The organism is Aquimarina sp. TRL1 (assembly GCF_013365535.1).
GTDB classification, from domain to species: domain Bacteria; phylum Bacteroidota; class Bacteroidia; order Flavobacteriales; family Flavobacteriaceae; genus Aquimarina; species Aquimarina hainanensis.
Genome location: NZ_CP053590.1, coordinates 4,767,171 through 4,997,856, shown reverse-complemented (window position 1 = coordinate 4,997,856; position 230,686 = coordinate 4,767,171). Strand labels below are relative to the sequence as shown.

At 34.9% G+C, this 230,686-nt stretch carries 185 protein-coding genes, 4 tRNA genes, 3 rRNA genes, 1 other RNA gene, 1 pseudogene and 2 riboswitches (2 of these 196 only partly in view); of the genes and pseudogenes, 106 read left to right on the top strand and 88 right to left on the bottom strand.

Translation table 11 applies throughout. The features are described from left to right. From HN014_RS20645 to rrf, 5 genes are all read left to right on the top strand, one after another. Window positions 1–803 (top strand): 16S ribosomal RNA (locus tag HN014_RS20645); it begins 723 nt to the left of the window's first position. 69 nt (window positions 804–872) lie between these two features. Then, window positions 873–946 (top strand) — tRNA-Ile (locus HN014_RS20640). Window positions 947–1,037: 91 nt separating this feature from the next. Beyond that, a tRNA-Ala gene (locus HN014_RS20635) sits at window positions 1,038–1,111 on the top strand. 165 nt (window positions 1,112–1,276) lie between these two features. Then, window positions 1,277–4,098, top strand: a 23S ribosomal RNA gene (locus tag HN014_RS20630). Window positions 4,099–4,240: 142 nt separating this feature from the next. Next, window positions 4,241–4,348: ribosomal RNA gene (rrf, locus tag HN014_RS20625) — 5S ribosomal RNA — on the top strand. Together the 16S, 23S and 5S rRNA genes with 2 tRNA genes alongside form the textbook arrangement of a ribosomal RNA operon. Before the next feature lie 351 nt (window positions 4,349–4,699). On the opposite strand, the gene HN014_RS20620 is transcribed toward rrf, so the two are convergent. Genes HN014_RS20620 through HN014_RS20610 form a run of 3 tightly spaced genes read right to left on the bottom strand, consistent with a single transcriptional unit; the run spans window position 4,700 to window position 6,543 of the window. Next, window positions 4,700–5,128: a DUF4268 domain-containing protein gene (locus HN014_RS20620; protein WP_176030720.1), complete on the bottom strand. Its 429-nt coding sequence runs from the start codon at window positions 5,126–5,128 to the stop codon at window positions 4,700–4,702. 6 nt (window positions 5,129–5,134) lie between these two features. Continuing rightward, complete coding sequence (locus HN014_RS20615; RefSeq protein ID WP_368660062.1) at window positions 5,135–5,812, bottom strand: ZIP family metal transporter; 678 nt, start codon at window positions 5,810–5,812, stop codon at window positions 5,135–5,137. After that, entirely contained in the window at window positions 5,812–6,543 is a 732-nt protein-coding gene (locus HN014_RS20610) for a cyclopropane-fatty-acyl-phospholipid synthase family protein (protein ID WP_176030719.1), read from the bottom strand. The genes HN014_RS20615 and HN014_RS20610 overlap by 1 nt, the downstream gene beginning before the upstream one ends. 71 nt (window positions 6,544–6,614) lie before the next feature. On the opposite strand from HN014_RS20610, the gene HN014_RS20605 reads away from it, so the two are divergent. After that, a complete protein-coding gene (locus HN014_RS20605; protein ID WP_176030718.1) occupies window positions 6,615–7,751 on the top strand; it encodes a class I SAM-dependent RNA methyltransferase in 1,137 nt (378 codons plus the stop codon). A gap of 69 nt (window positions 7,752–7,820) precedes the next feature. On the opposite strand, the gene HN014_RS20600 is transcribed toward HN014_RS20605, so the two are convergent. Further along, window positions 7,821–8,210 carry a Fur family transcriptional regulator gene (locus tag HN014_RS20600; protein ID WP_176030717.1) on the bottom strand — a complete coding sequence of 130 codons (390 nt, stop codon included), beginning with the start codon at window positions 8,208–8,210 and terminating at the stop codon, window positions 7,821–7,823. 165 nt (window positions 8,211–8,375) lie between these two features. On the opposite strand from HN014_RS20600, the gene HN014_RS20595 reads away from it, so the two are divergent. After that, window positions 8,376–8,783 (top strand): MerC domain-containing protein, encoded by a 408-nt coding sequence (locus HN014_RS20595; protein WP_176030716.1) that lies wholly within the window; start codon window positions 8,376–8,378, stop codon window positions 8,781–8,783. 11 nt (window positions 8,784–8,794) lie between these two features. Here HN014_RS20595 and HN014_RS20590 read toward each other — a convergent pair whose 3' ends face one another. Together HN014_RS20590 and HN014_RS20585 are read right to left on the bottom strand one after the other, a co-directional pair. Next, window positions 8,795–9,502, bottom strand: a complete 708-nt coding sequence (locus tag HN014_RS20590) for a DUF6048 family protein (RefSeq protein WP_176030715.1) — start codon at window positions 9,500–9,502, stop codon at window positions 8,795–8,797. After that, window positions 9,468–9,995: a DUF6452 family protein gene (locus HN014_RS20585; RefSeq protein WP_176030714.1), complete on the bottom strand. Its 528-nt coding sequence runs from the start codon at window positions 9,993–9,995 to the stop codon at window positions 9,468–9,470. Before HN014_RS20585 ends, HN014_RS20590 begins: the two co-directional genes overlap by 35 nt. A 277-nt stretch (window positions 9,996–10,272) precedes the next feature. Between HN014_RS20585 and rocD the strand changes: the two genes are divergently transcribed. Together rocD and HN014_RS22685 are read left to right on the top strand one after the other, a co-directional pair. Beyond that, window positions 10,273–11,517 carry an ornithine--oxo-acid transaminase gene (rocD, locus tag HN014_RS20580; RefSeq protein WP_176030713.1) on the top strand — a complete coding sequence of 415 codons (1,245 nt, stop codon included), beginning with the start codon at window positions 10,273–10,275 and terminating at the stop codon, window positions 11,515–11,517. 774 nt (window positions 11,518–12,291) lie between these two features. Beyond that, a complete protein-coding gene (locus tag HN014_RS22685; protein WP_254884053.1) occupies window positions 12,292–12,441 on the top strand; it encodes a hypothetical protein in 150 nt (49 codons plus the stop codon). Between the two features lie 62 nt (window positions 12,442–12,503). On the opposite strand, the pseudogene HN014_RS22825 reads toward HN014_RS22685, so the two are convergent. Then, window positions 12,504–12,728: pseudogene (locus tag HN014_RS22825) on the bottom strand (DUF2752 domain-containing protein); the annotation flags it as partial. A 15-nt stretch (window positions 12,729–12,743) separates the two neighbouring features. After that, the gene (locus HN014_RS20570) at window positions 12,744–13,022 is read right to left on the bottom strand and encodes a CD225/dispanin family protein (protein ID WP_176030711.1); all 279 of its coding nucleotides are present in this window, start codon (window positions 13,020–13,022) and stop codon (window positions 12,744–12,746) included. 489 nt (window positions 13,023–13,511) lie between these two features. Between HN014_RS20570 and HN014_RS20560 the strand changes: the two genes are divergently transcribed. Both HN014_RS20560 and HN014_RS20555 read left to right on the top strand, forming a co-directional pair. Further along, window positions 13,512–13,730 carry a hypothetical protein gene (locus HN014_RS20560; RefSeq protein ID WP_176030710.1) on the top strand — a complete coding sequence of 73 codons (219 nt, stop codon included), beginning with the start codon at window positions 13,512–13,514 and terminating at the stop codon, window positions 13,728–13,730. A gap of 3 nt (window positions 13,731–13,733) precedes the next feature. Beyond that, complete coding sequence (locus HN014_RS20555) at window positions 13,734–14,288, top strand: Smr/MutS family protein (protein WP_176030709.1); 555 nt, start codon at window positions 13,734–13,736, stop codon at window positions 14,286–14,288. Window positions 14,289–14,302: 14 nt separating this feature from the next. Here HN014_RS20555 and HN014_RS20550 read toward each other — a convergent pair whose 3' ends face one another. After that, window positions 14,303–14,836, bottom strand: coding sequence for a hypothetical protein (locus tag HN014_RS20550; RefSeq protein ID WP_176030708.1), 534 nt, complete (start codon window positions 14,834–14,836; stop codon window positions 14,303–14,305). Between the two features lie 24 nt (window positions 14,837–14,860). After that, entirely contained in the window at window positions 14,861–15,763 is a 903-nt protein-coding gene (locus HN014_RS20545) for a hypothetical protein (RefSeq protein WP_176030707.1), read from the bottom strand. A 271-nt stretch (window positions 15,764–16,034) separates the two neighbouring features. On the opposite strand from HN014_RS20545, the gene HN014_RS20540 reads away from it, so the two are divergent. Beyond that, window positions 16,035–17,186 carry a cysteine desulfurase family protein gene (locus HN014_RS20540; protein ID WP_176030706.1) on the top strand — a complete coding sequence of 384 codons (1,152 nt, stop codon included), beginning with the start codon at window positions 16,035–16,037 and terminating at the stop codon, window positions 17,184–17,186. A 72-nt stretch (window positions 17,187–17,258) separates the two neighbouring features. Here the strand turns inward: HN014_RS20540 and HN014_RS20535 are convergent, their stop codons facing one another. The 3 genes from HN014_RS20535 to HN014_RS20525 form a co-directional block, all read right to left on the bottom strand. Beyond that, the gene (locus HN014_RS20535) at window positions 17,259–19,724 is read right to left on the bottom strand and encodes a carboxypeptidase-like regulatory domain-containing protein (RefSeq protein ID WP_176030705.1); all 2,466 of its coding nucleotides are present in this window, start codon (window positions 19,722–19,724) and stop codon (window positions 17,259–17,261) included. Between the two features lie 9 nt (window positions 19,725–19,733). Next, entirely contained in the window at window positions 19,734–21,422 is a 1,689-nt protein-coding gene (locus HN014_RS20530; protein ID WP_176030704.1) for a M23 family metallopeptidase, read from the bottom strand. Window positions 21,423–21,569: 147 nt separating this feature from the next. After that, entirely contained in the window at window positions 21,570–22,619 is a 1,050-nt protein-coding gene (locus tag HN014_RS20525; RefSeq protein WP_176030703.1) for a beta-1,6-galactofuranosyltransferase, read from the bottom strand. A 203-nt stretch (window positions 22,620–22,822) separates the two neighbouring features. On the opposite strand from HN014_RS20525, the gene glf reads away from it, so the two are divergent. The 5 genes from glf to rny all read left to right on the top strand — a co-directional run bounded on the left by glf (window position 22,823) and on the right by rny (window position 26,500). Beyond that, window positions 22,823–23,965 (top strand): UDP-galactopyranose mutase, encoded by a 1,143-nt coding sequence (gene glf / locus HN014_RS20520; RefSeq protein WP_176030702.1) that lies wholly within the window; start codon window positions 22,823–22,825, stop codon window positions 23,963–23,965. A gap of 229 nt (window positions 23,966–24,194) precedes the next feature. Continuing rightward, window positions 24,195–24,413: a hypothetical protein gene (locus tag HN014_RS20515; RefSeq protein ID WP_254884052.1), complete on the top strand. Its 219-nt coding sequence runs from the start codon at window positions 24,195–24,197 to the stop codon at window positions 24,411–24,413. 6 nt (window positions 24,414–24,419) lie between these two features. Further along, entirely contained in the window at window positions 24,420–24,719 is a 300-nt protein-coding gene (locus tag HN014_RS20510) for a cell division protein ZapA (RefSeq protein ID WP_176030700.1), read from the top strand. A gap of 52 nt (window positions 24,720–24,771) precedes the next feature. Next, a non-coding RNA gene (gene ssrS, locus HN014_RS20505) (6S RNA) lies at window positions 24,772–24,879 on the top strand. A 55-nt stretch (window positions 24,880–24,934) separates the two neighbouring features. Continuing rightward, window positions 24,935–26,500 (top strand): ribonuclease Y, encoded by a 1,566-nt coding sequence (gene rny, locus HN014_RS20500; protein WP_176030699.1) that lies wholly within the window; start codon window positions 24,935–24,937, stop codon window positions 26,498–26,500. A gap of 70 nt (window positions 26,501–26,570) precedes the next feature. Here the strand turns inward: rny and HN014_RS20495 are convergent, their stop codons facing one another. Beyond that, window positions 26,571–26,954 (bottom strand): hypothetical protein, encoded by a 384-nt coding sequence (locus HN014_RS20495; protein WP_176030698.1) that lies wholly within the window; start codon window positions 26,952–26,954, stop codon window positions 26,571–26,573. A 158-nt stretch (window positions 26,955–27,112) separates the two neighbouring features. Then, window positions 27,113–29,671, bottom strand: a complete 2,559-nt coding sequence (locus HN014_RS20490) for an ATP-dependent Clp protease ATP-binding subunit (RefSeq protein WP_176030697.1) — start codon at window positions 29,669–29,671, stop codon at window positions 27,113–27,115. Between the two features lie 373 nt (window positions 29,672–30,044). Here HN014_RS20490 and gyrA point away from each other — a divergent pair, with 373 nt between their 5' ends. From gyrA to HN014_RS20475, 3 genes are all read left to right on the top strand, one after another. Continuing rightward, window positions 30,045–32,570, top strand: a complete 2,526-nt coding sequence (gyrA, locus tag HN014_RS20485; RefSeq protein ID WP_176030696.1) for a DNA gyrase subunit A — start codon at window positions 30,045–30,047, stop codon at window positions 32,568–32,570. A 34-nt stretch (window positions 32,571–32,604) separates the two neighbouring features. After that, window positions 32,605–33,879: a tetratricopeptide repeat protein gene (locus tag HN014_RS20480; RefSeq protein WP_176030695.1), complete on the top strand. Its 1,275-nt coding sequence runs from the start codon at window positions 32,605–32,607 to the stop codon at window positions 33,877–33,879. 207 nt (window positions 33,880–34,086) lie between these two features. Beyond that, the gene (locus HN014_RS20475) at window positions 34,087–36,057 is read left to right on the top strand and encodes a fibronectin type III domain-containing protein (protein WP_176030694.1); all 1,971 of its coding nucleotides are present in this window, start codon (window positions 34,087–34,089) and stop codon (window positions 36,055–36,057) included. A gap of 62 nt (window positions 36,058–36,119) precedes the next feature. Here HN014_RS20475 and HN014_RS20470 read toward each other — a convergent pair whose 3' ends face one another. Beyond that, a complete protein-coding gene (locus tag HN014_RS20470; protein WP_176030693.1) occupies window positions 36,120–36,527 on the bottom strand; it encodes a glyoxalase in 408 nt (135 codons plus the stop codon). Between the two features lie 253 nt (window positions 36,528–36,780). Between HN014_RS20470 and HN014_RS20465 the strand changes: the two genes are divergently transcribed. The 6 genes from HN014_RS20465 (at window position 36,781) to HN014_RS20440 (ending at window position 43,913) form a co-directional block, all read left to right on the top strand. Further along, on the top strand, window positions 36,781–37,674 hold the full coding sequence (locus tag HN014_RS20465) for a DUF72 domain-containing protein (RefSeq protein ID WP_176030692.1): 894 nt from the start codon (window positions 36,781–36,783) through the stop codon (window positions 37,672–37,674). A gap of 207 nt (window positions 37,675–37,881) precedes the next feature. Next, window positions 37,882–38,241, top strand: a complete 360-nt coding sequence (locus HN014_RS20460) for a hypothetical protein (protein ID WP_176030691.1) — start codon at window positions 37,882–37,884, stop codon at window positions 38,239–38,241. Window positions 38,242–38,333: 92 nt separating this feature from the next. Further along, window positions 38,334–39,443 carry a DEAD/DEAH box helicase gene (locus HN014_RS20455; RefSeq protein WP_176030690.1) on the top strand — a complete coding sequence of 370 codons (1,110 nt, stop codon included), beginning with the start codon at window positions 38,334–38,336 and terminating at the stop codon, window positions 39,441–39,443. A 122-nt stretch (window positions 39,444–39,565) separates the two neighbouring features. Beyond that, the gene (locus HN014_RS20450) at window positions 39,566–42,043 is read left to right on the top strand and encodes an ATP-dependent Clp protease ATP-binding subunit (RefSeq protein ID WP_176030689.1); all 2,478 of its coding nucleotides are present in this window, start codon (window positions 39,566–39,568) and stop codon (window positions 42,041–42,043) included. Window positions 42,044–42,103: 60 nt separating this feature from the next. Next, entirely contained in the window at window positions 42,104–42,550 is a 447-nt protein-coding gene (locus HN014_RS20445) for a hypothetical protein (RefSeq protein WP_176030688.1), read from the top strand. A gap of 10 nt (window positions 42,551–42,560) precedes the next feature. After that, entirely contained in the window at window positions 42,561–43,913 is a 1,353-nt protein-coding gene (locus HN014_RS20440; RefSeq protein ID WP_176030687.1) for a DUF5458 family protein, read from the top strand. Window positions 43,914–43,993: 80 nt separating this feature from the next. On the opposite strand, the gene HN014_RS20435 is transcribed toward HN014_RS20440, so the two are convergent. From HN014_RS20435 to HN014_RS20410, 6 genes are all read right to left on the bottom strand, one after another. Then, window positions 43,994–44,365 carry a response regulator gene (locus tag HN014_RS20435; RefSeq protein ID WP_176030686.1) on the bottom strand — a complete coding sequence of 124 codons (372 nt, stop codon included), beginning with the start codon at window positions 44,363–44,365 and terminating at the stop codon, window positions 43,994–43,996. Continuing rightward, on the bottom strand, window positions 44,362–46,557 hold the full coding sequence (locus HN014_RS20430; RefSeq protein WP_176030685.1) for a PAS domain-containing sensor histidine kinase: 2,196 nt from the start codon (window positions 46,555–46,557) through the stop codon (window positions 44,362–44,364). The genes HN014_RS20435 and HN014_RS20430 overlap by 4 nt, the downstream gene beginning before the upstream one ends. Window positions 46,558–46,683: 126 nt before the next feature. Next, window positions 46,684–47,073 carry a type VI secretion system tube protein TssD gene (tssD, locus tag HN014_RS20425; protein WP_176030684.1) on the bottom strand — a complete coding sequence of 130 codons (390 nt, stop codon included), beginning with the start codon at window positions 47,071–47,073 and terminating at the stop codon, window positions 46,684–46,686. 261 nt (window positions 47,074–47,334) lie between these two features. Further along, window positions 47,335–48,204 (bottom strand): TssN family type VI secretion system protein, encoded by an 870-nt coding sequence (locus HN014_RS20420; protein WP_254884051.1) that lies wholly within the window; start codon window positions 48,202–48,204, stop codon window positions 47,335–47,337. Then, window positions 48,201–49,124 (bottom strand): hypothetical protein, encoded by a 924-nt coding sequence (locus HN014_RS20415; protein WP_176030683.1) that lies wholly within the window; start codon window positions 49,122–49,124, stop codon window positions 48,201–48,203. Before HN014_RS20415 ends, HN014_RS20420 begins: the two co-directional genes overlap by 4 nt. Before the next feature lie 20 nt (window positions 49,125–49,144). Continuing rightward, a complete protein-coding gene (locus HN014_RS20410) occupies window positions 49,145–49,768 on the bottom strand; it encodes a C40 family peptidase (protein WP_176030682.1) in 624 nt (207 codons plus the stop codon). A gap of 203 nt (window positions 49,769–49,971) precedes the next feature. Between HN014_RS20410 and HN014_RS20405 the strand changes: the two genes are divergently transcribed. The 5 genes from HN014_RS20405 to tssO are packed head-to-tail and all read left to right on the top strand — an operon-like array spanning window position 49,972 to window position 54,989. After that, window positions 49,972–50,403 carry a GPW/gp25 family protein gene (locus tag HN014_RS20405; RefSeq protein WP_176030681.1) on the top strand — a complete coding sequence of 144 codons (432 nt, stop codon included), beginning with the start codon at window positions 49,972–49,974 and terminating at the stop codon, window positions 50,401–50,403. Window positions 50,404–50,410: 7 nt separating this feature from the next. Further along, window positions 50,411–52,246, top strand: a complete 1,836-nt coding sequence (locus tag HN014_RS20400) for a type VI secretion system baseplate subunit TssF (protein WP_176030680.1) — start codon at window positions 50,411–50,413, stop codon at window positions 52,244–52,246. 31 nt (window positions 52,247–52,277) lie between these two features. Beyond that, a complete protein-coding gene (locus HN014_RS20395) occupies window positions 52,278–53,276 on the top strand; it encodes a PKD domain-containing protein (RefSeq protein WP_176030679.1) in 999 nt (332 codons plus the stop codon). An 11-nt stretch (window positions 53,277–53,287) separates the two neighbouring features. After that, window positions 53,288–54,439, top strand: coding sequence for a hypothetical protein (locus HN014_RS20390; RefSeq protein WP_176030678.1), 1,152 nt, complete (start codon window positions 53,288–53,290; stop codon window positions 54,437–54,439). A 37-nt stretch (window positions 54,440–54,476) separates the two neighbouring features. Further along, on the top strand, window positions 54,477–54,989 hold the full coding sequence (gene tssO / locus HN014_RS20385) for a type VI secretion system TssO (protein WP_176030677.1): 513 nt from the start codon (window positions 54,477–54,479) through the stop codon (window positions 54,987–54,989). A 66-nt stretch (window positions 54,990–55,055) separates the two neighbouring features. Here the strand turns inward: tssO and HN014_RS20380 are convergent, their stop codons facing one another. Further along, entirely contained in the window at window positions 55,056–56,858 is a 1,803-nt protein-coding gene (locus tag HN014_RS20380; RefSeq protein ID WP_176030676.1) for a M61 family metallopeptidase, read from the bottom strand. Window positions 56,859–57,576: 718 nt separating this feature from the next. Here HN014_RS20380 and HN014_RS20375 point away from each other — a divergent pair. Next, window positions 57,577–58,092 carry a GNAT family N-acetyltransferase gene (locus tag HN014_RS20375; protein ID WP_176030675.1) on the top strand — a complete coding sequence of 172 codons (516 nt, stop codon included), beginning with the start codon at window positions 57,577–57,579 and terminating at the stop codon, window positions 58,090–58,092. Between the two features lie 144 nt (window positions 58,093–58,236). Here the strand turns inward: HN014_RS20375 and HN014_RS20370 are convergent. Then, a tRNA-Ser gene (locus HN014_RS20370) sits at window positions 58,237–58,321 on the bottom strand. Window positions 58,322–58,467: 146 nt separating this feature from the next. On the opposite strand from HN014_RS20370, the gene HN014_RS20365 reads away from it, so the two are divergent. Continuing rightward, window positions 58,468–59,496: a M28 family metallopeptidase gene (locus HN014_RS20365; RefSeq protein ID WP_176030674.1), complete on the top strand. Its 1,029-nt coding sequence runs from the start codon at window positions 58,468–58,470 to the stop codon at window positions 59,494–59,496. Between the two features lie 91 nt (window positions 59,497–59,587). Here the strand turns inward: HN014_RS20365 and HN014_RS20360 are convergent, their stop codons facing one another. From HN014_RS20360 to HN014_RS20340, 5 genes are all read right to left on the bottom strand, one after another. Further along, complete coding sequence (locus HN014_RS20360) at window positions 59,588–59,920, bottom strand: hypothetical protein (protein WP_176030673.1); 333 nt, start codon at window positions 59,918–59,920, stop codon at window positions 59,588–59,590. 309 nt (window positions 59,921–60,229) lie between these two features. Next, window positions 60,230–60,305 (bottom strand) — tRNA-His (locus HN014_RS20355). Window positions 60,306–60,363: 58 nt separating this feature from the next. After that, the gene (bshB1, locus tag HN014_RS20350; RefSeq protein ID WP_176030672.1) at window positions 60,364–61,080 is read right to left on the bottom strand and encodes a bacillithiol biosynthesis deacetylase BshB1; all 717 of its coding nucleotides are present in this window, start codon (window positions 61,078–61,080) and stop codon (window positions 60,364–60,366) included. Further along, entirely contained in the window at window positions 61,077–62,261 is a 1,185-nt protein-coding gene (locus HN014_RS20345) for a PLP-dependent aspartate aminotransferase family protein (RefSeq protein ID WP_176030671.1), read from the bottom strand. Before HN014_RS20345 ends, bshB1 begins: the two co-directional genes overlap by 4 nt. Window positions 62,262–62,345: 84 nt before the next feature. After that, window positions 62,346–64,586 carry a response regulator gene (locus tag HN014_RS20340; RefSeq protein ID WP_176030670.1) on the bottom strand — a complete coding sequence of 747 codons (2,241 nt, stop codon included), beginning with the start codon at window positions 64,584–64,586 and terminating at the stop codon, window positions 62,346–62,348. Window positions 64,587–64,853: 267 nt separating this feature from the next. Here HN014_RS20340 and HN014_RS20335 point away from each other — a divergent pair, with 267 nt between their 5' ends. The 9 genes from HN014_RS20335 to ribB all read left to right on the top strand — a co-directional run bounded on the left by HN014_RS20335 (window position 64,854) and on the right by ribB (window position 73,001). After that, complete coding sequence (locus HN014_RS20335; RefSeq protein ID WP_176030669.1) at window positions 64,854–65,492, top strand: peroxiredoxin; 639 nt, start codon at window positions 64,854–64,856, stop codon at window positions 65,490–65,492. Window positions 65,493–65,558: 66 nt separating this feature from the next. Further along, the gene (locus HN014_RS20330) at window positions 65,559–65,873 is read left to right on the top strand and encodes a co-chaperone YbbN (protein ID WP_176030668.1); all 315 of its coding nucleotides are present in this window, start codon (window positions 65,559–65,561) and stop codon (window positions 65,871–65,873) included. Beyond that, window positions 65,854–66,111, top strand: coding sequence for a hypothetical protein (locus HN014_RS20325; RefSeq protein WP_176030667.1), 258 nt, complete (start codon window positions 65,854–65,856; stop codon window positions 66,109–66,111). Before HN014_RS20330 ends, HN014_RS20325 begins: the two co-directional genes overlap by 20 nt. Before the next feature lie 176 nt (window positions 66,112–66,287). Next, window positions 66,288–66,788 (top strand): thiol peroxidase, encoded by a 501-nt coding sequence (gene tpx, locus HN014_RS20320; RefSeq protein WP_176030666.1) that lies wholly within the window; start codon window positions 66,288–66,290, stop codon window positions 66,786–66,788. 6 nt (window positions 66,789–66,794) lie between these two features. After that, a complete protein-coding gene (locus HN014_RS20315; RefSeq protein ID WP_176030665.1) occupies window positions 66,795–67,163 on the top strand; it encodes a diacylglycerol kinase in 369 nt (122 codons plus the stop codon). 65 nt (window positions 67,164–67,228) lie between these two features. Continuing rightward, entirely contained in the window at window positions 67,229–69,673 is a 2,445-nt protein-coding gene (locus HN014_RS20310; protein ID WP_176030664.1) for a DNA translocase FtsK, read from the top strand. Window positions 69,674–69,718: 45 nt separating this feature from the next. Beyond that, a complete protein-coding gene (locus tag HN014_RS20305; protein ID WP_176030663.1) occupies window positions 69,719–70,354 on the top strand; it encodes an outer membrane lipoprotein carrier protein LolA in 636 nt (211 codons plus the stop codon). Window positions 70,355–70,362: 8 nt separating this feature from the next. Next, entirely contained in the window at window positions 70,363–71,802 is a 1,440-nt protein-coding gene (locus HN014_RS20300; RefSeq protein WP_176030662.1) for an LptF/LptG family permease, read from the top strand. 47 nt (window positions 71,803–71,849) lie between these two features. Next, the gene (ribB, locus tag HN014_RS20295) at window positions 71,850–73,001 is read left to right on the top strand and encodes a 3,4-dihydroxy-2-butanone-4-phosphate synthase (protein ID WP_176030661.1); all 1,152 of its coding nucleotides are present in this window, start codon (window positions 71,850–71,852) and stop codon (window positions 72,999–73,001) included. 36 nt (window positions 73,002–73,037) lie between these two features. On the opposite strand, the gene HN014_RS20290 is transcribed toward ribB, so the two are convergent. From HN014_RS20290 to HN014_RS20280, 3 genes are all read right to left on the bottom strand, one after another. After that, on the bottom strand, window positions 73,038–74,228 hold the full coding sequence (locus HN014_RS20290) for a DegT/DnrJ/EryC1/StrS aminotransferase family protein (RefSeq protein WP_176030660.1): 1,191 nt from the start codon (window positions 74,226–74,228) through the stop codon (window positions 73,038–73,040). Window positions 74,229–74,378: 150 nt separating this feature from the next. Further along, complete coding sequence (locus HN014_RS20285; RefSeq protein WP_176030659.1) at window positions 74,379–74,828, bottom strand: thioredoxin family protein; 450 nt, start codon at window positions 74,826–74,828, stop codon at window positions 74,379–74,381. A gap of 77 nt (window positions 74,829–74,905) precedes the next feature. Next, a complete protein-coding gene (locus tag HN014_RS20280; protein ID WP_176030658.1) occupies window positions 74,906–75,535 on the bottom strand; it encodes an NAD(P)H-dependent oxidoreductase in 630 nt (209 codons plus the stop codon). Window positions 75,536–75,629: 94 nt separating this feature from the next. Between HN014_RS20280 and HN014_RS20275 the strand changes: the two genes are divergently transcribed. Then, the gene (locus tag HN014_RS20275; protein ID WP_176030657.1) at window positions 75,630–76,007 is read left to right on the top strand and encodes an acyl-CoA thioesterase; all 378 of its coding nucleotides are present in this window, start codon (window positions 75,630–75,632) and stop codon (window positions 76,005–76,007) included. Between the two features lie 76 nt (window positions 76,008–76,083). Here the strand turns inward: HN014_RS20275 and nhaC are convergent, their stop codons facing one another. Then, window positions 76,084–77,571, bottom strand: coding sequence for a Na+/H+ antiporter NhaC (nhaC, locus tag HN014_RS20270; RefSeq protein ID WP_176030656.1), 1,488 nt, complete (start codon window positions 77,569–77,571; stop codon window positions 76,084–76,086). A gap of 425 nt (window positions 77,572–77,996) precedes the next feature. Here nhaC and HN014_RS20265 point away from each other — a divergent pair, with 425 nt between their 5' ends. Beyond that, window positions 77,997–78,629, top strand: a complete 633-nt coding sequence (locus HN014_RS20265; protein WP_176030655.1) for a CPBP family intramembrane glutamic endopeptidase — start codon at window positions 77,997–77,999, stop codon at window positions 78,627–78,629. A gap of 56 nt (window positions 78,630–78,685) precedes the next feature. Here HN014_RS20265 and HN014_RS20260 read toward each other — a convergent pair whose 3' ends face one another. From HN014_RS20260 to HN014_RS20250, 3 genes are read right to left on the bottom strand one after another with little or no spacing between them, the layout of a single operon-like run. Beyond that, the gene (locus HN014_RS20260; RefSeq protein WP_176030654.1) at window positions 78,686–79,261 is read right to left on the bottom strand and encodes a non-canonical purine NTP diphosphatase; all 576 of its coding nucleotides are present in this window, start codon (window positions 79,259–79,261) and stop codon (window positions 78,686–78,688) included. Between the two features lie 18 nt (window positions 79,262–79,279). Further along, window positions 79,280–79,807, bottom strand: coding sequence for an HAD family hydrolase (locus HN014_RS20255; RefSeq protein WP_176030653.1), 528 nt, complete (start codon window positions 79,805–79,807; stop codon window positions 79,280–79,282). Further along, entirely contained in the window at window positions 79,791–80,555 is a 765-nt protein-coding gene (locus HN014_RS20250) for a Rossmann-like and DUF2520 domain-containing protein (RefSeq protein WP_176030652.1), read from the bottom strand. Before HN014_RS20250 ends, HN014_RS20255 begins: the two co-directional genes overlap by 17 nt. 136 nt (window positions 80,556–80,691) lie before the next feature. On the opposite strand from HN014_RS20250, the gene ccsA reads away from it, so the two are divergent. Continuing rightward, window positions 80,692–83,847: a cytochrome c biogenesis protein CcsA gene (gene ccsA, locus HN014_RS20245; RefSeq protein WP_176030651.1), complete on the top strand. Its 3,156-nt coding sequence runs from the start codon at window positions 80,692–80,694 to the stop codon at window positions 83,845–83,847. A 31-nt stretch (window positions 83,848–83,878) separates the two neighbouring features. Here ccsA and HN014_RS20240 read toward each other — a convergent pair whose 3' ends face one another. Beyond that, the gene (locus tag HN014_RS20240; protein WP_176030650.1) at window positions 83,879–84,520 is read right to left on the bottom strand and encodes a vancomycin high temperature exclusion protein; all 642 of its coding nucleotides are present in this window, start codon (window positions 84,518–84,520) and stop codon (window positions 83,879–83,881) included. Window positions 84,521–84,650: 130 nt separating this feature from the next. Further along, entirely contained in the window at window positions 84,651–98,321 is a 13,671-nt protein-coding gene (locus tag HN014_RS20235; protein ID WP_176030649.1) for a PKD-like domain-containing protein, read from the bottom strand. Between the two features lie 332 nt (window positions 98,322–98,653). On the opposite strand from HN014_RS20235, the gene cobW reads away from it, so the two are divergent. The 11 genes from cobW (at window position 98,654) to HN014_RS20180 (ending at window position 109,570) form a co-directional block, all read left to right on the top strand. Beyond that, the gene (gene cobW, locus HN014_RS20230) at window positions 98,654–99,748 is read left to right on the top strand and encodes a cobalamin biosynthesis protein CobW (RefSeq protein ID WP_176030648.1); all 1,095 of its coding nucleotides are present in this window, start codon (window positions 98,654–98,656) and stop codon (window positions 99,746–99,748) included. A gap of 6 nt (window positions 99,749–99,754) precedes the next feature. Beyond that, a complete protein-coding gene (locus HN014_RS20225; protein ID WP_176030647.1) occupies window positions 99,755–100,339 on the top strand; it encodes a cob(I)yrinic acid a,c-diamide adenosyltransferase in 585 nt (194 codons plus the stop codon). Window positions 100,340–100,344: 5 nt separating this feature from the next. Further along, window positions 100,345–101,037 carry a precorrin-2 C(20)-methyltransferase gene (gene cobI / locus HN014_RS20220; RefSeq protein WP_176030646.1) on the top strand — a complete coding sequence of 231 codons (693 nt, stop codon included), beginning with the start codon at window positions 100,345–100,347 and terminating at the stop codon, window positions 101,035–101,037. Further along, window positions 101,034–102,392 carry a precorrin-3B C(17)-methyltransferase gene (gene cobJ / locus HN014_RS20215; RefSeq protein WP_176030645.1) on the top strand — a complete coding sequence of 453 codons (1,359 nt, stop codon included), beginning with the start codon at window positions 101,034–101,036 and terminating at the stop codon, window positions 102,390–102,392. Before cobI ends, cobJ begins: the two co-directional genes overlap by 4 nt. A gap of 1 nt (window position 102,393) precedes the next feature. Beyond that, window positions 102,394–103,053, top strand: coding sequence for a 5,6-dimethylbenzimidazole synthase (gene bluB, locus HN014_RS20210; protein WP_176030644.1), 660 nt, complete (start codon window positions 102,394–102,396; stop codon window positions 103,051–103,053). A 30-nt stretch (window positions 103,054–103,083) separates the two neighbouring features. Then, complete coding sequence (locus HN014_RS20205; RefSeq protein WP_176030643.1) at window positions 103,084–103,734, top strand: hypothetical protein; 651 nt, start codon at window positions 103,084–103,086, stop codon at window positions 103,732–103,734. Window positions 103,735–103,787: 53 nt separating this feature from the next. Beyond that, entirely contained in the window at window positions 103,788–104,969 is a 1,182-nt protein-coding gene (cbiE, locus tag HN014_RS20200) for a precorrin-6y C5,15-methyltransferase (decarboxylating) subunit CbiE (RefSeq protein ID WP_176030642.1), read from the top strand. A gap of 100 nt (window positions 104,970–105,069) precedes the next feature. Beyond that, window positions 105,070–106,923 carry a precorrin-4 C(11)-methyltransferase gene (cobM, locus tag HN014_RS20195; protein ID WP_254884049.1) on the top strand — a complete coding sequence of 618 codons (1,854 nt, stop codon included), beginning with the start codon at window positions 105,070–105,072 and terminating at the stop codon, window positions 106,921–106,923. Window positions 106,924–107,022: 99 nt separating this feature from the next. Then, window positions 107,023–107,766, top strand: coding sequence for a precorrin-6A/cobalt-precorrin-6A reductase (locus HN014_RS20190; RefSeq protein WP_176030641.1), 744 nt, complete (start codon window positions 107,023–107,025; stop codon window positions 107,764–107,766). Continuing rightward, complete coding sequence (locus HN014_RS20185) at window positions 107,763–108,860, top strand: cobalt-precorrin-5B (C(1))-methyltransferase (RefSeq protein ID WP_176030640.1); 1,098 nt, start codon at window positions 107,763–107,765, stop codon at window positions 108,858–108,860. Before HN014_RS20190 ends, HN014_RS20185 begins: the two co-directional genes overlap by 4 nt. Then, window positions 108,857–109,570 carry a hypothetical protein gene (locus tag HN014_RS20180; protein ID WP_176030639.1) on the top strand — a complete coding sequence of 238 codons (714 nt, stop codon included), beginning with the start codon at window positions 108,857–108,859 and terminating at the stop codon, window positions 109,568–109,570. Before HN014_RS20185 ends, HN014_RS20180 begins: the two co-directional genes overlap by 4 nt. Before the next feature lie 3 nt (window positions 109,571–109,573). Here the strand turns inward: HN014_RS20180 and HN014_RS20175 are convergent, their stop codons facing one another. The 3 genes from HN014_RS20175 to HN014_RS20165 all read right to left on the bottom strand — a co-directional run bounded on the left by HN014_RS20175 (window position 109,574) and on the right by HN014_RS20165 (window position 111,622). Then, window positions 109,574–109,981 carry a hypothetical protein gene (locus tag HN014_RS20175; protein ID WP_176030638.1) on the bottom strand — a complete coding sequence of 136 codons (408 nt, stop codon included), beginning with the start codon at window positions 109,979–109,981 and terminating at the stop codon, window positions 109,574–109,576. 89 nt (window positions 109,982–110,070) lie between these two features. Then, window positions 110,071–111,285 carry a DUF6596 domain-containing protein gene (locus tag HN014_RS20170; protein ID WP_176030637.1) on the bottom strand — a complete coding sequence of 405 codons (1,215 nt, stop codon included), beginning with the start codon at window positions 111,283–111,285 and terminating at the stop codon, window positions 110,071–110,073. Further along, the gene (locus HN014_RS20165; protein WP_176030636.1) at window positions 111,275–111,622 is read right to left on the bottom strand and encodes a YciI family protein; all 348 of its coding nucleotides are present in this window, start codon (window positions 111,620–111,622) and stop codon (window positions 111,275–111,277) included. The genes HN014_RS20170 and HN014_RS20165 overlap by 11 nt, the downstream gene beginning before the upstream one ends. A 307-nt stretch (window positions 111,623–111,929) precedes the next feature. On the opposite strand from HN014_RS20165, the gene HN014_RS20160 reads away from it, so the two are divergent. Both HN014_RS20160 and HN014_RS20155 read left to right on the top strand, forming a co-directional pair. After that, complete coding sequence (locus tag HN014_RS20160; RefSeq protein ID WP_254884048.1) at window positions 111,930–112,487, top strand: hypothetical protein; 558 nt, start codon at window positions 111,930–111,932, stop codon at window positions 112,485–112,487. A gap of 150 nt (window positions 112,488–112,637) precedes the next feature. After that, complete coding sequence (locus tag HN014_RS20155; RefSeq protein ID WP_176030635.1) at window positions 112,638–113,342, top strand: hypothetical protein; 705 nt, start codon at window positions 112,638–112,640, stop codon at window positions 113,340–113,342. Between the two features lie 4 nt (window positions 113,343–113,346). Here HN014_RS20155 and HN014_RS20150 read toward each other — a convergent pair whose 3' ends face one another. After that, window positions 113,347–113,973 carry a LysE family translocator gene (locus HN014_RS20150; RefSeq protein ID WP_176030634.1) on the bottom strand — a complete coding sequence of 209 codons (627 nt, stop codon included), beginning with the start codon at window positions 113,971–113,973 and terminating at the stop codon, window positions 113,347–113,349. A 29-nt stretch (window positions 113,974–114,002) separates the two neighbouring features. After that, window positions 114,003–115,154, bottom strand: coding sequence for a diaminopropionate ammonia-lyase (locus tag HN014_RS20145; RefSeq protein ID WP_176030633.1), 1,152 nt, complete (start codon window positions 115,152–115,154; stop codon window positions 114,003–114,005). Window positions 115,155–115,258: 104 nt separating this feature from the next. Between HN014_RS20145 and HN014_RS20140 the strand changes: the two genes are divergently transcribed. The 3 genes from HN014_RS20140 to HN014_RS20130 all read left to right on the top strand — a co-directional run bounded on the left by HN014_RS20140 (window position 115,259) and on the right by HN014_RS20130 (window position 117,761). After that, on the top strand, window positions 115,259–115,720 hold the full coding sequence (locus tag HN014_RS20140; RefSeq protein WP_176030632.1) for an Lrp/AsnC family transcriptional regulator: 462 nt from the start codon (window positions 115,259–115,261) through the stop codon (window positions 115,718–115,720). A 147-nt stretch (window positions 115,721–115,867) separates the two neighbouring features. Continuing rightward, window positions 115,868–116,239 (top strand): VOC family protein, encoded by a 372-nt coding sequence (locus HN014_RS20135; protein ID WP_176030631.1) that lies wholly within the window; start codon window positions 115,868–115,870, stop codon window positions 116,237–116,239. Window positions 116,240–116,300: 61 nt separating this feature from the next. Beyond that, on the top strand, window positions 116,301–117,761 hold the full coding sequence (locus HN014_RS20130; RefSeq protein WP_176030630.1) for a S41 family peptidase: 1,461 nt from the start codon (window positions 116,301–116,303) through the stop codon (window positions 117,759–117,761). Between the two features lie 64 nt (window positions 117,762–117,825). Here HN014_RS20130 and HN014_RS20125 read toward each other — a convergent pair whose 3' ends face one another. Further along, window positions 117,826–120,213 carry a TonB-dependent receptor gene (locus tag HN014_RS20125; protein WP_176030629.1) on the bottom strand — a complete coding sequence of 796 codons (2,388 nt, stop codon included), beginning with the start codon at window positions 120,211–120,213 and terminating at the stop codon, window positions 117,826–117,828. Window positions 120,214–120,362: 149 nt separating this feature from the next. On the opposite strand from HN014_RS20125, the gene HN014_RS20120 reads away from it, so the two are divergent. Together HN014_RS20120 and HN014_RS20115 are read left to right on the top strand one after the other, a co-directional pair. Further along, the gene (locus HN014_RS20120) at window positions 120,363–122,042 is read left to right on the top strand and encodes a histidine kinase (RefSeq protein ID WP_176030628.1); all 1,680 of its coding nucleotides are present in this window, start codon (window positions 120,363–120,365) and stop codon (window positions 122,040–122,042) included. 3 nt (window positions 122,043–122,045) lie between these two features. Next, on the top strand, window positions 122,046–122,744 hold the full coding sequence (locus tag HN014_RS20115) for a LytTR family DNA-binding domain-containing protein (protein ID WP_176030627.1): 699 nt from the start codon (window positions 122,046–122,048) through the stop codon (window positions 122,742–122,744). A gap of 4 nt (window positions 122,745–122,748) precedes the next feature. On the opposite strand, the gene HN014_RS20110 is transcribed toward HN014_RS20115, so the two are convergent. Continuing rightward, entirely contained in the window at window positions 122,749–123,603 is an 855-nt protein-coding gene (locus HN014_RS20110) for a DNA alkylation repair protein (RefSeq protein WP_176030626.1), read from the bottom strand. 124 nt (window positions 123,604–123,727) lie between these two features. On the opposite strand from HN014_RS20110, the gene HN014_RS20105 reads away from it, so the two are divergent. Continuing rightward, the gene (locus HN014_RS20105; RefSeq protein WP_176030625.1) at window positions 123,728–124,072 is read left to right on the top strand and encodes a helix-turn-helix domain-containing protein; all 345 of its coding nucleotides are present in this window, start codon (window positions 123,728–123,730) and stop codon (window positions 124,070–124,072) included. Window positions 124,073–124,087: 15 nt separating this feature from the next. Beyond that, window positions 124,088–124,651: a GNAT family N-acetyltransferase gene (locus tag HN014_RS20100; protein WP_176030624.1), complete on the top strand. Its 564-nt coding sequence runs from the start codon at window positions 124,088–124,090 to the stop codon at window positions 124,649–124,651. Between the two features lie 13 nt (window positions 124,652–124,664). Here HN014_RS20100 and HN014_RS20095 read toward each other — a convergent pair whose 3' ends face one another. After that, on the bottom strand, window positions 124,665–125,441 hold the full coding sequence (locus HN014_RS20095) for a hypothetical protein (protein ID WP_176030623.1): 777 nt from the start codon (window positions 125,439–125,441) through the stop codon (window positions 124,665–124,667). Between the two features lie 379 nt (window positions 125,442–125,820). Between HN014_RS20095 and HN014_RS20090 the strand changes: the two genes are divergently transcribed. Both HN014_RS20090 and HN014_RS20085 read left to right on the top strand, forming a co-directional pair. Then, window positions 125,821–126,951: a VWA domain-containing protein gene (locus HN014_RS20090; protein WP_176030622.1), complete on the top strand. Its 1,131-nt coding sequence runs from the start codon at window positions 125,821–125,823 to the stop codon at window positions 126,949–126,951. A gap of 12 nt (window positions 126,952–126,963) precedes the next feature. Further along, window positions 126,964–128,427: a sigma 54-interacting transcriptional regulator gene (locus tag HN014_RS20085; RefSeq protein WP_176030621.1), complete on the top strand. Its 1,464-nt coding sequence runs from the start codon at window positions 126,964–126,966 to the stop codon at window positions 128,425–128,427. Window positions 128,428–128,576: 149 nt separating this feature from the next. Here HN014_RS20085 and HN014_RS20080 read toward each other — a convergent pair whose 3' ends face one another. The 5 genes from HN014_RS20080 to HN014_RS20060 all read right to left on the bottom strand — a co-directional run bounded on the left by HN014_RS20080 (window position 128,577) and on the right by HN014_RS20060 (window position 132,264). Next, window positions 128,577–129,335: a LytTR family DNA-binding domain-containing protein gene (locus HN014_RS20080; RefSeq protein WP_176030620.1), complete on the bottom strand. Its 759-nt coding sequence runs from the start codon at window positions 129,333–129,335 to the stop codon at window positions 128,577–128,579. Between the two features lie 142 nt (window positions 129,336–129,477). Then, entirely contained in the window at window positions 129,478–129,786 is a 309-nt protein-coding gene (locus HN014_RS20075) for a 2TM domain-containing protein (RefSeq protein WP_176030619.1), read from the bottom strand. Between the two features lie 13 nt (window positions 129,787–129,799). Further along, entirely contained in the window at window positions 129,800–130,126 is a 327-nt protein-coding gene (locus tag HN014_RS20070; RefSeq protein ID WP_176030618.1) for a 2TM domain-containing protein, read from the bottom strand. After that, on the bottom strand, window positions 130,119–131,471 hold the full coding sequence (locus tag HN014_RS20065) for a 2TM domain-containing protein (protein ID WP_176030617.1): 1,353 nt from the start codon (window positions 131,469–131,471) through the stop codon (window positions 130,119–130,121). The genes HN014_RS20070 and HN014_RS20065 overlap by 8 nt, the downstream gene beginning before the upstream one ends. Before the next feature lie 157 nt (window positions 131,472–131,628). Continuing rightward, window positions 131,629–132,264: a hypothetical protein gene (locus HN014_RS20060; protein ID WP_176030616.1), complete on the bottom strand. Its 636-nt coding sequence runs from the start codon at window positions 132,262–132,264 to the stop codon at window positions 131,629–131,631. 797 nt (window positions 132,265–133,061) lie between these two features. Here HN014_RS20060 and HN014_RS20055 point away from each other — a divergent pair. Further along, complete coding sequence (locus tag HN014_RS20055; protein ID WP_176030615.1) at window positions 133,062–134,084, top strand: hypothetical protein; 1,023 nt, start codon at window positions 133,062–133,064, stop codon at window positions 134,082–134,084. A gap of 122 nt (window positions 134,085–134,206) precedes the next feature. On the opposite strand, the gene HN014_RS20050 is transcribed toward HN014_RS20055, so the two are convergent. The 3 genes from HN014_RS20050 to HN014_RS20040 form a co-directional block, all read right to left on the bottom strand. Beyond that, entirely contained in the window at window positions 134,207–134,629 is a 423-nt protein-coding gene (locus HN014_RS20050) for a DUF2141 domain-containing protein (protein ID WP_176030614.1), read from the bottom strand. A gap of 77 nt (window positions 134,630–134,706) precedes the next feature. Next, window positions 134,707–136,866 carry a TonB-dependent receptor gene (locus HN014_RS20045; RefSeq protein ID WP_176030613.1) on the bottom strand — a complete coding sequence of 720 codons (2,160 nt, stop codon included), beginning with the start codon at window positions 136,864–136,866 and terminating at the stop codon, window positions 134,707–134,709. A 210-nt stretch (window positions 136,867–137,076) separates the two neighbouring features. Further along, the gene (locus HN014_RS20040; protein ID WP_176030612.1) at window positions 137,077–138,372 is read right to left on the bottom strand and encodes an NAD(P)/FAD-dependent oxidoreductase; all 1,296 of its coding nucleotides are present in this window, start codon (window positions 138,370–138,372) and stop codon (window positions 137,077–137,079) included. Window positions 138,373–138,553: 181 nt separating this feature from the next. On the opposite strand from HN014_RS20040, the gene HN014_RS20035 reads away from it, so the two are divergent. The 7 genes from HN014_RS20035 to HN014_RS20005 all read left to right on the top strand — a co-directional run bounded on the left by HN014_RS20035 (window position 138,554) and on the right by HN014_RS20005 (window position 144,237). Next, window positions 138,554–139,447: a MerR family transcriptional regulator gene (locus HN014_RS20035; RefSeq protein ID WP_176030611.1), complete on the top strand. Its 894-nt coding sequence runs from the start codon at window positions 138,554–138,556 to the stop codon at window positions 139,445–139,447. Window positions 139,448–139,493: 46 nt separating this feature from the next. Then, window positions 139,494–140,960 (top strand): NAD(P)/FAD-dependent oxidoreductase, encoded by a 1,467-nt coding sequence (locus HN014_RS20030; RefSeq protein ID WP_176030610.1) that lies wholly within the window; start codon window positions 139,494–139,496, stop codon window positions 140,958–140,960. 3 nt (window positions 140,961–140,963) lie between these two features. Further along, window positions 140,964–141,803: a phytoene/squalene synthase family protein gene (locus HN014_RS20025; protein ID WP_176030609.1), complete on the top strand. Its 840-nt coding sequence runs from the start codon at window positions 140,964–140,966 to the stop codon at window positions 141,801–141,803. Window positions 141,804–141,821: 18 nt separating this feature from the next. After that, window positions 141,822–142,271 (top strand): sterol desaturase family protein, encoded by a 450-nt coding sequence (locus tag HN014_RS20020; RefSeq protein ID WP_176030608.1) that lies wholly within the window; start codon window positions 141,822–141,824, stop codon window positions 142,269–142,271. Between the two features lie 4 nt (window positions 142,272–142,275). Further along, window positions 142,276–142,956, top strand: coding sequence for a lycopene cyclase domain-containing protein (locus tag HN014_RS20015; RefSeq protein WP_176030607.1), 681 nt, complete (start codon window positions 142,276–142,278; stop codon window positions 142,954–142,956). A gap of 157 nt (window positions 142,957–143,113) precedes the next feature. After that, window positions 143,114–143,608 (top strand): RNA polymerase sigma factor, encoded by a 495-nt coding sequence (locus tag HN014_RS20010; RefSeq protein ID WP_176031179.1) that lies wholly within the window; start codon window positions 143,114–143,116, stop codon window positions 143,606–143,608. A 2-nt stretch (window positions 143,609–143,610) separates the two neighbouring features. Beyond that, complete coding sequence (locus HN014_RS20005; RefSeq protein ID WP_176030606.1) at window positions 143,611–144,237, top strand: hypothetical protein; 627 nt, start codon at window positions 143,611–143,613, stop codon at window positions 144,235–144,237. A gap of 4 nt (window positions 144,238–144,241) precedes the next feature. Here the strand turns inward: HN014_RS20005 and HN014_RS20000 are convergent, their stop codons facing one another. Continuing rightward, on the bottom strand, window positions 144,242–145,426 hold the full coding sequence (locus HN014_RS20000; RefSeq protein WP_176030605.1) for an LETM1-related biofilm-associated protein: 1,185 nt from the start codon (window positions 145,424–145,426) through the stop codon (window positions 144,242–144,244). A gap of 115 nt (window positions 145,427–145,541) precedes the next feature. Beyond that, window positions 145,542–146,294 carry a superoxide dismutase gene (locus HN014_RS19995; protein ID WP_176030604.1) on the bottom strand — a complete coding sequence of 251 codons (753 nt, stop codon included), beginning with the start codon at window positions 146,292–146,294 and terminating at the stop codon, window positions 145,542–145,544. Between the two features lie 463 nt (window positions 146,295–146,757). Between HN014_RS19995 and HN014_RS19990 the strand changes: the two genes are divergently transcribed. Next, on the top strand, window positions 146,758–150,162 hold the full coding sequence (locus tag HN014_RS19990; RefSeq protein WP_176030603.1) for a M36 family metallopeptidase: 3,405 nt from the start codon (window positions 146,758–146,760) through the stop codon (window positions 150,160–150,162). 21 nt (window positions 150,163–150,183) lie between these two features. Here the strand turns inward: HN014_RS19990 and HN014_RS19985 are convergent, their stop codons facing one another. Further along, on the bottom strand, window positions 150,184–151,044 hold the full coding sequence (locus HN014_RS19985) for a hypothetical protein (protein ID WP_176030602.1): 861 nt from the start codon (window positions 151,042–151,044) through the stop codon (window positions 150,184–150,186). A gap of 195 nt (window positions 151,045–151,239) precedes the next feature. Here HN014_RS19985 and HN014_RS19980 point away from each other — a divergent pair, with 195 nt between their 5' ends. The 3 genes from HN014_RS19980 to HN014_RS19970 all read left to right on the top strand — a co-directional run bounded on the left by HN014_RS19980 (window position 151,240) and on the right by HN014_RS19970 (window position 155,529). Continuing rightward, window positions 151,240–154,128, top strand: coding sequence for a fibronectin type III domain-containing protein (locus HN014_RS19980; protein WP_176030601.1), 2,889 nt, complete (start codon window positions 151,240–151,242; stop codon window positions 154,126–154,128). A gap of 293 nt (window positions 154,129–154,421) precedes the next feature. Beyond that, window positions 154,422–154,940, top strand: a complete 519-nt coding sequence (locus tag HN014_RS19975) for a GNAT family N-acetyltransferase (protein ID WP_176030600.1) — start codon at window positions 154,422–154,424, stop codon at window positions 154,938–154,940. An 85-nt stretch (window positions 154,941–155,025) separates the two neighbouring features. Next, the gene (locus HN014_RS19970) at window positions 155,026–155,529 is read left to right on the top strand and encodes a MepB family protein (protein ID WP_176030599.1); all 504 of its coding nucleotides are present in this window, start codon (window positions 155,026–155,028) and stop codon (window positions 155,527–155,529) included. A gap of 94 nt (window positions 155,530–155,623) precedes the next feature. Here HN014_RS19970 and HN014_RS19965 read toward each other — a convergent pair whose 3' ends face one another. Both HN014_RS19965 and HN014_RS19960 read right to left on the bottom strand, forming a co-directional pair. Then, entirely contained in the window at window positions 155,624–156,247 is a 624-nt protein-coding gene (locus HN014_RS19965) for a hypothetical protein (RefSeq protein ID WP_176030598.1), read from the bottom strand. A 242-nt stretch (window positions 156,248–156,489) separates the two neighbouring features. After that, window positions 156,490–156,912 carry a hypothetical protein gene (locus HN014_RS19960; protein ID WP_176030597.1) on the bottom strand — a complete coding sequence of 141 codons (423 nt, stop codon included), beginning with the start codon at window positions 156,910–156,912 and terminating at the stop codon, window positions 156,490–156,492. Between the two features lie 758 nt (window positions 156,913–157,670). Between HN014_RS19960 and HN014_RS19955 the strand changes: the two genes are divergently transcribed. The 14 genes from HN014_RS19955 to cobN all read left to right on the top strand — a co-directional run bounded on the left by HN014_RS19955 (window position 157,671) and on the right by cobN (window position 176,925). Beyond that, on the top strand, window positions 157,671–159,500 hold the full coding sequence (locus HN014_RS19955) for an IucA/IucC family siderophore biosynthesis protein (protein ID WP_176030596.1): 1,830 nt from the start codon (window positions 157,671–157,673) through the stop codon (window positions 159,498–159,500). A 35-nt stretch (window positions 159,501–159,535) separates the two neighbouring features. Then, window positions 159,536–161,350 (top strand): IucA/IucC family siderophore biosynthesis protein, encoded by a 1,815-nt coding sequence (locus tag HN014_RS19950; RefSeq protein ID WP_176030595.1) that lies wholly within the window; start codon window positions 159,536–159,538, stop codon window positions 161,348–161,350. A 565-nt stretch (window positions 161,351–161,915) separates the two neighbouring features. Beyond that, entirely contained in the window at window positions 161,916–163,073 is a 1,158-nt protein-coding gene (locus HN014_RS19945; protein WP_176030594.1) for a heparan-alpha-glucosaminide N-acetyltransferase domain-containing protein, read from the top strand. A 529-nt stretch (window positions 163,074–163,602) separates the two neighbouring features. Further along, the gene (gene tssD / locus HN014_RS19940; RefSeq protein WP_176030593.1) at window positions 163,603–165,714 is read left to right on the top strand and encodes a type VI secretion system tube protein TssD; all 2,112 of its coding nucleotides are present in this window, start codon (window positions 163,603–163,605) and stop codon (window positions 165,712–165,714) included. Window positions 165,715–165,790: 76 nt separating this feature from the next. Next, window positions 165,791–166,354 (top strand): hypothetical protein, encoded by a 564-nt coding sequence (locus HN014_RS19935; RefSeq protein ID WP_176030592.1) that lies wholly within the window; start codon window positions 165,791–165,793, stop codon window positions 166,352–166,354. A 67-nt stretch (window positions 166,355–166,421) separates the two neighbouring features. Then, window positions 166,422–166,940, top strand: a complete 519-nt coding sequence (locus HN014_RS19930; protein WP_176030591.1) for a hypothetical protein — start codon at window positions 166,422–166,424, stop codon at window positions 166,938–166,940. Between the two features lie 67 nt (window positions 166,941–167,007). Beyond that, complete coding sequence (locus HN014_RS19925) at window positions 167,008–167,502, top strand: hypothetical protein (protein ID WP_176030590.1); 495 nt, start codon at window positions 167,008–167,010, stop codon at window positions 167,500–167,502. 359 nt (window positions 167,503–167,861) lie between these two features. Further along, window positions 167,862–168,383 carry a hypothetical protein gene (locus HN014_RS19920; RefSeq protein ID WP_176030589.1) on the top strand — a complete coding sequence of 174 codons (522 nt, stop codon included), beginning with the start codon at window positions 167,862–167,864 and terminating at the stop codon, window positions 168,381–168,383. A 67-nt stretch (window positions 168,384–168,450) separates the two neighbouring features. After that, entirely contained in the window at window positions 168,451–168,987 is a 537-nt protein-coding gene (locus HN014_RS19915) for a hypothetical protein (protein ID WP_176030588.1), read from the top strand. 67 nt (window positions 168,988–169,054) lie between these two features. Continuing rightward, window positions 169,055–169,606, top strand: coding sequence for a hypothetical protein (locus HN014_RS19910; RefSeq protein WP_176030587.1), 552 nt, complete (start codon window positions 169,055–169,057; stop codon window positions 169,604–169,606). Window positions 169,607–169,933: 327 nt separating this feature from the next. After that, on the top strand, window positions 169,934–170,116 hold the full coding sequence (locus HN014_RS19905) for a hypothetical protein (RefSeq protein ID WP_176030586.1): 183 nt from the start codon (window positions 169,934–169,936) through the stop codon (window positions 170,114–170,116). Between the two features lie 101 nt (window positions 170,117–170,217). Beyond that, complete coding sequence (locus tag HN014_RS19900) at window positions 170,218–171,879, top strand: VWA domain-containing protein (protein WP_176030585.1); 1,662 nt, start codon at window positions 170,218–170,220, stop codon at window positions 171,877–171,879. Between the two features lie 10 nt (window positions 171,880–171,889). Further along, on the top strand, window positions 171,890–173,188 hold the full coding sequence (locus HN014_RS19895) for a cobyrinate a,c-diamide synthase (protein ID WP_176030584.1): 1,299 nt from the start codon (window positions 171,890–171,892) through the stop codon (window positions 173,186–173,188). Continuing rightward, window positions 173,179–176,925 carry a cobaltochelatase subunit CobN gene (cobN, locus tag HN014_RS19890; RefSeq protein ID WP_176030583.1) on the top strand — a complete coding sequence of 1,249 codons (3,747 nt, stop codon included), beginning with the start codon at window positions 173,179–173,181 and terminating at the stop codon, window positions 176,923–176,925. The genes HN014_RS19895 and cobN overlap by 10 nt, the downstream gene beginning before the upstream one ends. Before the next feature lie 25 nt (window positions 176,926–176,950). Here cobN and HN014_RS19885 read toward each other — a convergent pair whose 3' ends face one another. The 11 genes from HN014_RS19885 to HN014_RS19835 all read right to left on the bottom strand — a co-directional run bounded on the left by HN014_RS19885 (window position 176,951) and on the right by HN014_RS19835 (window position 189,785). Then, window positions 176,951–177,892, bottom strand: a complete 942-nt coding sequence (locus tag HN014_RS19885; RefSeq protein ID WP_176030582.1) for a sirohydrochlorin chelatase — start codon at window positions 177,890–177,892, stop codon at window positions 176,951–176,953. Between the two features lie 165 nt (window positions 177,893–178,057). Next, on the bottom strand, window positions 178,058–178,786 hold the full coding sequence (gene cobA / locus HN014_RS19880) for a uroporphyrinogen-III C-methyltransferase (protein WP_176030581.1): 729 nt from the start codon (window positions 178,784–178,786) through the stop codon (window positions 178,058–178,060). Next, a complete protein-coding gene (locus tag HN014_RS19875; RefSeq protein WP_176030580.1) occupies window positions 178,786–179,598 on the bottom strand; it encodes an SDR family oxidoreductase in 813 nt (270 codons plus the stop codon). The genes cobA and HN014_RS19875 overlap by 1 nt, the downstream gene beginning before the upstream one ends. Further along, the gene (locus HN014_RS19870) at window positions 179,588–180,412 is read right to left on the bottom strand and encodes a ferredoxin (protein WP_176030579.1); all 825 of its coding nucleotides are present in this window, start codon (window positions 180,410–180,412) and stop codon (window positions 179,588–179,590) included. Before HN014_RS19870 ends, HN014_RS19875 begins: the two co-directional genes overlap by 11 nt. 277 nt (window positions 180,413–180,689) lie before the next feature. After that, window positions 180,690–180,883, bottom strand: a riboswitch (cobalamin riboswitch). Window positions 180,884–180,892: 9 nt separating this feature from the next. Then, the gene (locus HN014_RS19865) at window positions 180,893–182,347 is read right to left on the bottom strand and encodes a PepSY-associated TM helix domain-containing protein (protein WP_176030578.1); all 1,455 of its coding nucleotides are present in this window, start codon (window positions 182,345–182,347) and stop codon (window positions 180,893–180,895) included. Window positions 182,348–182,443: 96 nt separating this feature from the next. Beyond that, window positions 182,444–184,771: a TonB-dependent receptor gene (locus HN014_RS19860; RefSeq protein WP_176030577.1), complete on the bottom strand. Its 2,328-nt coding sequence runs from the start codon at window positions 184,769–184,771 to the stop codon at window positions 182,444–182,446. 106 nt (window positions 184,772–184,877) lie between these two features. Beyond that, window positions 184,878–185,089: riboswitch (cobalamin riboswitch) on the bottom strand. Window positions 185,090–185,101: 12 nt separating this feature from the next. Further along, window positions 185,102–185,626, bottom strand: coding sequence for an AAA family ATPase (locus tag HN014_RS19855; RefSeq protein ID WP_176030576.1), 525 nt, complete (start codon window positions 185,624–185,626; stop codon window positions 185,102–185,104). 4 nt (window positions 185,627–185,630) lie between these two features. Next, a complete protein-coding gene (cbiB, locus tag HN014_RS19850; protein ID WP_176030575.1) occupies window positions 185,631–186,557 on the bottom strand; it encodes an adenosylcobinamide-phosphate synthase CbiB in 927 nt (308 codons plus the stop codon). Continuing rightward, window positions 186,536–187,561 carry an aminotransferase class I/II-fold pyridoxal phosphate-dependent enzyme gene (locus tag HN014_RS19845; protein ID WP_176030574.1) on the bottom strand — a complete coding sequence of 342 codons (1,026 nt, stop codon included), beginning with the start codon at window positions 187,559–187,561 and terminating at the stop codon, window positions 186,536–186,538. Before HN014_RS19845 ends, cbiB begins: the two co-directional genes overlap by 22 nt. Further along, window positions 187,558–189,024, bottom strand: coding sequence for a cobyric acid synthase (locus HN014_RS19840; protein WP_176030573.1), 1,467 nt, complete (start codon window positions 189,022–189,024; stop codon window positions 187,558–187,560). Before HN014_RS19840 ends, HN014_RS19845 begins: the two co-directional genes overlap by 4 nt. A 335-nt stretch (window positions 189,025–189,359) precedes the next feature. Next, on the bottom strand, window positions 189,360–189,785 hold the full coding sequence (locus tag HN014_RS19835; RefSeq protein WP_176030572.1) for a hypothetical protein: 426 nt from the start codon (window positions 189,783–189,785) through the stop codon (window positions 189,360–189,362). A gap of 301 nt (window positions 189,786–190,086) precedes the next feature. Here HN014_RS19835 and HN014_RS19830 point away from each other — a divergent pair, with 301 nt between their 5' ends. Further along, a complete protein-coding gene (locus HN014_RS19830; protein ID WP_176030571.1) occupies window positions 190,087–190,314 on the top strand; it encodes a hypothetical protein in 228 nt (75 codons plus the stop codon). A gap of 81 nt (window positions 190,315–190,395) precedes the next feature. Here HN014_RS19830 and HN014_RS19825 read toward each other — a convergent pair whose 3' ends face one another. From HN014_RS19825 to HN014_RS19815, 3 genes are read right to left on the bottom strand one after another with little or no spacing between them, the layout of a single operon-like run. Then, window positions 190,396–190,626: a ferredoxin gene (locus HN014_RS19825; protein WP_176030570.1), complete on the bottom strand. Its 231-nt coding sequence runs from the start codon at window positions 190,624–190,626 to the stop codon at window positions 190,396–190,398. Beyond that, on the bottom strand, window positions 190,626–191,870 hold the full coding sequence (locus HN014_RS19820) for a peptidase U32 family protein (protein WP_176030569.1): 1,245 nt from the start codon (window positions 191,868–191,870) through the stop codon (window positions 190,626–190,628). Before HN014_RS19820 ends, HN014_RS19825 begins: the two co-directional genes overlap by 1 nt. Before the next feature lie 44 nt (window positions 191,871–191,914). Next, window positions 191,915–194,005, bottom strand: coding sequence for an acetate--CoA ligase family protein (locus HN014_RS19815; protein ID WP_176030568.1), 2,091 nt, complete (start codon window positions 194,003–194,005; stop codon window positions 191,915–191,917). A gap of 194 nt (window positions 194,006–194,199) precedes the next feature. Between HN014_RS19815 and nadA the strand changes: the two genes are divergently transcribed. After that, entirely contained in the window at window positions 194,200–195,126 is a 927-nt protein-coding gene (gene nadA / locus HN014_RS19810; protein WP_176030567.1) for a quinolinate synthase NadA, read from the top strand. Window positions 195,127–195,132: 6 nt separating this feature from the next. Then, window positions 195,133–196,707 (top strand): L-aspartate oxidase, encoded by a 1,575-nt coding sequence (gene nadB / locus HN014_RS19805; protein WP_176030566.1) that lies wholly within the window; start codon window positions 195,133–195,135, stop codon window positions 196,705–196,707. On the opposite strand, the gene HN014_RS19800 is transcribed toward nadB, so the two are convergent. From HN014_RS19800 to HN014_RS19790, 3 genes are all read right to left on the bottom strand, one after another. After that, on the bottom strand, window positions 196,697–197,398 hold the full coding sequence (locus HN014_RS19800; protein ID WP_176030565.1) for a hemerythrin domain-containing protein: 702 nt from the start codon (window positions 197,396–197,398) through the stop codon (window positions 196,697–196,699). The two genes, nadB and HN014_RS19800, sit on opposite strands and share 11 nt — an antisense overlap. A 121-nt stretch (window positions 197,399–197,519) precedes the next feature. After that, on the bottom strand, window positions 197,520–199,325 hold the full coding sequence (locus HN014_RS19795) for a hypothetical protein (RefSeq protein ID WP_254884047.1): 1,806 nt from the start codon (window positions 199,323–199,325) through the stop codon (window positions 197,520–197,522). Window positions 199,326–199,595: 270 nt separating this feature from the next. After that, on the bottom strand, window positions 199,596–200,150 hold the full coding sequence (locus HN014_RS19790; protein WP_176030564.1) for a hypothetical protein: 555 nt from the start codon (window positions 200,148–200,150) through the stop codon (window positions 199,596–199,598). A 326-nt stretch (window positions 200,151–200,476) separates the two neighbouring features. Between HN014_RS19790 and HN014_RS19785 the strand changes: the two genes are divergently transcribed. Continuing rightward, entirely contained in the window at window positions 200,477–201,148 is a 672-nt protein-coding gene (locus HN014_RS19785) for a DUF4377 domain-containing protein (RefSeq protein WP_176030563.1), read from the top strand. A gap of 83 nt (window positions 201,149–201,231) precedes the next feature. Here HN014_RS19785 and HN014_RS19780 read toward each other — a convergent pair whose 3' ends face one another. From HN014_RS19780 to HN014_RS19745, 8 genes are all read right to left on the bottom strand, one after another. Next, complete coding sequence (locus HN014_RS19780) at window positions 201,232–202,482, bottom strand: phosphatidylserine decarboxylase (RefSeq protein WP_176030562.1); 1,251 nt, start codon at window positions 202,480–202,482, stop codon at window positions 201,232–201,234. Between the two features lie 300 nt (window positions 202,483–202,782). After that, a complete protein-coding gene (locus tag HN014_RS19775; RefSeq protein WP_176030561.1) occupies window positions 202,783–203,739 on the bottom strand; it encodes an FHA domain-containing protein in 957 nt (318 codons plus the stop codon). A gap of 253 nt (window positions 203,740–203,992) precedes the next feature. Beyond that, window positions 203,993–205,273, bottom strand: a complete 1,281-nt coding sequence (locus HN014_RS19770) for a lysine 2,3-aminomutase (RefSeq protein WP_176030560.1) — start codon at window positions 205,271–205,273, stop codon at window positions 203,993–203,995. A 47-nt stretch (window positions 205,274–205,320) separates the two neighbouring features. Beyond that, window positions 205,321–207,453 (bottom strand): TOMM precursor leader peptide-binding protein, encoded by a 2,133-nt coding sequence (locus HN014_RS19765; RefSeq protein ID WP_176030559.1) that lies wholly within the window; start codon window positions 207,451–207,453, stop codon window positions 205,321–205,323. Continuing rightward, window positions 207,446–208,252 carry a phytanoyl-CoA dioxygenase family protein gene (locus HN014_RS19760; RefSeq protein ID WP_176030558.1) on the bottom strand — a complete coding sequence of 269 codons (807 nt, stop codon included), beginning with the start codon at window positions 208,250–208,252 and terminating at the stop codon, window positions 207,446–207,448. The genes HN014_RS19765 and HN014_RS19760 overlap by 8 nt, the downstream gene beginning before the upstream one ends. An 11-nt stretch (window positions 208,253–208,263) precedes the next feature. Beyond that, window positions 208,264–208,701 carry a hypothetical protein gene (locus tag HN014_RS19755; RefSeq protein ID WP_176030557.1) on the bottom strand — a complete coding sequence of 146 codons (438 nt, stop codon included), beginning with the start codon at window positions 208,699–208,701 and terminating at the stop codon, window positions 208,264–208,266. A 5-nt stretch (window positions 208,702–208,706) separates the two neighbouring features. Then, on the bottom strand, window positions 208,707–212,789 hold the full coding sequence (locus HN014_RS19750; protein ID WP_176030556.1) for a TOMM system kinase/cyclase fusion protein: 4,083 nt from the start codon (window positions 212,787–212,789) through the stop codon (window positions 208,707–208,709). 645 nt (window positions 212,790–213,434) lie between these two features. Next, entirely contained in the window at window positions 213,435–214,379 is a 945-nt protein-coding gene (locus HN014_RS19745; protein ID WP_176030555.1) for an FHA domain-containing protein, read from the bottom strand. Between the two features lie 561 nt (window positions 214,380–214,940). Between HN014_RS19745 and HN014_RS19740 the strand changes: the two genes are divergently transcribed. Next, complete coding sequence (locus HN014_RS19740; protein ID WP_176030554.1) at window positions 214,941–215,243, top strand: hypothetical protein; 303 nt, start codon at window positions 214,941–214,943, stop codon at window positions 215,241–215,243. Window positions 215,244–215,251: 8 nt separating this feature from the next. Here HN014_RS19740 and HN014_RS19735 read toward each other — a convergent pair whose 3' ends face one another. Continuing rightward, window positions 215,252–215,449, bottom strand: a complete 198-nt coding sequence (locus HN014_RS19735) for a hypothetical protein (protein WP_176030553.1) — start codon at window positions 215,447–215,449, stop codon at window positions 215,252–215,254. Between the two features lie 1,141 nt (window positions 215,450–216,590). On the opposite strand from HN014_RS19735, the gene HN014_RS19730 reads away from it, so the two are divergent. The 3 genes from HN014_RS19730 (at window position 216,591) to HN014_RS19720 (ending at window position 218,455) form a co-directional block, all read left to right on the top strand. After that, the gene (locus tag HN014_RS19730; RefSeq protein ID WP_176030552.1) at window positions 216,591–217,118 is read left to right on the top strand and encodes a UpxY family transcription antiterminator; all 528 of its coding nucleotides are present in this window, start codon (window positions 216,591–216,593) and stop codon (window positions 217,116–217,118) included. Window positions 217,119–217,451: 333 nt separating this feature from the next. Next, window positions 217,452–217,994: a glutathione peroxidase gene (locus HN014_RS19725; RefSeq protein WP_176030551.1), complete on the top strand. Its 543-nt coding sequence runs from the start codon at window positions 217,452–217,454 to the stop codon at window positions 217,992–217,994. Next, window positions 217,994–218,455: a tryptophan-rich sensory protein gene (locus tag HN014_RS19720; protein ID WP_176030550.1), complete on the top strand. Its 462-nt coding sequence runs from the start codon at window positions 217,994–217,996 to the stop codon at window positions 218,453–218,455. The genes HN014_RS19725 and HN014_RS19720 overlap by 1 nt, the downstream gene beginning before the upstream one ends. A 154-nt stretch (window positions 218,456–218,609) precedes the next feature. Here HN014_RS19720 and HN014_RS19715 read toward each other — a convergent pair whose 3' ends face one another. Continuing rightward, on the bottom strand, window positions 218,610–219,257 hold the full coding sequence (locus HN014_RS19715; RefSeq protein WP_176030549.1) for a transglutaminase family protein: 648 nt from the start codon (window positions 219,255–219,257) through the stop codon (window positions 218,610–218,612). Further along, entirely contained in the window at window positions 219,250–220,248 is a 999-nt protein-coding gene (locus HN014_RS19710) for a D-cysteine desulfhydrase family protein (RefSeq protein WP_217704351.1), read from the bottom strand. The genes HN014_RS19715 and HN014_RS19710 overlap by 8 nt, the downstream gene beginning before the upstream one ends. A 416-nt stretch (window positions 220,249–220,664) precedes the next feature. On the opposite strand from HN014_RS19710, the gene HN014_RS19705 reads away from it, so the two are divergent. The 4 genes from HN014_RS19705 to HN014_RS19690 all read left to right on the top strand — a co-directional run bounded on the left by HN014_RS19705 (window position 220,665) and on the right by HN014_RS19690 (window position 227,112). Further along, a complete protein-coding gene (locus HN014_RS19705) occupies window positions 220,665–223,346 on the top strand; it encodes a S8 family serine peptidase (RefSeq protein ID WP_176030547.1) in 2,682 nt (893 codons plus the stop codon). Between the two features lie 248 nt (window positions 223,347–223,594). Beyond that, entirely contained in the window at window positions 223,595–224,227 is a 633-nt protein-coding gene (locus tag HN014_RS19700; protein ID WP_176030546.1) for a Crp/Fnr family transcriptional regulator, read from the top strand. Window positions 224,228–225,136: 909 nt separating this feature from the next. Continuing rightward, window positions 225,137–225,862, top strand: coding sequence for a M949_RS01915 family surface polysaccharide biosynthesis protein (locus tag HN014_RS19695; RefSeq protein WP_176030545.1), 726 nt, complete (start codon window positions 225,137–225,139; stop codon window positions 225,860–225,862). A 356-nt stretch (window positions 225,863–226,218) separates the two neighbouring features. Further along, window positions 226,219–227,112: an alpha/beta hydrolase gene (locus HN014_RS19690; RefSeq protein WP_176030544.1), complete on the top strand. Its 894-nt coding sequence runs from the start codon at window positions 226,219–226,221 to the stop codon at window positions 227,110–227,112. A 13-nt stretch (window positions 227,113–227,125) separates the two neighbouring features. On the opposite strand, the gene HN014_RS19685 is transcribed toward HN014_RS19690, so the two are convergent. Continuing rightward, window positions 227,126–227,689: a hypothetical protein gene (locus HN014_RS19685; protein ID WP_176030543.1), complete on the bottom strand. Its 564-nt coding sequence runs from the start codon at window positions 227,687–227,689 to the stop codon at window positions 227,126–227,128. 387 nt (window positions 227,690–228,076) lie between these two features. On the opposite strand from HN014_RS19685, the gene HN014_RS19680 reads away from it, so the two are divergent. Next, window positions 228,077–230,686: the 5' portion of an ATP-binding protein gene (locus HN014_RS19680; protein ID WP_176030542.1), read on the top strand. It continues 1,233 nt past the right edge of the window; the window shows 2,610 of its 3,843 coding nt (coding positions 1–2,610); its start codon is at window positions 228,077–228,079; its stop codon lies beyond the right edge, outside the window.

Sequence of the window (230,686 nt, the reverse complement as noted above, 5' to 3'; positions counted from 1 at the left end):
CGAAGGCAGATCACTAACAATTTATTGACGCTGATGGACGAAAGCGTGGGTAGCGAACAGGATTAGATACCCTGGTAGTCCACGCCGTAAACGATGGTCACTAGCTGTTTGGTTTTCGGACTGAGTGGCTAAGCGAAAGTGATAAGTGACCCACCTGGGGAGTACGTTCGCAAGAATGAAACTCAAAGGAATTGACGGGGGCCCGCACAAGCGGTGGAGCATGTGGTTTAATTCGATGATACGCGAGGAACCTTACCAGGGCTTAAATGTAAGTTGCATGATTTAGAGATAGATCTTTCTTCGGACTACTTACAAGGTGCTGCATGGTTGTCGTCAGCTCGTGCCGTGAGGTGTCAGGTTAAGTCCTATAACGAGCGCAACCCCTGTTGTTAGTTGCTAGCAGGTTAAGCTGAGAACTCTAACAAGACTGCCGGTGCAAACCGTGAGGAAGGTGGGGATGACGTCAAATCATCACGGCCCTTACGTCCTGGGCTACACACGTGCTACAATGGTATATACAGAGAGCAGCCACTTGGTGACAAGGCGCGAATCTATAAAGTATATCACAGTTCGGATCGGAGTCTGCAACTCGACTCCGTGAAGCTGGAATCGCTAGTAATCGCATATCAGCCATGATGCGGTGAATACGTTCCCGGGCCTTGTACACACCGCCCGTCAAGCCATGGAAGCTGGGGGTACCTGAAGTCCGTCACCGCAAGGAGCGGCCTAGGGTAAAACTAGTAACTGGGGCTAAGTCGTAACAAGGTAGCCGTACCGGAAGGTGCGGCTGGAACACCTCCTTTCTAGAGATTACGATACAATTATGGTTATTCTTATTTGTTTTTAGTCTTAAGCTGTTAATTAAGATATGCAGTCTCATAGCTCAGCTGGTTAGAGCGCTACACTGATAATGTAGAGGTCGGCAGTTCGAGTCTGCCTGAGACTACGAAGTTCATATTTATAGATACTGGAAATTTTAGAAGTTGAGTTTAGCTACTTCATTTTGTAGGAGTTTTTAAGACGCTTCTTGGATATATGGGGGATTAGCTCAGCTGGCTAGAGCGCCTGCCTTGCACGCAGGAGGTCATCGGTTCGACTCCGATATTCTCCACAAGGTAGTATATTTATTATACTACAAGAATAGATATTGATTTTTAAAATTAATTATCTGTTTTATAACGTTCATTGACATATTGATCAAAATAATACGAGCGCACAAAAAAAGTGTGTTAAAAAAAATATAGTAAATAAAAACTAAAGAGCATAAAAGCAAAACGCATAAGCTAATTAAGGGCGTATGGGGAATGCCTAGGCTCTCAGAGGCGAAGAAGGACGTGATAAGCTGCGAAAAGCTACGGGGACTGGCACATACAGATTGATCCGTAGATATCCGAATGGGGCAACCCGGTATATTGAAGATATATCACTCCGTAAGGAGGGCAAACCCGGAGAACTGAAACATCTAAGTACCCGGAGGAGAAGAAAACAACAGTGATTCCGCTAGTAGTGGCGAGCGAACGCGGAGCAGCCCAAACCTATATAGCTACGGCTATATAGGGGTTATAGGACTACAATATTTGATAAGGATTGAATTAGAAATGTTTGGAAAGACATACCATAGAGGGTGATAGTCCCGTATAGGTAAGCTTCTTATTGATAGTAGTATCCTGAGTAGGTCGGGACACGTGTAATCCTGATTGAATTTGGCGGGCCCATCCGCTAAGGCTAAATACTCCTGAGAGACCGATAGTGAACCAGTACCGTGAGGGAAAGGTGAAAAGAACCCTAAATAAGGGAGTGAAAAAGATCCTGAAACCATACGCTTACAAGCGGTCGGAGCCTATTAAGGTGACGGCGTGCCTTTTGCATAATGAGCCTACGAGTTACTTTATCTAGCAAGGTTAAGGTGTTCAGCACTGTATCCGTAGCGAAAGCGAGTCTGAATAGGGCGTTTAAGTTAGGTTGAGTAGACGCGAAACCGTGTGATCTACCCTTGGGCAGGTTGAAGCTTTGTTAACCCAAAGTGGAGGACCGAACCCGTTGACGTTGAAAAGTCTTGGGATGACCTGAGGGTAGGGGTGAAAGGCCAATCAAACTCGGAAATAGCTCGTACTCCCCGAAATGCATTTAGGTGCAGCGTTGATATAGTTTTATAGAGGTAGAGCTACTGATTGGATGCGGGGGCTTCACCGCCTACCAATTCCTGACAAACTCCGAATGCTATAAAATGTTTATCAGCAGTGAGGGCATGGGTGCTAAGGTCCATGTCCGAGAGGGAAAGAACCCAGACCATCAGCTAAGGTCCCTAAATATATGTTAAGTTGAATAAACGCGGTTGAACTGCTTAGACAGCTAGGATGTTGGCTTGGAAGCAGCCATTCATTTAAAGAGTGCGTAACAGCTCACTAGTCGAGCGGTTTGGCATGGATAATAATCGGGCATAAACATATTACCGAAGCTATGGACAGAAATATCTGTGGTAGGGGAGCATTGTAGTTGCGTTGAAGGTGAGAGGCGATTCTTGCTGGAGTATCTACAAAAGAAAATGTAGGCATAAGTAACGATAAGGCAGGCGAGAAACCTGCCCACCGAAAGACTAAGGTTTCCTCAGCTATGCTAATCAGCTGAGGGTTAGTCGGGCCCTAACGCGAACCCGAAAGGGGTAGTGGATGGACAACAGGTTAATATTCCTGTACCTGCACCACGTTAAAAGTGACGTAGGCGAGAAGTTAACGCGTACTGACGGAATAGTACGTTGAAGGGAGTAGTAATACCCTGATAGTACACAGAGACTTCGGTTAATGTGATAGTTTAGCGAATCGACTACCAAGAAAAGCGAGTGGCTGCAGCCCGTACCGTAAACCGACACAGGTAGTTGGGATGAGAATTCTAAGGTGCTCGAGAGATTCATGGCTAAGGAACTAGGCAAAATAGACCTGTAACTTCGGGAGAAAGGTCGCCCTGAGCAATCAGGGCCGCAGTGAATAGGTCCAGGCGACTGTTTATCAAAAACACAGGGCTATGCTAAATCGAAAGATGACGTATATGGCCTGACACCTGCCCGGTGCCGGAAGGTTAAGAGGAGATGTTAGCTTCGGCGAGGCATTGAATTGAAGCCCCGGTAAACGGCGGCCGTAACTATAACGGTCCTAAGGTAGCGAAATTCCTTGTCGGGTAAGTTCCGACCTGCACGAATGGTGCAACGATCTGGACACTGTCTCAGCCATGAGCTCGGTGAAATTGTAGTATCGGTGAAGATGCCGGTTACCCGCTACGGGACGAAAAGACCCTGTGAACCTTTACTATAGCTTAGTATTGACTTTGGATAAGTAATGTGTAGGATAGGTGGGAGACTTCGATCATGCGTCGCCAGGCGTGTGTGAGTCATTGTTGAAATACCACCCTTTGCTTATTCGAAGCCTAACTCAGAGATGAGGACAGTGCTTGGTGGGTAGTTTGACTGGGGTGGTCGCCTCCAAAAGAGTAACGGAGGCTTCTAAAGGTTCCCTCAGTACGGTTGGTAATCGTGCGTAGAGTGCAATGGCATAAGGGAGCTTGACTGAGAGACCTACAAGTCGATCAGGTACGAAAGTAGAGCATAGTGATCCGGTGGTTCCGTATGGAAGGGCCATCGCTCAAAGGATAAAAGGTACTCCGGGGATAACAGGCTGATCTCCCCCAAGAGCTCACATCGACGGGGGGGTTTGGCACCTCGATGTCGGCTCGTCACATCCTGGGGCTGGAGAAGGTCCCAAGGGTTGGGCTGTTCGCCCATTAAAGTGGCACGCGAGCTGGGTTCAGAACGTCGTGAGACAGTTCGGTCTCTATCTGTAGTGGGCGTTAGAAATTTGAGTGGATCTGACTTTAGTACGAGAGGACCGAGTTGGACGAACCGCTGGTGTATCTGTTGTTCCGCCAGGAGCACTGCAGAGTAGCTACGTTCGGAAGGGATAAGCGCTGAAAGCATATAAGCGCGAAACCCACCACAAGATGAGATTTCTTTAAAGGGTCGTGATAGACGATCACGTTGATAGGCTATAGGTGTAAAGGCAGTAATGTCATAGCCGAGTAGTACTAATAACCCATAGGCTTATGCGCGCCCCGGCTTTATTGTCGGGGTGAAGACTTGCTTTATGATTTTGCTTTTTATTTACAGTATTAAACAGGAGTTTTATATTGATCAATATGTTAAAATATTATGTAGTTGTGTTTTTAAATATAACACAAGGCTATAAAGACTTAAGGTGGTTATAGCAACGGGGCTCACCTCTTACCATTCCGAACAGAGCAGTTAAGCCCGTTAGCGCCGATGGTACTACTACTGTGGGAGAGTAGGTCGCCGCCTTTTTTGATGCCCTTCATTGTTTAATGGAGGGCATTTTTTTTTGTTGTATAGTTCTCAGCAGGTGTACTTACTACCTATAGCCTAAATACCCCCCCCCATCCTATAGTAGAGAACTGTTTTAGCGTTTAGTATCGCTTAAAAAGGCTATGATATCCTGTTGTTTTATCAGACTGAGGACAATTTAGTATAAAGGTCTATAAAGGCTGGAAAATAAGCAGTGCTTAGGGCTGAAGGAAGAACATTATGGTTACAGTTCTAAAAAAGCTTCTCCTGTTTCATCAAAGAAGGTTTTTTAGTATTAGGTTAGACCACGGCTGAGATTACTTGAGAAATTGTTAGAATACAAGACTGTTCTTAATCTTCGATATAATCTTTGTATTCAATAAAAAAGGCTTCCATAGAGAGCATGTTGCTATGGAGAAAAAACATAGTGTCATCCCAGGTATTTTTATTGTGCACACTTACTTTAGGTAGCTCCGTGTATAACCGGGATATAATTTTCCCATTTTCTAATGTATAGGAATCATCAAAGATAATTTCACTGAGGTAATCTGTTTCTAGAATATTTTGTAAGGATTGGAACTTATCATAATAATATGACCGGATAAAATCATCTTCAGGCTCAATGTCTATAGATACCTGAGCTTTCTTAGTAGTGAAAGTAAATTTTAGTGTTACTCCTTTTATTTTTGTATTATAAAGTAGCCATTTTCTAGGGTACTTTTTGCCAAATGAAGTCCAGAATTCCTGACGTATTTTTTTTGATTCTTCTTTACTAAACATATGCTTTTAGATAAGATAAGCGATTATAGTAGCTAGTAGTATAATGACTAATTTGGTTATATTAAATTTATGACCTTCGTTACTTTCAAATAAAATAGTAGTAGAAACATGTAAGAAGATACCAATAACCAAAGCCGTAGTTTCTTTATAGAAATATTGAACAGCGGTAAAGCTTTCAGATATAAAAGCGCCTAGGGGAGTGATTAAAGAAAAACACAGTAAAAAGGAAAATATGGTAACCTTTTTTATTGCTGTTTGCAGTAAAAAAGTAGTCAAAATCATGGCGATTGGTATTTTGTGAATAATAATACCAATAAGCATTCTATCATTATGATGCATAGGAAACCCTTCTAGAAGAGCGTGAATAGTTAAACTGGTAATCAATAAAACCGGTAAGTTTTTGGTTTTTTTATTGATATGTACATGACCGTGTTCTGCTCCTTGTGAGAAATACTCCAATACTTTTTGGAGAAGGATTCCTACCATAATCCATACTCCAGTTTTTTTGGAATGATGATTTTCTTCAAAAATTTCGGGAAGTAAATCGAATACAGTTACTGCCAGAAGAAAAGCACCACTAAATGAGAGTAGTAAACTGAGTTTTTTCTGATCGTTAGGTTTAAATAATAAAACTAATAACGCTCCTAATAGGACTGATGATATAGATAAAATATAGTTATACACTATTTGAATATTAAAATGAGTCTTTCAGAGTTGTTTTTATTGAATTTTTGAAGCTGATAACTCCCAAAAATATCGAGTAGTTGGATATTTGCCTTTTCGAAATAGACTTGAAAGTCATCAAGAGTTATAGCTTTTACACGTTCGGTATAGGAGTATTCCTGACCTTTATCAGTAAATGTAATGTCTTTATGGATGTAGTTGTTTTTTACATATCGTGATATATGAAAAGAGATACCCTCTACTTCCTTGATCTCTTCGGGGACCAGGTTATTGATAACATTGGTTACGTTCATAAAATCAATAACGGCAAACCCTCTTTCGCTAAGAGTAGATTTAATCGCTTTTATAGTATTGAGATTATCTTCTTCATTTTCGAAATATCCAAAACTTGTAAAAAGATTGAAAACAGCATCGAATTTTTCAGGATATGGTTGGCACATATCATGTACACGGAATTTTAATCGTTCATTTTCGAATTGAGAAGCATATTCAATACTATTTTTGGATAAATCAGCTCCTGTGACATTATACCCCAGTTGGTTGAGATATATACTATGTCTTCCTTTTCCGCAAGCAAGGTCTAGTATCGTTTCTTCGGGACCAAGACTTAGATAAGTTGTGAGATTATCCATGAACTGTTGTGCTTCTTTGTAGTCTCTGTCTTTATATAGTATGTGGTAGTATGGTGTATCAAACCATGATGCATACCACTTTGTTGAATCTTTTAGCATAAGGCACAAAATTAATGTATTTTTGCGGTTTAATAATAGTGAATAGTAAGATAGTGAGCAATAGATTTAAAATGGTAGCTAAAACCTTTTATGGTTTTGAGGAAATATTGGCAAATGAGCTTAGGTCTTTAGGGGCTGAAAAGGTCCAGGAAGGTAATAGAATGGTTAGTTTTTATGGAGATAAAGGGTTTATGTATAAGGCTAATTTATGCTTGAGAACAGCTCTTAAAATTTTAAAACCAATTGCTACTAAGAAAGTAAGAAATGAACAACAGCTCTATACTTTTATACAATCGATCCGATGGATGGACTATTTGGATGTTTCCGATTCTTTTGCAATTTATACCACTGTTAATTCTACAATATTTACCCATTCTCATTTTATATCTCTAAAGGCAAAAGACGCGATTGTAGATAAATTTAGAAATACCAAGGGGAGAAGACCTAATGTGGATACTGATTATCCGGATTTAACTATTAATATTCATATACAACAAGACTTGTGTACAGTGTCATTAGATAGCTCCGGAGGGTCCTTACACCATAGAGGATATCGTCAGGTTACCAATATAGCTCCTATCAATGAGGTTTTGGCAGCTGGAATTTTATTGCTATCAGGATGGAAGGGGCAGTCACATTTTATGGATCCTATGTGTGGTAGCGGTACCTTGGCTATTGAAGCAGCAATGATTGCATGCAATATTCCGCCCAATTTAAACCGAAAGGAATTCGCATTCGAAAAATGGTTGGATTGGGATATGGATCTATTTGAAAAAATTGAAGAATCGTGCCTGAATAAGACAAGAGATTTTAAATATAGCATAACAGCAATGGATAAAGCACCTTCTGCTATAAGAAAAACAAGAGATAATATTAGAAATGCAAATTTAGAAGAGTTTATAAAAGTCGAAGAAGGTAACTTTTTTGAAAGTGAAAAGAAAAATGAAGAGACATTACATATGGTATTCAATCCTCCTTATGGGGAACGGTTGCAGTTAAACCCTGAAGTTTTTTATGGAGAAATAGGAGATACTCTTAAAAGAGGATACCCAGGGACTAATGCTTGGTTTATAACATCGAATATTGAAGGGTTAAAATATGTAGGTTTACGCCCCTCCCGAAAAATTAAAGTTTTTAACGGTAAATTAGAATCCAGACTGGTGAAATATGAAATGTATAAAGGGAGTAAAAAGGCAAAATATAATTAAAAAATCAGATATAGGCTATAAAAAAACCATCAGTGTCATACTGATGGTTTTTTTTTACAATCGTCTTGATTACGATTCTATTTTTTTACAGTCATTACATTTTCCAATTAATAAAAATTGAGTTTCATTTACTTCATAATCTTCCAGATTTGGAACTTCTATTTTATGAGGTAAGCAAGTCACTGTATTGCAAGATTTGCATTGAAAGTGTATGTGATTGTGCATTTCATGCTCGATAGAACAGCTATTACACATGGCGTAGTAGGCTTTTCCATCTTCTCCGGTAACGAAATGTACTTTTCCTTTATCTACAAACCGATCTAATATCCTGTATACGGTAGACTTATTGACTTTAATTGGAATAGCCTCTAATATGGCATCAGCGGACATCGTATGTTTAGATTTGGAAAGAATCTCTATTACATAATCTTGCTTCTGTGTGTTTCTTGTTTTTTTCATACGAAAAACTACTATGAGTACGTTATATTTTGTATTATTGCAAATGGATTGCAATAGTTAAAATTATTTTCTTGTAATTTACAAAAAAATTCTATCCTAGCCATTTGTAAAAGAATTATATCCTATTTCATCTCCATATAATACTAGTTAGATATAAAAATAATTATGAATAAAATTTTTCCTTCCATTAATTGGGATCTTTTAGGGTTGTCAGCCTCTTTTTTATGTGTTATGCATTGTATTGCATTGCCATTTATTATTATGTTTTTTCCTCTGCTTGGAATGAGTTTTTTGGAAAACTCATTAACAGAGATGGGGTTGATTTTGTCAAGTGTTTCTATAGCGGCAATAGCGATTATCCGAGGATATGTTAGTTACCATAAAAAAAAGAGTGTTTTGTTTATGTTAATCGGAGCTGTTTTATTGTTTTTACTGGGGATTTTAATAGAACACCCAACAATAGAGAAAGGGAGTCATTTAATAGCAACTATTTTACTTATTGTTGCCCACCTTTTCAATTGGAAAGAGATACGAAAAAGAAAGAAATGTTCTTGTAGTTATTGTTCTAAGTAGTTTTTACTTCTTTATTTTCTCCTTTTAAAGAAAGGGATCATATAGCTAATAGAATATCCGTAACCGACATTATAGTCTCCTATATCATTGGTTTTTCCAAACCCAGGAATATATAAGTTGTCATATCCGCTAGGTTGTTTTTCATGTATCATTCTTTTTAGAGAAATATTAGCACCTAAATATAGATTGTTTAGTACTTCTACTTTTATTCCGAATAATAAGCTAACCCACCCTGCATTTAGCCCGGTAGTTTCTATAGCTTCCGTTCTTGTAGTATCCCCAAAATAATCTGTTCCGGTAAAAATTTTGTATGCTACTAAATTTTGATCAAAATTGCTATACCCATATCTTAGACCGAAATAAATATTGTTCTGCATTCCATACCAATTTTTATAAGCATTGTAATCAAATCCAAAATTGATATAATTTCCAGCACCTTTTACAGTGATATTTTCTTCTTTTCTGTTGAGTGATTCATTTCCGAATTCAGTAGCAATATAAAAGTTTTTATATATTCTATAATCTGCAACTATTTCAAAACCCGAATAATCATCATCAAAAGAGCTTCTAATAATTTTTGCTACATCAATACCAGCTCGAATGCCATATTTTTCTGCCGGTGGTAGGGTATCTGTAGCTTTTTTTTGTGCATTTTGACTACAAATACTATTGGTAAGGCATAGGCTAATGATAAATAAAAATATGCGCACTTTCTTCATCTGTTATATTTGATCTTTCGACACTTATACGTTTAATCCAGTTGTTTTCTGTTGGTTGTTCTATTACCTCTTCACTTGTGATTCCTTCAAACGTAACCCTAAAACCGCAGGCACTACTTACATAGTCTTCTACAGGGGTATATTCTATACTAATCGTGTCTCTATTAATAAGGGCAGGATTTTCGTTCTGAGAATTAATGGTAAGTTCGTATTTGGTTACCGTAGAATTCGTATTCAGAGGAATCATGATATTACCTTCAGCGATTTCTCCATAATCGTATGGTTCATTAATTGTGGAATCGATTGCTTTAACTTCTAATTGTACCGGGTTTTTTACTTCTGTATTGGTGATGTTATCAATAAATCTAATAACAAGTTTTGGCGTTGTTGGAGTATCTGCTGAACAAATATCATCTCTTTCACATCCACTATTACTATATAAATAACCAGATAAGATTAGTAAAGTAAGTATTTTTTTGAATGAGTTTCTCATTTATTGCTCGATTGATAGCTAATTTTAGTTAAAAATATACGTGTACTATAAATAACTTTGGTTGTTTATAGAATGTTGCAATCAGCTTCCTTTATTTTAATAGTTTACTATAAATATAAGCGCAAAAATAGGATAATTGCTAAGATAAAGGTCGTTTTGAAATGAAAAAATTAATAAAGATTTAGTAATTTGCGCTCAACTTCATTTAGGATGATTTCTCTCCTGGAGTAGTATTCAAAGTAGGAATCGAAAAGTTTTATTTTAATACGTGATAATAATGGCAATTTTAAATAAAAAGTCATCACAAGAATTAATTGATTTAGAAGATAAATACGGAGCTCATAATTACCATCCACTTCCTGTGGTATTGAGTAAAGGAGAAGGAGTTCATGTATGGGATGTAGAAGGTAAAAAGTATTATGATTTTTTAAGTGCGTATTCTGCGGTTAATCAGGGACATTGTCACCCTAAGATAGTGGGAGCAATGGTGGAACAGGCTCAAACTCTGACATTGACTTCCAGAGCTTTTTATAATGATCGATTAGGAGAGTACGAAAAGTTTGCGACAGAGTTTTTTGGTTTTGATAAGTTATTACCAATGAATACTGGGGCTGAAGCTGTAGAAACAGCATTGAAATTATGTAGAAAATGGGCTTATGAGAAGAAAGGTATTTCTGAAAATGAGGCGCAGATTATAGTTTGTAAGAATAACTTCCATGGAAGAACTACTACGATCATATCATTTTCTAATGACCCAGTAGCGAGAAAAAATTTCGGACCATTTACCAATGGTTTTATAAAAATTGAATACGATAATCTAGTAGCATTAGAAGAAGCATTAGCGAAGAATAAAAATGTGGCTGGGTTTTTAGTAGAGCCTATTCAGGGAGAAGCAGGAGTATATGTTCCTTCTGAGGGATATTTAGCAAAAGCGAAAGCTTTGTGTGAAAAGCATAATGTACTTTTTATTGCAGATGAAGTACAAACAGGAATTGCCAGAACAGGAAAGTTACTTGCGGTAGATCATGAAAATGTAACTCCAGATATATTAGTGCTAGGAAAAGCATTGAGTGGAGGAGCATATCCTGTATCAGGAGTGTTGGCTAATGATGCTATTATGGATGTTATAAAGCCAGGAAATCACGGGAGTACTTTTGGAGGGAATCCAGTAGCTGCTGCGGTTGCAATAGCAGCCTTAGAAGTGGTAAAAGAAGAAAAGTTAGCAGAAAATGCAGAGGAACTTGGTCGCTTGTTCAGATCAGAGCTAGAGACATATATTAAAGATTCAAGCATTGCTACTTTAGTAAGAGGAAAAGGGCTTCTCAATGCAGTTGTGATTAATGATACAGAAGAAAGTGATACTGCATGGAACATTTGTGTAGCATTAAAAGAAAATGGATTATTAGCAAAACCAACTCATGGAAACATTATCCGTTTTGCTCCACCATTAGTAATGAATAAAGAACAGTTGCTGGATTGTGTGGCTATCATAACAAACACATTGAAGCAATTCGAAAAATAAACAATGTATTTTTACTCGATAATCGAAATGTAAAATACATCGAGGTTTGCCTCGAAATAAAAAACCTCGTTTTTCACGAGGTTTTTTATTTGATATAATATTTCACTGTATCGTTTTTTGATGTAATCTTATATACTTGGAAAAAGTATAAGTATTTTGAGCTGTTTCTCGAAAGGTTGCTGATAGTATCAGGATTTAAATACACTCAAGAAACCGTTTTGAAATAAAAAAGATCTTTATGCAATCATTTATTGATAGTACTGACGTGCCTTACTGCCCAATATGAGTTAGTGCAGCATACGATCGACCTAATTCAAAACCTAAATAAGTTAATAACAAAGCCAAAGCAAATGTTATTATCAGAATATTTAAAGGACTTATTTTATTAAGAAAGTCAGATAATTTGAGTGGAGTTCTTTTTTTCATGGTTATGTTTATTAGCAAGTTGATAATGACCTAATGAACAAGAAAATTACCAAACAGTAATATTTTCTAAATATGTTGATTAATTTATTAAACGGGTTGATACTGATAGGGTAATAAATGTTCTTATTAAGATCATTTCTTAATAACAAATGTAAGGTTTAATTTGATGTAAAACAACGTACTAAGGAGGGGATTTTTCCCCTTTTTTAATTTAATATTATCAGCAGAGTAACAGGGATTTAGCATCATTGTTATTTTATACTCTGAATCGTTATTTTAAAAGGTTAAGATTTTGTTTTTATAAGAGTATTTTGTCAGACTAAAGTATCGTCATAAGAAGAAAGTGTTATGGGTAACAAAGATACGGACTGTTTGTTGACCATATTGCCTAATTATGGTGCTAAAAAAGTAAAAGGATATACATCTATGTTTCTTAGAATCCAAAATAAGATTACAATGATTCCGATGATTAAAGGGGTTTTGGGGTGGTGTATATAGTTATAATATTTTTTTTGGAAGTATTTGTTGACGAACTGAATTCCAAAATTGTAAAGAATAACAGTAATTCCCAAAATATATAGGGCGTTGTGGTTGATGGTTTCAATAATATTGAAATGCAATAACTGATGCATTGCTCTTTGACTTCCGCATCCGGGACAATGGAGTCCTGTTAAACAATAAAAAGGGCACTTAGGGAAAATATTGCTTTCTAGTGGGTTGTATAAATAATATAGGGATAAAAGCAATATAACTCCTATCCCTATGTATATATGTTTTTTATTCATTTAGTACGAATCTCTCTAGTATGATCCTCCTCCTAAAGCAGCCATTCCACCAACTAATACTATGAAAAGGATATATAATACGATAAAAACAGCACCACCAATTACAGCATATCTCATCCATTTTTTAGCTTCGGCAGAAGCTTTTTCTGCTTCGGCAAAATTACCAGAGTCATATGCAGAGTTTACATTAGAGGCTTTGATGATAGCAACAATTCCTAATGGTAGGCAACAAAATAATGTTGCTAAAATAGATTCTACTAAATAATTCTTAGGTCTGGTTGGGTTACTTTCCATAGGTTTAATTTAATTAAAGATAATATTCATTTTTATAAAATACCTTACAATAATTGTAAGTATGCGATTAGTGATCCGTAATTTTTTTATTAAAGAATCACCTTTAAATCTAACAAAAAAATTAACAACTAAGAATATAAATACAATATAAGAAGTGGATATATTGCTGGGGGTATATAAAAAGCCTTTAAAAAATCACTTTTTTAGAAGTAATAATAAGGCTCTTTGAAAACCACATCTCATACAATCAATGCCGAACAATTTTTAGTTAGGCAGAAAAGTATTTATTTTTCACGAAGCAAGCTGCTTAAAAACTTAATTGTTATCTAAGGAGTATGATGCCAAAATCAATACCATTTTTGGTAAAAAAAATAAATTAGGTAATTGATGTTAGATGTTTCCCCTTTTATGAACGCAATATACATAATGTGTTTCTAAGAAAATGTTAATGTTTTAAAAAGTATAATTTAATATGTTTGCACTATGAATATGCAAAAAATAAAAAAGTACAGTAGTTTTCTTTTCGTAATAATTGGAGGAGGTCTCTTGCTCTATGAGGTATCCAAAACCGATAAGAATTATTATTTTCAGGTAATAGGAATCGTATTATTGATGAGTGGATTATTTTTGTTTAATACGAGAATAACTTCTAAAACGATAAAGGAAGAAGAGAGTTTTGTAAAAGAAGAATTTTTAGAAGAAGAATAAAATATGTTGAAAAAGGGGGATGTGGTTTCTTTAATTGATGAGCCTCTAACAGGAATCGTAGTGGCAGTTAAAGGGGAAGAAATTACTTTAGAAACTGAGCAAGGTTTTTTGTTAAGTTTTTTGAGTACCGAAGTTGTTAAAATTGATCAGGGGGCAATGGAACTTCCATCATATCAACAGGTATATGATAACTTACAGCAAAAAGAGGATTTTAAAAAGAAAACTAAAAAGAAAGCGCCAATAAAGAGAAAAGAGAGAAATCTTCCTCCGATGGAAGTCGATTTACATATTCATAAGCTTGTAAAATCTAAAAAGGGGATGTCGAATTATGATATATTGACAATTCAACTTGATACAGCAGAAAGACAATTGAATTTTGCAATCGCGAAAAGAATCCCCCGAATAGTGTTTATTCATGGAGTTGGACAGGGAGTTTTGAAAGAAGAGTTAAAAACCTTGTTTAGACGTTTTGATAACATTCGGATATCAGAAGCAGACTATAAAAAATATGGATTAGGAGCTACGGAAATATACATTGTCCAAAATCCAAACAAGTAATACAGGTTCTTTTTTTATTTGTCAATAACTACTTCGTCGGTCCCCAGGCTTAATTTTTCGACCCTGTAATTAATGTCGGGTCCTTCTAAGGTGATATTGAATAAATCAACAGTTCTCGAATGAATTTCTGTAGTATCAGTTGTTGTTTTTAAGGTGTAGGTGATGACCGCAGTTCCATTAGTACTAATAAATTCATTGATCACATTGGCATCACTGGGGGGAATACTAGAGCAAAAATAAGTATCTCCATTTATAACTTTGTTAAAAGCACGATAGGTAACAATATTAGTAGAACTATTAAGAGGAACTGTTACTGGTTTACTAGGGATTGTATTTATATTAAAAGAAGTACTAGTGAAATTTAATGAAAGAAATTCTTTGTTATCATCTTTTATTTTGTAAAACACAAAACTATTACTACTATCGTTCGTACAGTTTTGCATAGCAGCAGAAAAATCGATAGGTTGATTTATAATCTCACCTTCACTACAACTTATAAAAAGAATAAGCGAAAAGCATAACGATAAAATATACGAGTTACGAATCATTTGTTTTTATTAGGTAGTGTGTTGTTATTCTTTTTTTGTTTCTATAGATTTTGTTGTTTCTTTTGTTCCGAAAGAAAAACTATCATCCTCAAAGTTCTGATTATTACCATCAATAACAATATTATTAATAGTAATAATAGTTTGATAAGTGGTCTTTACAGTATTGTTTAGAGAAGCGGGCATTTCTATATTAGTATCAGTAGCTTCTTTTTGTCTATAATCAGGAATGTTGTCACCATTTACATCATCTCTGGGATTCCCGTTTTGATTAGTGTCTTCATTTCTGGTAGGAATACCATCATCATCATCATCACTTTCTAAATAATCAGGGATACCGTCACCATCAGTATCTCTGGGAGAATCATCATCAGGGATATCATTAGGTAATTCGGCACTGGTTAGGATGTTATCGTTATCATCATCTTGGTCCTTGAAATTAGGAATACCATCCTGATCCGTGTCATCATTGGTGAAATCTCCATCTTTATTAAGGTCTTCATCTTCAGCAGGAACTCCGTCGTTATCATCTTCTAATATGATTTTAGTAGAGATGACAGCATTTCCTTCTTTGATAACTAATTCCTCAATGACGGATACTCCGCTAGGAGGAATGGTATTACAAAAGTAGGATTTATCAATTTTGTCAGTGAATTTTCTATAAACCAGGATGTTTGTCTCTCCATCGAGTTTTATTGTAATTGGAGTAGGTGTTTCTTTGCTTAAAGAGAAGGCGTCACTGATAAAGTTATATGAAATAGCTTCATTAACATCCGAGTTTATTTTATAAGCGACAAACTCATTTTTTTTTGCCCCATTACAGATTTCCAAACTACTATCGTCAAAATTAAAACTGGAAACTAATATATCTCCGTCATCACAGGAAACCAATAAGAGGTGTGCAAGTAATAAATAAGAGAATCTCTTCATGTATATTATTTTTAGTGTAATAACCTTTTACTGATCAATTATAGTAATATCATCAGAAGCGTTGTTAAAGACGTTAAAAAAAATGAGTTATTACAGAAAATTTATTTTTTTTGACAAAAATAAAGGAATTGAAAGATTATAGGGTAGCGTGAGGAAAATAATTTTATTTAAACTAGCTTTGCTGGAAAGTAAAGAAAATTTATAAAAGGATAACGGGTCTTTTCCTATCTCGGGATACGTTTCTTTTTGTTTAAAAAAACTAAAATAAAACATGAGAAAAGTTTATTTAGACAATGCCGCCACTACGGAATTAAGACAGGAAGTAATAGATAAAATGGTTGCCGTATTAAAAGAAGATTATGGAAATCCATCTTCTACTCATGGGTATGGGCGATCAGCTAAGAATTACATAGAACAAGCACGTAAGAATATAGCGAAATCACTAGGGGTCAAAGCTTCTGAAATTATTTTTACATCAGGAGGTACCGAGGCGGATAATTTAGCATTAAACAGTGCTGTTAGAGATTTAGGAGTGAAACATATTATTACTTCTAAAATAGAACACCATGCAGTATTGCATACCGTACAGGAATTAGCAATGTATTGCGGAGTTACTGTAAGCTATGTCAAAATTAATAGAGACGGGAGTGTAGATTACGATCATTTAGAATCGCTTTTGAAAAATAGTACAGATAAGACTTTGATTAGTCTTATGTATGTGAATAATGAAATAGGAACTATTTTGGATGTAGAAAAAGTAGGAGACCTAAGTAGGGAATACAATGCATTATTTCATTGTGATATGGTACAGGCAATAGGACATTATGAAGTAAATTTAAGTAAACTTAATGTAGATTTTACAGCCGCAAGTGCTCATAAATTTCATGGACCTAAAGGAGTTGGTTTTTCTTATGTAAGGAAAAACTCAGGGTTAAAGCCACTTATTTTTGGAGGAAGCCAGGAACGCGGAATAAGAGGAGGGACAGAGTGTGTTCATAATATTGTAGGAATGGATGAAGCACTGCGGATCACAAATGAAAAATTAGCAGAAGAAAAAGCGTATGTATTAGAACTTAAGCAACATTTTATCGATACGCTAAAAAATAATATTGAAGGAATAAAATTCAATGCGAAATGTGATGACCCTTCACATAGTACTTATAATTTATTAAATGTAAATATTCCCATTTCGGAAGATAAAAGAGAAATATTGTTATTTCACCTGGATATTAACGGAGTTGCTTGCTCTAAAGGGAGCGCTTGTCAGAGTGGAAGTAGTAAAGGCTCTCATGTATTAGTTGAGGTATTAGATGAAGCAGATTTGTGTAACCCTTCAGTGCGATTTTCATTCTCTATTTTTAATACCAAGGAGGAAATAGAGTATGTAGTATCTGTATTGCAAAAAATAATTTCAGGCGCATAAAAAAATACCTTATAAAATGAAAAGAGGCCCTGAAAAGGTCTCTTTTTTTATGATAGATTTTTTTAATTAAGTTTAAAATTTCATACCAATCCTGAAATTTAAAAGACGAGGAGTTAAAAAGTTTGGAATGGCATATTGTAATTGACTTGATGCGTCTCTGACAAATGTGTTAGTAATAGAGTTTTGGTTATCAAATAGATTGAAAACTTCAAGCCCCAGTGTTAATTCTTTAAAATAATTCAGAAAATGTCCTTTTCTATAGGTTTGGTTTTGATCTTTGAGTACGTACGAGATTCCTAAATCAGCTCTTCTATAGTCTCTTAATCGTGTTTGAAAATCGTAAGGATCTGCATAGCTGGGAGAACCTCCTGGAACCCCGGTTTGATATAAGAGATTGAGGTACATTTTTAAGTTGGGAATGGTAGGGACATAATCCTGAAATAGTAATCCTATTTTTAGGCGTTGATCTGTAGGTCTGGAAATATACCCTCTGTTGTCAATATTTTCTTCTGTTTTTAAGTAACCTAAACTCACCCAGCTTTCCGTACCAGGAACAAATTCTCCATTAATTCTTAGATCAAGTCCCTGTGCATAGGCTTTGGCATTATTGTCAGCACGATATCGGATTCGTACATTTTCTATCGTATAAGGGTTTACATCAGTAAGTTTTTTATAAAATACTTCAGAGGTTAACTTAAAGGGTCTTTCCCAAAGCTCAAAACTGTATTCATTACCTAGTACAATATGAATAGACTCCTGAGCTTTTACCTCTGGTCTGATGGTTCCGGTAGCATCTCTTAGTTCTCTATAAAATGGTGGTTGGTGATACCATCCTCCTGATAGGCGAAAAATCATATCTGATTTCCAGTTTGGCTTTATAGCAATCTGTGCTCTGGGGCTTATCACTACCTGCTGATCACTTTTGGTATCCCGGTCAGTAACCTGCCAACTTTGTGCTCTTACTCCGGCATTTGTCCAAAATTCATGATCGTTAATATGACCTCTGTAGCTATATTGAACAAAACCGGACATACGATCAATTTTTGTAGCATTTGTTGCTCTGATGCTTGTAAAAGGAACAATAGGACTGGCATAAGGAATGTAAGGTTGTTCATTCTTATAATCGGGGAGAGGAGGACGAACAGAAAAACCAAGAGAATCTATAATTTCATACTCTTGAATTCGATCTCTAATATCTTCTTTTGTATATCGAACACCCCATTCTATCTGATTTTGATTTTTAATATAAGATCCTTTATGCTGCACATTCATGATTAAGGCATCCAGATCATTCCTAGCATGTGTTAATTGTGAACCAATTCCTTTGGTAAATTCGATTTCACCAAGATTCTCACTTCCTATATCTGTGTTTACTGTCCCCAGTCTATAAAAGGCGAGAATGTCATAGTATTCTTGTTCCTGAGTTTGGTAAATAGATGAAATTAGTTTTAAAGTGAGTTCATCATTTACTCTATAGGTTCCTTTTAAAGCTCCGAAGTATGTATTGTATTTATCTTCCTCCTGCCCATTATAATGAACAGAGAGGGCAATGGGTCTTTGTATTGTTCCAAAATTAGTTTGTCGGGTTAGTGGTTCATAATCATAGGTGTTAATTGCTAAGTTCCCAAGAAACCCAACTTCAAACTTTTTGGAAAGGTTGTAGGAAATGTAAGTCTGAACATCTGCAAATTTCGGTCGAAAATTTGTTTCTGTTTGCTTTGCTTTTACAAATAAGCTATTATCTCTGTAACGAAGACCGATAACTGCCGCTAATTTTTTGTTTTTAGAAATACCATGAGCCGAGACACTACCGCCTAATAAACTCATATCTGCACTACCCCCAACACGGGTAGGACGCTTATAGGTAATATCTAATACCGAAGATAACTTATCTCCATATTTAGCCTGAAATCCACCAGAGGAAAAATCGACATTATGGACCAGGTCAGAATTGACAAAACTAAGCCCTTCCTGTTGCCCGGAGCGAATTAAAAAAGGACGATATACTTCTATTTCGTTTACATAAACAAGGTTTTCATCAAAGTTTCCCCCTCTAACCGAATATTGTGTACTCAATTCATTATTAGAGCTGACACCAGGGAGGGTTTTTAGAAGTCCTTCTACTCCAGCATTTGCAGAGGGAGTAATTCTGATAGTCTCAGGATCTAGTGTGGTAATTCCTTGTACAGCTTTTCGTTCTCTACCAGAGATCACAACTTCTCCGATTTGTTGAATGTCTGTTTTAAGGACCGGGTTTAATTCATATTCCTGATTTTCCTCTAATTTAATAGTAAAGGTTAGATTTTTTAAACCGATATGAGAAATTATTACGGTAATTTCCTTGTTAGAAGGGATCTCTAATTCATAAACCCCTGATTTGTCAGATTGCACTCCATGATCTTCATAAGAAATGGTTGCTCCGGCAATCGGAGTTTTAGCTTCATCTAATACAATACCTTTTAGGTAAGATGTTTGTGCAGTAGATGTCAGGATACATCCAAAAACAAATACGAAGAAATAGAAATATGTTTTTTTCAAAATGTCTGGTTATGGTTTTCTGAAGAAAGTCGCTTCATAGGTTGATTTATTTCCTACCTTATCTAACACAATAAGTTTAAATTTATTTTCTGAAGCATTGATAATTTTGTCATTAAAGTCATAGACAAGCATCCCTGTTTTGTAATCATATTCCATTAAAATAAACTTCCCGTTGATGGTTCCTCTGTAGCTAGAGATTCCTGTTTCAGAATCGTTTATTTTTAATTTTAAATACTGAGCTTGTGTCATCCATTTTTTATCAGCTACATTGATAGGGACAATAGTAGGTTTTTTTGTGTCTGAGAAAAGACTATAGGTACCAAATGATTTTGTTCGTAAGGAGAACTTACTTCCTTTTTTGCTGGTTGTTTGGTAAGAAGGAGGTTTTCTGTTATTAACTCTTCCTATGAATAATTTTTTTCTGTCTTTTTCTGTGTATTTAGAAACGTCAAAGACTAAAGTCATTTTTTTATGAAGTGGAGTTTTACTATTGTGTACTTTAATAGTATCTCCTTTTGTGGTAATATCTAGAAAAACATCTTCATATAAACTGCCTTTAGGAATTAGAAGGTTGAAACCATTAGCAGAATAGGTGAAATTCTGACTTGGTTTAGCATAATAAGACGTTTTTAAAATTTCGTTTTTAATTACGTTATCAACTTGCTTTCCGTCAACAGGAATAACGATGGTAGAGGTGTTTTGTTTAAAATCCTTTACTTTGATAGTAATAGAATAGGAGAGGCTGTCCTGAATTGTAATCACTCCTTTATTAAGAACGTCTTTATAGATAGATAAAGGATTGTTTCTTTCAATAAAAAGCTTACTGATTCTACTGCTATTTTGTTTGTAATAAGAGAAATCAATAAGGCGGTTAATATATCTGGTTTCAGCAAAAGAAAATCGATTCATTTCCAGTGAAAAATTCTTTTGTCCGTTCACAAAAGTTTCGATAGAGAAAATTCCATTCTTATTTGTTGTTAAATCTTGTTGATCAATTGTAGAAATACCAATACCAATATTTCCAATTGCATGAATTTTGGAAGCGGTATATGTACCATCTTTTTGTGGGGACAATGTTAGCCGTTGTGGCTTTTGGTGTCCGTTAACATGTGTGTTATTTCCGAGTGTATAGACCCAAACACTGTTAATTATTGGTTTCTTGGAATCTTTAACATCGATACCAAAACTCATTGGGTTCATAGGACGAGCGCTGGAATCTCTAATTTCGAAATGAAGGTGTGGACCTCCACTGCCTCCAGTATTTCCACTGTAACCAATAATGTCACCTTTTTTAATTTTAAAGGATTCTGACTTAGGAAACAATTCTATTTGATACGATTCTTTTGTGTACTGTTTTTTCTTTACATAAGCTTCTATTTCAGGGGCGAATTTTTTTAAGTGTGCATAAACAGTTGTATATCCATTAGGATGGGTCAAGTATAAAGCCTTACCATAGCCGAAACGGGAAACTTTGATTCTGCTGATTCTACCTGATGCAGCGGCGTATACATTTAAGCCTTCTCGTTTTTGTGTTTTTAAATCTATTCCTGAATGAAAGTGATTCGATCTCAATTCTCCAAAAGTACCAGAGGTAGCTAATGGGATGTCCAATGGATTCATGAAGTAATCATTTGGAACTTTTTTTTGAGCAAAAACAAAAGAAGATATAAATAAAATGAAAAATGATAGTACTCGCATATTTGGTGTAATGAGTTTTTTGAGTATAAAGCTACTTAAAATTTACGCGATAATCGAGATTTAAATGTTCTGAAACGGGCTTCAGAATTAAAAATCATTTCCGGTCTATTGCCTGATGTGTTTTACTACAGTGTAATTTGTTTTATATCAGATGTTTTCTAGTGCTTCGCTTATAGCGTTTTTGAGAAACCCTCCAGAGCCGATTTTAGTTCTTATCTTATAAATGTTCTCTTTCATGGATAGATACTCCTGTTCAGTTATTTTTTGTAATTGATTATCGAGATCTTCAAGGTTGGATACAGTAATACCAATATTGTTTTTTAAGACAAAATCGCTAATAGCGGCTTTATCCCATACAATAATAGGAAGTCCACATAAAATGTAGAGAGAGGTTTTGTGCGGATTGTTGTATTTTAGATACTGACCATATTGACCAGAACATTCTTCGGTGGATATTCCATCCCATACCAACCCAAAAGAACCTTTTATGTGATACGCGACTACATCAGAGGGAAAAGCTCCTTCATAAGAAATAATCGAATCTTCTTTCTTTACACGAAGTTTATCGTAATCAAACCCTACGCCATATAATTTCATACTAAAATGTTGATTGGGTACGGTATCCAGATCATAGATATAGGCATTTTTTCCATGTGCAAACCCACCAGCATATACAATTTCATATTTTTGATCAGTAGCATGTGTGTCATTTTGCATCGGAATTCCTTTGGATGGTAGATAGTCAAAAATATCGAGTACAGTAATAGGGATAGAAGTTCCCTGATTCAGAAACCACTGCTTCATAGATTCGTTATGTACAATAATCGCATCTGTAGTAATGATCTTGTCTAACTCTTTTTGTATGTTGTTTGTTCGCCCTTTTAAAGCTCTTACATCGTGTACAATTGTAATAATAGAACAATTTTTTAGTTTAGCTATTGCTATGATGTAACTTCTGAATTTGTTAAAAGGATATTGCGTACATAGTGTGCTTTTAACCGGGAGTCGTAACAATGCATATGTAATACCGAAAAAGTTTTTAATAGTACCTATGGCAGAGTTAGGGATTGCTGATTGAGAAAAACCTATGTTACGAAAACTTATTTCTTTTAAAATATCTTCACAATCAATTTTAGCCTTTCCAGCTGCATTAAAAACAGATTTGTAGTTCCTGGAAATAAAAAATTTTTTATTCATCGGTTGAGTTTGGTTGGTATTTGGGAGGGGGAATATACAGTTTATTTTTTTATGTAGTAACGGGATAAATCAGCATGTTATTTTATTTCTTGAAACGGGTTTGCTAAAGAATCAAGTTAGGTGTTTGATTTGATAAAATTTCTTTTTTAATTCTTTCAGGTATAATAAAAATTATATTTTGGGCTCTAATATACAAGTCAAACATGATTAAGGATAGCAAAGAGGAAAGAAGAGAATATGATTATTTGATAGTAGGAGCCGGGTTGTTTGGGAGTGTTTTTGCCCATGAGATGACGAAAAGAAAGAAAAAATGTCTGGTAATTGATAGAAGAAATCATCTGGGAGGAAATGTCTATTGCGAGCATATAGAAGGCATAGAAGTTCATAAATACGGAGCGCATATTTTTCATACCAATGATAAGAAGATATGGGACTATGTAAATCAGTTTACTTCATTTAATAATTATATAAACTCCCCATTGTCGTTTTCAAAAGGAAAGTTATACAACCTTCCTTTTAATATGAATACATTCTATCAGTTATGGGGGGTGAAAACACCGGCAGAAGCTAAGAGGATTATTAATAAGCAAATAGAGACTTATGGAACCAAGTCCCCTGAAAACCTGGAAGAACAAGCCTTGTCTTTAGTAGGAAAAGATATTTATGATACTTTAATCAAAGAGTATACAGAAAAGCAATGGGGTAGGAAGGCTGTAGAATTACCTGCTTTTATTATAAAACGCCTCCCTGTTCGGTTTACTTTTGATAATAATTATTTTAATGATCGCTATCAGGGAATTCCTAAAGGAGGGTACAATACGATAATAAATGGACTTTTAGAAGGAATAGAAACTAGGACAGGGGTAGATTTCTTTGAAGAACGTTCTGTACTGGAAGCATTGGCAAAAAAAGTGGTGTATACTGGTAAGATAGATGAATTTTTTGGGTTTAAATACGGGGCATTGGAGTACCGCTCGCTTCGTTTTGAACATGAAATATTAAATACGGATAATTATCAGGGTAATGCGGTTGTAAATTATAATGACAAAACATATGATTATACAAGAATCATAGAGCATAAACATTTTGATTTTGGAAAACAAGATAAGACTGTTATTACAAAAGAGTATCCAGAAGCCTGGACACTAAAAAAAGAAGCGTATTACCCTGTGAATGATCATAAGAATCAGGAAATTTTTAAGAAGTATAAAGAAGCGTCTATGTGTTTGGAAAATATTATTTTTGGAGGTAGGCTGGCAGAATATAGGTATTATGATATGCATCAAATCATAGCTTCTTCTCTGACTAAAGTAAACCAAGTGCTGCAAAAAGAAACCATAGGGTAAATAAAGCGTTTTTTTGAAAAAAAAGCTGGTATTAATGAAATGTTAAAGCCCTTTAATGGTCAGTATTTTGAGACACTTTAAATTAGTTTAAAAACTATTGTTTTTTTTGAATGGGTATCTTAACTTTGTACCGATAAGTATTGGCGTTATATAAATGAGTAGTAATCTGATTGACATAGTTAATGCTCTTGAAAGTAAGATAGAGAAGTTAGTCCAAAAATGTGATTCTTTGGAAAAGCAAAATATTGAGCTCAAGGCAACCATCGAAAATCTGAATGATAAATCAGGTTTTCAGGAAGATCAAATCAGGCAATGGGAAGAGAAGTACACTGCTCTGAAAAATGCTAATGCTATATTAGGCAGTGAGAAATATAGAAGAGAAACAAAGCTTAAGATAAATTCCTTAATAAAGGAAATCGATGTGTGTATTGCTCAATTATCTGAATAGTAAAATATGACCGATAAGTTAAAAATAAAATTATCAGTTGCAGATAGAGTGTATCCGTTAACAATTAGTCCGGATCAGGAAGAAGGGTTGAGAAAAGCGGCAAAGAAAATTGAGGCAATGATTAAGCAGTTTGAGCAGAGTTATGCGGTAAGAGATAAACAAGACGTTTTGGCTATGTGTGCCTTGCAATTTGCAGCGCAAGTAGAACAAAAAACAATAGATAAAGATAACGATATGAATGAAGTAACAGACAGATTAATTCTGCTCAATGAGATGCTTCAGGATAAATTGTCATCAAGTTCATAAGAAATACAAAATAACAAGGTTACTGCCTGCACTAGTTGTTATTTTTTGATAAACTCAACAAGAATTAATTAAAAAGGGTGAGTTTAAGTTGTAAAAGCAAGCCTCCTTAGAGGGGATCCTTGATCAGCTTGTTAGCCCTAAACCTGTTTTTACAGAGTTTATACAAAACCAATACTAGTGCAGGCTTTTTTTTATTTAAATATAGATTTGAAATTATGGATAACATTATGTTTTTGATTGTGGCAGGAATAATTGGCTTGGGAATAGGTTTTGCTATAGCCAAGGTTCTTGAACGCAATAGAGCATCTCAATTAATTGGTAATGCAAAAAAGACATCAGAAAGCATTATTAGAGACGCAAAGAGTGAAGGAGAGTCCATTAAGAAAGATAAAATCTTACAGGCTAAAGAGAAGTTTATCGAATTGAAATCCGAACATGAAAAAGTTATTTTTTCGAGAGATAAAAAAATGGCAGAGGCCGAAAAAAGGACCAGAGATAAAGAATCACAAGTTTCTAACGAATTAGCGAAAAACAAAAAGTTAAACGCTAGTTTAGAAGAAAAGATAAAGAACTATAATCATAGAAATGAGTATCTGGAGAAAAAGAAGAACGAAATCAATAAACTTCACAAGAGCCAGGTACAGCAATTAGAAGTTATTTCGGGCTTGTCTGCTGATGAAGCTAAAGGGCAATTGATTGAGTCACTTAAAGAGCAGGCAAAGGCAGATTCTATGACTTTGGTACAAACTGCTATAGAAGAGGCTAAGCTTACGGCGCAACAAGAGGCTAAAAAAGTAATTATAAATACGATTCAGCGAATAGGTACAGAAGAAGCGGTAGAGAATTGTGTTTCTGTTTTTAATATCGAAAGCGATGATGTAAAAGGACGAATCATCGGTAGGGAAGGAAGAAATATTAGAGCGATAGAGGCTGCTACCGGAGTGGAGATTATAGTAGATGATACTCCTGAAGCAATTATCTTATCTTGTTTTGATTCTGTAAGAAGAGAAGTAGCGAGATTGTCATTGCATAAATTAGTAACAGATGGTCGTATTCACCCAGCGCGAATTGAAGAAGTGGTGAAGAAAACAAGAAAGCAAATCGAAGAAGAAATAATCGAAGTCGGGAAGCGTACTGTTATTGATTTAGGGATTCATGGATTGCATCCTGAGTTGATCAAGATGGTAGGTAGAATGAAGTATCGTTCCTCATATGGTCAGAATTTATTACAGCACTCGCGTGAGGTGGCTAAGTTGTGTGGAGTGATGGCAGCAGAGTTAGGTTTGAATCCAAAATTAGCAAAAAGAGCTGGATTGTTACATGATATAGGGAAAGTGCCGGAGACTGAAACAGAGGTGCCGCATGCTATATTAGGGATGCAGTGGGCAGAAAAATATGGAGAGAAAGCCGAAGTGTGCAATGCTATTGGGGCGCATCATGATGAGGTAGAAATGACGTCTTTGATTTCTCCGATTATACAAGTTTGTGATGCGATTAGTGGAGCTAGACCAGGAGCGAGAAGACAGGTATTGGATTCGTATATTCAGCGATTGAAAGATCTGGAAGAAATCGCGTTTGGATTTAGTGGTGTGAAAAAAGCCTATGCGATTCAAGCTGGTAGAGAATTAAGGGTGATTGTAGAGAGTGAAAAGGTGAATGATGAAAGAGCAGCTAGTCTTTCTTTTGAAATCTCTCAAAAGATACAAACTGATATGACTTACCCGGGGCAAGTAAAAATAACGGTTATTAGAGAAACGAGAGCTGTTAATATTGCAAAGTAAATAAGTAAAATTATATAAAAGGAAAGAGGGGCTTAGCAGCCCCTCTTTTTTTGTTTTTAGGTAGTATTGGTTATGATTGTACTGTAGAGGATTCTATCATCTTGTCTTTCCATATTAATGCGTCTTCCATTGTTCGGAATAAAGCGAATTCTTTTTTGAAAAAAGGTTTTTCTAATTGAGTTAGCGTTTCTTGCATTGGGTTATCTGAGACGACAGCAAAGGCAATTAAATTGGGTATTTTGGAAGTCTCAATATAAACGGTTGGATTAACAGAGTATGAATTTACTCTGTGGGTGATATAAACAAACGGCTTATCTTGAAAATGAAGATCAACTACTTGTTTTAATATTTTGTTGTGCTCGGGGACGATGGTTGCGCCTTCATTTATGATTGTTTTTATGTAATCACTATGTATTTCAGCTGCGCAAAAATCAAAGTTGTAAGATGTTATCATTAGTTAAGTTGTTACCATAGCAAATATAAAGGTTAAAGTATATAAATAAAGGGCTTGCAAGCGTTTTATGGGATAAAAAAAAAGCATTGAAAACAACTGTTTTCAATGCTTTTTTTTATTGTATTAACAACGTTTTTTAAGAGAAATGCTGTTACTGTTTAGTTTTCAGACTCTTCTGCTTTTTTTATAGAGATACTTAGCTCGTTGCTGTCATCTTCCAGATCCATAAAAATAGCATCCCCTTCTTGCAACTTAGAAGTAATGATTTCTTCTGCAAGTGCATCTTCTATGTATTTCTGAATCGCTCTTTTCAGAGGTCTCGCTCCATACTGTTGGTCAAACCCTTTGTCAGAAATATAATCTTTTGCTTTCTCACTAAGTGAAAGGTTGTATCCAAGGTTTTTAATTCTGGAGTATAGTTTCTTAAGCTCGATGTCTATAATCTTATGGATATCTTCTCTTTCAAGTGCATTAAAGACAATAACATCATCTACCCTGTTTAAGAACTCAGGAGCAAATGCTTTTTTCAAGGCACTTTCAATAATCCCTTTAGCGTGTTCGTCAGACTGCGATTTTTTAGCAGAAGTTCCGAAACCTACTCCCTGTCCGAAATCCTTAAGTTTACGAGCACCTATATTAGACGTCATAATGATAATAGTATTCCTGAAGTCTATTTTTCTTCCCAGACTATCTGTAAGATACCCGTCATCTAATACCTGAAGCATCATATTGAATACATCTGGATGTGCTTTCTCTATCTCATCTAATAAGACTACTGAATATGGCTTTCGTCTTACTTTTTCAGTCAGTTGTCCTCCTTCTTCATATCCTACGTATCCTGGAGGGGCTCCAATTAATCGGGATACAGCAAATTTTTCCATGTATTCACTCATGTCTACACGGATTAAGGTGTCTTCGCTATCGAATAATTCTTTAGCGAGAACCTTTGCTAACTGAGTTTTTCCTACTCCGGTTTGTCCTAGGAAAATAAAAGAACCGATAGGTTTATTCGGGTCTTTTAACCCAGCTCTGTTTCTCTGAATTGCTTTTACAACTTTGTTAACAGCCTCATCTTGCCCAATAACTTTACCTTTAATTAAATTTGGTAATTCGGCTAGCTTGTTACTCTCTGTTTGTGCAATACGATTTACCGGGATTCCAGTCATCATAGATACTACATCAGCTACGTTTTCTTCATCAACTGTCTCTTTGTGTAGTTTAGATTCCTTTTCCCATTGTTCCTGTGCAATACCTAGTTCTTTTTCCAGGTTTTTCTCATCATCTCTCAGCTTGGCAGCTTCTTCGTATTTTTGCTTTTTAACAACGCTGTTTTTTAATTCTTTAACCTCTTCCAGTTTTTTCTCGAGATCTAGAATCTTTTTAGGAACATCAATATTAGTAATATGAACTCTTGATCCAGCTTCGTCTAAAGCATCAATTGCTTTGTCCGGAAGAAAACGATCGGTCATATATCTATTCGTTAATTTTACACAAGCTTCAATTGCTTCAGGAGTATAATTAACGTTGTGGTGTTCTTCGTATTTTTCTTTGATGTTGTTTAGGATTTCTATCGTTTCTTCGATATTAGTAGGTTCTACTATTACCTTTTGGAAACGTCTTTCCAAAGCCCCATCTTTTTCTATATATTGTCTGTATTCGTCTAGTGTAGTTGCTCCAATGCATTGTATTTCTCCTCTGGCTAAGGCAGGTTTGAACATATTTGAAGCATCAAGGCTTCCGGTTGCTCCACCAGCTCCAACAATGGTATGGATTTCATCAATAAAAAGAATAATGTCATCATTCTTTTCCAGTTCATTCATAACTGCTTTCATTCGCTCTTCGAACTGACCTCTGTATTTGGTTCCGGCAACTAAGCTGGCTAGATCTAAAGTTACAACCCGTTTGTCAAATAAGATACGTGACACTTTACGTTTTACAATGCGAAGGGCTAGTCCTTCTGCGATAGCAGATTTACCAACTCCAGGTTCTCCTATTAATAAAGGGTTATTCTTTTTTCTTCTACTAAGAATTTGAGAAACACGCTCTATTTCTTTAGAACGACCAACAACAGGGTCGAGTTTTCCTTCTTCTGCCATAGCGGTAAGATCTCTACCAAAATTATCTAAAACCGGAGTTTTGGATTTTTTATTGGTTTTGGTTCCGCTTCCTGGAGAGTTGAATGGATTTTCTTTGCTTCCTTCTCCTGCCATATTGTCGTCATCTTCAGAAAATGATTCTGCTTTAGGTCTCTCTTCGATGTATTCTTCTTCGTTTGTGATCATATACTTAAATTGGTCCTTAACGTTATCGTAATCAACTTTTAGTTTATTTAAGAGTTTGGTAGTTGGGTCATTTTCATTTCTTAAAATACACAATAACAGATGGGCAGTATTGATAGACGAGCTTTGAAAAAGCTTAGCTTCTAAAAAGGTGGTTTTTAAAGCGCGTTCTGCTTGTCTTGTAAGGTGTAGGTTTTTTTTCTCATTGAATGTGATTGTTACATTCGGATTAGCGGGGCTTAGAATTTCAACTTTTCTTCTAAGGTTGGTTAAGTCTATGTCCAAAGCATCGAGAATGCTTATCGCCTTTCCACTTCCGTCACGTAATAATCCCAACATAAGATGTTCTGTGCCTATGAAGTCATGACCTAAACGCAAAGCCTCTTCTTTGCTATAAGCAATCACATCTTTTACTCTAGGTGAAAAGTTATCATCCATAATTCAGTTTCTTTCTTTGTTATAACTAAAGTAATGATTTTTAAACAGACATCACAAAAGTTATTCCTTTTAATTATTTTAAAAATGTTTCTGGCTAATTATCACGATTTTGTCATGATGACAGCATGGAGATAATTATAAGGTGTCAGAAAATAGGTTTTATTCGATAAAGCTGTTGAATACAAGCTTTACGGGTAAATAGACAAAAAAAACTTTAATAATCAAAATCTATATTTGTAGACTTATTAACCATGTGGTATACGATAGTTGTTAATAAATTACCTATATTACAGTACGTATTGGCTGTTAAAACCGTCTTAATTTACTTAAATTAGCGCGTTGAATAAGTCAATTTAGAATAAAATAATTATTTATGGCTGAAGGAGAAAAGCTAATACCTATCAATATAGAAGACCAGATGAAGTCTGCGTACATCGATTATTCGATGTCTGTAATTGTGTCAAGAGCACTGCCAGATGTAAGAGATGGTCTTAAACCTGTACATAGACGTGTACTGTATGGTATGTATGAGTTAGGAGTTAGGGCAAATAGTGCTCATAAGAAATCCGCAAGAATTGTAGGAGAGGTATTGGGGAAATATCACCCGCATGGAGATTCATCGGTTTATGATACAATGGTAAGGATGGCTCAGGAATGGAGTCTTCGATATATGTTGGTTGATGGACAAGGAAACTTTGGATCTGTAGATGGAGATAGTCCGGCTGCAATGCGATATACGGAGGCGAGGATGCGTAAGATATCAGAAGATATGCTGGCAGATATTGAAAAAGATACTGTTGATCATGCATTTAATTTTGATGATACCTTACAAGAACCTACAGTATTACCGACCAGAGTTCCTGGTTTGCTTATTAATGGTGCTTCAGGGATTGCGGTAGGAATGGCTACTAATATGCCTCCTCATAATTTATCAGAAGTTGTTGATGGTACCATAGAGTATATCAATAATAATGATATTGAGATTGATGAATTGATACAGCATATAAAAGCTCCTGATTTTCCTACAGGAGGTATTATATATGGATATGACGGTGTAAGAGAAGCCTTCAAAACAGGAAAAGGTCGTGTTGTAATTCGCGGGAAAGCCAGTTTTGAAGAGGTGAATGGAAGAGAATGTATTATCGTTACAGAAATACCATATCAGGTAAACAAGGCAGAAATGATTAAAAAAACTGCTGATCTGGTTAATGATAAAAAAATTGATGGTATTTCGTCGATTCGCGATGAATCGGATAGAAAAGGAATGCGAATTGTGTATATATTAAAGAAAGATGCAATTCCTAATATTGTCCTTAATTTATTATATAAATATACAGCGCTACAATCATCTTTTAGTGTTAATAATATAGCCCTGGTTAATGGGCGTCCAAAACTATTGAATGTCAAAGAGATGATTCATCATTTTGTTGATCACAGACATGAAGTAGTAATAAGGAGAACAAAATATGAGTTGAGAAAAGCAGAAGAACGGGCTCATATTTTAGAAGGATTAATCATTGCTTCGGATAATATAGATGAAGTAATAGCGTTAATCAGGTCATCATCCAATGCAGATGAAGCACGTGCAAAGCTTATCGAGCGATTTGGTCTAACAGAAATTCAGGCAAGGGCAATTGTAGAAATGCGATTGCGTCAGCTAACAGGACTGGAGCAAGATAAATTGAGAGCGGAGTTTGAAGAATTGATGAAAACAATCGAAGATCTTAAAGATATCTTAGCGACAGAAAGTCGTAGAATGGATATCATTAAAGAAGAACTGATTGAAGTAAAAGAAAAGTATGGAGATGGACGTAGATCACAGATAGAATATGCCGGTGGAGATCTTAGTATAGAAGATATGATTCCGGATGAAAAAGTGGTAATCACAATTTCTCATGCTGGATATATCAAAAGAACTTCTCTTAATGAATACAAACGACAAAATAGAGGAGGAGTAGGGCAGAAAGGAAGTACGACTAGAAATGAAGATTTCTTAGAGCACCTTTTTGTAGGAACAAATCATCAATATATGTTGTTCTTTACACAGAAAGGAAAATGTTTCTGGATGCGGGTATTCGAAATACCTGAAGGAAGTAAAACTTCTAAAGGTAGAGCAATTCAGAACCTTATTAATATTGATTCTGATGATAAGGTAAAGGCATTTATTTGTACGAAAGATCTAAAAGATGAAGAGTATATAAATTCTCATTTTGTGATCATGGCTACAAAAAAAGGACAAGTAAAGAAAACTTCTTTAGAACAGTATTCTAGGCCAAGAACCAATGGAATTAATGCAATTACCATAAAAGAAGGGGATGAATTGCTGGAAGCAAAGCTGACTAATGGAATGAGTCAGGTGATGTTGGCAGTTCGCTCTGGAAAAGCGATCCGATTCGAAGAAGAGAAAACAAGACCAATGGGACGTGGAGCATCTGGAGTAAGAGGAATTCGCTTAGCAGATGAAAATGATGAAGTAATTGGAATGGTCGCTGTAAACGATATGGATAGTAATATACTAGTAGTGTCGGAAAATGGATATGGAAAACGTTCTAAGTTAGAAGATTATAGAATTACAAACCGAGGAGGAAAGGGAGTGAAGACCATTTCTGTAACTGATAAAACAGGTAACTTGGTATCGATAAAAAATGTAACAGATGATGATGATTTAATGATTATTAATAAATCAGGAATTGCTATTCGTTTAGAGGTAGAAGGATTAAGAGTGATGGGGCGTGCCACTCAAGGAGTGCGTTTGATCAACCTCAAAGGAAAAGATGCGATTGCAGCGGTAGCAAAAGTGATGCATGATGAGGAAGATGTAGATGATGAAAACGAAGAGCAGGAAGAAAATATTGAAAACAAAGAAAATGGCACGAATATTGATAGTGCAACTGAGTAATTTACTAAAACTAAATCCCATAAAAAGAAAGAAAATGAAAAATAAACTTATTGTAGCGTATTTTTTAGCGATTGGAGCAGTAGGGTTTGCGCAAAAGCAAGAATTGAAAGAAGCGACCAAAGCTATTAAATCGGGTAATTTAGAAGCTGCTAGTCAAGCTTTAAAATCTGCAGAAGGATTGATAGAAGCTGCAGCTGATAAGTACAAAGCGCAATACTATTTGTTAAAGGGGCAAGTTGCTTCGGCAACAGCTAATGGGGCTTTGGAAAAAATTGAAAGTGCAGCAAATGCATATAACAAAGCAATGGAAATTGAGAAAGCATCAGGAAGTAGTAAGTATACTCCTGTAGCTAATGAAGCATTGGTTAAATTGCGTCAAGCCTTAATCGAAAATGCGATTAAAGATCAAAATGCAAAAGATCATTCGGCTGCTGCAAAAAAATTGTATTTAGGGTTTAAAACTAATCCGGCAGATACATTATACCTATATTATGCTGCTTCTAATGCTGTGAATGCAAAAGAATATGATACAGCATTAACGTATTATAACAAATTAATAGACCTTAATTTTACAGGAATTCAGACACAATATGTAGCTACAAATAAGAAAACAGGAAAAGAAGAAGCATTTCCTGCTAAGAATATGCGAGATATTTCTGTAAAAACAGGAGACTTTATTAATCCTAAGACGAAAAAAACTGATTCAAAAAGAGGAGAAATTGCAAAAAATATCGTTTTGATTTATGTAAGTCAGGGGAAGAATGAAGAAGCAATGCAGGCAATGGCAAATGCGAAGAAAGAAAACCCTAATGATGCTTCTTTGATGCAGGCAGAAGCTGACATGTACTACAAGTTAGGAGATGTAGCGAAGTATAAGTCGATCATGGAAGAAATCGTTAAAAATGACCCTGAAAACCCAGACTTATTCTATAACCTAGGGGTAAGCGCTTCTAGATTAGGAGATAATGATAAGGCTGTTGAGTACTATAAAAAAGCAATTGACTTAAAACCAGGATACGAAGCAGCGCAAGTTAATGTTGCAGCTGTAATTCTAGGGAAAGAGAAGAAAATTGTTGATGAAATGAACGGGTTAGGTACTTCTAGTAAAGATTATAAGAGATATGAAGTGCTTAAGAAACAAAGAGAGGATGTGTATAGAGAAGCTGTTCCTTACCTAGAGGGAGCGCTAAAGGCAAATCCTGATAATGTAGAGGCATTACGTACATTAATGAATATTTTCTATCAATTGGATGATCCAAAGGCTGATGAGTTAAAAACCAAACTTAAAGCATTAGAAGGAGGAAACTAATTCATAGCAACATACGAATAAAAAAAGCCGGAATTAATCCGGCTTTTTTTATTCGTATACTTATATTATTAAATAAATCTAAATAAAAATAGATTTAATGTTAAAAAAGTTAAAAACAATTGGGTCGCGTTAAACTTCTGTTTAAATTTAATGATAGTTCGAACTACTAATAAATCATTTATTCACCTAATAAATAACTCTTAAAACATGAAAAATATAGTTACCGCTATATGCATCCTTATTGGATGTGTAGTAGGGCACGCTCAGATCAGCCAAGGAGGAAAACCAGCTTTCTCCGATGAATCCTTCGGGAAATCTTCGTCAGTCCCTTTAGAAATATTACCATCTGTAAATGTTTCTAAACTGTTAAAGGAAGATCAAAAGGAAAAAGAAGAAGGATTACCTATGCGCTTTGCCTATGCACATGATGTAAATTTTACGCCTGCTAATTCAGGAAAATGGTATACAAAATCTAATGGTGATAAGTATTGGGTTTTGGAAATAACTTCTAAGGGAGCACATTCTCTAAACCTTACATTTTCTAAGTTTCATTTAGAAAAAGGGGCTCAATTATTCATATATAACCCACAAAAAACAGATGTAAAAGGAGCTTTTACGGAGTTTAATAATAAAGTTTCTGGTAGACTAGGAACGGCTCCTGTTCAGGGAGATAGGGTTGTTGTCGAATACTTTCAGCCTTCATCTGTAAAAGGGATGCCACAACTGGCAATAGAAACAGTAGCACATGATTATAAAAATGTATATGGTTTAGCCAAGGCATTTGGAGATTCAGGATCATGTAATAATAATGTGGCGTGTGCAGAAGGTGATCCATGGAGAGACCAGATTAGATCAGTAGCAATGATCATGTTGGCTAATGGAGCCAGAATATGTACAGGAGCCTTAATTAATAATGCAGCTAATGATGGAACACCTTATTTTTTAACAGCGAACCACTGTACAGGTTCAGATGTTACAAATTGGGTTTTTGTATTTAACTATGAATCTCCAGGATGTACAAATGTTGATGGATCAACTAGTCAATCTATTTCTGGGTCTCAATTAATGAACAAAGGGTCAAACTCTGATTATGCTTTACTAAAACTTTCAGCGGCACCACCTTCTAGCTATAATGTGTATTATTCTGGATGGGATGCTACCGGAGCTGCTCCCTCTAATACCACGGGAATTCACCATCCAAGTGGAGATATCAAAAAAATATCTTTTGATTATGAAGCAGCTACAGTTTCTGCTTATTTAGGAGGTGCTGGAACTACACATTGGGAGGTTAGTGACTGGAATGATGGAACTACAGAGCCAGGGTCTTCCGGATCGCCATTGTTTGATCATAACCAAAGAATTATTGGACAACTGCATGGAGGATATGCAGCTTGTGGAAATGATAGAGGAGATTGGTACGGTCGTTTATCGGTTAGTTATCCTAATATATGCGAATGGTTAGCACCAGGATGCCAAACCAAAACAGTTAATGGATATGATCCTTCTGGAGGAGGAGGGGAAGATACAGAAGCTCCGACGACACCTTCTCAATTAAGAGCCTCTAATGTATCTAATACATCATTAACGCTATCATGGAATGCGTCTACAGATAATGTAGGAGTAACGGCATATGAAATATTTCAGGATAACCTTCAGGTTACTTCAGTAGCAGGAACTTCTGTAGAAATAACAAATTTAACAGCTAATACTACTTATAGTTTTAAGATAAGAGCTAGGGATGCTGCCGGGAATCAATCTCAATTTAGCGCAGCTGTAGAAGCCACTACTACAGATACCGGAGGAGGTATTTGCGATGGAGTTGCTCCTTGGGACTTTAGAGCTACCTATGAAGAAGGAGATCGAGTAGTCTTTAGCGGACGATTGTATGAACGCAAAAATTCTAGATGGAATTTTATAGGATTCTGTGATAGAAATAGAACTGTTCCTGCCATATCAGGGATTCAATTACAGGAAAACCCTGTTAAAAACAATACGCTACGTCTTCAATTACATGAAAAAAGCAATATGCCATATCAGATAATGGACATGAAAGGAAGAGTAAAACTTTCAGGAGTATTGTCATCAGAAGTACCTGTACAGTCATTAAAGAAAGGAATGTATATTCTTAAAGTTAGAAATGGAGAAGAGGCAACGATTATACGTTTTGTAAAACAGTAAATCGTCATCTTCAATATATTTAAAAAAAAGAAAGCGGAGCTAGCAAATAGCTCCGCTTTTGTTTATTGTGCTTTTTTTAGCTCAAACAATTGCATATTACTTTGGAGGCGTTCTTTTACCAGGTTCATCATTCGCTTGTTTAAAGCTGAAGAATTCTTGATGTAAGTTGCATACTCCTCTGCAGTAAATAAACCAATCACCATGCCTTTGAGGCTGTTTCTGAATTTGGTGTCTTTTTGAATAGCATTCTCAATATATCTTATCTTGTTTTCTGGAGATAAATCGTAGAAAGTATTTTTTCTCTTTTTTATATAGTTTTTAAAAACCGCTATAAATAAATCGTTTTGAAGTTTGATAATAGGTCTTACGGTCTTGTTTTGGAATAATTCATCACTAGTCATATTTTTAGAGATATGAGAGTTCAGAATTAACGGACGAATTTTTAGTAAATCTTTTTCTCTGTTTTCCATAATAAAGAGTGTTTCTTAAAAATACTTAAATGTTTGGGAAGTGTTACAAGTTGATTTGTTGAGTTTTGCACTTTTTATAAACATTTAAAAAGAGAGAATAATTAATAAACATTTGATTACAATTTGATAAAATAAAACAATATTTTTATCGTCTGGGTTCTATATAAGAAATAAAATAACCGGGAGGGAAAAAAGAAAGAAATAGCAATGAGTATTAGAGTTCTCTTCATAAAAAAAATAATTGTAAAAACAGATGAAATTCGGAAAAGTTGAGCGTCCGGAGTTAATAGATTTTTCATTGCCTCTGGATCATACAGACACAGCATCGGTATTAAACTCCACAAAAACGACAGCTCCATTGTCACTTTATGTAGGATGTGCAAAGTGGAATAAACAAGATTTAAAAGGGTTTTATCCACGAGGGACTAAAGATGAATTGGTGTATTATGCTAATCAATTTAATTGCATCGAATTAAATGCAACATTCTATCGGATTTTTCCGGAGGACCAGTTTAAGAAATGGTATCATAAAACACCTGAAGGTTTTAAGTTTTTTCCAAAACTGGTACAGAATGTATCGCATCTAAAAAGATTGAATGAAGAGGTGCATCCTTATGTAGATAGCTATTTGGCTAATGTTATTCATCTGAAAGAAAAGCTAGGTACGATTTTTTTACAGATGCATAGCAACTTTGCACCGAAAGACTTTGATAGAGTTATACGTTTTGTAGAAAGATGGCCAAAAGAAATAAGATTGGCAATAGAGTTTAGGCATACAGATTGGTACAATGAAAATAGTATAGCAACAGAATTAGCTTCTTTGTTGTCAGAAAATAACATTACTAACGTATTGACGGATACAGCGGGGAGAAGAGATTTATTACATATGCGATTAACTACTAATGAGGCATTTATTCGTTATGTAGGAGCTAATCACGAATCTGATTATAGCAGATTGGATGCTTGGGTAGAACGTCTGATAAAATGGAAAAATGAAGGACTTCGCAATATTCATTTTTTTGTACATCAAAACATAGAAGAAGAATCACCTTTATTATCTAAGTATTTTATAGAGAAAATGAATGCTTCTTTAGGAACAAGCCTGAAACTACCTGGAGAAAACCCTAATGAGTTAAGCTTATTTTAATTTGTTTTACGGTTTTACAGTAGTTAAAATAAGTTTTTTTTATGGTGTAAGCCTGTTTTTTAAGGGATAAAATTGCATTTAATCGTACAAAAGTGTATTTTAACGATGGTTTTGTGCATTTCGACGACAGATAACGAAAGTATTTGTTTTTATGCAGTTACTTTGTAGTGTATCAAAATTATTGTAATCAACTTAATTCCAGCCGCCATGAAAAAAGTTTTATATATCCTACCGTTCGCATTGTTAGTTTTTTCTTACACTACTCTAATTGCCCAAACATCTCTAGAAAATGACGAGCATATTCATCATGTACACGAATTGCATGAAGTGAAAAATGACACATGTAATGCAAAAAAAGTATGCGCTCATAGTTCTGAAATTGTTAATGTGATAGTAATTGACTCTTTGAAAACGAATGCATTATCAATGATTGATATTTTGTCTTCTGATGAAAATTCGGATGTAAATTGCTCAGCAGGTTTCTGTATGACTAAATCGCATAACCATAAAAGAGGATTAACAACCAAAAAGCAATTGTTTCACTATTTTATTAATATTAGTTGTTAATACCAGATTATTGTTGAAATTGTTTTTTATTCCGATAGAATTATAATCCAATAATTATTTCAGTTATTTTTGTCGCCTAAACAAGGCATACCATGAAATTTTCTGATTTAGGAGTTCCTAAAAATATAAATAAAGGATTAAAAGAAATGGGGATTGTTACTCCCACAAAAATCCAGGAAAAATCGATTCCTCTTTTAATACACGATTCGATTGATTTTATAGGGAAAGCACAAACAGGAACAGGAAAAACTGCTGCTTTTGGCGTTCCTTTACTATCCAAAATAAACCCTCAAAAAAAAGAAGTTCAGGCCTTGATATTATCTCCTACAAGAGAGCTTGGACAACAAATAGCAAAACAGCTGTTTAAATTTACAAAGTATACTGATAAAATTTTTGTAGAATCTGTCTATGGAGGAGAAAAAATAGAAAGACAAATTTCCAGAGTACTACGCCCTACACATATCATAGTAGCTACTCCAGGACGATTGATCGATTTGATTGATCGTGATGTAGTTGATATTTCAAAAGTCAAAACCATTGTAATGGATGAAGCGGATGAAATGTTGAGTATGGGGTTTAAAAAAGAGTTAACTGCTATATTGTCCAAAACGAAAGGAAAACGAAATATTTGGTTGTTTTCAGCAACCATTCCCGCTTCGCTAAATGATATTATCAATACTTATGTACGAAAAGATGCTACAAGAATAACAATAGACAAAGAAGATGCTGTAAATAAAGATATAGAGCATCATTTTGTGGTTGGAGAAGAAGTGAATAAATTAGATACGTTGACTTACTTCTTGAAGTCCCAGAAACAAGAGCGTGGAATTATTTTTACCAGAACTAAAGTTGCTGCACGAACACTTTCCAAACAACTCAAAGCTAAAAATTATGAAGTAGGGTTGTTAGAGGGAGAGATGACACAAAAGGACAGAGATAAAGTAATGAGAGGGTTTAAAAATGAATCCTTGCAATTGTTGGTGTCAACTGATGTGGCAGCCAGGGGAATTGATGTTGCTAATTTAGCTTTTGTCGTGCACTACCAACTTCCCGATCAAACAGAATACTATACTCATCGTAGTGGCAGAACAGGAAGAGCAGGAAATAAAGGGCTTTCTTTGGTGCTAATTAACAGGCAGGAAGTAAAATATTTGCGGAATCTGGAAAAAGAATTGGGAATACATTTTAGTCAGGTTCGATAGTTTTTGTGATTAGTTTAAGATGAAATGATAAAATTTTATTAATAAAATTTTATCATTTGACGATACTGAGCTCTAACATTTTTTTTGTTATTTAGTTGTTTATTATACCAATAATCAACTTCATGCAATTATTAGATTATCTAAAAGATAAAAAGGCGGATGCTGCTTTCCATATTGCGCAATCTTTGGCAAAAGAATATTACAATGATACGTATAATGCAGCGCATATTTTAAAAGCATTACTTCATAAAGATGTAGGCTTACGGGATTTTTTTAAGCAGATAGATGGGGATATCTATTATATAGAAGAATGGGCTGAAGTTAGAATTGAAGCACTCCCAAGGGTGACTTCTATTCCTGATGAATTATACGGTGATAAATCAGTAGATTCGGTTTTATTAGAAGCAGATACCATAAAGCTAAAATTAGGAGAAGATACTATTACACCTCTGGGACTTTTGATTTCTATTTGTACTCCTGGGGTTGGATTTTCTTATGAACAACTAAAGACTCTTCCCTTAAAATCAGAAGATCTACTTATTGCTGCTGGACAAAGTGGAAAGAGTGTACAAGGAACAAAAACGGTTACAACACATCAGACCAAAGATGGAAAAAATATAGATGTAAGTGTTTTAGAGCAGTTTTGTGTTGATAAAACATTAGAAGCTCAAAACAATGGATTGGAAGATGTCTTTGGAAGAGATGCTGAAATAAAAATGATTACAGAAATATTAGGAAGAAGATCAAAACCTAATGTATTAATTACCGGAGAATCAGGAGTAGGAAAAACAGTCTTGCTAGACGGTTTTGCTAATGAAGTGGTAAATGGAACTGTACCTGAAATTTTGAAACATGCTCAGATCTATGAGCTTGATTTTATTAATATGGTTTCTGGAGCCAGTTATAAGAGTGAAGTAGAAGATCGTTTCAAAAAAATACTGACAGCTATTAAGCAGTTTGATAAACCAATTCTACTGATCGATGAGCTCAATAATCTGACAGATAAAAATAATGGGAACCAAGGATTGGTTAATATTCTTAAATCTGAATTAGCAAAAGGAGAAGTTACGTTTATTGCAACTGTAACAAATGATGCTTTTAGAAAACATATAGAAGTAGATGAAGGACTGTCCAGACGATTTGAAAATGTAGATTTAGAAGAACCAGGAGAAAAAGAAGCACTAAAAATGATTTCGAATACAATTGAAAAATATAGAGCTCATCACGACCTGGAAGTTTCTGATCATACCATAGAAGAAGCAATACGATTGGCTAAGCGATTCAGTAAAGATAGAAGCCTACCTGATTCAGCTATAGATTTGATAGATAGGACAATGTCAGCTACCAGGTATATGCTGGGGACTACTGTCGCTCAAATAGCATTGGTAAAAGAAAGTCTGGAAGCGATTGAAGCTAGTGAAGGAGATGAGCTGAAAAAGGTAGAAGAAAGCAAGTGGCTGTTTGATGATTTAAAAAATAAATTTAGTTATTTGTTGTTCAGTGAACTGATAGAGGAAGACACCTTGCTAAAAGGAGAAAGTTTTGCAGAAAACAAATCTCATATTTTGACTGTTCTAAACAAATTTGAAGTAAGTGCAGCGGCAGAGAAAAGGGAGATTAACAAAAATGATGTTTCGGCGACGATTGCTAATAAAACAGGTATTCCGGTAGGTAAATTACAAGCAGATGAGAAAGAGCGTTTGTTGCAGATGGAAGAGCTGTTAAAAAAACGAGTAATAGGGCAAGACCATGCAGTAAAGATAATTACAGACTCTATTTTAGAATCTAGATCAGGATTAAGTAAGCCGGGATTACCGATTGGTTCTTTCTTCTTTACAGGACCTACAGGGACAGGAAAGACAGAATTAGCTAAATCACTGGCAGAATTTTTATTTCAAACAGAAGAAGCGATTATTCGTTTTGATATGTCTGAATTTAAAGAAGAGCATTCTGCAGCCTTGTTATATGGAGCGCCTCCGGGATATGTAGGATATGAAGAAGGAGGAATGTTAGTCAATAAAATTAGACAGAAACCATATTCTATTGTGCTGTTTGATGAAATAGAAAAAGCACATCCCTCGGTATTTGATATTTTTTTGCAGATATTAGATGAAGGAAAATTAAATGACAGATTAGGGAAAACAGGAGATTTCTCGAATGCAGTGATTTTATTTACCTCAAATATAGGAAGTGATCATGTTGTAAAATCTTTTGAAGATGAGGTGATTCCAAAATCATCAGACTTATTAGAAATTATGTCCAGGCATTTCAGACCAGAGTTTTTGGGGAGGTTGACAGAAATTATTCCTTTTGCACCGATAACCAAAGAGAATGTAGTGAAGATATTTAATATTCAGTTAAAAGATTTACACAAAGCATTGGGGAAACAGGAAATAACATTGGAGCTGACAGAGAAAGCACAAGAATACTTAGCGCTTAAAGGGTTTACCCCTAAGTATGGAGCAAGACCATTGCGTGGAATAATAAGAACAGAATTAAGAGCCCCTCTTTCCAGAATGCTGATTACCGGAAAAATAGGGAAGGGAGCAAAAGTTCATTTAGATGTAGAACAAGAAAAGTTAACGTGGAAATATGATTAAATTAGTTTCCAGTAATAAAATTAGTATATTTAACATTCACAATCATTTATTAAGAGTACTATGAGTAATACGTATGGATTAGGAGGCACTGAAGTAAAAACAGATGCAGCAGAGGCAATACAGGAAATTGGACAAAACAAAACTTTGTTAGTACAAAAATTGACACAAGATCAACCGATTAAACCAAAGGTTGTAAGTGGACTAACAAATGTGGAATCAGTTTTTGAACACTATAAGCCAGAAGTAGAAGTTGAATTCGAAGATGCAGATGGGGTAGAAACCAAAGAAACCCTTCGATTTAATAACCTGGGTGATTTCGGTAAAAAAGGAATAACGAATCAGAGTAAGTTTATCAATGACCTTGATACGGAAAAGGATCAATATCTAAAGATTGTGAAGCAATTAAAATCGAATAAGATATTAAAAAGCGCTTTGGCAGACCCTGATGCGAAGCAAGCACTTATTCGTTCAATTCAATCGTTAATAGCAGAATTACAACAAGGTTAAAAAAGAAATCATGGCAGAAGCAAAACAAGCGCAACAAAATATAAATATAGAGAACCCGGCAAAGGAGTTAAAGATAAACGAAGAAAAGCTGGCTAAGTATGGAGGATTTGATTTATTAGAGGCTTGTATCGATAATGTGCAAAACCTGAATCCAGAAAGAAAAGCAAGAAAGAAAATATTCCTTACGGAGTCTTCTAAGAAATTAGAAAGAGAAAAACTTCAGAAAACACTGGAGTTGTGGAATGATATTTTATCGATAGAAGGAGATATTCCTGCAATGGTTGAAGAGTCTGAAAAGAAATCAGAAATTGCTGGAAAATCACTAGAGAGAAACCTTGGTGCTGCTTTAGAGCAAACAAGAGAACTAGAACAGTCATATCGATCTGTTGCTCTGTTCTATAAAAATACAGACGAGAGCAAGATCAAAAATATCAATATTGTTAATGCTGAGTTAGAGCAGGTCAAAGATCTTGATAATACCCGCTTTATCGATGCTATTCAGGAAGAATTAGTACAGGGATATGATCGATTAGATCTGAGAGATAACTATGGGTTATTGGTGATTCCAGGGTACTTAGGTTCTAACAAGGTGGTAGAAAAATGGGCAAAAATAGCGCATGATAATAAAGTAATGTTGATAACGGATTTCGAACATTTGGATGAACCAGATGATGTGATGGAGTTGTTCGAAGCGGCAAATCTTACAGGAGGAGATAAATACCGTTCTAATGTTATTATGGCGTGTAACTGGTTAGTAGGAAGAGGAAAGCACGATGAGGTAGGAGAAGATGAAGATCTTTTTGTACCGCCATCTAGTGCATTGGCAGGTAAGATATATCAAACCTTAATGTCTCAGGTGACTGCAGGAAAGAAACACGGAGGTATTAATGAAGTAGATGGAGTGCGTTTTGATCTTAAAAAGAGTGAAATAGCACAATTAGAGAAGCAAGGATTGGTTCCTATGGTGAATGAGTATGGGAAAGTAATGGCTTTTTCTGCTAAGACACTATTTAATGGAGATAACCTTGGGCTACAAACATATTCTGTAGTTAGGGTGTTTGATTATGTTACTAAGGTGCTGATGGATTTTCTTAACAGAAGAGCGTTTGAGAACTTTAATGCTAGAACCAGAAAAGAATTAATGGGACAGATTGTGAAATTTTTAGATAGTATTTCTGGTCCTGATAAATTGATTGAGGATTTTAAAGTAAAGCGTTTTGAGCAAGATCCGCAACAAAAGGATAGGGTATTTCTGGATATTCATATGAAACCATATTTCCCGGCTAAAAACTTTATGATAAAGATGGATGGTCAAAAAGGAGATGAAGGTACAGAGTGGGACTCTGATTATGAGCAGCAGTAATTAATTATATGATTCACTTTTAATAGTGAATAAAAATACAAAGAGCAATTGTTACTTCAGTGATAGTTGCTCTTTTCTTATTAAGAGACAGCTTTTAACTTAGAGATGGTAGAGAGCAGTTTGTCAAAATTAACGGGTTTCGGGAAGTATTTATCAAAACCTATCTGTTTGAATTTTTTAATGTCTTCAGGCATGGCGTAAGCTGTAACAGCAAATACTGGAATCCCTTTGGTTATTTCCAGACATTTGATTTTTTCTAATAATTCGCAGCCATCCATCTGGTTAGCTCCTAGATTTATATCTACTAAAATTAAATCAAAATTTTCTTGAGATACCATTTCTAATGCATCGGGTCCATTTTCAGCTATTACTACTTTTGCTGCGTTTTTGGATAGCATTTTATGCATAACTATAGCATTGATTTTATTGTCTTCTACGTATAGTATGTTCATTTTTTAATGGGGATTAAAATAACGAATTCAGTTCCTTCGCCTAATTGACTTTTCACTTTTATTTTTCCTCCAAGTATTTCTATGTATCGTTTGGAAAGGCTTAATCCGATACCAGTGCCTTCGTACTTTCTGCTGAATCCAATGCTCTCCTGGACAAAAGGATCAAATATCTTTTTTTGATTCTTTTTGTTAATTCCAATACCGGTATCTTTTATAGCAATATAAATAAAATCTTTTAAAGATTTAGTATAAATAGAGATATCTATTCTGCCTTCACTGGTATATTTTATCGCATTGTGTATAATGTTATTCAATGCACTCCTAAAAAGACTTTCGTCTATAAAACTCACAGGAGATTCTTCACTGATTTTTATATCATATCCTAATTTTTTTGCTCGTGCCATATGTCTGTATTCTCTAAAAGAAGATTCTACAGCATAATTCACATCAACATTAGTATATGTGAGATTCTTTTTAATTGCGGCGGCTTCACTAAAATCTGATAGATTGTTTAATGTTTTTAGGAGTCGTTTTTTACTGGTTTCCATGTATTCCAGTAATTTTTCTTGCTCTTCGGGATCTGTTTCTTCTAGTAAAAGTTTGCTGATAGTCATAATTCCGTTAAGAGGAGTTCTGATTTCATGACTAAAATTAGAAAGGATATTAGATTTTAAGCTGCTTAATTCCTGTTCTTTGATATGGGCTTCTTTGGTGGCTAATTCTGCCAGCTTTCTTTCTGTAATATCTAAGAAGCTTATCAGAACAGAGTTTATAGTTTTTTTGTTTTCATAAATAGGAGTGTATTTAATTTCCAGCCATTGAATAGATCCTTTGTACGTAATGCGTTCGATTTCTTTCTTGATGTTTTTTCCCTTTAAGGCATTATTAAATTCATAAGCGAATGTATTTTTAAAGTTTAGAGGGGTGATATCGATAAAACGACATTTTTCTTTAATAGGATTAATATTAAAGCCTTTTTTTATAATTTCCAGAGAATTGTCATCAGCGAGCAGTATTTCTCCTTCAGGGTTTAATAAAACTGTATAGATAAAACCATTATTAACAATAGCCTTGAGTCTGTTTTGGTTTTCTCGAATGATTTTTTTGTTTAATTTTTTCTGATGTACATCGATAAGATTCCCGATCATTCTTACCGTTTTTCCGTTTTTATCTTTTTTTCGATATCCGTGAATTTCATAATGCCGATATTCACCGGACGCATGTTTGAGGCGATATGCATTGTCATAGTAATATCCGTCTTGTTCTATATTCTTATGGTAGCGTTTTATGTATCCATCATAGTCATCCGGGTGGATCATTTCTCTATAAGTTTTTAAAGGAATAAAATCTTGTTCTAATGAGAGACCAAGCATTTTTTTGAAATCGTCGCCATAAAACACAGCCTCTTTGTCAATAATAAGATCAAAAACTCCGGATCGGATCCCTTTTAAGGCTAGTCGTTTTGTCTCTTCGTTGTATTTTAATTTTTCTATATAGGTTTTGCGCTCACTAATATCCGTGATACTGCCATTGATACTAATAACGATTCCTTTGTGAGAGATAGGCTCAGCAAGTACCCGAACCCACTTAATGTTCCCTTTTTTTGTTGTTATTTGTTCTGTAAAAGTGTAACACGTTTTATTGTTAACCAAGTCAGTAAGGTGCTCTTTTATTGTGTTTTGAACTTTTACGGGATAATATGAAATGCTTTGATCGAGTGTTATTGTTGTGGTTTTTGGGAGGTCAAAAATGGCATAACATTCGGGAGACCATGTTAGTTTTTGTTTTTTTAGATCATAATTCCAAGCTCCTGTTTTAAAATTTTTGATGGCACCTTTCTTGAATAAGTTATCACTTTCTTTGGTAATGTTTATTCCTGTAGCATATATGTAATCTTCATGAAACAAGAAGGAGAATTTTAAGTGGATAAGTCCTTCGTTTGATGGGAAACGAAGGGTTCTTTCTACTGGTTTTTTAGTTTCAGTCAGGAGTTTCATCACCTCATTGAAGGGGATGATATCATCGTCTATAAGTAGGTCGGCAAGTGCAGTGTTGTCTTTTTTGATCGGGGTAGATGATAACGAATTACAAATAGTATTATAATCAACAATAGCCCCTTTTTTGGTAAGTGTAAAAAGAAAAAGAAGCGAGGAGTTGAGAAGTTCTTTATGCTGTTTTTCGATAAAAATCATGGAGTTTAGATTGGTCTTTCTAAAGTTACAAAATGATTTCTACATACAATAATAGATAAGTTGAACTTTTTTGCATAAAAAAAAGAGGAACAACGTTCCTCTTTTCTTTTAAGTATTTGAGTGTTATTAGATAGCCCACTCATTAGCATGAGAAGCAGTTCCCATAACAATTTCTTGTGCAGAGAAAACAATTTCTTCATACATTGGGATTTTCCCAGTAGAATCAAATTTTTCGGTATACTTAACGATATACGCATTTTTGATTTCCAGTTTCTTTAACGTAGCGTCCGTATCTCTTTTAATAGAGATTAATTCTGCGTTAGTTGTCTGGAAGTTGTTAAACGCTAAGTTAGAAAGTACATCACTCCCTGTAGACTCAACAGCAACAGTTACTTTTCCTCCTCTTGTAATAGTAGAAGGTCTACCAGTTGCATCAGTTTCCTGGAATAATCCATAGCTAGATGATAATACATTAAACTCGTCGTTTCCAATTTTTAAAATGGCTTTAAAAGACATAATTAATAAAATTTAAATGTTAATAAAACGTAATAATAAATATAAAAATGTGACTTGCACAGGTCTAAATTAGTGAAAATAAGAGCCTAGGAAAAATCTAATTTGTTATAGAAAAGTTAAAAACAGTAATATTGTTTTATTTGTAAGAAAAAAGCTATTGTAATCTTGTTAATAAAAGAAAGGAGTTAGATTAAGGACAAAAAAAGCAGTTTTTGACAACTTGTCAAAAACTGCTTTTTTTGTTTTTTATCAAGATAAAAATCAAGCTCTTTTGCAGATGATAATATCGTCTTCTGCAATACCGTTACCTTCAATAGTTCTGTTAAAATCGATATGCCTTTGTGATTTATACCATTTTGGATTGGTGTAGAATATCCATCCGTAAGGTTCGTTTTTTTTGTCTAAAAACTTAATTTTCTTTTCTGGATGTCTGTGGTTATAATCATTAATAAAGAAGTAAAATAGTTTTCCGAATTCCATTTTTTCAGGAGCTTTAAGTCTAAAATTACTTACCTCATCCTCGGTTTCATCTTTATTAAATTCAAAAGAAATAACTAATGGGTTTTTTAACTCATCATCAGAAGGGTCTTTTATGTTTTTTCCGATAGGGTAGTGCCACTTCTTATAATATTTTACAGGGACGGATATGGAATACTCATAGGTCTTTACAATCATAAATGGAATAATAAAGAAAATAGCAGAAGCCATAAAGAGGTATATGTAATCCGGTTTGTATTGCTCTACAACAAACATAAAGGTAGTCAGACCAAGAAGACAGATTACAACTGTATATAGAAACTCGTGCCAGAAAAAGGTTTTCTTTTCTGATAAATCAGGAAAAAAATGCCTTAATGCAATAACATGAAGAATCCCTAACAACAAAAATATAACCTGAAAAGCAATAAAGTTATTGATTGGAATATTATTGAGTACATTTTGGTTTGCTAAAAGCCCCGTAGCGCCAAAAACAAGCAAAGTGACAATCACGTATAGGAAAAATTTCTTTTTATTCTTTAAAAGTAATTTTCTTAGTTTTCCTACTAATCCCATAAGTAGCCCACTGATTGCCATCAGTAGTACTCCTATTTTTAAAAAACCAAATCCAATTGCTGAAAGTATCATTAAATTCATATTGTTGTGGTAAGACCTATTCTAGGGCTGTCTTCTTTATTTATTGTAAAAGTATTTTCTTCTTCTGAAGAAAGAATGGTTAATTCGGAGTCCATTTCCATTGGAAGGAAATAGTCACAAAAGGTACTAATAAATTTCTTAGTAACACCATTCTTTGTGTAATTCTTCATTTTACTCCTTTTTACAGGACCTATGGTTATAGTAACTGAAGGGTAGTAGATAGCTGTTTCTTCTAAACTTAGTGTCATGTCTACTCCTAATCGTGTCGATCTAAAGGATTCTTTTATATGGTCTGATATTTTTTTGTCTTTACGCTGGATCTCGACTTTCTCGTTGATAATCTTTTCGAGACTCAAGGCTGTCAATTCTAAATTTCCTGAAATCTGATGTACATAAGGGAGGAGTTGTAGTAATTTAATACTGTATTCTTTAGGAATGTCATCGTTTAGTTTCCAGAATTTTAATAAGAAATCATTCTTGAGGTTGGTAAATTTGTTGATGAGTAATCGCTCATTTTGTTCGATTTTTACCTGTTGTGTGAAAAACTCATTTTCCAACGGAGCAAAAAAGTTTCTGGCGTCTTTCTCTTGTTTTTTATACCTTTTTCGAATCTCGTTATAAGATGTCTTGTCTTTGGAATCTATAGGACGATGAAACACGCCTTCAGGAAGGCTATCATAAATTCCATTTCTGGCCAGACTAAGTTTTATCTTATCACTTTTACCGGAAAAAACATCAAACTTCGTGTCTATAATGTCTCTTCGATATGACCGGGAAAATACACTTTCATTACTAATATCAATGTCTGAAAAGTTCATAGAAGAGTTACTTAGGATTTCAGCAACAATAACTTCAGCTTTCAGGTTTTGATAGACAGTTAGTAATTCTTGATATATGTATTCTATATTTTGTTCTTTCATTACATCCCCCTCTAATGATATTACTGGCTATCAGAGGTCTTAGCGGTTCTGGGCTTTCTTCCGGCAGAGACAAACATTTTTTGCCAGTGAGCCTTGGTTAGATCACTAATTTGAACTCCGTTTTTTCCAGAAGCTCCTCTTCGTGCCGTAGAATGTACAAATTTTCCGTTTTTTAGATAGACTCCAACATGGGTAATAGGATAATGCTCAGAGCCTTGTTTGTTGAAAAATATAAGGTCTCCTTCGACTAAGTACTCTTGCCCAAGAAACTTATTTGTATCTGGCGCATCGTATTGCTTCTGAGCAGTACGTTCTATGAGGACATCAAAAATATCGTGATATAAATATTGAGAAAAGAAAGAACAATCAATCCCTTGTTTGGTTTCTCCTCCCATTCTGTAAGGAGTATCCATCCAATCATCAATAAACTTAAATAAGGGGATATTATCAATTTTTTTTGGAGCTACATTCAGGATAGTTCCGTATTTGTTTTGGATAGGAAGGATCGCATTTTTTTGAGCTAAAGCAATGGAATCTCTTCTTGCTTTTTCTCTTGCTTCAGCCAATGCTTTTTTTGCACCTCCACAACTAGCAATTCCTATAAAAATACTGATTAATAATAAGGTTTTTAAAAGTAATTTCATTCTCGATTTTTAATTTACACAAATATAAAAAAAGTTCAAAGATATTTAGAGTCTTCAAATCTATATAAAATATTAATTTTTCATAACCTAAAATATTAAGATAATTTTAAGGAAGTTTGCAGGGTCTGTTGATGTATCTAAATAAAATCTTTATTAAATTGCGAATTCCTTTTTACAGCAATATAAACCAACCATCGACTTCTATGATCACATCTTATTATAAAATACCTTTAGATACCAGTGGCATTATTAAAAATGAAGAAGTTGACAAAATAGAATTAAAACAATCAATTGTTAACTTTATTCACTTGGTAACCACTTCATATTATGGAGAGTGTAGTTTTGATGAGTCTTTTGGTTGTTCGATATGGAATATTGATTTTGATAACCTGGCAAGTACAAATAAGCTTAAAAATGTAATTGCAGATTCTCTGGTGGAAAGCATTACCAGCCATGAGAAAAGACTCAAAAACATAAAAGTAGAAGTAGATATACAACAAGAAGAGCTGAATCGTCACGATAGTGTTAACAGAATTAAAAAACGGGTAGATATTGTAGTAAATGGGATTCTGAAACAAACCAACGAACCTTTTTCTTGTCTAGAAAAATTTTATATAGCACCACTATCATTTTAAAATACTTATGGGGGCAGAAAGTGAAATAGAAATTAAAAACAGAATGATCAAGAAGGCAGCTTCTCTATGGGGAGTTTCTGCTAATGAAATAGAAAGCTCTTTTGATCCTTTAGTATCATTATTGATAGGAGCCTGTGCTTCGGAAATAGAAAAAATATCAAATGAAATAGATAGTTCTCAGGTTCGGGTTACAGAACGATTAATCCAGTTGATGACCCCCGAAACAATCTATGGAGCTAAGCCTGCTCATGGTATTGTATATTCAGAACCGGTGGAAAAAGTACTGGATCTGACACCAGAGCATTTACAGTATTATAAAAAGAAAATTAGGGTCAAAAATGCAGGGCAGGAATTGAAAAATATATATTTTTCTTCTGTGCAGAAGTTTAGGATGGTAGATGCTTCGATTACTCATATGATCTGTGGAGACAAAGGATATGTACTAGAAGGAAAGAAAAAATCAGATTTTGACCTGTCTTTCAAAAGTAAAAAGAAACTACCTTTTTCGGTTTTATATATCGGTATAGAAACTTCTTATAATAAGCTTAATCTTAAAGATGTTTCCCTCTATAATGAATTGTTAGATGTTTATGAGAAAGAGCTCTTCTATCACCATCTTAAGAATGCAGAATTCTTTTTTGATAACCAGGAAATAAAAACAATAGCAGGCTACAGTAATAGTGAAATTTCCGCAAGAGATCATTTGAATTCTATTTTTGAGTATAAACCTAATAAGACCAGAAATATAGAAGGACAGATTAAAACGTTGTATGAAAAACATTTCGTATCCTTTAAATCAGATGTATTGCTTAGTAATAAAGGGAGTATTCCTGATGACTTATCTGAGATAGTCGATTTTGAAGCACATGAAGAACTACAAAAACTAAACTGGATTAAAATTGTATTTCCCAGGATAATAGATGATAATATTTTAGAAAATGCATTTTGTTCTTTAAATGCTTTTCCGGCGCTGAATCGAAAATGGGAGCATATTTCATATCAGCTAAAAGATTATATAGATATTGTACCAATTAGTACTCAGGATTTATTTCTGGATGTAAAACAGATTGCTAATACCTCGGGTATAGATTATAAACTGAGAGAAAGTGATACCTCCGAAGATCATAAAGGGACCTATGTAATCCGAAGAGACAATGTAGGAAAACTAGATTCGAGAAAAGCAAAAGAATATCTGGCACACCTAATAGAATTGTTAAAGAGTGAGAGTGCTTCGTTTTCTTTTTTTGGAAATGATTTTCTCCAATCTAATATTGACGAGTTAAACCAGAACATTTCGCTACTGGAAAAGAAGATTATGGATATGAATACTTCTTTGATGGATACTACATATCTTTCGGTGAAACCAAAACAAAAGAAAGACACGCTGCTTATTGAGTATTGGGTGACAAATGGAGAAGAAGCCAACCAGATAAAACAAGGAAATTCATTACATATTTATCAGGGAAGTGATCTCAAGCAAAATAAAAGTGTATTTTTAACAACAACTTTTCAGGGGAAGAATGATCTGAGTATGGAAGAAAGGTTACAGGCGTATAGAAGAGCACTGTTATCCAGAAACCGTATTGTAACCAAAGAAGACGTCAAGGCATTGTGTTATGAGTTTTGCGGGGAACGAATAGAAGAGGTAAAAGTTGTAAAGGGGTTTAAAACATCTATAGAAATTCACAAAGGACTTGTACCTTGTATGGAAATTATAATACAGCCTAATAAAGAAGTAATGACATTAGATGAGGAATGGAGTTCTTTAAAGAGTAATATCTTGTCAATACTAGAACAACAATCTTTAAATGTATTCCCGTATAAAATTACTGTATTGAACTAATATGAACTATCTAATTTTTTAAATATAAATTTTGAAAACAACAAGTAACACGAATTATCATATTGACAGAAGTATTATTCTTTTTTTTATAGGAGTAATTATTATTTCAGCATCTGTATTCGGATATAGATTAGCGAATCATACTCCCTGTGATATTGTTGATTTTAGTTTTGATTCGAGCTCTTTGAGAGTAGGAGAGATTATTAGGTTTAAGGACAAGACTAAAGGAATAGTTAATGAAAGAGAATGGGATTTTGGTGATAGTACAAAAATTGACACCAGAATAGCGCCGTTTCATACATATGAGCACCCAGGACAATATACAGTAAGATTGCGAATTAATGGAAATTGTGAAGGGATAACTCAAACCTTGACGATTAAAGAAAAGGCATTCGTATTGGATTCGACTAAGTTAGCTCGTTTCAAAGTGCCAGTTTCAATAGAAGTAGGAAAAGAATTAAGGATTAAAGATGAAACCAAAAATGCCCGAACTTGGGAATGGCGATTTGGAGAGACTGCAGATGTTAATTCAACAGATAAAAACCCTAAATATGTCTATAAGACTCCGGGGTTAAAAACAATCACGCTTATCGTTAATGGAGATGTGAGATATGGAACTAAAAAGAAAATAAATGTATTGCCAAAACCTTCTTTGGTTGATAACAAGCCCGTGAGAAGGGTTCCGAGAAATTCACCTAAATCAACAATACCATATGCTCCAACAATAGGAGTCGCTCCGATTAGTGATAAGCCAAAGGAGACAAAAGCTCCTTTTATAGGGTTGAATAAATTAAAAGAAAAGTTACTGTTAGTTGCAGATGAAAAACAAACAGCAAAAAACTTTAATGAATATTTATGTGGTAACCTAAACTTGTCAATAGTTGTTAATAGGAAGAAAACGACCTTTATTGAATTTTGTCAACGTATAAAGGGAAAAGGAATAAAAATTAAAGAATTGGAAATCGTTAGGGCAGAAAATAATTGTATTAAAAATCTGGTCATCAGATATTCAAAAACAGGGTTGTTTTAATAAAGATAAAAATGAAGCACACAAAACATCACAGAGTGAATTGGATTGATGGAATGAAAATTAATAAAACTCATTTCATCGAGACTGAAAATGCTTTTTCTCAGTTTGTACAGGTAGTAGCATCTAAAGATGTAAACTCAATGAATTATGGGTTATTACCGGAACTGACAAATGAAGATGCTGTAGATATCGTATTTTCTATGGATGGACAGGATACGGTAAAAATACAATTAAATAAATGTAGAGCTATTACTGCTGGAGGGTTTGTAATTGATATCACAAATGATATAACAGCGTCTTTAGAAAGCCAGGGTAGTGTTATTAAAACAGAGTATACGGTTAATGTAGCGGATGAAGAATGTTATATTGTTTTGCAGGTTAATCCGTATAAAAGAGTTCCTATTGGTGATGCAGATCCGGAAGAAGAACCTCCAAGACATCCTTATGTTTTGCCAGAGTACAGTCTTCATGTATTAAGTAGTGAAGAGACGAATCAACAGGAATTTGGGAAATATCATGTGACAATAGCCAAAATAGTTTTTAAAGAAGGTGTTCCTCAATTAGCAGAAGATTTTATTCCTCCTTGTGTGTCTATACAAAGCCATCAGGATTTGAAATTTATCTATTCGGAGATTCATACGTTCTTTAATGCGTTGGAAAAATATTCTATTGGAATTGTTCAGAAAATATACCAAAAAAAGCAAACCAATGAATTAGCAAAAATGGTATTGGCTTTGACGCAAAATGTTTTTGGGTATTTAGGAGGGATGTTACCAGAATTTAGACTGTATGATCGTCAATTACCTCCGATTATTATGATTACTAAGTTAATGGCATTAGCACGTGTGATTAAAAATAGTCTAGACGTATATGTAGGTACAGGAAAAGAAGAGCTTCTTAATTATTTGTCGGATTGGTGTGATTTAAATCAGGGAGCGCTGGAGAATGTATTGATAGAGATGATAGAAATAGAATATCAGCATTCTGATGTTAATAAGGCGCTAAACCATGTATCTGGATTTACAAAATTAATGCTCACATTGTTTAAAAAGCTTAATGAACTTGATTATATTGGCAAAAAATCTGACTCTAATATTTTTGTAAAAGAAGAGGTAGTCGCAAAAGAAGATGTAAGAAGCAGACGAAGCTTTTTGTTAGATTAAGAAAAAGAAATCATCATATCAACTATAAATAACCATAATGAAACCCAAAAATAGCAAGGAGAGAAGAAATAGTGTTTTGAAATTTATCATTTTGTTTCTGTGTACTACAGGATTAATAGTGGCAGCTTTATTCTTTGATTTTAATAGAGTACCTCTTAAAGAAAATAAAGTGTTGAGAGAACGGGCGGTTGCTATAGAGAAAGAAATGAAATTTCAAGGAGAATTTTCTAATGAAATAAATAATGTGAGATCACTAATTGATTCATTGGATGTTCCTGGACAGAATCTACCACATATTAATTCACTGATTACGTCTAAGATTGTTGATATTCAGAAGTCATTACCAAAAGAAGACTCTACTTATAGATATGAAATGTATACTAATATGGTGCAGACATATGTGGATATCCAGCAAATGAAAGGAAAATTACTGCAGTATGAGGATATTGATAAGACACTAGAAGAGTATAAAGAAGAAATAGATCGTTTAAGAGATGAACTTAATCAGGCAAATCGAAATCTTGATGCGTATAGATTATCAAGAAATTAATTAAAATAGTATCAATAAAAAAATCCCTTTTGCACTTCACAAAAGGGATTTTTTTATTGGTATTTTTTATTTTGCCTTTAACCAGTTCTCTCGTTGTAGCAATGCTTTTTCACTTGGTTTAGAATAAGGAGTAAGGGTAACAGTAGGATTAGTGGCTAATCTCAGAATTGTTTTTCTTTCTTCTCCAAGCCTTCTGTAGGTTACTGTAATTCTTTTTCCAGGTTTGTGCTTTTTTAGTACTTCATCAAACTGTTCTGGAGTAGAAAAAGTAGCATTATTTATCGATAAAATGATATCGCCTTTTTCAAGTCTGGCATCATAAGCAGGAGTACCTATTCGAGTGTAATCTGCAATTGTCGCAAAATCATTTTTATCAAAGGTGATTCTAGCTCCAAAATAAGGTGTTTTGACATCTGTTTTTAAGTAAATCGCAACCGTAGCAAGCAGTTTCTTAAAATCAGGAGCATGACTATTGTATATGTAACTTTTAAAGAAATTATCAGCAAAAGATTCTCCTGCATATTCACGAAGTGTAAAAAGTAAATTTTCTGTAGTATAAGGAGTTTCATTTTTGCCATATTTAGCCCATAATAATTTCATATAGTCATCTAGGTTTAATCCTTCTTTATGACTTCTTAGAGAAAGGTCTAATGCGAGCCCTAACATGCTGCCGTATGAGTAATATGATATAAAGGTATTGGATCTGTTGACAGGGTCAACGGAAGTTGCAGCATCAACCAAGGGAGCTTGTTGACTCATTTCTATAGGGTTGAAAAAATTCCTGCCTGGAGAGTTCCATACGTAATTATAAGTTTTATTAAGGCTGTTTATATACTCTTCCTGAGTTAGAATTCCAGCACGACACAGGATAAGGTTTGTGTAATAACTGGTAAATCCTTCTGCAAACCAAAGTTCTCCAGACATATTCGCTTTTTCAAAGTCAAACGGTTCTAAGGATTGCGGGCGGATTCGTTCTACATTCCACGCGTGAAAAAACTCGTGAGAAACAGTTCCGATATTACCTTTCATACCTCCCTCAGCAAGACTCTTAGTGCTGGTTAGTACTGTAGAGTTTCTGTGCTCCATTCCATCTCGCGAAGAAATAGGCATGTAACAAGCAAGAAAAGTATATTCTCCATAATCAAAATTAGGGAAGTCTCCAAAGACTGCTTTTTCTTGTTCTACAATTTTCTTGATTTGCTCGAAATACTGATCAGCTTCTTCTTCTGTTCCTTGATGTTGTAAAGCCAGTTTTATAGTATATTCAGTACCTCTGGATGGGACTTTGAACTCTTTGACAATATGATTTCCTGTCAAGATCGGACTATCCATAAAATACTGAAGGTTAGGGGCTAGATAACTATTTCCTCCTAATGGGATCAGTTGAGTAGATATTTTCCAGTTATGTCCAGGTTTAACAACAACAGTAAGTTGTACCGGTCTCTCTTTTAATGTAGGGATATACATAAAAGTAGCAGGGATATTCAATAATGCATATGAATCGTTTACCTGAGAATATGTTCCGTCAGCTCTGTCTGCAAATAAGCGGTATGATAGGAGTATTGTCCCGTCATGTCCGGAAACATCCCATTGATGTGGATTTGGACGAGTGACCATTACGCTCTTTCCTTTACTGTCAGTAATTTTTACATCATAAACATTTTTAGAAAATTCGTGCAGTGCATAACGTCCGGGAGATGTTCTACTCATCCTTAGCGATATGGTTCCGCTTTCTAAATTGGTAAAAGTGGCTTCTATTAATGCTTCATGATGAGCAGCATTATCAAAAGATATTTTATACTCGTTTCTTACCTGAGCGATCCCTGTTTGAAAAACAAGCAATAAAAAAAAGATTCTTAGGTATTTCATTAAAGATGATTTTTATAAATAAACTTAGTATCTATTTAGTTATTATGTGATGAATAATTATTTCTTAAAAAATTAAGAACGTGTTATAAAAAAGCCTTTTTCTAAGGAAGTCAAAAATACGATAAACTCTTAACTGCGCAAAGATTGTAAGTATAAATTAAGCAAAGGGAGTATTTGTTAAAGAAATGCTATAAGAACTTTACATAAAAGGAATAAAAGAGTACAACTGATGATGGAGAAAATAAGCATGAAAACAATAGTAGTGTATGGTTGTTTATAGTGCTTAAAAACGGAATATAAAATGCAAATAGAAAACGTTATAAAAGTAATAAGAATGCCTATCTTAGAGAAAAAGATATAGTTTTGGGCTTTCTGGGCTGTTCCTATATACAGTGAGATAAAGCTGATAACAATTACGATAGTTATAATTGCTGTAATGTAACTCCAGTATCCTTTCATTATACATATAGATGAAGAGGTAATAAGGGAGGAGATTTTATTTTTGTACCTGTCTTAACTGACAACAACATTGCGATACTATTTTTTATGAAAGCCGTAAAAGTACAGATAATCTGATAGTTCTTATCTACTATACTATATATTTTTGAAAATCATGTTAATTTTGTGGTTAAACCACAGGGGAAGCATGTTGAAACACTGTGTTTTGTGATTTGATTTTTTAAAAAGATAAATTGTTTGGAAACCAATATTAATTATTATGGAAGAAGTGTATGTAACTTTTGAAACAGAAAGGTTAATTGTAAGACCGACATCGGTAGAGGATTGTTCGTTTGTGTTAGCTCTATTTAACACTCCCAAATCAATAAAGTATATCGGTGATAGGAATATTAAAACAATAGAAGAGGCAGAGGTATACATAAAAAAAAGAATGCGATCTCAGTTGGAGCGATTAGGGTATTCTAATTACACTGTTATCAGGAAGTCTGATGGCGCAAAAATTGGTTGTTGTGGTTTGTATGATAGAGAAGGAGTTGAAGGGATTGATATTGGTTTTTCTTTGTTGCCAGAATATGAAGGGAAGGGGTATGCATATGAATCAGTCAGTAAATTGAAAGAAATAGCTGAAAATCGTTTTGCATTGACTAAAATCCGGGCAATTACGAAGAAAGATAATGTTGGCTCGCAGAAGCTATTAAAAAAAATAGGATTGGAACAAATAGGAGTCTTGACACTTCCTAATGAAACAGAAGAATTGTATTTGTTTTCTAATTGATTTTTCAGAAAGGGTATATAGATGAGATATATTTTTGTGTAGAGTAAGAGTGTACCTGGGGTTCTTTTTTTAGAATTGGAATAAAAATAAAAAGAAGATAAAAAAAACAAAACCTCAGTAAAAACTGAGGTTTTGTTGACCTTGCGGAGAAAGAGGGATTCGAACCCCCGGAGGTGTGACCCTCAACAGTTTTCAAGACTGCCGCATTCGACCACTCTGCCATTTCTCCGTTGCGGGTGCAAATATAAGACCTTTTTTCAGTTAGAAAAAACTTTTTTTGAAAAAAAATCACCTTTTTTTCTTTTGTGAAAATATTCACGTATTCATATAGGTCTAAATGAGTATATTGCGTCATATTTAATTTACACTTAATACATGAAAAAAGTTTTAATAGTATTAGGGGTTTCCCTTATCTATTCTTGTGCGTGCACTAAAAAAACAAAAAATACTACAAGTACCGATAAAGGAAATGCCTCAACTTATGCAGCAACGATTTCTTCCAAAGAACTGAAGGAGTATTTATATACGTTTGCAGGAGATAGTTATGAAGGAAGAGATACGGGAGAGCCAGGGCAGAAAAAAGCAGCAGAATATCTGAAAAAACAATACAAGAGGATGGGAATAGTATCTCCTATGGGAGGGGATGACTATTATCAGGAAATACCAGACAGCTATTTTAGGGGAGGAATAAAATCATCAGAAAATGTACTGGCGTTCATAGAAGGCACAGAAAAACCTGAAGAAATTATAGTGCTGTCTGCTCACTATGATCATGTAGGTGTGGACAAAGATGGTAATATATATAATGGAGCAGATGATGATGGTTCTGGTACTGTTAGTATACTAGAGATAGCAGAAGCATTTGAGAAAGCAAAAAAAGATGGGTTTGGTCCTAAGCGTTCTATTCTATTTTTACATGTTACAGGAGAAGAAAAAGGATTATACGGTTCCAAATTTTATACAGAAAACCCTGTTTTTCCTTTAGCTAATACAGTAACTAATCTGAATATAGATATGATCGGGAGAATTGATCCTAATCATAGGGAAGAAGGAAAAAGTAATTATATTTATTTGATTGGAAGTGACCGTTTGAGTACGGATCTCCATAAAGTGAGTGAAGCAATGAATGAAAAGTATACCCAATTAGATTTGGATTATACATATAATGATAAGGATGATCCAAATCGTTTTTACTACAGAAGTGATCATTATAATTTTGCAAAGCATAATATTCCTATTATTTTTTATTTTAATGGAGTGCATGAAGATTATCACAAGCCTACAGATACCCCGGAAAAAATCGATTATGACTTATTAGCTAAAAGGACTAAGTTGATTTTTTATACAACTTGGGAAGTTGCTAATAGAGCAGAGCGGTTGGTTGTTGATGGGGTAACAGAGTAAGAAATATTTGATAACGATAATAAAAAAAGCGATATGAATTTCATGTCGCTTTTTTTCTAAAAATGTTTTTCGTTAGAAATGATTAATGTAATTATATTCTTATATGATTGATTATTTTATGATGTTTTGAGCGAGCGCCCGTTTCTAAATGCTGATATGTTTTTTTTTTTTTTTGCCATTTTAAGAAACGATCTTTAAATATAGCCACTTTCTCTTCGTCGGATAATTGATTAGGGAATTGAAAAGAGTATTGTTTAAACGCTTTTATTAATAGATTCGTTATAATGATGTCTTTGTACTCGTATTTTTCTGATTGATTAGGCTTGTAGCCGTAATTTTCTAATAAAGTAAGGAAAATATCTTCTCCGTAAGGAGTTATTTGTCTAATTTGTTGATCCAGGTTATTCATTTCGTAATCTTTCACCGAACTTACTATTTTGTTGTGGGTGTATTGGGAATAAGTAATTAAAACGGCATAAATGGCAAGTGAAGTGACGAATAAGTTTGTTGAAATGTATTTCAAGGGATTAAAAAGGATGTGTATCCTTCGGGTTGATAATTTCCTCCCGGCATTTCAGGAATAAAATGTAGCTTATGTTGATGCTTTTGTGTTAGAGGTCTGTTGTAAATGATACATGATAATTTATGGTTTGTTTTATTGGAACCATATCAAAAACAGCGGTAGGAAAATACTTAAAAAAATAAAGCCCTGCTATTGCAGGGCTTTTAATACGGGTGGAAGATCGGTCTCGAACCGACGACCTCCTGAACCACAATCAGGCGCTCTAACCAACTGAGCTACAACCACCGTTTTAATTCGGGGGCAAATATAATGCCTTTTATCGTATTAGCAAAGGAAAAAATGAATTAAATTAGGTTAAAAATAGAATCCACTGCTACATAGCGTTCTACAGTGAAGCCTTCTGCATATGATACGCCAATAATACGACCAAGATCGGCTGCCCGGTACGAAATACTGTCTTTAAAATTCTTATTCGAAATAGGTGTGGACGGCTCTTTACTTGACGGATCATAAAACTGAGAGGCGTATGCCATTACACTTTTTATTTTAGTATCCATATGATCACTGACATCAACAACAAAGTCAGGTTCTATGTTCTTCCACTGGATATAGTGATACACATGTTTTGGTCTCCATGCTTGCTGAGCATTACCATTTATCTGAGTCTCGATTCTTCTCAATCCAGATAAAAAGCAAGCATCACTGGTAAGTTTACTTCCTTTACCATGATCAATATGCCGGTCTGTTACCGCATTACATAAAACAATTTCCGGCTGGTATTTTCTAATGATTTTAATAATTTCTAACTGATGAAATTCGTCATTGATGAAAAAACCATCTCTAAAACCAAGATTTTCACGAACAGAGACTCCTAGTATATCAGCTGCATTTCTGGCTTCCTGATCTCGTATTTCTGGGGTTCCTCTGGTTCCTAATTCTCCTCTGGTAAGGTCTAAAATTCCTACTTTTTTTCCATTACTAATTTCTTTGGCAATAGTTCCGGCACAACTTAATTCCACATCGTCAGGATGCGCTCCTATAGCGAGAATATCTAATTTCATTCACTTATTTTTTTAGTCTTTACTAGTTCTTTTTTAGTTTCGTTAATGGCTTGTTGTATATCTGCGATTATATCTTTTTTATTTTCGATTCCAATACTTAGTCGTAATAAATTGTCTGTAATTCCTTGTTGTAGTCTTTCTTCTGGTGATAATAAAGCATGTGAGGTTACTGCTGGTGATAAAATGGTACTTTCTACTCCGGCAAGACTCATGGAGCTTTTTATTAATTGCAGGTTTTTCTGAAAAAGAGCAGGACAAATGTAGTTCTGTAGCTCAAAGGATACCATACCGCCATATCCCTTCATTTGTTTTTTAGCAATATGATGATTTGGGTGTGTTTTTAGTCCAGGGTAATAGATGGTTTTGACATCTTCATTTTTATGAAGCCATTTTGCGACTTGTTTTGCATTTTTATTCTGTTGTTTTACTCGAAGGCCAAGTGTTTTTATACTTCGTTCTAACATCCAGACGGTAAAATCACTTAAACTACCACCAAGATTGATTCCTAATTGGAAGATCGTGTTGATGTTTTCTTTTGTAGATACAACAGCCCCTGCCAGAATATCACTATGACCTCCCAGATATTTTGTTGCAGAGTGAATGACAATGTCAACTCCAAGATCGATCGGGGTTTGATTGACAGGAGAGGCAAATGTATTGTCAATCATTGTGGTGATACGATGTTTTTTTGCAATCGATGTGACAGCAGTAATATCTGTAATGGTTAACAAAGGGTTAGAAGGTGTTTCTATATATATAACCTTGGTATTGGGGCGTATTTCTTTTTCGAGGAGATCAATATGATCCACATTGACGAATGTATATTCGATTCCATATCTATGAAACTCCTTTTTTACGAGATTAGCAGTTCCTCCATATAGTGTTTGTTGTAAAATAATGTGATCTCCTTTTTGTAAAAAGGCGAGAAGAGTAGTGCTTATTGCTGCCATTCCACTCCCGAAAATCAATGCGCTTTCTCCATTCTCTAATCGGGCAATTTTTTTACTTAATGCTTCTTGATTAGGAGTGTTAAAATATCTTGGATACCTCTTTGTTTCTACTTCTTCAAAAGCATATGAAGTAGATAGGTAAATAGGAGAGATGGCACCATTGAACTGGGAGTCTTCAAGTTGTCCCCAATGGGTGCAGACTGTGTTAAATCCTTTCTTAGTTGAGTCCATATAATACGAGCTAAAAATATGCTCTAAATTACTACTAAAAAGGTATAAAGACGAATTTCATAAAAGAAATCGAAAATGATACGCTTACATAAGCTTCATCTTACTTATGTTTTTCATGATTGTCTGGAAAAATTGTTGGGTGTCATATGGTTTTATGATGACATCATTCATTCCGACAGATAATGCCTGATTTCTCACTTCCCCTTCTTCAACTGCTGTGAGGGCAATTACAGGAATATTAGGGTTAAATTCCCGAATTATTTTTGTAGCGTCTAATCCGTTCATTTCCGGCATATTGATGTCCATTAAGACAAGATCGAATTTTTCACTTCTTAATTTTTCTATGGCATCCATTCCATTGCTGGCTACATCACAGGTATACCCCTTCTTTTTCAGGATGTTCTGAGTGACAATTTGATTGATTTTGTTATCATCGACAATAAGAACATAAAAATTAGAAGTGCCAATACTAATAGCTTCTCCGGTTTTTAGTGCTATTTCATGAGCTTTAATTGCCTTTTCGTAAGTTAAATCAAAATAAAATTCAGATCCGACACCCTCTTCACTGATAATATGAATTTCACTATCGTGTAATTGGATTAATTTTTTGACAATAGCAAGTCCCAGCCCCGTTCCTTCGTATTCCAGATTTTGGTTTTTGACCTGGGCAAAATTATCAAAGATAGTTTTTTGTTTGCTTTTTGGAATACCAATACCATTGTCTTTTACTGTAAAACGAAGTTTATAGACATTATTTTTATATTCCAGGCATTGTACTTTGACCCAGATATTTCCATCTTTTGTGAACTTTAATGCATTCCCGATAAGGTTGATTAAAATTTGAGATAGTCTTACAGAGTCTCCTAATAATGTACTGTTGATTTTAGGATCAATATCGATTAATGCAGTATTGTTGTTGCTTTTTTGTTTGGTGTGCAAAGAATTTACGATTCCTTCTATAAGCGATCGTAAATCAAATGAAACTTTCTCCAGCTTAACTTCATTAGTTTCTATTTTACTCAGTTGTAGTACATCGTTAATTAATGCCAATAAATAATCTCCAGAGAATTTTAAAGACTCTAAGTATTCATTTCTTTTTTTCTCTTCCGGGTTTTCCATTAATAGCGAAGTTAATCCGATAACTCCATAGAGGGGAGTTCTCAATTCATGGCTTACGGTAGAGATGAATTGTGATTTTAAGGTAGAGACTTGCTCGGCAGCTTCTTTTGCAATTAGTAGTTCTTTGTTTTTCTCAAGAAGGTCGTTATTTAGCTTTCTTTTTTGTGTGTTATTTTTGTAGGCGCTTAATAAAAAAGCCATTGATATGAGAATAAGGATAGTTCCCAGTGCAATAATGATTCGCCATTTTATAACCTGAGAAGCACGTTCTGCTTTGTCCTCATCTGCTTGTTTGATTTGTTCTTTATATTGTCCTACCTGATATTTTACATTTGCTTTTTGTAGTTCTATAATATTTTTTAGGTTAATTGCCTTTAAGAGGTTGTCTACATATTCCTGTTGGTAGTCATATGCAGATTTGAAATCTCGCTGAATATAATACAGCATTGATTTTGCTTTGTAAGCAGTCGCTAGCTGTTGATAGAAATTAGAAGTAAGTTCATTGTTTTTACTCTTATCATTGATACTAGCTTCTCTTTTGGAATGAAAGATGGCTTCCTTTAAGTATTTTTCTGCTTTTTCGTAGCGTTCTGTACTGATATAATATTTTCCTAATAACACATGTAATCGTACCTGATCCAGACTGGAGGTGTGATTTCCGATAAGCTTTTTGGCAGGAGATAGATAATTATATGCCTTGTTATATGCTTTGCGATTAATGTATAAGCTACTGAGATTCAGTAAAGGACGGATCATCCTAGACGTATCATTAAGTCGTACAGCAAATTTATAGGATTGATTGTAATAATGAATTCCTTTCTGATAGGTGTTTTTATCCTTTGAGTATAAACGAGCCAGATTGTTGTACAGATCTGTTTCTAAAGGTTTGTTTTTTGAAATTTGAGAGTAAGTAAGTGCTTTTAGGTAATTGGATTTAGCCTCGTGGTCATCTTCATTGATTTCATAGTTTTTGGCAATAATCGTATGAATGAGTCCCTTACTTTTAGAATCGTCATTAAAAGCCGCATTTTGTAATGCAATTTTGGCAATTTCCAGCGATTCATCGTATTTGTATTGATCCTGTAATTTTTCAGCTTTTTTGATATACAAATGAATGCTATCAGCACTCAATGAGTTTTGAGCTCTAGAGTTTTGTAGATGACAAACAAGAAAAATAGTAATGATGTACGTAAAAAAGTTTTTCAACTTATGCGGTTTTCAAGTAAACTAGTTAAGCGAAAATACAAAAATTGATGTAACAAAGTGTAAATCGTCGTAATTAATGTGCAATTTATCTATGTTTTTGTAAGAAAAGAGGTTTTTGCGTAGGTTTTTGGGGTTAATAAAGTTGTTTATTAGGAAAAACTATCAGTACATAAAAAATAAAAATTGTTTCGTTGTTTGAAGCCATAATTCAGCTGTATATTTGTGATCGAAAAAAATATTAATACAAACATTAAAAAAAAACAGAAAATGGCAATTGTAGGCAAAAAATTTCCAAATCTTGAAGTAGATGCAATGAACGATATGGGCGATACTTTTAAGATTAATGTTTTAGAAGAAGCAAGAAAGAATAACAAAAAAGTATTGCTTTTCTGGTATCCAAAGGATTTCACTTTTGTATGTCCAACAGAACTACATGCTTTTCAAGAGGCGCTAGGAGAATTCGAAAAAAGAAACACAGTAGTAATAGGAGCGTCTTGTGATACTCCAGAAGTACACTTTGCTTGGTTGAATACTTCTAAAGATAATGGAGGTATCGAAGGTGTAACATATCCAATTTTAGCAGATTCTAATAGAAACCTGGCTAGTACATTAGGGATATTAGACATCACTAATGAGACATATAATGAAGAAACAGGAGCAGTATTGGTAGAAGGAGATAATGTTACTTATAGAGCAACTTACCTTATTGATGAAGAAGGAACTGTATTCCACGAAGGAGTAAATCACATGCCGGTAGGAAGAAATGTAGCAGAATTTTTACGTTTGATAGATGCATACGCTCACGTACAGAAAAACGGAGAAGTATGTCCTGCAAACTGGGAAGAAGGAAAAGATGCAATGTCTGCAAATAGAGACGGTGTAGCTTCTTACTTAGCTTCTCACTAATAAAAAAAACTTTCCGGGGTTCTCAAGAGTCCCGGAAAGTCAAAAAAATAACAAAAAAAAAGAATTATGATAGAAGAATTAAAGGAAGATAATTTAGCAGACGTAGTAGGTGCCAATGATACAGTTGTAGTACAGTACTCTGCGACATGGTGTGGTAATTGTAGAATTATGAAGCCAAAGTTCAAAAAATTATCGACAGAAGTAGAAGGAGCAGCATTTGTAATTGTCGATGCAGAAAAATTTCCAGAGTCCAGAAAAATGGCTACAGTAAATAACCTACCAACTTTTGCCGTGTTTAAAGGAGGAGATTTTGTAAATCAAGTACAGACAAATAAATATGATGTTCTAAAAGAATTAGTAAATGAAGTTACCAGTAATTAAGCACCTCACTAATTTTATTGAGGAAAATGACGAAGATTTTTTAGTAGAAACGATAGAAACACTGGAGGCATTAACAGAAGTCCCTTCCTTAAAGGATGAAGAATTAGATGTTATAGGAGAGTTAATATCTAATATGTACGGAGCCCTGGAAGTGGATAAAATGATCAAAGAAGGAACTCCTAAAAAAGAAGCGTTAAATACTTTTATGAAACGTGTCTTAGGATCTATAGATACCTAAGTATAAAATACCTACTGGATAGGAACATGAAATGTATCATACTATATCTTTATATATGATACATTATTGTTTTATACGAATTACAAAATAAAATCGTTCTGCTTTTTATAAGATTTTATGTAGATAAAATGCATAATCTTATTAATTTTATATCTAAAAATTAAAACAATAACAACATGGCTTCAATTACACTAAAAGGAGACACGATTCACACTTCTGGAGTACTACCAGAAAGAAACACACAAGCACCGGATTTCGAACTGATAAATGCTGATTTATCAGTGACAAAACTTTCTGACTATAAAGGGTCGAGAGTTGTACTTAATATCTTCCCTTCTGTTGATACAGGAACCTGTGCAGCATCTGTAAGAGCATTTAATAAAGAAGCAAATAATCTAGAAAATACCAAAGTTCTTTGTGTATCCAGAGATCTGCCTTTTGCACAAGCTAGGTTTTGTGGAGCAGAAGGATTAGAGAATGTCGTAAACCATTCTGATTTTAAAGATGGGAAATTTGGAAAAGATTACGGGGTAGAGATCGTAGATGGTCCTTTACAAGGGTTACATTCCAGAGCTGTAGTCGTGCTAAATGAAGAAGGTACGGTTATGTATACAGAGCAAGTGGCTGAAATCACAGAAGAACCAAATTACGCGGCCGCTTTAGAAGTACTGTCATAAAATTATATGGGTAATATTACCAAATTTATTCAAGGACGTTTACGGGGAACCAAATATGCTGTAAAAGGAGCCTTACTGTTATTAAAAACAGAACCTAGTATTCAGGTTCAGGCAGGTATAGGTGTTGTAATGACAATAGCGGGATTTTATTTTGAAATTACCGCTACCGAATGGATATTACAAACTTTTGCCATTGGTCTAATAATGAGTGTTGAAGGGCTTAATACTGCAGCAGAAGCTATTGCAGATTTTGTCCATCCTGATTACCATGATAAAATAGGATTTATTAAAGATGTAGCTGCAGGAGCAGTGTTTATTGCAGCAGTTACAGCGGTTATTATTGGTGGTATTATTTACCTCCCGTATTTGTTATAGAAATTTTTTTAGCTTTTTTACGTTCCTTTATAGATATTCGTATTTTTGCGATAAGACATCAATAAATGGCTAAAAAAAAGACAACCACTAAAAGAAAAAGCACAAAAGGGTCTAAGACCACACTAAAAGAAAAGTTAACCTTCTCAAGACAGCAAAAAGTTGTTTTGGGAAGTTTTCTGTTTTTTTTAGGAATAGGTTTGTTTTTTGCTTTTATATCTTTCTTCTATAATTGGAAAATAGACCAAAGTGAAATATCTCAATTCGGGAACAGAGAAGCAGAAGTAAAAAACTGGCTCAGTAAATTCGGGGCATCAGTTAGTCACTTTTTTATTTTCAAAGGTTTTGGAATATCTGCATTAATCTTACCAGTCTTAATATCGCTGTCCGGAGTTTATCTCTTTTTTGATTTGAATAGAAAAAAATTGGCGGGATTTTGGTTCTGGGGGATATTGGTGATGCTGTGGATTGCTGTTGTATTCGGTTTTATAGAAAAAGAAAACGGGCTATTAGCAGGGGTAATCGGATACGAAATTAATGATTTTTTGAGAGACTATATCGGTTTTATAGGTACGGTATTGGTACTCGCTTTTCTTGCCATAGTCTATATCGTAGTAAGATTGCAATATACTCCAGAGAAAATTGCTGTTTCACTAAAGAATTTAGAAAAGAAACAACCTCGCAAAAAGACTGAAAATACAGCTGTAGCGGAAGAAATTCAACCGGTCGTAGAAGAAACTCCCGAGATTACAGAAAAAAACGATATAACAGCTACCAAAAACACAGAATTGGAAGTAGAGGCAAGTTATGTTCCTGTAGCAGACACCACTATTTCTATGGCTGTAGATACTGCTGTTGAGCAAAAAGAACCAAAAAATGAAACTGATAAAATTGTCATAAAATCAGAAACAGATCCTGAGGACATTGCAATGGAAGTGGAAACTGTTGTAGAAGAAGAAGAGGTTGTAGAAAGTCTGAGCGAAAAACTGGTTCAGGATTTTGGAGAGTTTGATCCAAAATTAGAATTAGGTAATTATAGGTTTCCTACTATTGATTTGCTCAAAGACTATACAAGCCAACTAGGAGGAATTACGATAGATCAGGGAGAGTTAGAAGAAAATAAAAACAGAATTGTAGAGACATTAAAGAACTACAAAATCGAAATTGCTCAGATCAAAGCTACAGTTGGTCCTACGGTAACTTTATACGAAATTGTACCAGAAGCAGGAATTAGAATTTCTAAGATTAAAAACCTGGAGGATGATATAGCATTGTCTCTGGCAGCACTGGGGATTCGTATTATTGCCCCGATTCCGGGAAAAGGAACTATTGGAATTGAAGTTCCTAATAAGAAATCGACCATTGTATCTATGCGCTCTGCAATTTCTTCTTCTAAATTCCAGAATGCCGAGATGGAGCTGCCACTATCATTAGGTAAAACAATTTCGAATGAAACCTTTGTTGTGGATCTGGCAAAAATGCCTCATTTACTTATGGCAGGAGCTACCGGGCAAGGTAAATCCGTTGGTCTTAATGCTATCTTGACATCGTTGTTGTATAAAAAACATCCGGCAGAAGTCAAGTTTGTATTAGTGGACCCAAAGAAAGTAGAACTTACGTTGTTCAATAAAATAGAAAGACACTTTTTAGCAAAATTACCAGATACGGAAGAAGCAATTATAACCGATAATACGAAGGTTATAAATACGCTGAATTCATTGTGTATTGAGATGGATGCCAGGTATGATTTGCTAAAATCAGCAATGGTTCGAAATATTAAAGAATACAATGCAAAATTTATAGCCAGAAAACTAAATCCAGAAAACGGGCATAAGTTTTTACCATATATAGTATTGGTTATTGATGAGTTTGCAGACTTAATCATGACAGCAGGAAAAGAAGTAGAAACTCCCATTGCCAGATTAGCACAATTAGCCAGGGCAATAGGAATTCACTTAATTATTGCTACTCAACGACCTTCTGTAAACGTGATTACGGGGATGATCAAAGCAAACTTCCCTGCCAGAATAGCATTTAGAGTAACCTCCAAGATTGACTCGAGAACTATTTTAGACTCAGGAGGAGCAGACCAACTGATAGGTAGAGGGGATATGTTGTATACCCAAGGAAATGACTTGGTTAGGATTCAATGTGCTTTTGTGGATACCCCAGAAGTAGAACGTATTACTGAATATATCGGAGGCCAAAAAGCATATCCAGATGCACATTTGCTACCTGAATATGTAGGTGAAGAAAGTGGCACGAGTATTGATATAAGTGTAAGTGACCGGGATAAATTGTTTGCCGAAGCAGCAGAAGTTATCGTTACTGCACAGCAAGGTTCAGCCTCTTTATTACAGAGAAAGTTGAAATTAGGATATAACCGGGCAGGAAGATTAATAGATCAATTAGAAGCAGCAGGAATTGTAGGACCATTTGAAGGAAGTAAAGCAAGACAAGTTTTAGTTCCGGATTTGACAGCCCTTCAGAAACTTCTGGATGAAGAAGGTTGATCGTAAAAAAAGAATATAATTAATATACAATACCATAAGCATAAAATGAAAAAGCTATTATTAGTACTATTTATTACAACTGGATTTACAACCATGCAAGCACAAAGTGCCAAAGACTTTTTAAACGAAGTCTCTGCAAAAGTAAAAAGTTATAATAATATTGTTATAGGATTCAAGTATGCAATTAATAACCCAAAAGAAAATGTATCACAGGAAACTAGAGGAGATGTTACGCTAGAAGGAGAGAAGTATATTTTAAACCTTATGGGGGTTAAACAATTATTTGATGGGAAGAAGTTACATGTAATTAGCCCGGAAGATGAAGAAATTAATATCTCATCATATAGTGAAGACGATGACAATAGTATTACTCCATCAAAGATGTTGACTTTTTATGAAGAAGGGTTTACCTATAAAATGGATATTGTACAGAATGTTAACGGAAGAAAAATTCAGTTTGTAAAGTTGGTGCCGATTGATTCTAAAAGTGATTTAAAAGAGATTTTATTAGGAGTTGATAAGCAAACAAAAAATATTTACAAATTGATTCAGGTACAAAATAATGGGACAAATGTAACTTTTACAGTAAATAGTTTTAAAACCAATCAGCCCTTATCAAAAACATTATTTACTTTTGACAAAACAAAGTATGAAAATTACTATATCAACCATTTAGACTAGTTACATCATTGAAAATAATTGATAGATATATTTTAACGTCTTTTTTAAAGACGTTTTTTCCGCTTTTTATAATTATAATGTTTATTCTTTTGTTGCAAACCATCTGGTTATTCATATCAGAGTTGGCGGGAAAAGATTTAGACTTTTCAGTAATTATGAAGTTCCTGACTTTCGCGACTCCTAGGTTAATTCCTATGGTATTACCATTAACCATTCTTTTGACTTCTATTATGGTTTTTGGGAATTTTTCAGAGAACTATGAATTTGCTGCTATGAAGTCTTCGGGAATTTCATTGCAGCGGGCTATGAGAATGCTTACAGGGTTTATGATCCTTGTTGGTTTAGGAGCTTTTTGGTTTTCCAATACGATTATACCAGAATCAGAAAAGAGGTTTATCAATCTGAGAAAAAATATTGTAAAAGTAAAACCAGCAATGGTTATTACCCCGAATCAATTTAATGATTTGGGGGATATTAATATACGGGTTTCTGATAAACATGGAGATAATGACCAGTTTCTGACAGATGTGATCATTCATAAAAAATCCGTCAGACCGGGTAATTATACCGTGATAAAAGCGGTAGAGGGAGAGTTGCAGGGGAGCAAAGATTCGGATTTGATTACTTTGGTACTTAAGGATGGTAACTATTATGAAGATATACAGGAGAATAAGCCAAACTCAAAAAAGAAACTCCCGTTTGTAAAGACACACTTCAAGCAGTATGTATTAAATATCGATTTGTCAGAATTAGGAAATGTTGATATGGATGCTCAGCAATATAGTAAAGGGCATAATATGCTCAATGTTGCAGAGTTAAAAGAAGAGATTGATACAATATCATCTACTTATAACCTGAAAAGAAAGTCACTACACACTGAAGTAGATGTGATAATAGGGGCAGAAGGGCTAAACAAAAATATTAAGATCGATACACTTCAGGCATCAAATGATACCCTGAACCTCGAAAAATATTTTACAGCACGACAGAAAGTAGAAATAAGTAATAATGCAATATCCAGTGTTGATGTGGTCCTTAGAAAAATTACGTCATCCAAGAAGAGTCTTACGTTCAAAAAGAGAGCCTTAAATAAGTACGAAATGTCATTGCACGATAAATATGCATTGGGGATTGCTTGTGTCTTATTGTTTTTTGTAGGGGCCCCGTTAGGAGCAATTATAAGAAAAGGAGGATTAGGGCTCCCGATAGTAGTAGGAGTTGTATTGTTTTTAGTGTATCACTTTATAGGGATTTTTGCTAAAAATGGGGCAGAAGAAGACGGAATTCCTCCATTTTTAGGATCCTGGCTGGCTACCTTTGTTGTCTTTCCTCTTAGTATTTTCCTTACCTACAGAGCAACGAGAGATAGAGGCTTTTTTAATTTTGACTTTATAACCGTTCCAATAAGAAATTTCTTCGTAAAACGATTCTCTAAAAAGAAGAAATAGGATTCTTTTTGAATATCTTTGCGATTAAATAAATTAAGATTTAAAACATGTCAAAAATTACCGAAACTAAAGCGGATATCAAACTGAATACTATACAAGAAGCAATAGATGATATTCGCAAAGGAAAGGTTATTATAGTGGTAGATGATGAAGATAGAGAAAATGAAGGTGATTTTATAGCAGCTGCAGAAAAAGTAACTCCGGAAATGATCAATTTCATGGCGACTCATGGAAGAGGATTGATATGTGCTCCGCTTACAGATGATCGATGTGATGAGTTAGATTTGCAGATGATGGTTCAGCATAATACAGTACTTCATGAAACACAGTTTACAGTTTCTGTCGATCTAAAAGGTCATGGATGTACTACCGGAATTTCCGTTCATGATAGAGCTAAGACAATCAAATCTCTAGTTGATGAAAGCACAAAACCTAGTGACCTAGGTAGACCAGGGCATATTTTTCCGTTGAGAGCTAAAAATGGAGGCGTATTGAGAAGAACGGGGCATACTGAAGCCGCAGTTGATTTAGCACGTTTAGCAGGGCTAAATCCAGCAGGGATTTTAGTAGAAATATTAAATGAAGATGGTACAATGGCGCGATTACCTCAATTGGTGGAAGTGGCCAAAAAGTTTGACCTGAAACTAATTTCTATAGAAGACCTGGTAGCCTATAGAATGCAACATGATTCATTGATCGAGAAAAAAGAAGACTTTGATATTCAGACGCGATTTGGAGCCTTTAGGTTAAGAGCTTATCAGCAAACAACCAACAGTCAGGTACATATTGCACTGACTAAAGGAAGCTGGAAAGAAGATGAACCGATCCTGACCAGAATTAATTCTACCTTGTTTAATAATGATATTTTGGGGACGCTAACCCATAATGCTGATGATCGTCTGGCAGCAATGTTCAAGAGAATTAATGACGAAGGAAAAGGAGCAATCATTTTTATCAATCAGGAGAGTCAATCCTTTAACCTGTTAAAACGTTTGGCAGGATTAAAAGAATTGCAGACAGGGAAAGAAGTTGTCAAAGCACCAAAAATGACGATGGATAGTAAAGATTTTGGAATTGGGGCTCAGATCTTACACGATCTCAATATTCATAAACTACGATTGGTTTCTAACAGTGAACAGCAAAAACGCGTAGGAATGATAGGGTATGGATTAGAAATAACAGAATATGTAGGATATTAATATAATACCCTACATATTTATATGATTATAGTATTATTATAAGATACTTGCAAGGGCTTCTACCATTTTAGAAGCCCTTTCTTTTACTTCATTTTCTGACCACCCTACTTTTATAAGGCAAGATATGGTTCTTCCCATCCAGGCATCACTTGCTGGGAATGCTTTGTTATTTCTTTGCAGTCCAGAGACAATATCATCAGCATATTTTATAAGAGAAGAGGGAGTTAACAAATGTTCCCATTTTTTGTAATAATGCCAATTGTTGTCATACCAATAAAAACAAGCATCTACACCGTGTTCACCAAGTGTTTTATGAGCCTTTCTGGCGATGTTCTCATCTGGTAAGAAGAAGCTTAAAAATGCATAGCTTTCCACACCGGTATCAGGAACGCTTCTGAATGATACTTCCGGGATTGTTGCCAGGGCAGAGCGGAGGATCGAATAATTCTTCTGCTGTAGAGAGATTGTATGATCAAGCTTTCTCAACTGTGCAATTCCAACAGCGGCATTAAGTTCTGAAATACGGTAGTTGTATCCTAAAAAAGGATGGGATTCTGCTCCTCGGTCATTACCAATATGATCGTGTCCGTGATCGTGATATTTATGCGCATGATCAGCATAGGTGTCATTATTAGTGATGACAGCTCCTCCTTCCCCGCAGGTAATGGTTTTGACAAAATCAAAAGAGAAACAACCCAGATCTCCATAGCTTCCCAAAGGCTTTCCTGCATAGAAACCTCCAATAGCCTGACAAGCATCTTCCAGCAATAGTAATTGGTGTTTGTCACAGATGTGTTTTAAGGAAGCTAAATCAGCCATAGAACCACACATATGTACAGGCATTACTGCTTTTGTTTTTGAAGTAATAGCAGCTTCTACTGCGGCAGGGTTTAACGTAAGTGTATCGTCAATATCACATAAAACAGGAATTGCTCCGGTAGCTAAAATAGCTTCAAAACTAGCTACAAAAGTAAAGGTAGGCATGATCACTTCATCTCCATATCCAATACCTGCAGAAGCAAGTGCTACTGTTAGAGCGGCAGTTCCACTGGAAACTACCTGAGCGTGTTTTACTTTCATTTTAGCAGCTAGATCCTGTTCTAGCTCTAATGCTTTATGATGCCCATTTCTCATAGGATCAAATCCATAACGCATTAATACTCCGTTGTCTAAGACGTCTTGAACCTCTTTTCTTTCTTCGTTACCAAATAACTCAAATCCTGGCATGTATTGTTGTTTTAATTTGTAAACTCTATTTTTTTAAGAATATTCTTTTTGTGTTTATTATAAAGCAGTTCTTCCTAAAAAGAAAAAAACTCTTTTCAACAAAAATATTGAAAAGAGTTTTTATTATTTAGTTGTATGTTTCTAAAACTACTATTTTTTTAACATATCATGAATAAATGAAAAATAACCGGAAGGGTCTCTCAATTGGCTGTAAGCACTGATAGTACCGATAATTTTTTCTCTGGAGTTAAAAACTATAATTTTAGGAAACGTTTTTTCTTTATTATACTTTTTGATTAATTGCGAATTTAACTGGCGCTGTTCTTCTGTAATAATGTCTTCTCTTCTGGGATAATCTACCTCTAGTAACACAAAGTCCTTTGCCGTTTTTTTAAACTCAGGAGAGTGAAAAAAATCTTCTTTTAGCATTTTGCAGGGAGCACACCAATCGCTTCCAGTAAAATACATGAGAATAGGTTTATGTGTTCTTTTTGATAGTTTCTTTGCAGTATCAAAATTGGTTACCCATTTTAATTCTCTATGCTGAGCAGTAAGGAGTGTGGTGGACGTTATTAGTAATAAAAAACACAACTTTTTCATAGTTTACGACTTAGGGGATATAAACAAAAATAACATTTTATTTAAATTATTCGCAAACACCTTGCCAATTAATAGTTTTACAGATTAATTACAATTTCATCCAGTGGTTTACGCACTTTTTTCATGTCAGAAAACATATCATCATCAGCTCTGTATCCTACTGGTAATGCTAATACGGAACGAAGACCTCGTTCTTTTAATTTTAATACTTCATCGTACTTAGCAGGAATAAACCCTTCCATTGGACAAGAATCAATTTTTTCGAGCGCACATACATTTAGTAAATTCCCCAGTGCTATATAAGCTTGTTTGGATGCCCAGGTAATGATATCCTCTTCAGACTTTTCTCCAAAAGAAGTTATCAATTGATTTTTGAACGGATCAAGGATCTCATCAGGAGTATTCCGAATGTTTTTTACCGTATCAAAGTACTTGTTAATATATTGTTCTCCAATATTTGTTTCAATACAAATAACAAATAAGTGAGAAGCATCACTAACTTGTGATTGATTCCAGGAATGTTGCTTTAGTTCCTCTTGTAATTCTTTGTTGTTAATAACCAATAGCTTTAGAGGTTGTAACCCATAAGAAGTAGCAGTTAGATTAAAAGACTCTACAAGGATATCTATTTTTTCTTGTGGAAGTGTTTTGGTATTGTCGAATTTTTTAGTCGCATATCGCCATTTAAGACTATCAATAATATTCATTAGAAGTTTTTTAGAATCTATCACAAAGATACTAGGAATAGGGCTACCTTTGAATTTTTTTACAGTATGTTAACTTAGTAGAGGTATTTAAGTAATGGAAGAACGAATAGAAAAATCAGAAACAAGAATCTTTAAAGCAGTATTTCCTAATACAACAAATCATTATGAAACCTTGTTTGGAGGAACGGCACTACAATTGATGGATGAAGTATCTTTTATTTGTGCTACCCGGTTTAGCAGAAAGAAGGTAGTGACAATTTCTACAGATAAGATTGATTTCAAAAAACCAATTCCTGCGGGTTCTATAGTAGAGTTAGTCGCTAAGGTAGTAGTTGTAGGGCGAACAAGTTGTTCGGTTCAGGTAGATATTTTCAAAGAAGATATGTATAGTGATGAACGGGAAAAAGCAGTAACTGGTCTGTTTAAGTTTGTAGCGATTGATCAGGATAAAAAACCAACGCCAATCATTTGATCATACAACAGATAAAAAAGTGCCTATAATTCTCTTTATAGGCACTTCTGTTTTATCGTATTTAAGGAAGTTAAATTTATTTTTTGTTAACCAATTGCTTGATTTTAATATTAAAAGCAGCAAATAGTAATGTCATAAATGGACTGATGTAATTAAAAATAGCAAAAAAGAAGTAATCTGCTACCGGAACACCGAGAACTCCACTTTGGTATGCCCCACAGGTATTCCAGGGGACTAACACAGAAGTAACTGTTCCAGAATCTTCAAGAGTACGACTTAAGTTCTCAGGAGCTAGTCCTTTTTCTTTAAAAGCTTTGGCATACATTTTTCCGGGAACAACTATGGCTAGGTATTGATCAGATGCGGTAACATTTAATGCGAGGCAACTAGCAACTGTACTGGCAAAAAGTCCGAAAATAGAATCGAATAAGCTCAATAATGCTTTACTAATCCTGGATAGAGCCCCAATGGCATCCATGATACCACCAAAAACCATCGCACAGACAATAAGCCAAATAGTACCCAACATCCCATTCATTCCTCCAGAAGTAAACAAATCGTTTAGTTCTTCACTACTAGTTACAACCGCAGTATCTACAGTCATAGCCTTCATAACGCCTATATAGGCAGTTTTGAAATCCATAATCTTGCTCTCTGCTATGCTCATAACAATTTCCGGTTGAGCGATAATGGCAGCGATTCCTCCTAATAAAGTTCCTATTAATAAAGCTACAAGAGGAGGCGTTTTTTTTATGATCAGACCGATAACGATAACAGGAACAATAAATAACCAGGGGGTGATATTAAAAGCATCTCCAATTGCAGTTAATTGTTCCCCGATTTCCGGAGTTCCGGTAGTGTCTAATGTCAGACCTATGATGATAAAAATAATAAGAGTAATGATAATAGTGGGGACTGTTGTATAAGTCATATATCGGATATGAGAAAACAATTCTCCTCCAGCCATTGCAGGAGCTAAATTCGTCGTATCAGAAAGAGGAGACATTTTATCTCCGAAATATGCTCCAGAAATAACAGCTCCAGCTGTCATTCCAGCTCCAATACCTAAGGTGTCTCCAATACCTATTAATGCAATTCCTACGGTAGCTGAGGTTGTCCAGGAACTCCCCGTAGCAATGGATATGATTGCACAAATAATAACACAGGCAGCTAAAAATATTGTAGGGTTTAATATTTGAAGACCATAATAAATCATTGTTGGAATAATACCACTAATCAACCAGGTACCAGCCAACGAACCTACCATTAATAAGATAAGAAGTGCTACGGCGGTTGATTTTATATTATTCGCTACTTCTTCCATCATTTGTTTATAGGATACCTTGTTAAAAAAACCAACGATAGCAGCAACGGCAGCTCCTAATAATAAAATAAACTGATTACTACCGCTTAGCGCATCATCTCCAAATGCAAAAGATACATTGTAGAATAACATTCCTACCAAAATAATGATTGGTAGAAGGGCTTCCCAGATGTTTAGTTCTTTATTTTTAATGATTTCTTCGTCTTGAGGCTTAGAAGGAGTAATATTTTGACTATCCATATATAGAATTCGTAATTAAAAAGATGTAATGTTACGATATTATTAAAATCTATGCAATGAATTTTTTTAAACAACAGCCTGTTTTTAAAACACTTCTAAAACTTAAAATGTGTTAAAATAGTTGATTTTGTGTATTTTGTCGACTAATAATGTTTTTTGTCGATTATTTCGGTTTATTCATAATGTTATTTTAATGTAAACATATTTGTTGGTCATATATTTGAAGTGTAAAAAAGAAAGAAAATTAAATTTTATTGTTTTTAGTGTTTTTTTTGCCCCTAGTGAATTAACCTTACTGTGATTAAATTACCCCCAATGTGAATTGACCTAGCTAATTTAAATTCACTTCCCCAAATGGTAAAGCCTCTCCCCCAGAGGCTTTTTTTTATTTCTGATATCTTAGTAACTTGTTAGAAAAATACTCTATGAATTCACTTCGTTTCATCGCATTAGAATTATTCGTATTATTCGTATTGCTGCCCGTTAGCTTTTTGATAACGTATCCTTTTGTTATTAAAGCAGGAGTAACTCTCCTCGCATTTGGGTATGTGTTATGGGGTATAAAGAAAAGAAAAGTATTTAAGAAGAAAGAAGAATGGAGAAACACAGGATTTTTTTGGAGAGATACACTATTTAAATTTCTGATAATTGCAATCATCACCACAGTGTATGTATATCTTGTAGCCCCCCAGCATTTATTTTTTATTCCTTTAAAGAAAACCGGATTATGGTTAATTATTCTTTTGGTGTATACTTTTCTTTCCGTGCTACCTCAGGAAATAATATATCGTACGTTTTTTTTCGAGCGATACGCTTCTTTGGTAGATAATAAATGGTTGTTTATTTTTATCAATGCTATTTTATTTTCATTAGCACATCTCTTTCTGAAGAGTCCTCTGGTTCAGATAATAACTTTTATAGGAGGATTGTTGTTTGCATTTACATATCTGAAAACCAGGTCAACAATACTTGTCTCTATTGAGCATGCATTATATGGTTGCTGGTTGTTTACAGTAGGCATGGGGGAGATGTTAGCATTTCCAGGAATAGAAGGATGATATTCAGAGATATTAAAAAGACAGAGGCATCTATATGTGATGCCTCTGTGATGTTTTTACAAAGTATTTAAATACTGAATAAGTGCTTGTACGGCTTTTCCTCTGTGACTTATTGCATTTTTTTCTGATAGCGGGAGTTCTGCAAAAGTTTTATCATGCCCCAGCGGTTGAAATACCGGATCATATCCAAAACCTTGGCTTCCGGTTTTCTGAAGTGTAATTTCTCCACTGCAAATACCTGTGAATGTCTCTTTTGTATCTCCTATGATTAGGGATATAACAGTTTTGAAACTTGCAGTTCGATCGTTTTCAGAGGCTAATTCAGTCAGTAGTTTATCCATATTAGCATTGGCGTCTTTTTCTTTACCTGCATAGCGGGCAGAATATACACCAGGAGCTCCGTTTAATGCCTTGACCTCTAATCCGGTATCATCAGCAAAACAATCGTAGCCATACTGTTCTTTGACATACATAGCTTTTTGTAAGGCATTCCCCTCTATAGTAGGGGATGTTTCGGGGATATCTACATCACAGCCTATATCGGCTAGGCTTAGAATCTGTATATGATCCGGTAAAGCAGCCTGTACTTCCTTTACTTTGTTTTTATTATTAGTAGCGAAAACTAATTTCATATAAAAATGGTTATTTTATTAATCATATTGAGCATCAAACTCTGTTTTCCATTTGCCCTGGACCTTTAAGACTTGCTCTATAACGTCTCTGACACAACCTTTTCCTCCTTTTTTATTAGATACATATTTAGAAACTTCTTTAATTTCTGCAACAGCATCTTGTGGGCAGGTAGGAAGTCCTACTAACTCCATTACAGGCAGATCAGGAATATCATCTCCCATATACAGAACATTTTCTGATTTGATATTATAAATATCCAGATATTCATCTAATTGTTCTACTTTGTGATGAGCACCGAGATAAATATCAGTTATTCCCAACCCTCTTAGTCGTTTACGAACCCCTTCATTTGTTCCTCCAGAGATAATGCATACATTATACCCCTGTTGAACTGCTGTTTTTAGGGCATAACCATCTTTAATATTCATTGTTCTAAGTAGTTGTCCGTCAGTGTGTATTACTACAGTACCATCTGTTAATACACCATCCACATCAAAAATAAAAGTTGTGATATGGTTTAAATACTCTTTATAACTCTTTTCCATATTTTGTTTGTATCGCTTTTGTAAAAGTTGAATAAAATTCTTTTTGAGAAGCAACTGATAATGTACTCAGGTGTTTCTCTATTGTTTTTGTATCGTTTCGTAATGCAGGCCCTGTTTGTGCTTTATCGGGGGGCATTTCTTTTATTTTTAGAGCTGTTTCCTCGATTAGTCCATGTAGAATTTCAAAAGGAATATGATGCTCCTGACAAATATCATGGCCTATGGAAAATAAGTGATTAGTAAAATTATTTACAAATACAGCTGCCACATGAATAATACTTCGTTTATGAGAAGAAATGGGATATACCTTCTTAGATAAAAAACCGGCTAAAGAGCTTAATAATTTCTGATCCACTGGATTGTCAGATTCAATACAAAAAGGTACTTGTTCGAAATTAATTTCTTTTCCATGACTAAAAGTTTGTAATGCGTAAAAAACACCTCTGTTATTTTTTGGATCTATAACATCGATGGATTTCCCCCCTGAAACATGGACAACCAATCTATTGGTAAAAGGGAGTTGTTCCGATACCGGTTGTATAGAATCATCGCTAATTGCTAGGATATAAACGTCTGCATTCTTTAATTGGGAGAGATCGGTAGTGATGTCCTCTTGTGTCTGAGCATCATCGAGTAATATTCCTTTTCTGTTATAGCACTGTCTGATAGTAACTTCTGGAATGACTTTAAAAGCCGTATACAGATGTTTTGCTACTTTTCCTGATCCTAAAATAATGACATTTATCATGAGGCTAAAATAATGAAGATGTTTCAAATATTATCAAGGGAAGATGACTTCTGTTAAAACAATTAAAACTGTATGGTTTAATTCGATAAATCCTCTTAAATGTCCTAAATTTGCACAGTTTTAAAAAAGAGATATTATGCAAGATAAGTTGGTGAGTATTTTATTCTCCACAAGATTAATGGCGGTTTTATTTATTGTATTTGCAGTTTCTATGGGGGTTGGAACACTTCTGGAAGATGCACATGGGACAACAGCAGCGAGAATTTGGATATATAATACCTGGTGGTTTGAAGCAATTATGGTATTTTTTTGTATCAATTTTTGTGGGAATATAGTTCGATATAAACTGTATAGAAAAGATAAATGGGCAACCTTGATTTTGCATTTATCTTTTATCCTGATTCTTGTTGGAGCTTTTGTTACACGATATATTAGTTATGAAGGTGTAATGCCGATACGAGAAGGAGAGACTACAGCTACTTTTTTATCCGAAAAAACGTATCTGACAGCATTTTTGGATGGAGAGATTAATGGAGAACCCAGACGTAGAGTGATCTCTGATGATATGGAATTTGCAGCAGCTACCGACAATCATTTCGTAATTCATACAGATTATAATAAACAGCCAGTAACCATCACTTATAAGGATTATATACAAGGTGCTGAAATGGGATTGGTCGCATCAGAAGATGGAGAAAATTTTCTGAAACTGGTAGAAGCTGGAGGAGGAGAACGACACGATCATTTCTTAAAGGAAGGAGAAGTAGCAAATATTCATAATATTCTAATCGCTTTTAATAAACCAACTAAAGGAGCAATTAATATTAGTTATGGAAAAGGAGAGTATTATATAGAGTCTCCTTTTGATGGTACTTATATGCGAATGGCTGATCAGTTTAAAGGAGAGGTTATAAAAGATAGTGTACAACCGTTAATGCTTAGATCATTGTATCAAACAGCAGGAATGCAATTTGTGATTCCTGAACCGGTTCAAAAAGGAAAATATGACGTTGTACCTATAGAAGAAAAAGCAAAAGGGCAACAAGATGCATTGATATTAGATGTTTCTTCTAATGGAGAAACAAAAGAAGTAAAGCTGTTAGGAGGAAAGGGGTTTGCTAACAATATGAAGAAATATCAAATAGGAGGGTTGGATATGTATTTTAGTTATGGGTCGAAAGAAATGAAACTTCCGTTTTCTCTAAAACTTAATGACTTTATAGCCGAAAAATTCCCGGGAACAGAAAAGGCCTATAAAGCATTTAGAAGTAAAGTGGAAATTGTAGAGGAAAACTCTTCCGAGCCTTATGAGATCTATATGAATCACGTATTAGATCATAGAGGGTATCGTTTTTTTCAATCATCATTTGACGCAGATGAAAAAGGAACTATTCTATCGGTTAATCACGATTTTTGGGGAACCTGGATTACCTACATAGGATATATTTTATTGTATGTAGCATTGACATTAATTTTATTTGTAAAAGGATCAAGATTTAAAGAAATAGAAAGAAAACTTGACAAAATAAAGAAAAAGAAAAGCCAGCTATCTCTGATTGTGGTACTGCTCTCATGTAGTTTCTCTTTTGCACAACAAGGAGGGCAACATGAAGGGCATGGACAAGTGGCTCCTACTAAAAAACAATTAGATTCTGTCATATTAGCAAATGCCGTAAGTAAGGAACATGCAGCAAAATTCGGAAGTGTTGTAATCCAGGATGAAAGAGGGCGAATGAAGCCTGTAAATACATTTTCTTCAGAGTTATTGAGAAAATTAAGCAAGAAAGATACTTATGAAGGACTAACAGCAGATCAGGTTTTTGTCTCTATGATCGAAAACCCTTTTATATGGTACAGTGTTCCTATTATTGAGATTCAAAGAGAAAATGATAGTATTCGAAAAATATTAGGCGTTCCTAAAAGTGAAAGAAGAATTTCCTTAATCGACCTTGTAGAGCCTGATGGAACCTATAAACTTACTCCCTATTTAGAAAAAGCAAGTAGTACCACAACTCCGAGTAGTTTTGAAAAAGATTTTCTGAAAACACATGAAAAATTTTATTTGCTTAATCAGGCATTAGGAGGGGGAATTCTGCGCGTTTTCCCGGTACCGAATGACGATAATAATAAATGGGTTTCTGTTCCGCAGTTAAATGAAGTAAAATTTACAGGAATGGATTCTGTGTACACAAGACAAATTATCCCTATTTATAGGCAATCCCTGCTGGAAGCAAGAAAAACTGGAGATTATAGTAAACCAGATAAGTATGTAGAGAGTATTAAGAGTTTCCAGAAGAAATTTGGAAGCGAAGTATTACCATCTGACCGAAAAATAAAAGCAGAAATAGCATTAAATAAATATGATATATTTAGAACACTATATCGGTATTACCTTATATTGGGTGTTTTATTAATGGTAGTGGTGATTGCCAGAATTTTTAGAGATTCCAAAATAATAAAAGGATTGATATATGGAATAATTGGTATTATCATTATTACTTTTATTATGCATACTGCTGGGTTGATTATCAGGTGGTATGTTTCCGGGCATGCTCCCTGGAGTGATGCATATGAATCGATGATTTATGTAGCATGGATTACTTTAGGAATGGGATTAGCACTCGGAAGAAAAAGTGATTTGACAATTGCGGCTACAACTTTTGTGGCAGCAATTATATTGTTTTTTGCTCATGAAAACTGGACAGATCCTGCTATTGCTAATTTACAGCCAGTATTAGATTCGTATTGGGTATTGATTCATGTATCTATTATTGTAGGAAGTTATGGTCCTTTCTTTGTAGGATGTATATTGGGAGTTATCGCTCTTATTTTAATGATTATGACTACCGGGTCAAATAAGAAAAAAATGGATCTAGCCATTAAAGAATTAACCATTATTAATGAAATGGCATTGACAATTGGTCTGGTCATGCTTACTATAGGAAATTTCCTTGGAGGAATGTGGGCAAATGAAAGCTGGGGGAGATACTGGGGATGGGACCCGAAAGAAACCTGGGCATTAGTGAGTATTATGGTATATGCTTTTGTGATTCATATGAGATTAGTTCCTGGTCTGAGAGGAAAATGGCTCTATAATTTTATTTCAGTGATCGCAGTATATAGTATTCTGATGACATATTTTGGAGTGAATTTCTATCTCAAAGGATTGCATTCATATGCTAGTGGAGATAAGGTAATCACCCCAAATTCGGTGTACTATTCCATTATGTTTGCAATCGTATTAGGAGGAGTCTCTTATTGGAAATATAAGAAACATTATAAAAAATCATAAGGAGGAGAGAGGAGATAATCCTCTCTTTTTTTTAACCAATTGGAATTTTCTTTCCCAAGTACTTTGGTTGTTTTCCAATAAGTAAGTCAATGATCATTTTTACTCGAGCGAAACGCTCCCGAATCTGAGTTTTCAAACCATAATGAATGTTGACATCTCTAGCATTAAAACCAATAGCGTTGATTCCTTTATTTTCAGCAATAAATATTGCCCTTTCGTTATGGAATTTTTGTGATATGATGGTAAACTTTTGAAGGGTAAAAATTTCTTTTGCTCTGATAATAGAGTCTAATGTTCTGAAACCAGCGTAATCTAGGTAAATACGAGAAGCAGGAATGCCTTTTGTAATTAAATCATTTTTCATGGTGGTAGGCTCATCATATGTATTCGTTCCATTATCCCCACTTATAAGAATGTAATCAATTTTTTTTGCTTTATAAAGAGCTACCGTTGCATTGATTCTGTAAGTATAATAAAGATTAACTCTGCCGTTTTGTAGAAATTTAGTTGTACCTAACAATAGACCTACTTTATTTTTAGGAATGCTAGTAATCGTGTCATATGTTTTTTCTGCAGTTTTATCAATTACTATTTTATTGGCTTTGTATAAGCTTATAATCGAAAAAATCGAGATAATAATTAGAATGAATAATAGTTTTTTTCTTTTTTTCATAGAAGTGCATAAGTATATGGGGAGGGGATTTGTTTTTCCAAAGAAAAGAAATAATATTTTAACCCCCCATTTATATATATACTAATACAAATAGGGGGTAAAAGCTTCATATTTTTTAATTACGCAGGAATCATCGGTTAATGTATATATAACCTTTTAATGTTTTGACTACTCCAGGTTCTGGGATATAGCTTATTACATAATAATAAGTTCCCACTGGAAGCATGTCTTTTTCTTTAAAGGTCGCTCTAGAACTAGAAATTCCTGTAAAGAACGTATCGTTTTTTCCGTAGTTTTTAGCAGTATATACAACAACTCCCCATCGGTTATATATTTCTACAGTATTTTCAAATTTTTCGATCCCTCTAATCGTAAAAACATCATTATCTCCATCTCCATTGGGAGTCATTCCTGTAAAAACTTCAATTCCATCTTCTGCATCTGGAATTGTACCATTAGGTTCCAAATAGTCAGGAACTCCATCTCCGTCTGTATCCTGAGCATCTGTGGGGATTCCGTCTCCGTTAGGGTCAGGGTTTTCATCGATAGTTAACAGACCATCATTGTCATCATCTATATCCTGAAAATCAGGAGTTCCATCTCCATCTGTATCTTGTATGGTATATGAAGTTTCGCCTCCATTAGGGTTATTTTGAACACTATCAGAGATTCCGTCTGTTCCCCAGGGACCTTCGATTCGACCATCTCCATCTGTATCTGTACCTCCATGTCCTGCTTCTATATAATCATAAACCCCATCTCCGTCTGCATCTAAATCGAGACTATCAATAATACCATCATTATCAGTATCCAGAAATGGATCACCATTTTGTTCATCTAGATCTGTAATTCCATCGTTGTCATCATCTAAATCTTCTGTATTAGGAAGTCCATCTCCATCAGAATCAAGATAGCTGATCGTTGGGTCTTCAGGGTCATTATCGTTATCCGTATCCGTATCTGTAGGGTCTTCAGGATCATCAGAGTCTTCAGAAATAAATGTGGTCCCGTTTGGTAAAGACGCTTCAACGGTGGCAATATTACTTACGAGTTCTTCATTGATATCTTTTTGTGTTATGATATATTCCCCTGTAAAGGAATGAGACATTCCTGGAGCCAGATTATCTAATGTATTCCCTCCTATAAAGGAAAGGATAGGGTCATCAATAATCAGATTATTAAGTGTAACATTTCCCGTATTAGTTACCGTAATTGTATACACGAGAATATCTCCAATGGAACGATACATTTTTTGATTTACAGTTTTCACAATATCAATTGTTCCGAATTGAGGAGTATGGGTTGTTGTTATATCATCAGGATCCCCATTACCATCAATATCAACATCAGTATCATCTTCTGGGTTATCAGAAAGGTCCGTAACAGTACTGCCATCTGGAGCTATAGCGTCCACAGAAGCTGAATTATGGACACTTCCGGCGTCTAAGTCATTTTGGATAATGGTATGAGAAGCAATTACAGATACAGTCTCTCCAGGAGCTAATGTTGCAATAGCAGAGGGCTGAATACTTCCGATATCAGCATTATCATCAGTGATTACAACATCCGTGAGTGTAACATTTCCTGTATTAGTTATAGTTAATGAATATGTAATAACTTCACCAACTTCATCCCATAATCCATCAGGAGCAGGGTCCGAGACCTTTAATAAACGAATACTTGGTTCTTGAATAAGTGTCGTAATTGTTGGATCATCAGGTGTCGTTGTATCAGGATTATCGGAGTCATCAGTCGCTATATTACCACAAATGTCTGTTCCTGATACCTGAGCTACGTTACTAACAAAACCATTATCTAAATCGTCTTGTGTAATAAAATGACTGGCAGTGATAGTATGGCTGTCATTAGCATTGATAGCGGCTATTGAAGAAGTACTTAGAACATCTGCATTATTATCTGTTATGGTAATGTTTTGCATCAATACTTCTTTAGGGTTCTCTATGGTGATTTCATACATAATCGCCTCTCCCAGGGTATCATAAGCCCCATCAGTAGCAGGAAGTGTTCTTTTCGTAATAACTAATTCAGGAACAGGGGAGATAATTACTTTAAATACATATGGGGCTCCCACGCAGTTGTCAGGTGATGTAGGCGTGATTGTATAAATCACTTCCTGTTCCAAATCAGTTGTATTAGAAAGTGAATCAGTAATTGAAGAAGAAGTCGAAACGGTCGTAGTTTCTCCACTAACATTAGGGTTATCAGTTGCTACCCAGCTAAAAGTAGTTCCCGGAACATTCGTATCCAACGTAAGATCATGATTTATAGCTGCATCACTACAAATAGTTTCTATAGGAGCAATTGCTACAAATGGTTTAGGGTCAATTGTAACAGTAAAAATGTAATCGTCTCCTTGGCAGCCATCTGGGCTAAAAGGAGTAATAGTGTAGGTTACGGTTTGTACATCTCCACTGATATTGATGAGTTGGTCAGCGATTATTGGAGTTGTTGAGGGAGTTATTGTTTCTCCTGTAATATTTGGGTTATCATTGGCAATCCAGTTGAAAGTACTTCCTGGGATGTTCGTGTCAAGCTCCAGATTATGGTTAAGAATCGTGTCACTACAAATAAGCTGTAAAGGAGAAGTAGCGATATGTGGTTCCGGTTGTACGGTTACTGTTACCGTATAGGCATCGGCAGTACATCCGTTACTTCCACTAGGGGTTACCGTATAGGTTACTGTCTGATCTGTTCCACTGGTATTGGTCAGTACATCATTAATGGTTGTCGTTGTTTGCAGGGAAGTTGATTCTCCAGTTACATTGGTATTATCCGCTGCAATCCATGTAAAGGTTGTTCCTGTTTCAGTCACATCAAGAGTCAGGTCTCTGCTAAGTGCGACATCACTACAGCTGGTGTTAGTTAGATCTGTTGCATCCAGTGTTGGTTCCGGTTGTACAGTTACTGTTACTGTATAGGCATCGGCAGTACATCCGTTACTTCCACTGGGAGTTACCGTATAGGTTACTGTCTGATCTGTTCCACTGGTATTGGTCAGTACATCATTAATGGTTGTCGTTGTTTGCAGGGAAGTTGATTCTCCTGTTACATTGGCATTATCTGCTGCAATCCATGTAAAAGTTGTTCCTGTTTCAGTCACATCAAGAGTCAGGTCTCTGCTAAGTGCTACATCACTACAGCTGGTGTTAGTTAGATCTGTTGCATCCAGTGTTGGTTCCGGTTGTACGGTTACTGTTACGGTATAGGCATCGGCAGTACATCCGTTACTTCCACTGGGAGTTACCGTATAGGTTACTGTCTGATCTGTTCCACTGGTATTGGTCAGTACATCATTAATGGTTGTCGTTGTTTGCAGGGAAGTTGATTCTCCTGTTACATTGGCATTATCCGCTGCAATCCATGTAAAGGTTGTTCCTGTTTCAGTCACATCAAGAGTCAGGTCTCTGCTGAGTGCTACATCACTACAGCTGGTGTTAGTTAGATCTGTTGCATCCAGTGTTGGTTCCGGTTGTACGGTTACTGTTACTGTATAGGCATCGGCAGTACATCCGTTACTTCCACTGGGAGTTACCGTATAGGTTACTGTCTGATCTGTTCCACTGGTATTGGTCAGTACATCATTAATGGTTGTCGTTGTTTGCAGGGAAGTTGATTCTCCTGTTACATTGGCATTATCCGCTGCAATCCATGTAAAAGTTGTTCCTGTTTCAGTCACATCAAGAGTCAGGTCTCTGCTAAGTGCGACATCACTACAGCTGGTGTTAGTTAGATCTGTTGCATCCAGAGTTGGTTCCGGTTGTACGGTTACTGTTACCGTATAGGCATCGGCAGTACATCCGTTACTTCCACTAGGGGTTACCGTATAGGTTACCGTCTGATCTGTTCCACTGGTATTGGTCAGTACATCATTAATGGTTGTCGTTGTTTGCAGGGAAGTTGATTCTCCAGTTACATTGGTATTATCCGCTGCAATCCATGTAAAAGTTGTTCCTGTTTCAGTCACATCAAGAGTCAGGTCTCTGCTAAGTGCTACATCACTACAGCTGGTGTTAGTTAGATCTGTTGCATCCAGTGTTGGTTCCGGTTGTACAGTTACTGTTACCGTATAGGCATCGGCAGTACATCCGTTACTTCCACTGGGAGTTACCGTATAGGTTACTGTCTGATCTGTTCCACTGGTATTGGTCAGTACATCATTAATGGTTGTCGTTGTTTGCAGGGAAGTTGATTCTCCTGTTACATTGGCATTATCCGCTGCAATCCATGTAAAAGTTGTTCCTGTTTCAGTCACATCAAGAGTCAGGTCTCTGCTGAGTGCTACATCACTACAGCTGGTGTTAGTTAGATCTGTTGCATCCAGTGTTGGTTCCGGTTGTACGGTTACTGTTACTGTATAGGCATCGGCAGTACATCCGTTACTTCCACTGGGAGTTACTGTATAGGTTACTGTCTGATCTGTTCCACTGGTATTGGTCAGTACATCATTAATGGTTGTCGTTGTTTGCAGGGAAGTTGATTCTCCTGTTACATTGGCATTATCCGCTGCAATCCATGTAAAGGTTGTTCCTGTTTCAGTCACATCAAGAGTCAGGTCTCTGCTGAGTGCTACATCACTACAGCTGGTGTTAGTTAGATCTGTTGCATCCAGTGTTGGTTCCGGTTGTACGGTTACTGTTACCGTATAGGCATCGGCAGTACATCCGTTACTTCCACTGGGAGTTACCGTATAGGTTACCGTCTGATCTGTTCCACTGGTATTGGTCAGTACATCATTAATGGTTGTCGTTGTTTGCAGGGAAGTTGATTCTCCTGTTACATTGGCATTATCCGCTGCAATCCATGTAAAAGTTGTTCCTGTTTCAGTCACATCAAGAGTCAGGTCTCTGCTGAGTGCTACATCACTACAGCTGGTGTTAGTTAGATCTGTTGCATCCAGTGTTGGTTCCGGTTGTACAGTTACTGTTACTGTATAGGCATCGGCAGTACATCCGTTACTTCCACTAGGAGTTACCGTATAGGTTACTGTCTGATCTGTTCCACTGGTATTGGTCAGTACATCGTTAATGGTTGTCGTTGTTTGCAGGGAAGTTGATTCTCCTGTTACATTGGCATTATCCGCTGCAATCCATGTAAAAGTTGTTCCTGTTTCAGTCACATCAAGAGTCAGGTCTCTGCTAAGTGCTACATCACTACAGCTGGTGTTAGTTAGATCTGTTGCATCCAGTGTTGGTTCCGGTTGTACGGTTACTGTTACGGTATAGGCATCGGCAGTACATCCGTTACTTCCACTAGGGGTTACCGTATAGGTTACTGTCTGATCTGTTCCACTGGTATTGGTCAGTACATCATTAATGGTTGTCGTTGTTTGCAGGGAAGTTGATTCTCCTGTTACATTGGCATTATCCGCTGCAATCCATGTAAAAGTTGTTCCTGTTTCAGTCACATCAAGAGTCAGGTCTCTGCTAAGTGCTACATCACTACAGCTGGTGTTAGTTAGATCTGTTGCATCCAGTGTTGGTTCCGGTTGTACGGTTACTGTTACCGTATAGGCATCGGCAGTACATCCGTTACTTCCACTAGGGGTTACCGTATAGGTTACCGTCTGATCTGTTCCACTGGTATTGGTCAGTACATCGTTAATGGTTGTCGTTGTTTGCAGGGAAGTTGATTCTCCTGTTACATTGGCATTATCCGCTGCAATCCATGTAAAAGTTGTTCCTGTTTCAGTCACATCAAGAGTCAGGTCTCTGCTGAGTGCTACATCACTACAGCTGGTGTTAGTTAGATCTGTTGCATCCAGAGTTGGTTCCGGTTGTACGGTTACTGTTACTGTATAGGCATCGGCAGTACATCCGTTACTTCCACTAGGGGTTACCGTATAGGTTACCGTCTGATCTGTTCCACTGGTATTGGTCAGTACATCATTAATGGTTGTCGTTGTTTGCAGGGAAGTTGATTCTCCTGTTACATTGGCATTATCCGCTGCAATCCATGTAAAAGTTGTTCCTGTTTCAGTCACATCAAGAGTCAGGTCTCTGCTAAGTGCTACATCACTACAGCTGGTGTTAGTTAGATCTGTTGCATCCAGAGTTGGTTCCGGTTGTACGGTTACTGTTACTGTATAGGCATCGGCAGCACATCCGTTACTTCCACTGGGAGTTACCGTATAGGTTACTGTCTGATCTGTTCCACTGGTATTGGTCAGTACATCGTTAATGGTTGTCGTTGTTTGCAGGGAAGTTGATTCTCCTGTTACATTGGCATTATCCGCTGCAATCCATGTAAAAGTTGTTCCTGTTTCAGTCACATCAAGAGTCAGGTCTCTGCTAAGTGCTACATCACTACAGCTGGTGTTAGTTAGATCTGTTGCATCCAGTGTTGGTTCCGGTTGTACGGTTACTGTTACGGTATAGGCATCGGCAGTACATCCGTTACTTCCACTAGGGGTTACCGTATAGGTTACTGTCTGATCTGTTCCACTGGTATTGGTCAGTACATCATTAATGGTTGTCGTTGTTTGCAGGGAAGTTGATTCTCCTGTTACATTGGTATTATCCGCTGCAATCCATGTAAAGGTTGTTCCTGTTTCAGTCACATCAAGAGTCAGGTCTCTGCTAAGTGCTACATCACTACAGCTGGTGTTAGTTAGATCTGTTGCATCCAGTGTTGGTTCCGGTTGTACGGTTACTGTTACTGTATAGGCATCGGCAGTACATCCGTTACTTCCACTGGGAGTTACCGTATAGGTTACCGTCTGATCTGTTCCACTGGTATTGGTCAGTACATCATTAATGGTTGTCGTTGTTTGCAGGGAAGTTGATTCTCCTGTTACATTGGCATTATCCGCTGCAATCCATGTAAAGGTTGTTCCTGTTTCAGTCACATCAAGAGTCAGGTCTCTGCTAAGTGCTACATCACTACAGCTGGTGTTAGTTAGATCTGTTGCATCCAGAGTTGGTTCCGGTTGTACGGTTACTGTTACTGTATAGGCATCGGCAGTACATCCGTTACTTCCACTAGGGGTTACCGTATAGGTTACTGTCTGATCTGTTCCACTGGTATTGGTCAGTACATCATTAATGGTTGTCGTTGTTTGCAGGGAAGTTGATTCTCCTGTTACATTGGCATTATCCGCTGCAATCCATGTAAAGGTTGTTCCTGTTTCAGTCACATCAAGAGTCAGGTCTCTGCTAAGTGCTACATCACTACAGCTGGTGTTAGTTAGATCTGTTGCATCCAGTGTTGGTTTCGGTTGTACGGTTACTGTTACCGTATAGGCATCGGCAGTACATCCGTTACTTCCACTAGGGGTTACCGTATAGGTTACTGTCTGATCTGTTCCACTGGTATTGGTCAGTACATCATTAATGGTTGTCGTTGTTTGCAGGGAAGTTGATTCTCCTGTTACATTGGTATTATCCGCTGCAATCCATGTAAAAGTTGTTCCTGTTTCAGTCACATCAAGAGTCAGGTCTCTGCTAAGTGCTACATCACTACAGCTGGTGTTAGTTAGATCTGTTGCATCCAGTGTTGGTTCCGGTTGTACGGTTACTGTTACTGTATAGGCATCGGCAGTACATCCGTTACTTCCACTGGGAGTTACCGTATAGGTTACCGTCTGATCTGTTCCACTGGTATTGGTCAGTACATCATTAATGGTTGTCGTTGTTTGCAGGGAAGTTGATTCTCCTGTTACATTGGCATTATCCGCTGCAATCCATGTAAAGGTTGTTCCTGTTTCAGTCACATCAAGAGTCAGGTCTCTGCTAAGTGCTACATCACTACAGCTGGTGTTAGTTAGATCTGTTGCATCCAGTGTTGGTTCCGGTTGTACGGTTACTGTTACCGTATAGGCATCGGCAGTACATCCGTTACTTCCACTAGGGGTTACCGTATAGGTTACTGTCTGATCTGTTCCACTGGTATTGGTCAGTACATCATTAATGGTTGCCGTTGTTTGCAGGGAAGTTGATTCTCCTGTTACATTGGCATTATCCGCTGCAATCCATGTAAAAGTTGTTCCTGTTTCAGTCACATCAAGAGTCAGGTCTCTGCTGAGTGCTACATCACTACAGCTGGTGTTAGTTAGATCTGTTGCATCCAGAGTTGGTTCCGGTTGTACGGTTACTGTTACCGTATAGGCATCGGCAGTACATCCGTTACTTCCACTAGGGGTTACCGTATAGGTTACCGTCTGATCTGTTCCACTGGTATTGGTCAGTACATCATTAATGGTTGCCGTTGTTTGCAGGGAAGTTGATTCTCCTGTTACATTGGCATTATCCGCTGCAATCCATGTAAAAGTTGTTCCTGTTTCAGTCACATCAAGAGTCAGGTCTCTGCTGAGTGCTACATCACTACAGCTGGTGTTAGTTAGATCTGTTGCATCCAGAGTTGGTTCCGGTTGTACGGTTACTGTTACTGTATAGGCATCGGCAGTACATCCGTTACTTCCACTGGGAGTTACCGTATAGGTTACTGTCTGATCTGTTCCACTGGTATTGGTCAGTACATCATTAATGGTTGCCGTTGTTTGCAGGGAAGTTGATTCTCCTGTTACATTGGCATTATCCGCTGCAATCCATGTAAAAGTTGTTCCTGTTTCAGTCACATCAAGAGTCAGGTCTCTGCTGAGTGCTACATCACTACAGCTGGTGTTAGTTAGATCTGTTGCATCCAGAGTTGGTTCCGGTTGTACGGTTACTGTTACCGTATAGGCATCGGCAGTACATCCGTTACTTCCACTAGGGGTTACCGTATAGGTTACTGTCTGATCTGTTCCACTGGTATTGGTCAGTACATCGTTAATGGTTGTCGTTGTTTGCAGGGAAGTTGATTCTCCTGTTACATTGGCATTATCCGCTGCAATCCATGTAAAAGTTGTTCCTGTTTCAGTCACATCAAGAGTCAGGTCTCTGCTGAGTGCTACATCACTACAGCTGGTGTTAGTTAGATCTGTTGCATCCAGAGTTGGTTCCGGTTGTACGGTTACTGTTACCGTATAGGCATCGGCAGTACATCCGTTACTTCCACTGGGAGTTACCGTATAGGTTACTGTCTGATCTGTTCCACTGGTATTGGTCAGTACATCATTAATGGTTGTCGTTGTTTGCAGGGAAGTTGATTCTCCTGTTACATTGGCATTATCCGCTGCAATCCATGTAAAGGTTGTTCCTGTTTCAGTCACATCAAGAGTCAGGTCTCTGCTGAGTGCTACATCACTACAGCTGGTGTTAGTTAGATCTGTTGCATCCAGAGTTGGTTCCGGTTGTACGGTTACTGTTACTGTATAGGCATCGGCAGTACATCCGTTACTTCCACTAGGGGTTACCGTATAGGTTACCGTCTGATCTGTTCCACTGGTATTGGTCAGTACATCATTAATGGTTGTCGTTGTTTGCAGGGAAGTTGATTCTCCTGTTACATTGGCATTATCCGCTGCAATCCATGTAAAAGTTGTTCCTGTTTCAGTCACATCAAGAGTCAGGTCTCTGCTAAGTGCTACATCACTACAGCTGGTGTTAGTTAGATCTGTTGCATCCAGAGTTGGTTCCGGTTGTACGGTTACTGTTACTGTATAGGCATCGGCAGCACATCCGTTACTTCCACTGGGAGTTACCGTATAGGTTACTGTCTGATCTGTTCCACTGGTATTGGTCAGTACATCGTTAATGGTTGTCGTTGTTTGCAGGGAAGTTGATTCTCCTGTTACATTGGCATTATCCGCTGCAATCCATGTAAAAGTTGTTCCTGTTTCAGTCACATCAAGAGTCAGGTCTCTGCTAAGTGCTACATCACTACAGCTGGTGTTAGTTAGATCTGTTGCATCCAGTGTTGGTTCCGGTTGTACGGTTACTGTTACTGTATAGGCATCGGCAGTACATCCGTTACTTCCACTGGGAGTTACCGTATAGGTTACTGTCTGATCTGTTCCACTGGTATTGGTCAGTACATCGTTAATGGTTGTCGTTGTTTGCAGGGAAGTTGATTCTCCTGTTACATTGGCATTATCCGCTGCAATCCATGTAAAGGTTGTTCCTGTTTCAGTCACATCAAGAGTCAGGTCTCTGCTGAGTGCTACATCACTACAGCTGGTGTTAGTTAGATCTGTTGCATCCAGAGTTGGTTCCGGTTGTACGGTTACTGTTACTGTATAGGCATCGGCAGCACATCCGTTACTTCCACTGGGAGTTACCGTATAGGTTACCGTCTGATCTGTTCCACTGGTATTGGTCAGTACATCATTAATGGTTGTCGTTGTTTGCAGGGAAGTTGATTCTCCTGTTACATTGGCATTATCCGCTGCAATCCATGTAAAAGTTGTTCCTGTTTCAGTCACATCAAGAGTCAGGTCTCTGCTGAGTGCTACATCACTACAGCTGGTGTTAGTTAGATCTGTTGCATCCAGGGTCGGTTTAGGTTTGACTTCTAAAGATGCTTCAGAGCTAGTTAAGCTACTACACGAATTTTTAGTACTCGTAATGATACAACGATATTTGTTAGTAGAAGAGCTTAATGGAGGGCTTGTAAGGGTTAACGTAGCAGTTGTTGTATTACTATATATTCCGGTATCAGTTAAGTCATTCCAACTTCCTGATCCGCTTACTTGTTCTTGCCATAGGTATACTAAGCCTGAAGTAGTAGAGGTACTTCCACTATAATCAGGAGTTGTACTTGGAGCTGTTCCGGTATAGGACGTAGTGCTTAGAGAAGAGGCTATTATTGTGAATGTAGCATTATTATCTAAGCAGATACTTGAATTTTCAGGTTGTGTGTCTATTTGTATTTTGGTCGCTTCAGTTTCATTACCGGTGGCTTCCTGACCTTGATCATTTCCTACGTCTGCAGCCCCTGATGAGTTAACTAAATTGGGAACTCCATCACCATCGATTCCTCCTTGCGCGGTAATATTAATTCGTCCATTCGTATCTAATTGGCTAGAGGTAACATTTTCGCTAGCTTCTAAGGTATCATAGCATCCATCATTATCAGAGTCTAGATCCAGATAGTTAGGAATACCATCTCCATCGGTATCATCACAAGTGAAGGAGAAGTCAACAATGAATCCATTGTCTTCCCATCCAAAGGTAAATGTTCCGGAACCGGTTAGCTCAATTTCCTTAATTCTAAATTGGGATACGTCTAATTTTCCAAATTTATTATTTTGACCTCCTCCGCCATTAGGGTAATTTGTACGAAGTCCAGTACCACTAACAATAAAATCAGTTTCAGCATCGCCGAGCCCGAAACCATCTTTATCTTTAAAACCAGACCATCCATTAGTATTATTATATTGTAAAGTACTTCCATCTTCAAGAGTTAATGTCAATCCGGTAATTGTTTCGGAACCTTCCCAATCTGAAAATGTAAAAACAAATCCCTGGAGCGATACCGGGTTTGACGTTCCTGAATCAAAAAAGCGAATAGTTTGACTTCCTGAATTAGTCATTTGATGTACCCCGTCTAGAAGAAGATATCCGCCGGTACCTGACATTTGTACATCAAACTGCCCTCCATTTGTGGTGTCGAATGGTCCTTGAGTCGCTGTGCTACCGATCAATACTTCTCCGTTACTGGTGTTAGAAACATTTGATAACCTGAAGCTTTGTATTTCTCCATATTCTACTTTTCCTCCACACTCATCAACGTCTAATATCCCGTCATTATCACTATCTAAATCAGCAACTCCTGTAATTCCATCTCCATCATTGTCAATAAATATAATTTCGAATGGATCATCAGTTGTCATATTCGAATCTATTTGATCCTGAGTATTAGAAACTGAATTAATAATAGTGTTTGATAAACCGGGACTATCTATTGTTGCCTGAATTGTCAATGTATATTTTTCACCAGAATTAATTGTTCCAATAGTCCAATTAGGAGCACTCCAACTACCAAAAGAAGGAGTTGCACTGATTAATGTTAAACCATCAGGGAGGTTATCGGTGACTACCAGGTTGGTAACGGGATCTATCCCTAAACTTTCAGCAGTAATAGTAAATGTAACAGTATCTCCTTCGTTGAAAGTTGCAGCATTAGCAGTTTTGGTTAACACAATATCAGGATCACAACTATATACTGAAATAGGGTCAGAATCAAATGTACAGGATCCTTGGGTTACGCGTACAAATAGCTCAGCAAATACAACAGTAGGAGGAGGAGTGTAGGTAGCGGAGGTAGCTCCAGCGATGGCTACTCCATCCATGAACCACTGATAAGCGTCGAAAGCTCCTGAGGTTTCTTGAACTGTTCCTCCAGGGAGGCACCCACCACCAGTTACTTGTAGATCAACAACAGGAGCAGTGTCAAATCCGGAAAAATAACCTGCGATTCCTGCTGAGGAATTAGCTCCTAAAAAACCAACAGAGATAGGTCCCGTAGATTGTACGGAAACATCTCCGGTTAGTCCCGCAATGAAAAATGTTTTCCAGTCTGAAGTTCCGGCAACGGGAGTTGATGCCGGTAATGTTACAGACCCTGTCCCGTCCGTTACCGTTATATTTGCATCTGGAGTACTAGTTGAAGCGATGATGGTTACACCTCCTGTAAAGTTTAATCCAGCTACGTTTCTGATATTAGGAATATTGTCAAGTATTTTTGGCATTAAACAGTTTACTGGAGCAACAAAATTGAGCCCTCCAGTCGCTTGAGATGAAGAACCTGCCAAGGCTTGGTATGCATATGCACTTTTAGAAGTTGTTACCAGCATATTGGCTCCTGCAGAAGTGCCAGAATAATTAGAAGAAGGAATATCAAAATAATCTCCATTGTTTAGAGTGGTTATTGGTGTTGCAGAGCCATTAACAAAAACCTCTGTATTATCCTGAGTAGCTATAATAATAGGTTTTTCCATTCCGTCAACTCCATTTCCCCGTACAAATACATAATCTCTACCTACAATTTCTTCAGGAACTGGTTGATCTATTCCGGCATCTCTTGACGCAGATCCCGCTAAGACCATACATAATAACCCTCCGTTACTAATGACAATATCTTTATCAGATTCTACACTAGCACCGATCCACCCATCAAGGTTGGCAGCTGCCTGAGCCAGAATAGCTTGGAGTACATAGGATTGTCCTGAGTTTAAACTAATGGTAATACTGTCGTCAGTAATGCCATCAGGATCACCTCCTAGTCTAAATTCACAAGCAGGGTCATATCCGGAAATTGTTACCGTAGTATTGTCTTCCGTGGCCATGATACCTAATGTGGCTGATTGAGATGCTGTATTTGTGGATCGCAATGGCATCCCTCCCCATTTAAATTTCGTTCCCATGGCACTTCGTCCTTTAGAAGTTAAGGATGCGGCCTGAGCAGATTGACGCCCCCGGTAATTAACATAAAAAGATTGTCCCCCAGCAGACTCAAAACGAAGTCCAGCATTACTTAATACTACTCCTGTGTTAGCGTTAGTAACTAATGTAATATTATTATCTCCATTAGCTAGATTATACCTGATAGAATTAGTGTTAGATAAACCAGTAAGAGTTGTTAATGGAGTAGCACTATTCCCTCTGTATACAGTTACGTCAAATGCAGTTGTTTCTGGCGTAGATAAATATATAGATTGTTGTTGTATTGCATTGTTGTTGCTGTATTGTTTTAAAGGCGGTAAGTAATGTAAATCACTTAATTGTGCCTGACTCGTATAGGAAAAGAATACTAAGAAAAGGTAGAATACGTATTTTTGTTTCATTTTTGATAAAATTGTTGACAAGGGGTCTTGTAAGTGTAAGATTACAAGTTGATTAGTTGTTTTAAATGATTCATTTGGTCGATCTCCTAATTTATGACAAAAAGTAATTGTTTCCATGTGGTTAAACCATACACTTTTAGAGGTTTAACGTCTTTTTTTGATGAAAAAACAATTCTTTTTGATTGGTAGTAAGAAACGTTATGTTTTTTTTAAAAAAAGAAAAACAAACTGTTAATAAATATGTATCCTTTTTCGATTTTCGAAAAGCATATTTAAAGAGAAAGAAAGAAGCTGAAGGGTATGTAAAATATTCAGCTTTATGATGATACGTGAAAAAAGATTTTTTGAAAAGAATTGATATACGGGGTAATTGTTAAACTTCGCAAGATTTCCTTTTTCTTTTAAACTTTAATAGATAGCTTTGTTGGTAAACAAATTAGGAAAATACGATGGCATTAACAACTCAAAAAATACCCGTAACAATTATAACAGGTTTTCTCGGATCTGGGAAGACAACTTTAATTCACCAAATCGCAAAAAATGCAAATGGCAGAAGGATTGCTATAATTGTTAATGAGTTTGGAGAATTGGGAATGGATGGAGAAATATTAAAAGGAAATGATTGTGGATGTGAGGAAGAGAATATTTTAGAGCTGAGTAATGGTTGTTTATGTTGTACTGTACAAGAAGAATTTTTACCTACAATGTTACAGTTGATGGAGCGAAAAGAAGATATAGATCATATCATTATAGAAACTTCTGGGTTGGCATTGCCTAAACCCTTGTTAAAAGCATTTAACTGGCCGGATTTGAAACCACAAATTACAGTAGATGCTGTAGTGACTGTAGTTGATAGTGTAGGGCAAGCTACCGGAGAAATATGTGATAGAGCAAGAGTTCAGGCACAGCGATTAGATGATGAGAATTTAGATCATGAATCTTCTATAGAGGAGTTGTTTGAAGATCAGCTGTCCTGTGCAGACTTAATTCTGATGACCAAATCAGATTTGATAGATAAAGAAGCTTTTGAAGAAGTCAGAAGTATTATCCAGAATAGAGTAGGAGCAGGAATAAAAATCATATCAGCAGTTAAGGGAGATGTTTCTGTAGATGTGTTATTGGGTGTAGGTGCTCAGGCAGAAGACCATGTAGATGAAAAACACTCTCATCATGAGACACATCATCACCACCATCACCATGATGAGGATGGACATCATCACCATGATCATGATCATGATGAGACAATTAATTCCATTGTTATTACGATTAGCGAACCACATACGCCAGCGGCATTGATTGCAGGATTAAAACAACTTGTTACTACTTATGAAATATATAGGGTTAAAGGAATTATTAACGTGGAAGGAAAGCCAATGCGTATGATTGTACAGGGAGTAGCCAGTAGGTTTGAAAACTATTTCGATAGAAGGTGGAACGCAGAAGAAACACGTGCTACCCGTCTGGTAATTATTGGAGAGAAATTAGAGGAAAAAGTAGTATTGGAGACATTGGAATCCTATTTAAAAACAGCAGCCGTAGTATAGTCAACAATGAAAATTTACACCAGAAAAGGAGATACCGGAAAAACAGGAGTTTTTGGCGGAAAAAGAGAATTTAAAGATTCAGCTCGTATAGAGTGCAATGGAGCTATTGACGAAGCTAATTCAACGATAGGACTGTTAAGAGCTAAATTAGGGAATAGTCACGAATGGCAAACAAATTTACATCGAATTCAAAAAGATTTAATGGATATGATGTCTCATTTAGCCAGACCTTCGGATTCTAAAAAAGAAAACCCTAATCCCAAACCTGTTGACGGAGCTGATTTTTGCGAAAAATGGATGGATGAATTAGAAGATTCGATCAGCTCTCCTTCAGATTATTTTTTGTTACCAGGAGGGAATGAAATATCTGCTTTATGTCACATGTGTCGTACACAGATACGAAGAGGAGAAAGACGATTAGTAACATTGATGCATGAAGACCCTGAATCGGTAGAAGAATATGTGGTAGCCTATATCAATAGATTATCTGATTTGTTTTTTACGCTGGCACGTGCCGAAATGGATAAAGCAGGAGTCGCTGAAGAGAAATGGCAGCTATTTTTATATAAACGAAAAAAGAAAAAGAAGTAATAATTTTGCAAAAAATATATGGAGTAGCATTGGGCCCAGGAGACCCGGAGCTCGTAACATTAAAGGGGCTTAGAATCTTACAGGAATCGGATGTCATTTTCTATCCAGGATCAATACATCAGGGAGTAAAAAAGAGTTATGTACATTCAATTTTGGAGTATCATCGATTAACAGATAAAGAAACTGTAGGTTTTTATCTGGAAATGTCTGATAACAGAACTTCTGCAGAAAAGGTGTATATAGACACAGCCCAGAAGATAGAACAGGCATATACCAAAGGAAAGAAAGTAGCTGTTGTATGCGAAGGAGATATCAGTTTATATGCTTCCTTTTCTTACATACTTACTATTCTGGAAGAACGTTCCTTACCAGTACGGTTAATTCCTGGAGTGAATTCATTTTCTCTTGGTGCTGCACAGCACAAAGTTCCCTTAAGCTTACTGAATGATAAATTAGTGATTATTCCCAGAGCAAAACATATTGAAGAGATCTCGCATTATTTCGAAAAATTTGACACCATTGTTTTAATGAAAATAAGATCGGGGTGGAAAAACTTTCATCAGCAAATACTTCAAAAACACTGGCAATGTTATTATTGCGAACGTTTAGGAACAGAGAAAGAGTTTATTACTACAGATTTGACAATACTAGAAAATAGGGTGATTCCATATTTTTCATTATTAATAATACGAAAATGATTAAAGTTGTAGGGCTTGGTCCCGGACACGCAGATTATATGATTCCTATGGCAACAAAGGCAATAACAGAAGCTACAGTTGTTATTGGGTATCATTATTATTTTCAATTTATAAATCATCTGATTCAGGAAGATGTTTTATGTATTGGGAAAGAACTAAGCGAAGAAGAAAAAAGAGCAGAAATAGCGATTAAGCATGCTTCAGAAGGAGAGAATGTTGTTGTGATAGGTTCTGGCGATGCAGGGATCTACGCCATGGCATCTATCGTATATCAAAAAGTAGCAGAACAAGAGTTGGATATTCCTGTAGAAACAGTTCCCGGAATCTCTGCTTTTGTGACAGCCGGCAGTAAACTAGGAGCTATTTTAGGACACGATTTTTGTTGCATTTCACTGTCTGATTTAATGACTCCCTGGACCACCATAGAGAAGAGAATTCATGCAGCAGCAGCAGGAGATTTTGTGACAGGACTATACAACCCCAAAAGCAAAAAAAGATATTGGCAATTACAGGCATTAAAAGACATCTATCTACAATACAGATCCCCGATGACACCTGTTGCTATCTGTAAGCAGTTAGGGCGTTCAGAAGAAACGATCAAGATAACTACATTAGGAACTCTGAATGTAGAAGATGTAGATATGTTTTGTGTCGTAATGATAGGAAATAGCCAAACATTCGAATACAAAAATAATCTCATTACACCTAGAGGATATTTAAATAGAAAACCAGAAACAGGGGAAGAAATTCAGCAGGCAAGTTTTAAGGAAATTCTACAAAATATTCCGTCGAATACATTGCCTAAAGATGCTTTATGGGCTGCGATACGATGTATTCATACCTCTGGAGACTTTGCGTATATTCATTATATCAAAACTTCGAAGGATGCTATAACAAAGTGGCATAAGTATTTAAAGAATGGAGGTACGATAGTGACTGATGTAACAATGGTACAGGCGGGGATTACCAAAAGTTTTACAGCGAAATATGGAAATGAGGTAGTTTGTTTGTTGAATGATCCGGAGGCACTCTCAATAGCAGCTGCAGAAGGACTGACAAGATCTCAGGCAGGAATTAAATTGGCAGCAACAAAATACCCAGATGCTTTGTTTGTTATAGGTAATGCCCCAACGGCCTTGATAGAAATAGTAGACCAGGTATACGAAGGGAAACTAACCCCAGCAGGTATCGTAGGAGCTCCGGTAGGTTTTATAAATGTAATAGAATCCAAAGAACGATTAAAAATGATTTCAGAGACTCCATATGCTCTTATAACAGAAAAAAGAGGAGGAAGTAACTTTGCCGCAGCTATCGTTAATGCTGCATTTACATTAACAGAATCAGAAAAAATATAAGATGAAAGAAGAACATCCGCAGCGAATATTTATGCCTGAAGAGCAAGAACTGTTAGAAGAAATTATGTTGCATCGAAGAGATGTTCGAGGAAATCATTTTTTAGATAAACCCATTCCTTCTTTTGCTATAGATAAAATTATTCAGGCAGGTTTAAAAGCTCCATCTGTTGGTTTTTCTCAGCCATGGGAGTTCGTTCTTATAGAAAACAAAGAAACTAAAAAAGCGATAAAAGAAACCTTCTCAGAAGAAACTAAAAAGGCTGCTTTGCTTTTTGCAGATGAGAAACAAAAACAATATATCGCTTTAAAACTCGAAGGAATTACGGAAGCCCCCTTGAATATGGCAGTGTTTTATAAACCTAAAGACGGTCCTGTGTTAGGACAGACCAGTATGCCTAACATGGGAAAATACAGTGTGGTATGCGCTGTACAAAACATGTGGTTGATGGCAAGGACACTGAATATTGGTATGGGGTGGGTAAGCATTCTGGATCCTGAAAAGGTAAAAAAAGTACTTCATGCCCCGCAGGAAAATCAGCTGATAGCATACCTGTGTTTTGGGTATACGGATATGTTTTACAACAAACCGGAACTCGAAATCAAAAAATGGGAACAAAAGAAAATACAACAAGATGTAGTTATAAAAGAAAAGTATGGATAAATAAAAAAATTGCTGATAAACCCCTAATACATGAAATACCTTGGAATACCGCTATGTTTGCTGTTTCAATTTGGAATAGCACAGATAGATGAAAACTCGTTGCTAAACTTACCCATAGCATCAGCAACAGAAATTAATGCAATTAGCACAAGTGCTATTAAAGAAGGAGCATTGATTTTTAATAGTGATGATAAAGAAATTTACCAATTTGACAGCTCCCAATGGGTCCCAGTTTCCAAACACCTGAGCAGCACTATAATACTGAATAGAGAGGAAAGTACATCCAATACGCTGTTATCCAATGCAACTAATACTTATTATGATTTACCCATTAATGCGAGCCATATACAGTCAAATACCGGAAGCACTTATGCCGTAGTCGGAAATGGAAAAATACAGGTCAACACTGCAGGAACTTATATGATTTCTGCATCTTTATCCACTAGTAATATGCCGGCGGGAACAACCAAATATATTTTGGCCGCTTTTGTTAACAATACCTTGGTAGGATATCTTACCAGAGGTTTTGTATCTCTGCCTGGTACTGATTGGTGGGGAGGCAGTGGAGTATTGATGTATAGCTTGCAAAGCAATGATGTCATCAGTATACGATATGTATTAAATAATGGAGGTGTTCCACTAAGTGCCAGATACCTCAATATTGGAGTTACCAGAGTTTGAAAAATTAATTCAAAATAAAAATCTATTTACTATAAAATTATGTACACTTGTACATGCGTTTTAATATAATAGGTATTGGTAATAAAATTCCTGATTTCAATAACAGAGAAAAGGACCTGATCTCAAAAAACAGAGTTTTTAGTGGAGGAAAGAGACATTACAATTTGGTAAAAACATTTCTTCCGGAAGATCATCATTGGATTTATATTCAGGGGGCTATGACAAATGTATTTGAGCAATATGAAAAAGCAGAAAATACTATTGTAGTTTTTGCATCAGGTAATCCATTGTTCTACGGATTTGCTAATACATTAAAAAATAGATATCCAACAGCACATTTCACGATCATATCTCATTATAGCGCTATCCAGTTGTTAGCAGACAAGATGGCTTTAAACTCGAATTCTCTTCAGACAGTCAGCGTACATGGAAGATCATGGGAAGCTCTTGATAATTGTATTATAAAACAACCCTCGCTTATAGGCGTATTAACGGATAAAAATAAAAGCCCGGATAAAATAGCAGCACGTCTTTTACGGTATGGTTATGATAATTATACAGTGATTGTAGGTGAAGAATTGGAAGGAGACAAAGAACGATTACGAACACTTAGTCTGGAGGAAACCTCTAAAGAAAGTTTTTATCCCCTCAATTGTGTAATTCTAGTAAAAAAGAAACATAGAAAGGTAGATTTTGGTTTAAAAGATCAATCTTTTAGAGGTTTAGTTGGAAGACCAGGAATGATTACCAAAATGCCTGTCCGTCTGACAAGCCTTCATTTATTAGAAGTTCTGCATAAAAAAGTATTATGGGATATCGGATTTTGTACTGGATCTATAAGTATTGAAGCACGATTAAAAAACCCCAATCTGAAAGTAATTGCTTTTGAAAAAAGAGAATCCTGCCAATTGATCATGCAAGAAAATGAAGAGAGGTTTGGAGTCTTCGAGATTGAAAAACGAATAGGTGACTTTTTTGAACAAGATATAGAAAAGCTTCCAGAACCGGATACTGTTTTTATCGGAGGGCATGGAGGAAGGTTAGAAGAATTGTTAGAACGATTAGTATCGATACTTCCTGATGAAGGAATTATCGTTTTTAATGCAGTACGGGAAGAAAGCAAAAAGACTTTTAGTACAGTATGTAGTCGATTAGGGTTGCTCCTTGTAGAGAATATGGCAATGACAATAGATAATCATAATACAATCCATTTATTCAAGGCAATAAAAAAATAGAAATACAAAAAACTGAATCAAGATTACTAATTAACTATTTTGTGAGGTATCTTTGTATGCTGTTATATGTACAACTAAATAGCTCTAAATAAAGAATGCCATGTCAGAATCCATACATAAAGTTGCGATAGTCAGTTTTACAGATCAGGGAGTTGCAATCGCTCAGAAATTGCAAAAAGAATTTTATAGAAGTAACGTTTTTACGACAAGGGATACAGTATTCTTTGGTGAGGTCACTCATGTAGAGAAGATTGGGGAAGTAATAGAAACATCTTTTCAGCAATATAATGTTTGGATATTTGTAGGGGCTTTGGGTATTTGTGTCAGGAGTATTGCTCCCTTTATAAAAAATAAGAATACTGATCCGGCAGTTATCAATGTAGATGATCAGGGAAAGTTTGTACAAGCCGTATTAAGCGGACATGTAGGAAAGGCAAATGAAATTACGAAACAAATAAGTAGAATTCTGACAGCTACTCCGGTAATTTCTACTTCCAGTGATTTACAGGAGTTATGGGCATTGGATCTACTAGGAAGTACCTATGGCTGGCAAATGAGAAGTTCAGTCCCATTAAATACGATTATTTCTTTATTCGTAAATAGAAAAAAAACAGCCTTGATTCTAAAGGTTAAAAATAAAGGAACCGAATTTTTAGAAAAAACATTACCCAATTTTGTGGATGTTTATTATACGGAACAAGGATGGGATATGCATGCATATAAACTTGTTATTTATGTAGGATATCAGGTACTACAAACTGGTATTCCAACCATATCGTATTACCCTCCTTGTTTGGCGATGGGTACAGGCTGTGCCAAAGATATAGAACCTTCTCTGTTTATAGAAGGGATAAAACAAGCACTAAAAGAGCACGGGATAGCGATAGAAAGCTTATATGCGTTTGGTTCTGCATCAATAAAAGAAAAAGAACAAGCTTATTTGGATTTTTCTGCTCACTATGGAATCCCATTTGTAACATTTAGCGGAGAGGAGTTAAATACAATAGAAGTACCAAATCCTTCTGAGGTAGTGAAGAAAAAAGTAGGAGTATATGGAGTATCTGAAGCTTCTGCAGCCTTAATTTCCGGGCAAGAATCCTGGATTGTAGAAAAAACAAAAGCTGTCACTGTTTCAGGAAAGAAATTTACGTATGCGCTCAGTTTATCGAATCGGTATGAGCGCAGATCTGCAATTGCTATTGTAGGAGCAGGATCTGGAGATCCGGAACTGCTTACGATAAAAGGACAGTACCTGTTAGAGCAGGCAGATTGCATTTTGTATGCAGGAAGCCTGGTACCAGAGGCACTGACGCATATGGCAAAGGAAGGAGCGTTGGTTAGGAACTCTGCGGCAATGACATTGGAAGAACAAATAGCTATTATAGATCAGTATTACAGTCAGGGGAAACTTATTGTTCGCTTACATTCTGGAGATCCATCTATTTATGGTGCTATTCAGGAACAAATGACCATTTTTGACGAAAAAGGGTACGATTACTATATTGTTCCAGGGATTTCCTCGTTTCAGGCAGCAGCAGCATATCTGAAATCAGAATTTACCATTCCAGAGGTAGCTCAGACTATTATACTAACCAGAGGAGAGGGAAATACTCCGATGCCGGAACATGAGAAGATTGCAGATATGGCAAAACTTCGAGCGACAATGTGTATCTTTTTAAGTGCTGGAATAGCTAAGAAAGTACAGGCACAATTATTAGAATATTACCCGGATAACACCCCTTTAGCCGTATTGTATAGAGTAAGTTGGGAAGATGAAGCTGTATGGACTGGAACCTTAGGGGAACTGACAGCTATTATAAAAGAGAATAAACTGACCCGCACAGTGCTGATTGTTGTAGGAGAAGCTATAGGAGCTCGTAAAAACAGATCTTGGTTATACGATGAAAAGTGGCATCATATTTTTAGAAAAAAAGAGAAAAAGATTGTAAAGTAAACACCTTAGTTTTGAGGAGCTAGATATTACGATTGAAAATAAAATTTTAATTTCGAGGTGAATCTCAAAATGTTTAAACCTCGATTGTAGAGTAATAACATGATATTAGTTTTTGGGGGTACGACAGAAGGAAAGATAGTTTCAGGGGTATTAGATGACCTGAATATTCCGTATTACTATACTACAAAAACAAAAGTGCCTTTTACGGGAAAAGGTACTGCTATATATGGAGCAATGGATCAAAAACTATTAAGAGAGTTTTGTGAAAGAGAAAAGATAGATATAATTCTTAATGCGGCTCATCCATTTGCAGAACAGCTTCATAAAACCATTGTTACAGTTCCTGAGGAAATACAATTGTATCGATGGGAGCGGCATTTCGAACCAAGAGAGAAACACCCGGAGGTATTCTATATTGCAACATATAATCAGGTACTACAGTTGTTAGAAAACCTAGGATATACATCCATGCTGGCATTATCAGGAGTACAAACGATTTCCCATTTGAAGAGATATTGGGAAGAGAATAAAACCTGGTTTCGTATTTTAGACAGGGATTCTTCCAGGAATATAGCCCTGGCTTCAGGGTTTCCTGAAACCCAATTAATATATGGATATCCGCAATCTGTAATAGAAGAAAAGAAGTTATTTCGGGATATAAATCCTGAAGTAATATTTACAAAAGAAAGTGGTAGTTCAGGAAGGTTATACGATAAAATTAAAGCAGCTGTTGAGTGTGCAATTCCTATTGTAATTCTGGAGCGCCCAATACTATCAGATCGATATATTCGTATAACCAAAAAACAGGAACTAATAAAGTTAATGAGTAAGCAGTACAGTTGAGTGAATTACGAGACATACCAGACCGGCCTCTCCGAAGAGGGTATACCACAGGAGCATGTGCTACTGCCTGTACCAAAGCAGCTTTATTAGGACTGGTTACACAACAGCCCGTAGAGAAAATTACTATTGAATTACCGGTAGGGGAAGTAGCAGCTTTTTATCTTACGAATTTTACCATTGATAAAGCGCAGGCTTCTTGTAGTACGATAAAAGATGCAGGAGATGATCCGGATGTAACTCATTTAGCGACAATTCAGGTAACAGTCGAATTAAACGAAGAAAGAGAGATCATTTTCAGAAGAGGAGAAGGTGTTGGGATTGTGACATTACCAGGTTTGGAAATCGCGATCGGAGAACCGGCAATTAATCCGGTTCCTCGGAGAATGATGGAAACTGTCTGTAAAAAAATCTTATCGGATTATCAGTTAACAGCATATGGAGTAACCATTACAGTAGGTGTTAAAGATGGAGAAAAAATAGCCAAGAGAACACTGAATAGCCGATTGGGAATCCTAAAAGGAATTTCTATTCTAGGGACTTCAGGAATTGTTACTCCTTTCTCAGCATCCTCCTATATTGCCAGTATAGAACAGGGGATTGATGTTGCAGTAGCAAATAATGCAACCACTTTATTAATTAACTCAGGAGCAAGAAGTGAAAAAATGTTAAAATCAATTTTTCCAACTATAGAAAGTTATGCTTGTATCCATTATGGAAACTGGATAAGAGAAACTTTTGAAAAAATCAATTCGTCACCTGAAATAAAGACTGTTTATATGGGGATTATGCTTGGAAAAGCGGCAAAATTAGCTCAGGGACAACTCAATACACATAGTGGGAAAACCTCCTGGGACAAAAAATTCATCTACGAATTGGCTATAGAAGCAGCATATGAGGAAGAAATTGCAAAAAAAGTTTTAATGTTAAATATGGCAGGTCGTCTACAGGAAATTTTTACTTTTACGAGCTGTGAAAAATTTTATCAATTATTATTACAAAAGTGTTATAACCATTGCATACAACTGGCACCAAATATAAAGTTGTCGATCTACCTGATCAATGCAGAGGGAACACACATACCGTATAGTATATGAATATAATGAACCTGACACGCCCACTTATAGCGGGTATTTTACACTCTTTCGAACCTGATCATATGTCGGCAGTATCAGTATTGGCGGCAGAAAATGCAATCCAAAAAAAGAAAGTCACTTTTAAAACTGTGATGACGGCCTCTCAGTGGGCGATGGGACATTCAGTTACCTTATTATTATTTGGAGGAATAGCTTTGTTGTTTCGCTCGGCATTATTAGCCTTTGTAGAAAATATTTCTTTTTGGGCAGAGGTCTCAGTAGGTCCGATTATGATATGGCTGGGAATAATGGCTATCCGTAGAAATCATAAAATTAATGATATGATGGCGGATCATAAGAAAATAGAAGCCCATGACCATGTAGCAGGAAACCCAATCCACCTTCATGGAAAATCAGGAGAAGAGATAGCTATGAACCCAATCAACCGATCTTTCTGGGTAGGAATGTTGCATGGATTAGCTGGTACTGGAGGAGCATTGACTTCTGCTCTTATTATTGGAGCAGAAACGATATCAGATGCAATATTAATCTTAATTGTAGAATCTGTCGGAGTGATTTTGGCAATGGGAGTATATAGTTATGTATTAATTTTTGCAATGAGCCGATTTATCGAACGAAATATCTCTATTTTTAAATGGATGAATGGAGTTATAGGAATTATTTCGATACTGGCAGGTTTATTAGTAATGTATAATGTGATGTCACATTAAATATTAATGGATGTGCTCTTCTAATCTTGTCCAGAATTTTTTTCGGAAATGCTTGTAAAAAAAGAAGTTATAAGTACCGGTTTTTAACCGATGTGACCAATGATTTCTTTTTGTGTACATCTTATGACATTCTTTAAAAAGCCACTCTTTATCAAAATCAGTCCATACTCCGGCAGGAGAAATCAGATTGTATTTTAATACAGGAAGGACCTCATAACGGTCAATGTCTCTTATTTGGGAAATCGAAAGATTACTTTTAGCCAGTTCATTTCCCATATATATAATATCAGAAATGTCAATAGCCGTATCCAGATAACTCTGAGATAAGATATACCATACGTGCTTTCTTACCGCAAGTATATGATCCCCCTTTGTATGTAATTGTTTTGTTTTAATGAGCTTTTTTTGCAAATATCACAAAAATACTTCAGGATTTCACATTTTTATTCAAAGGGTTTAGCGTAACAAAATAAAAAATGAGAATTGTCGAGAATTTATTTTTACTCAGACAGTAGCTGCTCCAGAATATATTTTTTTCTAAATGATTGCGGAAGTGTTTCCAGTAATGTATGTAATAAAGAAGAGGTAGTTTTAGGAGATGTGTCTTTGACCAATTCTGCATAAACCAAAGTGTAATAAAGGTGATTTTTGGGGAGTTGATGTTTGATGTTGTTAAGTATTTGTATAGCTTCCTCCGTTTTATTGATTTTATGAAGACAATAACATAGGTTGATTTTAGGGATAGGAGAAGTTGTGATATCGGTAAGTAATCGATAGTAATACGTAATGTCTTCCCAATATGCATGATCAAAACGGGGAGTGGTCATATGATTACTGATCATTACGACCTCTATATAAAACTTGGTGAGTTTTTGAGGTTTATTGAGGTATTGAAACCCCAAGTGAATAAAACGTTGATCCCATTGACTCCGTTCTTGTTTAAAAAAAGGAATAGGTATATTATTGGCCTGTTTTGTTTGTAAGCGAGCAATGTGAAAACAGAATAAACTAAACAGGTTTCTGGTAGAAGTTTCTTTCGTTTTTTCTAGTAGTTTTTTTAATAGAGCCATCGCATCTAAACATAGGTCTTCATTAACCAGTTCTTCGTTTTTTTCATGTATGGAGTCAAAGCCTAGATTAAATACCGCGTATAATATCTCTTCTGTGACAGCAAGTGTTTCTGGAGTAAGACGAACAACAGTTAAAGGATTTTGCAATTTTTGTTGCTGAATTTTCTTTTTAGTTCTGCTAATACGCTTGTATATGGTCTCCTGCTCAATTAATGTACAGGAACTAATTTCTTTTACATGCAACCCAAAAAGATTTTTGAGAATAAACAGCAACTTGGATTCAGGAGAAATGAAAGGTAGAGAAGCAAAATATAATAAGGTTTCTAAGCGGAGATCTTTGGTCGTTTCAATTTCTTGTTCTGTATCTGTAGAAAGAGTTTTATCAGCAATCGCATAGGTAGTTTTTTTTAGTTGATTTAATAAATCGTTTTTGGCGACGATAAAAAACCAATTCTCCGGTTGTTTAGGTATTGCATTGTGTTTCCAGCTTTTTAATGCTTTGTAAAACGCATTCTGAATCGCCTCCTCGATGTAATAAACAGGAATCGTATTAAATTGTTTATAAAGGGAAGCGAAAAGCTTCCCGTACAATGTTCTGAAATTAATTGCTATAGTACTATAATGTATGTTTTTTTTAGGCATCATAGTCCATAATGGGTCTGATTTCTGTTGTGCCTCCCCATAGGTGACACGGACATTCTTTAGCAATTTCAATAATCTCTTCCAACGTTTCTGCTTGTAATAAATAATACCCGCCTATCATCTCTTTGGATTCTATATAAGGACCATCTTTGATAATACAATCTTTGCCCTGAATGAGGACTCCTTTTTCTTCTAATCCATCTCCAGAGATTAAGAATTTCTTTTCTTCTAATTTTTGTGCCCATTCCATATGTGATTGTACCAAGTTCTCTATTTCTTTAGGAGATAATTGTTGTAAGGTTTCTAACTCATCTCGTAATAATAAAATAAATTTTTTCATCTGTTATTTTTTTAATTGATTTCTAACTATCAGATGAAATTCACCCGTAATCATTTTGGTGGATACCAATATGTTTTCGATAGCTCATTTCATTTGTAGTTTATTATAAAGACAATCTACTCCTTAGTTTTTGGACACTACTGTATATTTTTTTTTAATTTCTTTTAAAGAAAAGGATATTGAAGCGTAGCAATATTCAAAATACAAAAGATATTTTATACAATATGAATAGAAGGAATAATTAATAAAATAAGTAATAGATATACAGAGATATGCGTATCTTTCAAGCAGTATAATAATCTTGGATATGGACTATACATTGATTTCGGATGATTTACTTACAAAAACAATTACTAGTCAAGGAGTACTTTCCTGGAATGCATTACTTCATTATGTTAGCGCATTACCATATGGTAGAAATAAGAATAGGAAGAATCCAGATTTAGTACTGCTAGAAAAAAAAGGAACATGTAGTTCTAAACATGCGTTTTTAAAAAAAATGGCGGATCTAAATAATATTCCTGATGTAACCTTGTTGTTGGGGATGTATAAAATGAATCAAACGAATACTCCTGGTATAGGAACGGTTCTGACAGGTCATTCATTGAATTTTATTCCTGAAGCACATTGTTATTTAAAAATAGGAACAGCTCGTTTTGACGGAACCACTATAAAATCGGATATTACTAAAATAGAAAAGGATATATTAATAGAAAAAGAAATCCGCCCCGAACAGGTTGCTACTTATAAAGTAGCGTATCACAAGACATTTCTAAAAGACTGGATTGAAGAAAACAATATGGAACTCGATTTTGAAACAATTTGGATGTTACGAGAAAAATGTATTAAAAACCTGACGGGATAATTTCTAAAATAAGATTGTTTTTCTATTTATATTTATAACCCATTTTTATAAAGTTATGAAAGGTTTATTACTTTTATAGAAGTGCTTATACAATACTCTTAAAACCAACAGGGCAATAATATATTTATGGACTTCAGTATTGCAATCTATTTGTTAGAGTTATTAGCTGCTATTATAGGAACTTGTTATATAAAAAAACATGTTGTAAATAAAGGGATAATATATTTTGTTTATTTTTTATGGGTGACAGTTTTTTTGGAAGTTTTTATATCAAATATTCCCTTTCTTTTATTAGAATTAGGAATTTTCGATGATAGATATATGCTTTTAAAAAAGAGCGTATTATTAAAAGGTAACATATGGATTTATAACATTTATTGCGTTTTTAGTGATCTTTTATATACCTATGTATTTCTAAGTTATATTGTAAATAATATCAATAGATTAATTGTTAAAGCTTTGATGCTGCTTCATGCGATTTCCTATTGCTTTTTTTTTATTTTTTCAGAAGGATTTTTTGATAGTTTTTATACAATTCCATACTTTTTGGGGGTACTCAATATAATTGTTGCTTTCGGGATTTATTTGAATGAAATTTTGAGAATAGATAAAAGTATTTCATCTGTTTATCTTCCTGTTTTTATAGGGTTTGGTATTATTACGTTTAGTGTTGTAATGGGACCATTTTTTACTTTTTTTTATAAAACTATAAATTATAAGGTTCATTTTTTTTATGGATTATTACTATTGATTTCTAATGCCTTTTTGTATGGTTTGATTACTATTGGTTTTTTGATTGAGATGAATATGGATCGATGGATAGTAAAACATAAAATAATTTATAGAGTAGAATAAAATATTATTTCTTCATCAAAACAATTTTTAGTCCCATAATAATATATGTAATACCAGATATTTTATTTAAATAATTATAAAACGATGTGTTCTGTTGTAATTTAACAGAGATCCATGCTGCTATAATTGTTAAAAGTAAATACCAAAGCGTACTAATTAATATATAAATTACACCTAAAATGATAAATGTGATAGGAGAGTCGATTTCATTTTTAGTAATAAATTGAGGAAAAAAAGCCATAAAAAATAAAGCGACTTTTGGGTTTAATAGATTTGTCATAACTCCAGAAATAAAGTGTTTGTCATTGGCGTTTATTTTTTTACTTTTTTTTAAAGGTAGTTTGTTCTTTGCTAGGAGATTATTGATTCCTATATAAGATAGGTATAATGCACCAGCATATTTTATAAAAAGAAATAGAACATCAGATTGTGAAATAAGTATAGAAAGACCTAGGCTGGCTAGAAGCGTATGTAATAATGCCCCAATATTAATTCCGAAAGTAGCAAAATAACCGGCTTTTCTACCCTTAGAGATGGACTTATTTAGTATAAATATAGTATCAATTCCAGGAGTAATCATGAAAATTAAGGTCATGATTATAAATAAGTTAAAGTTTTGAATAGCTTCCATGATATATGTTATTTATGATTATATTCTTATTAGAAAGGTGTACCCCCATCATTTTTACGAATTATTTGCTGGAATGAATTGTAATCAGTTATTCCTTCTGTATTAATAAAAAGGATAGATGATGAAGAGGTGATAGTAAGTATCTCTTGTAGGTGACGTAGCTTAGGATCATTCATTATAGCAATAAAACCAGCAAGACCTGCTGCACCAGATTCTCCAGCATAAATCCTAGGGTCCGATCCTGTTGGGTAATATAGCTCTCTTATAGCTTTTTCAGTATAATAATCTTCAATAGATATAGAAGCATCGATCCCGTTTTTTAATAGATTCCAGGCACCTAATGAAGGCGTACCACAATTGAGTCCTGCCATAATAGTTTCACTATTACCATTAGAGGTTTTGATTTTTCCATTTTGTAGTGAAGTGAGAATTGCATCAGCTTCTATAGGTTCTACAATAATAATTTTTGGGCGATTTTCTCCATACATATCTAAGTAATAATTAATTCCGGCTCCGGCAAAGCTACCCACACCTGCCTGTAAGAAAACGATATCTATGGAAGAAGAGAGAGAAGCTAATTCGGCGGTTATTTCACGAAAAAGAGTCGTATATCCAGCCATGATATGAGCAGGAATTGTTTCGTATCCTTTCCATGCCATATCTTGTACTAATTCCCAATTGTTTTCGATACTGATATGTGCTGCAAATTGACATGCATAATCATATGTTCCATCCACTTGTATTACGGTAGCTCCTTCTTGCTCAATCGCATGTATACGTAGGGGAGTCGTATCTCTGGGAACAATGACTACGGCTTTTTTATCAAATAATTTAGCCGCCCACGCTACTGCCCGTCCATGATTGCCATCTGTAGCTGTACAAAAAGTAGAAATCGATGGTTTTTCTTCGAGTAGTATATGAATGGCATAAGAAGCTCCAAGTACTTTAAAAGCAGTTAAATCAAAACGATATGATTCGTCTTTTATATACAGATTTCCAATATTGTATTTTTTAGCTAATAGAGGTAATTGAATTAATGGGGTTGCCTTATAATTAGGAAGAGTTGTATGAAACCGGAATGCATCGTGAGCAGCAAGTGTGATCTCTTTATCTGTGTTTGTACGTCTATTCATTGGTGTATTGATATAGAAAGAAGCCTTTTTTATGGATTTTTTATTCATGTTTTTGTATTTGATGCAAATTTAATTCGTTGTAATGGTATTTTTTCTTCTATTATTGCAGGTAAAATGAAATTTTATTGCATATTGTGTGGTAAATATGAAAAATGGAAGCACTGGATACGTTTGATATAGAAATTTTAAAAATTATACAAAAGAATAACACAACTATACAGAAAGAAATAGGAGAAAAAGTACATTTATCTGCAGCTGCTGTACAGAGGAGAATAAAAAAAATGACAGCAGCAGGTGTTATTCAATCGAATATTGCAGTAATTGATCCTCTAAAAGTAGGACTAGCAGTAACATTATTTGTGATTGTCACCTTGGAGCACGAGCGTTTAGAATTGGTAGATGAAGCCAAAGAAAAGTTTAAAAACTGTCCAGAAGTACAGCAATGTTATTATGTAACAGGCAAAGGCGATTTTGTACTAACTATAGTCGTTCCTACCATGGGAGATTATGAACGATTAACTCGTGAATTGTTTTTTGCTAATAATAATGTGAAACGTTTCGAAACCTATGTTACATTAGAACGGGTAAAAACAGGTTTAGATATTACTCTATAAAGAGGTAATAACTAGTTTATAATTCAGCGTGTTTTTATTGTTTTATTATTGAGTATCTTACCACTGAAGCAATCTTATGGTATATTTTTATATGTAATAGATACCAGAGATCAAAAACAAAAAGTAATAATAACTAAAAACAACACAATGAAATTAGGCGCTTTTTCAATAAGTCTGAATGTAAAAGATATTCAGGTCTCCAAAACGTTTTATGAAAAATTAGGGTTTTCAGTTTTTGCTGGATCCATAGAAAAACACTATCTCATCATGAAAAATGAGAAAGCATTAGTAGGGTTGTTTCAGGGAATGTTCGAAAAAAATATCCTGACATTTAACCCTGGTTGGGATGAAAATGCCACTCCATTACAGGACTTTGAGGATGTAAGAACTATTCAGCAACGTTTAATTGCTTATGGGATATCACCAGAAACCAAAGCAGATGAAAATACTACCGGACCTGCCAGTTTAGTCTTGATTGACCCTGATGGAAATCCTATACTCATCGATCAACACGTATAAATAATACATCAGAATAAACATGCACAAACATAAAATAGATTGTATATAAAACTAATAACCTATGAACAATAAATTATCAGTTATAATGGGGTGCCTTCTTTTGCTATTTGTTATTTCTTGTCAAGAGAAGAAGAAAGAGAAAGAACAGGAAGCATCATTAGATGGTATATGGGAATCGATTGGATATGGTCGCTTAGCCCACATCAAAAAAGATCATATAACCCTTTATGAAACAAGTGCGATTTCATGCTATCCGATTATGGAAGAGGAAATTACGGGATTAGGAGATGAGTTACGAATCAAAGATGATACATTGGAACTCAAAGATGGGATTAATATATATCAGTTTGTAAGAAGAGATGAATTTCCTCAACAGTGTGTTGCCATGGATGAAACCAAAAAACAAGATGCACTTTATAATTTCGAAGTATTAGCTAGTATTTTCAAAGAACATTATGCGTATTTTGAAATGAGAAATATCAAATGGGACAGCCTATATACACAAACTAAAAGTAAGATAACAACACAAACTTCCGCTCCTGAATTATTTATGATTATGGAAGAGATGCTGGATCAGTTTAATGACGGACATATAGATATCGAAGCACCTGAGGAAATAGAAGATCAAGCAGATAGTTTACGTGAGCCATCTCAGCCTGTAGATACATCAATAACGAGATACAGTGATTTTTCGGCAGCAAAATTAGTGGGAGATTATTACCTGAAAGACAAAGAACTAACCAGAAATAGCCGGGTAATGAGATGGGGAAAGCTCAATGATTCATTAGGCTATCTACAGATAAACTTAATGATGGGACATGTTTATTTTCCAAAATTAGACAGTGTACAGGGAGAAGACTATTGGAATGCCTATTTTGAAGCTTTTGAAGAAATGTCTTCGGCAGCACATACAAAAAAAGAAGTAGCAGGGATTAACAAAACATTAGATCAGGTGTTTTCAGATCTCAATACTGCGGATGCATTAGTATTGGATGTTCGTTTTAATGGAGGAGGAAAAGATGAAGTCGCATTAAGTATTATGAAACGTTTTAATCAGAAGCGACAACATGTTTTTACTAAAAAAGCAAAACATAAACAGGCATATACTAAACCGAATAAAATTTATCTAGAAGCTGCCGAGCAAGCATATCTAAAACCGGTTTACTTATTAACTTCGGGACAATCTGCCAGTGCTACAGAAATTATGGTATTAAGTTCACTAAACTTGCCTCATGTTACGAGAATAGGAACGAATACAGAAGGAATTTTTTCGGATGTATTAGATAAAATACTGCCTAATGGATGGGAGATAGGATTGTCTAATGAGGTGTATCTGGATACCAAAGAGAATAATTACGAAGGAAAGGGAATCCCTCCTCATATTGATTTAAAGTATCCCAGAGAAACACAGGCATTTTTCAAGAGTATTATCGATGCGATGTCCGATGATGAAATAAAAATAAACAAAGCGATAACTGATGTAAGGGAAGGGAAAGTATCCAAGCATGTTGTAGGGAGATAAGGATATTCAAAGAAAAACAAATACCCCACCATGACAAATTAAAAGGTGATGGTGGGGGTTTTAGTTAGTTTCTGTTACTTCGTTTGGCCCTTCTGTTTTTATATTCGCTATTTCCATTAAACTTATAGACGAAACTCAGTGACCATCTGGCAGCATTACGACTAGCTATTTGATTGACAAAGAAATCAGTACCTCTGGTTTCTTCTTTATACTTTCTGCTGTCAAATACATTTGTCACATTAAAAAGTAGTACGGCTCGGTTTTTAAACATTTTTTTACTTGCTCCCATATTGATATATGCCATAGGTTTTACTGTAGATTGAGCATTTTCTATGCGACCTCTGTAATGAAATCTACTTTGTAATGTAATACGTCCAGGAATTTTGAATCGACTACTGATATTGGTGTACCAGGTCATATTTGAAGCTGTTAAGTCTTGATCATTGATCCTACCTTTGGTTGTAAAATGATAGGCATTCATATCCCCGGATAAAGAAAGCCATTTTAGGGGTGAGTAAGACAGAGACAGTTCCGCCCCGTAGCGATCTTCAGAAGTCAGGTTGATAATTCGTGTTTCAAAAATACCAGAAGGGTTTTGTGAAGTATACCAAAAAGTATTATCCGTTGTATGTGAATAATAAAGACTGGGAGAGAGTGTCAGTTTTGCACTCTTTCGAACAGCAGATATTTCTATTATGTCTGTATAAGAAGGTTGTAGGGTTGGGTTTCCATAAAAACGAGTATTAAAATCTTCCAGTGTAGAAAAAGGGTTTAAAGAAAAAAGACGCGGTCTGTTAATTCGTTTACTATAACTACTCCCCAAACGTGTTTGTTCATTAAGCGTATAACCTAAGGTAATACTTGGGAAAAAGTTGGTATACGTATTTGTTGCATTAAAATTCCCCAGATCATCCTTGATTCCGATATGTGTATCTTCTATTCGTAATCCGGTTAGTATATGAAAAGCTTTCAAGGTCGTGCTATATTGTACATATCCTCCAGTAATACGCTCATCATAGGTTAGAGAATTATCAAGATTGTCAATTAGCTGATATGTATCATCTTTGAATTCCTCTGCGAGAAATCCATCCCGTACATGTCTGTTCTCGAATTTAGCACCTATTTCCAGTTTAGAAGAAGCTCCTATGGGGGTTATGTAATCGGATTGTATAACAATATCATTATTTTTATCGGAGTCAGTTGTTCTGAAATTAATGATGTCTATAGTATCTGGAAATTCTTTTTCGGTGATAACATTCCATTTTTTTGTACTATCCCAAAAATCATACTGAAGATCTACAGTTAGTTTTTGCCCTTCTTTTTTGAATGATTTGGTGTAATTCATTTCTAATTGGTTATAAGATCTATTTTCTTTAGAATTTCCCTTTGATACAAGGGTACTATCAACGATTGCAGCTGTATCACTACTATAGTCATATATAAAAGTAGTCGCATCGGTATCTTCGATTTGATTTCTTTGAAAAGCGGTGGTAAACGTATTGGTTGGATTAATAAAATAATCAAACCCAAGATATAGATGTTTTCCTCCATCATGACGATTCTCATCTTGTCGCTGATTCAGTGTTACTGTACCATTGTCATCCGAAGTTTGCTGAAACCTGGAATAGACTCCAATATAATCCGTAGATCGCACTCCGATAGTACTAAAAAAATTGATCTTATCAGTTTTGTAATTAAGACTTCCTGAGATTCTAAAATCCTGAGGAATTCCTCCGCGAAGCCGGACTTGTCCTGTAAATCCATTTTTTGTGTTCTTTTTCAGGATAATATTGATAATTCCGGCAGTACCTGATGCATCATATCTAGAAGAAGGAGCTGTAATAACTTCTATTCTGGCAACATTGTCAGAAGGAATTTGTTCTAAAGCCTGAGAAGACGTAAGTCCAGAACGACGCCCGTTAATCAGGATTGTAACATTGGCATTTCCCCTTAGATTAATAGCTCCACCAGGATCTACTGTAACAGAAGGGACATTATCCAATACATCCGTTACAGAACCACTTTGAGATAAAACATCCTTTCCGACAGTAAATACTTTCTTATCTAATTTTAAGGATACCTCAGAAGTTTCTCCGGTAATTACCACCTCATCTAATTGGGTGGTATTCTGTACCAAAGCAATAACAGGGAATTTCTGATGTTTTGGAAGTTCGACGGTTGCTGTATACGTTGTAAACCCATTATAAGAAACTTCCATAAAATAGGTTCCGATAGGAATATCAGGAATGATATAAATACCCTGTTCATTCGTAATCACCCCCTCTATTATTTTCTGTTGTTGATTTTTTATAACGACTGAGGCAAATGGAAGAGGAGTTCCTGTTGCCTGTTCAATTACCGTTCCACTAATTTCTCCGGTTTTGACTTGTTGTGCAGCTAAGGTTGCTTGAAATCCCCATAAGAATAACAAGAACATAATGATTCGATTCATATCTGTTGTTTTTTGATTTGACAGGATAAAAATCGTAGCCAATGATATGTTTCACAAGGATTATTATGTCAACTGCTCTATAGATTTATGAACTGCTCATACTTCCTGTTTTTTTGCCTTAATTTTATCATATCAAAAAATCATATGCTATGAAGGCAAATTTGTTCAGAATCTTTTTCCTTTTGATGGGACTTTTCCTAAACATGTCATGTACGATCGATAATATCCATGAAAGAGGAGAAACACGATATATGATTGGAGATCAGGAAGAGTGGGCTGCTACTCATTTTGATGATCGATTATGGAAGAAAGAGATCAATATAGAAGGAGGAGAAATTTTTTGGGCAAGAACAGTAATCGATATTAAGAAGGCACCTGCTCCTTTGACTACTTATGGGATGCAGTTTAATAGTTTTGGAGAGTATGAGGTGTATTGGGACGGACAGCTAGTTGGTAGAAATGGGAATCCAGGGAAAGAGGCTGTATCAGAACCATCAGGCAGAATGTGGGCGATTTTTGCCATCCCTAAAGAACTTACAACCGAAGGGAAGCATGTATTGGCTATCCGAAAAAGTTTATTGTACTATCCTAAGCATGCTTATGGTTTTAAGATATGGCTTCACGATTTTGAATACCTGGTTAAGTTTCCTTTGATTAATACTGCTTTTATGCACATTTTTGCCGGAGCTTTTTTATTAGCAGCCTTATATTTTTTCTTTCTTTACCTGGGAAACAAAAAAGAATATCCTGTGTTGATTTTTGGAGGTAGCTGTTTCCTGTTTTTTGCATTGATTATAATGGAGTTTATCAGAACCTATATTCCCATACATTATAGCCAGCATCATATTCGATTAGAGATTATAGGGTTTCTAACTTTCTTTATTGCTATATTAGTTCCCTTGTATTTTACCTTACAGTTTCCATATCCCAAACAAAAAAACATTTTTATAGCCTACCTGGTAGTGTTGCTTATCGTATTCTGGGTAGATCATACCAGTTATGACTATACAGCCTATCAACTAGGAATATGTATGTGGGTTTTTTCGCTGGGGATTGTACTATTCGGAATATATAGAAAACAAAAAGGAAGTTTTATTGTACTACTGGCATTGTTGCTATGTTGGTTGATTAATTCAATAACCCATTATGATACCAGTCTTTTTGCAGGTTTTGGGGTTATTGTTTTAGGGATGTTTTATATTTTGTCTGTAAAAACGAAAGATCAACGAGTCGCTTATGAAAAATCACTGTTGCAATCTACCAGACTTCGGTTGGCATTGCTCAAAAAAAATATCCAACCTCATTTTATTATGAACAGTCTTACCTCTTTGATGGATTGGGTAGAAGAATCTCCTAAAAAAGGAGTAGAGTTTATTGAAGCTCTGGCAGCTGAGTTTGATTTACTGAATCAAATAGAAAATAAAACACTTATTCCGATTCATCAAGAGATTGCATTGTGCAAAACACACCTGGAGGTGATGGAATATAGAAAAGAAATCACTTATACCTGGGAAGAAGAAGGGATTCAGGAAGAGGAAGAAATTCCTCCAGCCATATTACATACATTGTTAGAAAATGGAGTTACACATTGTACTCCTTTAGCAGATAATCGAATTGGATTTAAGTTGTTATATGAAGAACACAACACACATATCTGCTATACTTTTCTTACCATAGCCAAAGTGAGAAATCCATTAAAAAAAATAAAAGAGGGAACGGGGATCCGTTATATAAAAGCGCGATTAAAAGAAAGTTACGGCACTAATTGGCATTTCTCTTCAGAAGCAGTATCCGAGGGATGGAAAAATAAAATTTGTATAAACCGATAAATAATGAATATTCTTATAGTAGAAGATGAAACCCGAATTGCTAAAAGAATCGAGCGGATGACTAAAGATTTTTTTAAGAACACTTCTTATTCATTACATCGTGTAGATGAGTTACAGGAAGCTCTGGAGTACATAAAACAATATCCGCTGGATTTAGTTTTATTAGACCTGAATCTCAATGGAGATAATGGTTTCGATATATTAGGTACTGCGATTTCAGAATCGTTCCATACGGTTATTATCTCTGCTTATAAAGATCGAGCAATAGAGGCATTCGAATATGGAGTATTGGATTTTATTCCCAAACCATTTAATCAACATCGGTTAGAGCAGGCATTTGAGAGAGTATTGACCAAAGAAAAAGCCAGTAATGGACACATGAAGTTTTTAGGGATAAAAAAGCGAGGGAGTATTCAGTTAATTCCTGTCGAAGAGGTTGTGTTTATAAAAGGGGCAGGTACATATACTGAGATTTTTTTGAAAAACGGCAGAAAAGAATTACATGATAAATCCCTGGAAAAACTCGAACAATTGTTACCAGAGACTTTTGAAAGAATTCATAAGTCATATTTGGTAAAGATTGCGGAGGTAAAAGAAATTTTGGTAAAACCAGGAAGTAAGTACGAAGCTGAACTTAAAGATGGAACCTTATTACCCATAGGAAGAACCAGGTACAAAGAAATAAAGGCAAAATGGGTATAGCTAATTATTTCTTTTGAAGCGTTCGTAAAGCTTTTTTTATGATTCTTTTTGTTTCTTTAGTAGGAGATGTTTGGTTCCACTCGTTGCATAATTGAAGTACAAAATCAGGAGCAGATTTACTCGCATCATTTAACCAGTTTCCTACACTGTCTTGGACATAAATAGAAGTGTCAGATTTTAATAGAGAGAGAATAGGAAGTCCTTGTTCAGGGTGTTCTTTAAGAGTTGTAATATGAGTACACCAAACACCTCGGGGACGCGTAATTTCAGTTGTAAACCGCCTGATATACTCATGTTGATCCTTTGCCCAATGACTTAAGAAAGGAATTGCTATATCGATATGAAGTATTAACTCGGGACGTAATGCCATCCATACGACTTCTCTAACTCCAAAATGTGGATCTTTGATAAGAGGTCTGGCGAGATCCAGCTTCTCTTCAAAACGCAGTGTGGAATATAAAGCGATAATATATGGGGTATAACAGCGAATGCTATCCGAAGGATGATTGGATAACTTATCAATAAAGTAATCTGTCTCATTAGTAGCTTCAGTATAAGTATATATTGCCTCTCCGATAGTACGTATTGTATTCATTGTAGAAGGCTTTTTTAATGCTTCCAGCTTTTGTAGGCAAGTATTGAGTACCTGTTGCGGTATTCCCAAACTAGGGAAATTAGAAGTAATTAGCTCGATGTGATTTACAGCGAGCCATTCGGTTAGGTTTACAGATGCTATGATTCCCTTATTCAATAGTTCCAGCACTTTCTTAGGGATATCTTCTTTTTTTCTGGGACCTTTTCTGTTTCGGATGGCATCCGGGAGTGTTTTTTTTAAAGAATGAGAAGAATCATCGTGCATAATGTTGTATATTTTTGGAGGTATAGCTCGATTATCAAATAATTGATAGAACAAAGCTATATAAGAATGATAGAAATAGCAATACCGCATAAGGAAGTCCCTATGGGATAAAAAAGTCAATCTTATGAAAAAAGAGGGGAATTCAGAGAAAAATAAAAACTGTCCATTAGAAACAGCTGTGCATACGATCAGCGGAAAATGGAAAATACCTATTATCTGGCAGATTCATGAAGGAAAAAAACGCCCCAGTGAATTTCTTAGAGGAATCGAAAAAGTTGATAGAAGAGTGCTCAATCAGCAACTCAGCGAAATGGTTAATGATGGGCTTTTAAAGAAAACATCCTTTCATGAGTTACCTCCCAGAGTAGAGTATACCTTAACGGAAATAGGGAAGGAGTTGGTCACCGTTTTATGGAAATTAAATGAATGGGGAAAGTTACTACCTGCTTATCAGGAGTTAGAAAATTAATATAGAAGACACCAAATGATTAATGAACAATATTTTGAAGACTTTCCGGTTTTGGAAACAACACGATTAACCCTGAGGTCCCTGGTTATGACCGATGCTTCGGAAATATATTCAATTCGATCCAACGTCAAAGCAATGCAGTATATGGATACTGTTTTGCATCATACAATAGCAGACACTGAAAAATTTGTAACTCTTAATTTGAAAACATATCAAAAAAAAGAAGGACTTTTTTGGGTACTGATAGAAAAAAACACAGATCAATTTATAGGGGATTTTTCTTTTTGGAAAGTAAACAGGCGAAATTCGAGGGCAGAAATCGGATATTCTTTGCATCCTGATTTTTGGGGGAAAGGATACATGAAAGAAGCGATGAAAACAATTCTGCATTTTGGGTTTACCAAACTAAAGCTACATAGTATTGAAGCAAATATTAACCCAGACAATAATAATTCCAGAAAAGTATTAAAAGGAATTGGGTTTCAAAAAGAAGCCTATTTTAGAGAACATTATTATTATAATGGCGAATACCTGGATAGCGAGATTTATTCTCTGTTAGAAAACGATCTGATCAGATAACCAGAACCCCAAATTATGGCTGTTTTTGTATGATTTTTTCTATAGCAAAAACAGCTTCTGAACTTTTATTCTTCATAGCTGTCAGGGTATATAAAGGGACCGTTTTATATGTTTTAGAGATTTGAATCAAGTCATCTTTAGAAAGCGATACCATTTTTTTCAGCAGGAGATCCGCAGTAAGTGTTCCGCGAGATTTAACAAAGGTTAATTCGATGGTATTTTCTGATACTTTGGATACAAGATACTCCAGTTCTTCTCGTTCTCCTTTTGTGAATCCACTGTTTTTCCCATTTACATCAGCATGAGGGATCATTTCGATCATTTTGATATGGTAGATATCCCCTTTCTGAGTATGTTTAATTTTCTCAATAGTTGCTGAGTTAGCCTGATTGTGTTCTTTTCTTTTTTCTATGGTCTGAATTCCTTTTTCGACGGAGTTTTTTAGTTCGGAGGAGAGATTGGCAATGAATAACCATAGTAAAAAACCGACAATAAGAAGGAAGGGAGTAAGAATTACAAAAGTACCCAAGTATGTCCATAGAGGTTCTTTCTTTTTTGCTTCTATAGCATCTAAGTGAGCATAAATTTCAGCATCAGCACCTACCTCTTCTCGAGTTGAGGTATGTATTGCTTTCCAATATCGATATGTAGGAAATACCGGAATAAAAAAGATAAAGAAGAATGTCTGATACAATTGAAATGTCAGATGACTATATGAATCATCCACTCCAATATCTCTATGTGTATATGTTTTTATGCGGATGGAATGCGTACCAAAAAATAAAATCATGAGTTGATTAATGTTATAGCGATATAAGAAAGAATCAGTATCGTTTGGATACTGATTTTTTCAATCACTAAGATTCCCTTTTTGTATAAATATAAAAAAATAAACAAAAGAAATTGATTACCATACTAACAGCAAATAATCTATCTAAACAGTAACACTATAATTATTATTTAGAGAATAGGTTTATACGTTCATCCAGATATAAATGCTATTCATTTAGTTTTGAATTAACTCTCATTTCCTATAGCATACCTCGTGTGCTTGTACAGAAGAGGTGTATTGTTATAACAAAATAAAAAAATCTTACATTTATAGGGCTATTAATTTTGATAGTAAACTCATCAATTACTGATGGGATACCAGTAAAAGAATTAGCGATATGAAAAAGAAAAAAAACAAATTTATAAATGGGTTTCACTTTACACCTTATCAGGCTCCGGAACAATCTCCTTTTGAGAAGCTGTTTGAAATCTTTCAGGAAGTGATTACTCATACCTCAGGGGATTTTGATGAGGCACTGGATTGGTTACGGGAATTAGATAAAGAATACCAGCTAACCGATGCGTCATATACTTTGGATGATTTTATAGAAGACCTAAAGAAAAAAGGATATCTGAGAGAAGAGCTGCAACCGGACGGGAAAGGAAAACTATCCATTACTGCTAAAACAGAACAAGCCATACGAAAGCGTGCATTGGATCAGATTTTCGGGAAATTAAAACGAAGTGGACGGGGTAATCACCGTACCCAGTATATCGGGACTGGTGATGAGCAAGCAGGAGAGTTTAGAAGCTATCAATATGGGGATGCTTTGGAGCATATTTCTATGACGGAGAGTTTAAAAAATGCACAAATCAATCACGGGATAGGAGAGCTACATCTAACAGAAAATGATCTGGTGGTGGAAGAGACCCGTTTTCAGGCACAGATGAGTACGGTGTTGATGATTGATATTAGTCATAGTATGATTTTATACGGAGAAGACAGAATCACTCCGGCTAAGAAAGTAGCAATGGCACTAGCCGAATTGATAACTACCCGATATCCCAAGGATACCTTGGATATATTAGTATTCGGAAACGATGCTTGGCCGATTGCTATTAAAGACTTGCCATATTTGCAAGTAGGTCCCTATCATACCAATACAGTAGCAGGGTTGCAATTAGCAATGGATATATTAAGGCGTAAGAGAAATACCAATAAACAGATCTTTATGGTTACCGATGGAAAGCCCAGTTGCTTAAAACTGCCTAATGGAGAATATTATAAAAACAGTAATGGATTGGATAGGCATATTGTAAGCAAGTGTTATATGATGGCACAGCAAGCCAGAAAATTACATATACCGATTACTACCTTTATGATCGCTAAAGACCCTTATCTTATGCAGTTTGTCCGGGAATTTACTTATGCTAATCAAGGAAAAGCCTTTTATACCGGATTAAAAGGACTGGGGGAGATGATCTTCGAAGATTATGAATCCAATAGAAAAAAAAGAATAAAAAGCTGAAAAAGAAATCGAATGAATATTAAAGAAATAAAAACGTTGGGAGCCCTAAAAAAATCAGGGTACCTTCCTGTATCTATAAAAGATGAATTACGCAATAATCTACGAACCAGAATTAGGGAGAATATTCCCACTTTTGAAGGGATTCACGGGTATGAGCATACTGTAATACCTGAATTGGAACGAGCCATTTTATCTAGGCATAATATTAATCTGTTAGGTCTTAGAGGTCAGGCAAAAACCCGATTAGCCAGACAGATGATTGCACTATTAGACGAATGGGTTCCGATCGTTGCAGGTTCAGAGATTAATGATGACCCATTGCAACCTATTTCCAGATATGCAACGAACCTGATAGCCGAAAAAGGAGAGGATACTCCTATTGAATGGTTACATCGTTCAGCACGTTTTGCAGAAAAGTTAGCAACACCAGATGTAACAGTAGCGGATATTATAGGTGATGTAGATCCTATCAAAGCAGCCAACCTAAAACTGAGTTATGCTGATGATCGCGTTATTCATTTTGGAATGATCCCCCGAGCTAACAGAAGTATTTTTGTTATTAATGAATTACCGGATCTGCAAGCAAGAATCCAGGTAGCTTTATTTAATATTCTACAAGAAGGAGATATTCAGATTCGGGGATTCAAATTGCGTTTGCCATTGGATGTACAGTTTGTTTTTACAGCTAATCCAGAGGATTATACCAACAGAGGAAGTATTGTTACCCCGTTGAAAGACCGTATAGGGTCACAGATATTAACTCATTATCCAGAAACCGTTGCCATAGCGAAAACAATCACTGCTCAGGAAGCCAGATTAGATAAGCGACAAGAAGAAACGGTCTATGTCCCGGAAATTGCTAAAGACATTCTGGAACAATTGAGTTTCCAAGCCAGAACCAGTGAATTTATAGATCATAAAAGTGGAGTCAGTGCCCGGATGAGTATCACTGCTTATGAAAATTTATTGAGTACAGCCGAGTACAGAGCTTTGCAATTGGGAATTGAAAAAACGACAGTTCGCTTAAGTGATTTTCTTGGAGTAGTACCTGCTATTACAGGAAAAGTAGAATTAGTATATGAAGGAGAGCAGGAGGGAGCAGCAGCGGTTGCTCATTCCTTACTTTCGGAGAGTATAAAGACGCTTTTTCCCACTTTTTTTCCAAAAATTGAACGATTGGAAAAACAAGATTATAAGAGCCCTTATCAGGAGTTAATCGATTGGTTTTTTGAACAGAGTAGCTTAGAACTGCTAGAAGAAACTACCGATGAAGCTTATAAAAAAGCATTGGATGCTATTCCTCCTCTGAATGCGTTAATTGAAGCCTATCAGGGAGAGGTTGCTCCGGAGGATCGCTATTTTATGATGGAATTTGTATTATGGGGATTGGTGGAGTACAAAAAGCTAAGTAAACATCGGTTATCAGAAGGATTTCAGTTTAAGGATGTGTACGGAGGATATATCAGTGGATTATAAGAGAGAAAGGAGGGGAGTCTGCAAAGGATTCCCCTTTTACTAGATAATCGGGATTAAAACGCCCTGGTTTCTTCCTAAACATAGATACTACTCTTTATAAAATATCAGTTAAGTAATGAGATAGATGTTTATCTTTTATCTCGAGCGGATTATTTTTCTAACCAGTTTTTAAAATCTTTTACCCGTTCTCTGCTAACGATAATTTCTGCTTCATCAAAGTGCGCTAACTTGACCTGTAATCGGGAATTGGTATAGGTAATAATATCCTTGATAGCATTGATGTTGATATAAAACTTGCGACTCACTCTATAGAATTGTTTAGGGTTTAATTCCTCTTCCAATGATTCGAGAGTACTATCGATCAGGTAGTTTCTATTGTCTGTGGTATGAAGATAGGTTCCTTTGTTTTCAGAATAAAAACATTCAATATCCTCTACTGTAAAAATTTTGAGGTGTTGTCCTACCTTCGCTGTAAATCGTTTTTTATAAACCCTGTCCATCGGATTGACCAGTAGCTTTTTTATATCTTCAAAATCTACCTGAATCGGTTGTTGTTCGGGTAAGTATTGCTGATATTTTTGTATAGCTGCTTCTAATTCATCGTCATCAATTGGTTTTAGCAGATAGTCAATACTATTTAATTTAAATGCTTTGAGCGCATATTCATCATAGGCAGTAGTAAAGATAATAGCACTATTAATAGTTACTTCATCAAAGATCTCGAAAGAAAGACCATCACTCAATTGAATATCGAGAAAGATCACATCCGGATGAGGATTATTAGAGAACCATTCGATGGCTTCTGCTACTGAATGTAACATAGTTTCAGCCTGAATTCCTAAATCATCAAGCATTCTGTTTAATCGTCTGGCTGCGGGTTTTTCATCTTCTATAATTATGACATTCATCGGGTGGTATTTTTTATCTGATGTACTTGTTTTATGTAGTTATTAGCTAGTTTAGGGGTAACTCCTGCCAGACATGTTTACTCGAAACGAGAGTTATACATGTTTTAGGATGAATTCCGAAATTAATATTTCTTTCGGGCTGTTATTCCCATCGTTGTTGTTTCTGTGTTTGTTCTTCCTCCATATATTTTCTTATTTTTCGTTCTTCCCATTCTTTATTAAAAACAGGATTAAAACGGTAGGCTTTAATAGCATGGAATACTACGCCGATTCCCCATCCCATAGCTGGCCATAAGAACCATGCGTATCTCCATTGGTTTTGAAAATAATTTAATCCGGCAAGAAAACCAATAATTACAATATAAGAAAATAGATTGCTGTAAAACTTTTTTATTTCTTCGACACGCTCCTTAGCACGGTCATATGAATGTTGTTCATTAAAATCTTTCATCTGTTCTAGTTTTTTAGTAATGATTCTGTTTAGAAGCTCGTTCTTCTTCCTCCATAAGCTCCTTTATTTTTCGTTCTTCCCATTTTTTTCCGTACAAAGAAAACTTTCCAAAAACGCCAATTGCGTGAAAAAGTAATCCGATTCCCCATAATACGGGAGTAACCAATAGATTCCAGTTTAGCCAATCTTCTGCCCCATCAAAGTTAAATCTAAAATTGACATTAACGATCAGAATCACAATGTTAATCACTATATATACTGTCAGATGGGAGTAGAAGCCTTTCTCCTTTTCTACACGGGCTTTGGCTCTTTTATAGGCATCGTAATCATTATTATTCATGGCGACTTCTTTTCTCTTGATTCATATATTTTCTGATCTTTTTTTCTTCCCAGTTTTTTCCCATAAAAGGATGATATTCATAGGCGTCCATTCCATGGAAGAGCAATCCCAATCCCCATCCAAACAGCGGGAAAATAAACCATGGTATACTGAACCCTGTGGTTACATAATTGAGAATTGCCAATCCGGGAATTACGACACTGTAAGAGATGAGATTATATTGAAACTCTTTGATCTTTTGTACTTTTTTGCGAATACGTTCGTATTTTATTTCATCATTACTAGCTGTTGGTGTTACTATATCCATATCGATAGTTGTTATTTGTTTCGTAAGCAGTGGCAGTTTAGCGATAAAAGCATCTTCTGTTTTATATACAGAGAAGGCTCTTTTAGTCAATAAAGCATATCGCTGTTTGACATTGACCAGTCCGACACCGCTACGTTGTTTTACAATTTGTTTAGGTTGTAGATTATTTTCTACAAATAGAAACCCATCTTTTTCATATATACTTATTTTCAGAGGTTTCTCAGGCATTACTACATTGTGCTTAATCGTATTTTCTAATAAGATCTGTAGTGATAAAGGCACAATTTTAGCATTTGGATTACTCAACTGTGTTGGCATTTCGAATATGATACTGTCTTCAAACCTAAGTTTGAGTAGTGTCATATAGGTTTTGGCAAACTTTAATTCTTCTTCAATACTTACTAATTCTTTGTCTTTCTGTTCCAGTACATAGCGATATACCTTGGATAGTGAAGTGGTGAATTTCTGTGCCATCCTTGGATTCTCATCGATTAAGGAAGTCAATACATTGAGACTGTTGAATAAAAAATGAGGGTCCAACTGATTCTTTAAGGCATCAAACTTCGCAGAGGCTGTTCCCGCAATGATCTTTTGTTCTGCAACTTTCTTTTCTTGTAATGCCTTGTAAAAATGCATAGTATGAAAGAATAAGGAAGCAATCACAGTAATAAACAAAGGCATTAAGTAATCTTCGAATTTTTGATCTTTAAGAAACTCAATCGAAGTTTGCTTCTGATAGATTATAACAGCAATTACATACCCGCAGAACATATAGCCAAGAATTGTTAAGACGATCGATCCTCCGGCACTGACTAATATTCTTTGTAATCCTTTATTTTTCCATTCGAACCGATAGTTGATGAACTTAAAATAATAAGCATTAATCAATGTAAGAAATACACTATAAAACGTAAGAATTCCGATCCATTCCACCGTTAGTACCCGTTGATAATTAAATTCATTAGATAATAAATGAATTGCCAGGACTACAATCATTAGGGTTAGTGAAACGACGATAATATCTTTTATATCTTTCATAGTCTTTTTTGGTTTACTCGATCCTCGAGGATTACATAGGTAGGGGACTTGTCTCAGAAATTAATACTCATTGGTATTAAATCCATCATTTTCCTTACGGAATACCTGCTTAAGAAATACTTTTCGTATTCTGTTCTTAAGTCAGGGGATTGACCTGTTATGAATTACAGTTTCTTTGCACCCGTTTTATCTGATCTTTTCCCCACTTAGGATAAAAAGGGATTTCCTTTTTTTGTTCCTTATCAAAGTACAAGATAGCTTTTTCTACTTCAGAACAAAAAGTTTTTGGGTCTTTGCCAAAGAATCTTGCGGCTCCCATTTTCCACTCGGCATGATACAACATTGCTCGGGGGTTTTCAGGTTCTAATTGTTTAGCAGCCTGATAAGATTGTTCCACTTTTGTAGAATGCGTCATCCCGAATACTGAGGGCTTGTACGCAACCCAGGCAGTGTTTAATAGTGCTTCCATAATGTGTATTTCTGCATTGTCTTTAGAGAAGGTCTTTGCGTCGTTAATAAAATTCTGCGCTTTTTTTAATCGGGATTCGATCTCAGTAGCCTCTTTTAGTCCAAAAGTGGTGAGGATATTAATTTGAGCTACATAATAATAAGGAATCCAGTTATCTTGTTCGGCACGGCCAATTCGCTCAAACAAATTTGCCGCTTCATCAGCTTTGTTTTCCTTCCATAAGGAAAAGGCTTTGGTCATTCCTTTTTCATAAGAAGATTGTGCAGTGATTTCTGAAGTAAAAGAAGCACTTACTGCCAGTACTAAAAGAAGAATATATTTCATAAGTATTGTTATTTATTAACTCATATCAATGGATGATGAGTTTGTTATTGATGAGGTAAAGATGCTTAGAAACAACAGTCTTTCTAATTATATATGACCGAATTGTCATTTTAGTTGGATGAAGTGTAATCAAGAAAAAAGAAGGAGGATGGTACCAGATATAAAGTCCCGGAGATATGAGTACTGTATCCGCAAGCGCAGGGAAGGAGGTATTGATCCTATATTGAGATAAGGCTAAAAACCTTTCATATAATTTTATATCACCACAAAATAAAAAAAGGGACTACCTAAAATAGTTAGACAGTCTCTCTTACCGTTTTAATTGTACGAATCTTTATGGTTGTCTTCTGAAAATATATTGTAATGTTTTATTATTTGTGCGATTAAATTACTATAAAAACAGGTTTAAAATACTACCAGATAGCTTTGATTCAAGCCTACGATATGATTATACCACAACAGTATATTATTATCAGAAGTAAAAATCATGTCCTTAAATTTCAAAACCTTGCGCTATATGGCTAGCCTTATAAGTTAGGTAATTGCTCAACTTGACTATAATATGAACTAAAGTTTGATATTACTGTTCGGATTTGCGAGGTAAAACAAATAGTTAATAAACAATGGTTGACCACTATCTTATAGAAAAGAAGCATATGTGTATTGCATATCGAACTGATATTAATAAGTAGTATAGAAAGGGAGAAGATTTTTTATCTTTAGCACAAAGACCTTATGAACTTTTAGGGAGGGGTATAAAAACAATGGAAAAATCATAAGTTATTAAAATCATACGTATGGGAAAATTAAGTAAGATCGAAAAGTATGTAGAAATACCAATTCATATAGAAGAGCCAAAGGAGACAATAGAACATGATGTAGAAAGAGATTTTGGCAAAACAATACAGATTAATAATACACTCATTACTCGTCATGCCAATAGGTTCAAAATATGGGATATAACAGAGCTATCGGTTATTTCTTTAATTTCTACAACAGATATTGGTTGGGGGGGAGCTGGTCAAATGCAGCTAGAAGAAAATTTTCTTTATATATCGTATCAGGAACGATCAGCACTAGATAAAATTTTGATGTTTGATATTTCTGATTTGAGTAATCCGGTCCATATTAGAACAATTGAAACTCCTGAATATAGTCACTTTTTTATAGAATCAGGGATAGTATACTTAATTTCGAGTATCGAACAAGGCGTTGTTACAGTTGATGCAAATGATAAAAAGACCAAAATAATTGATCTGTCAGGTGAGAACCAGACTATGTTTTTTGATACACTTACCAATATAAGTAAAAGTGGTAATATAATATGTGTCGTATCCAGGCATCAGGGAATTTATATCTATTCCCGATCGGAAGATGGTACATATGAATTCCGAAGCAAACATCAACCGGCTAATGGTTACTCACCTACATCCATGCAATGGCTTATTCCGGATCAACAATTATTATTGATAGGAAACGATAATGTAGTACAATATGATATACGAGATCTTCAAAAACCTAAAAGATATAAAGCAGCAAAAATAAAAACTAAAAGTGTTTATGGAACCCTTATAGAAAGAGAGCAGGAATTTTTAGTAGCAGGAAATACGGGGGCAAAGGATAAATTCACGATGGCGGTGCTGGCGCCAAGTGATAAAGGAGTCATAGTAACTCATAAGCCAAAGATCGAATATAAATTAAGAACGTCTTTTGGAGGTACTATAAAAACAGGAGAACCAATAGAAGGTGTAATTCTTAACGATGATTTAGTATTGATAATAGGTAAATATACAGGTTTTTTTCTGCTAAAAGCGGAATGAGCATGTATTTCATTAATGTACTAGTTAAAAAGTTTGTTGGATATATGAGGTCTCTAAGAAGACAAGCTGTTCATACTAGATAAACAGCTTGCCTTATTTCTAAGGAGTGTACTACTTGTTTCTTACAAATCAATCGATAGCTTGATATCCTTGTCGATAATATCGAATTTGGCATCCTGCCATTTAGGAGGACCAAAGTTTCCTTTGGCATTATTACTGGTGCCGTAAGGTTCAGATGGAATCATAAGAAAAGTATTGAGTTTACCATTGTCATCCTCGTCATGGATTAAAGAGATAGCATAGGTCCCCTTGGGAATCTCCTCAAAAGAAACAGTCATACTGCCTTTTTGAGCTTTGATTGATTTCCCTTTTATAAACTTCTTTAAGAAATCTTTTTTCTTGTCACAGAGACCGATTTTAATAGATCCGTCATCAGAGGCTATATTGTTAATGGTTACTTCTATTGTATAAGTCTGTTCCTGTGCCTGCCCGGATAAGATAGCAGCAAACACAACGACAATTAATGTTATAATTTTTTGTTTCATTTTGATAAAATTAAGTTATTATAGTTTTTTAAATGGATTCATTGTTGTTTTTTTTAAAAAATATGCAGGGAGCTTATTTACAAATTGTCTAATTGGTTATCATTTTTACGATCGCTGATGGTCCAGAAGAAACCAACGATAAAAAAACGATCCGCAGAAGGAGTAATAGCTCTTCGAGGAAAAGTTCCTTGTGGGGTAGGGGTATCAGCATATTGATAATTAAATATATTTTTAGTACCTAGTATATTTGAGACAGATACATACAGTATTTTTTGCTGACTGATCAGATAAGCCCAATTCATATTAAGCGAATTGTATGCTTTTGTTTTTTCTGAAAGAAAAGAGTTGGTATTAGGATCTGTATACGGACGTCCTGAGGCAAAATTATAGGTCGCTCCAATCATAGATTTCCACTTGTCTACCCATAGTTTTCCTACCAGAGAAATATTGTGGGTAGCCGCAAAATTAGGCGTGGCAGCAGTTGGATAGTTTTTATAAGTACGTTCTGTATCCAGATATGAATAACTCAGCCAGTATTCAAAATTTTTGATTGATGAATTATCCCTCCAATAAAGGTCAATTCCCTGTGCATAGCCATTTCCATTATTAGTATATAGGCTGTTATAGGTCGGCATTTCTGTATCATAAGTAAGTAGGTTGTCGTATTGTTTATAATACGCTTCTGCGCGTAGGGTTCTTCCTTCTTTTTGGTATAGGTAGTTAAGGATGTAGTGAGATGATTTTTCAGGTTCTATATCCATGGTATATTTTAGAACTTCGTGTTGTGGAGTTTGATAGAAATCCCCATAAGCAAGTGATAATTGAGCGTTAGATGATATTTTATAAGCCAGAGATGCTCTGGGGGTTATACGATAGGTATCTAATAGATTGTTATAGGTACCTCTGACCCCCACCTGCATGGCTAATTTTTTACTAAAAAAGATATTGGTCTCAGCAAAGGTAGCAGTACTGTTGTTTTGGTGGTGGGTGTCGAAATTTCCAATATTAGGAACTGCTGTAAGTTCTTCATGAGAATTCAGGAATTGTTCTGCACCTATATGCAGTTTTACCCGATTGCTGAATCGTTTTCTGAGACTCAGTTTTAGGTGAGCTGTATAATCATCATTGGCGATATCGGTATCTTGTACACGAATATCATTATGATCATTGGCAAAACTTAATCCAGATGTAATACTCCAGTCATTTCCCAGGCTTCCTTTATACGAAGTATTGAGGTAAAGGTTTCTGTTTTTCATTGAAAAATCAATTCCCGAAGGAATATTAATGTCTTCTTGTATTAATCGGAAACGCGTGTAGTTCACTCCTCCATATACTTTTAATAAACCATTAGTAAACTGATGACGATATACGGCTTCTCCTGCCAGAGATTCATACGGTTTTTTCCAATCAAAATCCTGTGATATAATTTCCTGATAAGGTTTTAGATTAAGATAAAAAGCATTAAAACTTAGTGAATTGTTATCATTCCATTTCTGTGTATTTCCGGCACCAACACCAACATTGATAATCTGTATATCTGTTTTTTCCTGATCGGGTTGATCGATCGTATTCATTAAGAGTACACTGGATAAGGCATCTCCGTATTCTGCAGAATATCCTCCGGTAGAGAAATTTGTACCACTAAATAGAAAAGGAGAAAAGCGCCCTCTGGTAGGAATGTTATTGGTTCTGGCAGTAAATGGCTGAAATACGCGAAGGCCATCGATGTATACATTGGCTTCATTGGCGTCTCCTCCCCGAACAAAAAGGCGACCATCTTCTGCCACGGTAGAAGTACCGGGTAAGGTCTGAAAAGCAGCAATATAATCTCCTGCAGCTCCTGCTGTAGTGACAATATCCATAGGGGATAAGACAGAAGCTTTGCTATTATCTCCTGCAGCAAATGTCCCTGCTGTCAGAATAACACTATCCAGTGAATTCACATCTTCTTTCAGTTTAATATGCAGGTTGTTCATCGTTGTTACTTCTTCGAATAAAAAATAGGTTTCGAAAGAAATAAAGGATACGACTAAGGTCTGACTCCCGGTTTCTGATGTGGTAAAGGAAAAAGCTCCCTGATCGTTAGAAGAGCTACCGTCATAAGTGCCATCGATATAGATATTTGCTCCTATAATTGGCATGCCCTTAGGGTCGGTGACAGTTCCGCTGATCGTAGTTTGCGCATACGAGAAAGAGCTAAGAAATACAGTTAATAAGGCAATAAGTAAAGATTTCATGTTGTAGTATATCTGTTTTGATTGATGCCTCAAAAGTCATATTTGTCTGCAAAAACTAAAATAGATCTTTACTCAACTGTCATTTTTATAGGATCAGTTGTTAGGATGTTTTGAAAAGAGAAGTACTGATGATTATATTCTGTATATATAAAACCCCATAAACTAATATAATGAATAGCCTATGGGGAAGTTTTTTAGTGTAAAGAGGAATTACACTTGTTCTGTAACATTCGTTTTATTCTTAAAAGGTCGAACGATTAGTCGTGCCGCTTTGTCATAGTTGATATAATTATAAGACCAGTTGAAGAAGGTGACAAATCTGTTTCTAAAACCTACCAGAAACCACAGGTGGATAAACATCCATATAAACCAAGCAAAGAATCCCCCAAATTTAAAAGAGCCGATATCTACCACAGCCTTGTTTCTCCCTATGGTAGCCATAGATCCTTTGTCAAAATAAGTAAAAGGTGTCATCGGTTTCTCTTTGAGAAGTTTTTTTAGGTTTTTAGCCAGATGTGCTCCTTGTTGTATAGCAGGCTGTGCTACCATAGGATGCCCTTTAGGAAATTTCTCAGTAGGCATTACAGCAATGTCTCCAAGGGCAAAAATTGTATCATACCCATCTACCTGACTAAATCTGTTAACCTTATAACGGTTTGCTCTTGGGATTATAGCACTAGCATTAATTCCTTCTACCGGAGCTCCTGTAACTCCTGCCGACCAAATGAAGGTTGCTGTGCGCAAGCTAATTCCGGTATTAGTAGTCACAATATTATGCTCATAATTGGTGACCAGAGTATTCACATGAATATGTACCCCCATTTTTTTTAGAAAAGAAGCCGCTTTTTCAGATGCATTGGTACTCATAGGGGGTAGTACTCTGTCTGCCCCTTCAATTAGGTGAATCTCCATTTCACTGAAATCCATATCCGGATAATCCAGTGGCAGTACATTCAATTTTAGTTCAGCAATTCCTCCAGCGAGCTCTACTCCGGTAGGTCCCGCTCCAGCAAGAACAAATCGCAATAATTCTTTTCTTTTTTCAGGATCCTTAGTGATGACTGCCTGTTCCAGGTTTTCAAGCAGTAAACTTCGTAGGTTTAATGCCTGTGGTAAGTTTTTCATGCGCATGGCATTCGTAGCAATGGTTTGATTTCCAAAAAAATTAGTTTTGGCACCTGTAGCAATAACCAGATAATCATAGGAGATATTCCCAATGGGGGTAAAAACAGTTTTAGAATCAGGGTCAATGTGAGTTACTTCCGTCATCCTGAAAAAAGTATTTTTCCCTTTTTTTACAATTTTCCGTAACGGATAGGCTATGGAATCCGGTTCTAAGGAGGCTGTAGAAACTTGATATAATAAAGGTTGAAAAGTATGATAGTTCTGACGGTCTAAAAGGACGAGCTGTACCTTTTCTTTAACCATCTTTCTAGCCAGAGATACTCCGGCAAATCCACCGCCTATAATGACAAGACGAGGTAAATCGGATTGTGGTATATTCATATGTGTTGCATTGTACTACAAAGATAAAATGAAGCGTTCTTTATTACTAGAAATTCCTCTTTTTTATTCCCTCTTTTAAAAGGTTTTAACATAGTATAACGAAGGGGATTATAGCTTTTGTTACCTCAAAAACAGACAAGTTGTTTAGTTATTGTTTATTTTTGTTAAACAAAGTTGTGCTATGGAAGCTATTAAAAAACATTTTAGTATAAAAGATCTGGAGAATTTATCGGGTATTAAGGCGCATACGATCCGGATCTGGGAGAAAAGATATGGACTACTTTCTCCGTTGCGTACCAAAAGTAATATCAGATATTATGATTTGGAGAGTTTACAAAAATTACTGAATATCGTATTACTGTATAACAATGGGGTTAAAATATCCAAAATAGCGAAATTAAACTTTGAAGAAATAGCAAAAGAAGCAGAAAAAGTAGTAAATGATCAGTCAGACCATTCCCCGGTTATTAGTGCTATGAAAGTGAGCATGCTTAATTTTGATCAGCGATTGTTTTTTTCGACCTATGATTCTCTGTCAAAAGAGAAAACATTTTCTGAAATATTTAAAGAAGTGTTTATTCCCCTGTTGAATGAAATCGGATTTTTATGGCAGGTAGATACTATTACGCCTTCTCATGAACATTTTATTTGCAACCTGATTAAACAAAAAATATATATTCATTCTGAAGCCTTATTAAAAAATACCCTCTCTGAATCAATCGGTAGTAAGACTTTTGTATTGTACTTGCCAGAAAAAGAAATTCATGAACTGGGATTACTTTATGTAAACTACGAGCTACTAGCAAAGGGATATCACGTGATTTATCTGGGACAGTCAGTCCCTATAGAAAGTCTGAAAGACCTAGTGAAATTTTATGATGATATCACATTTGTAAGTTATTTTACAGTAGCTCCAGTAAAAGATGATATCGACCAGTATCTACAAGAATTTTTAGAAGAAATCAATTGTCCGTTATGGATTTTAGGTCAAATGGTACCCCATATAACCCCTTCTAAAATAAAGGATAATGTTCGTTTGTTTACCAGCATAAAAGATATTGTGACTGCTATTTAACATACTTTTGGTATTTTTGTTTAACTTTTTTGTATTTTTGTTAAACATGGATTTAAAAGCAATTGTTATCGGATCAGGTTTTTCTTCTTTGGCAGCTTCTTGCTATTTAGCCCAAAAAGGATTTGAGGTCATTGTATTGGAGAAAAACGAAACTGTCGGAGGCAGAGCACGCCAGTTAAAGAAAGAAGGTTTTACATTTGATATAGGACCAACCTGGTATTGGATGCCGGATGTTTTCGAGCGTTTCTTTGGAGACTTCGGAAAAAAGCCATCAGATTATTACAGCCTTCAAAAATTAAACCCTGCATATTATGTGTATTTCGGAGAGAATGACTTTGTAGAAATTGGTGATAGTTTAGAAAAAATAGCAGCTACTTTTGAAAAAGAAGAAGCAGGAAGTTCTGAAAAGCTTTTTGCTTTTATCGATAAAGCCAGAGATAATTATGAGGTAGCGATTAAAGACCTGGTGTATCGTCCGGGGGTTTCTCCACTGGAATTAATAACTCCTGCGACAATAAAGCGATTAGGACAGTTCATAAGTACCATTAAAAAGGATGTGCGAAAGGAATTTGACAATAATCGCTTAGCGCAGATTCTCGAGTTTCCAGTGTTATTTCTTGGAGCAAAACCAAGCAACACTCCTTCATTTTATAACTTTATGAATTATGCTGATTTTGGATTAGGAACCTGGCATCCCCAAAAAGGAATGTATAGTGTTATTGAGGCAATGAAGGAATTAGCAAGTTCATTAGGTGTTACTTTTTATACCGATACGGCAGTAGAAAAAATACTGGTGGAAAATCAGAAAGCGATAGGGGTGGTAGCTAATGGAGAAGAATATAGGGCAGATGTCGTTATTAGTGGAGCAGATTATCACCATTCAGAAACACTATTAGATCAGAAGTATAGGGTGTATTCCGAAAATTATTGGGATAAGAAAACATTTGCTCCTTCATCTTTATTGTTTTATGTAGGGTTTGATAAAAAATTAGCGAATGTAGCGCATCATACGTTATTTTTTGATGTGGATTTTGATGAACATGCAAAGACTATCTATGATGACCCTGCATGGCCGGATAAACCGCTTTTTTATGCGAGCTTTCCTTCTATAACCGATCACAGTGCAGCTCCAGTGGGAAAAGAGGCAGGAATTTTTCTGATTCCAATAGCTCCAGGAATAGAAGATACTCCAGAAATACGAACGCAATATTTTGATATAGTTATAGATAGATTTGAGCAATTAACTTCGCAAAAGATCAGAAATAAAATTATCTTTAAAGAAAGCTATTGTGTGAATGATTTTATAAATGATTATAACTCATATAAAGGAAATGCCTATGGGATGGCTAATACACTACTCCAAACAGCTTTTCTACGACCCAAATTGAAGAGCAATAAGGTAGATAATCTTTTTTTTACGGGACAGTTGACTGTTCCGGGACCAGGAGTTCCTCCTTCCTTAATATCAGGTAAGCTGGTTGCAGAACTAGTATGTAAAACGCTAAAAAAATAACAGATGAAAGCACTTTTTGATTCGGTTTCTAACCAATGCAGTATTATTACGACTAAATATTACAGTACTTCTTTTTCATTGGCAGTAAAAATGTTAGCACCATCTATCCGACAGGATATCTACAATATTTATGGGTTTGTTCGTTTCGCAGATGAGATAGTGGACACTTTTCATGAATATGATAAGGAGACTTTATTTGTTGATTTTAAAAAAGACCTAAAAAAGTCATTAGATAGAAAAATTAGTTTAAATCCTATTCTAAATAGCTTTCAACATACAGCTCATAAACATCAAATCGATGATTCCTTAATCGATGCATTTATGAAAAGTATGGAGCAAGATCTCTATAAAAAAGACTATCATACAATAGAAGAGTATAAAGAATACATCTATGGATCAGCAGATGTAGTTGGGTTAATGTGTCTCAAGGTTTTTGTACAAGGAAATGAAGTGCAATACGAAAGGCTCAAAGATTCGGCAATGGCTTTAGGGTCTGCATTTCAAAAGGTAAATTTTTTGAGAGATCTCAAAGCAGATTATGAAGAGCTAAACAGAACCTATTTCCCTCATATTGATTTAACTAACTTGGATGAGTACACGAAAATGAATATTATACAGGAGATAGAAGAAGATTTTAGGAAAGGGTATGAAGGGATCTTATTACTTCCTCCCGAAGCTAAATTTGGAGTGTATACAGCTTATAGATATTATAAAAGTTTGCTTCAAAAGCTAAAGAATACAGCTCCTTTAGAAATTAAAAATGCTAGAATTCGGGTGCCGGATCATCAAAAAATAGGATTATTAGCACAATCATATATAAATTATAGATTAAATTTAATCTAAAGAAACTATTAGAAAGTTATGATCGTCTTATTTTGGATATTAATTTTTCTTGGAACTTTCTTCTTTATGGAGTTTATGGCATGGTTTACCCATAAGTATATCATGCATGGTTTTCTATGGAGTCTTCATAAAGATCATCACAAAAAAGATCATGATTCCTGGTTTGAGAGAAATGATGCATTTTTTATTTTTTATGCCGTGGTAAGCATTGTATTATTTCTATTATGGCAGTACGATATTTTTTGGCCAGGACTTCCTATAGGGGTTGGTATTTTTGCATATGGAGTAGCATATTTCTTAGTCCATGATATTTTTATTCATCAACGTTTTAAGATGTTTAGAAGAATCAATAACCGATATGCCAGAGGAGTGAGAAGAGCACATAAAATGCACCATAAAAATATAGGAAAAGGAGGAGGAGAGTGTTTTGGGATGTTGGTAGTGCCATTTAAATATTTTAAAAAATAGGGTTGTGAATTGGCTGTATTTTTGGTTAGATATTGGCTCGCTTAGCATTCCTTTTATAGCGAGTTTTCATCCCAAACTCAGGTTTTATAAAAAATGGCCACAGCTTTTTATAGGGATTGTGGCAATGATGCTATTTTTTATTCCATGGGATATTTTGTTTACCAAATATGGAATATGGGGATTTAATCCCTTTTATTTAACAGGAGTATACCTCTGGAAACTTCCGATAGAAGAGTGGTTGTTTTTTATATGTATTCCTTATGCCTGTACATTTACATACCATGCATTTCACATCTTAACTCCAAAACTTATTCTCAAAGAAAAGTATACAAAGATACTTAGTCTAGGACTTATCATCTTGTCCGTTGTGATAGCTATTATTCATTATAATAAGTGGTATACTGTGATTAACTATGGCTATGCTACAATTCTTCTTATTTTTTCAGTTCGATATGCAATACCTACTTTGCAGCGATTCTACATCGTATTTATAGTTATTTTAGTTCCCTTTTTTTTAATTAACGGTCTCCTTACAGGAAGTTTTATAGAAGATCAGGTAGTGTGGTATAATAATTATGAAAATCTTCAGTTCAGAATTGGTACGATTCCTGTAGAGGATACGATGTATGCGTTTACGATGCTTTTGACCGTTTTACTGTTTATTACTTATAAAAGTCGGGAATAAAAACATTGTTTTTGTAACAAATGCTATAAAAAGAAAGAACAGATATGCTTGATGTATAGGTTGTTATAACTATATTAGAGTATAGGACTTAATTTTATAAACAGTAATTTGTAACAGAAATGTTTTTTTAACTACATATATATTGTAATTGACTACAGTGGATAAAGATTTAGAACATAGTTTTGTAACACATTTAGATCAGAATCAGAATATTGTGCATAAAGTATGTCGTTTGTATACAAATGACAGAGAATCACACAATGATTTGTTTCAGGAGATTACCATTCAGCTCTGGAAAGCGTATCCAAAATTTAGGGGAGATGCTAAATTTAGTACCTGGATGTATAGAGTAGCGTTGAATACAGCAATTACACTCTATAGAAAATCCAAAAAAAGCATTAAAACAGCTGATTTTGACGCGATGGATTTTAAAATTAAAGCTGAAGAATACGACGATGAAGTCGAAGAACAGCTGAAATTAATGTACAAAGCAGTAAAAGAACTTAATGATATAGAAAAAGCATTGGTATTTTTATATCTGGAAGATAAATCATATAGGGAAATTGCAGATACAATGGGGATAACAGAAGTAAATGCAAGAGTAAAAATGAATCGAGTGAAAACGAAGTTGAAAAAAATATTAAATCCTTAAATATGGATGGATTAGAACTACTAAAGAAAGACTGGAAAAAACAGGACGATTCCCTTCCTAAGCTTTCTTATAATGATATATATAGCATGATTTTGAAAAAATCGTCTTCGATTGTGCGGTCGATTTTTATCATCAGTGTCCTGGAATTTGTTTTATGGGCCTCATTAGAAGTGATCCTTCGTATGAGTGATACTTATGGACGAATCAAAATGGTAGGAATGGAAACAATTTCTATCATAGCCTCTGTACTGTCTTATAGCATCTTGATCTATTATATGGTATTGTTCTATAAAAATTATAAAAAAATACAAGCGACAGATTCTACAAAGGTTTTAATGGAAAATATCCTGAATACCAGAAAAGCCGTTAGACAATACGTATTGGTTATTCTTGGATTTATGAGTGTTTTTATGATTCTTGTATTCTCATATATGATTTTTATCGATTCTGATGCTAATCAACATTTTATGAAGGATAAAGAACTTCCCAAAGCTGTTTTATTTGTTATGGTTCTTATATTTACAGGGATTATACTTGGTACTTTTGCATTGTTCTACAGATTAATTTATGGGGTATTAACCCGAAAATTGAAGAAGAATTATTCCGAGTTAGAACGCTTAGAAGTATAAGTGGCTATTGCTTATTTTCATTAAAAGCAGAGGGAAGCAATTGTGGAATAAATTTAATGAGTAATGGGAGAAGTAGGCTTCCGCCAGGAAGAATAAAGATAGCCAGAGAAGGAATGGTTTTACAAATATCTAATAATTGACGTTTTACTTTTTGCTTCTCTGATGAAGAGAGTTCGCGAGTGGTAGACTGACCTAATAAGATCATAAGCTCTTTACTCTGTGTTATTTCATTAATCAATCGTTTTTTATTTCGTAAAATAGCGATACTAACAGTTCTGGAGGTTTGTTTATAAAAATGATGTGCCGGGTTAGAATAGTTAAAGAACGAAATATCCTCCTTATGTGCGTTGATAAAAGACTGCACTGTAGATAAAGAGTTGTTAATTTCCAGATCAGATACATTCAATTGATTTCCTAATGATAGGATAAAAGAATGTTGAGAAGCCTGATTTTCATTCCAGTTGGCTAAACTGGTCAAATCCAGAATGTATTTTTTTTCTAGAGAGTCGGCATACATAGCTACATTGATATCTTTGAGAGAAATGTACTCAGTATCATGTATTTTATTATAACGAACAGAAGATGCGAATAGTTTCAATACCAATTCATCATAAGAATCTTTTTTAGGTTTTGAATGAAGAGATAAAAAAACAATTTGAGTAATAGTTTCTTCTAATTTAGAAGCGTAATCAAACGGGTTCTTATTGTGAATCAGAAAATACTCAAAAGCCAGTACGTCAATAAATAACAAGGCATTAGTTAACAGGTGGCTAAAGTTTTTCTTGAAAATGGATTCATTGGTCTGAATACGCGTATGTAATATACGCTCTAATCGATCCGTATTTTTGGATGAAATGGATTGAAGAAAAGAAAAATATGACTTTTTAGTATCCATATATTCATAGAACTGAATAAGTGCATCAATACAGTCATGATCAGTACCGTCTTCTATGGTGTCATAATATGAAATTATCAGGGCACCTAATAAGTTGATCTTGGTTTTTTCTTCTTCAGAATATACAATCTTAGAAGAAGTATTTATAAAGGTTTGGATCGATGTACCGTAGATAAAACCTGCTTGCCTAAGAGAAGGATATGCCATATCTAATGTAGGAAGGGAACCAGCGGTAGTATGTTTGTGATGGTCTGTTAAGAACTTTTCTATCCAGCCTGTAGCAGAAGGATTCATAGATAAGCGATATCTGGTTGAATTAATATATAATCATCTGGTAAAATCAAAAAACACTGACATACTATTCTTACCTCATATACTTGGTAAGAATAGTATGCAAAAGTAGTTTAGTTTAAATCATACGATCTTCTACCTTAGTCCAGTTTATTTTATTGATAATATTTTGAAGGTATTCTCCTCTTTTATTTTGGTATTTTAAATAATATGCATGCTCCCAAACATCAATTCCCAAAATTGGATGCCCTTGTTTATCCGCAACGTGCATTAATGGATTGTCTTGATTAGGAGTTGAGGTGATAAATAAGTTTTTGTCCGCACTCTGACAAAGCCATGCCCATCCGGAACCAAATCGTTTTTTACCTGCTGTGGCAAGCTCCTCTTTAAAAGCTTCAATAGAATTAAAACTTTTTACAATAGCAGCTTTTAGTGTATCAGACATTGCACCACCTGGAGTAAGAATATCCCAGTAGAGAGAATGATTAAAATGACCTCCTCCATTATTTCTAACCTGGATAGGAAGCGCTTCATTCTTCAGGATATCTTCAATTGTATTTCCAGAAACAGGAGTGTCTTTCAGTGCTTTATTTAGTTTGTTTACATACCCTTGATGGTGTTTAGAATGATGGATTTCCATGGTTTGTGCATCGATTACATCAGTAAATGCATCATATCCATATACCAAAGGAGGCAGACTAAATAAAGGACTGGAAGAAGATGTTTCCTTTTTAACATCTTTTTCATTGATCTCTGGTGTGGTTTTTTCCTTTTTCTCAGAAGAATTACAAGAAGATAATACCAGAGAAGGGGCTGCGGCAATTCCGGTAGAGGCTAATATCGTAGTTTTTAGAAATTTACGTTTATCCATTTTTGATATGAGATTTGTTGAATATTTAAAATTACGCTTATCCTATAGAACATCAAAATTAATTATCGAACCTCATTACTGAATTGGAAGATTTTAACTTTTCTAAGATCATTTTTATGATAAAAAAATAGATGATAATCTATAAAATCATTCTGTTTTTTAAATTCTATTTGTGAAAATTTTGTTAAAAAATGGAAAGGTAAAACCATAAATTTTTTATGGTTGAATTCTTTTGTAGGACAGGATTATTGTATTGTTAATCAGGTTTTTATTTGTGTTTTTGCTTTGTTTATGGGAGATGAAGAGGTTTTTTTTTATTTTTTTTAGTGATTAAGCAATAAATTTTGTCTATGTGTCAATTTTTCCTATGTAAAACATATGTTTTGTGTGAATATCTTAATGAATAATGAAAATAAGTGGTTTTTTTTTAAATTTGAAGTACACAAACTCAAAATTTATAAAAATGAAAAAAAATGTAACATTTTTAATTTTAACACTTTTTTTAGGGCAGATGATGATCGCCCAAAACATGGAATCGATTGTTAGAGATTATTTCAATGTTTCCACTACAAAATCCGCACTAAACAAACAAGATGTAGCTGAATGGAAAATTAAAGATATAGTCCCTTCTTTAAACCCTGACATCAAACATGTTTATATTAATCAATATTATCAGGGGATAGAAATACAGGATGGTACATATAAGCTAACTGTAAAGAATGATCAGGTAACCTGGGAGATTAATCAATTTATTACTGATATTAAGTCCAAAATCAATTCTTCAAAAGCATTTACTTCTCCCGAGAGTGCAATTATGAAGGTAGTACAAGCACATAATTTACGAACTCCGAATGCATTAAACAGAAGTGCTAATAAGTCTGCAAAAGGAGATTTGGTATATAATAATACCGGAATTAGTGAAGAACCTGTAAAAGTACGACAAGTATATGTACTGGATGAAGGACAACTAAAATTGTCTTGGTTAGTAAATTTATATGAAGAGAGTGGACATCACTGGTGGAATGTAAATGTAGATGCAGGTACAGGAAAAATTCTTAAAGAATACGATTGGGTAATAAGCTGTAATTTTGATGACCCACATACACATGGAGAAAAAGGAGAAATGCATTTTTCTAAGGTGATAAAAAAGAAAGAATTTATCGGTCCTCAGAATTTAGCCGAAAATATGGCAGGAGAGCGCTACAATGTATATGCAATGCCTGTTGAAAATCCGAATGATGGAAATCGTTCTATTGTAACAGATCCGGCTTTATTAGCGGCATCTCCTTATGGATGGCATGATACCAATGGAGCAGCAGGAGCAGAGTATACGATTACCAGAGGAAACAATGTATGGGCACAAGAGGATAGAAACGGGAATAATGGTACAGGAGCTGCTGCTGATGGAGGAAGTAATCTTTCGTTTGATTTTTCCTTAAATCTAAATCAAGAGCCAACTCAGTATCAGGATGCTGCAATTACAAACTTGTTCTACTGGAATAATATTATGCACGATGTTTGGTATGTATATGGATTTAATGAAGCAAGTGGTAATTTTCAGGAAAACAACTACGGAAAAGGAGGACGAGGTAGCGATTCTGTAAATGCAGACGCACAAGACGGAAGTGGTACTAATAATGCTAATTTTGGAACGCCTCCGGATGGAAGTAATCCTAGAATGCAGATGTTTTTATGGAATAGAACCAATCCGGGAAGAGATGGAGATTTGGATAACCTAATTATAGCACATGAATATGGTCATGGGATTTCTACTCGGTTAGTAGGAGGACCTTCAACTAATGCTTTAGGAGGATCAGAGCAAATGGGAGAAGGATGGTCTGATTGGTTTGGATTAGTATTGACGATGAAAGCAGGAGATGTAGGAACAACAGGAAGAGGAGTAGGAACCTATGTATTAGGACAAGGACAAGATGGGTTAGGAATTCGCCCTACTAGATATTCTACCGATACTGCAATTAACGGAACAGACTATGGAGATATTAATAACCTGAGAGTACCGCACGGTGTAGGATATGCTTTTGCGACGATCTTATGGGATATGACATGGGCATTGGTTAAAGAAGAAGGCTTTGATCCTGATTTCTATAATGGTACAGGAGGTAATAATATCGCAATGGCACTGGTTATCGAAGGACTTAAAAATACAGCAAATAATCCAGGGTTTGTATCTGGTAGAGATGGAATTTTACAAGCAGACAGAGACTTATATAATGGGAAATATAATTGTTTAATATGGACCGTATTCTCTGCAAGAGGAGTAGGAAAAGATGCAGTAGAAAATAATAATGGAGGAAGCAATAGTAATACTGATCAGACTGTATCATTCGTCAATGGATGTGATGGCGGTGGCGGTGGAGATGAATGTACAGGAAATATTGCAGCTTTCCCATACAAACAGAGCTTCGAAGGTACATTAGGCGGATGGGTACAGGCAACCAATGATGATCTAGACTGGACGATAGACGCTAATGGAACTCCTTCTAATGGAACAGGACCAGGTGCAGCGGTAGATGGTGATTCTTATATTTATGTAGAAGCTTCAGGAAGTGGAACGGGATTCCCTAATAAAAGAGCTATCCTTAATTCTCCATGTATTGATATGACTAATTTGACCTCCGCTTTCCTTAAGTTCAAATACCATATGATAGGATCAGCAATAGGAACATTAACAGTAGAAGCCAGAACAGGAAATGAAGGACAGTGGGCTAGTATATTTACAAAAACCGGAGCACAAGGAACAGACTGGAACGATGCAAGTATCGATTTATCTTCCTATTTAGGAAATGCAAAAGTACAGTTACGTCTTAATGTAGTAACAGGTAGTAGCTGGCAAGGAGACATAACAATTGATGATCTTAATATAACTTCCGATGGAGGAGGAGGTGGAAATGGATGTACCAGTGGTATTTCTTCTTTCCCATATTCAGAAGGTTTTGAAAATAATTTAGGAGCCTGGACACAATCGTCTAACGATAACCTGGACTGGACAGTAGATGCTAATGGAACTCCATCTAATGGAACTGGACCTTCTTCTGCTAGTGAAGGAGCTAATTATATTTATGTAGAAGCTTCTGGGAATGGAACAGGTTTCCCTAATAAAAGAGCGATATTAAACTCTCCATGCTTTGATTTAAGTTCTGTAGCAACAGCTAATTTTAGCTTTAAATATCATATGTTAGGAAGTGCCATTGGAAGGTTAGATGTAGAAGCAAGTACCGATGATGGAACTTCATGGACAAGTATCTTTAATAAGACAGGAGCACAAGGATCTAGCTGGAATACGGCAAATATTGATCTGGCGGCTTACGTAGGTGGTTCTGTACAATTGAGATTTAATACTGTGACCGGTACTAGCTGGCAGGCAGATGTAGCTATTGATGATGTAAAATTAACAGAAGGAGCAGTGTCTACCGATATTTGTGAGGGAGTAGCTCCTTATGATCCGAATCGTTCGTATAGTCCGGGAGAGAGAGTTACTTTCCAAGGAAGTCTGTATGAAAGAACAGCTACGAGTTGGACCAATTTAGGTAGATGTGGAACAACAGCAGTGGATTCTTTTGCAGGAGATGATGTAGCTTCTAAAACAATTCCTCAAGAATTGTTACAGAAAGGACTTTCTATAACTTTGACTCCAAATCCAATCACTAAAGGAGGAGTGCTAAACGTTTCTATGTACAATGCGGCGCAAGGAACAGAAACGTTTAGAATACTAAATATATTAGGTCAGACCGTAAAGCAGGGGATAATCAATAATAATACAGCTAATGTAATATCAACGGAATCCCTTACTGTCGGAATGTATATCCTCAATGTAGGAAAACAGAATAAAAAGTTTATAATAAACTAATTTATTTCTGACAAGATGATATCAGGAAAAGGCTGTCTGAAAAGACAGTCTTTTTTTTGCTAATTTTAATACCAGTAAAGGAGTTAGTCCGTGTGGAATTCTATAGACAACTTCGTATAGATTTTGATGAACAGATTGCCAGAAGAAATCAAAGTACACATTAGCAACAATTCTGGCTAAAGCAGTTAATAATCCCCAAAAAACTGCATACCATAATGCATACTGTGCTACTCTGGGGATAAAAATGAGTACGGCAAGAATAAAATCTAGAATGCCAGCAATATATAAGAAAATAACGGCTGTTCGCTCTGAACAGTGAAAAATCTGAATCACCATATCTACAAATTTTCCGGGAACTGGATAAAAACCAAAAGCATATAACCCATGAGAGAAAAAAGTAACAGCAATAAGAATCTTCAGGATAAAAGATAACTGTCTTTTTTGTCCATTATTTTTTAGAAAATAAAGTAAAACAAATGGGAGACCAAACTGAATGCTATGCTCGAAAAATTGAGCACTGTGATAGAACTTTTCTTTGTATAATAACAAAGATAATATTACTAAAAACACACCTCCTATTATAATAGGAATCTGTAACCATTTTTTATTCGAAAAATTAATAAATAAGGCACTAATTGCAGCTAGTAAGTATATAATACCATTCGCGAGTATAATATTCTGGATAAGTTGGTCCGTAGAAGCACTGGTAACATAAGCTTGCCAGCTCATGTCTGTCAGGCTTTCGATTACAGGTTTTAACATTGCTTCATCCCAAAAGAAAGACCGATACGGAGCATCCCAAAATAAATGTTGCCAGGCTCTTCCAATGAAAATCAGGGATACGAGGATTTTAAGAAAGAAAAGGATTTTTTTTTGTGACATAAAGTTGATTTTTAGAGCAATAATAACGCGAACAAACGTTAATTAATTGTATATATATTGTTAATTTGGCTTAAGCAATGTAGCACAATATGAAATAAATGTTAAGATCAATATAGGGGAGAAGGTAGCTACAAAAGGATAAGTAGGTTTGTAAAAATGTTAACTATTACCAATTAAATATAAACTTAATTTCACATGAAAAAAATCATCTTAATAGCACTGTGTATTCTTACATGGGGCTCATATGGGAACAATGGGAGGTATCGTTTGTCCCTTAGGGATAATCCTGCAACATCCATTGTAGTAGGGTGGGATCAGCTATCAGGTACGAACCCTACGGTATATTATGGAACTACTGATTATGGTACAGATTATACGAGGTATCCTAATACTAAAACAGCTGATAGAGTTGTATCTTATAAAGGAATGAATAATCACTTTGCACGATTAACAGGATTGATACCTAATACGGCATATTATTTTGTGATTAGAGATAGTCAGGGAACAAGTGCCCGGTTTTGGTTCAAAACGGCTCCCTCTGATAATAGTAGATTATCATTTATTGCAGGAGGAGATTCGAGAAATAACAGAACTCCCAGAAAAAATGCCAATAGATTAGTAGCCAAACTAAAACCTCATGCAGTGTTATTTGGAGGAGATATGACCAATGGAGATAGTAGTGGAGAATGGAGAGATTGGTTTGATGATTGGCAGTTGACAATAGCAGGAGATAACCGAATGTTTCCTATAGTAGCAGCCAGAGGAAATCATGAAGATAGTAATAATAGTATCTATAATCTATTTGATGTTCCTTCTACCAGTGTATATTATGCCCTTACTTTTGGAAAGAATCTCGTACGAGCTTATACCTTAAATACAGAGATCTCAATTTCCGGAAATCAAACAAATTGGTTAAAAAATGATTTAAATGCACATCCAAACGTACTGTGGAAAATGGCACAATATCATAAACCGATGAGACCTCATGTCTCTTCTAAAAGAGAAGGAAACAGTCAATATTCTAATTGGGCACAGCTTTTTTATGATAAAGAAGTAAAGTTAGTGGTAGAATGTGATTCTCATACCGTAAAATCTACTTGGCCTGTTCGTCCGACAACCGGAAGCGGAAATGATGAAGGTTTTATCAGAGAAGATCAGAATGGAACTGTTTATGTAGGGGAAGGATGCTGGGGAGCACCGCTTAGATCAAATAATGATAGCAAAAGCTGGACGAGAAATTCATCGAGATTCAATCAGTTTAAATGGATATTTGTTGATGAAAATAAAATAGAAACGCGAACGATTAAGGTTGATAATGCATCTCAGGTAGGAGAAGTGTCTAATTCTGATGTTTTTCAAATACCAGCAAATTTGGATATTTGGAATCCTTCTAATGGAAGTGTGATTACAATTAGTGCAAGTTCAGTACCTTCTTATACTGTAACTACAAATACAACAGGAGAAGGAAGTGTTGATGGAGGAGGAGTCTATAAAGAAGGAGAACAGATTACATTAACCGCAACACCACAAGCCGGTTGGGAATTCGAAAAATGGACAGGAGGAGCGACAGGAACAACAAACCCAATACAATTGACTGTAACAAGTGATCTTACAGTAACTGCAGTGTTTAAAAAAATTAATGGGGGAAATACGGGTACCCTAGGAATCATAACAATCGGAGATAAAAACTCAAGACATGCTACCCGAAGAGCGATGCCCTATACAATGACTGAATCAGGAACACTAAAAAGTGTAGCCCTTCATGTAGAAGGTGGTGTCGGAAGTGTTCAGGTAGGAGTGTATAGAGATCAAAATGGAGTTCCTGGGGACCGAATAGGAAAAACAGCTGTAACTGCAGTACGGTCTGCTAGGGGGTGGCAACATATTCCATTAGAAACTTCTGTACGTATTACTTCAGGAACAACCGTTTGGTTAGCATGGATTTTTTCTGATAATCCAGGGATTGCATATGTCAGTGGAACTCCGGGAAGATATCAAGCGACAAACTCTTCATGGTCTTCTAGTGGTAATAATATGCCGACATCTTATGGAAATGGATCACAGAGTAATTACCGATATTCGATCTATGCAGTATATGAGAAGTCAAGTGTGTCAGAATACACTGTAAGTACTTCTGTATCGGGACAAGGAACTGTTGATGGGGCTGGGGTATATGCTTCAGGGACACAACTGAGCCTGAAGGCAACTCCCCAACCAGGTTGGAAGTTTGATTCCTGGAGTGGAGGAGCTTCAGGAACAGAAAATCCATTGACGATTACGGTAAATTCAGATGTTTCTGTGACAGCTGTTTTTAAGGAAAATACAGGAGGAACAACCGCTACTTTAGGAATCACTACAGTAGGAGATAGAACCTCAAAACATGCTACCAGAAGAGCAATGCCATATACGATGTCAGAGTCCGGAATTTTGAAAAGTGTTTCCCTACATGTAGAAGGAGGAAGTGGAAGCGTACAAGTAGGCGTATATGAAGATGTGAACGGAGTGCCAGGAAACCTATTGGGTAAGACAAGTATGACTGCTGTGCAGGGAACCAGAGGGTGGCAAACAATTTCCTTGATCAATCCGGTTACTGTTTCTTCGGGATCTACGGTATGGTTAGCATGGATATTTTCTAACAACCCGGGAATTGCATACATAACAGGAAGTCCGGGAAGGTATCAGGCTACAAATTCTCAGTGGGTAGCCGGACAGGATAACATGCCGACAGCATATGGTAGTGGTTCTCAAAGTGATTATAAATATTCAATTTATGCTACCTATGAGGTAAGTAATAATCTCACAACTTCATCGGTTGAAAGGAACGAAGATACTCCATCAGCAATAGCACTGTATCCCAATCCGTTTACGGCAGATTTATATCTAGATATTCCTTCTGATGCCGTAAAAAAGGTGTTTATTGAGGTGAGAAACCTAAATGGCAAAACAGTGTATCATACTGTAGTAACCAAGGTATCTGATAGAGTCGCATTACCAGTACAAAACCTAAAAAAAGGAGTGTATTTTATCGTATTAAAAAGCCAAACAGGGAATACACTTTTATCAGATAAAATCATAAAAAGATAAGAAGTATTCTTATTGACAGATAAATAATAAAAATAAGCAGAACAATTTTGTTCTGCTTATTTTTATGATGTCTATTGATGAAGTGGTTTAAACTTTTTTGATTTAAATGAAAAAGTTTAAACCACTTCGATAAATGCTATCAGTAATTTTGTTTTGTACATTGTAGATTCAAGCTATTTTCTCTCTCATAGAATGAGTGAGAGACTTAGTAACAAATTGCTTTTGAATAAAAGCAATGTCTTCTTCATTTGTTTTAAAAGTAAGTTAATGAAAAATAATAAGTTTAGATCCTCATGCGAATTCGACCTGTAGAGAAAAAAGAAGCTGAACAATTAAGGGTAATTGGTATTGCAACCTTTGAAGATACATATGGGAGTTTGAATACTCCGGAGAATATGAAAATTTATCTGGAAAAAAACTTCTCGAAAAAGCAGCTATTGAAAGAGTTAGATAACCCGGATTCAAAATTTTATTTTTTGGAAGAGCAAGAGAAGGTGCTCGGCTATCTGAAAATAAATGTAGGAAGTTCTCAGACTGAATACTGCCTGGATGAGGCATTAGAAGTAGAGCGTATTTATATTTTATCTATATATCAGGGAAGAGGGTATGGAAGTAAATTATTGGATAAAGCTGTAGAAATAGCAAAGACAGCAGGAGTAAAAAACATTTGGCTAGGCGTTTGGGAAAAAAATCTCAAAGCGATTAATTTTTACCAGAAAAATGGGTTTGTAGTATTTCATACTCATATATTCAAATTAGGAGATGAAGAACAAACTGATCTTTTGATGAAAAAAGTAATTTTAGACGAATAGGGTAAAATGGAATTTTGTACCCTATGGCTGTATAAAGTACTTTTTATTTATATGTTTGCTTTCCGAATAAAGAAACATTTGTATTTTGACGATATCTGACCCCACTGTTTTATGGCTAAAAGAACAGGTATATGATTCCTGTGGTTTTGAGCTTACCGCGTATCAGGAAGAAGAAGAAAGTAGTGCCTATTGTGCAGCACGTTTTAAGTTAAATGGAAAAACAACTATTTTTAGAAAAGCAAAAATTACTCCTAAAAAAACAGGTCAGTTTGTAACTGTTTGGAAAAGAAATGAAAAAGGGGTTACGGTCCCTTTTCAGGAAACGGATCAGATTGATTTGGTCGTAATATTTGTAGCGAGTGGTCATCAAAAAGGAACGTTTATTTTTCCAGGTCGGATACTCATAGAAAAAAAGATTATTTCATCAGCTCATATAGAAGGAAAAAGAGGAATACGTGTTTACCCACCATGGGATGCTCCAAAAAGCAAACAGGCAATACAAACACAAAAATGGCAATGTCTTTATTTCGTTTCTTTGGATTCCCTTTTGACGACAGAAATAGAACAATTAAAAAAGAAGTATAAATAAATCATCTCGGTCACAAGTATGCGCGGCATTATTAAGAAAATGGATGGTATTTAAGCTAAGGATGTACGTTACAACTATTTAATAAATAAAGTTGCTATTGTATTCTTTCATATTCATAAGAAGCATTGTATTGATATCCAGCAGCAAGTATTAATAATATGGCTCCTTCGTTTCCAATAGCTTCATTCACAATTAGATTGTTGTCTTTGGTCATTCCGATTCTTCTCTTGTCACTTCGATAGCCTCCAAAAAGAAAAGGAATCCCATGTATGCTAATATCTTTGTTATCCAGATAAAACATTCCATTTTTGTACTTTCCGGATAATGTGGTGTCTCTTATGATAGTTGTGTTTTCGATCAGCTTGATACGTAAGTTTTTATTGTCTTTAAAAGTTAAAGCTACGCTATACGTATTGTTATGAGTACACAAAGAGTCCGCTTTTCTCTCAGAGTTCCAGTTTTCATCAACTATGTTTTGATAGAGGTTGGTGTACCGTATGCAATTGTCAGTGCTTGTTTCTTTTTGAAATCGCTTGACAGGATATAGTTTAAATTTTCCGTTAAGCATATGAAGAGTATGTTCATTTAACTTTATATACTCCTTTCTAAACTCTTTTTTAGAATAGGAGACACATCCATATAATGAACAATAGAGCAGGGCTATCAGGAAATAGTTACGAATCAACTTGGCTTTTTTCAAAATTATAAACAAACTCATGTATATATGTTTTGAAGATGTTAAATGTTACCTGTTTTTATTGACACTGCTAAACAGGTATAATATCCTCAAGACTTCCTTTTAAATCGAAATTTTGACTCCAGCGAATGCCTCGTGAGTTTGCCCCAAGGTGGTTTACAGGACCATTGGGACCCGAATGTGTTTTGAATTATACCATTTATGTATGGATAAAAAGAACCGCTAAATAGTTGTTTAGTGAATCTAATCTCGAAGACTGTACATTATGTAATAACCTTAGTATTTTTAGATGCAATTTTCCCACCGATCCATGCCATTGGAATATATGCACAAGCAAGATCAGTAATTATAAACCAGGTTGGTGCTGGTAACATATAACTGGCTAATATACCGCCAATAAGAAAGAGTACTCCAATCCCTAGTGCAATTTTCATTTTGTGAGTAGCAGCGATTAATGCAGCGACCAAAGCTCCTCCTAAAGTACCTAGAGCATGTGCTACGAATGGAAAGATAAAATGTTTAGCATCCAGAGTAGGCATAATAGTCGCTAATTCTTTCAGATTATTTGTGTCGATATTCTCGATTGGGAGTAGTGTATGACCAATTTTTACGATGCTCATATTGACAATACTACCCACTAACCATCCGGCGATAATAGCTAGGATATTTCTTATAATAGGATTCATATATGATGTTTTTAGTAATTATTCTTAAGTGTTGATTTATTGATGGTTGCATAAAAATACCTATTTAATTGTGGAAAACCTTTCTCATAAGATAAATTCTGGCTTATTCCCGTTTTTGATTCTTGCTCAAATTATTTTTTAATAATCGATATGTAAGCTGTGTTACGAAAGAGAAAACTAGCTGAAGTTTATCGCTGTTTGATTAAACAGCGAGGTAGATAAAAACGAGTTAAAGTTTTGTTAAAAATTAAATCGGTTTTACCTCGATAAACCCCTGTTTTTTCGTTGATTCACCAAGTTAACAGCTTGTTTTATATGACTTTAAAATTTTGTTAATCTTTTGGTTGATGACTTTGCCTCACTAAAATTGAGTTAAAATTATTTAGAAGAAGAAGGATTATTGGTTAAGTTTTTTATCTTTATTTAGAATAAATTAAAATTAATTTAAAAATATATACTAAAAACACGAGATCTTCTGTGCTTTTTATAATGAAAAACGAAAGAAATTATAAATAGCTGACAGGAGGATTTTACGTGTGTACTATTACTCCATATATTATTTTACCCAGCTGTGATATGAAATGTAAGTTGTTTGTAATTAGGGTGTTTGATTCTTTTTTGTTAGAGGGGATAATGAACCGATTTGTTTTCTTTTAGCACGGTAAATTAATTGATTGAGATAATGAGTAGCGTATAAAACATAAGTTCTGAACAATCGATTTTTAATATAAATATATTCAAATATTACTCAGGTAAAAATGATAACAACCAACGTGAATAATTATGAACAGGAGAATTATAAAAATACTGTTCCACATCTAGAACCAGAAGTTTGGGAAAGGGTCAACAGACTACATATTCGAAAAATTATTTCAGAATTTGCTCATGAACTTCTACTCACTCCGGAATTACAGTCCAAAGAAGGGGATTGGGGAGTGTACACATTGCCGATTTCGGATACAGCGATTACTTATCATTTTAGAGCTCAGGTATTGAGTTTAGATCATTGGCATATCGAAACTACCTCTATAGAAAAGTATGAAGAGGGAAAAAAAGTTCCTTTAGATTCATTAAGCTTTATTATAGAAGTTAAGGATATTGTAGGTATAAATGAAGATATTCTTCCATTGTATATGGAAGAAATCAATAGTACTTTATGCGGAAGAGCCTATGTGTATTCTCAAAAAAAGACCACATCAGAGGACTTGGTTCATGCTGATTACCAGGATATAGAACATGCTATGATTGAAGGGCACCCTTGTTTTGTAGCGAATAATGGTCGAATTGGATTTGATTTGGTAGATTATAAAAAATATGTACCGGAGGCAGCGGCTCCTTTTTCTTTATTATGGGTTGCCGGTCATAAGGATAATACAGGCTTTACTACTGTGAAAGGGGTGGATTATGAACAGATAATGAGCTCGGAATTGAGTGAGGAAACTCGTACTGCTTTTGAAACGATCTTACATAATAAAGGAGTTAAATCATCTGATTATTTTTTCATTCCAATACATCCCTGGCAATGGCATAATAAACTAGCTATGATATTCGCTCCGGATATTGCTAATAAAAAATTAGTACTACTAGGATATAGTGAAGATAAATATAGACCTCAGCAGTCTATTCGTACATTCTTTAATATCAGTAATCCGACAAAGCACTATGTCAAAACAGCACTTTCTATACTTAATATGGGATTTATGAGGGGATTGCCTCCTTCATATATGATTACTACTCCTCCAATAAATGATTGGGTATCTGAGATTGTGACAAATGATGCTTATTTAGAGAAAAAAGGATTTACAATTTTACGAGAAACGGCAACAGTAGGATATACCAATACATATTATTACAATGCCGGGAAAGATACAGATTATAACAGAATGCTTTCTTCATTATGGAGAGAAAGCCCTATGACTAAATTGCGTTCCGGAGAAAAGCTAATGACAATGGCTGCTCTGTTGCATATTGATAAAAATGGAACAGCTCTTTTACCCTTGTTGATTAGAGATTCAGGATTAGATACAACTAACTGGTTGAGAAAATACCTGGATGCTTACTTAAGTCCGTTGCTTCACTGTTTCTATCATCATGATATCAGGTTTACACCTCATGGAGAGAACCTTATTTTAATTATGAAAAATAATGTCCCGGTACGAGTTATTATGAAAGATATAGGAGAAGAAGTGGGATTTGTTAATAACGATGTAGCACTACCTGAAGCAGTACAGCAAATGAGAGTTCCGGTATCAAAAGAACTAAAGATATTATCGATCTTTACGCAGATATTTGATTGTTATTTCCGTTTCCTTTCTCACATCCTTGTAGAACACGATAATTACCCTCAAGAAAAATTCTGGGAACTGGCTGCTGATTGTATTACCACGTACCAGCAAGAAAATCCTCAATTAGAAAAGAAATTTGAAGAGTGTGATCTGTTTGCAGATGAGATTATCAAAACATGTCTTAATAGATTACAATTGCGAAATAATAAAAAAATGGTTGATTTAAGTGATCCGTTTAAAACTCAGCAATTTGCAGGAACCTTTAAAAACCCTTTAGCGGCTTATAAAAAAGTAGCACTTTAATTCACTTTATTTACTATCATCTACGATAACAAAACATGGAAGCAATTCAAGAAATAGCACCAGAAGAAGCTATATCACATATAAAATCAACTGTTTGGGAAAAAGTTAACCGAATACACATAAAAAAAATCCTTTCGGAATTTTCTCATGAACGTATTATAACCCCGGAACTTACAGGACAACATGGCGAATGGGGGCAATATGTAGTAAAAGAAGAGCACTCAGATGTCGCATATCATTTCGAAGCAAAGGTATTACACTTAAATCACTGGTACATATCAGAAGAGAGTATCAGAAAATACAAAGGAGGAAACCCGGAAGTACTAGATTCTTTAAACTTTATTGTAGAGTTTAATAAACAGCTGGGAATCGATGAAAAATCTCTTTTAGTATATATGGAAGAGGTAGGGAATACCCTCTATGGAATGGCTTATATGCATGAAAAACATAAAAACTATACTACAGAGTTAACTGCCATTGATTATCAGAAAATCGAAGGTGCTATGACCGGACATCCCAGGTTTATAGCTAATAATGGCAGAATTGGATTTAATGTTACGGACTATATAGCCTATGCTCCGGAAACAGCAAAACCCTTTTCTCTTGTTTGGCTGGCTGCACATAAAGAAAGAGCAAAATTTACGACAGTTCCTTCATTAGATTATAATAAACTGATGAAGCAGGAACTGGGAGAAGAAGCAATACATCATTTTAATACAATTGTAGAACAACGAGGAGTGGCTTCAGATGATTATTATTTTATCCCAATTCACCCCTGGCAATGGACGAATAAGTTATCTCATGTTTTTGCAGCAGATTTAGCATTAAATTACTTAATCTTTTTGGGAGAAAGTGAAGATAAATACTTGCCACAACAATCAATCCGAACATTCTACAATGTTTCGAATCCAGATAAATTTTATGTCAAAACGGCTTTGTCTATTTTAAACATGGGGTATGTGAGAGGATTATCTCCCTATTACATGCAGACAAATCCAGCTATTAATGATTGGTTAAAAAACCTTCTTGAGAGCGATGCTTATTTGAGTGAAAATGGGTTTAGTGTACTCAGGGAAATAGCGACTATAGGGTATGGGCATTCTCACTATGAGAAAGCGATAAAAAATGGAAGTCATTATAAAAAGATGCTTGCCAGTCTATGGAGAGAAAGCCCGGCAGATAAATTAGATAAAGGGCAGGAGCCAATGACTATGGCGGCTTTATTACATATAGATCCGGATGGGAAAGCATTATTACCAGCTTTTATAAAAGCTTCTGGTCTGGATACAGATACCTGGCTGAAACATTATTTCAAAGCATACCTATCACCTCTTATTCATTGTTTTTATACCTATGATCTTGTGTTTATGCCACATGGAGAAAACCTGATTTTGGTCATGGAAAATAATATTCCTGTCAAAGCAATAATGAAAGATATCGGAGAAGAAATATCTTTAATAAATACGGACATGGAAGTACCAGAGGTGGTCAATAGAGTCTTGACGACAGTAGAGGAAGCAGCAAAAACCCTTCCTATATTTACGCAGCTGTTTGATTCATTTTTCAGGTTTATGTCAGCTATTTTGGTAGAACATACTGAATATTCAGAAGAAAATTTCTGGGCTTTAGTCGCAGAAACCATAATAGCATATCAGGAAGCTCATCCGAATCTTCAGGCAAAGTTTGATACCTATGACCTCTTTGCTCCGAGTTTTGATCCTGATGCTTTGAATCGTTTACAATTGAGAAATAATCGTCAGCTAAGAAATTTGGAAAACCCTTTTGGAGATTTGAAAACAGTAGGAGTTTTAACCAATCCAATTGCTAAGTACGCTCCTAAAAAATCATAATATTTATCATCAGAGAGATCTTTTTGATTACTCGACTATAATAAAAACACCATTGACTGTATAATGTCAATGGTGTTTTGTAATACTATTTCTGCTTTGAGAGCACCCAAATAGAAAGAAGATATTTTTTGTTTAGGTAATTAAGAAATAGAAATGGTATAAATGAAGAGGTTTAAACTTTTTTGAGTTAAGTGAAAAATAGTGGTTTTGTGTTCAGGTGAAATATTTTTTAGTTGCATAGCAAGGCTACGGAAGTCAAAAATTGTGAAACATGAGCGCAAGGAGACATTTTTTAAACAAATTGGAAAAAGTTTAAACCACTTTCAATATCTCCAATGTAAAACCAATGCGATTTATCAGATGTTTTTTTACAATGAAGAGATTTAGACTTTTTTGATTTAAGTGAAAAATAGTGGATTTGTGTTCAGATGAAGTATTTTTTTAGTTGCATAGCAAGGCTACGGAAGTCAAAAATTGAGAAATATGAGCACAAAAAGACATTTTTTTAGCAAATTGAAAAAAAATTAAATCACTTCAATAAATCGCTTAAAAATAATACTCGATAATGAGTTATATTATTACCTCTCCGGCAGTACGATCCAGAAGGATTTTGTTCGGAATTGTTCTATCATTAGCTGTTTTAAGTCATACCAGGATATTTTTTTATCAGTGGTATACCGATCCTACCAATCTGGCAACCACCAATATTGGATTGTTTTTTGTTCAATTTATAGCGTATACATTTGCACCGGCTACTTATATTCTTTGCGGGATTCATTTATATCTCAAGAATCAACATAAAGAAAAAACAGCCATAGCCGGATCTATTGCTAAGAAAGGATTAATTCTTATTGTTTTAGAGCTTACGCTAAATAGTTTTTTGTGGAATTTTGACCCGTATTTTAGGACGATAGGAGTGCTGATTTTAGGGAGTTTGGGAATTGCATTTTTGGTTCTTGCATTCTTGCAGTTCTTGCCTAAAAAGTTTTTAGCAGTATTGGGGGTTCTTATTATTACAGCACATCATTTTTTGGATGGAATTGTAATGAAAGGACACTCACTTTTATCGATCATTTGGTATATAATTTATCAGAAACAATTTATTGTCATAGAAGAGCAGTTGTTTATTTTTAGTTATACATTGCTCCCCTGGTTGGGATTACTATTACTGGGGTATGCTTTTGGAAACTATTTCAATACGGGATTTCCGGCTCATATACGAAGAAAAAGAATGCTAATTACCGCAGGAATATTGATCACTCTTTTTTTTGTAATTAGAACTATTAACGGGTATGGAGAAGTACCCTGGAAATATCAGAAAGACACAATTACAACTGTAATAGACTTTTTTAATATAACCAAATATCCCGCTTCTTTAGCATTTATAACCATAACAACAGGAATCGTACTTCTCTTATTGTATAGTGCTGAAAGGTGGAGATTTAGGGGGTTTCATTTTTTTGAAACACTGGGTAGGTTTCCATTGTTTACTTATTTGTTAAGTACCTTTGTTATACATTTTACAGCGATGCTTTTTTATCGGATAATGAACGGTTCCTGGGATTTGATGACCATTACCGTTACTTCATATGCTCCTACCAGTCCATTAATGTCTTATGGATATCCATTATGGGTTGTATATATGTTTTGGGGGGTATTTATGGGAGTATTATACGGTTGCTGTCGGGTCTGTAACAAGAAAATCCAAAGTTGTATACAGTAAACAAGGGAGCTCCCCCCTCCAGGCATGGGGTCTAGCCCAGTAAAAAGTATTTCGAAGTATTAATTTAATACTTCGAAGGCTTCCGAAACGGGTTCTGAGCCTTTCTATTAATAGCTGTTTGCCCAAAATAATAGAAAAAAGGGCTTTCGTTAAGGGGGTGTTGCCCAAAAATGTGGATAGGTAAGAAATAAATGAATGCTTTGATTGATTAAAAGCATTCTTCGAAGCAGTTCAGGAATCCTTAGAACGGGTCTTATAGGAGGCTTTATGCGGTGTAAGAAGCCATCGAGCCTCTATAAGATGGGCTATAAGGGGCAGCGATGAGGGAGTCTCTCCCTGTCTAAGTGTGTATTTTATTCTTTTTTACATAAAATACTGTTTTTATTCCCTTACGTACTACTTCTTCTTAATAAATAGCTATTAACCAGCATCATTTATAAAAATCACAATGCGCTTTATATACGGGGTATCTGCTAATAATTTACTGAAACTACTGCAAAAAGATGGATAATATTATATATAGTATTGTATGATTAGTTATATTGTGCTATCAATAGAATCACAAACACAAATCATCAATAGTATGGGCTTTAAAGCAGAACTAACTATAGACAATAACGTATATCCGCTATTGTTCTGTCATTATGAAGTCTCACAGACAGCAGATCATACAGGTCGTCCCAATCCCTATATCACAGCAGGGATTATCGATATTCGGCTTCCTATGACCCGGGACGATCTATTAGTAGATTGGGTATTGCAACCTTCTCTAATGAAGAAGGGAACCATCACCATTTATAGATATGATATGAGCGCTGTAGAAACCACTATTCATTTCTATAATGCTTATGGGTTACATTATCACCTGGAGTTTGATGCCGAATCAGCACAAACTGCTTATATTGATTTTAGAATTGGTGCAGGAGAATTACACCTTAATGAGCTGATCCATGAGAATAGATGGAATCCGGAGAGATATGAAGCTCCGATAGCACAAAACACTACAACCATGCTCACTCCTGTAATCAATACCGTACAATGGGTACATCCGGAAACACAGGAATCTATAGAACAAACTACGTATAATGAGACCGTCTCACTAAGTGGTAGCATCCAACACCCGGAGGGGAATGCTTTCCAAATACATATTCGCAAAAAAGACGGAAGCCTAATAGAAGAAGGTAGAGAAGAACTGGTATTTAGTGAGACCTTAGATAGTGACGGAACTTTTGAACTCACCGCCATAGAAATCAAAGAACAATGGGCGGATTTTAAACAGGGGGAAATAGATGAACTTATCGCCAGGGTAACCCATGGAGGAATTACTAAGAAAAGTGCCCCTCTGCAACTTACACCTCCTCCCAAAGTTATTGTAGATTTTAGACCAGGTAAAAAATACAACGGGGAGTATGGTTTTGACTATATGCGGGATAAAAAGACTAAAGCCGACAAACTTACCTACAAAGATATTTTAGGGGAGAATTACGAGTACAACAAAACAAAAAAGAAATGGGTTGAAAAATTCACAAAATATACCACAGATACAAAATACAACGATTTAAAAGACAACCACTACAAAACTATTACTTTTCCTTGGCACAAAGATAGCAAGGGTAAAGAAATAGAATATATACAAAGTTGGTTAACTGTATACCCTAAACAAACTGTAATTTTAAGCTTGCAGGTAGATACTATCGAAAATCTTAACGAAGTAGCGATGTGTTTAGAATACGATACCGACTTATTTACCTTAAGTACAGATACCATACCCGCACAAGGCAAAAAGAATACTAAAAAACGACTAAAAGACTTTTTAACTTTAGAGTGTAAAAAAGAATTTGATACCGACCAAATTATAAAAGTAACGTATGGCAACCGCCAACTGGGGCAACTAAACATACTAGCCAATGCTAAAGCAAAACGTAAAAAAGCAGAAGTGGTATTTGTAAAAGTGAAAACCAATTTAAAAGGAAGTATATTACAAGGAAGTACAACGAATAAAAAGGGGAGAAAAGAAAGTATTGAGCTTATTAAGTTTTTAAAACAAGGATTAGTAACAGCAAATACTGCCGAAGTTGAATTTGATTTAACAGCAACAGATGCCACTACCAAAAAACCAAAATATCCTAATTTTAATAAAAATTTTACTACTGTTAATAGTAAAGGTTTGAAAATACTCAATAAACATCATAATACTATAAAAACGGAGACGTTGGTAAATTTTATAGAAAGTGCGTTTAACAAGACCAACCCTACCTATGCCAACCATTTTAAAATATTCGTATTCGGAGATAAAGGAGGAAAGCATAAATACAAAACAGTGCTTGATCCAAAAACTAAAAAGAAAGTTAAGAAAAAAGATGGTGTAAAAGGATTAGGTGGGTATGCAAAAGCCATTAAAAGCCAAGCCGTAATTGTATTTGCTGGCAGGAACGATGCTACTACTACACACGAATTGTTACACGCTATTGGTTTGCATCATTCTTTTGAGTATAAGAAAGATTTTTCATACAAAAAAGGTGACACCTACAATATTATGGATTATTCACACCTTCCTAAATATGGGAGTAAAAAACGAAATCACATTTGGTTATGGCAAATAAAAAAGCTGTGGGCAAATACAAACATAAAACCCGAATAATATGTTACGTATAGTTATTGTAAACTGTATAATTTTATGTACACTAAACAGTTGTATAGCACAAAAACAAAACATCATGAAAACTTTTGATATTGAAGCATATAATAAGAAAAAGAAAGACCCTGGTTATGATGGATATTATTTAAAAGATAGCACCTACATAAGGCAATTTGATGCTGGAGGAGATGGTATTTATATGAATTATATTGAGGTAATAACACATCCCACTAATTTTTTTCAAGAGTACAGAGTTTTTCATTACAATGGAAAAATAAAAATTGATGGATTGAAATTTTTTAACGATTATGAAAAAGGAGTTTGGAAAGAATATGATGAACAAGGTAATTTAGTAAAAGAAACTGATTATGATGCACCTTATAAGTTTACTTGGGAAAATGTTTTGGAACTAATTAAAAAAAGAGAAATTGATATGAATCACGAACAATTTCAGGTAAATAGAAGTTTTGGTTTTGGAACAGAAAATATTGGTAAAGAAACCGAAAAACCTTTTTGGGCAGTTACTTATGGAGTTAATGGTCGTGAAAAACTAAATGTTATTATTATTGATGGGGTTAATGGGAGTATAATTAAAGAGTACCTTGAAGATTACCCTGCTGGTGGGGATTACGATGATGAATAAAAAAAATATTCTGTTACTATTCTTTTTTATGGTGTTAGTTTCTTGTTCTGCGCAAAAACAAAACACTATGAAAACTTTTGATGTAGAGCAATTTAACAAAAACAAGATAAATAACCGATATACTTATATTTCTAAAGATAGTACTAAAGTAGAACAAAGTACTTGGCAATTTGGTTATGAAGAAACTATAACGAAGCAAAATGATTTTTTTCAAGTATATAACAAATATTTTAAAGACGGTACGTTAAAAGTTACGGGGAAATTTTTTCCAGATGATTTTTTAAAAGGAGTTTGGAAAGAATATGATGAACAGGGTAATTTAGTAAAAGAAACTGATTATGATGCACCTTATAAGTTTACTTGGGAAGATGTTTTAGAATTAATTAAAAAAAGAAAACTAGATATGACTGGTAACAATTTCGAAGTTGGTAGAAATATCGTAGATAAGAGACCTGTATGGAGCATAATTTTCAATATTAAAAACTCTGATAAACTGGGAGTAATAGGCATTTACGGGGATACTGGAGAAATTTTTCAAGAGTCTGAAATGGATGCTCCTGCTGATGGGGATTACGATGATAAATAAAAAAAATATTCTGTTGCTATTCTTTTTTATGGTGTTAGTTTCTTGTTTTGCACAAAAACAAAACACTATGAAAAGATTTGATTTAGAAACTTTTAATAAGCATAAGGATACAATTCGTAATGAATATAACCGAACTTTAGATAATGGAACTGTTATAAGACAAAGAAAGGGTAGAGAACAATATATTGAAATTATAAAGTATAAAGATAAATACATAGAAGACTTTAATTCGTATTATAAAAATGGAACATTAAAAATAAGTGGGTATTTTCTTGAAAATGACTTTTATACAGGTGTTTGGAAAGAATACAACCAAGAAGGAAAGCTAATAAAAGAAACCGACTACGATAAAGGTTTTAATTACACTTGGGAAGATTTATTAAAATTATTAAAAGAGCGTAAAGTAGATATAAAAGATACAGATAATACAACTATCCGAAAAGATAATGGAAATTGGCGTTTCTCTTACGTTAAAGGAATTTACATCTATGATGTAATTATTGATAGTAAAACAGGAAAAGTTCTACAAGATGCTAAAAATGAATTTGACGAAGGTTCATAAAAAAGTACAAAAAAACCAATAAAACTAAAAGCCATAAATTCAGATGCAGTGGTATTATTTAAAGGTCATAACACCTCTACCACAGCACAGGAAGCTTTACGAATTAGGTTTATATCATACATTTTCATCCAATAGCAATCATCCATCCAGCTATAGGAAAGGTGACACCTACAATATTATGGATTATTCACACCTTTCTAAATATGGGAGTAAAAAACGAAATCACATTTGGTTATGGCAAATAAAAAAGCTGTGGGCAAATACAAACATAAAACCCGAATAATATGTTACGTATAGTTATTGTAAACTGTATAGTTTTATGTACACTAAACAGTTGTAAAGCGCAAAAACAAAACACTATGAAAACTTTTGATGTAGAGCAATTTAACAAAAACAAGATAAATAACCGATATACTTATATTTCTAAAGATAGTACTAAAGTAGAACAAAGTACTTGGCAATTTGGTTATGAAGAAACTATAACGAAGCAAAATGATTTTTTTCAAGTATATAACAAATATTATAAAGACGGTACGTTAAAAGTTACGGGGGAATTTTTTCCAGATGATTTTTTAAAAGGAGTTTGGAAAGAATATGATGAACAGGGTAATTTAGTAAAAGAAACTGATTATGATGCACCTTATAAGTTTACTTGGGAAGATGTTTTAAAACTAATTAAAGAAAGGAAAATTGATATGTCTCATGAACAATTTAGAGTGATTAGAGGGAGTAGCGAAAAAGGAACCTCATGGGCTATTGTTTATGATAAACCTAAAACTCATGATAGACTGGGAGTAATTAATATTGATGGAATAACTGGAAAGATTACTAGAGAAGCAGAAATAGACTATCCTGCTGATGGGGATTACGATGATGAATAAAAAAAATATTCTGTTGCTATTCTTTTTTATGGTGTTAGTTTCTTGTTCTGCACAAAAACAAAACACTATGAAAACTTTTGATATTGAAGCATATAATAAAAAAAAGAAAAACCCTGGTTATGATGGATATTATTTAAAAGATAGTACCTACATAAGACAATTTGATGCTGGAGGAGATGGTATTTATATGAATTATATTGAGGTAATAACACATCCCACTAATTTTTTTCAAGAGTACAGAGTTTTTCATCACAATGGAAAAATAAAAATTGATGGATTAAAATTTTTTAACGATTTTGAAAAAGGAATTTGGAAAGAATATGATGAACAGGGTAATTTAGTAAAAGAAACTGATTATGATGCACCTTATAAGTTTACTTGGGAAGATGTTTTAAAACTAATTAAAGAAAGGAAACTAGATATGACTGGTAACAATTTCGAAGTTGGTAGAAATATCGTAGATAAGAGACCTGTATGGAGTATAATTTTCAATATTAAAAACTCTGATAAACTTGGGGTAATAGGCATTTACGGGGATACTGGAGAAATTTTTCAAGAGTCTGAAATGGATGCTCCTGCTGATGGGGATTACGATGATGAATAAAAAAAATATTCTGTTACTATTCTTTTTTATGGTGTTAGTTTCTTGTTTTGCACAAAAACAAAACACTATGAAAACTTTTGATATTGAAGCATATAATAAAAAAAAGAAAAACCCTGGTTATGATGGATATTATTTAAAAGATAGTACCTACATAAGACAATTTGATGCTGGAGGAGATGGTATTTATATGAATTATATTGAGGTAATAACACATCCCACTAATTTTTTTCAAGAGTACAGAGTTTTTCATCACAATGGAAAAATAAAAATTGATGGATTAAAATTTTTTAACGATTTTGAAAAAGGAATTTGGAAAGAATATGATGAACAGGGTAATTTAGTAAAAGAAACTGATTATGATGCACCTTATAAGTTTACTTGGGAAAATGTTTTAAAACTAATTAAAGAAAGGAAAATTGATATGTCTCATGAACAGTTTCAGGTAAATAGAAGTTTTGGTTTTGGTACTGAAAATATCGGAAAGAAAACAGGAAGACCTTTTTGGGCAATAACCTATCATAAAAGTGAAGAGAATATGCTGTTAGGGGTTATCATAATAGATGGTATTACAGGTAAAATTATTAAAGAATTTGATGAACCTTATCCTATAGAAGAATAAAGTTTGATGGGTAAGCCTAAACGCCCAAATACCCAATAAACATCATAATACTACAAAAAAACAAAACGTTAGTTACTGTTGCATAAAGTGAATTTAAACAAAGCTGCCCTCATTTATACCACCATTTTAAAGTATTCATTTTTGGAGTGACCTTCTCCCATTTTTAAGACGGCAAGTTTAGGTGTAATGTTAACGCTGTACTTATGAAAAAACGGAAAGAACATATTATTCCGGTAGATGTAAAGTGTAAATGGTATAACCTTGCAGTATTCACGTTCCTAGACCCGAGACGATCTATTCGTAGCTAGGGCATTGCAGCTCTCCCTAATGAAAAAGGGAACCATCACCATGTATAGATATGATATGAAGACCGTAGAAATCACTATAAATTTCTATAATGGGTATGGATTATATTATTATCCGGAGTTTGATGTCGAATCGGCACAGACTGCTTATATCGATTTTAGAATTGGCACAGGAGCATTACACCTACAAGAAAGTACAGGGTAAAAAAGAACATTACGATATTTTCTTTTGGTAATATTTTGTCCGGTGATAAATCCTTATTTTAGCGATATTATTACAATTACTAGAAGATATAGATTATCGTAATGAAATCCACCATATACAAGTATCCTTTTACGGCAATTTTGGCCCAGGAGGATTTGAAGTTATGTTTGTTACTTAACTTAGTTGATCCGTCAATCGGCGGAGTATTAGCTACAGGAGATAAAGGGACTGCAAAAACAACCACTGTACGGGCACTAAGTCAATTAATGGGCGAGGAATTCCCCTTTGTTAATCTTCCTATCGGAGCGACAGAAGATCGAGTTTTGGGAAGTATTAATTTAGAAGTACTAATTAATCAAAAACAGACGGTTATTGATAAAGGATTATTGGCAAAAGCAAATAGTGGCTTTCTGTATATTGATGAGGTAAATTTGCTCAATGATTATTTGATGGATGTATTATTAGATGCATCAGCAAGTGGAGGATATAACCTGGAGCGGGAAGGAATTTCTCAATGGCAGGAGAGCAGGTTTTGTTTGGTCGGTACTATGAACCCTGAAGAAGGGGCTTTACGACCACAGTTATTGGATCGTTTCGGACTAAGTGTAACGGTTAATACGCCTGATCAAATAGCCATACGCAAAAAAATAGCGATGCTTCGATTGACATACGATAGTGATCCTACTCTTTTTTATAAACAATACGAAGCAGAAGAGCAAGATATCAGAGATCAGGTCCTGAGAGCTAAAAAGCGCTTACATGCAATAAAGATTCCTGATGAAGTACAGGAAATTTGTGCCAGATTAACGCTAAAATATCAGGTAGAAGGAATGAGAGCAGATATTCTTTTGCTTAAAACAGTAAGAGCGTATGCTGCTTTTATGAATGAATCCCAGATCACAGAAGAGATGGTACATATAATAGCTCCGTATGTATTGGCGCATAGGAGTAAAGAATATACTCCCCAAAAAGAAGAAGAAACGCCACCTGATGATTCTTCTTCAGAGCAAACAAGCAATGAGCAACAACAAACGACAGCTAATAAAGACGCATTTCAATTGCCACAATCGGTACAAAGCGGACTGAAGTTTATGACCAGGCATACAGCCAAAAAGAAAGAAGTTTCTTTGGATATGTTGGATCAGTATATTGACGGGAGAAATTATGAAACTTTTGTAGAAGAGATTGCGGTAAGCTCAAGTGTTAAAAAATATATGGCCACAGGAACCTTTGAAGCCATACGCAAGCGAATTACAAAAAGAACACAAACCAATGTAGTGTTTTTGGTAGATACTAGTAGCTCAATGACAAAAAATACCCAGATTGCTTTTATCAAAGGAATCATTGAGCGAACACTGATGCAATATCCGGGAAAGAAAATACAATATGCTATTGTAGGGTTATATCAGCATACAGCCAGAATTATTCAAGGTTTTACAACTGATTCCAAGCAAATACTAAAAGAAGTGTATTCCCTGAGAACAGGAGGAAAAACAAATCTGGGAGCGGCTTTTTTTAAAGTATATGAATTATTAAAATCGATTTCCTTTAAAACAGTCCAGCTTTTTGTCTTTACAGATGGAAAGATTAATACAGGTTCAGGGAGTCCTTTTTCATATGCTATAGAAACCTACAAAAAATATTTGTCCAAAATACCTCAGGCAACCATAGTCGATACAGAAAATGGTTTCGTAAAATTAGGACGTTCAAAAGAAATAGCTGCTCAGCTGCAACTGAAGTATCTTTCAATAAACGATTTATAATTAGCTACATATGTCCAAAGCTTTTTTAATTGCAGCTCCCTGGAGTAACTCAGGAAAAACTACTGTCACACTTGGAGTATCTCGTTGGTTTAGTAATCAGGGGTATAAAGTACAGGCTTTTAAATGTGGTCCTGATTATATTGATACAATTCATCATACAACAGCTTCTAGACGACCCGCTGTCAATCTGGATATGATGATGATGCCTCCTTCACACCTGAAGCAAGTATTTGAATCATATAGCAAAGATGCAGATGTTTCCATTGTAGAAGGAGTTATGGGGCTTTTCGACGGTGCAGTAAAAGACAAAGGAAGTTCTGCTGCCATTGCCAAAGCGCTTGATATTCCGGTAATATTAATAGTGAATGCATCAGCAATGGCGTATACAATTGCTCCTATTTTGTATGGGTTAAAGAGTTTTGATCCTGATGTGAAAATAGCGGGAGTGATTTTTAATTTTGTAAATAAACCAACGCATTACGCATTGTTAAAAGAAGCATGTGAGTCTGTTGAAATTCCGTGCCTAGGGTATATTCCTTCCAATGAAGATATTAAAATTCCCTCAAGACATTTGGGATTGCAAATCAATGGCTCTTATGAAGAAGTTATAGAAAAGGCTGCCGTTCATGTAATGTCACACCTCCCTTTAGTGTCTATTTTGGAATGTGCAAAGAAAGTAGAGGTAGATCATCAGGAAATAGAAGATACAAGCGATGTCAAAAAGAAAAACTATAAGATTTTAGTGGCTAAAGATGAGGTGTTTTCTTTTACCTATCTGGAGAATATTAAGTGGCTGGAACAGCTAGGAACGATTCATTATTTTAGCCCTCTTCAGGATACAGAATTACCTGTTGCAGATATTATTTATTTAGCAGGAGGCTATCCAGAACTATATTTAGAGCAGTTGTCAGGAAATACAGCAATGTTAAAACAATTAAGAGAAGCCTCAGAAAAAGGAATACGGATTATTGCCGAATGTGGGGGGATGATGTATTTGGGAAATGAGATTATTGATGAAAATGGTATTGCGTATCCAATGGTAGGGATTTTTCCTTTTAGAACTTCTATGAAACATAAAAAACTAACTTTAGGATATAGAAGAGTACTAATAGAGGGAATAGAGATATGGGGGCATGAATTTCATTATTCCAAGGTAGAAAAAGATGAGGGATTAGAAAGTATTGCCCAGGTTTTTTCAGCCAGAGAAATAGAAGTTCCGGCAAAAGTATATAATCATAAAAACGTATATGCCAGTTATATTCATTTATACTGGGCAGCGTTATCAGAATCAGTTTTTCAATGCATTTAATAGCGACGATACCCGGAGGATGGAATCCGGATGATGATGGAATATTTTATATTGATCAACAACCCGGAGATATTGTATTTCTCAGTGCGGGGGATACGGAGATTCATTCTATGAATGAAGCATATAAAGTATTGCATAACCGAGAGAGAGGAAAGTTACCAAGCTTGAGAATGACCAATCTGGTGTATCTGAAACAAGAATTAACTATAGATACCTATTTAGAGGAAGTTGTAGAAAAGGCAAAGGTAGTCATATGTAGTATGTTGGGGGGATTGAGCTATTATAAATATCTGGTGGAATCACTAGTGGCGCTTCAGAAACATGTAGGAAATACACTGATTTTGATTCCTTCTCATGAACCAGATGTAGAATTAATGAAATTATCTTCTGTTTCTCTGGATAAAGTACATCAGTGTCGTCAATATCTGCAAGAAGGAGGAAAAGAAAATTCAATAGCTTTATTACAATATATACAGGCGATTAGTTTTGAACAGTCGGGGAAAATAATTGCACCAAAAACGGTTTCAGATGTGTTTCTGTATATTCCGGAAAAAGGAATTGTTACACAGGAGACACTGGATTTGCATAGTACAGATGATCGCCCGATAGCATTTATATTGGCCTATAGAGCACATTATTTAGCGAATAATATGGAACCCTTGGAGGTACTTAGTACTTCACTTAAGAAACAAGGAATAAATGTTTGTATTGCCTTTGCTCATAATCTAAGAGATACTAGGTTAGTAGAGACACTTTATGATATGATAATAGATGAGGGAAGGCGAAGCATACATGCTATTATTAATACGACAGGTTTTACGATTAAACCAATGGATGGGACCTCTTTTATTTTCGAAAAATTAGGAGTTCCTGTTTTTCAGGCGATATTGTCGACTACCAATAAAACCGTTTGGGAAGAAGGATTGTTCGGACTTCCTCCGACCGATATAGCAATGAATATTGCACTTCCGGAGATTGATGGTCGAATTATCGGCAGAGCTATTTCTTTCAAAAAAGAAATCGAAAAAGACCCGTTGACAGATAGTGCAATTGTAAAATATGAAGCCTATCAACCTGCCTGTGATTTTACAGCTGCGTTGACTAAAAATTGGATTCGTTTACAGCAAATTTCAAATGCAGATAAAAAAGTAGCGATTATTCTTCCTAATTATCCGAATAAAGATAGTCGTTTAGCTAATGGAGTAGGGTTGGACACTCCGCAAAGTTGCGTAGAAGTATTAAATAAATTAAAAAGAGAAGGATATACTGTTGGATCAGCTGTACCAGAAACAGGAACAGCATTAATGCACTGGATAACGCAGGTGACGACTAATGATGTTACAACGCTCGAAACCAGACCGCATGCAATAAGGTATGCAAAACCAGATTTTGACAAAAGATTTTCTTCTTTGTCGGATCAGCTCAAAAAAGATATTTTGGAGCAATGGGGACCAGCTGAAGACGATCCGTATTTTGTAGGAGATGGTTTTGTAGTATCGGGATTTTTACTGGAAAATATTTTTGTGAGTATTCAGCCTTCAAGAGGATATAATCAAGACCCGCAGGCAATTTATCATTCACCGGATCTACCTCCTACCTATCAGTATCTGGCATACTATTTTTGGTTACAAGATGTATATCGGGCAGATGCCGTTATTCATTTAGGAAAACATGGAAACCTGGAATGGCTTCCGGGAAAGAGTGTGTCTCTTGACGAAACAAGCTGTTATCCGGCAGCAATTTTTGGTCCGTTGCCTCACTTTTATCCATTTATTATTAATGATCCAGGAGAAGGAACACAGGCTAAAAGAAGAAATCAGGCAGTGATTCTGGATCACCTCATTCCTCCTATGACCAGAGCGGAAACATATGGGAGTTTGATAAAACTGGAACATCTTGTTGATGAATATTATGAAGCCTCTTCTGTAGATCCTAAAAGAAGTAGGGTGTTAGAAGGAGAAATAGCGGCTTTGGTCAAAGAAACAAAGCTTCATGTTGATCTTGGGATCGCTACAGATGATGTAGATGAATTACTGGTAAAACTTGACGGGTATCTATGTGAATTAAAAGAAGCGCAAATTCGGGATGGGTTACATATTTTTGGGAAAGCTCCGATAGCAGAACAATATATTGATTTATTAATAGCACTTCACAGAGTTCCTGTGTATGGAAAAATGGGAATTACGCAGGCATTAGCAACCGATTTAGGGATTACACAAAATATTCTGGAGATTCCTTATGAAGAAGTATTAGAGGTGGTTATTGATGAGGTACGCTATAGATCTGCTGGTGCTGTCATTGCTAGATTAGAAGAAAAGGTCAAAACATATGTCATTGCTTATCTGGAAGAAGGAGTTTTACCCACAGCACTTCCTAATACAATATCCGTATTAGAATATATTAAAAATGAGACAGCACAAGCTGTAGCAAAAACAACAGACGAATTAGATTTCTTAATCGATGGATTAAACGGGAAATATATTCCATCTGGTCCTTCAGGAGCTCCGACAAGAGGGAGAGTAGATCTGTTGCCGACCGGTAGAAACTTTTATTCGGTAGATGTTAGAACCATTCCGACAGAAACGGCGTACCGATTGGGAGAAAAGAGTGCTTTATTGTTAATAGAACGGTATTTACAGGAGAATGGGGACTATCCGGAAACGATAGGGATTTCTGTATGGGGGACGTCTACCATGAGAACTGGAGGAGATGATATTGCACAGGCATTTGCTTTGATGGGAGTACGTCCCATCTGGAAAAATGCAAATAGGAGAGTCAGTGATTTTGAGATCATTCCTTTGTTTATGTTAGGAAGACCGAGAGTAGATGTTACTTTGCGTATTTCCGGTTTTTTTAGAGATGCATTTCCCGATGTGATTAATTTGTTTAATAAGGTGGTAGCTAAAGTAGCCTCACTGGAAGAGCCTCTGGAGGAAAATCCTATTCGCAAAAGGGTTTTAGAAGAAAGTGCTTATTGGAAAAAACAGGGATTGTCTGAAGAAGTGGCAAATGACCGTGCTTTATACAGGGTCTTTGGTTCTAAACCGGGAGCTTATGGAGCAGGATTACAGGCTGTCATAGATGAAAAGAACTGGAAAACACAAGAAGATCTTGCAAAGGTCTATATAAACTGGAGTGGATATGCATATGGAAGTGCCAGAAAAGGAGTATCGGCACATGAAGCGTTTCGCAATCGTCTGAATGCTATGCAGATTGTTTTGCAAAATCAGGATAACAGGGAACATGATATTCTGGATAGTGATGATTATTACCAGTTTCAAGGAGGGCTGGCAAATGCCGTAAAAACTACAAAAGGAGAAGAGGCGACGATCTATTTTGGGGATCATTCCCGACCAGAAACCCCAAAGATAAAATCATTAAAAGAAGAATTGCATAAAGTATACCGATCAAGAGTTGTAAATCCGAAATGGATTTCGGGAGTACAGCGGCATGGGTATAAAGGAGCCTTTGAAATGGCAGCTACACTGGATTATTTATTTGCATATGATGCAACTACTAATCTGGTTGATGATTTTATGTATGAAGGGATAACTGCTTCTTATTTATTGGATCCTGAAAATAAAAAATTCATCAAAGAAAATAATCCATGGGCATTACGGGATATGAGTGAACGTCTGCTGGAAGCTATTCAGCGTGGGATGTGGGAACATCCATCTGATGAAATTAAAAATCAGTTAGAAGAATTGTATATAGAAGGAGAGGGGCAGGTAGAGTAAAAGAACACCGGACCCTCAGAACAAACTATATTCCCAGAACCTTTTTTATTTTATGACCTAGCGTATTTTTCTTTTCTCCGGGCTTTTCATCTTCTTCAAATAAAATTCCTTTGACATTGAGATGATGACCGATTTGTTCTTTTCCATAATCAGATTCAAAACCTATTACTTGTTTCCTGTATTTGCACAATTGGCAGTTCATATTGGCAGTTCCGGTTTTGGCTTCTTCCAGTCGCTCATCAAAAGCTTTAAGGAGGAGCTCATCCGTTCCAAAAGGATCTGTATAGATAAATTCCTGATCCGCAACCTTGTCATCCATAGCTGTTACCTGACTGTATATTCGTTCTAGTAGTACCCCCGTAAAGAAAAAGAATGGGATGACAATAGTTCTTTTAAAACCTAATTTTTCTGTAAGAAGGAGAGATTCTTTTACAGAAGGGTAGGCAGTTCCACTATAGGCAGTAGTAGCAAATCCGTACCCCAAACCTTCCCAGAGCATACTGGTTAATTTGCAGACATCACTATTCGCATCAGGGTCAGTTGTTCCACGTCCTACGACTACCAGGCAACTTTCTTTTCTGTTGAAACCAGGGATGGTAGCTTCAGTTTCTTTAATTCGTTTTGCAGCAAGGTCCAGTAAAAAAGAATTAACACCAATGTGTTTTGCCATGGCAATATGAAGATCCTCATAATATGATTGTATTGTATTTAGCTCATACGGGATATCATTCTTGGCATGAGAACCGGCAAATAAGATAACGGGGAGTGCATAGATTTTTCGGATACCATTGAGGTACATCCGCTCTACAGCTGCTTCATAAGTAGGATGGTTAAACTCTAAAAAACCATAATCCACTTCATAACTGTCCTGATAACGATCTTTTAAAATTGTAACCAAACGTTTGAAGGATGTGACAGCAGCTTCCCTTCTGCTTCCATGACCACATAGTAAAATGCCTTCTTTCAATTTCGAATTTACTTTGATATTGCCATCTCTGACAAATGATTTATAACGTAGCGCAAAAATACATTAAAACTGTATTTTATGCCACACTAGTTGTACAAAAGAAATAAGGAAGTAGTAAAATATATACCTCACTTCATAAACTGAAGTAAGGTATATAGGGTATTCTTATAGATGATTAATAGATGTTGCTCCTATGATAAGAACTACCGGCATCTCTGGTTGTTGTTCTTCAATTAGTTGCTCGATAGTTCCAAGAGTGCCTATTATGATTTGCTGATTGGATCTCGATGCATTAGAAACAGCATTTACTGGGATGGTATCATCATTACAGGCTTCCATTAATTTAGGAACTATCCGATGAAGGCTTTTAAGTCCCATGTAGATAGAAATAGTGTTTCCTGCTTTGAGCATATGGGCAATGCCATTTAATTGCTCAAAAGAATAATCAGCAGTATGAGCGGTACAAATCAGATTAGCATTTGATTTGTTTCTTTCTGTTATCGGAATATTGAAAATACTTGCTGCAGCTAAGGAAGCGGTTATTCCGGGAACCACTTCAAAAGGGATATTGTGTTCTGTCAGATAACGGGCTTCCTCGGCAGCCCGACCATATATATATGGATCACCTGATTTTAATCGAACTACCTTTTTTCCATCTTGCTGAAACTTGCAAAGTAATTTATTAATCATCAGTTGTCGTTCTATTTGATCTGTATTATCTCCGAACTTTCGACCAACATATATTTTTTTGCAATAATTGTTGATGGTCATAATGGCATCGGAAATCAGGTTGTCATGAAGAATGACATCTGCTTGTTCAATTAGATGATGTGCTTTTACTGTCAGTAACTCCGGATCTCCAGGTCCGGCTCCTACGATTGCTATGGGGTACATTATAGTAGTTTTAAAGGATCGGGGTGAAGGTATTCATAGGCGAGTACTTCCTTGCTTTTTGCATTGGATATTAGCTTGTATGCAGTGTCTTTATGATTAGAAAAAGTAGGTGGAGTTAAGCCTATTTTTTCTGCTGCCAAGGTATAATATTCTTTGCGCAGAGGATGTTTATCGGCACAGCCGTTAAATATTTCGCCCCAATTGTTAGTATTAATTACAGATTTGATAATGCCTAAACAATCATCTCGATGTATCACATTAATAGGAGCATCTCCATTGGGAACTTCTTTTTTATTAGCAAGAAACCTTCCCGGAAGACGATCATAGCCTATTAAACCAGATAATCGAATAATTGTAAGATGATGTTGAAGTTGAGTATGCAATATCTGTTCTACCGCAGCTACTGCCTTTCCGGATTCTTTTTCCGGTTGTGTATGTCGTATTTCCGTAACCCAGTCATTTGTGTTTTCGTACACAGAGGTTGAACTAATGAAAATCACCTTTTGGTTGTTGCCAATATAAGGTAAAATACTTCGAATTTGTTGTTGGTATACTTCTGTGATGTTTGGAATTCTCCTGGGTGGGAAATTGATAATAAGTAGTTCACTTTCAGATAAAAAATCTAAATAAGTTGCAGAGGAAGCTTCCCCTAAGGTCAGTAGGTAAGGAGTTATTCCACTTTGTGTTAATATGTCGATTTTATCAGGAGAAGTAGTGGACCCCTTAACAGAGATCCCTTCTTTTATAAAATCTTTAGCTAGTGGAAGTCCTAACCATCCGCAACCTAAAATACTTATTTGTTTAAGGTTCATTTTTTATTCTTATATGTTCTGGGTTCATTCCCAGATAAATAGATAGGATATGATGCCATGAAGCAATATCTTCCTCTTTTATCCAGCAGGTTACCAGATGATTACCTTTTTTATTTTTTAGCCTAATTGCTTTGGTAAAGATAGCTGTTTTTTTCAACCAGATTACTTCTGCCGAAGTAACTTTTCTTTCTACAAGGTTATCATCAGCATCTTTTGGGATACCTGCAATTGCTAATTTTATATTGATTTGATCTCCTGTTATAGAGAGATCGTATTTTTCATGATATGATATTACATGAGGAGTTTTTATATCAAAAAACATGCCATCATTGAGTTCTATTGCGATTTTTTTATCTTTTTGAAACAAATATTGAAATAATGGATATAAATGCTGGTCAGAGGCAAATGCTTTGGCAATGAGAGCATCTCCTAAATGAGGATCTGTCTTATGCGTAAATGAAGTCAGGGTAACTTTACGTTCTTTATCTGTTTTAATAGTATCCCATCCTTCTTTGTATAATAGATGTTCTTCAACTTTTTCCGGAGTATTATTCAAATGGCAGGATACGATATCGATTGCCTTTTCAGGACTAAGGTTTTTATACCAGAAATTACCAGGTTGTACAATCCATGTAGGAGCATTTTCACATCGTCCGTTGCATCGGGTTTTAATCGTGTGTATATCATCCCATGCTCCTTCATTACGCAAGTATGCTCTTGCTTCTCGTATTGCAATTTCGCTATTGGCACGCTGGCAAGATCCTCCGTCACAAAACTGAAAAGTAGTTTTTACGTTTGTTAAGTTTTTTCCCATGATGATTAAGAGTTAATAAATAGAAAATGGATAAAAATAAAAGCAGAAAAGCATACTTTTATAGATGCTCTAGTACGACTTTCAGAAGAGGATATGAAATGTATTGACCGATTGAAGTTATAGCAGAATTTCATACCACATAACATTAGTTTTTTCATATAAAAATTAGTGTTAGGTGGGAAAAAGTTATAGAAATAAAAAGATAGTATGTATACTACCATACGTCTCCTATGTCTAACCCTTTACCCGAGAGTTATTAAATAGTACCAAATTCATTTGGTATCATAATTTTGGTGGCAGGTCTCCTGACTTAGCTATGCATATAATACCTTCCCATATCATAGAATTGTATACAGTGGTTTATAGATATATACATTGATCTGAGCTTCACAGTTGCGGGAACAGTTTTGGAATCACACCAAATTCCCTTTTCATCTTAGTAGAATAAGAACCACAAAATCAGCGCAAATATAAGCGATTTTATTTTTTCCTTTTTTTTCGGCGCTTTTTGAGCTTTCTTTTATAAAACTTCCATCCCAGAACAACTCCTGTACCACTGATTATTGTTCCTCCTAGTAATAAAAAGATTAGGGTTATATCCCATAATGGGCGGTTCCATGCTAAAAAAGAAAAATCCAGACTGTGCAATCCATGGTATAACCAGCGTTCTATTTTGTTTTTAGTAGATGATTTAAATAAGAAACTGGCAGTGTCAGGATCTATATAATATGTAATATCTTGCTCGGTGTTGATTCTCAAAACAGGAAGTTTCCTCGTATTGTGCCTGCTATAATAGTAAGCATCATATTCGGTTAACAAAGAAATATCCTCAATTTTATTTTTTAGAGAAAAGAGTTGAATAATAGCAGCAAAATTCTCTTTGGTATACGAGAAATCAGTAGTATTCAAGAAAGATGTATGTGTATTGGAAGCTGTAATAAAATGAGTTAGTATGTCCCCCTGAAATTTAGAAAATACAATTTCTCTAGCGGTATTTACTTTGGAGGATTGACCAAAAAGTTGCCAAGTGATATCTTCAAAGTCTGTTAGTACGAATGGGTGTTTTTTCCATAATTGTTGCTCTGTTTTAGAAAGAGAGGTACTGGGAGTCCAATTTAAGGGAGTCATGCTCATCATTCCGCTAAATGTCCATGTACAAACAAACACTCCAAAAATAAGCCCGAAATAATAATGTAGGTTATACCATTTGTTTTTGAAACGTTGGAATCGTTTTTTAGGCTTTTTTTTGTATCGGATAATTCCGGTATACATCCCGGAAATGGTCATGATAAGTCCAAAAAAAGCTAACCAGGTTACCAATTGATACCATAAGGTATTGTGCACTCTTAGATCTCTGAAATAAATCCAATGAGGGATGGCTCCTAACCACGTCCAGAAACGTTCTTTATGAGTTGTTTTTTGTAGTAATTCACCCGTTAGAGAAGATACATACACATGCGTTTTTGAAGGATCTTCAAAGGTAATTTTATAAATAGGCAGATGTGACAGGAAATGAGTCCTTGGAATCCATTGATCCAGTTCTGTCAAGGAAGTAATTTCAGATACAGCAGTTATTTGTGTGGCAGCTGTTGCTATATCTAACGCCCTTTTAGATGAGATGTCTAGGAGGGCTCCAGTGTCCGCATATCTGGAAATTGTTTTTCCGGTTGTTGTTTTTAGGTGAAAAACCGGACGATGTAATTGTTGCTGTAATCGCAGTGAAGTGATTTCCTGTACACTGTCTTTTTGAAAAATATGAAACGGAGATAGTAGTGTTCCTGTAATTCCTTTCTCTTGTAAGGAAATCCGTTCTTTTCCTGATAGTTTAGGAAAGCTTTGATACATCATAACAAAGCCTGATAAAAACCAGCAAAGAAATAAAACACAAAAAAAAGAACCTAACCAGTGGTGTATATTGATGATCAGTTTTTTCATTACATAGGAGTTTGTTTATGAAGAGAAAGTTATGCTCTTCCTTAAAATACAAAGACCAGTATTATTGCGATATACTGGTCTTTGATGTTATTTATTCTAAAAAGAATACGATAAACTTATCTTATAGTTGCGTTCCTGCCCCACAAAGTATTGATTGGCATATATAGCATCTGTAAAATATAATTCATCTGTGATATTATTGAGATTAAAAGCGATTCGTGCATTCTTTATTTCATAAAAAAGAGTCCCGTCTAATGTAGTATATGCGGGTAATTCATAGGTGTTATCTGAATTGGTGTAATTAGCAGAAGTATGGTTCATCCCGAATCCAATTCCCAATCCTTTGAATTTTGTAGTAGGTAATTTATAACTTACCCAGGCATTGGCGAGATGTTTTGGAGCAAAAGGAAGTTGATTTCCCTCTGGGGTGGTTTGCAATTCCCTATTATAATCACTGATAGACGCATCAGCAAATGCATATCCCGCTTTAATAAATAATCCATTAATAGGATGAGCTTGAATATCGAATTCTATCCCTTTAGAGTCCGCTTCACCAATCTGTCTGTAATCTTCAACACTTGTTTTTTCTACAATATTGTTTTTTAGCATGTAAAAGGCAGAGAAAGTGGCAGCAAGTACTTTGTTTTGATATTTAATTCCGGCTTCTGTCTGATATCCGGTTTCAGGATCAAAAACTTGTCCATTAGGAGCGATTCTTCGGGTTGGCTTAAAATAATCAGAATAAGAAGAGAATATACTAATATGTTTGGTTGGCTGATAAACTAATCCGGAACGAAGTGTAAAAGCAGTCGAAGGAATTTTTGTTTTTTCACCGTATTCCAAAACGTTTCTGTTATTATCGATTTCATCTCGGTAGTAGGTACCATTAAAAATGTCATACCTCATACCGATCATTACTTTTACCTTGGGAAGTAGGTGGATTAAATCCTGAATAAAGAAAGAATTGACAAATTCTTCTTTGACATCTACTCTTTTGTCTACAGCTTCAATATGTCCCTGGTTTAATATAGGGTTTTGAACTGCAATCGTGCTAAAAGTTCCTTCTCCGATAACCTCACCTCTAAATGTTTTTCGATCCAGATAACTAAGGCTATACCCAGCAACTGAGGTATGAGATATTTTTCCTGTTTTGAATGTATATGAAAGGTCTAGTTGATTTTGTAGTGTTTTGGTCGTATGATTAAAATAGAAAGGAAATGCTCTGGTGATAGAGTCTTTGGTCTCGTTTACTTCTAAAAATTCTGTCGAAAGATAATCAATATCATCGTCAGAATAAGAGAGGTGATTCGAAAGCTTTAGATCATCTGAAAAAGTGTGTGTGTATTTTAATTGATAATCAAAACGCTTGTGTCTCAGATAATCCTGAGGATCATTGTATCGGGTTTCAGGATCCATTCCTTTTATAAGAGATCCGTCTTCATCGACAGGAATTCCCGTATCGGTGTCATAAACATCATTATTTGCCTGAATATAAAATTCAAAAGCATCTTTTTGAGTAGGAGAGAACTCTAGCATAAGAGCCCCGTTATTGGTTTCTACTCCATAATCTCTCCAGCCATTTGTTCGGGTAATTCCAAAATCAGCTCTGTACTTTAATGTTTCACTAATCGGACCTCCAATACCAAAAGAAGCGTTATAGGTATCAAAACTTCCGTATGTAGCTGTAACATTTCCGGTTTGTTGATCCGTAGGTCTTTTTCGTACCAGATTAATGATTCCTCCTAGAGCAGAGTGTCCGTATAAGACTCCTGCGGGTCCTTTTAGTACTTCTATATAATCTACATTTGCCAAATTGGTAGAAGGGGCACTGGTAGATAGGTTATGACGTTCATCCCGTACTCCGTCAATTAATAAAACAAAGTTGTTAAACCCTCTTATTCTAAAAGTTTGAAATCCTCCGTACCGGTTGATTGGTCTAACTCCTGTCACACTTTTGACAGCATCTCCTAAATCGGTAACATTACGTTGTTCCATTACTTTAGGAGAGAGGGTATTAATTACGATAGGGTTGTCTAAGTTTTCAATATTTAATTTTCCGACTTTAGGGCGATTGTGTCGGTTTGTTGAATGACCAATTACTACCTGAGATAGAGAGGTTACACTTTTTTGTAAACTGATATTAAGTGTTTTTGAAGCAGATGAAATATTTGTTTGTAGTGTTTTATCCTCATAGCCAATAGCTGTAATTACTAATGAGATTTCTCCCGTAGGAACGGTGATCGAATAATAACCTTGTTGATTTGTAGCAGTACCTTTTTGAGCATTTAAAATACTGATAGAAACATTAGGGATTCCTTTAGACGAATCCACATCGGTAATCATTCCTTTTAGTGTTGCATTTTGTTGGGCATAGCCAATGAGGTGTAACAAGATCAATGCACCACATAACATAATTTTTTTCATTATTAAAAATTAAAGTTAGGTGGGAAAAGTTGTAGAAATAATAAGACTACCTATTTCTCTATTCATAGGAGCTTTGTTATATCTAACCCTTTACCCGAGAGTTAATACTGTTATGATGAGATATGGCAGGTCTCCTGACTTTACACTTTAGCTATCACCTTCCCATATTTAAATACAGTGGTTATATCGATAGTAATTTTTAGCATGTATTACAGTTGCGGGAACAGTTTTGGATTTGCACCAAATTCCCTTTTAATTTTTACTAAAGCGAAATATTTTTCACTTTATGTGTAAAAAACCATAAATCGGCTGCGAATATACTCGTTTTGTTTATATGAGCGAGAGGATAATCTCTTTTCTTTTTGTTAATGTAGTTTTAGGAAGTGTTTCTATATTGAAAGACAGGTTTTTATAAGTTTTGATAAGATGCTCATGTATTCGCATTGCTTCCTTGAAAGTTTGTGGACGTTGCGGATCATTTACATAAATTTCTTTCCAAGGAGGAAGTAGAAATACCGTATTTTTATAATATTTCTTATAAGGAAAATGTTGTAGATATCCCGGAATGAAATAAGATTGCGATGTCAGATAGGCGGTCATATCTGCGAGCCCTCTGTCTACAAAAGATATTTCATTAACAGGGGATTTTAATTCTTCTATCGTTTTTTGATAGATCAATTCTGCAAAACCGAGAATATCTCCCCAGGGAGTTTTATTTCCTTTTAGTTTTTGTTGATGCTGTATCACTTTCCGGGATAATTCAGAAAAGCAATGAATTCCTTCTTTCTGTAATTGAAGAAGTAAACTGCTTTTACCGGTACCGGGAGCTCCTGTTATAATATACCTTTTACTCACTAGGTTATAGGAAATAATGTAAACTACAAATTAAAACGACAAAAATAAGGGTTACTTTTTGATTTATGGCCGCTACCTTTTTTATTTCATAATCTTTAATATCTCTAGGATTAGTGCCGATATAGGGTTTATCTACTAATTGTCCGTGATAATAATTTGGTCCTCCAAAACGGCAATCTAATACGGCTGCAAGTGCTGCTTCAGGGTACCCTGCATTCGGACTGGAATGTTGTTTCCCATAGGTAATTACAAATGGAAGTTTATGTAGTTTAAACGACACCAGAAGAATTAAAAAAGCTGTTATCCTAGCGGGGATATAATTAACGACATCATCTGTATAGGCTGCAAATTTTCCAAACAAAAAATAACGTTCATTTTTATAACCAATCATGGAGTCCAGCGTATTGATCATTTTATAAGTCATGGCTCCGGGGATTCCCAAAATAGCATAGTAAAATAAAGGGGCAATAACTCCATCACTTAGGTTTTCGGACAAAGTCTCAAAAACGGCAGTTTTTATTTCTTGTGGAGAAAGTTTATCGGTTTGTCGACCAACAATCCATGAGAGTCGTTTTCGCCCTTCTTCCAGACTAGAAGCCAGTGCTCTGAAAACAGCCTTTCCTTCCTGAATCAAGCTCATATTGGCAATACTGTAGAAAACAAAAACCGCAATAAATGGATACTGTAATATCGGATAAGTACTCAAAAAAGATGCTGTAAAGAAAAAGAAAGCAAATACTCCGGTTGATAAGGTTATGGTAAGGAACATTCCTTTGAAAAAACGTGCCGGAGCGGTATTCAGGTTACGTTCTGCTTTATAGATCAAGGTTCCAAAGGTACGAATGGGGTGAGGAAGCCACCTGGGATCTCCTAATAATAAATCTAAGAGGTATCCGGCTATCAAGGGAATTATGAGGTATAACTTATCCACTGTCGTAATGCGTTAATGAGTAGTTGATTTTTGGAGGTATCCTGACTGGCAACTCTAAAATAGTGAGCATCCAATCCTTTAAAATTAGAAGCATCTCGTATAAGAATCTGATGCTTAAAAATTAAATATTCCTTTAGCGCTTTTACCTGCGGGGTATTCATCTTTACTAAAAAATAATTAGTTGAGGAAGGGTGTACAGAGAAACCATTGAGTTGCTGTATTTGCCTTTGTAAATCAAGACAGTTATCTAGTACATCAGATATGGGAGGGTACAAAGTATTGTAATTTGCATAGATGTACTTTCCTGCTTCAATTGCAATAGTATTGACGCTCCATGGCATTTTAACTTGTTCTATCTTGTTTTTTAAAGAAGAGGAACTAAGTAAATACCCTAATCGGATTCCTGGGATAGAGAATACCTTGGTCAAGGAGCGTACAATAATCAGATTATCATATTTTTCTATTAGCGATATACATGATTGTATAGATAGTGAAAAATCGATATAGGCTTCGTCAATGACGAAAGTAGTGGCAGGGTATTTTTCGAGAAGGGTTGCAATTTCTGCCGGAGTATTGCTATATCCGTCTGGATTATTAGGATTGCAGATGAAAGCAATTTCTTCATTGAAACTTTCCTGAAGAATAGCAGATCTTAGATAATGGCGTACGGTTACTTTATTTGCCTGGCATGCATCCTCATACTCAGAAAAAGTAGGGAATAGTATTGCAGCATGCATTCCGGAAAAAGCATTAGCTATCAGGTAAAATGCTTCTGTTGCTCCATTAGTAATGAGTACCTGGTCAGAAGCAACCTCATGGTGCTTTGCGATTATAGTTGCTAACTCATCTGCTCCTGGAGAAGGATAGTTTCCTATAGACGGAAGTTGAAGCGAGAGATAAGTTAATAAAGCTTTGGAGGTTCCAGCATGCCATACATTAGAACTAAAGTTTGCTTTAAAATTTATATTGTAACGATATCGGTCGTCCCCGTGCCCATAAATCATATCTCTACTTGCATTTCTTTTATAATATGATCAATATCCATTGTTTTCTCTAGTAAATCAGCTAATTTATCATAATTTTCCTGCTTGTATTCTTCATAATCAAATGCTACTTTTTCTTGAGAAAAATCCTGTAGTAGATCATCGATCACAATTTGGTTGTCCAAAATTCCATGAATGTATGTCCCCCAGCAATTATCTAGAATCACTCCTTCATGGGTTTGGTTGAGTTGGTTTAGAAAAGGAATACCTTTATCTGTAGTCGTATTTCCCATATGAATTTCATATCCTTTACAGGCTTCTTTATATTGTTTGAATGTAAACTCACATTGGGTCGTTACTTTTTCTCTGGTCAGCACTGTTTGGATAGGAAGTATTCCGAGACCGGGTATTGTTTTGATGCTACTCTCTACATGGTACGGATCTGTAATTACTGTTCCAAGCATCTGATATCCTCCACAAATCCCAATAATTTTTTTCCCGTTTTCATGTGCGAAAAGAATTTCTTTAGCCAGTGTTTTGTCTCGCATAAATTGTAAATCTCTGATCGTGTTCTTACTACCAGGAATAATGATAATATCTGCATTTTTAATCCCTTCAGGGGAGTCTGTATAATACAAATGTGTTCTGGGATCTTTCTCCAATACATTAAAATCTGTATAATTAGAAAGATAAGGAAGCAGCACAACCGCTATATTAATGGTTCCGTCTTTTGCCGTGGTATTTTTTTGAAGTAACCCTACAGAGTCCTCCTCTTCTATATAGATATCACTGGCATAGGGAACGATTCCGATAACGGGGATTCCTGTTAGTTTTTGAAGTATTTGTTTCCCTTCTTCGAAGAGTGAAATATCTCCTCTGAATTTATTGATTACAATACCTTTAACCAATTCTTTTTCCCAGGGTTCTAATAAAGCAATACTACCATATACACTGGCAAAAACACCTCCTTTGTCAATATCAGCAACCAGATATACATTGGCATTAGCCGCTTTGGCCATCCTCATATTCACAATATCCCTGTTTTTTAGGTTTAATTCACTAATGCTTCCAGCCCCTTCTAATACAATAGGAGAGTACATTTTTGCTAAGGATAGAAAAGCTGTCGTAGCTTCTGAGAATAATTGTTCTTTGTTATTGCCTAAAAAATACTCTTTAATGGTCTGATCTCCGATTGGTTTTCCATGCAGTACTACCTGTGAGGTATTAGAACCAGATGGTTTTAGTAATACGGGATTCATATTAGTAGAGCAAGGGATACCACAAGCTTCTGCCTGTACAGCCTGAGCACGTCCTATTTCCAGTCCTTCGGGAGTAGCATAGCTATTCAAAGACATGTTTTGAGCTTTGAAAGGGGCAGGAGTATATCCTCTGTTTTTTAGAACTCTGCATATTCCGGTAACTAATATACTTTTACCCACATCAGAGCCTGTACCCACAAACATAATAGGTCGTGATTTTTTCATGTATTTATTCCTGTACAGTTATACATATCATTTCTCTATACGATGGAAACAAAATATTTCCTGTTTAAAGAATTTCAAAATTAATTATTTTGAATTGTTATTTTACATTTTGAAAATATAATCCCGCAATAAAATAGGATCAGTTCGTTTTTGAGACGATATAATTTCCTCGATCATAGAAGGGTAGAAGCCTTAAGGAGAATTGTATAGAATATCTGATTGTTTGATTTGCTATTTCGTATAGATATACAGAAAAGTGTATCCGTTGCTCAATACGGATTAAGTTACTATAGCATTAGAAAGAAGATTGAGAGAACTGATTATTTGTGCAGGAATTAGTGTGTTCTTACAATGTTATTCTGCTTCATAAATCCGACTTTTCTAAATCGCATTCCCATCCAGGTATTATTGATGGATAGGTGATCCACCGGACGCAAATTATAATCGCCTAGCACGCCCCATCCGGTTTCTTTGGAAACTTGATAAGGTCCTTTTGTCGAATATTTTTTAGGATAAGCAAACCACAAAATGGCGTCACCTACTAATTTCGGGTAAATAGTCTCTATTCGGTTCTCTATTTGTTGCTTATGAGTAACAAAAACCAACGCAAAATCTACTTCAGAAACCTGGATTAAGGATTCTTTTATAGTAATGTTTTGTAATTTCTCTAATTCCTGATTAAACCCTTCAGGTTCATTCAGAATTAAAATTTCATCAAAGTTTTTTGGTAGCTGTAATTTTTGAAAAAGAGGAGTTGTCATAATCAAGTATTTTAAAGGAAAGAAGTCTCTTAAAGATACTAAAAAAAAGTGTAAATACCTATCGGTATATACTAGATTAGGTGGTTTTTAAAGGAGAGAAGGAAGGAGTAAGCAGATTTTAATTTATTAAAATTAACAATTTTAGTTAGAAATAAATAATAGATGGGCGCTTTTTGTTTTAAATCGACAAAAAGTGTCATTAATCGAGGAATATGTGTTTTGTATAGCGGTTATTTTGCCGGTTAGAATCCTAATTTGGTACATTCATTATTTCATAGCAAAAGGTATAAAATAAGATGTGATGAAAAATGATGAATTAGAAATTACTGATTTAAAAGAAATTATACGGAAATTGATTTCTTTTATAGTTGTTGACGGAAAAAAGTATATTAGTGATGATGCCCAAAAGAGGGCGTATGTATTAGGGTATTTACATTTATTAGCCAAAGTCATTAATTTTATAGAAGAGGAAGACGAATTCACAGCGGTAGAAAACATAGCTGATGATATTTCAACATATATAGAATAGTGAGAAATAGCGATACTTTTCTAAACTTATCTTTTCGTCCTGAGAGCAGCGCAGCGCTAAGGGGGAGCGCTTTACTATCGGCTACACTATTTTTGTTGATATAATCTTTACAGGACATGCTTTTGCTGCAAGATCACAACCCTCATAGATTTCATTATCTTCTGATTTTATTGTGTAGAACCCTTTTTTTTCTACTGATTTTAGCAATACAGATTTCCCGTCTTTCTTAGACATTTGGAATTGTTCCGGGGCGAATTCTACACAATAATTACACCCGATACATTTTTTTCTTTGTAGTGTGACTACTACCATTATTTGTTTTTAACGATTTTGTATAATTTATCTGAAAGTCGGATTCTAAAATCCAAAGGAATGGTACAAGAATCTCCTTTTTTTGCTGTTTGATGAGGTTCATCATTAACGAGCATTTCTGTAAGTGTAAACTCTTTAACTCCTGTAGTAGGACCAGTAATGAGGAGCGTATCTCCTATGGTAAGATCGTAGGCTTCTATCTTGAATTCTCCAATTTTATTTTTAGGAAAATAATGCTGACCTTTTCCAATATAGACTTTCTTTTGAATAGCTTTAGAACCGTCTATATTACTCCATTCTCCTAGTTTTTGACCTAAGTAATATCCGCTCCAGAATCCTCTGTTGTACACTTTACGTAAGCTATCCATCCATATGGAAACTTTTGCTTTTGTAAAATGCCCTTCATAATATGCATCAATAGCTTCTCTATAGGTAGCGATTACCTGAGCAACATATTCGGGAGCCCGTCCTCTTCCTTCAATTTTTAAGACTTTAATTCCGGTATCAATAACCTGATCCAGAAAATCGATAGTGCATAGGTCTTTTGGAGACATCATGTATTCATTATCCAATTCTATTTCGAATCCGCTATCCTGATCAATCACCGTATATTTTTTTCTGCAGTTTTGCTTACAGGCACCTCTGTTGGCAGAAGCGTTGTGTGAATGAAGACTGAGATAACATTTTCCGGAGACGGCCATACATAATGCACCATGACCAAATATTTCGATTTCTATCAGGTTGCCCGAAGGTCCGGTGATTTGTTCTTTTTCTATCAGAGAAACTATTTTTCGAACTTGTCGCAGGCTTAATTCCCGGCTTAAAACCATAGTATCGGCAAACATGGCATAAAACCGGACGGTCTCAATATTGGTTATATTAATTTGAGTAGAAATATGGACTTCCATGTCAATCTGTCTGGCATAGGAAATAACTGCTTGATCCATTGCAATTACTGCTGTCACTCCAGCTACTTTTGCAGCATTGAGTACTGTTTTTATAATAGACAAATCATGATCGTATATAATCGTATTAAGGGTAAGGTATGTTCGGATGTTTTTACTATAGCATCTTCGGGTGATTTCTTCTAAGTCGTCTATTGTAAAGTTGATACTGGCACGAGCTCGCATATTTAATTGTTCAACTCCAAAGTATATGGAATCAGCCCCGTTATCAATAGCTGCTTGCAATGATTCAAAATTACCGGCAGGTGCCATTAGTTCTATTTTACCAGATGATGTCATGATACGTTTGTTTAAAATCTTTTAGTTTTTTGAAGAAAGGGAATTTATGTTATAATAAGGGATGATGGTTCATCTATTGTTTTGCAAATTTTAATGCGAACATCAACAGCTGTAATTCCTTTAGAATTCCCTATTAATGGATTGATATCCATTTCTGAAATCTCGGGAGCTATTGATACTAATGCTGAAATACGTTGGATGATATCTATAAAGTAGGTTTCGTTGATTCCTTTTTTTCCTCGGGTTCCTTGTAGTATTTTATATCCTTTGAGTGATTGAATCATACGAGAAGCTTCTATCTTAGAGATTGGACTAAGTCCGGCGGCTACATCGTTTAGGATTTCGATAAAGATTCCTCCCAGACCACATAAGATTGTATGAGTAAATCCTGTTTCTTTTTTAACCCCCACAAAAAGTTCTATTCCTGAGATCATAGGTTGTGCCATCACAGCGATTGCTCCTTTAATTGACATTAATTGATCGAAGGCAGTCTCCGCTTCTGTTGCGGTATTGATATTAAGAAGCACGCCTTGATGATCAGATTTATGGATTGGTCCTACTACTTTCATTACCATAGGAAATCCAATTTCCTTACTTTTTTTTAGAAACTCTTTTTTGGATGCATCTATAATTTCAGGAACTCGTGGAATTCCTGTTGCATCAATTAAGGAAATGGTTCTTTCCGGAGAGAGGTAACCGTCATCAGAAGCATCAATGAGATGTCGAATCGTTTCTTTGTCTATTTCGGGTAATGTGACTTCAGAAGGAGTAGGGGCTGGAGTTTTGTATACTTGTGCTAATGCTTTTCCGAGAACGACTTCATCCGGGAAATTGATATTTCCTTTGGCTAAAAAGGTTTGGATTTCTTTTTGAGCATTGACAATAGAAGGAAGCACAGGGAAAATAGGCTTCTTACAGATGTCAAGTTTTACACTTAATACATTGTATACGTTTTCCACATCAAATAAGCCAGGACTGCCAAAAACGACAACCATAGCGTCGATATGGTCAAATTTATGCTCACAATAATCAATAATAATTCCGAGCTGTTCTGCCGTACCTGTTGCTAAAAAATCAATGGGATTATTAACAGAAGACCCTGGATGCAAAAAATGCTGCAATGCTGTTGCCTCTTCTCCTGTAATCGGTGGAATTTGTAACCCTCCTTTGGAGAGTACATCGGTGAGCATCACTGCAGAGCCACCTGCATGCGTTATAATCGCTATATTTTTTCCTTTTAGCTCTTTATAATTAAAAATAGAGGCAACACTTATCAATTCTTCTCTACTGCTACAATATACAATTCCTGCTTTTTTAAACAAGGCTCTAATCGTCATATCAGAACTGGCAATTGCTCCTGTATGAGATGTTGCCGCTCTGCTTCCTTCAGACGTACTTCCTGCCTTGATTGCCGCTATTTTGGCTCCTTTATTGATTAAAGAAGAAGCGTGTTTCAAAAATTTTCCAGGGTTTTTAATCGTTTCCAGGTAGAGAAGCTTTACAGGAGGAGATACAGTATGTACATAGTGCATATCCATATATTCTAGTATTTCTTCTGCTCCGATTTGCGCTCCATTGCCAATAGAATACATAGAAGCAAATTTTACCCCAAGGGGAATTCCAGCTTCCATAATAAATACCGCTGTGGCTCCAGAACTGGAAATAAGGTCACAGCCACCCGCGTCAAAAGGAGGAATGGGAGTAGTGAACACGCCTTTGTAATGGTTATTGGAAACACCAATACAATTAGGTCCTATAAGGCAGGCATTATGCTTGTGAATTAAGGTACTAATTTTCTGTTCTAAGACAGCCCCCTCTTCATCAGCTTCCGAAAAACCAGCAGATATGATGATAAATGCTTTTGTGTTTTTTTCTTCGAGGAGCATTTGTACACTGCTCAGACAGTATTTTGCAGGGATTGCCAATATAGCTAACTCTGTGTCAGGAATATCTTTTATATTTTGATATGAAGGTATTCCCTGTACCTTGTTTTCTTTAGGATTGACAATAGATAGTGTCCCCTGATATCCACCATCAATACAGTTTTTTACAATTTTACCTCCTGGTTTTTTAATATCGTTAGATCCACCAACAATAACAATGCTTGCCGGATTGATGAGTTGCTCGTTTACCATAAGTTGATTTATACAGCCGGTAAAAGTAGGTTTGACAATAAAGGTAATAAATGACAAAAGTCATGTTTGTATGAAAAAGAAAAATGTAGTAAAGATCAGATATAAATTCTTTTGAATACTATGATTTAAATCATATGTAAAGGAAATTGCTTCTTATAATTTTGTTTTTACAAAACAAAAGATTGGTTTATAACGTGGGGATTAAAGAAAAGATAGCGCGATTAAAAAAACAAAAGAATGCAGTTATTTTAGCGCATTATTATCAGGATGAAGCTATTCAGGAAATAGCAGATTATGTAGGAGATAGTCTAGGATTATCTCAAAAAGCGGCAGCAACAAAAGCTGATATTATTGTTTTTGCCGGGGTACATTTTATGGCAGAGACTGCAAAAATATTAAATCCAGAAAAAAAGGTGGTATTGCCAGATATGACAGCGGGTTGTTCTCTGGCAGACTCATGTCCTCCTGATGCTTTTAGGAAACTAAAAGAGGCACATCCGGATCATACTGTAATTACCTATGTAAATTGCAGTGCAGAAATTAAAGCAATGACGGATATTGTGTGTACTTCATCCAATGCACTGAAAATAGTCAATTCGATTCCTGAAAATCAACCGATTCTTTTTGCACCCGATAAGAACTTAGGAAAATACATTATAAAGGAAACAGGAAGAGACATGGTATTATGGGATGGGAGCTGCATTGTACATGAAGCTTTTTGTATCGATAAGTTATTGGATCTGTATAAAAAACATCCGGGTGCAGTTATTATAGCGCATCCTGAGTCTGAAGAACATATACTGAAAACAGCAAGGTATATTGGTTCTACCGCAGGAATGATTCAGTATGTAAAAGATCATCCTGATAGTACATTTATTGTAGCGACTGAAGTTGGGATTTTGCATAAAATGAAAGAAGAAGTTCCGGAAGCAGTTCTTATTCCTGCTCCGGTAGAAGAAGATAATACCTGTGCATGTAGTGAGTGTGGTTATATGAAAGTCAATACGCTACAGAAGCTATACAATTGTCTGGAGAAAGAAAGCCCATCGATAGAAGTTGATCCGGTTATTAGAGAAAGAGCATTACTTCCGATTCAAAGAATGTTAACACTATCTAAATAGTTCCTTATGATATATACAGATTATTTGGTCATAGGTTCTGGAATAGCGGGGCTTACTTATGCGATTAAAATTGCCTCGAGATTCCCTACGCGGAATGTAACAATTATAACAAAAATGAGCGAGGAGGAATCAAATACTAAATATGCACAAGGAGGCGTCGCGGTTGTTCTTAATAGAACAACAGATTCTTTTGAAAAACATATTTCTGATACCTTGATAGCAGGGGATGGGTTGTGTGATGCGTCAATTGTAAAATTAGTTGTAAAAGAGGGTCCCGAATTATTGCAGGAACTGATCAATTGGGGAGCATCGTTTGATACGGGAGAAAATGGAGAATTTGATTTGGGAAGAGAAGGAGGGCATTCTGAGTATCGAGTACTACATCACAAAGACAGTACTGGTTATGAAATAGAAAAAACATTGTTGCAACAAATAGATGTGCTACCTAATATAACATTACTAACACATCACTTTGCAATTGATCTTATCACAGAGCATCAGGTGTATTCAACAGCCAAAAATATCCAGAAATGCTTCGGAGTCTATGTTTTTGACCAGAAAACCAACGCGGTAAAAACGATAAAAGCTGGGAATACATTATTAGCATCAGGAGGGATTGGTCAGGTATATGGGCATACTACTAACCCTGCAATTGCTACCGGGGATGGAATTGCAATGGCATATAGGGCAAAGGCGAATATACAAGATATGGAATTTATTCAGTTTCATCCAACTGCGATGTATTCTAAAAATAAAGGAGCCTCTTTTTTAATATCGGAAGCTGTTAGAGGATTTGGTGCTTTTTTAAGAAATGTAAAAGGAGAACGTTTTATGCTGCAATATGATACCAGAGGAGAGCTAGCTTCCAGGGATATCGTATCTCAATGCATTGATAAAGAGCTTAAAAAAACGGCAACTACATACGTGTTTTTAGACTGCACTCACTTGGAGGTCTCTGCTTTTAAAAAGCATTTTCCTATGATTTATGAAAAATGTATTGAGTGTGGTATTGATATTAAGAATGATTGGATTCCTGTTATTCCAGCGTCTCATTATGTTTGTGGAGGAATTGTAGTGGATGAAAACGGGAAGACTTCTTTAGATAATTTGTATGCCTGTGGAGAATGCTCGAGAACAGGACTGCATGGAGCAAATCGTTTAGCATCAAATTCTCTATTAGAGGCATTGGTATTTGCAGATAGGGTTTATAAGCACCATACTACTTTACTTCCTGAAACTATGGAGAACATAGATATTCCTGATTGGGTAGAGATAGAAATACCTACATTGTTGGATATGAGAATTATAGAAGTATATAGAAAGAACTTGCAAAAATTGATGAGGCAATATGCAGGAATTGTTCGCAGTAATAAGGAGTTAGAAATAGCAGTGTATTCCCTTGCTGAAATTTATAAAAAAGTAGAAAAATTATACAAGCATAATAGCATCCATGTTGAGTTATGCGAACTACGAAATATGATTAATGTAGCACATATGATCATTACGCAATCGATTGCCAGAAAAGAGAACAGGGGAGGGTATTATAATAAAGATCTCGTCACAGAGAAAATCACCAGGTAAGCTTTTTTTCCAAATCAATTGTTTTTGGATGTAATATATTTTGTTCTACAAAAGCATAGTGCTGTATAACTGCCTCAATTTCGCGGCTTTTTGTTAGTAAATACAAAGCCGGTTTAGCAAATGCCGGAGTATTGGAAAGCGATTGCAATAAAAGATCGATTTTCTCTAGAGAACTCTTTATGGCTGTGTATTCCTTTTCTATATTGAATATAGGGTTTGTAACAGTGGCAAATTTAGGAAAGGTTAATAACATTCCTGTTTTCTGAACACTAACCATTTCTTTTATAAAAGGATAGAGGATGAGTTCTTTTTTTTCGATATGAGTTGCTAATTGATTAGCGAGATCGTAACATATATTTTCGGTTTCTATTAAAGTGTCTGAATCAAAACCTACGTTTTTTTTATTGAATAGTCTTAATAATCGGATAATTTGTTGGGTGAGATGAAGGTGATGATGATGTATGATGTGTTCTACCAATGCATCTAATGACCATTGATCGTATTCCAAGCTCTTATGTCTATTGATGAAATCCTGTTGTATTTTCTCAAAAACAATTCCATTACGATCACAAATAGTTCCGATTGGTATATGTTTGGAAGAAGAGTAATCAATTTTATAAGTATTGAGAATATCAAGCGTATATCGATATTCTTTAATAAGTTCTAAAATGATTTTTTCTTTTTCTATCATTAAGGGGATTTTCTACTAAGGGTTTATTTTGTGTTAAAATTACAAAAGTATAATAAGGATAATAATAGGAGCTGTTATTATCCTTAAAATATTTTAAAAAGTATTGAAAAAACAAAAAACTTTAAGAGGTTGCGCTTGTGTTCGTGATATCGATAAGGATTTTCTGTAATTTTTTTTGATTTTCTTCTAATGCTTTCAGAATTTCCTTTTTAGAGGAAGTAAAATACGATTCGATATTCGTAAATAATGCTTGATAATAGGAAATTCCTTCTTTTAGGTTATTACTAAACGTACACAGATACTTTTGTTGTTTTTGATCCATTTGATGTTTAGAGTTGTCAAATGTTTTTTTGAGGTAATTGATATAAATTCCTAGTTCTTTGATAAACAGGTTGGGACGATCTGTTCGGGAAATCATATTATCACGACCATAGATGTGATCTGTCATTTCCCGTAATTTCATAACTTTTGAAAAGTAGGCCATATTAGGACCGGGACAAACAGAAACTCCGGTTCCTTCTTTTTTAGTATCAAGGTTATATTTTAAAAGGGCAGAGGTTCCCAAGCCGACACAGGTACAGGATTTTTCTGTGATTTTAGCAAGTTCTTTTTGATAGGTCTGCTCAGAAAGTCTAGCACCTTGTAGTTCCTTTATCTTTAGATATTGATATTGTCTGGAAGCAGTACAGAGTCCTTTATCATTATGCTCTTTATTAAGTGCAACAAATTTTTTGGGACATGAACTTCCCGGTCGTCCTTTTTTTATGTTGTTTTCTTTTTCTTCGTCTTTGGTGTTTCCTTTGAGATTATTAAAAGGAACTCCAAGAGGAGAAATATCACTGAGATATAAGTCTTTTTCTCTGGCAGCTGCTAATTGGTTCATTGTTTTCTCATCTACGGTTGTCGATTCAGGAACCAATAAGAAAGGGGAACCCCAGCCTACAGAATCTACCTGGTAATGATCCAGAATAAAGTGATGTTCCTCGGAGGTACCTACTCCTCCTTGAGCAGTAATTTTTACAGCAAATGGTTTTTGAGGAGGAGAAAATCCTTTTTGTTCCAGTGCAGGAACCAATGTTTGATACACCGTTTGAATCAATGCTTCACGTTTTTCTTTGAATTGCTCGAGAATAGGTCCCATTAAATATCCATCTGTGGCAAAGGCATGACCCCCACAATTAAGCCCTGATTCTATTCGATATTCAGATACCCATAATCCCTTTTTGGCTAAAAAACGTCCTTGAATTAAAGCTGAACGATAATCACTGACCTTGAGGACTAATTTTTTCTTTAATACCCCGTTTTTATCGGGATAAAAATCTTCAAAATTCTCAATATAACTATACAATCTGGGATTCATTCCTGCTGATAAGATTAAAGAGGAGTGAAGGGTGCTGTTAGCATAGCCCCTTAGTGCTGCATGAGCATCATTGTATGCAGTAGGTAGTTTCTCTTTCTTGTTATAATTATCCTTATCCACTTTAGTCATGATATTCACATCAATACTACCTAACGAAAGATGCTCCTTAAACCATGTTTTTATATCTGCCTGAGAGAAATATTGATGAGTCAGCTGATTGAATTCTTTTTTTATCTCAGAAGAATCAGGAAGCATCTGGATATACTCTTTTATTTCTTTTGTTGTTTCGAAAGTTGCATTTTTGATTTTTTCGAATTTTTCTTCAGCCAGTTTGTGGATTAAATTCAGATAAGAAGTAATTCGTTTTGCTCTAAAATCATCAATTTTATCTGTAATTTCTTTATATGGAATTTCGAATTTAGAACAGTACATTTTTCTGAGCTTTTCTATGAGGATATCATCTACCAGCGATATGGCAGAATCAATACCTAGTGGAGCAACTTTGAGGGGAGTGTCAATGGTAAAACCAATACCCATCACAGGAATATGAAAGGTGTGTGTCTTCATGCGTATGATCTGAATTAAATTAATTTTTAAAGGTTGATATCAGATGAGAGATAGGTGTTTTGAATAGCTCTCCATACATTTTAGAGAAACTATATAACCATAAAATGGTACTAAACTCGTAGTATACCTGATATAAACGATGCAAGGTAGGGGATGAAGGGGAGGCAAAATATGATAAAAATCATATTTAGGGTGTTGTTTAGAGGAAAGAAAGAATAAAAAAAGCCATACCAATTGCGATGATATGGCGGTATTTTATTATAAATGAGGTTATTTTATTATTGTTTCGATTCCTTGAATTAAAGGAGAACCACTAATAGATTCATGAATGGTAATAAGTGTAATATGGGTATGGGTATTTTCATATAACCCTTTACTATAGCATAAAAATTTATAGAAAAATCCCTGATTTACCAGGATAGATACAGCAATAGGTTTATAGTGAACCCCAGGAAGTTCTTCAGTTGCTTCTTCAAATATTTTCCCGGTGATAGAAGTTATCGGTTCATAATATGACCATCCTGTAGAAAGGTTTGTTCCGTCGAATGTTTTTTTCTCAGTAATATAGGAATAACCATGTAATGGTTCATGAATAGAAAGCAATGAATAGAAGGTATGACTATCTTTTGAAGCGGTTTCTACTTCACAAAAGAATTTATAATTAATTCCTGCCAGAACCTGCCTGGTTACGTATAAGGGTTTGTAATAGACTCCTGATAGATTTTTGGTAATGGTGTGTATGACATTTTTAGAATCACTATCCGCCGGGGTACAAGTAGACCACATCCCCCATGCGGTTCCTTGTGGTTGATCTAATACTTTCATGTTCTTGTTGTTTATTTTGTTTAAAATGTATTCAATACTCAAATATATCGCTTGTAAAGTGATAAAATATTTCATGATATTTCAATACAGTTTTGGGGTGTTTATTGCTGAGATAGTTGACTTATAAAATGATATTAATCAGTAAGTTTTGAAAGTAAACAAATATCTTTGCAAAATATAATACAGCATGTTTGTAGAATGATGAGCAGGGGATACCCTACGAATGGATTATTATTCCAGAAAGGAGTTGTTATGTTGGCAGATTTAGCTTTTACAAGTTGTTGAATTAGAGTTTGATAAATAACTATTAACTAAAGAATAATCATATGAATAAGGTATTAACAATACTGTTTGTGTTTGTATTTTTGGGATGTGCATCTTCTAAAAAAGTTGGAAAAGAAGAAATATTATGGATACATAGTGCTAAAGTTCCTTGTATGGGAGTTGCACCTATGAGCTGTTTTTCTGTTAAGAAAGAAGGAACAGGAGTATCTCAGGACTGGGAGTTATTTTATGATACGATAGAAGGGTTTTCATATGAACCGGGATATTTATATAAGATTAAAGTAGGAGTAACAGATATTCCTGTAGAAATGGTTCCTGCAGATGCTTCTTCTGTAAAATATACATTAATACGGGTGATTTCTAAAGAAAAAGATGAGGGATTACGATTGTCTGATAGCTGGAAGTTGATAAAACTAAAAGAAACTAGTATCCCTAAAAATGCCAAACCTTATATGGAAATAAATATAGCAGAAAATAAGGTGTTTGGTATGGGAGGATGTAACCGATTCTCGGGAAGTATCCAAAAAGCTACTAAAACTCAATTGCAATTGGGACCTATGATGAGTACAAAAATGTTATGCGAACAGGCGGATATGGAGCATCAGTTTTTCAGAGCTTTAGAAGAAGTGATGTCGTATCGTATCGAAAACAACAAATTATACTTATTAGATGCGAATCAAAAAGAAATATTAATTCTGGCGAAGTTATTATAATAGAAAGAGGCTCTTTTTAGAGCCTCTTTCCGTTCTTAGGTTGTTAGTTGACATGTGTTAGGAAATGAGAAAATAGTAAATAACTAGCTGGTTTGGAAAACTCCGATTTTGTTTCCTGCAAGTTTTTTCTTTTCATTACCAATTTCTAATTTAAAATTACTTTTTTCCTGGTATAGAAGAATAATATCAGATCCTCCGAATAAGAAATATCCAAATTCTTGTCCTTTGAATAGATGTACCCCGGCAGTAGCATTCATATTTACAGAAGACACCTGTGCCATTCCAACAGGTATTACAGCTACTAGTCCGTTTTTCTCTCCGGTATCTAAAATTAATACGCCACGAGTTTGCTTAAACTCATACCCATTACTTGCATTATCAGGTGCATCGAATTCTCCATCATCAGTAATTGTTACTTCCAGAAACACCTTTCCCTGAATCGCTTTGGAATACTTTACTTCTCCTGCCACCGGGGCACAAAAACGATGCAAATCATATGGAGATAAAAAAGAATGCATATAAGTTCCATTGGCAAAAGCATCTTCATACCCACTTCCGGCAATTAATTCTTTGATTGAATAGGCGTGTGTCCCTTTAATACGTTTGGTTTTTAGGGAGGCTTTTCCATCGATGATAATTTCGGAATTTTCATTAATTGGGAATTCTTCTTTGAATTCGGCATCAGCTGGGGATACTACTACCTGATCATTCCTCATCTCATCAACAGGTCTCTTTCCAGGGAGTGCTTCTCTGGCAAAAAATTGATTAAATGTTAGCCATCCGCTAGCGTTATTAGGAATCGCTCCTTTACCTTCTGGAGTATATGCTCCTGGAGGGATCATATAGTCTTCCATCTTAAATAGCGGCTGGTTCATAAAAGACTGTAAACTTTCTGGGGTAATGGATTCTGGTGTATTCAGAAAACTTCCCCAGTCATTGGCAAAGGTGACCAGCCACTCGGAGAAAACAGGAATATTTTGTACATGATTGATTAACCAGTAAAAATGACATAGCTTATTCATAATTTCCTGATCGTAATTTTCTTTAGAACTGATATCGGCTTCAGTAGGAATCCATCTTACAAACCGGTCCAGATAGCTGTAATATTCATTAAGGGTCTGAGGCCATTCAAACTTATCCATGTTCTTTAATTTTTTTTCGACAGCAATTTTTTTTGCTGCGATAAGAGAAGCAGTGATCGCATCTCCAAGCATCGGATGGTTATGAACTATTTCCTGTAATTCTACAACGACTTCTTCGTGTCTGTAGATGATTGCTTTTTTAGGTTTTTTAGCAACTCCTTTTTGTAGTACATCAATAAATGTGCTTTCCATTTTTTTTGGTTTTGGTTTTAAGATTTATGTGTTGTTGTATTGGCAGAGGGTACTGCCTACACCTTACTAAGGTATTTAATAAATCATTATTGAGGTTGAGGGGAAATCATAAATAAAGTATTGGTTTTTAATAGTTTAAAAAGGGTTGTTTCGTTCAAATGATTAAGGCTGAGGGGATCGGTATTATTTTTTATCAAATGAATCATTAAAAAGAAATAGACGTAGCACTTGCAGGAAGATATTAGCCATAAAAAAAGCCTGCTATTGCAGGCTTTTTCTACTTGTTTTTTTATGCTTTTGTTATACTGATAGGATTTCTCCTATAGCTTGTCCTTCTTTGATGATTTTGAAATAGCGGTGTACAAATCGTATTTTTCCATTTTTTCGTTCTATAACATTAGAGAAAAGGTAGCCATAAGGTTCCAGTTTTATTAAAAACTTTCTCAGACGATGAATTTGAAGATTTACATAATAAATATCAATTTCTTTTCCGAATTCTTTCGTTAAATCAATGGTTAGATCTGTTAAGGATACCCACCCTTGATCATCGAATACATAACCTAAGTTAGCATCAGATAATCGTTGTCTGGCGAGGGTAAGTAGTAAATAATTATGAACTCGGGTTCCAAGATCTAACTCCAGCTCATTCATCACTATTTTGATATGGCTATTTTCTTCATCGGCACTCAGTGTGAATACAAAATATGCACGATCAATAATCTGCCTATAGTCAATAGTTTCGTCGAGACTACTATTTTCTATAAACATCCATTCTTCATTATTAAATTCTAAGGTTATCCCCTGAAAAAGCTCAATAGTTTTACCCCCTTTTTCTGCTTTCCATTTCATGTCCTGTGTACAATAGAATGTAATTTCTGGATCTTCTTCATTGCATAATTCCAGGCAAGAGGACAACGATAGAATTTTATTTTCATAAGTCAATGATTTTAGATAACAGCTAGGTGTATCGTCATCGACCATTTCCCATTTAGTGGTATTGCTTCTACCGTATTGTACAGTATCTCCTTTAGACAATTTTACAGTAGTATGTGTAATGTATTTTCCATTAATTAACGTACCGTTTCTGCTATGATCTTTGATATACCAAATCCCACATTTCCAGAAAATAGTTGCATGAGACTTGGAAACGTCATTTTCCTGAATATGTGTATTAGCAGTAAATTGATTTCTACCAAATACATGATGTGTATTTAATACTACAATGTCTCCTAAGGTATTATTTTTTAGAACTGCCATGGTTAAGAGATTTTAATTGTATAACTAATTGTATTACAGGTTTTTTCGTTTGACAACTTAAAGTAATACAATTCTGAACAGACTGTTTTTTAGTTCTTGTAAACCAAAAATACTTGTATTAATGTTTAAGATATACAAATAAAAACTAAAAATGTAATAATTGTACTACAAATTTAAAATTAATTTTTTCAGCTTTAAATAAGTAAAAATACCTGATAATTTCACTTCTTTAATAAGATACGTATTTTGTAGTTTATAAAGAAATTGTATCTATTTGTTTTTCCTCAAACAATTCAAAAAGATTTTCAGGACCCTTCGTGTCTTTATCATATGGCAATAATTTGATACTACCTTCTCCATCTGTATAAGGAGGAGCTTGTAAAGATTTTAATACAAAATATTTTTGATCATTTATATCAATAGTTCCATCAATTAAGATTTTGTGTACGTCATTAACAAATACAGGACCTCTAGCTGTACGACTCATACTTGAAGTTTGTTTTTGTGCCTCTTCAAATATATGGAGTGCTTTATCTAAAGGAATTTTAAAACAACTTTCTTTATTATGATCTGCTTCCATAAGCATATAAAAAGGAATTAATCCCAACTCTATTTGTTTGGTCCATAAGTTGACCCAAGCCTCTGTTGAGTCATTTATATCTCTAACTAATGGTCCTTGACATCGTATAATAGCCCCAGTTCTTTTTATACGTTGAGTGGCTTCTTTGATTATTTCTCCTTCTAATTCCTGGGAGTGTGTAAAATGAGCTAATATATTAAGATGTTTTCCCTTAGAAATAATATATTCAAATAAATTAAGGAGCTCATAAGAATCAACATCTGTAATGAATCGATAGGGCCACCACGCCAAAGATTTGGACGTTATATTAATTACTTTAACAGATTCAATATCTAAAATCGGATCTATATATTTTTTTAAAGTATCAGCTTTTATAATTAAAGGATCAGCTCCGGTGAATACAACATCTGTAATTTCCTTATGTTCTTTTAAATAAGATACGGGAGCTAAAGGGAAATCATATGAAGAAGCATTTTGCATTTCGTAATCGTTAAAAGTTACCCATCTAAAACAATAAGAACAATAACTATGGCATGTTTTTACCATTGGATTAGGGTAAAGAGCTAAAGTTGTTTTAAAAGACCGGTAAGCTCCTTTTAGTAAACTTCCATTATGGATAGGAACACAATTCTCATTGTAATTGATTTTCGGAAACATTTTATTTTTTACATGATTTATAAAAATCAATAACTCAGTTTCAGAACCACTTTCCTGTATTTCTATGAGTTTCAAATAATCATTTATATGTAACATTTCTTTTCTAGGAAAGACAAGCTTATATATTGGATCATTTGGTACTTTTTGCCAATTGATTAATGTATCAATAACATAATTATTAATCTTGAAATGAAAAACTCGAGTTAATACATCAAATACTTTGCGTTCTTCCACAGGTAAATTTGAGTAATAAGTAGTTTTTTTAAAGGTTTTACTTGTATAGGATTTAAATTTCATTTTGACGTTGTTCCTTGATCTATTATATTTTAATAAGTGGGGTATGATTACACATATAACCCCATTTCATTTAATTCACATTCTTGTAACTTTTGTTTTGACCAACCAAGTTTTATAGGCAGATTGTAAAGCCTTTCATTTCCCAATTGAGGCCAAATAAAACATAATCCAGGAATAGTAACTTTGACTGTTTTGATAGGTAAATCAGGTCTGCTGTAGTTTGTGACTAGTAGTTCAAAACCAAGTGTTTTAGCCTTGTTTATTCCCCATATAATATCATTTTTGATATCTTTACTTTCATTATTTTGATAGCTAGAAAGTTTCTTTTTATTTCCATTTCCTTTAAGAAATTGTTCTTCTTCGATAGCATTAAAGTCAAAGGGTGCATTTTTCTGTTCTCGAACAGGTATTAATTGGCATAATTCTGTTAATGCTCGTGTACATGCTGTTTCTATATTTAAGTGGCACCCAAAGCCAAAACAAAATACTCCAGTTTTCTTGTGTTGAGCAATAGCTGCAATTGTAGGAATATCAAAATCATTTGTAATATCAAGTGCCCAGTAATCCCATTCATCTTTAAGTGTTTCATGAATTTTGAACACCTTACCTTCTTGTATAGTCGATAAATCAATTAGTGGTCGTTCTATTTTATTATACCACCATATAGCAGAAGCATCTCTTTCTATAAGTTCATAGAATCCTTGAATGATCGCTTCTTCTATTGAGTTTCCGGCAGCGCATCCATTGGAACTCCAATGTATATATTGTTTATCATGATCAAAAGGTGTATTTGAAAAGCAATGATTAAATGGTAGGTAGACAAACTCTTCTTTTGTCAAAGACCAAGTGAGGGTCCAATGCAAAGGAATGGTTGTATCATATATATTCACTAAATGATTAAGGATATTAGAAGGTAACTTGTTATCTATATAATCTTGATATTGGTTTTTACTGAATTTGGCTAATTGAGAAGGTAAGTAGTACCTTTTATTTAGGTTGTCAGGAGCTGATTTTATATAGAATTCATCACCTTGATAGAGTGCAGCATATCGCTCAATAGATTCACACAAAGCACTGACTTTTGATTGGTCATTAACAATTCCTTTACCTAATGAAATTTGTCTAAACGATGAATTATTAATTATTTCTTGAGGACTAGGGGTTTTAAAATACACACTTTTATAGATAGTAATTGTATTTTGTTTTTTCTCTGATATAAAACTTAAACCAGAAATAACACCGGTTATTGGACTTATGTATTTATCTAGTTTTTCTAAAGTTTCATCAGGACTCATTGAACGCGATCCTCCATCCATTTTTTCTTTCTTCAAACAACTATGCAGATTTACTGGGGATTGAAGTTGTTTTTTTAGAAGTAGTCTATCTCCGCAAATTGAGCATTGGGGTTTATTATGAACAATGTGTTTTTTTAGAATAATATTGTTTTGTAAGTTGATTTCAAAGCAGGTATTTTCATTTTTAATTGTATCATTTATTACTGTTGTAACCCATTTTAAATCTATTTCTACATTCTGAAGATATATTGGGTGAGAGATATAGTTTTCTACATTTTTTTTTAATAGAAAATTGAGGATCGGACGATTTTGAAGTAGTTGATTAGATAAACATTTCCAACATGGTTGTTTTTTTTTCATAGATAGAAATGGACCTATCATTGGTTTTGAACCTGTCAATTTAATAAGCACATATGGGCGTTGAGAGTGAACATGCTTTTTATTAATCAGATGTAATCTTGGGTCTAAATAATTATCAATAAATATAAGTGAGATATTTTTTTTTGATATTGAAATATTTTGAAGAAGTGTACTACTTATATGTGATAAGTTATAGATAGTTACATCATCATGTATTTCTATATCTTTTGTTTTTTTTGGAAGATGGTAGAGCGTTTCTTTTTCGCTTTGTAAAGGAGCTAAAATTTCTTTATCAATAAGGGTTTTAATAGAGTAGAGGAAGGAGGCTTTTTCTATAAAGCTTGGAATTTCATCAATAAATTGAGAAACTTTTTTACTTCCATTAGCAAGATTAATTATTCTTTTGTGTTTGTCATTTGTAAATAGGTGGTCATTATTTTCGCCAATCAAAATAATTTCATTCCTAGAAATAACTTTTTTGGTAAATTTTGGGTGCCAGCCAATTTTTTTATCAAAATCAATCATTTAGTGGGGTTTGTGTTCTGTCATATATTACTATAGGGGAGTTATTACTTTCTGAAATAGGCCATAATTTATTTGTTATAGATGTAAGTTTCTCTAATTGATTGTCTTCTTCTATAAAAAGAGCTATCGAAATACTCATTCTATCCTCGGAAGAAGTATTTTCTTGACTATAATGCCAGACATTGTTATGATGAAAACTCAATCCACCAGACTTAGAGATCATAGGAGTTTCTTCCCATTTATAATTAACAGGAGCTTCTTTTTGTATTATAGTAGCTTGCTTTTTAAGGTTTCTTTCCATTCCATCGTTAGCAGGAGATATATTATTCTGTTTCCAAAAGTGAGATTTTTTTAAAAAGGTTAGAGTCCCGGAGTCATCAGAGACATCACTTATAGGTATCCATGCGCCTAGTAATGTTCCATTTTCGAAATCAACATATTTAGAGTCAGTATGCCATCCTATATTACCTAACATACTTCCATTACAAGGCTTAAAAAAGAAATGGGTAGCACAGATTGATATTCGAGTTGCATTTGTAATCTCCGCAGCTTTTTTACCAAAAACATTACTTTTTAACAAGTTTAGTATTAATGGATCATAGAGATGAGATTGATCTATTTTTTGAATTAAATCGAGATTTCCAATATTCCAACAATTCTTTAAAGGAAAAGAATGATTTTCCTTTCCTTTAAAGATGTTTGTATACTTATGACGAATTAACTCCAAACTTTTTTTATCAAATAAAGGGTCAGAAAAAATAATAAACCCATCTTCATTGAATTGTTTTTTAAGAGTCATTTCGATAAAATTTAGGCAATTGTGAAAGGATATGCTTTTCCAGCAGCCATATAATCAGTTACAGCAGCAGCAAGGTCCTCATCGTTTTCAGGTTTGGGAGGTACCATCATTTGGACAGTTGAAAAATAAGCATTTTCTGAATTATTATCCTTCAATACTTCATACCATCCATTAACCTTCTTTTCTTCTAAATTTCTTTTATACGATTTTTGTCCTTTGTATTCTGTAAGTGTAATACGAAGATTAGATGGAGGAGTGTAGTTATATCGATTAATAAAAAGTTCCCGAATCTCTTTAAAATCCATTTCATAGACATCTTTTCCATTTATGTTTTTATTACTCCAAATATCACAGACTAAACGAAGAAATGCAGTTTTCCATTCATCATTGTCTTTGATTCCAATTAATATATTTTCATCACCTTCGTACTCATCTTTGCTATTGATCATAGTGTTTAATTTTTGTTGTTTATAATTAATTTTAATGAATGTTTATATAAAGGAGCTTCCGTTGTTTGGGGAAACTCATTGACTAAAGGGGTTAATAATTCTAAAGCTTCTTCTTTTTTATTTTCTTTAATTAAAAGATCACAATAAGAATAAGCTATATTTAATTCAATCCATTTAGCTCCTTGATTTTTAGCTTCTTGTATTCCAAGTAAGAAATGTTTTTTACATTCTTCAGAAATGTACCCCTTTTCTTTAAAAAAAGCTTGACTTAAAGATTTATGAACAAATGGAAGTCCCCATTTTTCATTTAATTCTTTTGCTCTGACTAATGTGCTTTTCATTCGTTTAATGGCATATTGATGCGCCCCAATATTTGAATGAATCTCTCCTAGTAAGGACTCCCATATAGATAATCCTCCAACTCTTTTTTGAAGTATAATATTATCTATAAATGATTCTGAATATTTATTAGAGTTTTTTGCCCATTCATATAGTAAAATTCCATAAGAACCAGCCCATTCTTTCTCACTCTTATTAGTCTTTATAAAATAAGAAGAGATAGTCTCATCAATTTTTTCTTTATCATTACATACATAAGCAATCCAACATGAGAATACTTTTCCAAAATCACTGAACATTGAGCATCCTATTTTTTCTGACCATTCATACCCTTCATTACATAATTTGTATGCATTATCAATTTCACCTAAACAACATTTTAAAAAACCTAAGATATATAAGCTATTAGCTTTAGCCTCTATACCAAAAGTTTTCCATAGTTCTTTATCTTCATTATCATTGTATAGTTTTAATCCTGTATTTAAAAGTTGTTCAGCCTTTGTTAAGTTTCCTTTAATGTGATATGTCTGAGCAAGACTAGGTAGGACTAATATTTTATAATGTCTATTTTTCAAAACTTCTGATTCAGCTAAAATTTCTTCTCCTATTTCTATAGCAGCGTCATAATTACCTGTATATAATTCATTTTGTAATAAAGTAAAAGAATTAAGAAATCTCGTATTAAATTGATCTTTCTTATGCTCAAAATAATTTTTCGAAGTTAGAAAATTATCAATTTCATTATTCCTAGTACTAAGATTGGTTAATTCTTCATGACCTATTCCATGTATTGCTGTGATCGATGGGTATCTTAAAAAATTGACTTTGAATTCAATAGCGTTTTTCACTATTTCGTCATTTATTTGTGGAACCCAATTAAGTAAAGAATTAGTTATTGATTTTATTTCTAAATTAGAAGAATGTTCTAGAGAATTTTTGGCTGCTTTAATCCCGTATTCACAAGCTTCTTCATATTTTTCGGCTTCAGCAAGGTGCGTCGCAATTAAGAAAGCATCTATAAACGTTTGTGTTTCGAATTCATTTTTTAAGGCATCGGCAATTCTCAGGTGTACTTCTTTTTTATAAGAAGAAACCATCCCGTCATAAGCGGCATCACGAATTAATGCGTGTCTGAAAATATAACTTTCTCCTTCTACTTTTCGTTGACGATAAATTAAATCGGCACTGACCAGAATATCCAGATCATTTTGTACCAGTCCTTCATCCCGTAAGGAAGATTTTATCAGAATGTCATAGGAGAATTCTCTTCCGATTGCAGCAGCTAATTGTGCAGTTTCTTTGGCAAACCCAAGAGTATCTAAGCGAGCATTTAATAAATCTTTTAAGGTTACCGGAATATTCTTGATTGCTTCTTTTTTGATTAGTTGGTATAAGTTATCTTCCTGAGTCAAATAACCTTGATCATGAAGCATTTTAGTAAGTTCTTCTATATAAAGAGGAATTCCATCTGTTCTTTGTGCGATATAGTTTAAAGTTTCCTGATCGAGTTCTCCTCCTTCTAATACACCAAGTATCAGATTACGGGTGTATGTTTTAGAGAGTGTTTTTAATGAAATATCTCGATGGTATGTTTGCTTCCATTCATGAGTAAATTCCAGCCTGGCTGTCATGATCATCAATAATGAATGATCGGAGAGATCACTTAGTAAGAATTCTATAAATTCCTTACTGGTGGGATCAGTCCAATGAAGGTCTTCTATAATAAGAAGAAAAGGAAGATCGTTTCCTAAAGAGAGGATATAATTTTTTAATATCGAAAACAGGATGTTTTTTTGTTGTTCAGGCGGACTGGGGGTAATCGTATAAGAGTCCGGTAATGGAATGGAAAGCCAGGAGCAGAGGATAGGCATACTCTCGGTTAATTCACAACCTATTTTTTCTAATTCCTTTTCGAGTATAGCAATGGTTTCTACCACTGTTTGTATGGTGTCAATTTCCCAATGATTACGAAGCATATAAAAGAAAGGATATAAGGCATTATTTTGGTGCTCCGGGAGACACCTGCACTCTTTTATAGCGTATTGTTGTTGATGGATTTCTTTTTTTATCTCATAAATCAACTTGGATTTTCCGATACCAGCTCTCCCTTTTATCAATATAGAGGAACCGTTTCCTGTGATTGTATCTTTCCATGCAGATAGAATTGTGTTTTTTTCTTTAATACGACCGATCATTGCTCTATTAGCACTCCATGGACGTAAGAATGAAGAAGCTTCCATTTGGTGTTCCCCAACCAGTTCATAAATAGGGATGGCTTCATGAGAAAAAGCTAATTGTATATGGGTAGGTTTTTTAAAAACAAGATACGGATCTAATAATTTTTTGGAAGTTTCAGTAACCTGAACGGAATTATCACGTGTTTGATATAAAAGATCAAATGCGGTTCCAGGGACTTTTCCGTCAGGGGTTGCATTGGGGTTGATCATTACATCTCCAGAGTGAATAGCGATTCTAATATGAAATTCCAGGCCTTGTTGCTGTAGCAAGGTTTCTCCTCTTCGCTTTATCTGAGATATGATTTCCAGAGCAGTTCTTCCTGCTCTTCGCGCATCATTATCACTTACTTGAGGATATCCGAAATAAATAAGCAGGTTATTCGTAATTTTTCCGGCAGTATATCCTCCATAGCGAATAGCAATATCTTCACAATTGCGAAGTTGATCTTGGTGAATTGTCTCTATAGTTTCTGTGTCAAGTGCACATTGTTTGGTTACTGTCATCCCGAGCTTAATCGCCAGAACGTTGATTTGTCGTTTTTCATTGGCAGTTGGGGTCCAAACCATTTCATTGACCTCGGTATCACTATCAATAGCGTGTGTTACTTTTTTCTCACTGAGGTTACCAACCAGTGATTGGAAATTTATTTTGATAAAATCATTGTACAATCGGGTTGCATCTCCAATTCGGGTACGGGATTTTTTGTCAAGTACTTTTCTTAATATATCAGCTATTTCATGACCTGCCAGCGATGCGGGCAATACAATATTACTGGGATGTAATTGTTGTTGGAAAATTTCTGCAACTGAGTTTCCGTGGATTACCGGCTGCCCGGTAAGGCACTCTATTAATACCAATCCCCAGGCATATAAATCGGATTTTACGGTAGGTGCTTCTCCCCGTAATTGCTCAGGAGCACTATAAGCAGGAGTCCCTACCATTTCTTTAGTTAGAGTAAGGCTCATATAATCTTTGGATCGAACCTCATGAGTAATCGCTCCAATACCAAAATCCAATACTTTTGCCACTGGGGCAGCTCCTGTATTGGTTACCATGATATTTTGAGGTTTTAGATCCCGGTGTACAATTCCTTTCTTATGAGCACTGACCAATGCATCCAGAACTTGCCCCATAAGAAGTGCTGCTTTTTGAGGAGCAAGACCATTGTTTTTTATAATTAAATCTTTTAGGGTAACTCCTGAAATATATTCAAATACGGCAAAAGGCTCTCCAGTAGTTGTATAGCCCTTATCTAACATTTTTACAATATTAGGATGGCTGATTTCAGCACAGAGTTTAGTTTCTCTTTCGAAACGATGTATCTGCTGTTTCTTTTTATTTTCGTCTAGTGTTAGACTAAACTTAAGTAGTTTGATAGCTACGGTCTGTTCTGTACTTTTCTGAAGTGCTTTATATACTTTTCCATAACCACCTTCCCCAATAAGTTCAATAATGGTATAGTTCTTTATTTCTAGGTCCGAATCAGCCTTTTGATTGTTAGATGTATTCATTGTGAAAAATTATTAGCAAGATTTTTTAGTATCGTTGTGAGAATTGCTCAAAAACAATTCGTTAGGATGCAGTAGTACTACCTTATAGCGACAATAGATTGTAACCAAAACCTTAAAAAAGAGATTCTTATAGAAAATAGAGGTATGAATATGCTTGAAAAATGCTCCCGAAGATTGAAGCCCTGCTTTCTGAAAATTCTTTTTTTTGCTAATACAATCACTGTTTTTTTACAGGGAATAGTATTGAGTAAAGATAAAAAGCAAGTACTTTTTCTTTTTTGATAATAAGTAACATTGTTTTTATAGTTCATCATTTCAAAAAAATGAAATGATATAATACCAGTTACTGAAAGTAAATTGTTGTGTAAAGTACTCATTTTTAGGGTAGGTTTATTAATAGGTTTTATATTACATTTTATTTTTAAAAAGGATAAAAATGGCTACAAAACCGCATACAATTTACTATTTTTTTAGATTATCAAAATTTTATTTTAAGATTTTTTATGTAATATAATTACTACATTTTTTATTTTTATGAAAGTTAATTCTTACTTTTTTATTATAAATTGTCAGATATACAGAAATATAGGGTGTGATAGTTCATTGTTATTTTTTTATAATATGAGTTTGTTGTTTTTTACTTGTTTAATCTATTTTTAATGATGTTGATGATTCTGTAATAGCAATGCGAGAATGATTAAAGCGAATTCGTGCATTTTTCTTTTCGATTAGACTACCTAATAGATGACCATAGTTCTCAATCTCGTATAATTCTTTTCTTACTTGATATAGCTGTTCATTGATGAAATGACTATCAATATGTCCAGAGATAGATTCATTGAGAACATCGATGAGCGTTTCGGTTTTTATCCATCCGATATGGGATGAAGGGATTTCCAGAGACATATCTTCCTGTACTTTTTTAGCTAATAAAAGTAAAATAAGGTGAGATGAAGATGCGCCTAATACGATTTTATAATCATTGATTAAAACCGTAATAATAACTTCATTATAAGAGGGGCATACTTCGAATAAGAATGTGATATTTTTTAGGATGTTTTTAGAGCGTACTGTATCTTCAAGGTCTTCATTTTTATGAAATATCCAATGTTGATTTTGAAAACGGATAAAATCCCCATCATTAATGATCATAGATCGTTCATCATTTTCTAAAATCCATTTTTTGTCCTCATTAATGTATAACATACAATCTTTTACATCATTATTAATTAATAATACTCCGAGATCTAATTCTATATAAGAAGCATCAAAAATATTTTGAATATAACTACAGGGTTTGTTGAGGTTTGTAATTTTCCAAAAAGAGTCATTTCGTTGGGTGAATTTTATTTTTTGACCAACTTTTAATTGAATAATATCATTGTGAATAAATTTGTTATCTACAAGTGTTCCATTTTTGCTTTGATCTTGTAAATACCAGGAATCCCCTTTCCAAAATATAATAGCATGACTTTTTGAAACATCATTTTCCGGTAAAAAAGTGTTTACTACGGCTTTATTTCTACCAAATAGATGCTGGGTGCTTAGCACAATAACTTTACCAAGTTGATTATCTTTTAGGGTTGCCATTTTTGGGGTTGTTAATAATAATTGAACCTATATAACTTGAGAATGGGAGTAGGTTTCTTATCAAGTTTATAAAATATTTTATGTTTTCAAACGCAGGTGTTTTTATAAAATGATTGATTAAAAATACGTACGAACAGGTATAGGTTTAAAAGTAAAACAAATCTAATTTGAAAAGTATCATGTTCCAATAGGTGAAAATACCTGTTGTATATCTAATAATGATGGTTTTTAGGAAAAGTAGTGTAGCGGTAGTATATAAAAGTCTCTGTCTTAATTTTATTAGTATACGGTTACTTCGTTCTAATTACAATAGTATATAATATTATACTATTGTGTGTAATATTGTGGTTGAATATTCTTTTTTTATGTAAATTTGTAAAAAATATAATGTAAGGAGTTTCACACTGTTTTTTTAAGGTAAAAGTATCCTTTATAAATATTAGTTATATAAATAAAGTATGCACATTGATTAATTTAAAAAAAGTAAAAAGCATAAAACAAGCAATAGATGTAGATTGTTTTGTATAGTAAATAACAACCATCTTAGAAAAAATAGAACACATGAGAGACAAAGAACTGATCATTGAGCTGATACGTCAGGATTTAAAACACAATCAATTGGTATACGGATTAGAGAGAATAGGATTGGAAGGAGCCAGGCTTCACCATCTGGAGATCTATGATATGATTCACCGTTTTATGGAAGTGCCAGAAGGCTTAGTCGGAAATCGATGGGGGATGACGTATGCTAATTTTATGAAGGATGCCGTAAATTACCCCATAACACCTAAGGGAGATTCACTTACACCTTTAGCGTATGCTTGTTATACACAGTTAAAAGAAGTGTTGGAGGAGTCGAAGTAGTGTGTGTGCTACCTCATGTAGAGAAAGCCTCTGTGATATATATCAGAGGCTTTGTTTTGAACAGGATTAATACCAGAAGCAGTAGCGACCGTTGATGCATCTTCCTGCATCACAAAATTCACCCCATTGTGTTTGAACGCAGCATCTGGATCCAGAACCGGTACATCCACCTCTTCCGAAACCACCACTGATTTTCTTTTGCTCATTTTTATTGATTTCTTGAGCTCCTGATAAATTTAAGATGTTTTTTAGCATGATAAAATGATTTATTGTTAAACACTAACTACTCAAATATAAGTAGATTGTTAATCAAATAGTTACGCTTTTTCATCAGTATTGTTATGGTAATTATTTTAATTATTTATGTTTATAACTCACTAAACTCTCTGGTTATTAGCTGTTTTTTTTAGTTTATGTGCTGATTATTAATGGTTTATTGGTTTTGGTGAGAAATGTAAATAATGCCCTTATTCAGTAATCAAATCTTACTTTTGTAGATTAACACCTTTGCTGTTTTTTTACTTAAAAAATGTTAAAATTTAGAATCATATAAAAACATCCGTGTGTTTAAATTGTTGTTAAACAGTTGTTTAAATATGTTTTTTTGTTAGGATTAAATGTTACCGTATTTTTTTTGTGTTTTTACCGTAAACTTAGTTTTTCCCAAAACATTACATTTGAAACGTATAATATAGAAAAAGTAATTTTTCATTTCTTTTATATCGAGCCCCTCAAGATTATGTAAAGAATTAATTGATTGACAAACATTCATTTCAATATTATGTAGAAATGATGGGACTCAAAGTAGCGGAGCTTTGCTTTTAAATAAAAGAATACTTCTCTTACTCATCTTTCCTTTTCATTTCTAAGAAAAAGAGAATACAATAAATATATGTTACATCCGTATTAAATAAGGTAATAACTTAATATTTATTTTACATTTTAGTTGTATACTAATTACTTTTTTTTCTGAAGTTTGCATTGAATGTTTGCTCATTCTGTCTTTTTTCAAAGATATTATGCAGTACGTATAGTGATTGGTAGTATGAATTAATTGTTTGTGCCCCTACACTATAAGAATTTAAATTTACTTTGATTAGTTGATGTTTTGAGAAATGACATTTTCTTAAAAGAGAAATATACCAACCCCACTTTCTATCAAAGCATCAGCGATATTTTATAAATGTATAACCTTTAATAGTAACTGTATAGCTGTATTAAGTGAATACCCCCCTACCGTCACAGAATATGGTTTTATGTAAAAACAAAAAAATTAAAAAACAATCATTTTATAACGTCAGTTTAATTACACACATTGATTATTACCCTTAAAACACAATGTCATTTATGAATAAACCTATAAAGAGCGGTTGGTATGTCCTCTATGTAAGATCAAGACATGAAAAAAAAGTAGAAAAACTCCTAAAAGAAAATCAAATAAAAGCGTATTTACCTCTGATTAAAACGGTTAGAAAATGGAGTGACCGGACGAAAACAGTAGAATTGCCATTATTCCCATCGTATGTATTTGTATATATTAATTCTTCGATGGATTTTTATAAAACACTGTCCATAGAAGGTACGGGGGCTTGTATTCGATTTGGATCAGATTATGCAATTGTAAAAGAAAATGAGATAAAAAAAATAAAACTATTAACCAGTACTGAAGAGATTACTAATATTGAAAAAAAACTGGATATGCCCAAAGTAGGGGAAATCAAAACAATAGAACAAGGACCTCTGTGTGGTTTGGAATGTGAAATAGTAAAAACAAATAATGAAAATAAAATTGTAGTAAGGATAGATTCTATTCAGCAAAATATCACTGCGACAATACCTTCATACTATTTGTCAAGTTCATTATGTGTTAATTAGTTTTTAGGTATCAAAATATACACAATCAATCAAAAATAAAACATATTTATACAAAAGGAGCAATAGCTCCTTTTTTGCTGCTTAGAAGTTCTGTCGAGTTATACAAAATGATTTTTATAACGCTTTTTTTAGGGAATATTAACTGCTTTTATAAAAATTAAAAATGATAAAAAAAACGTCTAAATTTAACGGATATACAATGAGGTTATTTAACAGAAAAGTTATAATATCACTGAATCATAATTGTAGCTGTTAAAGCAGTCATTCTAAACTTTAGATACGAATTCAATGGCTACATTTGAATAATAAGATAACTTTAATCAACCACCACTAATGAAATATTTTTATAAACTATTACTATGTATTGTGGTAACAATTAGCTGTAATCAAAAAAAAGAAGCTAAAAATCCCAGTATATATGATATAGAGATTCAATCTATTACAGGAGAAACAATGAAGCTTTCCGATTATAAAGGAAAAAAAATACTGATTGTCAATGTAGCATCAAAATGTGGTTTTACTAAACAGTACAAAGGATTACAGGCTCTATACGAAAAACACCAGGATTCTCTTGTTATTATAGGAGTACCCTGTAATCAATTTGGACAACAGGAACCAGGAACCAAAACTGAAATACAATCTTTTTGTAAGTTAAATTATGGTGTTACATTTCCATTAACAGAAAAAGTAAACGTACAAGGAGAGGAGCAACACCATTTGTATCAGTGGTTAACAGATAAAACCTATAATAAAAGTAAAAACTCTAAGGTAAAATGGAATTTTCAAAAATACCTGATAAGTGAACAAGGAACATTACTAGATGTTTTTTCCTCAGAAATTCCTCCACTAAGTGATCAAATAACAAAATACTTATAATGAAGTACCTTTTTTTTCTGATCATCTTTTTGATCATAAATTTTGCAGCGCTGGGAATAGGAGTCTATTTAATGAATAATGGACCAGTATCAGAATGGTACATATCACTAAATAAAGCACCTTGGTCTCCACCAAATTGGTTATTCGGAGTTGCCTGGTCTTTTATAATGGTATGTTTTTCTTTTTATATGGCAAATCTCGTTGTTGTTCGAATAAATAAACAAATAATAGTGCTGTTTTTTGCACAATTCTTTTTGAATTTTTTCTGGAATTTTGCCTTTTTTAATCAGCACTGGGTCATGGAAGCTTTTATTATATTACTAGTACTGACAGCTATCTTAGGATTTTTCCTAATCAGATATGCACGGGATGTAAAACAATTTTCTTTATTGGCATTACCCTATTTTGTATGGTTGTTATTGGCGTGTTCCCTAAATGGATATGTAGTGTTTAATAATTAATGAGCGCTTAACAAAGCTGTTATTAGAGTTATGTTATTTCGATAAAGGGAAGTAACTTTAGCTGGCACCCTAGACCTAGGTGTTTTGAGAATTGTCTCGAAATTGCAATGTATCCTCATTAGAATCCTTATGTATTCGTCTTTAGGACATATATCTATAGTTGTATTTCATTCGAGCCTTCGAAGATTTTATATATGTGAGGATAATTTGCTTTGAAATTTTCAAAAATGAATTCTGTTGGAATATCTTCAAAATGACCGTAATCATCTAAATATTCCATGAATAGATTCCCTGTATTATCATATTGTTGAAAGATCGCATCCTTTTTTCCATCAAAATCTAGTGGAGGGACATTGCATTTATAACAGAGTTCTTTATTAAATGCAGGGGATACTTTAACCCATGAACCCTCTAAAAAAAGATTCACCATTCCATGTGGTGTAATTTCATTGGTACCGAATTTCTCTGTAAGACGCTCCACTGCGATATGATTTTTTACTTTGGCAAGATGAATTCTGGCGGGAATGCCAACAGCCCGAAGACATGCAATAAGTAGTATAGATTTATCAACACAATGTCCTTCCTTTTTGACAGCTATTGTACTTGCTTTATATGCATTCTCAGTAAAACTGAGATGATAGGGATTGTACCTCCATTGATCTCTGACTGTTAGATATAACTGTATAGCTATTTCTTTTTGAGAATAGGATTGATTGAGAAATGCACCTACGATTTGTTGGATTTCATCAGTGCGATAATCAATATATCGGGTTGGCTGTAAGTAAACTTCTATATTATTCATAAGCAGCTTTCGTTTGTGGGCTTAATGCTTCCGTAAATTTAAAAATTGCAGGAAATCCTCCTGTATGCCAAAACAGTACCTTAGAATTTACTGGTATCTTTTTCTTTTCCAGGTGATCGATCATTCCATAAAATGCTCGTCCAGTATATACAGGATCCAAAAGAATCCCTTCTTTTTGTGCCAGGGTAGTGATGGCCTTATTTTCTTGGTGCGTAAATACACCATAACCAGCCTCATCATATTCTTTATTTAGTGGAATATCGTCAATAGTATAGCTGCGATTAATTGGCAATGTCTTGCTGCCTTCTCGAATAATGTCCAATACCACTTGCTCTAAAGCTGTTCCATGAGTTTCATCTTTATCGATATTAATAGGGATTAAGGTTGTATTTAGATCGTATATTTCACACCCCATTGTTACCCCGGCCTGCATTCCTCCAGAACTGGAGGCAAAAAAGATGTAATCTATTTGTACCTGTTGAGAGGAAAGCTGTGCTTTTAGTTCTTTTATAGCGTGGACAAATCCCATTGCCCCAATACTATTAGATCCTCCATATGGAATTATATAGGGTTTTTTCCCTTGTTGTTCTAATTGTTTTTTTAAGGAAATAATATCTTCTCCTTTTCTATTGTCTCCTGTAAAATGAATGGTAGCTCCAAGAATCGAGGATAGCAATAAATTCCCATCAAATTGATCCGGGCGTGTACCTCCGAGCATTAAATGACATTCTAGATTAGCTATAGCACAGGCAGCAGCCGTTTGACGACAGTGATTAGATTGTTGCGCTCCTGCAGTAATTATCGCATCACACCCTTGATGCAAAGCTTCTTGTAATAAGTATTCAAGTTTTCTGGTCTTATTTCCTCCAGTAGCCAAACCTGTTTGATCATCACGTTTTATATAGATAGTATAATTGTCGTATAACGTAGAAAGTGTTTTTAATTCATGAAGAGGTGTCGGAAAAAAACCGAGATTATATTTTGAAGCCATTTCAGTCATGTGTATCTATAATAATTGGTTTGCACCCTCTAAAATAATGTAATCTATAGCATAGAGATGTTAATTTTTCGTAAAAAACGATGATATGATCATGTGCATATCAATGATATGTCGAAAATTAGAATACGAAGAAAAGAAAAATAAAAAATGCTAGCACTCTGGTTTTTTGAATTGTGAGAAAAGAATATTCAAAGCATTGGGGAATATATTTTAAAAAAAGCATTAGGGATTGTTTAACATTTTTAACGTTAAAAGCACTTAATAACAGTAGGAGTTTGTAGTTCTTTTTTGATAATCGTATTAATACTTCTTAATGAAATAACAATTAATCGTTAATCTTATTTTTCACAGGACTAAAGAGTATCTGAGCGACTAATTTTGAGGTATTAACTAATTTAAATATAACGATGAAACAAACTCAAAAAAATCGCTTCTCTAGGTATAGAGAACTTTTTAGAAAAAGAAAAAACATCAACAAGTTAGCATGCTCATCCTTATTCATTTTTTCGATGGGAATGTATGCTCAGACACCTGCTCAGCGATCAGTCATTACACAAAAGAGTAATATGAGTGTATTGCATCAATTGCAAACGGGACTTGATAAGCAGGAATCTACAGAAAAAAAAGAAGCCTTACGTCTGGCCCGAAAAAATCATTGGGAAGTAGAAATGTATTTGGAAGATGGGAGTTACGCCGAGCTTCAAAAAATAGGAAAAAACGGTACTCCTTTGTACTATACAACCTATAACACGGATGCAGCAAAATCAACAAGAACGGATCACTTAAATACAGGAGGAACTTTAGGACTTCAATTAGATGGACAGGGCATGACCGCATATGTTTGGGATGGAGGACATGCGAGAATAACACACCAGGAATATGATGGAGCAGGAGGAAATGACAGAGTAAGTATAGAAGATGCAGCTTCAGAAGGAGGAGTAAAGTTAGACTATCATGCAGCACATGTGACAGGAACTATTATAGCTTCTGGAGTAGTTGCTAAAGCAAAAGGAATGGCTCCTATGGCAAAAGTAAAAGGCTACAAATGGAATAAGGATAAGTCAGAAGCAACAGCAGCAGCAGCTAATGGAATGTTAGTATCCAATCACTCTTATGGGTGGAAAGTGCGCGATCGAGACGGTACTCCATTATTACCTGATTTTTATTTTGGAGCATATGTAGATGAATCGAGAGCCTGGGACGAGATTATGTATAATGCCCCTTATTATTTGATGGTCTCAGCAGCTGGAAATAGTGGACGAGATAATACCGTAAACAGTAAGCCTTTAGGAAATAATACATTTTATGATAAACTTCATGGTCATGGAACTTCTAAAAATAATCTGGTGGTTGCTAATGCCCAAGATGCTGCAATTACTCCTGATGGAACATTAACAAATGTAGTTATAAACGAAGGGAGTAGTGAAGGTCCCACAGATGACCTGAGAATCAAGCCGGATATAGCTGGAAATGGTACAGGAGTGTATTCAACCTTTGAAAACAGTGATACTGCTTACAGAAGCATTGGAGGAACTTCTATGGCTTCGCCCAATGTAGCAGGGACATTATTGTTATTACAGCAACATCATAACAATGTGTATGGAAGTTTTATGAAAGCGGCTACGCTAAAAGGATTGGCACTACATACAGCCAGCGATGCGGGGGATAAAGGACCCGATGCTATTTTTGGCTGGGGGTTGTTAAATGCGAAACGAGCAGCTACAGTAGTATCAGAAAAGGGAAAAACGACCAAAATAGAAGAACATACCTTAACCAACAATCAGACTTATACGATTACTGTAGAATCTGATGGAGTATCCCCGTTGATGGCATCCATATCATGGACCGATCGACCAGGAACACCTACTACAGAATTAAATTCCCCAACAGCAAAATTGGTTCAGGATTTAGATATTCGGATAACACAAGGAACAACTACCTATAATCCGTATAAATTGATTAGTATAACAGCAAATGGGACAGGAGATAATACGGTAGATCCTTATGAAAGAATCGATGTAGCAAGCGCTTCGGGAGTATATACGATAACAGTAACTCATAAAGGAACTCTCGTAGGAGGAAGTCAGGATTATTCTCTTATTATTTCTGGTATTAAGGGAACGGCAGCTACTTGTACAGCAGGCACCCCAGAGAATATAAACTTTACGGATGTAACAGAAACTTCAGCAGTGGTTTCCTGGAATGAAGTCCCTAATGCCACATATGAGTTGCAATACAGAAAGAAAGGAGCTTCTCAGTGGACAGAAGTAACATCAGCCAAAACAACATATTCTTTGCAAAACTTAGCATCTTCTTCAGTATATGAGCTACGATTGAGAAGTCTTTGTACAGATGGAAGTATGTCTTCATATAGTGAAATGCGAACGTTTACCACCAATGGAGGACAAGTAGTTTATTGTGCGACCCAAGGTAATGATGCTAGTTATGAGTATATAGGAAATGTAATTATTGGGAAAATAGACAATACCTCACAGGGAAAAGGGTACAGTGATTTTACATCCATATCTACAGCGGTGACCAGAGGAAGTACTCAGGAAGTTCAGCTTACTCCTGTGTGGACATCGGGGAGGTATAACGAGGCATATAGTATCTGGATAGATTATAATCACGATGGAGATTTTGAAGATCCGGGAGAGCAGGTTTGGACTCAGGCAGCAACAAAAGTTACTCCTGTAAAAGGAAGTTTTACGATTCCTGAATCTGCCAGATTAGGAGCTACCAGAATGCGTGTAGCAATGGCTTTTAGAACCGTATCAAGTCCATGTGGAGTATTTGATTTTGGAGAAGTCGAAGATTATACAGTTACCATTGAAGCACCAGCGACAACTGATGAAGATGAAGAAGATAATGAAGAAGAAGCTTTTACGATATTTCCTAACCCTGTTATCAATAATAAGCTTCATGTTCAGCAATATGAGAAGAAGCATGATACCTTTGCTATTTATAATAGCCATGGGTATAAGGTGATATGGGGTAAATTTATAGACACAATAGATGTCAGTAAACTGGATCCAGGGATGTATCTTATTAACATAGATGGACACCTAAAGCGTTTTATAAAACAATAAAGAAGTTAGCGTAGTAAGAAAAATCCCTAAAACACTTGTTTTAGGGATTTTTTTGTGCGTCCTTTTTTATCCAAGGAAATAGATGAAAAAATCATCATCATTTCATTTTTTGTAAAAAGTAAATTGTTGAAGAGAAAATGAAAATCTTATCGTAAATTTATAATAAACAAAATGTTAGTTTTCTACCCGGAAAATTGAGAAACCCCATTTCAATGCATGAGCAATATTAACAAATTAAAAATAAGCCTATGGAATTAGAGTTAAGAAGGGAGTATGGGAATATTTTCGAAGAGGAACTGATACGTGAAATTATTCAGGTAAGTGTTTATAAAGAAGTCCCGGCAGGGGTTACTATGATGGAAATAGGACAGTATGTGAAGGCAATGCCTTTGATACTTCAGGGAGCGATTAAAATTTTGAGAAATGATAAAGAAGGAGATGAATTGCTTTTGTATTTTTTAGAAAAAGGAGATACCTGTGCAATGACATTGAATTGCTGTCTTGGAGAAACTAAAAGTGAAATAAGAGCCATCACAGAAAAAAAGACACAACTGCTGATGATTCCTATTGAAAAAATGGAAGAATGGACATCTCGGTTTAAGAGCTGGCGTACTTTTGTTTTCCAAAGCTATCACAATAGATTAATGGAAATGCTAGAAGCAATAGACAATATTGCTTTTTATAAAATGGATGAACGTTTATTAAAATATTTAAAAGAAAGTTCTAAAGTACATGATAGTACTATAGTACATCATACACATCAAGAAATAGCATATGATCTTCATACATCCAGAGTGGTTGTTTCTAGAATTCTTAAAAAATTGGAAAATCAGGGAAAAATTTTTTTAAATAGAAATAGTATTCAACTCCTCTTTAATTAAAGTAGTATTAAAAACTCATTCATTAATGGATAAAAGTACATTTCAACTGAAAATATAAGAAGTGTAACTAATGTTACTGTATATTTCATCGATTGTATATATCTTTAGAATAAGTTAATGAAATATTGAGGGATTGATCATTTAACAAGGTCATTAAAAGCAGAACGAAGAAAAAAGCAATACAACCAGAAAATTTTATGAAAAACTAATGATTGCGGGAACATTCGTTTTTTTAAAGAATCAAAAATGGGGTAAGATTGACTTTTAGGATACATTTTTCGTTCTGCTTTTTTATTGTAGGCTATTTATGATCTACAAAAATCATAACAAAAAGTTAGAAGTTATCCTATAAACAAATGCAATACCTAAAAGAATAGTTAAAGAATACTAATGATCGTTAAACCCTTATTCTATAAGGATAAAACAATTTACTTTTGTCCCTGTTAAGGTAGACGATTTTATTTGATTGATTAGGTTTATTGCGAAATAGTAAAATTGTAAAAAAAACTACCAAAGACACTTACATAGGAGTTGTAAAGAGCTGTTTTATACAGCTCTTTATTTTTTTATACCTGTATATTTTTAATTGCTAAAAAATGACAGTTTTTTACACAATATACTATTTGGTAGACCGCATTCCATATCAAGAGGGCAAAGTTCCTCTTATTTTTTATCTACAGCTGTGGAGATAGTGAGGTGAACTATAAAAAAAACTGTAGTAGCTGAGTATAATAAATGAAGTAAGTATCTTATAGACAGTATGCTATATGATATATGTTAATTGCTGTTTCAAGAAGAGGATACATTTTTTGTACAAAATATTAACAAATTTTATCAAAATCAGATTAGGAAGACACTTTATTCTCAGATACTTTTACACCAGATAAACTAATACCTAATCCGTTAAAAATGAAACATATCTATTTTCTTATCTGTTTACTTTGTACCTCTGTTTTTTCTCAAACAGTCATACAGGAAGATATGCTACAACCCTATTTGCACATACCGATTCTGGATGAAGTGCATTCAGAGTCTTCTCTAAAATTAAAAAAGATAGGGTATGATGAAATCCCTTTGCATATTGAATTTAGAGGAACTTTGTTGGAAGCAGTAGCATGGGAAGATAAAGAAGGAGCGCATATTCTTCTTTTTTCAAAAACGGGAACGTTCGCTTACAAAGCTTATGAAGATATATCCAAAACCAGATATACTTTTCAGGATAAGGCAGCATTATATGTCTATATGTTTACGAAGACAAAAGGAGATGATACCTATAAAAGACAATGGAGAGTGTATGATTATGCCAAAAACTATGGAGTAGATATGTATGTAGGATTTATAAAAAAAGCAACAACGATTACAGATGTTGATCAAGATGGAACAGTAGAAGTAAGTATCCCATATCGATTAATTGTTCGAGGGGGGATTGATCCAGGAGTGATGAAAATTATTGTATATGAAGGGACGAATAAATATGCTCTCAGAGGAGAAACAGCTATTTGTTTGACGAAAAAGAAACAGGAAACACAAGAGTTTGGAGGAACGTTTAAAGCAGATAAAAAAATACAACAGCATAAGAAACTGTTTAAATTTTTGACAGAGCGGTGGGAACAACATAAATGTGAGGCATTTTGAATGTATTGTCAAAATAACCATAGATTGATAATGCATTATCGGTATAATCATAAACATTACAAAGATTGATAATTAAAAAGCCTCTAAACAAAAACGTTTAAAGGCTTACTAACTTATTAAAGAGAATGAGAGATGAGTTGGCTTTACTTAATTAAAATCAATTCCCTGTCCATAAAACAAGCACAAGATAGTTACGAATCTGTTTAACGATGTAAGATGTATATTAAGGAATTATCAAAAAATGATTGACAAAAATTAATATCTCCTTTTCCTGAATGTCTTTAGTAGCTATAACATCATATTTTGATTAAACGATTCGAAATGTAAGCAGTCTAATTAGGTAAAAACAGTATCATATGAGATATATCTTCCATATCATTTTCTACTTTTTTATCAGTTGCGATTCAGGAGAAAGTCAAAACGAATCCTTTATAGAAAACAAGGAAATAACCATTCAGTATAAGCAGCTCCCAGAGGAGGACCCTAATCTATTGAGTTTAGATATATATTATACCACAGCAGTATCAGAGAAGAAACCGGTAGTAATATATGTGCATGGTGGAGGATGGAGTTTAGGGGATAAAAGAAATCAATTAAAAAACAAAATAGCACTGTTTCGATCACTGGGGTATGTTTTTGTGAGTATTAACTATCGATTAAGTCCTTTTCCTTTTAATATTACTAACCCTGATCGAATTAAATACCCTACGCACAATAGAGACTTGGCAGATGCTATCGTATGGACATATCATAAAATTGGAGTTTATGGAGGAGATAAAAATAATATAGTGTTGATAGGACATAGCGCTGGGGCTCATCTCGTAGCACTAACGGCAATAAATCAACATTTTATTACAGAATCAGGAGGAAATCCAGCGATGATTAAAGGAGTCGCAGTTATTGATACAGAAGGGTATGATGTGGGAGAACAGGTAAAAAACGGTGTATTAAAGAAAATGTATCTAAATGCGTTTGGAGGGGATGAACAACTGTATAAAGAAGCTTCTCCATTGCATATGATAAAAAAAGAAAATAGACATCCCAGATTCTTTATCGCGAAAAGAGGAAATTCCAGCAGGTTAGAGATCGCGGATAAATTTATAAATAGATTGCAATCCAATGGAATAACAGTTGATCAGGTAGATGGAAGTATATATGATCATGAAAGAATTAATACAGCAATAGGAGCGGCTGGAGAGGAAGTCATTACAAAACCGCTAACATTGTTTTTGTCTTCTTGTTTTGAGTAGTGGGTGGTATTTTCTATTTAGGGGTTAGTTCAAAACAATGAATCATTTGTGTTATTTTAGGAGATAAGCCGTATGGCTCCCAGATAAGCTTATCATTTTTGAGTATGGAGGGATTCTGACCAGATGTGATATATTCTTTTACAGAGGTGATAATTGCATCATCATTCCTATTAATAGGTAATATAGACCCTGCACCGGGAATACAATAGGCATCCTCATAGGCATAACAAAAAACAAGCACGGCATCAGCTTCATTCAGATGACTGCCATAAAAGCAATCTGATACAAATACTTTTTCACCCTGGTACTTCTGTTTTGCTAATGTTGTACTGTAAAGAACCTCTTCTATTGAGATACTACCTTTCTGAGAGGTATATATATCAGTATGAATAGGAGTTTCTTTGATGCTTTTTATATGCCCTTTGAATACTAAAGCATAGGGCTCTCCACACAAACCAATAAAGGGACCTGATTCACTCCACCAATATGTATATCCAACTGTTAGTGTATCTGATTGCTGTCCATGAATCAATAGGAAAGTGAAGTAGCTGAGTATAAAAAAGAGAATACGTTTCATAAATGATAAGATGTTTTCTGTTTTTTTATAAGTGTTCTCGATACAGATCTCGGAGTATTCATATCTCAGTGATCGAATAAACGTTTGTTTAAATATATTGTTTTAATAAGAAAACGATCCAAAAGGGTGAACATTGTGCATAAGAAGTAATAATCATCTTATAAAGGGGATATTCCTTGTTTTAGTAAGGGGGATTTCCCTGGGGCTAAAAAAATAAGAGCGTTTTAATGTGTGTTTACTATTTGTGAAAAAATAATGAAATAAAGGGAAGAATCAGTGCTATGCCCATGTATGATGTAATCTATAAGAAAGGATATTGGATAAATATACTAGAACGATACATAGAGAAAAGAAATTTAGTAGATTAGAGTGTCAAATAGATCAAAAATGATTGAAAAATTTCTGTTGTGGATTCTTTTTTTGGGTATGCTGTGGAAAGCAAAAGCTCAGGAAATGCTTTTTTTTAATCAGATAGAAACATTATCTAATGAGTGGATTACGGATATCGCTCAGGATGAAAAAGGATTTATTTGGATTGGTACTGAAGATGGGATAAACCGGTATGATGGTTATAAATTGCAGTTGATTCGTCATGTAATAGAAGATAAGAATTCGATAGCAGCTAATGCGATTCATGAAATAGCCATGATTAAAGATACTGCATATTGGATAGGGACACAGGGAGGAGGGATTTCTGTTTTTTATCCAAAAGAAAGACGATTTGAAAACCATAGAAAACACCCGAAAGGAATATTTTCTTTTGTATATAAAATTATTCAGGTAGCTTCTGATACACTGGCAATGGTAACGGATGAAGGAGTATTTCTGTATACGATGAGTACAGGAGAGACCCATCAGATAGAAGAAGGAAGTACCACTAGCAAAATAGGAACAGGTAATGGAGTACTATGGATAAGTACCAATAATGTTTTATACGGCTATGACGTGCGTAAAAATACCATAGTAACAAAACAGGTTTTTGAGCAGAATATAAGAATGATTTCCGTACTCCAGAAAAAGGTACTTCTCTCTTTTACAGATCACATATTATTGCTGGATAAAACTAAAGAAGAGAAAAAAATACCGGTTACAGATGCGATACGGTACATGACCAAAAATGGAGATATCGTATTCCTGGCGTCTGAAAAAAAGATATATACTTTTGATCCTGATCAGGAAAATATTAGGATGATAAACACTGCTCTTCCACTGCATCAGGCAGATATAACCAGTCTTTTTTTAGATCAACAACAGTTGTTATGGGTCGGGACATCCAAAGGATTGTACAAAGAAAAAAATAAGGTTGCTATTTTTAAAAATCCCAGCATATCATTACATGCACGACGTATCATCAAGTATAAAGAAGCAATTTATATAGCAGGAGAAACAGGATTATACAAGATCGATAAAAATAAAGAGATGCAGAAATTGTTAGCTGGTGATATGCTGGCATTGCACGCATCAGAAGAACAGTTGTTCGTAACGAACCGAAAGGGAACACTTTTTACTATTAGGGATGACCAAATAGAAAAAGAACAACAAATACAGCGTAGTGATTTCAAAAGATTTAGTGCTTATGGAATCGCACAAGATGCACAACATAGAATTTGGGTAGGAAGCTGGGCTTCCGGAATTTTTGTGTTCGATGCGTCAGGTAATTTTTTGCAGGAAATCAAACTGGATACAAATTCGGATAAGGGAGAATCAAAAATATTGCAGATGTACCTGGATCATAAGGATCGCTTGTGGATAACAACTGCGGCTTATGGGCTTTATATGCTTGCCAATGCTTCTTCTGCAGACCTTACTACTCCTGTCCCTTTTCAGCAGTATACCAGTACCAGAAGTGATACGACTTCCTTGACATCTAATGTTTTGTTTTCCGTTGCAGAGGATCAGAAGGGAACGATTTGGATAGGATCTGATATGGGAGTAGTTGCCTATCAGGAAAAAAATAACGCTTTTTTGAGATTAAAAAAAGACGCAAAGCTGTTCGATAAAAAAATAATGGCTTTAGAAGCTGATACATTGAATAATTTATGGATTACGACAATTAATAGTGGTGTATATGTATACAACGTGATATCGAAGGAATGGATGCATTATACTACAAAAGATGGGTTGATTTCAGATGCGTTTTTATTTACATCAATGTATTATGACCAGAAAGAAGAACGATTGCTAGCAGGAACCAATAACGGGATACAAACAATAACAGTTGATACCGAAGTAAAAGTTCCTGACTTTCCTCCTGTAATAGTTACTGCTGTCAGGGTTCATGGAGAGCCTTCTGATTATTTGGCAGATTTTAAAACTCCTTTTGATCAAGATATTCAGTTATCGTACTTGCAAAATGATTTTTCAGTCCGCTTTTCTAACCTGGATTACAAACATATCCCTAACATACGATATGCATATTCCATGGATGGGGGAAAGTGGAAAGAAACTGATGTAGAAACGGCGTATTTTTCTAATATTGCTTATGGAGTACATGAACTTAAAGTAAAACCAGTGTACAATTCTTACCCAGCAGAGACGGTACCTGTAAGTATTCTAAGCATACGAATACATCCTCCCTGGTATCAGACTATAGTAGCTTATGTAGGGTATGGACTTTTGTTTATCCTCATCGGAACACTAATTATTTACTATTTTCTGAAAAGCAAATTAGCTACCCTTAGAGCAGAAAAAACAAAGGAGGTTAATGAATTGCAATCCAGGATGTTTGCTAATATATCTCATGAGTTCAGAACCCCTGTAACTATTATAAAAGGATTGGCTAATACAATATTGAAACAAGAAAAAAAAGAAGAGCTGGAAGAAAAAGTAATGGGGATTACAAAATCAAGTGATCAGATATTAAATTTAGTCAATCAGATGTTGGATTTGGCCGCATTAGATGAAAAGAAAGTAGCACTGAATTATATAAATACGAATATTATCGCATTTATAGAAAAATGTGTGAAACTATACACTCCCTTGGCAACTTCCAAAGGA

What these genes read in the sequence shown, in the direction of transcription:
- HN014_RS20605 (WP_176030718.1), top strand. Translation starts at nt 6,615, where the DNA reads ATGGTAGCTAAAACCTTTTATGGTTTTGAGGAAATATTGGCAAATGAG.
- HN014_RS20180 (WP_176030639.1), top strand. Translation starts at nt 108,857, where the DNA reads ATGAATATAATGAACCTGACACGCCCACTTATAGCGGGTATTTTACAC.
- HN014_RS19965 (WP_176030598.1), bottom strand. Translation starts at nt 156,247, where the DNA reads ATGAGTTTGTTTATAATTTTGAAAAAAGCCAAGTTGATTCGTAACTAT.
- HN014_RS20290 (WP_176030660.1), bottom strand. Translation starts at nt 74,228, where the DNA reads ATGCCAGGATTTGAGTTATTTGGTAACGAAGAAAGAAAAGAGGTTCAA.
- HN014_RS20475 (WP_176030694.1), top strand. Translation starts at nt 34,087, where the DNA reads ATGAAAAATATAGTTACCGCTATATGCATCCTTATTGGATGTGTAGTA.
- glf (WP_176030702.1), top strand. Translation starts at nt 22,823, where the DNA reads ATGATTAAGGATAGCAAAGAGGAAAGAAGAGAATATGATTATTTGATA.
- HN014_RS19815 (WP_176030568.1), bottom strand. Translation starts at nt 194,005, where the DNA reads ATGGTAAACGAGCAACTCATCAATCCGGCAAGCATTGTTATTGTTGGT.
- HN014_RS19860 (WP_176030577.1), bottom strand. Translation starts at nt 184,771, where the DNA reads ATGAAAAAAATTATGTTATGTGGTGCATTGATCTTGTTACACCTCATT.
- gyrA (WP_176030696.1), top strand. Translation starts at nt 30,045, where the DNA reads ATGGCTGAAGGAGAAAAGCTAATACCTATCAATATAGAAGACCAGATG.
- rocD (WP_176030713.1), top strand. Translation starts at nt 10,273, where the DNA reads ATGGCAATTTTAAATAAAAAGTCATCACAAGAATTAATTGATTTAGAA.
- HN014_RS19980 (WP_176030601.1), top strand. Translation starts at nt 151,240, where the DNA reads ATGAAAAAAATCATCTTAATAGCACTGTGTATTCTTACATGGGGCTCA.
- HN014_RS20060 (WP_176030616.1), bottom strand. Translation starts at nt 132,264, where the DNA reads ATGAAATATATTCTTCTTTTAGTACTGGCAGTAAGTGCTTCTTTTACT.
- tssD (WP_176030593.1), top strand. Translation starts at nt 163,603, where the DNA reads ATGATTAGTTATATTGTGCTATCAATAGAATCACAAACACAAATCATC.
- HN014_RS19745 (WP_176030555.1), bottom strand. Translation starts at nt 214,379, where the DNA reads ATGGCAACCCTAAAAGATAATCAACTTGGTAAAGTTATTGTGCTAAGC.
- HN014_RS19975 (WP_176030600.1), top strand. Translation starts at nt 154,422, where the DNA reads ATGCGAATTCGACCTGTAGAGAAAAAAGAAGCTGAACAATTAAGGGTA.
- HN014_RS19920 (WP_176030589.1), top strand. Translation starts at nt 167,862, where the DNA reads ATGAAAACTTTTGATGTAGAGCAATTTAACAAAAACAAGATAAATAAC.
- HN014_RS19800 (WP_176030565.1), bottom strand. Translation starts at nt 197,398, where the DNA reads ATGATAGAAAAAGAAAAAATCATTTTAGAACTTATTAAAGAATATCGA.
- HN014_RS20595 (WP_176030716.1), top strand. Translation starts at nt 8,376, where the DNA reads ATGAATAAAATTTTTCCTTCCATTAATTGGGATCTTTTAGGGTTGTCA.
- HN014_RS20040 (WP_176030612.1), bottom strand. Translation starts at nt 138,372, where the DNA reads ATGAATATACCACAATCCGATTTACCTCGTCTTGTCATTATAGGCGGT.
- HN014_RS19930 (WP_176030591.1), top strand. Translation starts at nt 166,422, where the DNA reads ATGAAAACTTTTGATGTAGAGCAATTTAACAAAAACAAGATAAATAAC.
- HN014_RS20415 (WP_176030683.1), bottom strand. Translation starts at nt 49,124, where the DNA reads ATGAAAGAACAAAATATAGAATACATATATCAAGAATTACTAACTGTC.
- HN014_RS19835 (WP_176030572.1), bottom strand. Translation starts at nt 189,785, where the DNA reads ATGACAACTCCTCTTTTTCAAAAATTACAGCTACCAAAAAACTTTGAT.
- HN014_RS19990 (WP_176030603.1), top strand. Translation starts at nt 146,758, where the DNA reads ATGAAAAAAAATGTAACATTTTTAATTTTAACACTTTTTTTAGGGCAG.
- tssO (WP_176030677.1), top strand. Translation starts at nt 54,477, where the DNA reads ATGAAACCCAAAAATAGCAAGGAGAGAAGAAATAGTGTTTTGAAATTT.
- HN014_RS20405 (WP_176030681.1), top strand. Translation starts at nt 49,972, where the DNA reads ATGATCACATCTTATTATAAAATACCTTTAGATACCAGTGGCATTATT.
- HN014_RS20140 (WP_176030632.1), top strand. Translation starts at nt 115,259, where the DNA reads ATGGAAGCACTGGATACGTTTGATATAGAAATTTTAAAAATTATACAA.
- HN014_RS20445 (WP_176030688.1), top strand. Translation starts at nt 42,104, where the DNA reads ATGAGTAATACGTATGGATTAGGAGGCACTGAAGTAAAAACAGATGCA.
- HN014_RS20050 (WP_176030614.1), bottom strand. Translation starts at nt 134,629, where the DNA reads ATGAAACAAAAAATTATAACATTAATTGTCGTTGTGTTTGCTGCTATC.
- cobW (WP_176030648.1), top strand. Translation starts at nt 98,654, where the DNA reads ATGGCATTAACAACTCAAAAAATACCCGTAACAATTATAACAGGTTTT.
- HN014_RS19960 (WP_176030597.1), bottom strand. Translation starts at nt 156,912, where the DNA reads ATGAATCCTATTATAAGAAATATCCTAGCTATTATCGCCGGATGGTTA.
- HN014_RS20590 (WP_176030715.1), bottom strand. Translation starts at nt 9,502, where the DNA reads ATGAAGAAAGTGCGCATATTTTTATTTATCATTAGCCTATGCCTTACC.
- HN014_RS20070 (WP_176030618.1), bottom strand. Translation starts at nt 130,126, where the DNA reads ATGAATAATAATGATTACGATGCCTATAAAAGAGCCAAAGCCCGTGTA.
- HN014_RS19765 (WP_176030559.1), bottom strand. Translation starts at nt 207,453, where the DNA reads ATGATTGATTTTGATAAAAAAATTGGCTGGCACCCAAAATTTACCAAA.
- HN014_RS20610 (WP_176030719.1), bottom strand. Translation starts at nt 6,543, where the DNA reads ATGCTAAAAGATTCAACAAAGTGGTATGCATCATGGTTTGATACACCA.
- HN014_RS20205 (WP_176030643.1), top strand. Translation starts at nt 103,084, where the DNA reads ATGAAATACCTTGGAATACCGCTATGTTTGCTGTTTCAATTTGGAATA.
- HN014_RS19825 (WP_176030570.1), bottom strand. Translation starts at nt 190,626, where the DNA reads ATGGTAGTAGTCACACTACAAAGAAAAAAATGTATCGGGTGTAATTAT.
- bluB (WP_176030644.1), top strand. Translation starts at nt 102,394, where the DNA reads ATGAAAGAAGAACATCCGCAGCGAATATTTATGCCTGAAGAGCAAGAA.
- HN014_RS19725 (WP_176030551.1), top strand. Translation starts at nt 217,452, where the DNA reads ATGAAATATTTTTATAAACTATTACTATGTATTGTGGTAACAATTAGC.
- HN014_RS20380 (WP_176030676.1), bottom strand. Translation starts at nt 56,858, where the DNA reads ATGAAATACCTAAGAATCTTTTTTTTATTGCTTGTTTTTCAAACAGGG.
- HN014_RS20020 (WP_176030608.1), top strand. Translation starts at nt 141,822, where the DNA reads ATGATCGTCTTATTTTGGATATTAATTTTTCTTGGAACTTTCTTCTTT.
- HN014_RS20495 (WP_176030698.1), bottom strand. Translation starts at nt 26,954, where the DNA reads ATGATAACATCTTACAACTTTGATTTTTGCGCAGCTGAAATACATAGT.
- HN014_RS20600 (WP_176030717.1), bottom strand. Translation starts at nt 8,210, where the DNA reads ATGAAAAAAACAAGAAACACACAGAAGCAAGATTATGTAATAGAGATT.
- HN014_RS19900 (WP_176030585.1), top strand. Translation starts at nt 170,218, where the DNA reads ATGAAATCCACCATATACAAGTATCCTTTTACGGCAATTTTGGCCCAG.
- HN014_RS19690 (WP_176030544.1), top strand. Translation starts at nt 226,219, where the DNA reads ATGAGATATATCTTCCATATCATTTTCTACTTTTTTATCAGTTGCGAT.
- HN014_RS20400 (WP_176030680.1), top strand. Translation starts at nt 50,411, where the DNA reads ATGGGGGCAGAAAGTGAAATAGAAATTAAAAACAGAATGATCAAGAAG.
- ribB (WP_176030661.1), top strand. Translation starts at nt 71,850, where the DNA reads ATGTCAAAAATTACCGAAACTAAAGCGGATATCAAACTGAATACTATA.
- HN014_RS19795 (WP_254884047.1), bottom strand. Translation starts at nt 199,325, where the DNA reads ATGAAGACACACACCTTTCATATTCCTGTGATGGGTATTGGTTTTACC.
- HN014_RS20315 (WP_176030665.1), top strand. Translation starts at nt 66,795, where the DNA reads ATGGGTAATATTACCAAATTTATTCAAGGACGTTTACGGGGAACCAAA.
- HN014_RS19700 (WP_176030546.1), top strand. Translation starts at nt 223,595, where the DNA reads ATGGAATTAGAGTTAAGAAGGGAGTATGGGAATATTTTCGAAGAGGAA.
- HN014_RS20540 (WP_176030706.1), top strand. Translation starts at nt 16,035, where the DNA reads ATGAGAAAAGTTTATTTAGACAATGCCGCCACTACGGAATTAAGACAG.
- HN014_RS19955 (WP_176030596.1), top strand. Translation starts at nt 157,671, where the DNA reads ATGATAACAACCAACGTGAATAATTATGAACAGGAGAATTATAAAAAT.
- HN014_RS20440 (WP_176030687.1), top strand. Translation starts at nt 42,561, where the DNA reads ATGGCAGAAGCAAAACAAGCGCAACAAAATATAAATATAGAGAACCCG.
- HN014_RS20255 (WP_176030653.1), bottom strand. Translation starts at nt 79,807, where the DNA reads ATGGAAAAGAGTTATAAAGAGTATTTAAACCATATCACAACTTTTATT.
- HN014_RS20430 (WP_176030685.1), bottom strand. Translation starts at nt 46,557, where the DNA reads ATGATTTTTATCGAAAAACAGCATAAAGAACTTCTCAACTCCTCGCTT.
- HN014_RS20450 (WP_176030689.1), top strand. Translation starts at nt 39,566, where the DNA reads ATGCAATTATTAGATTATCTAAAAGATAAAAAGGCGGATGCTGCTTTC.
- HN014_RS20570 (WP_176030711.1), bottom strand. Translation starts at nt 13,022, where the DNA reads ATGGAAAGTAACCCAACCAGACCTAAGAATTATTTAGTAGAATCTATT.
- HN014_RS20045 (WP_176030613.1), bottom strand. Translation starts at nt 136,866, where the DNA reads ATGAAATCTTTACTTATTGCCTTATTAACTGTATTTCTTAGCTCTTTC.
- HN014_RS19905 (WP_176030586.1), top strand. Translation starts at nt 169,934, where the DNA reads ATGAAAAAGGGAACCATCACCATGTATAGATATGATATGAAGACCGTA.
- HN014_RS20000 (WP_176030605.1), bottom strand. Translation starts at nt 145,426, where the DNA reads ATGAATCCTTCTGCTACAGGCTGGATAGAAAAGTTCTTAACAGACCAT.
- HN014_RS20005 (WP_176030606.1), top strand. Translation starts at nt 143,611, where the DNA reads ATGGATGGATTAGAACTACTAAAGAAAGACTGGAAAAAACAGGACGAT.
- HN014_RS20170 (WP_176030637.1), bottom strand. Translation starts at nt 111,285, where the DNA reads ATGATGCCTAAAAAAAACATACATTATAGTACTATAGCAATTAATTTC.
- HN014_RS19945 (WP_176030594.1), top strand. Translation starts at nt 161,916, where the DNA reads ATGAGTTATATTATTACCTCTCCGGCAGTACGATCCAGAAGGATTTTG.
- rny (WP_176030699.1), top strand. Translation starts at nt 24,935, where the DNA reads ATGGATAACATTATGTTTTTGATTGTGGCAGGAATAATTGGCTTGGGA.
- HN014_RS19995 (WP_176030604.1), bottom strand. Translation starts at nt 146,294, where the DNA reads ATGGATAAACGTAAATTTCTAAAAACTACGATATTAGCCTCTACCGGA.
- HN014_RS20160 (WP_254884048.1), top strand. Translation starts at nt 111,930, where the DNA reads ATGGACTATACATTGATTTCGGATGATTTACTTACAAAAACAATTACT.
- HN014_RS20390 (WP_176030678.1), top strand. Translation starts at nt 53,288, where the DNA reads ATGAAGCACACAAAACATCACAGAGTGAATTGGATTGATGGAATGAAA.
- nhaC (WP_176030656.1), bottom strand. Translation starts at nt 77,571, where the DNA reads ATGGATAGTCAAAATATTACTCCTTCTAAGCCTCAAGACGAAGAAATC.
- HN014_RS19780 (WP_176030562.1), bottom strand. Translation starts at nt 202,482, where the DNA reads ATGGAAAGCACATTTATTGATGTACTACAAAAAGGAGTTGCTAAAAAA.
- bshB1 (WP_176030672.1), bottom strand. Translation starts at nt 61,080, where the DNA reads ATGAAATTAGATATTCTCGCTATAGGAGCGCATCCTGACGATGTGGAA.
- HN014_RS20465 (WP_176030692.1), top strand. Translation starts at nt 36,781, where the DNA reads ATGAAATTCGGAAAAGTTGAGCGTCCGGAGTTAATAGATTTTTCATTG.
- HN014_RS19720 (WP_176030550.1), top strand. Translation starts at nt 217,994, where the DNA reads ATGAAGTACCTTTTTTTTCTGATCATCTTTTTGATCATAAATTTTGCA.
- HN014_RS20280 (WP_176030658.1), bottom strand. Translation starts at nt 75,535, where the DNA reads ATGAATATTATTGATAGTCTTAAATGGCGATATGCGACTAAAAAATTC.
- HN014_RS19845 (WP_176030574.1), bottom strand. Translation starts at nt 187,561, where the DNA reads ATGATTTATGGGCACGGGGACGACCGATATCGTTACAATATAAATTTT.
- HN014_RS19710 (WP_217704351.1), bottom strand. Translation starts at nt 220,248, where the DNA reads ATGGCTTCAAAATATAATCTCGGTTTTTTTCCGACACCTCTTCATGAA.
- HN014_RS19740 (WP_176030554.1), top strand. Translation starts at nt 214,941, where the DNA reads ATGAGAGACAAAGAACTGATCATTGAGCTGATACGTCAGGATTTAAAA.
- HN014_RS20090 (WP_176030622.1), top strand. Translation starts at nt 125,821, where the DNA reads ATGAAAAAGAAAAAAAACAAATTTATAAATGGGTTTCACTTTACACCT.
- HN014_RS20330 (WP_176030668.1), top strand. Translation starts at nt 65,559, where the DNA reads ATGATAGAAGAATTAAAGGAAGATAATTTAGCAGACGTAGTAGGTGCC.
- HN014_RS19925 (WP_176030590.1), top strand. Translation starts at nt 167,008, where the DNA reads ATGAAAAGATTTGATTTAGAAACTTTTAATAAGCATAAGGATACAATT.
- HN014_RS20560 (WP_176030710.1), top strand. Translation starts at nt 13,512, where the DNA reads ATGCAAAAAATAAAAAAGTACAGTAGTTTTCTTTTCGTAATAATTGGA.
- HN014_RS20085 (WP_176030621.1), top strand. Translation starts at nt 126,964, where the DNA reads ATGAATATTAAAGAAATAAAAACGTTGGGAGCCCTAAAAAAATCAGGG.
- HN014_RS20165 (WP_176030636.1), bottom strand. Translation starts at nt 111,622, where the DNA reads ATGAAAAAATTTATTTTATTATTACGAGATGAGTTAGAAACCTTACAA.
- HN014_RS20145 (WP_176030633.1), bottom strand. Translation starts at nt 115,154, where the DNA reads ATGAATAAAAAATCCATAAAAAAGGCTTCTTTCTATATCAATACACCA.
- HN014_RS19840 (WP_176030573.1), bottom strand. Translation starts at nt 189,024, where the DNA reads ATGAAAAAATCACGACCTATTATGTTTGTGGGTACAGGCTCTGATGTG.
- HN014_RS19685 (WP_176030543.1), bottom strand. Translation starts at nt 227,689, where the DNA reads ATGAAACGTATTCTCTTTTTTATACTCAGCTACTTCACTTTCCTATTG.
- HN014_RS20435 (WP_176030686.1), bottom strand. Translation starts at nt 44,365, where the DNA reads ATGAACATACTATACGTAGAAGACAATAAAATCAATGCTATAGTTATG.
- nadB (WP_176030566.1), top strand. Translation starts at nt 195,133, where the DNA reads ATGATATATACAGATTATTTGGTCATAGGTTCTGGAATAGCGGGGCTT.
- HN014_RS19830 (WP_176030571.1), top strand. Translation starts at nt 190,087, where the DNA reads ATGAAAAATGATGAATTAGAAATTACTGATTTAAAAGAAATTATACGG.
- HN014_RS19870 (WP_176030579.1), bottom strand. Translation starts at nt 180,412, where the DNA reads ATGGGAAAAAACTTAACAAACGTAAAAACTACTTTTCAGTTTTGTGAC.
- HN014_RS20365 (WP_176030674.1), top strand. Translation starts at nt 58,468, where the DNA reads ATGAAAAAAGTTTTAATAGTATTAGGGGTTTCCCTTATCTATTCTTGT.
- HN014_RS20065 (WP_176030617.1), bottom strand. Translation starts at nt 131,471, where the DNA reads ATGAAAGATATAAAAGATATTATCGTCGTTTCACTAACCCTAATGATT.
- HN014_RS20550 (WP_176030708.1), bottom strand. Translation starts at nt 14,836, where the DNA reads ATGATTCGTAACTCGTATATTTTATCGTTATGCTTTTCGCTTATTCTT.
- HN014_RS19715 (WP_176030549.1), bottom strand. Translation starts at nt 219,257, where the DNA reads ATGAATAATATAGAAGTTTACTTACAGCCAACCCGATATATTGATTAT.
- HN014_RS19750 (WP_176030556.1), bottom strand. Translation starts at nt 212,789, where the DNA reads ATGAATACATCTAACAATCAAAAGGCTGATTCGGACCTAGAAATAAAG.
- HN014_RS20035 (WP_176030611.1), top strand. Translation starts at nt 138,554, where the DNA reads ATGGAAGCTATTAAAAAACATTTTAGTATAAAAGATCTGGAGAATTTA.
- HN014_RS19735 (WP_176030553.1), bottom strand. Translation starts at nt 215,449, where the DNA reads ATGAGCAAAAGAAAATCAGTGGTGGTTTCGGAAGAGGTGGATGTACCG.
- HN014_RS19760 (WP_176030558.1), bottom strand. Translation starts at nt 208,252, where the DNA reads ATGACTCTTAAAAAACAATTCAATGAAGATGGGTTTATTATTTTTTCT.
- HN014_RS20095 (WP_176030623.1), bottom strand. Translation starts at nt 125,441, where the DNA reads ATGATTTTATTTTTTGGTACGCATTCCATCCGCATAAAAACATATACA.
- HN014_RS19785 (WP_176030563.1), top strand. Translation starts at nt 200,477, where the DNA reads ATGAATAAGGTATTAACAATACTGTTTGTGTTTGTATTTTTGGGATGT.
- HN014_RS20375 (WP_176030675.1), top strand. Translation starts at nt 57,577, where the DNA reads ATGGAAGAAGTGTATGTAACTTTTGAAACAGAAAGGTTAATTGTAAGA.
- HN014_RS19895 (WP_176030584.1), top strand. Translation starts at nt 171,890, where the DNA reads ATGTCCAAAGCTTTTTTAATTGCAGCTCCCTGGAGTAACTCAGGAAAA.
- HN014_RS19875 (WP_176030580.1), bottom strand. Translation starts at nt 179,598, where the DNA reads ATGAACCTTAAACAAATAAGTATTTTAGGTTGCGGATGGTTAGGACTT.
- HN014_RS19820 (WP_176030569.1), bottom strand. Translation starts at nt 191,870, where the DNA reads ATGACATCATCTGGTAAAATAGAACTAATGGCACCTGCCGGTAATTTT.
- HN014_RS19695 (WP_176030545.1), top strand. Translation starts at nt 225,137, where the DNA reads ATGAAACATATCTATTTTCTTATCTGTTTACTTTGTACCTCTGTTTTT.
- HN014_RS22685 (WP_254884053.1), top strand. Translation starts at nt 12,292, where the DNA reads ATGGGTAACAAAGATACGGACTGTTTGTTGACCATATTGCCTAATTAT.
- HN014_RS20470 (WP_176030693.1), bottom strand. Translation starts at nt 36,527, where the DNA reads ATGGAAAACAGAGAAAAAGATTTACTAAAAATTCGTCCGTTAATTCTG.
- HN014_RS20585 (WP_176030714.1), bottom strand. Translation starts at nt 9,995, where the DNA reads ATGAGAAACTCATTCAAAAAAATACTTACTTTACTAATCTTATCTGGT.
- HN014_RS20260 (WP_176030654.1), bottom strand. Translation starts at nt 79,261, where the DNA reads ATGAAATTAGTTTTCGCTACTAATAATAAAAACAAAGTAAAGGAAGTA.
- HN014_RS20455 (WP_176030690.1), top strand. Translation starts at nt 38,334, where the DNA reads ATGAAATTTTCTGATTTAGGAGTTCCTAAAAATATAAATAAAGGATTA.
- HN014_RS20325 (WP_176030667.1), top strand. Translation starts at nt 65,854, where the DNA reads ATGAAGTTACCAGTAATTAAGCACCTCACTAATTTTATTGAGGAAAAT.
- cbiE (WP_176030642.1), top strand. Translation starts at nt 103,788, where the DNA reads ATGCGTTTTAATATAATAGGTATTGGTAATAAAATTCCTGATTTCAAT.
- cobA (WP_176030581.1), bottom strand. Translation starts at nt 178,786, where the DNA reads ATGTACCCCATAGCAATCGTAGGAGCCGGACCTGGAGATCCGGAGTTA.
- ccsA (WP_176030651.1), top strand. Translation starts at nt 80,692, where the DNA reads ATGCAAGATAAGTTGGTGAGTATTTTATTCTCCACAAGATTAATGGCG.
- HN014_RS20100 (WP_176030624.1), top strand. Translation starts at nt 124,088, where the DNA reads ATGATTAATGAACAATATTTTGAAGACTTTCCGGTTTTGGAAACAACA.
- HN014_RS19935 (WP_176030592.1), top strand. Translation starts at nt 165,791, where the DNA reads ATGAAAACTTTTGATATTGAAGCATATAATAAGAAAAAGAAAGACCCT.
- HN014_RS20105 (WP_176030625.1), top strand. Translation starts at nt 123,728, where the DNA reads ATGAAAAAAGAGGGGAATTCAGAGAAAAATAAAAACTGTCCATTAGAA.
- HN014_RS20410 (WP_176030682.1), bottom strand. Translation starts at nt 49,768, where the DNA reads ATGAAATTACTTTTAAAAACCTTATTATTAATCAGTATTTTTATAGGA.
- HN014_RS20460 (WP_176030691.1), top strand. Translation starts at nt 37,882, where the DNA reads ATGAAAAAAGTTTTATATATCCTACCGTTCGCATTGTTAGTTTTTTCT.
- HN014_RS20285 (WP_176030659.1), bottom strand. Translation starts at nt 74,828, where the DNA reads ATGAAAAAGTTGTGTTTTTTATTACTAATAACGTCCACCACACTCCTT.
- HN014_RS20115 (WP_176030627.1), top strand. Translation starts at nt 122,046, where the DNA reads ATGAATATTCTTATAGTAGAAGATGAAACCCGAATTGCTAAAAGAATC.
- cobJ (WP_176030645.1), top strand. Translation starts at nt 101,034, where the DNA reads ATGATTAAAGTTGTAGGGCTTGGTCCCGGACACGCAGATTATATGATT.
- HN014_RS19915 (WP_176030588.1), top strand. Translation starts at nt 168,451, where the DNA reads ATGAAAACTTTTGATATTGAAGCATATAATAAAAAAAAGAAAAACCCT.
- HN014_RS20235 (WP_176030649.1), bottom strand. Translation starts at nt 98,321, where the DNA reads ATGGAAACAATTACTTTTTGTCATAAATTAGGAGATCGACCAAATGAA.
- HN014_RS20620 (WP_176030720.1), bottom strand. Translation starts at nt 5,128, where the DNA reads ATGTTTAGTAAAGAAGAATCAAAAAAAATACGTCAGGAATTCTGGACT.
- HN014_RS19865 (WP_176030578.1), bottom strand. Translation starts at nt 182,347, where the DNA reads ATGAAAAAACTGATCATCAATATACACCACTGGTTAGGTTCTTTTTTT.
- HN014_RS20025 (WP_176030609.1), top strand. Translation starts at nt 140,964, where the DNA reads ATGAAAGCACTTTTTGATTCGGTTTCTAACCAATGCAGTATTATTACG.
- HN014_RS20075 (WP_176030619.1), bottom strand. Translation starts at nt 129,786, where the DNA reads ATGAAAGATTTTAATGAACAACATTCATATGACCGTGCTAAGGAGCGT.
- HN014_RS20030 (WP_176030610.1), top strand. Translation starts at nt 139,494, where the DNA reads ATGGATTTAAAAGCAATTGTTATCGGATCAGGTTTTTCTTCTTTGGCA.
- HN014_RS19755 (WP_176030557.1), bottom strand. Translation starts at nt 208,701, where the DNA reads ATGATCAATAGCAAAGATGAGTACGAAGGTGATGAAAATATATTAATT.
- HN014_RS20420 (WP_254884051.1), bottom strand. Translation starts at nt 48,204, where the DNA reads ATGAATTTAATGATACTTTCAGCAATTGGATTTGGTTTTTTAAAAATA.
- cobM (WP_254884049.1), top strand. Translation starts at nt 105,070, where the DNA reads ATGTCAGAATCCATACATAAAGTTGCGATAGTCAGTTTTACAGATCAG.
- HN014_RS19910 (WP_176030587.1), top strand. Translation starts at nt 169,055, where the DNA reads ATGAAAACTTTTGATATTGAAGCATATAATAAAAAAAAGAAAAACCCT.
- HN014_RS19950 (WP_176030595.1), top strand. Translation starts at nt 159,536, where the DNA reads ATGGAAGCAATTCAAGAAATAGCACCAGAAGAAGCTATATCACATATA.
- HN014_RS20110 (WP_176030626.1), bottom strand. Translation starts at nt 123,603, where the DNA reads ATGCACGATGATTCTTCTCATTCTTTAAAAAAAACACTCCCGGATGCC.
- HN014_RS20150 (WP_176030634.1), bottom strand. Translation starts at nt 113,973, where the DNA reads ATGGAAGCTATTCAAAACTTTAACTTATTTATAATCATGACCTTAATT.
- HN014_RS20525 (WP_176030703.1), bottom strand. Translation starts at nt 22,619, where the DNA reads ATGAATAAAAAATTTTTTATTTCCAGGAACTACAAATCTGTTTTTAAT.
- HN014_RS19705 (WP_176030547.1), top strand. Translation starts at nt 220,665, where the DNA reads ATGAAACAAACTCAAAAAAATCGCTTCTCTAGGTATAGAGAACTTTTT.
- HN014_RS20135 (WP_176030631.1), top strand. Translation starts at nt 115,868, where the DNA reads ATGAAATTAGGCGCTTTTTCAATAAGTCTGAATGTAAAAGATATTCAG.
- HN014_RS20305 (WP_176030663.1), top strand. Translation starts at nt 69,719, where the DNA reads ATGAAAAAGCTATTATTAGTACTATTTATTACAACTGGATTTACAACC.
- HN014_RS20120 (WP_176030628.1), top strand. Translation starts at nt 120,363, where the DNA reads ATGAAGGCAAATTTGTTCAGAATCTTTTTCCTTTTGATGGGACTTTTC.
- HN014_RS20310 (WP_176030664.1), top strand. Translation starts at nt 67,229, where the DNA reads ATGGCTAAAAAAAAGACAACCACTAAAAGAAAAAGCACAAAAGGGTCT.
- HN014_RS20275 (WP_176030657.1), top strand. Translation starts at nt 75,630, where the DNA reads ATGGAAGAACGAATAGAAAAATCAGAAACAAGAATCTTTAAAGCAGTA.
- HN014_RS20555 (WP_176030709.1), top strand. Translation starts at nt 13,734, where the DNA reads ATGTTGAAAAAGGGGGATGTGGTTTCTTTAATTGATGAGCCTCTAACA.
- HN014_RS20545 (WP_176030707.1), bottom strand. Translation starts at nt 15,763, where the DNA reads ATGAAGAGATTCTCTTATTTATTACTTGCACACCTCTTATTGGTTTCC.
- HN014_RS20240 (WP_176030650.1), bottom strand. Translation starts at nt 84,520, where the DNA reads ATGAAAAAAAGAAAAAAACTATTATTCATTCTAATTATTATCTCGATT.
- HN014_RS20225 (WP_176030647.1), top strand. Translation starts at nt 99,755, where the DNA reads ATGAAAATTTACACCAGAAAAGGAGATACCGGAAAAACAGGAGTTTTT.
- HN014_RS20080 (WP_176030620.1), bottom strand. Translation starts at nt 129,335, where the DNA reads ATGAATGTCATAATTATAGAAGATGAAAAACCCGCAGCCAGACGATTA.
- tpx (WP_176030666.1), top strand. Translation starts at nt 66,288, where the DNA reads ATGGCTTCAATTACACTAAAAGGAGACACGATTCACACTTCTGGAGTA.
- HN014_RS19770 (WP_176030560.1), bottom strand. Translation starts at nt 205,273, where the DNA reads ATGAAATTTAAATCCTATACAAGTAAAACCTTTAAAAAAACTACTTAT.
- HN014_RS20530 (WP_176030704.1), bottom strand. Translation starts at nt 21,422, where the DNA reads ATGCGAGTACTATCATTTTTCATTTTATTTATATCTTCTTTTGTTTTT.
- HN014_RS20490 (WP_176030697.1), bottom strand. Translation starts at nt 29,671, where the DNA reads ATGGATGATAACTTTTCACCTAGAGTAAAAGATGTGATTGCTTATAGC.
- HN014_RS19790 (WP_176030564.1), bottom strand. Translation starts at nt 200,150, where the DNA reads ATGAAAGTATTAGATCAACCACAAGGAACCGCATGGGGGATGTGGTCT.
- HN014_RS20335 (WP_176030669.1), top strand. Translation starts at nt 64,854, where the DNA reads ATGGCAATTGTAGGCAAAAAATTTCCAAATCTTGAAGTAGATGCAATG.
- HN014_RS20130 (WP_176030630.1), top strand. Translation starts at nt 116,301, where the DNA reads ATGAACAATAAATTATCAGTTATAATGGGGTGCCTTCTTTTGCTATTT.
- HN014_RS19985 (WP_176030602.1), bottom strand. Translation starts at nt 151,044, where the DNA reads ATGTCACAAAAAAAAATCCTTTTCTTTCTTAAAATCCTCGTATCCCTG.
- HN014_RS20055 (WP_176030615.1), top strand. Translation starts at nt 133,062, where the DNA reads ATGGGAAAATTAAGTAAGATCGAAAAGTATGTAGAAATACCAATTCAT.
- HN014_RS20480 (WP_176030695.1), top strand. Translation starts at nt 32,605, where the DNA reads ATGAAAAATAAACTTATTGTAGCGTATTTTTTAGCGATTGGAGCAGTA.
- HN014_RS20250 (WP_176030652.1), bottom strand. Translation starts at nt 80,555, where the DNA reads ATGATAAATGTCATTATTTTAGGATCAGGAAAAGTAGCAAAACATCTG.
- HN014_RS20345 (WP_176030671.1), bottom strand. Translation starts at nt 62,261, where the DNA reads ATGGACTCAACTAAGAAAGGATTTAACACAGTCTGCACCCATTGGGGA.
- HN014_RS20510 (WP_176030700.1), top strand. Translation starts at nt 24,420, where the DNA reads ATGACCGATAAGTTAAAAATAAAATTATCAGTTGCAGATAGAGTGTAT.
- HN014_RS19775 (WP_176030561.1), bottom strand. Translation starts at nt 203,739, where the DNA reads ATGGCAGTTCTAAAAAATAATACCTTAGGAGACATTGTAGTATTAAAT.
- HN014_RS19730 (WP_176030552.1), top strand. Translation starts at nt 216,591, where the DNA reads ATGAATAAACCTATAAAGAGCGGTTGGTATGTCCTCTATGTAAGATCA.
- tssD (WP_176030684.1), bottom strand. Translation starts at nt 47,073, where the DNA reads ATGTCTTTTAAAGCCATTTTAAAAATTGGAAACGACGAGTTTAATGTA.
- cobN (WP_176030583.1), top strand. Translation starts at nt 173,179, where the DNA reads ATGCATTTAATAGCGACGATACCCGGAGGATGGAATCCGGATGATGAT.
- HN014_RS20125 (WP_176030629.1), bottom strand. Translation starts at nt 120,213, where the DNA reads ATGAATCGAATCATTATGTTCTTGTTATTCTTATGGGGATTTCAAGCA.
- HN014_RS20190 (WP_176030641.1), top strand. Translation starts at nt 107,023, where the DNA reads ATGATATTAGTTTTTGGGGGTACGACAGAAGGAAAGATAGTTTCAGGG.
- HN014_RS20265 (WP_176030655.1), top strand. Translation starts at nt 77,997, where the DNA reads ATGAATTCACTTCGTTTCATCGCATTAGAATTATTCGTATTATTCGTA.